Origin of the sequence: Burkholderia sp. Bp8998, assembly GCF_003854235.1 — a bacterium.
Lineage (GTDB): Bacteria > Pseudomonadota > Gammaproteobacteria > Burkholderiales > Burkholderiaceae > Burkholderia.
Genome location: NZ_QTQF01000012.1, coordinates 1 through 163,539, shown reverse-complemented (window position 1 = coordinate 163,539; position 163,539 = coordinate 1). Strand labels below are relative to the sequence as shown.

The 163,539-nt window shown below is 66.4% G+C and carries 134 protein-coding genes and 6 pseudogenes; 66 read left to right on the top strand and 74 right to left on the bottom strand.

The window, feature by feature from the left end:
• The 3 genes from DIE06_RS38685 to DIE06_RS14910 form a co-directional block, all read right to left on the bottom strand.
• Positions 1 to 221: hypothetical protein (locus DIE06_RS38685; protein WP_221624052.1), on the bottom strand; the 221-nt coding region annotated here is incomplete at its 3' end.
• A 127-nt stretch (positions 222 to 348) separates the two neighbouring features.
• Positions 349 to 2,016 (bottom strand): ATP-dependent helicase, encoded by a 1,668-nt coding sequence (locus tag DIE06_RS14915; protein ID WP_124662065.1) that lies wholly within the window; start codon positions 2,014 to 2,016, stop codon positions 349 to 351.
• 120 nt (positions 2,017 to 2,136) lie between these two features.
• Positions 2,137 to 2,991, bottom strand: a complete 855-nt coding sequence (locus DIE06_RS14910) for a helix-turn-helix domain-containing protein (RefSeq protein ID WP_059464640.1) — start codon at positions 2,989 to 2,991, stop codon at positions 2,137 to 2,139.
• A 532-nt stretch (positions 2,992 to 3,523) separates the two neighbouring features.
• On the opposite strand from DIE06_RS14910, the gene DIE06_RS14905 reads away from it, so the two are divergent.
• Positions 3,524 to 3,733: a hypothetical protein gene (locus DIE06_RS14905; RefSeq protein ID WP_124662073.1), complete on the top strand. Its 210-nt coding sequence runs from the start codon at positions 3,524 to 3,526 to the stop codon at positions 3,731 to 3,733.
• 214 nt (positions 3,734 to 3,947) lie between these two features.
• The gene (locus DIE06_RS14900; protein WP_124662064.1) at positions 3,948 to 4,232 is read left to right on the top strand and encodes a hypothetical protein; all 285 of its coding nucleotides are present in this window, start codon (positions 3,948 to 3,950) and stop codon (positions 4,230 to 4,232) included.
• A 166-nt stretch (positions 4,233 to 4,398) separates the two neighbouring features.
• Here DIE06_RS14900 and DIE06_RS14895 read toward each other — a convergent pair whose 3' ends face one another.
• Positions 4,399 to 5,046 carry a hypothetical protein gene (locus DIE06_RS14895; RefSeq protein WP_124662063.1) on the bottom strand — a complete coding sequence of 216 codons (648 nt, stop codon included), beginning with the start codon at positions 5,044 to 5,046 and terminating at the stop codon, positions 4,399 to 4,401.
• A 245-nt stretch (positions 5,047 to 5,291) separates the two neighbouring features.
• Here DIE06_RS14895 and DIE06_RS14890 point away from each other — a divergent pair, with 245 nt between their 5' ends.
• From DIE06_RS14890 to DIE06_RS14875, 4 genes are all read left to right on the top strand, one after another.
• Entirely contained in the window at positions 5,292 to 6,626 is a 1,335-nt protein-coding gene (locus DIE06_RS14890; RefSeq protein ID WP_124662062.1) for an FAD-binding oxidoreductase, read from the top strand.
• Positions 6,627 to 6,741: 115 nt separating this feature from the next.
• A complete protein-coding gene (locus DIE06_RS14885; protein ID WP_124662061.1) occupies positions 6,742 to 7,836 on the top strand; it encodes a TrkA family potassium uptake protein in 1,095 nt (364 codons plus the stop codon).
• Positions 7,837 to 7,981: 145 nt separating this feature from the next.
• A complete protein-coding gene (locus DIE06_RS14880; protein ID WP_124662060.1) occupies positions 7,982 to 9,460 on the top strand; it encodes a sensor domain-containing diguanylate cyclase in 1,479 nt (492 codons plus the stop codon).
• A 172-nt stretch (positions 9,461 to 9,632) separates the two neighbouring features.
• Entirely contained in the window at positions 9,633 to 9,965 is a 333-nt protein-coding gene (locus DIE06_RS14875; protein WP_124662059.1) for a cupin domain-containing protein, read from the top strand.
• 13 nt (positions 9,966 to 9,978) lie between these two features.
• Here the strand turns inward: DIE06_RS14875 and DIE06_RS14870 are convergent, their stop codons facing one another.
• From DIE06_RS14870 to DIE06_RS14855, 4 genes are all read right to left on the bottom strand, one after another.
• Entirely contained in the window at positions 9,979 to 10,956 is a 978-nt protein-coding gene (locus DIE06_RS14870; RefSeq protein ID WP_124662058.1) for a helix-turn-helix domain-containing GNAT family N-acetyltransferase, read from the bottom strand.
• A 139-nt stretch (positions 10,957 to 11,095) separates the two neighbouring features.
• Entirely contained in the window at positions 11,096 to 11,854 is a 759-nt protein-coding gene (locus DIE06_RS14865) for an SDR family oxidoreductase (protein WP_124662057.1), read from the bottom strand.
• A gap of 330 nt (positions 11,855 to 12,184) precedes the next feature.
• On the bottom strand, positions 12,185 to 13,129 hold the full coding sequence (locus DIE06_RS14860) for an esterase family protein (protein WP_124662056.1): 945 nt from the start codon (positions 13,127 to 13,129) through the stop codon (positions 12,185 to 12,187).
• Positions 13,130 to 13,190: 61 nt separating this feature from the next.
• Positions 13,191 to 14,294 (bottom strand): OpgC domain-containing protein, encoded by a 1,104-nt coding sequence (locus DIE06_RS14855; protein WP_124662055.1) that lies wholly within the window; start codon positions 14,292 to 14,294, stop codon positions 13,191 to 13,193.
• A gap of 381 nt (positions 14,295 to 14,675) precedes the next feature.
• On the opposite strand from DIE06_RS14855, the gene DIE06_RS14850 reads away from it, so the two are divergent.
• Positions 14,676 to 15,830: a porin gene (locus DIE06_RS14850; protein WP_124662054.1), complete on the top strand. Its 1,155-nt coding sequence runs from the start codon at positions 14,676 to 14,678 to the stop codon at positions 15,828 to 15,830.
• Positions 15,831 to 15,880: 50 nt separating this feature from the next.
• Here the strand turns inward: DIE06_RS14850 and DIE06_RS14845 are convergent.
• Positions 15,881 to 16,294, bottom strand: a pseudogene (locus DIE06_RS14845) (LysR substrate-binding domain-containing protein); the annotation flags it as partial.
• Position 16,295: 1 nt separating this feature from the next.
• Here DIE06_RS14845 and DIE06_RS39010 point away from each other — a divergent pair.
• A pseudogene (locus tag DIE06_RS39010) lies at positions 16,296 to 16,436 on the top strand (aldo/keto reductase); the annotation flags it as partial.
• A gap of 154 nt (positions 16,437 to 16,590) precedes the next feature.
• Positions 16,591 to 17,331: a sulfite exporter TauE/SafE family protein gene (locus DIE06_RS14835; RefSeq protein WP_124662053.1), complete on the top strand. Its 741-nt coding sequence runs from the start codon at positions 16,591 to 16,593 to the stop codon at positions 17,329 to 17,331.
• Positions 17,332 to 17,352: 21 nt separating this feature from the next.
• Here DIE06_RS14835 and DIE06_RS14830 read toward each other — a convergent pair whose 3' ends face one another.
• Both DIE06_RS14830 and DIE06_RS14825 read right to left on the bottom strand, forming a co-directional pair.
• Positions 17,353 to 17,739: an ester cyclase gene (locus DIE06_RS14830; RefSeq protein ID WP_124662052.1), complete on the bottom strand. Its 387-nt coding sequence runs from the start codon at positions 17,737 to 17,739 to the stop codon at positions 17,353 to 17,355.
• A gap of 53 nt (positions 17,740 to 17,792) precedes the next feature.
• A complete protein-coding gene (locus tag DIE06_RS14825; RefSeq protein WP_124662051.1) occupies positions 17,793 to 18,689 on the bottom strand; it encodes a LysR substrate-binding domain-containing protein in 897 nt (298 codons plus the stop codon).
• Between the two features lie 512 nt (positions 18,690 to 19,201).
• Between DIE06_RS14825 and DIE06_RS14820 the strand changes: the two genes are divergently transcribed.
• The 3 genes from DIE06_RS14820 to DIE06_RS14810 all read left to right on the top strand — a co-directional run bounded on the left by DIE06_RS14820 (position 19,202) and on the right by DIE06_RS14810 (position 22,154).
• The gene (locus DIE06_RS14820) at positions 19,202 to 20,050 is read left to right on the top strand and encodes a peptidoglycan DD-metalloendopeptidase family protein (RefSeq protein WP_124662050.1); all 849 of its coding nucleotides are present in this window, start codon (positions 19,202 to 19,204) and stop codon (positions 20,048 to 20,050) included.
• 207 nt (positions 20,051 to 20,257) lie between these two features.
• Entirely contained in the window at positions 20,258 to 21,157 is a 900-nt protein-coding gene (gene bla, locus DIE06_RS14815) for a class A beta-lactamase (protein WP_124662049.1), read from the top strand.
• Positions 21,158 to 21,281: 124 nt separating this feature from the next.
• The gene (locus DIE06_RS14810; protein WP_124662072.1) at positions 21,282 to 22,154 is read left to right on the top strand and encodes a LysR substrate-binding domain-containing protein; all 873 of its coding nucleotides are present in this window, start codon (positions 21,282 to 21,284) and stop codon (positions 22,152 to 22,154) included.
• 22 nt (positions 22,155 to 22,176) lie between these two features.
• Here the strand turns inward: DIE06_RS14810 and DIE06_RS14805 are convergent, their stop codons facing one another.
• From DIE06_RS14805 to sapR, 13 genes are all read right to left on the bottom strand, one after another.
• On the bottom strand, positions 22,177 to 22,512 hold the full coding sequence (locus DIE06_RS14805; protein WP_124662048.1) for a type 1 fimbrial protein: 336 nt from the start codon (positions 22,510 to 22,512) through the stop codon (positions 22,177 to 22,179).
• A 376-nt stretch (positions 22,513 to 22,888) separates the two neighbouring features.
• Positions 22,889 to 23,143, bottom strand: a complete 255-nt coding sequence (locus DIE06_RS14800; RefSeq protein WP_057924918.1) for a GlsB/YeaQ/YmgE family stress response membrane protein — start codon at positions 23,141 to 23,143, stop codon at positions 22,889 to 22,891.
• A gap of 161 nt (positions 23,144 to 23,304) precedes the next feature.
• Positions 23,305 to 24,306, bottom strand: a complete 1,002-nt coding sequence (locus DIE06_RS14795) for a fimbrial protein (RefSeq protein ID WP_124662047.1) — start codon at positions 24,304 to 24,306, stop codon at positions 23,305 to 23,307.
• Positions 24,307 to 24,315: 9 nt separating this feature from the next.
• Positions 24,316 to 26,913 carry a fimbria/pilus outer membrane usher protein gene (locus DIE06_RS14790; RefSeq protein WP_124662046.1) on the bottom strand — a complete coding sequence of 866 codons (2,598 nt, stop codon included), beginning with the start codon at positions 26,911 to 26,913 and terminating at the stop codon, positions 24,316 to 24,318.
• 198 nt (positions 26,914 to 27,111) lie between these two features.
• Entirely contained in the window at positions 27,112 to 27,852 is a 741-nt protein-coding gene (locus tag DIE06_RS14785) for a molecular chaperone (RefSeq protein WP_124662045.1), read from the bottom strand.
• A gap of 111 nt (positions 27,853 to 27,963) precedes the next feature.
• Positions 27,964 to 28,515, bottom strand: a complete 552-nt coding sequence (locus DIE06_RS14780; protein WP_124662044.1) for a fimbrial protein — start codon at positions 28,513 to 28,515, stop codon at positions 27,964 to 27,966.
• Positions 28,516 to 28,922: 407 nt separating this feature from the next.
• Positions 28,923 to 29,699, bottom strand: coding sequence for an ABC transporter ATP-binding protein (locus DIE06_RS14775; RefSeq protein WP_124662043.1), 777 nt, complete (start codon positions 29,697 to 29,699; stop codon positions 28,923 to 28,925).
• Positions 29,696 to 30,610, bottom strand: coding sequence for an ABC transporter ATP-binding protein (locus DIE06_RS14770; protein WP_124662042.1), 915 nt, complete (start codon positions 30,608 to 30,610; stop codon positions 29,696 to 29,698). The genes DIE06_RS14775 and DIE06_RS14770 overlap by 4 nt, the downstream gene beginning before the upstream one ends.
• A gap of 1 nt (position 30,611) precedes the next feature.
• Entirely contained in the window at positions 30,612 to 31,526 is a 915-nt protein-coding gene (gene nikC, locus DIE06_RS14765; RefSeq protein ID WP_124662041.1) for a nickel transporter permease, read from the bottom strand.
• Between the two features lie 66 nt (positions 31,527 to 31,592).
• Positions 31,593 to 32,663: an ABC transporter permease gene (locus DIE06_RS14760; protein WP_059533939.1), complete on the bottom strand. Its 1,071-nt coding sequence runs from the start codon at positions 32,661 to 32,663 to the stop codon at positions 31,593 to 31,595.
• A 10-nt stretch (positions 32,664 to 32,673) separates the two neighbouring features.
• The gene (locus tag DIE06_RS14755) at positions 32,674 to 34,275 is read right to left on the bottom strand and encodes an ABC transporter substrate-binding protein (RefSeq protein WP_124662040.1); all 1,602 of its coding nucleotides are present in this window, start codon (positions 34,273 to 34,275) and stop codon (positions 32,674 to 32,676) included.
• A 64-nt stretch (positions 34,276 to 34,339) separates the two neighbouring features.
• Positions 34,340 to 34,903: a D-alanyl-D-alanine dipeptidase gene (gene ddpX, locus DIE06_RS14750; protein WP_124662039.1), complete on the bottom strand. Its 564-nt coding sequence runs from the start codon at positions 34,901 to 34,903 to the stop codon at positions 34,340 to 34,342.
• 16 nt (positions 34,904 to 34,919) lie between these two features.
• A complete protein-coding gene (gene sapR / locus DIE06_RS14745; protein WP_124662038.1) occupies positions 34,920 to 35,807 on the bottom strand; it encodes a sap1 transcriptional regulator SapR in 888 nt (295 codons plus the stop codon).
• A 161-nt stretch (positions 35,808 to 35,968) separates the two neighbouring features.
• On the opposite strand from sapR, the pseudogene DIE06_RS14740 reads away from it, so the two are divergent.
• Positions 35,969 to 37,303 (top strand): annotated as a pseudogene (locus DIE06_RS14740) (type II toxin-antitoxin system HipA family toxin).
• 154 nt (positions 37,304 to 37,457) lie between these two features.
• Here DIE06_RS14740 and DIE06_RS14735 read toward each other — a convergent pair.
• The 5 genes from DIE06_RS14735 to DIE06_RS14715 all read right to left on the bottom strand — a co-directional run bounded on the left by DIE06_RS14735 (position 37,458) and on the right by DIE06_RS14715 (position 43,483).
• The gene (locus DIE06_RS14735; protein WP_124662037.1) at positions 37,458 to 39,047 is read right to left on the bottom strand and encodes an ABC transporter substrate-binding protein; all 1,590 of its coding nucleotides are present in this window, start codon (positions 39,045 to 39,047) and stop codon (positions 37,458 to 37,460) included.
• A 138-nt stretch (positions 39,048 to 39,185) separates the two neighbouring features.
• A complete protein-coding gene (locus tag DIE06_RS14730) occupies positions 39,186 to 39,518 on the bottom strand; it encodes a sugar ABC transporter ATPase (RefSeq protein WP_124489635.1) in 333 nt (110 codons plus the stop codon).
• A gap of 244 nt (positions 39,519 to 39,762) precedes the next feature.
• Complete coding sequence (locus DIE06_RS14725) at positions 39,763 to 40,092, bottom strand: hypothetical protein (protein WP_124662036.1); 330 nt, start codon at positions 40,090 to 40,092, stop codon at positions 39,763 to 39,765.
• Between the two features lie 127 nt (positions 40,093 to 40,219).
• A complete protein-coding gene (locus tag DIE06_RS14720) occupies positions 40,220 to 41,140 on the bottom strand; it encodes a bestrophin family protein (protein ID WP_124662035.1) in 921 nt (306 codons plus the stop codon).
• 12 nt (positions 41,141 to 41,152) lie between these two features.
• The gene (locus tag DIE06_RS14715; protein WP_124662034.1) at positions 41,153 to 43,483 is read right to left on the bottom strand and encodes an FdhF/YdeP family oxidoreductase; all 2,331 of its coding nucleotides are present in this window, start codon (positions 43,481 to 43,483) and stop codon (positions 41,153 to 41,155) included.
• Positions 43,484 to 43,635: 152 nt separating this feature from the next.
• On the opposite strand from DIE06_RS14715, the gene DIE06_RS14705 reads away from it, so the two are divergent.
• Complete coding sequence (locus DIE06_RS14705) at positions 43,636 to 45,057, top strand: PLP-dependent aminotransferase family protein (RefSeq protein WP_124662032.1); 1,422 nt, start codon at positions 43,636 to 43,638, stop codon at positions 45,055 to 45,057.
• Positions 45,058 to 45,112: 55 nt separating this feature from the next.
• Here the strand turns inward: DIE06_RS14705 and DIE06_RS14700 are convergent, their stop codons facing one another.
• Positions 45,113 to 46,354, bottom strand: coding sequence for a mechanosensitive ion channel family protein (locus tag DIE06_RS14700; protein ID WP_124662071.1), 1,242 nt, complete (start codon positions 46,352 to 46,354; stop codon positions 45,113 to 45,115).
• A gap of 277 nt (positions 46,355 to 46,631) precedes the next feature.
• Between DIE06_RS14700 and DIE06_RS14695 the strand changes: the two genes are divergently transcribed.
• Positions 46,632 to 48,350: a SulP family inorganic anion transporter gene (locus tag DIE06_RS14695; RefSeq protein ID WP_124662031.1), complete on the top strand. Its 1,719-nt coding sequence runs from the start codon at positions 46,632 to 46,634 to the stop codon at positions 48,348 to 48,350.
• 18 nt (positions 48,351 to 48,368) lie between these two features.
• Here DIE06_RS14695 and DIE06_RS14690 read toward each other — a convergent pair whose 3' ends face one another.
• Positions 48,369 to 49,244, bottom strand: coding sequence for a LysR substrate-binding domain-containing protein (locus DIE06_RS14690; RefSeq protein ID WP_124662030.1), 876 nt, complete (start codon positions 49,242 to 49,244; stop codon positions 48,369 to 48,371).
• Positions 49,245 to 49,339: 95 nt separating this feature from the next.
• Between DIE06_RS14690 and DIE06_RS14685 the strand changes: the two genes are divergently transcribed.
• Positions 49,340 to 49,939 carry a LysE family translocator gene (locus DIE06_RS14685; protein WP_124662029.1) on the top strand — a complete coding sequence of 200 codons (600 nt, stop codon included), beginning with the start codon at positions 49,340 to 49,342 and terminating at the stop codon, positions 49,937 to 49,939.
• Positions 49,940 to 49,970: 31 nt separating this feature from the next.
• Here the strand turns inward: DIE06_RS14685 and DIE06_RS14680 are convergent, their stop codons facing one another.
• The 6 genes from DIE06_RS14680 to DIE06_RS14655 all read right to left on the bottom strand — a co-directional run bounded on the left by DIE06_RS14680 (position 49,971) and on the right by DIE06_RS14655 (position 54,477).
• Positions 49,971 to 51,425: a DHA2 family efflux MFS transporter permease subunit gene (locus DIE06_RS14680; RefSeq protein ID WP_124662028.1), complete on the bottom strand. Its 1,455-nt coding sequence runs from the start codon at positions 51,423 to 51,425 to the stop codon at positions 49,971 to 49,973.
• Positions 51,422 to 51,985: a cysteine hydrolase gene (locus tag DIE06_RS14675; RefSeq protein ID WP_124662027.1), complete on the bottom strand. Its 564-nt coding sequence runs from the start codon at positions 51,983 to 51,985 to the stop codon at positions 51,422 to 51,424. The genes DIE06_RS14680 and DIE06_RS14675 overlap by 4 nt, the downstream gene beginning before the upstream one ends.
• 69 nt (positions 51,986 to 52,054) lie before the next feature.
• Positions 52,055 to 52,510, bottom strand: a complete 456-nt coding sequence (locus DIE06_RS14670) for a MarR family winged helix-turn-helix transcriptional regulator (RefSeq protein ID WP_124662026.1) — start codon at positions 52,508 to 52,510, stop codon at positions 52,055 to 52,057.
• 121 nt (positions 52,511 to 52,631) lie between these two features.
• On the bottom strand, positions 52,632 to 52,880 hold the full coding sequence (locus tag DIE06_RS14665) for a hypothetical protein (protein WP_124662025.1): 249 nt from the start codon (positions 52,878 to 52,880) through the stop codon (positions 52,632 to 52,634).
• A gap of 48 nt (positions 52,881 to 52,928) precedes the next feature.
• On the bottom strand, positions 52,929 to 54,008 hold the full coding sequence (locus DIE06_RS14660; RefSeq protein WP_124662024.1) for a serine hydrolase: 1,080 nt from the start codon (positions 54,006 to 54,008) through the stop codon (positions 52,929 to 52,931).
• A 196-nt stretch (positions 54,009 to 54,204) separates the two neighbouring features.
• The gene (locus tag DIE06_RS14655) at positions 54,205 to 54,477 is read right to left on the bottom strand and encodes a hypothetical protein (protein ID WP_124662023.1); all 273 of its coding nucleotides are present in this window, start codon (positions 54,475 to 54,477) and stop codon (positions 54,205 to 54,207) included.
• A gap of 69 nt (positions 54,478 to 54,546) precedes the next feature.
• Between DIE06_RS14655 and DIE06_RS14650 the strand changes: the two genes are divergently transcribed.
• Complete coding sequence (locus DIE06_RS14650; protein WP_124662022.1) at positions 54,547 to 55,422, top strand: LysR family transcriptional regulator; 876 nt, start codon at positions 54,547 to 54,549, stop codon at positions 55,420 to 55,422.
• 82 nt (positions 55,423 to 55,504) lie between these two features.
• On the top strand, positions 55,505 to 55,789 hold the full coding sequence (locus DIE06_RS14645) for a transcriptional regulator (protein WP_124662021.1): 285 nt from the start codon (positions 55,505 to 55,507) through the stop codon (positions 55,787 to 55,789).
• A gap of 72 nt (positions 55,790 to 55,861) precedes the next feature.
• Here the strand turns inward: DIE06_RS14645 and DIE06_RS14640 are convergent, their stop codons facing one another.
• The 3 genes from DIE06_RS14640 to DIE06_RS14625 all read right to left on the bottom strand — a co-directional run bounded on the left by DIE06_RS14640 (position 55,862) and on the right by DIE06_RS14625 (position 61,812).
• Positions 55,862 to 56,605 (bottom strand): transporter, encoded by a 744-nt coding sequence (locus tag DIE06_RS14640; protein ID WP_124662020.1) that lies wholly within the window; start codon positions 56,603 to 56,605, stop codon positions 55,862 to 55,864.
• 67 nt (positions 56,606 to 56,672) lie between these two features.
• Positions 56,673 to 59,444: a magnesium-translocating P-type ATPase gene (gene mgtA, locus DIE06_RS14635; protein ID WP_124662019.1), complete on the bottom strand. Its 2,772-nt coding sequence runs from the start codon at positions 59,442 to 59,444 to the stop codon at positions 56,673 to 56,675.
• Positions 59,445 to 60,159: 715 nt separating this feature from the next.
• Entirely contained in the window at positions 60,160 to 61,812 is a 1,653-nt protein-coding gene (locus DIE06_RS14625; protein WP_124662018.1) for a S8 family peptidase, read from the bottom strand.
• A gap of 406 nt (positions 61,813 to 62,218) precedes the next feature.
• On the opposite strand from DIE06_RS14625, the gene DIE06_RS14620 reads away from it, so the two are divergent.
• Entirely contained in the window at positions 62,219 to 63,115 is an 897-nt protein-coding gene (locus DIE06_RS14620; protein ID WP_124662017.1) for a glutamate/aspartate ABC transporter substrate-binding protein, read from the top strand.
• Here the strand turns inward: DIE06_RS14620 and DIE06_RS14615 are convergent.
• Complete coding sequence (locus DIE06_RS14615) at positions 63,084 to 63,494, bottom strand: hypothetical protein (RefSeq protein WP_124662016.1); 411 nt, start codon at positions 63,492 to 63,494, stop codon at positions 63,084 to 63,086. The two genes, DIE06_RS14620 and DIE06_RS14615, sit on opposite strands and share 32 nt — an antisense overlap.
• On the opposite strand from DIE06_RS14615, the gene DIE06_RS14610 reads away from it, so the two are divergent.
• Positions 63,493 to 64,740 carry a multidrug effflux MFS transporter gene (locus DIE06_RS14610; RefSeq protein ID WP_124662015.1) on the top strand — a complete coding sequence of 416 codons (1,248 nt, stop codon included), beginning with the start codon at positions 63,493 to 63,495 and terminating at the stop codon, positions 64,738 to 64,740. The two genes, DIE06_RS14615 and DIE06_RS14610, sit on opposite strands and share 2 nt — an antisense overlap.
• A 37-nt stretch (positions 64,741 to 64,777) precedes the next feature.
• On the opposite strand, the gene DIE06_RS14605 is transcribed toward DIE06_RS14610, so the two are convergent.
• The 3 genes from DIE06_RS14605 to DIE06_RS14595 form a co-directional block, all read right to left on the bottom strand.
• Positions 64,778 to 65,470, bottom strand: a complete 693-nt coding sequence (locus tag DIE06_RS14605; RefSeq protein WP_124662014.1) for a hypothetical protein — start codon at positions 65,468 to 65,470, stop codon at positions 64,778 to 64,780.
• A 132-nt stretch (positions 65,471 to 65,602) separates the two neighbouring features.
• Positions 65,603 to 67,840 carry a penicillin-binding protein 1C gene (gene pbpC / locus DIE06_RS14600; RefSeq protein ID WP_124662013.1) on the bottom strand — a complete coding sequence of 746 codons (2,238 nt, stop codon included), beginning with the start codon at positions 67,838 to 67,840 and terminating at the stop codon, positions 65,603 to 65,605.
• A 10-nt stretch (positions 67,841 to 67,850) separates the two neighbouring features.
• Positions 67,851 to 73,883, bottom strand: a complete 6,033-nt coding sequence (locus tag DIE06_RS14595) for an alpha-2-macroglobulin (RefSeq protein ID WP_124662012.1) — start codon at positions 73,881 to 73,883, stop codon at positions 67,851 to 67,853.
• A 304-nt stretch (positions 73,884 to 74,187) separates the two neighbouring features.
• Between DIE06_RS14595 and DIE06_RS14585 the strand changes: the two genes are divergently transcribed.
• The 7 genes from DIE06_RS14585 to DIE06_RS14555 all read left to right on the top strand — a co-directional run bounded on the left by DIE06_RS14585 (position 74,188) and on the right by DIE06_RS14555 (position 80,648).
• A complete protein-coding gene (locus DIE06_RS14585; protein ID WP_124662011.1) occupies positions 74,188 to 74,694 on the top strand; it encodes a sugar dehydrogenase complex small subunit in 507 nt (168 codons plus the stop codon).
• On the top strand, positions 74,694 to 76,313 hold the full coding sequence (locus DIE06_RS14580) for a GMC family oxidoreductase (protein WP_124662010.1): 1,620 nt from the start codon (positions 74,694 to 74,696) through the stop codon (positions 76,311 to 76,313). The genes DIE06_RS14585 and DIE06_RS14580 overlap by 1 nt, the downstream gene beginning before the upstream one ends.
• A gap of 2 nt (positions 76,314 to 76,315) precedes the next feature.
• Positions 76,316 to 77,593: a cytochrome c gene (locus DIE06_RS14575; protein WP_124662009.1), complete on the top strand. Its 1,278-nt coding sequence runs from the start codon at positions 76,316 to 76,318 to the stop codon at positions 77,591 to 77,593.
• Positions 77,594 to 77,771: 178 nt separating this feature from the next.
• The gene (locus tag DIE06_RS14570; protein WP_124662008.1) at positions 77,772 to 78,191 is read left to right on the top strand and encodes a DoxX family protein; all 420 of its coding nucleotides are present in this window, start codon (positions 77,772 to 77,774) and stop codon (positions 78,189 to 78,191) included.
• Positions 78,192 to 78,254: 63 nt separating this feature from the next.
• Positions 78,255 to 79,358 (top strand): porin, encoded by a 1,104-nt coding sequence (locus tag DIE06_RS14565; RefSeq protein ID WP_124662007.1) that lies wholly within the window; start codon positions 78,255 to 78,257, stop codon positions 79,356 to 79,358.
• A gap of 405 nt (positions 79,359 to 79,763) precedes the next feature.
• On the top strand, positions 79,764 to 80,144 hold the full coding sequence (locus DIE06_RS14560) for an NUDIX domain-containing protein (RefSeq protein ID WP_124662006.1): 381 nt from the start codon (positions 79,764 to 79,766) through the stop codon (positions 80,142 to 80,144).
• Between the two features lie 3 nt (positions 80,145 to 80,147).
• Entirely contained in the window at positions 80,148 to 80,648 is a 501-nt protein-coding gene (locus DIE06_RS14555) for a (d)CMP kinase (RefSeq protein WP_124662005.1), read from the top strand.
• 42 nt (positions 80,649 to 80,690) lie between these two features.
• Here the strand turns inward: DIE06_RS14555 and DIE06_RS14550 are convergent, their stop codons facing one another.
• The 3 genes from DIE06_RS14550 to DIE06_RS14540 all read right to left on the bottom strand — a co-directional run bounded on the left by DIE06_RS14550 (position 80,691) and on the right by DIE06_RS14540 (position 84,022).
• The gene (locus DIE06_RS14550; RefSeq protein WP_124662004.1) at positions 80,691 to 81,227 is read right to left on the bottom strand and encodes an isochorismatase family protein; all 537 of its coding nucleotides are present in this window, start codon (positions 81,225 to 81,227) and stop codon (positions 80,691 to 80,693) included.
• A gap of 241 nt (positions 81,228 to 81,468) precedes the next feature.
• A complete protein-coding gene (locus DIE06_RS14545) occupies positions 81,469 to 82,794 on the bottom strand; it encodes an MFS transporter (protein ID WP_124662003.1) in 1,326 nt (441 codons plus the stop codon).
• Between the two features lie 43 nt (positions 82,795 to 82,837).
• Positions 82,838 to 84,022, bottom strand: coding sequence for a M20 aminoacylase family protein (locus tag DIE06_RS14540; RefSeq protein ID WP_124662002.1), 1,185 nt, complete (start codon positions 84,020 to 84,022; stop codon positions 82,838 to 82,840).
• Positions 84,023 to 84,203: 181 nt separating this feature from the next.
• On the opposite strand from DIE06_RS14540, the gene DIE06_RS14535 reads away from it, so the two are divergent.
• Positions 84,204 to 85,106, top strand: a complete 903-nt coding sequence (locus DIE06_RS14535) for a LysR substrate-binding domain-containing protein (protein ID WP_124496369.1) — start codon at positions 84,204 to 84,206, stop codon at positions 85,104 to 85,106.
• A 178-nt stretch (positions 85,107 to 85,284) separates the two neighbouring features.
• Positions 85,285 to 85,605: a pyrimidine/purine nucleoside phosphorylase gene (locus DIE06_RS14530; RefSeq protein ID WP_006478890.1), complete on the top strand. Its 321-nt coding sequence runs from the start codon at positions 85,285 to 85,287 to the stop codon at positions 85,603 to 85,605.
• Between the two features lie 112 nt (positions 85,606 to 85,717).
• On the opposite strand, the gene DIE06_RS14525 is transcribed toward DIE06_RS14530, so the two are convergent.
• The 4 genes from DIE06_RS14525 to DIE06_RS14510 all read right to left on the bottom strand — a co-directional run bounded on the left by DIE06_RS14525 (position 85,718) and on the right by DIE06_RS14510 (position 90,088).
• A complete protein-coding gene (locus DIE06_RS14525) occupies positions 85,718 to 86,050 on the bottom strand; it encodes a hypothetical protein (RefSeq protein WP_185733405.1) in 333 nt (110 codons plus the stop codon).
• Between the two features lie 514 nt (positions 86,051 to 86,564).
• Positions 86,565 to 88,352, bottom strand: coding sequence for a chloride channel protein (locus DIE06_RS14520; protein ID WP_124662001.1), 1,788 nt, complete (start codon positions 88,350 to 88,352; stop codon positions 86,565 to 86,567).
• A 30-nt stretch (positions 88,353 to 88,382) separates the two neighbouring features.
• Positions 88,383 to 88,796 carry a MarR family winged helix-turn-helix transcriptional regulator gene (locus DIE06_RS14515; protein ID WP_124662000.1) on the bottom strand — a complete coding sequence of 138 codons (414 nt, stop codon included), beginning with the start codon at positions 88,794 to 88,796 and terminating at the stop codon, positions 88,383 to 88,385.
• A 116-nt stretch (positions 88,797 to 88,912) separates the two neighbouring features.
• Entirely contained in the window at positions 88,913 to 90,088 is a 1,176-nt protein-coding gene (locus DIE06_RS14510; RefSeq protein WP_124661999.1) for an HPP family protein, read from the bottom strand.
• 364 nt (positions 90,089 to 90,452) lie between these two features.
• On the opposite strand from DIE06_RS14510, the gene DIE06_RS14500 reads away from it, so the two are divergent.
• The 9 genes and pseudogenes from DIE06_RS14500 to DIE06_RS14460 all read left to right on the top strand — a co-directional run.
• Positions 90,453 to 91,421, top strand: coding sequence for a LysR family transcriptional regulator (locus tag DIE06_RS14500; protein ID WP_124661997.1), 969 nt, complete (start codon positions 90,453 to 90,455; stop codon positions 91,419 to 91,421).
• A gap of 462 nt (positions 91,422 to 91,883) precedes the next feature.
• The gene (locus tag DIE06_RS14495) at positions 91,884 to 94,355 is read left to right on the top strand and encodes a type VI secretion system Vgr family protein (RefSeq protein WP_124661996.1); all 2,472 of its coding nucleotides are present in this window, start codon (positions 91,884 to 91,886) and stop codon (positions 94,353 to 94,355) included.
• 4 nt (positions 94,356 to 94,359) lie between these two features.
• Positions 94,360 to 95,256, top strand: coding sequence for a DUF4123 domain-containing protein (locus DIE06_RS14490; protein WP_260433615.1), 897 nt, complete (start codon positions 94,360 to 94,362; stop codon positions 95,254 to 95,256).
• The gene (locus tag DIE06_RS14485; RefSeq protein ID WP_124661995.1) at positions 95,253 to 97,850 is read left to right on the top strand and encodes a T6SS effector BTH_I2691 family protein; all 2,598 of its coding nucleotides are present in this window, start codon (positions 95,253 to 95,255) and stop codon (positions 97,848 to 97,850) included. The genes DIE06_RS14490 and DIE06_RS14485 overlap by 4 nt, the downstream gene beginning before the upstream one ends.
• 2 nt (positions 97,851 to 97,852) lie before the next feature.
• The gene (locus tag DIE06_RS14480; RefSeq protein WP_124661994.1) at positions 97,853 to 98,941 is read left to right on the top strand and encodes a DUF6708 domain-containing protein; all 1,089 of its coding nucleotides are present in this window, start codon (positions 97,853 to 97,855) and stop codon (positions 98,939 to 98,941) included.
• A gap of 2 nt (positions 98,942 to 98,943) precedes the next feature.
• Positions 98,944 to 99,204, top strand: coding sequence for a PAAR domain-containing protein (locus DIE06_RS14475; protein WP_057924974.1), 261 nt, complete (start codon positions 98,944 to 98,946; stop codon positions 99,202 to 99,204).
• A 33-nt stretch (positions 99,205 to 99,237) separates the two neighbouring features.
• Positions 99,238 to 99,663 (top strand): hypothetical protein, encoded by a 426-nt coding sequence (locus DIE06_RS14470; protein ID WP_260433614.1) that lies wholly within the window; start codon positions 99,238 to 99,240, stop codon positions 99,661 to 99,663.
• 4 nt (positions 99,664 to 99,667) lie between these two features.
• Positions 99,668 to 101,545, top strand: a complete 1,878-nt coding sequence (gene tssF / locus DIE06_RS14465) for a type VI secretion system baseplate subunit TssF (RefSeq protein WP_124661993.1) — start codon at positions 99,668 to 99,670, stop codon at positions 101,543 to 101,545.
• A gap of 97 nt (positions 101,546 to 101,642) precedes the next feature.
• A pseudogene (locus DIE06_RS14460) lies at positions 101,643 to 101,771 on the top strand (LysR family transcriptional regulator); the annotation flags it as partial.
• 36 nt (positions 101,772 to 101,807) lie between these two features.
• Here the strand turns inward: DIE06_RS14460 and DIE06_RS14455 are convergent.
• Positions 101,808 to 103,028, bottom strand: coding sequence for an MFS transporter (locus DIE06_RS14455; protein WP_409364502.1), 1,221 nt, complete (start codon positions 103,026 to 103,028; stop codon positions 101,808 to 101,810).
• A pseudogene (locus DIE06_RS14450) lies at positions 102,913 to 103,560 on the bottom strand (NAD(P)-dependent oxidoreductase); the annotation flags it as partial. The pseudogene DIE06_RS14450 and the gene DIE06_RS14455, both read right to left, overlap by 116 nt.
• Positions 103,561 to 103,673: 113 nt before the next feature.
• On the opposite strand from DIE06_RS14450, the gene DIE06_RS14445 reads away from it, so the two are divergent.
• The gene (locus DIE06_RS14445; protein ID WP_124661992.1) at positions 103,674 to 104,582 is read left to right on the top strand and encodes a LysR substrate-binding domain-containing protein; all 909 of its coding nucleotides are present in this window, start codon (positions 103,674 to 103,676) and stop codon (positions 104,580 to 104,582) included.
• 377 nt (positions 104,583 to 104,959) lie between these two features.
• Here the strand turns inward: DIE06_RS14445 and DIE06_RS14440 are convergent, their stop codons facing one another.
• Positions 104,960 to 105,244 carry a hypothetical protein gene (locus DIE06_RS14440; RefSeq protein ID WP_124661991.1) on the bottom strand — a complete coding sequence of 95 codons (285 nt, stop codon included), beginning with the start codon at positions 105,242 to 105,244 and terminating at the stop codon, positions 104,960 to 104,962.
• A gap of 12 nt (positions 105,245 to 105,256) precedes the next feature.
• Here DIE06_RS14440 and DIE06_RS14435 point away from each other — a divergent pair, with 12 nt between their 5' ends.
• On the top strand, positions 105,257 to 106,027 hold the full coding sequence (locus DIE06_RS14435) for a hypothetical protein (protein ID WP_124661990.1): 771 nt from the start codon (positions 105,257 to 105,259) through the stop codon (positions 106,025 to 106,027).
• Between the two features lie 20 nt (positions 106,028 to 106,047).
• Positions 106,048 to 107,181, top strand: a complete 1,134-nt coding sequence (locus DIE06_RS14430; protein ID WP_124661989.1) for a LysM peptidoglycan-binding domain-containing protein — start codon at positions 106,048 to 106,050, stop codon at positions 107,179 to 107,181.
• Between the two features lie 107 nt (positions 107,182 to 107,288).
• On the opposite strand, the gene DIE06_RS14425 is transcribed toward DIE06_RS14430, so the two are convergent.
• Positions 107,289 to 108,377 carry a calcium:proton antiporter gene (locus DIE06_RS14425; RefSeq protein ID WP_124661988.1) on the bottom strand — a complete coding sequence of 363 codons (1,089 nt, stop codon included), beginning with the start codon at positions 108,375 to 108,377 and terminating at the stop codon, positions 107,289 to 107,291.
• A gap of 545 nt (positions 108,378 to 108,922) precedes the next feature.
• Between DIE06_RS14425 and DIE06_RS14415 the strand changes: the two genes are divergently transcribed.
• From DIE06_RS14415 to DIE06_RS14395, 5 genes are all read left to right on the top strand, one after another.
• Positions 108,923 to 110,476 (top strand): 3-hydroxyacyl-CoA dehydrogenase, encoded by a 1,554-nt coding sequence (locus DIE06_RS14415; protein ID WP_124661986.1) that lies wholly within the window; start codon positions 108,923 to 108,925, stop codon positions 110,474 to 110,476.
• Between the two features lie 59 nt (positions 110,477 to 110,535).
• Entirely contained in the window at positions 110,536 to 111,858 is a 1,323-nt protein-coding gene (paaK, locus tag DIE06_RS14410) for a phenylacetate--CoA ligase PaaK (RefSeq protein WP_124661985.1), read from the top strand.
• A gap of 40 nt (positions 111,859 to 111,898) precedes the next feature.
• Positions 111,899 to 112,699, top strand: a complete 801-nt coding sequence (locus tag DIE06_RS14405) for an enoyl-CoA hydratase-related protein (RefSeq protein ID WP_124661984.1) — start codon at positions 111,899 to 111,901, stop codon at positions 112,697 to 112,699.
• Between the two features lie 120 nt (positions 112,700 to 112,819).
• Positions 112,820 to 113,494, top strand: a complete 675-nt coding sequence (locus tag DIE06_RS14400) for a MarC family protein (RefSeq protein WP_124661983.1) — start codon at positions 112,820 to 112,822, stop codon at positions 113,492 to 113,494.
• Positions 113,495 to 113,719: 225 nt separating this feature from the next.
• Positions 113,720 to 114,700 carry an aldo/keto reductase gene (locus tag DIE06_RS14395; protein ID WP_124661982.1) on the top strand — a complete coding sequence of 327 codons (981 nt, stop codon included), beginning with the start codon at positions 113,720 to 113,722 and terminating at the stop codon, positions 114,698 to 114,700.
• 46 nt (positions 114,701 to 114,746) lie between these two features.
• Here the strand turns inward: DIE06_RS14395 and DIE06_RS14390 are convergent, their stop codons facing one another.
• The 3 genes from DIE06_RS14390 to DIE06_RS14380 form a co-directional block, all read right to left on the bottom strand.
• The gene (locus DIE06_RS14390) at positions 114,747 to 115,613 is read right to left on the bottom strand and encodes a CPBP family intramembrane glutamic endopeptidase (RefSeq protein WP_124661981.1); all 867 of its coding nucleotides are present in this window, start codon (positions 115,611 to 115,613) and stop codon (positions 114,747 to 114,749) included.
• Between the two features lie 95 nt (positions 115,614 to 115,708).
• Positions 115,709 to 116,365: a VC0807 family protein gene (locus DIE06_RS14385; RefSeq protein WP_124661980.1), complete on the bottom strand. Its 657-nt coding sequence runs from the start codon at positions 116,363 to 116,365 to the stop codon at positions 115,709 to 115,711.
• A 232-nt stretch (positions 116,366 to 116,597) separates the two neighbouring features.
• Complete coding sequence (locus DIE06_RS14380) at positions 116,598 to 117,662, bottom strand: 2,3-butanediol dehydrogenase (protein WP_124662066.1); 1,065 nt, start codon at positions 117,660 to 117,662, stop codon at positions 116,598 to 116,600.
• Positions 117,663 to 118,161: 499 nt separating this feature from the next.
• On the opposite strand from DIE06_RS14380, the gene DIE06_RS38270 reads away from it, so the two are divergent.
• Entirely contained in the window at positions 118,162 to 118,311 is a 150-nt protein-coding gene (locus DIE06_RS38270) for a hypothetical protein (protein WP_185733406.1), read from the top strand.
• A 23-nt stretch (positions 118,312 to 118,334) separates the two neighbouring features.
• Here DIE06_RS38270 and DIE06_RS14375 read toward each other — a convergent pair whose 3' ends face one another.
• A complete protein-coding gene (locus tag DIE06_RS14375; protein ID WP_124661979.1) occupies positions 118,335 to 119,534 on the bottom strand; it encodes a GNAT family N-acetyltransferase in 1,200 nt (399 codons plus the stop codon).
• 176 nt (positions 119,535 to 119,710) lie between these two features.
• Between DIE06_RS14375 and DIE06_RS14370 the strand changes: the two genes are divergently transcribed.
• Complete coding sequence (locus tag DIE06_RS14370; RefSeq protein ID WP_124661978.1) at positions 119,711 to 121,183, top strand: PLP-dependent aminotransferase family protein; 1,473 nt, start codon at positions 119,711 to 119,713, stop codon at positions 121,181 to 121,183.
• A gap of 98 nt (positions 121,184 to 121,281) precedes the next feature.
• On the opposite strand, the gene DIE06_RS14365 is transcribed toward DIE06_RS14370, so the two are convergent.
• Positions 121,282 to 122,523: an MFS transporter gene (locus DIE06_RS14365; protein ID WP_124661977.1), complete on the bottom strand. Its 1,242-nt coding sequence runs from the start codon at positions 122,521 to 122,523 to the stop codon at positions 121,282 to 121,284.
• A gap of 142 nt (positions 122,524 to 122,665) precedes the next feature.
• Between DIE06_RS14365 and DIE06_RS14360 the strand changes: the two genes are divergently transcribed.
• Complete coding sequence (locus DIE06_RS14360; RefSeq protein WP_124661976.1) at positions 122,666 to 123,541, top strand: LysR family transcriptional regulator; 876 nt, start codon at positions 122,666 to 122,668, stop codon at positions 123,539 to 123,541.
• Between the two features lie 258 nt (positions 123,542 to 123,799).
• On the top strand, positions 123,800 to 125,356 hold the full coding sequence (locus DIE06_RS14355; protein ID WP_124661975.1) for a trypsin-like peptidase domain-containing protein: 1,557 nt from the start codon (positions 123,800 to 123,802) through the stop codon (positions 125,354 to 125,356).
• A gap of 188 nt (positions 125,357 to 125,544) precedes the next feature.
• Here the strand turns inward: DIE06_RS14355 and DIE06_RS14350 are convergent, their stop codons facing one another.
• The 7 genes from DIE06_RS14350 to cobA all read right to left on the bottom strand — a co-directional run bounded on the left by DIE06_RS14350 (position 125,545) and on the right by cobA (position 131,596).
• Positions 125,545 to 126,243, bottom strand: coding sequence for a fumarylacetoacetate hydrolase family protein (locus tag DIE06_RS14350; RefSeq protein ID WP_124661974.1), 699 nt, complete (start codon positions 126,241 to 126,243; stop codon positions 125,545 to 125,547).
• 129 nt (positions 126,244 to 126,372) lie between these two features.
• The gene (locus DIE06_RS14345) at positions 126,373 to 127,314 is read right to left on the bottom strand and encodes a helix-turn-helix transcriptional regulator (RefSeq protein WP_124661973.1); all 942 of its coding nucleotides are present in this window, start codon (positions 127,312 to 127,314) and stop codon (positions 126,373 to 126,375) included.
• Positions 127,315 to 127,461: 147 nt separating this feature from the next.
• The gene (locus tag DIE06_RS14340) at positions 127,462 to 128,244 is read right to left on the bottom strand and encodes a YkgJ family cysteine cluster protein (protein WP_124661972.1); all 783 of its coding nucleotides are present in this window, start codon (positions 128,242 to 128,244) and stop codon (positions 127,462 to 127,464) included.
• Between the two features lie 31 nt (positions 128,245 to 128,275).
• On the bottom strand, positions 128,276 to 128,875 hold the full coding sequence (locus tag DIE06_RS14335; RefSeq protein WP_124661971.1) for a uracil-DNA glycosylase family protein: 600 nt from the start codon (positions 128,873 to 128,875) through the stop codon (positions 128,276 to 128,278).
• A 139-nt stretch (positions 128,876 to 129,014) separates the two neighbouring features.
• Positions 129,015 to 130,058 carry a CmpA/NrtA family ABC transporter substrate-binding protein gene (locus DIE06_RS14330; RefSeq protein ID WP_124661970.1) on the bottom strand — a complete coding sequence of 348 codons (1,044 nt, stop codon included), beginning with the start codon at positions 130,056 to 130,058 and terminating at the stop codon, positions 129,015 to 129,017.
• Between the two features lie 5 nt (positions 130,059 to 130,063).
• Positions 130,064 to 130,660, bottom strand: a complete 597-nt coding sequence (locus DIE06_RS14325; RefSeq protein WP_124661969.1) for an ANTAR domain-containing response regulator — start codon at positions 130,658 to 130,660, stop codon at positions 130,064 to 130,066.
• A 165-nt stretch (positions 130,661 to 130,825) separates the two neighbouring features.
• Positions 130,826 to 131,596: a uroporphyrinogen-III C-methyltransferase gene (cobA, locus tag DIE06_RS14320; RefSeq protein ID WP_124661968.1), complete on the bottom strand. Its 771-nt coding sequence runs from the start codon at positions 131,594 to 131,596 to the stop codon at positions 130,826 to 130,828.
• A gap of 691 nt (positions 131,597 to 132,287) precedes the next feature.
• On the opposite strand from cobA, the gene DIE06_RS14310 reads away from it, so the two are divergent.
• Genes DIE06_RS14310 through DIE06_RS14295 form a run of 4 tightly spaced genes read left to right on the top strand, consistent with a single transcriptional unit; the run spans position 132,288 to position 140,822 of the window.
• Complete coding sequence (locus tag DIE06_RS14310; protein ID WP_124661967.1) at positions 132,288 to 133,613, top strand: MFS transporter; 1,326 nt, start codon at positions 132,288 to 132,290, stop codon at positions 133,611 to 133,613.
• 21 nt (positions 133,614 to 133,634) lie between these two features.
• Positions 133,635 to 136,232, top strand: coding sequence for a nitrite reductase large subunit NirB (nirB, locus tag DIE06_RS14305; protein WP_124661966.1), 2,598 nt, complete (start codon positions 133,635 to 133,637; stop codon positions 136,230 to 136,232).
• Between the two features lie 38 nt (positions 136,233 to 136,270).
• Positions 136,271 to 136,618, top strand: a complete 348-nt coding sequence (gene nirD / locus DIE06_RS14300) for a nitrite reductase small subunit NirD (RefSeq protein ID WP_006761456.1) — start codon at positions 136,271 to 136,273, stop codon at positions 136,616 to 136,618.
• A gap of 16 nt (positions 136,619 to 136,634) precedes the next feature.
• Positions 136,635 to 140,822: a bifunctional nitrate reductase/sulfite reductase flavoprotein subunit alpha gene (locus DIE06_RS14295; protein WP_124661965.1), complete on the top strand. Its 4,188-nt coding sequence runs from the start codon at positions 136,635 to 136,637 to the stop codon at positions 140,820 to 140,822.
• 165 nt (positions 140,823 to 140,987) lie between these two features.
• On the opposite strand, the gene DIE06_RS14290 is transcribed toward DIE06_RS14295, so the two are convergent.
• From DIE06_RS14290 to DIE06_RS14260, 7 genes are all read right to left on the bottom strand, one after another.
• A complete protein-coding gene (locus tag DIE06_RS14290) occupies positions 140,988 to 141,617 on the bottom strand; it encodes a DUF746 domain-containing protein (RefSeq protein WP_124661964.1) in 630 nt (209 codons plus the stop codon).
• A 103-nt stretch (positions 141,618 to 141,720) separates the two neighbouring features.
• A complete protein-coding gene (locus tag DIE06_RS14285) occupies positions 141,721 to 142,827 on the bottom strand; it encodes an ImpA family type VI secretion system protein (protein WP_124661963.1) in 1,107 nt (368 codons plus the stop codon).
• Entirely contained in the window at positions 142,824 to 143,897 is a 1,074-nt protein-coding gene (gene tssG / locus DIE06_RS14280) for a type VI secretion system baseplate subunit TssG (RefSeq protein WP_124661962.1), read from the bottom strand. Before tssG ends, DIE06_RS14285 begins: the two co-directional genes overlap by 4 nt.
• Positions 143,897 to 145,786, bottom strand: a complete 1,890-nt coding sequence (gene tssF, locus DIE06_RS14275; RefSeq protein WP_124661961.1) for a type VI secretion system baseplate subunit TssF — start codon at positions 145,784 to 145,786, stop codon at positions 143,897 to 143,899. Before tssF (DIE06_RS14275) ends, tssG begins: the two co-directional genes overlap by 1 nt.
• Before the next feature lie 32 nt (positions 145,787 to 145,818).
• Complete coding sequence (gene tssE / locus DIE06_RS14270; RefSeq protein ID WP_124661960.1) at positions 145,819 to 146,376, bottom strand: type VI secretion system baseplate subunit TssE; 558 nt, start codon at positions 146,374 to 146,376, stop codon at positions 145,819 to 145,821.
• Complete coding sequence (locus DIE06_RS14265) at positions 146,369 to 147,220, bottom strand: type VI secretion system accessory protein TagJ (RefSeq protein WP_124661959.1); 852 nt, start codon at positions 147,218 to 147,220, stop codon at positions 146,369 to 146,371. The genes tssE and DIE06_RS14265 overlap by 8 nt, the downstream gene beginning before the upstream one ends.
• Positions 147,217 to 147,888, bottom strand: a complete 672-nt coding sequence (locus DIE06_RS14260; protein ID WP_124661958.1) for a TagK domain-containing protein — start codon at positions 147,886 to 147,888, stop codon at positions 147,217 to 147,219. The genes DIE06_RS14265 and DIE06_RS14260 overlap by 4 nt, the downstream gene beginning before the upstream one ends.
• Before the next feature lie 514 nt (positions 147,889 to 148,402).
• Here DIE06_RS14260 and tssH point away from each other — a divergent pair.
• The 12 genes and pseudogenes from tssH to DIE06_RS14205 all read left to right on the top strand — a co-directional run.
• Positions 148,403 to 151,096 (top strand): type VI secretion system ATPase TssH, encoded by a 2,694-nt coding sequence (tssH, locus tag DIE06_RS14255; protein WP_124661957.1) that lies wholly within the window; start codon positions 148,403 to 148,405, stop codon positions 151,094 to 151,096.
• A gap of 38 nt (positions 151,097 to 151,134) precedes the next feature.
• A complete protein-coding gene (gene tssB, locus DIE06_RS14250; RefSeq protein ID WP_124661956.1) occupies positions 151,135 to 151,677 on the top strand; it encodes a type VI secretion system contractile sheath small subunit in 543 nt (180 codons plus the stop codon).
• Between the two features lie 27 nt (positions 151,678 to 151,704).
• The gene (tssC, locus tag DIE06_RS14245; RefSeq protein WP_124661955.1) at positions 151,705 to 153,198 is read left to right on the top strand and encodes a type VI secretion system contractile sheath large subunit; all 1,494 of its coding nucleotides are present in this window, start codon (positions 151,705 to 151,707) and stop codon (positions 153,196 to 153,198) included.
• A gap of 93 nt (positions 153,199 to 153,291) precedes the next feature.
• Positions 153,292 to 153,777: an Hcp family type VI secretion system effector gene (locus tag DIE06_RS14240; protein WP_006759383.1), complete on the top strand. Its 486-nt coding sequence runs from the start codon at positions 153,292 to 153,294 to the stop codon at positions 153,775 to 153,777.
• An 87-nt stretch (positions 153,778 to 153,864) separates the two neighbouring features.
• Entirely contained in the window at positions 153,865 to 154,371 is a 507-nt protein-coding gene (gene tssJ / locus DIE06_RS14235; RefSeq protein ID WP_124661954.1) for a type VI secretion system lipoprotein TssJ, read from the top strand.
• Between the two features lie 31 nt (positions 154,372 to 154,402).
• Entirely contained in the window at positions 154,403 to 155,746 is a 1,344-nt protein-coding gene (gene tssK, locus DIE06_RS14230; protein WP_124661953.1) for a type VI secretion system baseplate subunit TssK, read from the top strand.
• Between the two features lie 75 nt (positions 155,747 to 155,821).
• Entirely contained in the window at positions 155,822 to 155,962 is a 141-nt protein-coding gene (locus DIE06_RS38265) for a hypothetical protein (protein ID WP_185733404.1), read from the top strand.
• Positions 155,963 to 156,033: 71 nt separating this feature from the next.
• Positions 156,034 to 158,571 (top strand): type VI secretion system Vgr family protein, encoded by a 2,538-nt coding sequence (locus DIE06_RS14225; protein ID WP_124661952.1) that lies wholly within the window; start codon positions 156,034 to 156,036, stop codon positions 158,569 to 158,571.
• A gap of 7 nt (positions 158,572 to 158,578) precedes the next feature.
• Positions 158,579 to 159,430, top strand: a complete 852-nt coding sequence (locus DIE06_RS14220) for a DUF4123 domain-containing protein (protein ID WP_124661951.1) — start codon at positions 158,579 to 158,581, stop codon at positions 159,428 to 159,430.
• Positions 159,427 to 161,982: a T6SS effector BTH_I2691 family protein gene (locus tag DIE06_RS14215; RefSeq protein WP_124661950.1), complete on the top strand. Its 2,556-nt coding sequence runs from the start codon at positions 159,427 to 159,429 to the stop codon at positions 161,980 to 161,982. Before DIE06_RS14220 ends, DIE06_RS14215 begins: the two co-directional genes overlap by 4 nt.
• A 1-nt stretch (position 161,983) precedes the next feature.
• Positions 161,984 to 162,904, top strand: coding sequence for a DUF6708 domain-containing protein (locus DIE06_RS14210; protein WP_124661949.1), 921 nt, complete (start codon positions 161,984 to 161,986; stop codon positions 162,902 to 162,904).
• A gap of 78 nt (positions 162,905 to 162,982) precedes the next feature.
• Positions 162,983 to 163,539, top strand: a pseudogene (locus tag DIE06_RS14205) (hypothetical protein); the annotation flags it as partial.

The window sequence follows — 163,539 nt, the reverse complement described above, 5'->3', positions numbered from 1 at the left end:
ACCCCTGAAGAGGCTATGGCGATGGAATTGGCTGCCGCCGGATTGGCTAAACGTTGCACTTGATTCTTGAGACCACCACTCCCTTGTATTCCTTCAACTCCGATCCGAACAACCCTTTTTGCGGCTTGTAGTAGGGCTGCTTCTTGACGTCGGCCATCAAATATTCCGTCTGCAACGAATGGCCTTGTATCGTAATGGCAGGCTGCAAGCGGATGAACCATCAGGTGTGGCCGGAACAGGCCGAAAGGCGAGTGGATGAGGCTAGCAGGCAGAAAGAAATGTGCCGGATTGTTTCAACGAGCATTATGCGGAAGATCGTCCGCGCGGTCGAAGAGCCGTCCTGCCGCGTCAATCGCCCGTGAGCTGCGCGGCCGCCCGCGCCGACGCGACGAGCAGCAGCTTCATCGTCGCGCGCGTCGCCCCGACGAACAGCTTGCGGGCCGCGCGCGCATCGAGCGAGTCGAAGTCGATCTCGGTGAGGATCACGCACGGCGCCGATTGCCCCTTGAAGCGGTAGATCGAATCGAGCAGCACGTCGCCTTCGCGATATTCAGGGTTGCCGAACAGGTCGTACTTGCCGGTGAAGCGCTTGACCCGGTGCGGGCCGAGCTGGTCGAGCCGTGCGAGCGCCGAGCTTTCGCGGCCGCGATACGAAAGCACCGCGATGTCCTGCTTGCGGAAGCCGAGCGAAAGCGCGTGCGTGATCGCGCGCTTGGTCGCGTCGATGCACGCTTCGGCGAGCGCGTCGCCCGACGCGCCGTCTTCCCCGTATGACGACACCGACGGATCGGAACCGTCGAACGGGCTGCCCGACCGCAGTTCGGCCGCGAGCGGCTCGACGCGGCCGACGACGTCGCGCACGAATTCGAGCAGGTCGCGCGGGCTGCGGTAGTTCGTCAGCGCCTTCAGCGTGACCCAGCCGGGCAGCGCGACGGGCTCGCGCAGATAGAGGTTCTGCAGCGGATCTTCCAGCCACCACCATGCGCCGTCCGGCACCAGCAGGCGCTCCAGTGTCGCCGCCCACGGCGCGTGGAAATCCTGTCCCTCGTCGACGATCAGCACATCGAAGCGCCAGCGCGCCGGAATCGGCGCCTCCGCGAAGCGTGCCTCGAGCCGCTCGAACGCGCCGGGCGCGTCGAAGTCGGGTGTATAGCCGCCGTCGCGGGCCACCCAGTCGCACAGCTGATGGTAGTTCGCGATCTTCGCGCCAGGCGGCGCGATGCGCGCGATGTAGTCGGCGAGCGGCCGGTTGAAGCACACGTAGAGCACGCGCTTGCCGGCCGCGACCGCGTCGCGCATCACCTGCACCGCGAGCTGCGTCTTGCCCGAACCGGCGGTGCCCGTCACGCGCAAGCGGAACGGCGTGAACTCGAGCTGGCGCGCCCACGCGGCAAGCCCGCCCGACAGCCGCGTGACGAGCGTGCCGGCCTGCCCGACGAGCGCGCTCGTATCGGGCGTGAGCGCCAGCTCGTCCGCGAGGAAGTGATGCAGCTTCGCCGCGTTCGGCAACGGTTCGTCGTGCTCGGGCAGGATCTGCAGGATCGCCTGCGCGAGCTGCGCCTTGCGCGACGCGTCGACGATCCGGTCGGCCGCGACGCCGGCGATCGCCGTGTCGCGGATCGAGTAGTCGGGGCAGTACAGCAGCGCGTCGACCCCGTAGACGCCCGCGCCGAGCGCGGCGGTCAGGCGCCGGTGCAGCGTCTCCTGCGTGCGCGCGAGCTGGATCGGGACGTTGCGCTCCTTCTGCAGGTAGACCTTCACGAGCCCTTTCGGCGTTTCGCGCAGGAAGCCGGCCTTCTGCTCGATCAGCAGCACGCGGCCGGCCGGGCTCACGACGACGAACGCCGCTTCGCCGAACACCGAGAAACCCTGGTCGGCCCGCGTCCAGTGCACGCCGTGATAGACCGTGTAGCTGTCCGGCAGCGCGTGTTCGAGGGCGGCAAGCGTCTCGCGCTCGCGTTCGGCCGCACCGGTGGCGGCGAGGCTTTTCCAGTCGTCGGGAATGAGGCGGGCCATGAAGTCGGGCGGCGGATGCCGGTCGTGAACAGGGTCCGGCTATTGTACTGAGGAACCTGTTCACGACCGCCGCGCCGCACGGGCGGCGGCCGTGCGAAAGAGGTAGGCGGCGTGCGGGAATTACCCGCGAGCGAGCCGCTTCGCGAGATCGGCGCTGAGGATCGCCATGCGCGCGGGTTTTTCGTAGCAGACGACGTCGAACGCGCGGATCACTTCGCTGATGTCCGCTTCGCTCGCGCGGCCCGTGAGCAGGTCGCCCGTCAGCACGAAGATCGGCGCGCCCGGATTGTCGGACGTGCGCACCGCCTTGATCGCGGTGGCGGCCGTGCTGTCGTCGAACAGCCATTCGGTGACGACCGCGTCGAACGCCTGGCCCTGCAGCGCGTCGACGAACGGCGCGAGGCCGTCGAACGCGGCCGTCGCGAACCCCTGCCGCTCGAGATAGCGGCACAGCTCGGTCGCGCTGACGCGATCGGGATCGATCACCGCGACGACGAGCTTGTCGCTCTCCGCGCGGCGCGGATAGATCTCGATCTTGTGCACGTCGTACGCGTTCTGGTACAGCACGCCCGTATGGCGCAGCACGCGCCAACGGCCGTTCTGTTCGTACGCGACGAACTCGGGGCGCGCGCCGGCTTCGAGCGGCGCGCCGATCCAGGCGGTGCACGGAATTTCGGCGACGCCGGCGTAAAGAACGGCCTCCTGCGAATAGGCGCCGACCATGCCGGGGTCGAGCGTCTGCGCGCCGAACAGTTGAGCGGCGGGCTCGCCGTAGGCTTCGGCGACTTTCTTGATTTGCGCGAGCGTCCAGGGGCTGCTGCCGCGCAGTTTGCGGTGCCCCTGCGAAAAGCTCAGGTCGAGGATGCGGCACAGCTCGGTGGTTTGCTGGCGCTTGCCGATGCCGTTGCGGGTCATCAGCTCGCGCACGCGCTCGGCAACCGCGAGGGAATCCGTGGTGATTGCTTCAGTGGTCATGCTACGGGAACGGATCGTGACGTTCAGAACGACGCCTTGCGGCAGTCTCGGCGGACAGTCTTGACGACGTCCAGGGGCGAGCCGACCGGCCACGCGCGGAAAAGATAACTTTACCGCAAAACGACTGCCATTCCATGTCGCGAAAGGTGCGTTTCTGTGAAAGGTGTGTCATGACGTTACGCATGGCGAGGAGCGCTGCACCGCGCGCCGTTGGCCCGTTCACAATCTTCAGGTGCCGATCCCGAGGCGTCGGGACAGGATTCCTCGCAGGGCGGCACATAATTGCCCTGCGCCGCCGGCAGAATGCACCACGGCAGGGCGCATCCGTCGCCCGGACTGCGGCATCCTGCCGCCGCGGCGGCGACAAATTTTTACATGACAGCGCGCGTCGGTTCGGCCGGAACCGCACTGATATCCGGTTCGTTTGATGGTTTACTCTAGTGAACCCGACGCGGATGCCTTTTCGGGAGAGGGCATGAACGCGGCGGAGCCCCATGCTACGATTCCCCCGTCTCAAAATAGTGTTGAAGCGATGCAGAAGAAATTTGTGATGCGCGGGTACGAGATGAACTGCGAGCCGCGCGTGACGGAGGACGGCAAGTACGCCGCCCAGGTCGAGGTCACGAAGACCGGTTTCAGCCGCGAGGCGGCATTCCGCAAGCTGGGCGAATTCGATACCGAAGCCGAAGCCGTCGCCTACGCGAAAAAATTCTCCGAGGAGTGGTTGAGCCGCTACGCGTAGCGTGTCGTTCGCCATTGCTCCATCGCGCGTTTGCCTTCGCATCGTTGCGACGTCTGTATCGTCGTGCCGATCGACGGCCCGCGGGGTGAGCGGGCGACCAGCCCTTATTCATTTCTGATGGTTGTCAATACTCGGGGAAGTTTGTAGATTAATTCCTCAAACTGTGGGGTATCGTTCGGCGATCGTTTGAAGACCACGCAATGGGAGGCTGCGAATGACCAGCTTGTGCATGCAGACCGCCGTTCACGGTAAAACTGTCCAGGTCGTGTTGTCGCTGGAGCGTCGTACCGCCAGGATCTTCATCGTCGACGACGAAGCGGGCAACCATCCGCCCCGGACGATGAGTATCGACCAGTACGTCAACGCCGGTATGGCGGACGATGAAATCGCCCGGCATGTGCTCGAAGTCGTCGCGATGTCGCTCGAGCAGCTTGCGCGGCTTCAGCCGTTCGACCGTGCGACAGGCGCACGGATGGGCTATTCATACCGATCTCACTGACGCCGATTGCCCGGGATCATCCCGGCGCGAGCCGCGCATGTCGTCCTTCCAGATCGACCTCGGCTTCCCCCTTCGATCAGGTATCGGTCGGCAAGGCGACGTAAGGTCCTCGATCACATGGCGAGCAGCGTATTTCCCATGTTTTGAGAAGTACTGACCAATCGCCTTACGCCGGCATGTACGTGAACGGCTCGCCGTCCTCCCGCTCGACGGACAGCAGCCGCTTGAGTTGATCGAGCGCGAACAACTGCTTTCCTTCTGCCGCCGCTTCGGCAATCGCGGCATCGACGAGTTTCCTCGCCCGTGCGAGGATCACCGATCGCTGGCGCGCGATCTCGAGCACCATGCGTTGCTCGATGTTCTGCCGGCTCGATTGCTTGTCGCTCAGGTGACGCCAGCGGTCGCGAAGCTCGGCCCAGGTAACGCGCTGAAATTCCGGAATCGCGCGCGGGCACGTGCCTGCTTCCGCAGGCTCGGGTTGCGCCCGCAATGCACGGCGCAGCGCTTCGCGGGCGCGCCACTCATCTGAAAACGGTGCATAGACATCGCGCGTACGGCCAATCGGATTCGCGCGCTCGATTTCCTTGTCGAGCAGATAGCCGAGCCGCCGAAGCGCGGAGCCGTGCGCGAGCATGGCCGGATCGAGCACGCGGATCCGGCGCGATGCATCCGCTGCGTGCGCCTTCAATTCCCACAGCGTCAGGCGCAGGTGCTGCACTTCGAGTATCAGCCGCTGGACGTCTGCATAGGTGCACTGCGTCCACCATTCGGTGAGGTCGTTCAGCTTCGGAGGATCGAATGGGGGGAGGATCATTTCTACAGCAGAAATACTGTATGGATATACAGTTTATCGCGCGGTAACATAGCGCCGTCAAGGCGAAAAAACGGGGACGGCCGATGGGCGACCCTGACCGGCGGCGGGGGCCGCGGCCGGCGGATACCGTTCATCGACCTTCCCGCACGTTCGCCATTCCCGTCCGGAACCTGACAGCTTGAGCCCGCGCCCGCCATCGCGAACGTCGATGGATGCGCCCTACGCATCGACGCCAACAGAGAACAATGACGACAACCTATCCGCTGCATGACACATTGACGCGCGCCGACACGGCGTTTCCGGCCGAAGCCGACATCGTGATCGCCGGCGCCGGCATCATGGGTTGCGCGGCCGCGTACTACCTCGGCCTGCGCGGCCTGAAGGCCGTCGTGCTCGACAAGTCGCGCATCGCCGGCCAGCAATCGACGCGCGCGTGGGGCTTCGTGCGGCAGCAGGGCCGCGAGTCCGCCGAAGTGCCGCTGATGATGGCCGGCATGCGGATCTGGGAAGGGCTCGAGCAGGCGCTCGGCTTCGACCTCGAATGGCGGCAGGGCGGTTGCCTCTATATGGCGGACAACGACGACGACTGGACGTCGTTCCAGGCATGGCTTGCCGTTGCGCACGAACACGGGCTCGACACGCGCACGCTGACGCGTGCGGAAATCGATGCGCGCGTGACCGGCCTGTCGACGCAAGCACGTACGCTCGGCGGCCTGTATACGTCGACCGACGGGCAAGCCGAGCCGCGCCGCGTGGCCGCCGCGTTCGCGGCGCGCGCGACGCAAGCCGGTGCACGTTTCTTCGAAGGCTGCGGCGTGACGGCGATCGAGACGGCCGGCGGCGCGGTCGTCGGCGTCGTGACCGAGCGCGGCACGATCCGCACGCGGCGCGTGATCTGCGCAGCCGGCGCGACCAGCTTCCGGCTGCTCGACGGCGTCGGCATCCGGCTGCCGCAGCAGGCCGTGCGCGGCACCTGCATGCGCACCAACGTGCTGCCGGAGGTGTCCGCGTCGACGATCTGGGGGCACGGCCTCGGCATTCGGCAGCGCAGCAACGGCGCGATCAATCTCGCCGACGACATGCAGGTCGACGTCGACCTGACGCTCGGCCACCTGCGTGGCTTGAGCCTGTTCTGGCCGGAATTCTGGTCGCAGCGCGAGAAATTCCGGCTGCATCTGAATGCGGCCGCGTGGCGCGATGCCTTTGCGCGCATCGGCGGCGGAGGCGGGCCGATCGAGCCACGTGATCCGCAGCCGCGGCCGAATCGCGCGCATGCGCCGCGCGCGCTCGCGAAGCTGAAGGCGATCTTCCCCGCGCTGAAGGATGCGCAGATCGTCGAGGCCTGGGCCGGCCTGATCGACGTGCTGCCGGACGGGATTCCGGTGATCGACGCGCCCGGCACGCCGTCCGGGCTCGCGATCGCGACCGGCTTCTGCGGGCACGGCTTCGCGATGGGGCCGATCGTCGGGCGACTGCTGGCCGAATGGATCGACACGGGCGAGCCGTCGCTCGACCTGTCGGCGTTCCGTGCGCGGCGTTTCGCCGACGGGACGATGGTCCGGCCGCGCAGCATGTTGTAGCGGACGGCCGGTTGCGGACGGCCGGTTGCGGACGGCCGGTAGCGGACGGCCGGTGCGGACGGGCTCGCTTGTTCCCGTCGTAGAATCGAGCCCGCATCCTTCAGGAGATTCCCCGTTGGCAACGCCCACCGACAAGCGCCGCTCGTTGCGCTCACGCCTGCGTCGTGTCCGCGATCCGTGGCAGGCGCCGCGTGCGCGCACGCTGTTCACGCGTCCCGCGACGTCGCCGCGGCGCACGCTGCTGTTTCGTCTCGGCGCGGTCGTGGTGCTGTGCATGCTCGCGTTTCTCGTGCTGTATCTCGATCGCGACGGCCTGCGCGATTCGACCAAGAGCACGCCGATGAACGTGGCCGATCTCGTGTACTTCACGATGGTCACGGTCGCGACGGTCGGCTACGGCGACATCGTGCCGGTCACGGCGCGTGCGCGGCTGATCGATGCGTTCTTCATCGTGCCGATTCGCATCGGCATCTGGTTCATCTTCCTGGGCACGGCATATCAGTTCGTGATCCAGCGCGTCATCGAGGAATTCCGCATGAAACGCTTGCAGAAGCAACTGTCCGATCACATCGTCGTGTGCGGCTACGGCCTGTCGGGGTCGATCGCCGTGCGCGAGCTGCTCGAAAGCGGCGTCGATCCGTCGACGATCATCGTGATCGATGCGCAGCAGCAGGCGCTCGAGGCCGCGACGTCGCTCGGCGTGACGGGGCTGCTCGGCGATCCCGCGCACGAGGATCTGCTGCAGCAGGCGCAGGTGCGCGCGGCGAAGGCGGTGATCATCTCGGTGACCGACGACCCGACCGCGATCCTGCTGACGCTGTCGGTGCGCAGCATCGCGCCCGAGACGAAGATCGTCGTACGGATCCAGGAGAACCTGTATCAGCGGCAGTTGCGGCAGGCGGGTGCGGACGTGATCGTGTCGTCGACGAAGATCGGCGCGCTGCTGCTCGCGGATGCGGTGCATAGCCGCTATATCGTGCCGTTCGTGAACGACATGCTGTCGACGCGTGGGCGGGCGACGCTGCTTGAGCGCGATGCATTGCCGCACGAGATCGGCTGCATGACGAACGTCGTGCCGGGCGCGATCGTCGTCGGGCTCGATCGCTGCGGGAAGATCCATTCGTTCTACGAGGATCCGCCGTGCCGGATCGAGGCGGGGGATACGCTGGTCGTGATTCAGTCGGCGAGGATTCCGGATCCGGATGTGTGACGGTCGTGTGTAAAAGGAAACGGCATCGACACCCGATGTCGCGCCGCGGCCGGCGTATCCCCCTCTTGATATGCCGCCGCGTGTTTTTTAGTATGACGTAATCGCGTCGCGCGCCTGCGCACGAGCGCGGTCACCAAGGAGACACATGCGATCCCGGTCGGCGGCACCCTATACTATCGTCGTGATCGGCATCGTGGTCGCCTGCGCGCTCATGGGACTGTGCGTGCTGCAGCTGTTCCAGAGCCGCAACGACGCGCTCGAGCGGGCCAGCGAAACCTCCCGCAATCTCGGGTTGATCGCCGAGCGCGACATCGAACGCAATTTCGAACTCTACGACCTGTCGCTGCAGGCGGTGATCGCGGGGCTGCAGCGTCACGACCTGATGGCCGTGCCCGCGAGCGTGCGGCGCGCCGTGCTGTTCGATAACGCGATGACGGCACAATTTCTCGGTTCGATGCTGGTACTCGATGCCGGCGGCAACATCATCCTCGATTCGGCCAACGACCAGCCGCGCCAAGGCAATTTCGCCGATCGCAAGTACTTCACCGTCCATCGTGACAATCCGGATGCTGGACTCTACGTGAGCGACCCCTATCCGTCGCGCTTGCGCGGCGGCGCGCTCAGCATCGGGCTTACGCGGCGGATCTCGAACCCGGACGGCTCGTTTGCCGGCATCGTGCTCATTGCGGTCAACCTCGAGTATTTCCACCAGCTGTTCGCGGGCCTGTCACTCGGGCAACATGGTTCGATGTCGCTGATCGGCAGCGATGGCGTCATGGTGATGCGTCAACCGTACGACGTCCGCACCATCGGCCGCGACATCAGCCACGCCGCGACCTTCAAGCGGTTCCAGACGGCGCGGGAGGGTGTGTTCTCGGAAACCGCGTCGCTCGACGGCGTGCGCCGGCTCTACTATTTCAGGCATCTGCCGAAGCTGCCGTTGATGATCATGGTCGCCGAAGCGGAGCAGGATATCTTTGCGGCTTGGCGGCACCGGGCCGTGACGATCGGTGCGCTGGTGGCGACGTTCGGCGCCGCGTTCATCGCGGTGTCCTTCATGCTCGGCACGCAACTCCGGCGCCGGATACGCGCCGAGTCGGAACTCGTGTTGCTCGCCCGCACCGATGGGCTCACCGGCCTGAACAATCGCCGCAGCTTCGCGGAAGTGCTGGATCGCGAATGGCGTCGCGCACGGCGGGCGCGATCGGTGTTCTCGCTGTTGTTCGTCGATGTCGACCGCTTCAAGGCCTACAACGATACCTACGGCCATCAGGCGAGCGACGACGCGCTGGCTGCGGTGGCGCGCTGCATCGGCGACAACATCCGGCGGCCGTCCGATACCGCGGCCCGCTACGGCGGGGAGGAATTCGTCGTGCTGCTCCCCGACACACCCGAGACAGGCGCGGCTCAGATCGCCGAACGAATCCGTGCGGCGATCGACGAACTGGCGCTCGAGCACGCCGGCAGCGAGCATGGGCGTGTCACGGCCAGTATCGGCCTCGCGAGCTGGACGCCCGAGCACGATGAGGCGGCCGGCAGCGTGATCAAGGCTGCCGACGAGGCGCTGTACTACGCGAAGGCGACCGGCCGGAACAAGGTCGCCGCGTTTCAGTCGCCGGCATGACGCGCGGTACGACACGCCGGCGCGTGGGCAGCATGGAAATTGCCTCGCGCCCGCCGCAGCCGTGCGAGTGCCGGCCTTGCCGGGACTCGTCAACAAGTTCGCCGCGATACCGGCCTTCGCGCTACAGTGGGCGTCATTCGCCTTCAGCCGAAGGCCGACCCGGAGTTGAACCATGCAACGCCAAACCGGCAACCTGTTCAGCATCGAGGGAGCGCGCGGCGAAGACGAGCGCGTCGATGTGCTCGTCACCGGCGCGCGCCTGAACGTCGAGCGGATCGTGTCGATGGGGCACACGAGTCCCGACGGGTTCTGGTACGACGATTCGCGCGCCGAATGGGTGGTGCTGCTGTCGGGCGCGGCGGTGCTCGAATTCGAGGCGGACGCGACGCTGCACGACATGCGCCCCGGCGACTACGTGCTGATCGAACCGCATTGCCGGCATCGTGTCGCGTGGACGCATCCTGACGAGCCGAGCGTCTGGCTCGCGATCTATCACGATCGATGAAACCTGCGGCGACTTACTGACTTGGCCGGCGCCGGCTGAAGCGCTGCTCGATGACGTGGGTTCCCCATTGCGCGCCCTCCGATTCGCTGGTCAGCGTAAAGCCGAACGATTCGTACAGGTGACGTGCCGAATCCAGCCCCTTGAACGTCCACAGGTAGGTCTCGCCGAACTGCTGCGCGTCGACGAAATGCATGGCGCGCGTCATCAGTTGCCGCCCGATACCGGAACCGCGCAATACGTCGTCGACGATGAACCATCGCAAATGCGCGACTCCCGTGGCGTGATTCCCGTCTATTGCGACAGAGGCGAGCGCGCGGCCGTTCTCGGCGTGGAGCCACAGAGCCTTGCCTGCGGCTGGCAGGGTGCCGGCAAATTCCGCGAGTTCGGTGGCAACCTTTTTCTCGAAGAAAGCGCCAAACCCCCAGTGTTCCGAATAGAACCGCGCGTGAAGGCTTGCGATGTCGCCGATACAGCCGGGTTGGTAGCCGTCGACAATCCGCGCGGCGTCCGGTTTCGGTATCGACACCCCGGAGACGTTGTCTTGCGCGAGCGCATCGCTATAAAGCGCGAGGGCGCGGACAAGGGTCTGCTGGTCCGCCGGAGCCATCCGGCGTAAAGCATTCGACACCTGACGTGTCGCAAACCGGTCGATCTTTTCGCGAAGTTTTTGCCCGTCGTCCGTCAGGTACAACTCTGTCGCACGCGCATCGTCGGGCGAGATGCGGCGCGTCACGAAGCCGGCCGTTTCGAGCCGGGAAAGCTGCCTGCTCGTGTTTGATTTATCCAGACGCAGGATGCTGCCCAGATCCTTTGCGTTGATGCCGGGCGCCATTCCTATTTCGAGAACGGCGTGAACCGCTGACGGCGCCAGATCGCTATCGGCCAATGTCGCACGCATGAAACCCAGTTCGCGAACCAGCTTGCGGGAAAAATCGCGAAGCTCGAGGATCGTTGCATCGCGAGGCTTTGCGGGAATATCGATGAGGTCCATGACCAGTCCGACGGAAAGTTGCGAGTCGCAAGTCATATTAGTTGCGACTCGCAACTTGTCAAGGACGATTTCGTGGGGCACCGGGCGGCGTGACCGACATCGCGGGCCCGGCGCGCCGAAAAAGGGGCGGCGACTCGACCTATCCGCGGCCCACGAATGGCATCGTGGTCGCCATGATCGTCATGTTCAGGATGTTCGTATCGAGCGGAAGAGTCGCCATCTGAACCACCGCGTTCGCGACATGCGTGACGTCCATCCGTGCTTCGGGCGCCGTGCGTCCGTCCGCCTGCAGCACGCCTTCCGTCATCCGGTCCGTCAGCGACGTCGCCGCGTTGCCGATGTCGATCTGGCTGCAGGCGATGTTGTACGCACGGCCGTCGAGCGCGAGCGACTTGGTGATGCCGGCCACCGCATGCTTGGTGGCCGTGTACGCGATCGTGTTCGGGCGCGGCGTATAGGCGGAGATCGAGCCGTTGTTGATGATCCGGCCACCCTGCGGCGTTTGCGCCTTCATCACGCGCCATGCCGCCCGCGCGCACAGAAAGACGCCCGTCAGGTTCGTCGCGACGACGTCGTTCCACACGCCGACGTCGTATTCGTCGAGCGGCACGGCCGGCGCGTTGCGGCCCGCGTTGTTGAAGAGGACGTCCAGCCGCCCGAACCGCTGCGCGATCTGCGCGAACGCATGCTCGACCGACGCTTCGTCGGTGACGTCGGCCGGAAACGTGTGCGCGTCGCCGTGGGCGGCGACGATCGCCTCTTTCGTTTCACGCAACGATGCTTCCTTGCGTCCGATCAGCGCGACGGCAAATCCGGCGTTGGCGAGCGCGATCGCCGCGGCACGACCGATGCCGGAGCCGGCGCCCGTGACGGCGGCGAACTGCTTCGAGACAGACATGGCTTGATTCCCTGCGGGTTGGGATGAGGAAAGAGGCGGCGGGTGCGCGGTGGATTCGCCGTGCGCCGGTTGAAGCGACATCGTACCGCGGCGGACCACGGGTCTCGCCGCGCGCGCCGCTATTTCCCGCGCGCCGGCGTGGCTTTCCGGCCGCGCTTGTGCGGGCCGGTCGGCCTGTATGGCCATCACGCGTAGTCGGCCCCCCGTCGCGCATCGCGCCTGGATCGGCTCGATGTCGCGAAACGGTGACCGAGGCGCGTGATCCGGTGCGAGCGCCGATACGCGCAGTGTGCCGCGGCGAAGCGGAGCCCGACGCGTCGTCCGGTCTCGTTACTTCACGCACTCCAGTGCGTACTTCAACCCCTGTCCGAGCAGCCCGCGCCATACTTCCCACGTATGCCCGCCGTCGACGACGCGCAGCTCGGCCGGGTTCTGCGCGCGGCGCAGTTGCGTGTACAGCACGCTCGATTCGGCCTGGATCGTCAGGTCGTCGTCACCGGCCGCGATGAACATCGGCACGCGCCAGTTGCGCGCGAAATAGCCGCGCATCAGTGCCGGGTAGTTCAGTTCGTGCCACACGCGCGGATCGAACTGCCGGTCGCCGAACACGCCGACATAGCGCGCGGCGGAATTGAGCGGCGGCTCGTTCGCGTAGATCGCGGGGCTCAGCAGCATCGCACCGCAGAACAGGCCCGGTTCGAGCAGCGAGAATCGCAGCGCGCCGAAGCCGCCCATCGACACGCCGCCGATCGCGCGGCCCGCGCGCTGGTTCGACACCGCGAAGTGCGCTTCGACTTCCGGCAGCAGGTCGTTCAGGAACGCGCTCTGCATCTTCTCCTTGCGATCGACGTACCAGTCGGTGCCGCCTTGCGGCATCACGATCACGACGGGCGGAATCTCGCGGCGCTCGATCAGCGTGTCGGCGGTGGCCTGCAGCCGGCCCTGCGTGATCCAGTCGTTCGCGTTGCCGGCATTGCCGTGCAGCAGGTACAGCACCGGATAGCGCGCGCCTTCCGGGTTGTAGCCGGGCGGCAGGTAGACCGTGTACGACCAGTCGCGCTTCAGGGATGCCGATCGAAACGCGCGCAGCACGACGCTGCTGCCCGGGTTGACCGGCGGCTCCTGGGCGGCCGGCGCGACCGTTGCGGGCGGGACGATCGCGGCAGCGGGCACGGGCGACACCGGCGAGACAGCGGGCCCGCCCGGCGTGGCGTGGGCAGCGGCGATGGAGCCGGCGATCAGGGCGGCGGCGAACGGAAGGACGAGTCGGCGCATGGCGAAGCGTTTCAGGAGAGGCGCCCGCTATCGTAGCAGTGGCGCATGACGGCGCGGCGCATCATCGCCGCGAACGGAACGGGAGCGACAGCCGCGACACCAGCGGCGCATGGAGCTTCGCGACGAGATACAGCAGGCCCATCGCGACGACGTCGGCGGCCAGGCCGAGCGGCACGTTCAGATAGCCTTCGGTCGCCTGGTAAAGCAGCGAGTCGACCGCGAGCGAGATGGCGGTGCCGGCGACGAAGCACAGCAGCCCCTGGCGGCCGATCGTGCCGATCCACGGGATCGCGTGCGCGACCTTCTTCATCCACCCGAGGTGCACGAGCTTGGCCGCGAGCCACGCGATCGCGAGGAAGTTCGCGAGCCGCAGCGCGCCGAGGTTCTGCTTGATCGACGGATCGGTCGGGAACGGCTCGATGCGCAGCCGGTAGTACGCGCCGGCCGCGACGATCGCGAGCGACACGGCCGTCAGCAGCCAGCCCTGCGGCTTCGGCGCGAGCGTCTGGTAGACGGGCTGGCAGCGTGCGATCACGCCGAGCACGAACAGGAATTGCCACGCGAACGGGTTGAAGTCCCACGGCGCGCCTTCGACGGTCGGCAGGAAGCGCGCGATGTGCGGCGCCGCGTACCAGAGCGAGCCGCTGAACGCGAGCATCAGCCACGGCTGCGTGCGTGCGAGCGGCAGCGCGAGCGGGACCAGCAGCGCGAAGAACGCATACATCGGCAGCACCGACGCGAGATACGGCTGGCGGCGGAACAGCAGGATGTCGCGCAGCGCGGCGAGCGGCTTCTGGAGCAGGCCGTCGAGATCGTTGGTCGGCAGGTTCGGGCCGTCGATCGAGAACGCGTTCAGCACGGCGGTGATCAGCAGCATCAGGCCGGCCGTCACGAGGAACGCCCGATAGATCTCGAACGCGCGGCGGATGAAACGCTGGCGCGCGGCGGCCTCGTCGTGGCGCTCGGCGAGCGAGTTGTACGCGATGGCGGTCGCGAAGCCGCCGAGGAACACGAACACCTCGGCCGCATCGCACAGCGCGTACGCATGCAGCGTCACGCGCGACAGGATGCTGCCGCCGATATGGTCGACGACGATCACCAGCAGCACGAGGCCGCGGAAGAAATCGAGCTCGGCGTAGCGGCCGGCCCGGGCGGCGGCGGTCATCGGGCTGCCTCCCGGCGCGCGCCGCGTGCGCGGCCGGCACCCGCCGCGCATGAATCGGGGTGAAGCATGACTTCGTGAAGAAATGACGAACGGATGCGCATTGTGCCACCGATGCGACGCGGCTCGGGTTTACGCGGATGGCGGGCCGGCCAGTCGTTGCCGACAAGCCTGATGAGGCACTCGGACGAACGGGGCAGTTGGACCAGCGCAACGCTTTGCGCACCGCGCCCACGCCCCGATAGACGGGCGGTTTGCGACGTGACACCATTTTGTCCTCGCGGCCGCACACCGCGCAGTCCGCCCTGCGGGCCACCCCTAAAAAAACAGACCAAACAATCGCCGGGCGAACGGCTGCCCGGCACCCGGCTCCGGAGAACCGTCATGAAGAAGAACGTCATTTTTGCCGCCGCGCTGGCCGCTTTTGCCGCGCCGGCCTTCGCGCAGGACAGCGTGACGTTGTACGGCCTCATCGACGAGGGCTTCAACTACACGAACAACGTGAACGTGAATGGGGTCGGGAAAGCGAATTACCAGCTCGCGAGCGGCTATGCGCAGGGCAGCCGCTGGGGCCTGAAGGGCAGCGAGGACCTGGGCGGCGGGCTGAAGGCGATCTTCACGCTGGAAAACGGCTTCGACGTGAACAACGGCCGGCTCAACCAGGGCGGCCGGATGTTCGGCCGCCAGGCGTTCGTCGGACTGAGCGCGTCGCGCTTCGGCACGCTGACCTTCGGCCGCCAGTACGATTCCGTCGTCGACTATCTCGCACCGCTGACCGCGAACGGCAACTGGGGCGGCACGCTGTTCTCGCACCCGTTCGACAACGACAACACGGACAACTCGTTCCGCGTCAACAACACGGTCAAGTACGCGAGCCCCGACTGGAACGGGCTGTCGTTCGGCGGCACCTACAGCTTCAGCAACAGCACCGGTTTCTCGACCAACCGCCAGTACAGCATCGGCGCGCAGTATTCGCTCGCCGGGCTGCAGGTCGCGGCTGCGTATCTGCAGGCGAACAGCCCGGGTGTCGGCAGCGCGGGCGCGATCGCGGCCGACGATGCGAATTTCATCGCCGACCGCCTGCGCATCTTCGGCGGCGGCGTGAACTACTCGTTCGGCCCGGCGACGGTCGGCTTCGTCTATACGAAGACGGACGTGAAGAACCCCGTGTCGACCGTCTACCTGCCAGCGTCGACGTTCTCGGGCCTCGGGCTGACTGCAACCAAGTTCCAGAACTTCGAGATCAATGGCAAGTACCAGCTCACGCCCGATTTCTATCTCGGCGCGCAGTACGTATTCACGGACGGCAAGTTCGACGCCGCGGCCGGTTCGTTCAAGCCGAAATACCACACCGTCGGGCTGATGGCCGACTACAGCCTGTCCAAGCGCACCGACGTCTATCTGCAGGGCGCCTGGCAGAAGGTCGCCGGCGACAAGACGGGCACCGCGGCCGACGGCGGCTACGTGGTCGGGACGGACGGTCCGTCGTCGTCGGCGAACCAGTTCGCGGTGCGCGCCGCGATCCGCCACAAGTTCTGATGGGCTGACCGGCCGGCGTCCGGGGCGGGTTGCCCCGGCGCCGGCTGTCGTCATTCCGCCCGGTGGGTGTCGTCGAGCGCGTGCGCGAGCCAGTCGACGACGATCCGCACGCGCGGCGCCAGATGCCGGCTGTTCGGAAACACGACCGACACCGGCAGCGGTGCGGCATGCCATTCCGGCAGCACCTCGACCAGCGAGCCGTCCTCGAGCACCGGTGCGAGCCCGTCGCGCGGCGCCTGGATCAGCCCGAGGCCCGCGATGCAGCACGCGAGATACGCGTGCGAGCCGTTCACCGCGACCACGCTGCGCATCTTCACGGTTTGCAGCGCGCCCGAATCCATGTCCACATATTCCCAGTCCAGCTCGCGGCCCGTGCGACTCGAGAAATAGCCGACCGCGACGTGGTCGGGCAAATCATCCGGCGAGCGCGGCGTGCCGTATCGCACCAGATACGCGGGCGACGCTCAGGACGCACTGCGATTCTCTATTTCGCAACTAACGGTCAATGATCCCGTCGACATCGAAACGGCGGTTCCCGCCGGGGCGGCTGCCGGCGAGCGTGATCCGGCCACCCGGATGGCGCGCCTCGACAGCCAGCATGGACGGGACCGGCGCACGGGGCCTGAACTGAGAGCATGGTGGAGCGATGAGGTGACGGGCCCGCCGGACGAGCCCGAGCCAGCCTCAGGCAAAACCAGATGGCGGGCGGCGTGACGGTGGTTCACCATCGGCGCCGTCATCACCGGACGGAACGCCTTCCATGCAAGTTCATACGCTGACGATCATCGTGCTGGTCTTTCTGCTGGCCGGGGCGGTCAAGGGCATGATCGGCCTCGGGCTGCCGACGATCTCGATGGGGCTGCTGACGCTCGCGATGCCGCCGTCGGCCGCGGCGAGCCTGCTGCTCGTGCCGTCGTTCATCACCAATGTGTGGCAGTTGTGGCTCGGCCCGTCGTTCGGGCCGTTGCTGCGGCGCTTGTGGCCGCTGCTCGCCGGGCTGGCGATCGGCACGCTGACGGGCGGGCTGCCGGCGCTCGCGGCCGGCAGCGCGTGGACCCACGCGGCACTCGGCATCGTGCTGGTCGCATACGGCTGCTGGGGGCTCGCCGCCGCGCGGCTGCCCGCGCCGGGCCGTCACGAAACGTGGCTGTCGGCCGCGGTCGGCTACCTGACGGGCGTCGTGACGGCCGCGACCGGCGTGTTCGTCGTGCCGGCCGTGCCGTACCTGCAGGCGCTGCGCCTGTCGAAGGACGACCTGATCCAGGCGCTCGGGCTGTCGTTTACCGCGTCGACGATCGCGCTCGGCCTGCAGTTGCACGTGACGGGCGCGCTGCAGACGGTTGATCTCGGCGTATCCGCGCTGGCGCTCGTGCCGGCGCTCGCCGGGATGATCGGCGGGCAATACGCGCGGCGCGTGATGAGCGAGAAGGCGTTCAAGCGCTGCTTCTTCGTCGGGATGATCGCGCTCGGCGCCTACATGGCCGTGACGGGACTGCGGTGAGTGCCGTGACGGCCGGCGTCGTTACAGCTGTGCCTCGATCGCGGCCTTGTCGATCACCGACCAGACCTGGCGGATCCTGCCGTCGTGAAATTCGTAGAACACGTTCTCGGCGAACGTGACGCGCGTGCCGTCCACGGCGAGTCCCATGAACGTCCCTTTCGGCGCACAGGCGAAGCGCAGCCGGCATGCGATGCTCGGCGGTTCGCAGACGAGCAGCCGGATTTCGAAATGGAGGTCCGGAATGTCGCGAAAATCCTGCTCCAGCATCGCGCGGTAACCGGCGAGGCCGAGCGGCCGGTCGTTATGGATCACGTTGTCGGCGACGTACTGGCCGAGCGCCGGCCAGTCCTGCCGGTTCAGGCAGTCGATATAGGCGCGGTAGTGCGTGGCAAGGTCGGGTTCGGTCATGGCGGCGGTTTCTCCTCGTGTATCGCCCCGGCGGTTGCGGGGGCACGCGGCGTTCAGTGCGGCGGCATGTCGCCCGACAGGTACGACACGAATGCCTGCGTGTACTTCGGCAGCGCATCGAACGATCGCGCGCAGAGCGTCAGCTTGCGGTGACTCCACGCGTCGGACAGCTCGACGAGCCGCACGTCCATCGTCTGCATCGCGCGTTCGGCCGCATGGCGCGACACGATGCCGATCCCCACGCCGCTTTCGATCACGCGGCAGATCGCATCGAAACTCTTCAGCTGCACACGGTAGCGGATCCGCTTGCCGAGCGCACGCGCCTGGTCCGCGAGATGGACCTGCAGTGCGCTGCCGTCGGTCAGCCCGATGAAGTCCGCGTCGGCGATCTCGTCGAACGCGACCTTGTCGCGCGCGGCGAGCGGATGCCCGGCCGGCACGACCGCGATCAGCCAGTCCTCGCGGAACGGCTTCTGCTCGAGCCCGCCGAGCCCGACCGAATCGGCGACGATGCCGACCTCGGCCGTCTTGTTGCGGATCGCATGCACGATTTCCTGGCTCGAGCGTTCCTCGACGCTGATCGACAGTTTCGGATGATGCGGCAGATACGCGGCAAGCGCGTCGGGCAGGTATTCGCTCAGCGACGCCGTGTTGCACAGCAGCCGGACGTGTCCGCGCAGCCCCTGGCCGTATTGCTGCAGTTCGCCGCGCATGTGGTCGATCTGCTGGAGCACCGTGCGTGCGTGGTGCTCGAGCGCGCGGCCCGCGTCGGTCACCTGCGCGCCCGACTTGGTCCGGTGCAGCAGCGGCACGCCGAGCTCGTCCTCCATCCCGCGGATGCGCTCGCTCGCGGCCTGCAGCGTGATGTGGGTTCGCTCGGCGCCGCCGGTGATCGTACCGGCCTCGCAGATGTTCAGGAAGAGCCGCAGGTCGGTCAGGTCGAAGCGCATGGTGGGTGGGGGCGTGGAAGATTTGGTATGGCCGATAAGTTAGCAGGAACCGCCGCGCCGGTCTCAGGCTGGGCCTGAGACCCCGTTCGCCGGTTCCGCATTTTCGGGGCGGGATCGATGCCGGATCATGGCCGCATATCAACCGGGGGAGACTGTCATGCGGGTCGATTCGTCGTGGGGTGTGTCGTTCAGGATCGCGCTGCACGTGCTGTTCCTGTGCATCGGCGTCGCGTGGGCCTGCGCGGAGCTGGTCGACTGGCTGCGTTGAGCGGGCGGCCGGCGCGGCCAGTCGTGCGGTGAAAGCAATTCGAAATAATGGCGTGTCACGGAATTTTTTCCGCACCGCCCGCCAGATACCGTCAAGTTTTTCCGAATTCGACCGTATTACCGGTAACAAGCGTCTGCCGGCGCCCGGCTCGTGATCGTTTGTCATCATTGTTTGCATCCGGTTACACGTCGGCCGTCCCGTTTTTGAGATGCTTGAAAGATTGTCAAACCGGAGTCGATCGTCCATGAAACTGCGCGAGATTTGCCGCAAGTCGGCGTGGCTGTCCGGCCTGGCCGCCGTGCTCGTCATGGCCGGTTGTGCCGGCACGCAGTCCGTTCCGCCGAGCGACACGCTGGCGGGGGCGCCGTCGGGCCAGCCCGCCGCCGTGCCGGCGGCCACGCCCGTGGTGCCGCCGGCGCCCATTCTCGTCGCGCAGAAGTACGTGGTGAAACGCGGCGACACGCTGTCGGGCATCGCGTCCGCGAACGACTGCAGCGTCGCCGACCTGCGTACGTGGAACAGGCTCGACGCGCGCGGCAAGCTCCGCATGGGGCAGGTGCTGCGCATCGTCCGGCAGCAGCCGTTGCCGGCGCCGGGCACGAGCGGCAACCCACCGGCGGCCGCGCCGGTCGCCGCGAGCAGTGCGGCGGGCGCCGCGCAGGCGAGTGCGTCGACGGCGAACGACCGGCAGGTCGTGAAGGAAACCAGGCGGCATGCGGGCGCGGTGGCGCTCTCGTGGCCCGCGCACGGCAAGATCGTCGACGCGTTCCGGCCCGGGCAGAACCGCGGTATCCAGATCGCCGGCCGGCCGGGCGATCCGGTTCGCGCGGCGGCCGACGGCCGCGTGATGTACGCGGGCACCGGCCTGAACGATTACGGCACCTTGATCATCGTCCAGCACAACGCGGATTTCCTCACGGCCTATGCGCACAACCGCAAGCTGCTCGTGAAGACCGGCGACATCGTGCGCCAGGGCGACGAGATCGCGGAGATGGGCGACCTCGACAACTCGCGTGTCGCGCTGCTGTTCGAAGTGCGGCGCGACGGCAAGCCCGTCAATCCGATGCCGTACCTGCCTTCGTCGCAAGGCTGACACGGGCCGCGCCGCTGGAACGCGGCCGCGGTCGCTGCTACGCTAGGGTCTGTTCATGCGAGTCCCGCCGCATGCGGGGCCGACGGACGTCTTCGGGGATGCGCGGCGTATGCCGTCGCGAGCCGGCCGTCGGCGTGAACGCGCGCGCATCGTCGATGTGCGCGTGCGTTGCTCGCGCCACCGTTTCCGACAGAACGCCCTTCATCCATGGAACATTCTCCGACACGCCGCTCGCTGTTGCTCGCCGCCCTTGCCGCGCCGTTCGTCGCCGCGTGCTCGTCGGCGCCCGTCGCCGACCAGACACGCGCCCGTGCCGCCCAGGCCGAACTCGCCGCGCTCGAAAAGGCATCGAACGGCCGGCTCGGTGTCGCCGCACTCGATACGTCGAACGGCACGCGCATCGCGCATCACGCGCGCGAGCGCTTCCCGCTGTGCGGCACTTATGCGGTCGTTGCCGCGGCCGCGATCCTCGCGCGCGGTTCGCTCGACGAATCGCTGCTGCCGCGCCGCATCCTGTATCGCCGCTATGAGGTCGTGGCCGGCTCGCCGGTGACGGAAAGCCATGTCGACACGGGGATGACGATCGCGCAGCTCTGCACGGCGATGCTGCAGTCGGGCGACAAGGGCGCGGGGAACCTGCTGATGGGCGTGCTCGGCGGTCCGCAGGCCGTCACGTCGTTCGCGCACGAAAGCGGTGACACGGCGTTCCGGCTGGACCGCTGGGAACCCGAGCTGAACCAGGCCGCGCCCGGCGACGAACGCGATACGTCGACGCCGGTCGCGATGGCCGACATGGTGCAGCGGCTGCTGCTCGGCGATACGCTGCGCGAACCGCAGCGTGCGCAGCTCACCGAATGGATGACCGGCGGCGCGCGCGGCGCGACCGGGATCGCGGCCGGCGTGCCGCCCGGCTGGCGCATCGCGGACAAAGCCGGCACCGGCGGCTACGGCACGACGACCGACGTTGCGGTGCTGTGGCCGCCGGCGCGCGCGCCGATCGTGCTGGCCGTGTCGTTTACGCAGCCGCGTGCGGATGCGGCGGCACGCGAGGACGTCGTCGCATCGGCGGCGCGCATCGCGACGAGCGCATTTGCCGCATCGGCCTGAGCGTCCGCCGCACCTCGCGTAAAGCCGGCGTTTGGCTTATCGTGTCGGTCAGCGCGCGCCGGTGTCGGCGCACGTTCTTGCCGCGCCGTCGTTCGGCGCGGTCGAACCGTTTACCCGCTTCGTCATGCGCCGACTTCCGCCCCTGCACGCGCTGCAGATCTTCTCGACGGTGGCCCGCCACCGCAGCTTCACGCGCGCGGCCGAGCAGCTGTGCCTCACGCAGGGCGCGGTGAGCCGGCAGATCCAGACGCTCGAGGCGCATTACGGTTTTCCGTTGTTCAAGCGGCACGCGAAGGGCCTCACGCTGACGGCGGAAGGCGAGCAATTGCTGCCGGTGGTCGACGAGAGCTTCGCGCGGATCGAGGACATCTCGATGAAGCTCACGCGGCAGCGCACCGATCTCGCGCTGAAGGTGCCGACTTGCGTGATGCGCTGGATGCTGCCGCGCATCATGCGCTTCCAGGGCGAGCATCCCGATCTCCATGTGCAGATCACGACCGCGTGGCAGCACGTCGTCGATTTCTCGAGCGAACCGTTCGATGCGGCGATCGTCTACGGCACGTCGCCGGGCGCGGGCGTGTTCGCGCTGCCGCTGTTCGACGAGCGGCTGACGCCGGTGTGCGCACCCGAGTTGCGGCATACGGTGCCGCTCGATGCGGTCGGCGATCTCGCGCGCCATACGCTGCTGCATCCGACGCGCGACCATCGCGACTGGCGCGCGTGGCTCGATCACGCGGGCGAGCGTGCCGTCGACGCGGAGCGCGGGCCGACCTTCGACACGCTCGATCTCGCGACGAATGCGGCGATGCAGGGCTTCGGCGTCGCGATCGGCGACGTGACGCTCGTCGACGACGACGTCAGTGCGCGCCGGCTCGAACGGCCGTTCGACATCGTGCTCGAGACCGGCGCCCGCTATTTCTTCGTCTATCCCGAGAACATCGGCAGCCAGCAGAAGATCCGCGCGTTCAGCGACTGGATCGCCAGCCATCGCGACTGACGCGCGAGGCCGGCGGCGTGCCTTACTGGTACGTCACGACGGCGATCATCGGCGCATGTGCGTTGCCCGGACGGTCAGGTAAAACGATTGCGCGCGACGCTTGCGTAAAGGTCGTGGTCTGGAGCGTGCGCAGGCTGGCCGCGTCGACGAACGCGACTTGCCCGCTCGCCGGGCGCGGGCAGTCGGGGCGCACGCGCGCATGCACGGCGTCGGCCGTGTCGAGCGCGAACGAGCACGGCGGCTCGACGATCATGCCGGTGAAGTGGATGATGCCGGACGTGCCGGCGGCAAATGAAGAGGACGAGGCCAGAAGCGAGGCAGCCAGGGCAAACGAGGTGGCAAACAGGCGATGCTTCATGACAGGCTCCAGAGAGGAAGCGCGTCGCAGCGAGGCCGCTCGAATGGCAGTCCGTCAACGCTGCGGTGCTGTATGCGTAAACGGCAAATCCATCGAGTCCCTTGAATGGAAAATCGTAAATATTGGATATAAGCAAATAGCGCGGCCTTTCCAGAATCAATTTAGGCCGGATTTGCGAGATAGCAAGTCAGGGTAATGCCGGTGTGGCAGGTGCAACGGACATGCAGTCGTCCGGCACGGCTCGTTCAGAATGTCGTTGTGAAGTCAACGAATTGACGAGTCGCTGCAGCGGTGCGCAGGTGAATGACGGTGCACAAAAGAAAACGGCCGCTCGTGCGACGAGCGGCCGTTTGCCGTGGAGCGGTGTGACGGCGGATCAACCCGCGCGCTTGCGCACCGCGCCGACGATCACGAGCAGCACGATCGCGCCGATGATCGACGCGATCCAGCCCGCGCCCTGGCCCGGTGCATACCAGCCGGCCGCACGGCCGACATAGCCTGCGACGAGCGAGCCGACGACGCCGAGTACGACGGTCATCAGGATGCCCATCTTGTCGTCGCCGGGCTTGAGCGCACGGGCGAGGAGGCCGACGATGAGCCCGACGACCAGGGTTTCGATGAATTGCAGCATGAACGCCTCCCTATTGCTGTTGAGCTGTTGACGAAAGGAGATGGACTCGCGCGACGCGCCGGGGTTCCCTGCGGCGGCGAACCGGCGCGCGGCGTGCCGAGTATCGCACGCCGCCACGTCACGCCAGTGTCAGGTCGCGCCGAGGCGCGCGCCGACGTCATTCATTGGTAGTCGAGCAGGACCTGCGCCGCGGCGTGAACCGAACCGCCGCCGACCTTCGCGCCCGTTTGAAGGTAGGACGCGCGGAGCTGGATCGACGGCGATCCGCCGGTGGCCCGGTTGTAGCCCGTCACGGTGTGCGACTGCCGCAGCGGCAGCGGCTGGCCGGTCGCGGGGTCGGCGATCTGGATGCCGATGCCGGTGGCCGAAGCATCCGGGCGCAACTGCATCCCGCCGGGCGTGCCGGTGACCACGTCGTCCAGCGGGGCCAACTGATAGCCGATCCGGTTGTAGCCGGCCGGGCAGTTTTTCAACTGCACCCGGAAATCCGTCGCGCCGGCGGTCGAGCCGACGCCGTTGAACACATGGTGCTGCACCGGCGGCAGCGTGACGGTCTGGTCGGAAATCGAGCAGGTTCCGTTGATGAAGCTGACCTTCGCGGCGAGGTAGACCATGGACGAGTCGCCGAAAAGGCCGGACTTGAAACGGATCGTGTAATAGGCGCTGAGCGAGCCGGAATTGAGCGACCCGTCCTGCGGCTGCCGGCTATCGCGAAACAGCATGATTTCGACCGAGTTGCGCAGTGTCGTCTTCGTCGACGAGACGGCGACGTTGCCGTCGATGATCATGCGCGTCGACAGGCCGGACACGTTGGTTTCGAGGTCGGGGCCGTCGGAGGGCGAAAAACTGCCCTTCGGGTACATCGAGATGCTCGTGATCTGGCAGGTGCTCGCGCCGCAAACGTCCTGCGGTGTGAAGTAATAGCGCCCGACGACCACGCCCGGCGTGGCGTTTCCGGGGCTGGTAATGGTTGCCTGCCCGAACGCATAGAGGGCGGAGCCGGCGGTCGCATCGGTCGCGAACGCGACGCAGGCGAGCAGAACCCCCGAGGCAGCCGCGATCATGCGGGCGCAGTGTCGGGCAATGCCGCCGCGTGCGTGGTATGTCAGACCTGCCAGGCTCGTCATTCGGGTCGATGCGGACGATGAATTGAAATTGAACATTTGGATTCCTTATTGAGTGCCGGCGGTCGTCGAGTCGGGCTGGCAGCGGCTCTGGATGGTCTGAATGCCCGACGATTGCCTGCGACGTTCCGCGACGGGCAGCTCGTATGCGATTCGACAGACCGAACGGAGGTCGGCACCCCATTGAACCGTCAGCGAACCGCGGTCGGCGAGCCCGCGCGCGAAGATCTTGCTCGCCTGGCCGACGACGCCGACTTCCTTGCCGGTCTCGTCATGCACGGTGGCGCCGAACGGCAGCGGCGTGCCGTCTGCCTGGCGCGCCTGGACGAGCGCCGCGCGGCCGGTGTCGGTCGCGAACCGGATGAGCGGCACCGAACCGGCGCGCGGTGCGACCTGCCGGCTGGTTTCCTTCAGTTCGACGTCCATCGAGATGCCCTTCGGATCGAGCGCGATCGTATTGAGGCTGTAAGGCGCCAGGTACGGCACGACCGCGTAGCCGTTGCCGTCGACCTTGACGCCCGCCGCGTTCGTGATGCGCGCGCCAGCCGCGCCCGGCGCCTCGACGATCGCGAACGTCTCGGATACCGGCTGCGAGAACGTGATGCCGCCGCGGTGCGCGACCAGCGCGCCGCGCACACCGAGCGAGCCTTGCTGGAAGTCCGTGCTCGCGCCCGCGCTGGCGCTGACTTCCGCCAGGCGCGTGCGGTACGTGACGTTGGCGCTGCCGTCCGTGACCGCGTTCGGTCCGGACGCGTGGTTCGCGCTCACGCTGTACGACAGCGCGTGGTCGTCGCCCAGCGATCCGGACAGCGTCGACTGCACGCGGGTGCGGCCAAGCGTGTCGCGCGACACGTTGCCCGAGACGGTCATCGGGCGCTCGCGGCCGAACGGGATCGTGACGCTGGCGTAATAGAGCGTGCTCATGTCACCGCCGGCATTGCGCTGCCGCGTGGCCGTCAGGCTGTAGGACACGTTGCGGAACTGGTTCGTATAACCGACCGAGTAGTTGATGTCAGAGCCGGGGCGGTTCCAGTAGTTGACGGCCGATGCCGTGGCATTGATGCGCCCGCCGGTCGCGCCGAGGCGCTGCGTGAGCGCCAGCGACGCGCGATGGCGCTGACGCCAGACCGCGTGGGTCGAGCGGCCGTTGCGCGCGGCGTCGCGTGCCTGCATCGCGTCGTCGAGGCCGAAATAGCCGTCCGTCGAATAACGATACGCGGCGAGTGCGATGTCGGTGCCGGTCGCATCGACCGACTTCGCATAGCTGACGCGCACGCTCGAACCGCTGTAGCGCTTCGCGCCCGGGATCGCGGTCAGCGCATGCGTGACGTCCGCGCCGAACGCGCCGAACGACGTGTTGAACGCGCCGCCCAGCATCGCCGACACGTAGCCGCCGGCGAGCGTGACACCGCCATAGCCCGTCAGCAGGTTGGTCAGGCCGCGCTGGTAGGTGGCCTGCGTGAACAGCGGCTGGCTCGAGCCGTGAGGATTGCGCAGCGTGCCCGCGACGAAGCTGTAGCGGCCGATGCCGGGCCGCAGCGACATCGGCACGGCGGCGTAGGGCACGGAGAACGTGTGCACGGAGCCGTCGGCTTCGGTCACCGACACCTGCAGGTCGCCGCCATATCCGGTCGGGTACAGGTCGTCGATTTCGAAATTGCCGGGCGCGACCGTCGTCTCGTAGATCGTGACGTCGTTCTGGCGGATCGTCACCTTCGCATTGCTGTTCGCGATGCCGCGCACCACCGGCGCGTAACCGCGCAGCGAGTCGGGCAGCATCCGGTCGTCCGTCGACAGGCGCACGCCGCGGAACTGCGTCGAGTCGAACAATTCGCCCGACGTGTAGCTTTCGCCGATGACGAGTTGCGACGACAGCGACGGCAGGTCGCGCTGCAGATAGGTCGCGAGGCCCTGGTACCGGCTCTCGCCGCGCGACGACCAGGAATAGGACCCTTCATGGCGAAAGCGCCAGGTGCCGATATTCACGCCGCCGTTCAGGCCGAGATAGCCTTGCGTCTGCGCGGTGTGGCCGCTGGCCTTCGACGTGTAGAGATTGAAGTTGTAGCCGAGCAGACCGACGGTTTCGCCGGAGGTCCATTGATCGGGGCTCACGTAGCCGCGTGCCTTGCGCGCGAGCGACGCCTGCGGGATCGACAACCTCAGCGTCTGTCGCGTGAAGTCGAATGCCGCACTGGCGCCCGGGACGACTTCGTCGAGTCGCAGGCATGCGTCGTCGCCGTCCAGTCGTGCGACGACGTCCGGCGCGAGCTTGCCGAAATCGACGCCGACGCGCTCGAGCAGCGTGCGGTCGAAGCACGGACGCGCGTCGCCCGAATCCGGCGCGGCCACGAAGCGCACGTCGTAGCGGCCGATCCAGTCAGGGCCGACATGCACGTCGGCGGTGTACACGCCCGGGGCCGTCACGTTGCGCCGGGCGAAGCGCGACACGTCGAAATCCCTGCCCAGGCGATTCTGCATGAACGCGCCGTCGAACTCGACTTGCGCGAGCGAGCCGTCGGCTGCAGCCGGTGTCGTCGCGCGGCCATCGGCGGACCACGCGGCCACGCAGGCCGCCACCAGCAGATGGATCGGCTTGACGCGCGGCAGGTCGGCCGCGCCGCGGTGCGGCAGTCGAGTCGGGGTCATGCGCAATACTCCAGAAAGTTTCGGGGCGAGCGGGCGCGTTGGGCCGGCGCAGGCGTGCGGACGCGCGCTGCGTTGCGGCGGTGAGTGGCAATTCCGGGGTGTCCGTGCGGGCTGGCCGGGACGGCCGAAGTGGCGTCGGACGAAAGAGGCGGCGCGCACGGCGCGCGCCGTGGAGACGCGCCGCGGGCCTGGGTCGCGTTACGGTTCGACGCTGACCGGACGTTCGATGTCGGTCGCACGCCCCCAGTCGTTGATGCTGCCGAATTCGACGGTTGCACCCGCGGCGGGCGCGCCGGCGAGATCCTTGATCGGGAACCGTTGCGTGCCGCGCGGCAGCACGTAACCCATGCCGGCGTCATGCTTGCGGCCGGCCGACTTCAGCAGCACGTTGCCGAAATTGACGATGAACGGCGTCGGATTGCTGGCCTCGAGCGCGTAGCCGCCGTCGACGCGAACCACGCGCCAGTCGAGCTGCATGGGCGCGTCGTCGACATTGCCGGCCAGCCCGGCGGGGCGATACATGATCTTGATGCGCGAGCGGAACGCCAGCTGGATGCGGTTGCGGTCTTCTGTCGCGGCCGCCTTCGGCGGCACTTCGAGGACGTTCAGCCAGAACAGCGATTCGCGGTCGGCAGGAAGCGGTTCGCCGGTATGCACGAGCCGCAGCGTCTGGCCGTTGCCGGCTTCCATGCGGAAGACCGACGGCGTCAGCGTGAACGGCACGTCGATGTTCTCGGGCAGCGCGCGGCTGTCGCCATCGTCGAGCCAGGCCTGCACCAGCGCCGGACGCTTGCTGTCGTTCGTGAGCTGGATCGTGACTTCGCGCTCGCTGGACGGGAAGATCACGCGCGTGCCGGCGATCACGACACTCGCGTCGGCCTGCGACGCGAATGCGGCGACGGCGAGGGTCAGCGTACGGAAGAGCTTCAACAGTTTCATGGGCGTTCGGACTCGGATCGTTGGGGCAGGGAGCGGGCGGATGCGGCGGTTTCCGCGCCGCACGGCGTGACACGTGGAGATCGCCGGGGCGGCGACCTCGATGCCTCGTCCTTACTGGTAGATCAGCGAGTATTCGACACGCGACTGGACGTCGCCGGCCTTCACGGCGCCCGAGGCGTAGTATTCGGCGAAGTAGTTCAGCTTCGCCTTGCCGTCGTCGTCGATGGCGACCATCTCGGTGTTCGCACCGGTTTGCGCGCCGACCGGAATCAGCTTCTGCTGCGAATCCAGCACGTTGATCTGGACGCCTTCGGCGGCCTTGGTGCCCGTGTCGATCGTCAAGCGGCCGCTCGACTGATCGACGTTCGTGCCGTTCTCGAACATGACGCCGACCTTCACCGGATTGCCATCGCCGACCGCGCAGCCCGTGAGCGCCAGCGAGAACGCGCTGCGACCGGCGACGGAGCCGACATCGGCGAGCGCGGTGGTGCTGACCGGCGGCAGCGGGACGATGAGATCCGATCCGCCGTCGACGCTGCACGTCGACGCGATGACGTTGCCGCGGAATTCGACGGTGCCGTCCGCCGCGTAGGCCGCGGACGAAACGGCTGCACTCGCGGCGACGAGCAGGAAGGGAATTGCGCTGCGCTTGATGATGCTCATATTTAAATCTCCAGATAAACGTCGGTTTTAGAAAGCGCAAATTGAATTTAAATATTCGAATGGCGCGTTTCGGTTGAAATTATGGATGTCGCGTAATGAATTTGTAATGCGATGAGTACGAAGTGGTATTTGTTTCTAATAGGACAAGTACTAAATTGGATATTTGCCGGGATCGGCATTCAGGCGGGTAGCGGCGTGGGGGGCGGCAGATGAACGGCGAGCGCTCAGGCCCCACTATCGAGAATCGATCGGGGGCCGGGTATATCGGTCGCGCCATTCGAAGCGGACTGGAATTGAAATAACGGGCGGGTGGCGGGCGAGCACGTGCGGCGCGCCGTGCCGCGCAATCACGTCGTCCCAGGAAGGCTCGCGCGAGCGCGCGGCCTCAATATCATCCGCGCGGCGTGTCAGGCCGCCGGCGCGTCGATTGCCGGATCGAGGCGGCGATAGCCTTCGGTCGCGCGCAGCAGCGTGCGCGTGTAGTCGCGTGAGACCTGTCCGGCGCGCACGTCCTCGATCCGCAACTGCTCGACGATCTCGCCATGCTGCATCACCGCGACGCGCTGGCACAGGAAGCCGATCACCGCGAGGTTGTGGCTCACGAGGATCATCGTCAGGTTGCGCTCGCGATGCAGGCGGCGCAGCAGATTCAGGATTTCGGCCTGCACCGACACGTCGAGCGCGGAGGTCGGCTCGTCGAGCAGCAGCACGCGTGGCTCGACGATCAGCGCGCGCGCGATCGCGACACGCTGGCGCTGGCCGCCCGACAGCTGGTGCGGGTAGCGGAAGCGGAACGTCGGGCCGAGCCCGACCTCGGACAGCGCGCGGGCGATGCGCGCGTCGGCATCATCGATCCGGTGAATCGACAGCGGCTCGCGCAGCGTCTGGTCGACCGTGAAGCGCGGATGCAGCGATGCGTACGGATCCTGGAACACCATCTGCACATGGCGGCGGAATGCGCGGTCGGGCCTGCCGCCGACCGGCCGGCCGTCGATCGACAGGCTGCCGCCCGCGAGCGGCACGAGGCCGGTCAGCGCACGCAGCAGCGTCGACTTGCCGGAGCCCGATTCGCCGACGAGCCCGAACACCTCGCCGTCGCGCACCGCGAAGCTCGCATCACGTATGGCGTCGACATGGCCCGTGCGGGTCGGAAAACGGATCGAGGCGTGATCGACGTCGATCATCGTGCGGACTCCTGTTGTGCCAGCGGGGCGCTTGCCGGCGAGACAGCGTCGAGCCACGCCGGATCGCGCCGCAGCACCGGCAGTTCGTCGGGCGGGTTCGCGAGCGGCGGATTCGCCGCGAGCAGCCCGCGCGTGTACGGATGCGTGGCATTGCACAGGTCGCGCGCGGCGCAGGTCTCGACGACGCGGCCCGCGTACATCACCGCGACGCGATCGCAGAATGACATCACGAGCGGCAGGTCGTGGCTGATGAACATCAGCCCCGTGCCGTGCCGTGCGATCATCGCGTCGAGCACCGCGAGCACCTGCATCGATACCGCAACGTCGAGCGCGGAGGTCGGTTCGTCGGCGATCAGCAGGCGCGGGCCGGTCGACACCATCATCGCGATCATCACGCGCTGCCCCATGCCGCCCGACAACTCGTGCGGATACGCATCGGCGACGCGCGCCGGGTCGCGGATCTGCACGGCCGCGAGCGCATCGACGATCCGCTCGCGCAGCGCACGTCCGCGCAGCCCCGGCTCGTGCAGCCGGAATGCTTCAGCCATCTGCTTCGCGACCGTCATCACCGGGTTCAGCGAATATTTCGGATCCTGCAGGATCATCCCCATCTGGCTGCCGCACAGGCGCCGGCGTTCGCTCGCCGACATCGCGAGCAGGTCGTGGCCCGCGAAGCGCATCGTGCGGGCCGACACGCGTGCGGCTTCGGGCAGCAGGCCGAGCAGCGCGCGGCCCGTCAGCGATTTGCCCGAGCCCGATTCGCCGACGATGCCGAGCCGTTCGCCGGGCGCGAGCGTCAGCGACAGGTCGCGCACCGCGTCGGTCACGACGCCGTCGTGTCCGCGAAACCCGATCTTCAGGCCGTCGATCTCGCAGAGCGGCGCGGGTGCGTTGACGGATTTCAGTGGCATGTCACGCTCCATGACGCGGATCGAAGACGTCGCGCAGCCCGTCGCCGAGCAAGTTGAACGCGAGGCTCACGAGCAGGATCGCGATGCCGGGCAGCGTCGCGACCCACCACGCGTCGAGCAGCACGTTGCGGCCGGATGCCACCATGAAACCCCACTCGGGGCTCGGCGGCTGCGCGCCGAGGCCGAGAAAGCCGAGGCCCGCGACGGTGAGGATGATGCCAGCCATGTCGAGTGTCGCGCGCACGATCACCGAGGACATGCACAGCGGCATGATGTAGCGCAGCAGGATGCGTGGGCCGGACGCGCCTTGCAGCCGCGCGGCATGGATATAGTCGGCCTGCGCGATGCGGATCGTTTCGGCGCGTGCGAGCCGCGCATACGCGGGCCACGCGGTGATCGAGATCGCGACGACCGCGTTGATCACGCCGGGCCCGAGCGCGGCCGCGAACGCGAGCGCGAGCACGATCTTCGGGAACGCGAGCGCGATGTCGGTGATGCGCATCAGCACGCTGTCGACGAAGCCGCCGCAATAGCCGGCCGTCGTACCGATCAGTAGGCCGATCGGCACGACGATCACCACCACGAGCAGCGCGATGCCGAGCGTGAGGCGCGAGCCCTCGATCAGCCGCGAGAGGATGTCGCGGCCGAGCTGGTCGGTGCCGAGCCAGTGCGACGGCGAGCCGGGCGGCAGCAGGCGGTCGGACAGCACCTGGCGCAGCGGATCGTGCGGCATGATCAGCGGGCCGATGATCGCCACGACGATCAGCGCGACCAGGATCGCGAGCCCGAACAGGTTGAGCGGATTGGCGGCGAAGCGGCGCCAGCGGCGGTACGCAAGGCCGAACGCGGCCTGCGCGCGCGACGCGGGCGCATCGGAAAGCAGCCACGCGCGCAGCGTGAGACGCTCGGCATTCATGATCGGACGGCCTTCGGCATGGATGGGGAATGAAGCAGGATGGAAGCGGTCATGTCGTAGCGGCCCTCAGCGCGCACGCGGATCGAACACGCGGTACAGCGCGTCGGTCAGCAGGTTGACGGTGATGAACATCGCGCCGATCACGAGCGTCGCGCCGAGCACCGCGTTCATGTCGGCGTTCAGCAGCGCGCCCGTCAGGTACGAGCCGAGCCCCGGCCACGCGAACACGATCTCGGTCAGCACCGAGCCTTCGAGCAGGTTGCTGTAGGTCAGCGCGATCACGGTGAGCAGCGGCACCGCGATGTTGCCGAACGCATGCCGCCAGATCACGCGGCGCTCGGACAGGCCCTTCGCGCGCGCGGTGACGATGTATTCCTGGCTTAGCTGGTCGAGCATGAACGAGCGCGTCATCCGGCTCAGGTACGCGACCGAGTAGTAGCCGAGGATCGCGGCCGGCAGCGCGATGTGCGACACCGCGTTGCGGAACACGTCCCACTCGCCCGCGAGGGCCGAGTCGATCAGCAGGCTGCCCGTGCGCGGGTCGACCATCCCGTCGTACACGGGATCGAGCCGGCCGGGGCCGCCGACCCAGTGCAGCCGCGCGTAGAACAGCAGCAGCCCCATCAGCCCGAGCCAGAACACCGGCACCGAATTGCCGATCAGGCCGACGAAGCGCGCGATGTGATCGATCGGCCGGTTGTGCTTCACCGCGGCCGCGACGCCGAGCGGCACGCCGATCGCGATGCCGATCAGCGTTGCGATCGTCGCGAGTTCGAGCGTGGCGGGGAACACGCGCCTGATGTCGTCGAGCACGGGGTTCGACGTCAGCAGCGACATGCCGAGATTGCCGTGCAGCACATCGCGCGCGTAGATCAGGAACTGCGTGACGAGCGGCTTGTCGAGGCCCAGCGCGATGCGCTCGGCCGCGTACGCCTCGGCCGACGCGCGATCGCCGAGGATCGCGAGCACGGGATCGATCGGCACCTTGCGACCGATCACGAACGTCAGCGCGAGCAGCCCCGCGAACGTGACGGCGAGCGTGAGCGCCCAGCGCAGCACGCGCAGTGCCCAGCGTACGGCCGGGCGCCGCGCGGGCAGCGTGCGTAGCGCTTCGAGGGAGGAGGCGGGAGTCGACATGCGGCGAATCTTATTGCTTCTTCAGGTTACGGTACGACACGAGATCGTTGATCGGTCCGACTTCGAGCCCGCTCACGCCGGGCCGCGTCGCGACCTGCGCGACTTTCTCGAACGTGATCACGAACGGCGAACGCACGAGCATGTCCTTCTGCATCGCCTGGTACCGTTGCGCGCGTTGCGCGGCGGTCGGCTCCGCGAGCGCGGCGTCGGTTTCCTTCGTCAGTTGCGGAATGTCCCAGCTGTTGCGCCAGGCCAGCATTTTATAGCTCGACTTGTCGGTGTTGTCGGGGTTCCATGCAAAACCCTGTGCGTTGCTGTGCGGGTCGATATAGTCGGCCGACCATTCGCCGATGTAGATGTCGTGCTGGCGCGCTCGGTATTTCGCGAGCGTCTGCTTGTTGTCGCCGGGGATCAGCTGCACCTTGACGCCCGCCTGCGCGAAGTTCGCCTGCACGGCCTGCGCGATCTCCGTGTACGGATAGTCGTTGCGCACGTCCATCGTCACCGAGAAGCCGTTCGGCACGCCGGCCTTCGCGAGCAGCGCCTTCGCCTTCGCGACGTCGAGCTTGTACGGGTTCGCGTTCAGCGTGCCGAGGAAGCCTTCGGGCAGGAAGGTCTGGTGCACCTTGTAGGTCGTCTTCACGACGTTGGACTGGATCCCGGAATAGTCGACCAGCCACTTCAGCGCTTCCTGCACGTCGGGCTTCGCGAGCGTCGGGTTCTTCGTGTTCAGGCCGAGATACAGCAGCGTCGCCTGTGGCGATGCCATGACCTTCGCCTTGCCGGATTTCACGACCGACGCGAGATCGTCGGGGCTCAGGTCGCGCGCCGCGTCGACGTCGCCGTTTTCCAGCAGCAGGCGCTGGCTCGCCGCTTCGGGCACGTGGCGCAGCACGATGCGCTTCATCGCGAGCGGCAGCCGGTAGCCGTCGAAGCGTTGCAGCACGATGCTGTCGCTCGGCGACCACTTGACGAGCTTGTACGCGCCCGATCCGGCCTCGTTGGTCTTCAGCCACGCGTTGCCGAAGTCGTTGCCTTGCTGGTGCGACAGCAGCAATTTCTTGTCGAGCACCGACGCGGGCCACGAGCCGAGCACGTTGAGCACGAAGGTCGGTGCGTACTTGTGGTCGGTCGTGATCGACACCGTCTGGTCGTCGAGCTTCTTCACGTTCGCGACGACGTTCGCCTTCGTGAGGCCGATACCGGTCAGCACCGCGGCCGGGCCCTTGTCGAGCAGCACCGCGCGCTGGATCGACCATGCGACGTCGTCGGCCGTCAGCGGGTTGCCCGAGTGGAACTTGAGGCCCGGGCGCAGCTTGAACGTATAGGTCAGCCCGTCGGGGCTCACCGTCCACGACTGCGCGACGTCGCCGTTGAATTTCGACGGATCGCGCAAATCGACGCGCACGAGCCGGTCGTAGGTGTTCGCGACGTATTCCTCCGGCACCAGCTCGTAGATCTCGCCGGGATCGAGCGTCGTGAATTCGTCGAGCAGCGTGGCCATCACGAACATGTCCTTCGGCGTTTCCGCGCGTGCGGCGGAAAGCGGAACGGCGGCGAGAACGGACGCAGCCGCCAGCGCTGCGACGAGCCGGGAGGTCAGGGGTTTCATGTGCGTTTCTCCATGTGTCGTTGAAGTCGTTGAACGTGAACGGTGAAGGGAACGTGCATCGTCGTCACATCAGGCGCCACGGGCCGCTCGCTGCGTTGTCGATCTGCGGCAGCGCGCGCGAACCGGGCAGCTCGTAGTGCCACCACTCGCTGTCGATATGCGCGAAGCCGGCCGCGTGCATCACGCCGAGCAGCAGCAGCCGGTTGCGTTGCACGGGCTCGGGCAACCCCGCGTGAAAGTGACCCGACGCGGCCACCATCTCGTCGAAGCCGGTGCCCATGTCGAGTGGCTCGCCGTTCGCGCCGACGAGCGTCAGGTCGAGCGCGGTGCCGCGGCTGTGGTTGGAACCTCGGCCGAGATCGGCGACGAAGTTCGGATCGGGCAGGAAATCCCACAGCACCTGTTGCGCCTGCGGCGGCCGGTACGCGTCGTAGATGCGCAGCGTGAAGCCGGCCTGCGCGGCGACGTCCGCCGCGCGGCGCAGCGCGGCTTCGGCCGGCTCGAGCAGCAGGCAGTGCGCGTTGCGGTAGATCGGCTTGCCGGTCAGGTTGTGCTCGGTCGCGTAGACGAGATCGATCTCGACGCGATGCGTGGCGGGCGTGATTTCGACGAGGCGGTGACGGTTCATTGGCTGTCCGGTTCGCTCAGGATTCAAATTGGTCGAACGTGCGCTGCAGTTCACGGTTGCGCGCGACGCGCCGATCGATCGCGGGACCGAGGCGGTCGACCACGGCGGTGATCAGCAGGTTGAACAGGCAGGTGAGCGGCGCGAGCGAATCCCAGAATTGGCCGACGTCGGTCTTCACCTGCAGCAGGTCGGCAGGCCATTCGCGCGCCCACGGGCAATAGAGATCGGTGACCAGCGCGAACGGCTGGCCGCGCTCGGCGGCCGCCTGGCAATAGCGGCGCGCGCTGCGCGAATAGGCGCGTGTATCGGTGACGATGCAGTATGGCCGCTCGAACTCGGAATTCAGCGAATCGACGTACGAGCCCGACTGGCCGTCGGAATAGAACACGCGCGGGCGCAGGTATTCGAGATAACTGCTGAACGCATTGCTGATGCCGCGGGTCGACTGGATGCCGAGGATGAACACGGCGTCGGCATGCGCGATCCGGTCCGCGACCTGCGCGAACACCGGCTCTTCGGCGAGCCGGTAGACGTGGCGGATCGCGTCGAGCTCGCGATCGAGCGACGATGCGAGCGTGCTGTCGCTGCGATCGTTGTCGCGCTCGCCGGCGGTCGTTTGCGTGGCGGTGGTGCGGCGGTATTCGTCGAGGCGGTCGGTGATCATCCACGGGCGATCGCTGTCACCGCGCAGTTCGCGTTTCAGGTCGTCGAGATTCCGGTAACCGACGCTGCGCAGGAACCGGCCGACCGAAATGCCGCTGGTGCCGGTCTGCTGCGCGATCTGGTCGGCGGTTTCGAGCCCGAGCCGGTCGAGGTTCGCGAGCATGTAGCTCGCGATGCGCTTTGCGGTCGGCGTCAGTTCGGCAAAGCGGGATTCGACGGTATGGGCGAACGCGCAGGTCATCTGGATGTTAGATATTTGTCATCGGATGATTTGGTGTCATCCATCTGACAAAGCCAAAATCATTCGCGCCAGAAGATAAAAACTATGGTTTGTCGCGTGGCGATAGGGCGGCAGGCGCGCTCAACGACGGGCGTGCCGCTGACGACATCGAGTGGTAAGCGATGGGGCGTAAATCGCACACCCGCGCGCTATCGATCTGGGCCAACGGCCAGTGGGTCGGAACGTGGCGGAGTCCCGCGCGCGGCGACATGGAGTTGCGGTACGACGCCGGGCTGGAAGCAGTCGGATGCTGGCCGGCCGCTTTCGTTGTCGCTGCCGTTCGGCGTTGGCGATGCGCCGTTGCGCGGCGAGCGCGTGAACGACTACTTCGACAATCTGCTACCCGACAGCGACGCGATTCGTCGACGGCTCGCGTCCCGGTTCAGCACGGCAACGATCGAGCCGTTCGATCTGCTCGCCGCGCTCGGCCGGGACTGCGTCGGCGCAGTGCAGTTGCTCGGCGAGGATGAAACACCGGCCGGTCATGACCGGATCGACGGTACGCCGTTGCCGGACGACGAAGTCGCGCGGGCGCTTGATCAAGCGAGCGGGGTGGCGGGCGGTGCGGAGGATGATGACGACTTCCGGCTGTCGCTGGCCGGTGCACAGGAAAAGACCGCACTGCTTTTCACGAAGGGCGGTGGATGCGCCCGCATGGCGCGACGCCGACGACGCGTATTCTCAAGTTACCGCTCGGACTGGTGGGCAACAAGCGCGCGGATCTCACGGCATCCGTCGAAAACGAGTGGCTGTGCCTGGAGATCCTGCGCGCGTTCGGCTTGCCGACGGCCGAGGCCGAAATCGTGCGTTTCGGCGAACACAAGGTGCTGTCGGTCGCGCGTTTCGATCGTGCGTTGCATCGTGACGGCGGATGGCTGTTGCGCTTGCCGCAAGAGGATTTCTGCCAGGCGCTCGGCGTGCCGCCGCATCTGAAATACGAATCGCAGGGCGGCCCTGGCGTGCCCGATCTTGCGGCCATCCCGCGCCGGTCGGAAACGGCGCAGGCCGACCTCGACACGCTGTTCACCGCACTGGTTGTGTTCTGGATGCTCGCCGCACCGGACGGGCATGCGAAGAATTTCAGCCTGCGCCTGTTGCCGGGCGGCCGCTTCCGTCTGACGCCGCTCTACGACGTGATGTCGATCTGGCCGGTCGAGGCAGACGGCGCGAACCAGTGGTCGTGGCACAAGGCGAAGCTTGCAATGGCCGTGCACGGCAAGCGCAAGCATTATGCGATGCGCGACGTCACGCGTCGGCACTTCAGCGCGATGGCCGAACATCGTCTGCTCGGCGATATCGCGACGCCGATCGTCGAACGGCTCGTTGCCGCGACGCCGCACGTGATCGAGTCGGTTGGCGCGGCGCTGCCGGCCGGGTTTCCGGCGAGGATCGCCGAACGCATTCTGGGCGGATTGTGCTTCGCCGCCCAGCGCCTCGCCGAAATGCCGCGCACCTGACGCCGGGTGGCAGGCACCCGACGCATCACCTGCTGCGAGTAGACGAGCAGCGGCGACGGTGGCTGGACGGGTGCGTGATGTATCCGATGCGGGCGGCAGCCCGGTCGGACGGCGCGCGAACGGCGCACCGAGGCGACCGCGGCTGGCCGGCCCCTTATTTGGCCAGCGTCCGGTACGACACGAGGTCGTTGATCGGCCCGATCTCCGGCCCGGTCGTGCCGGGGCGCGTCGCGACCTGCACGACCTTCTCGAACATGATGATGAACGGCGAGTTCGCAAGCACGGCCTTCTGCAGCGCCTCGTAGCGCTGCGCGCGCTTCGCGGGCGACGGTTCGACGAGCGCGGCCTCGGTGTCCTTCGTCAACTGCGGGACGTCCCAGCTGTTGCGCCACGCGAGCATCTTCGTCTTCGACTGGTCTGAATTGTCAGGATTCCATGCGAACCCGCGCGCGTTGCTGTTCGGGTCCATGTAGTCGGGCGACCATTCGCCGATGAAGATGTCGTGCTGGCGCGCACGGTACTTGCCGATCGCCTGCTTCGCATCGCCCGGGATCAGCTTCACGCGGATGCCGCCCTGCGCGAAGTTCGCCTGCAGCGCCTGCGCGATCTCGAGGTACGGATAATCGTTCGGCATGTCCATCGTTACATCGAAGCCGTTCGGCAAGCCGGCCTTCGCGAGCAGCGCCTTCGCCTTCGCGACGTTGAGCTTGTACGGGTTCGCGTTCAGCGTGCCGAGGAAGCCTTCGGGCAGGAAGGTCTCGTGCACCTTGTAGGTCGTGCTGACGATGTTGCGCTGGATGCCGTCGTAGTCGACGAGCCACTTCATCGCCTGCTGCACGTCGGGCTTCGCGAGATTCGGGTTCTTCGTGTTCAGGCTCAGATACAGCAGCGCGGACACGGGCCACGACGCGACCTTGATCTTGCCGGCCTTGGTCAGCGCGGCGAGGCTGTCGGGGCTCAGGTTGCGCGCGGCGTCGACGTCGCCGTTTTCCAGCAGCAGCCGCTGCGCGGATGCCTCGGGCACGTGGCGCAGCACGACGCGTTTCATCGGGTACGGCGCGCGGTACTTGTCGAAACGCTGCAGCACGATGCTTTCGTTCGGCGTCCACTTGGCGAGCTGGTACGGGCCCGAGCCCGCGTCGTTGGTCTTCAGCCAGCCGCTGCCGAAATCGTTGCCCTGCTGGTGCGACATCAGCAGCTTCTTGTCGAGCACCGACGCCGGGCAGGCGCTCAGCACGTTGAGCACGAAGCTCGGCGCGTACTTGCGGTCGGTTTCGAGCACGAAGGTCTGCGGATCGACCGCGCGCACCTTCTGCATCACGTTCGCCTTCGTGAGGCCGAGATCGGCGAGCACGCCGGCCGGGCCCTTGTCGAGCAGGATGGTGCGCTGCAGCGACCATGCGACGTCGTCGGCGGTGACCGGGTTGCCGGAATGGAAGGAAAGACCGGGGCGCAGCTTGAACGTGTAGGTGAGCCCGTCGGCGCCGACCGTCCACGATTGCGCGATCTGCCCGTCGAAGCGCGTCGGATCCTTCAGGTCGACCCGCACGAGCCGTTCGTAGGTGTTCGCGACGTACTCGGACGGCACGAGCTCATAGATTTCGCTCGGATCGAGGGTCGTGAATTCGCCGAGCTGGGTGGCGACGACGAACATGCCGGGCGGCGTCGCGGCCTGCGCCGGCAGCGCCGGAACAAGCGCGACGAGCGCGGCGCTGACGAACAGCCGGGACAGCAGGTGCTTCATGCGGGCTCCGTGGAATGGGAATCGTGGTGCGATTCTCTCATCGACGGCGACCCGGATGAAAAAATTCGATGGGCGCGCATGACGGCGCCCGGGAGAAGCGGCTTGCGGGCCGGGCGGGGCGCCCGGCACCGGCGGCGGTCAGATCACGCAGCGCGCGATCGCGAAGCGCATCGCTTCCTCGGCCGGCTCGCTGCCCGAGCCGCGCACGACCTTGACGACCGAACCGTGGCCCGACGGCGTGAGCGTGACGAAGTACGAGCGCGACCCGACGGTGATGTCGGTCACGCCGTTGTGCTGCGACTGCTCGGTGCCGGACAGGCGGCTGTCGAGGCAATTGGCGATCGCATGGGCCGGACGCGCCGACGACACGTAGATCATCGGCGCCGGACCGGACGCGGCCGAGTCGGACGAGGGCGCGGAACCGCAGGCGGCGAGCAGGGCGGCGGGAAGGAGCAGCAGGAATCGTTTCATGATCGGAATCGTCGTGTGTCTCGTGTCGAGGCTGGGGCGCGGCGTGCGCGAAACGCGAAGCTTCGCGACGAAACCGCCGGAATCGTGCCGTTCTTGACGGTCGATGCGGGCGGCGGCTGACGTCGGAGTATACCCGCGGCACTTGACACGCAAGGCCTGCTGAAACGATTCGATACAACAAGCGCCCGCTGTCGCGCGGCGGCAGCGGGCGTTTCAAGCGATGGCGAATCGACGTTGGCCGGCGTTACTGGCCGATCTTGTGGCTGACCGCGTTTTCCTGCTGGTTCAGCACGTGCTTTTCGCTCTGCGTAATGTGGCCGCGATCCTGCGCGGCCATGTCCCGCTCTTCCTGGCGGATCTTGCGGTCGTCACGGTGCAGGCGCGCGGCCTGGGCGTGCGACATCTCGCCTTCCTTCACTTCGTGATGGATCCGGCGATTCTGGTTGGCGAGGCGCTGGTTGACCTCCTCGCGGCGCGGATGCGCTTGCTGCCACGGCGTTTCGGCGAACGCGGTGCCGGTCAGCACCGACATCAGGGTGGCGGCGATCGTGAGGTGGCGGGTAAGGGCTCGCATGACGTTTTCTCCTGTCGTTGCGCGCCCGAATCGTGGGCGCTTGTCGAAAAAACGCTGTGCGGGCCCTGGCTGTTGACGTTTCCGGCTGTATCGATTGCAAGTCTTTATTACGTCGGTGCCGGGTGTGTCAGCTGAGCCGATACGCGGGGCCCGGCGTCACTTCCGCCGGCAGCGGCTCGCGGTTCAGTTCGAGCAGCGTGCGCTCGATCGTCCGCGTCATCGCATCGAGCGCGAGTTGGTTCGGCCCGTCGCCGAACGGCTCGGCGATCGCGTGCGCGATCGCATCGAGGGCAATCAGCGTATAGGCGACGAACACGGTGACGAACGGCGTCGCCGCGCCGATCGAATCGACGAGGCCGAACGGCAGCAGCACGCAGTACGCGTAGATGGTCCGGTGCAGCAGCACGTCGTACGAGAACGGGATCGGTGTCGATGCGATGCGCTCGCAGCCGCTCACCATCGACACGAGATCGTCGAGGCGCGCGTCGAGCATCCACAGCCGCGTATCGGCGAGATGGCCCGCATCGGCGCGCGCGGCGAAGGCTTCGCGCAGTTCATGGACGATCGCGATCGGCGCGAACCGGGCGGCGACGATGCGCGTGTACGTCCCGCCGTCGAGCAGCGGGCGCAGGTCCGCCGCCGGATCGGTGCCGCGCAGCTGATGCTTCAGCGCATGGACGAACGCGACGACCTTGCGCACGAACGCCCGCCGCGCGGCGGCGTCGTCGTCGATCGCGCCGTAGCAGAGCGCCTGCGATACCAGCGTGCGCGTGGCGGTCAGCACGCCGCCCCACAGTTGACGTCCCTCGCGGTAGCGTTCGTAGCTCGCGTTGTTGCGAAACCCCGCGAAGATCGCGAGCGTGAGGCCGATCAGCGTGAACGGCGTCGGGTTCAGCGGCACCTTCTCGCCGAGCACGCGGCCGCCGCCCCACACCGCGACGAGGCTGATCGCGAGCGTCAGCACGAGCTGCGGCAGGATGGTCGGCAGCACCGACCCGTTCCAGACGAGCAGCATCCGCAGCCAGTGCTCGCGCGGCCGAACGATCATCGCGGCGTTCCGTCAGGCGGCAGCCGACGCCGGCGCCGGCGCGGCCGCGCGATGCAGCAGCACCGGCACCGATTTCGACGTCGGCGTGTTGCACACGTCGCCGACGCTGTCGAGCGGCACCAGCGGGTTCGTTTCCGGGTAGTACGCGCCGATGCAGCCGCGCGGGATGTCGTATTCGACCAGCAGGAAACCGTCCGCGCGCCGCGCGATGCCGTCGTGCCACACGGTTTCCATGTCGACCCGGTCGCCGGCCTGCAGGCCGAGCATCGCGAGGTCGTCGCGATTGACGAACACCACGCGGCGCTGGCCGAACACGCCGCGATAGCGGTCGTCGAGCCCGTAGACGGTCGTGTTGTACTGGTCGTGCGAGCGCGTCGTCATCAGCGTCATCAGGCGCTCGCCGTGCAGCGCGCGGGCGCGCTGGATCGGTGTGTCGGTCGGCAGCGCGTGCGCGATGAAGTTCGCCTTGCCCGTCGGCGTCAGCCATTCCCGGTCGCGCGATGCGACACGCAGGTGGAAGCCGCCCGGCCGCGCGATGCGCGTGTTGTAGTCGTTGAAGCCGTCGAGCGTCGCCTCGATCGCATCGCGGATCTTCGCGTAGTCGTCCTTGAACGCGAGCCAGTCGATCTTGCCGCTGCCGAACAGCGCGTGGCCGATGTGCGCGACGATCGCGGGCTCCGACATCAGGTTCGGCGACGCCGGCTTGTTCATCCCGTACGACACGTGAACCATGCTCATCGAATCCTCGACCGTCACGCCTTGCGCGACGTTGTCCTGCAGGTCGATCTCGGTGCGGCCGAGCGTCGGCAGGATCAGCGCGTCGCGGCCGTGAATCAGGTGGCTGCGGTTCAGTTTCGTCGTGATGTGCACGGAGAGATCGCAGCGGCGCATGCCTTCCCACGTGCGCGGCGTGTCGGGCGTCGCCATCGCGAAGTTGCCGCCGAGGCCGATCAGCACCTTCACATGGCCTTCGCGCATCGCTTCGATCGTCTCGACGACGTCGTAGCCGTGGTGACGCGGCGGCTCGAAGTCGAACACGTGGCCGAGCCGGTCGAGGAACGCCTGCGACGGCTTTTCCTCGATGCCGACCGTGCGATTGCCCTGCACGTTCGAGTGGCCGCGCACCGGGCACAGGCCCGCGCCGGGGCGGCCGATGTTGCCGCGCATCAGCATCAGGTTCGTCAGCATCTGCACGGTCGCGACCGAATGCTTGTGCTGCGTGATGCCCATACCCCACGTCGCGATCACGCGCTCGCTGCGCGCATAGCGTTGCGCGAGGCCGTCGATCTGCTCGTACGGCACGCCGCTTTCGGCGGTCAGTGCCGACCAGCTTTCGTTGCGCAGGTCGTCGGCGAACGCGTCGAAGCCGGCCGTGTGCTCGCCGATGAACGCGATGTCGAGCACGCGCGGCGCGCCGGCGGCGCGCGCGGCATCGTCGAGTTCGAGCACGCGCTTCGCCATCCCCTTGATCAGCGCGAAATCGCCGCCGATCGTCGGCTGGATGAAGGTCGACGCGATCGTGGTGCCGGACATCGTCAGCATCTCGAGCGGGCTTTGCGGATCGGCGAAGCGTTCGAGCCCGCGTTCCTTCAGCGGGTTGATCGACACGATCGTCGCGCCGCGCTTCGCGCATTCGCGCAGCTCGCCCATCATCCGCGGATGGTTGGTCGCCGGGTTCTGGCCGAAGATCAGCAGCGTGTCCGCGTGCTCGAAATCGTCGAGCGTGACGGTGCCCTTGCCGACGCCGACCGATACCGGCAGCCCGCGGCTCGTCGCCTCGTGGCACATGTTCGAGCAGTCGGGGAAGTTGTTGGTACCGTACAGCCGCACCAGCAGCTGGTACAGGAACGCCGCCTCGTTGCTCGCGCGGCCGGACGTGTAGAACGCGGCCTGGTTCGGGTCCGGCAGCGCGCGCAGGTGGCGCGCGATCAGCGCGAACGCGTCGTCCCACGCGATCGGCACGTAGCGATCGGTCCGCGCGTCGTACACCATCGGGTCGGTCAGGCGGCCGTGCTGTTCGAGCTCGAAATCCGTCTGCCCGAGCAGTTCCGTGACCGTATGCGCGGCGAAGAATTCGGGCGTCACGCGCTTGCTCGTCGCTTCGGCGGCCACGGCCTTCACGCCGTTCTCGCAGAATTCGAACGTCGATGCATGCTGGCGGTCCGGCCATGCGCAGCCCGGGCAGTCGAAGCCGTCCGGCTGGTTCTGGCGCAGCAGCGTGCGGTAGTTGCCGCCGGCGACCTTTTCCTTGATCAGGTTGATCGTGACGGCTTTCAGCGCGCCCCAGCCGGCAGCCGGATGGGTGTACGGTTCGATGCGCGCGGCGGCGGATTTCTTTTTCATGATGCGTGTGTCGGAGTCGATGCACGGAGAGTACGCGCGGCGCTCCGGTCGCTGTATGTACACCTTTCGTTTTCAAAAAAGAGTACAGTTGCGGCCATTCAGGCAGTGCGGTCCGCAACTGTGTTGTTGAAGGGAAGTTGAAAGGGAGGCGCGTGAAGCGTTACGAACAACTGGCCGACGATCTGCAGGCGCAGATCGAGCGTGGCGTGTACCGGCCCGGCGAGCGGATTCCGTCGGTGCGCCAGGCGGGCCGGCAGCAGCAGCTCAGCGTCACGACCGTGCTGCGCGCGTATCTCGTGCTGGAGAGCCGCGGCCTGATCGAGAGCCGGCCGCAGTCGGGCTACTTCGTGCGGGCGCGCGCCACGGCGCCGGCCGAAGCCGAGCTGCACGTGTCGGCGCCGGCCGCCGAGCCGTCGGCGGTGGACGTGAGCCGGCTCGTGCTGTCGACGCTGCGCTCGATCTCGCGCGACGACGCGGTGCCGCTCGGCTCGCCGTATCCCGATGCGTCGCAGTTCCCGGTGCAGCGTCTTGCGCGCTACGCACAGACGATCGGGCGGCGCCGCACGCGCTGGGGCGTGATCGACGACCTGCCGCCCGGCAACCAGGAGCTGATCCGCCAGATCGCGCGGCGCTACGCGGAGCGCGGGATCCCGGTCGAGCCGGGCGAGATCGTGGTGACGATCGGCGCGACCGAGGCGATCAACCTGTGCCTGCAGGCGGTCGCCAGGCCCGGTGACACGATCGCGGTGGAGTCGCCGACGTTCTACGCGATGCTGCACGCGATCGAGCGGATGGGCATGCGCGCGCTGGAGGTGGCGACCCATCCGGGCGACGGCATCGATCTCGATGCGCTCGAACGGATTCTCGCGCGCGAGCGCATCGCCGCGTGCATGGTGATGCCGAATTTCCAGAATCCGCTCGGCTTCCAGATGCCCGATGCGCGCAAGCGCGCGCTCGTCGAGCTGCTCGCGAAGCACGGCGTGCCCGCGATCGAGAACGACGTCTATCACGAGCTGCATTTCGGCGACGCGACGCCGAGCGCGCTGAAGTCGTACGACCGCGACGGGCTCGTGCTGCATTGCGCGTCGTTCACGAAGAGCCTGTCGCCGCGCTACCGGATCGGCTGGGCGATGCCGGGCCGCTACCGTGACCAGGTCGAGAAGCTGAAATTCCTGAACACGCTCGCGACGCCCGCGATCGAGCAACTCGCGATCGCCGAATATTTGAAGCACGACGGCTACGATTTCCACCTGCGGCGGATGCGCAAGCAGTATGCGCAGCAGTCGAGCCTGATGAGCGCGATGGTGCGGCGTTTCTTCCCTGCGGGCACGCGGCTGTCGCAGCCGCAGGGCGGGTACGTGCTGTGGGTCGAGCTGCCGCCGCGGGTCGACGCGATGAAGCTGTATGCGCTCGCGCTCGCGCAGGGGATCACGATCGGACCGGGCCACATGTTCTCGGCGACCGCCGATTACCGGCACTTCATCCGGCTCAACTACAGCTATCCGTGGTCGCGGCAGATCGAGGACGCGCTGAAGGTGGTGGGGCGGCTCGCGTCCGAGTGCGCGAGGCGGTGAGCGCCACAAAGCGGTGATGCGCGCGGCGGCCCGTTGCAGGCCGCCGCGGCGAGCATTAGCGCGCGGGCGGCGACTGCAGCTCGGCCTGCGCCGCGCCGGCCATCCGGCGCATGTCGAAGCCCGACGGGTGCTGGTACACGCGCAGCCCGAACTCCGGCAGCACCGCGATCAGGTGATCGAACAGGTCGGACTGGATCGCCTCGTAATCGACCCAGGACGTCGTGTCGGTGAAACAGTACAGTTCGAGCGGAATGCCTTCGGCCGTCAGCGGCAGCTGGCGCGCCATGCACGTCATGTCGCGGCGAATCCGCGGATGGCCCTTCAGGTAGTTCGCGACGTACGCGCGGAACGTGCCGAGATTCGTCAACTGGCGGCGGTTCGCCGGGCATTCGCCGGCCGCGCCGAGCGTGCCGTTCCATTGCGCGATCGCGTCGACCTTGTCTTCCAGGTAGTCCTTCAACAGCGTCAGGCGTTCGAGCCGTTCGATCTCGTCGTTGCCGAGAAAGCGCACGCTCGTCGCGTCGATGAACAGCGCGCGCTTGATGCGGCGCCCGCCGGCTTCGGTCATCCCGCGCCAGTTCTGGTAGCTCTCGGTGATCAGCTTCCAGGTCGGCACCGTGATGATCGTGTGATCGAAGTTCGCGACCTTGACCGTGTTCAGCGTGATGTCGATGACGGTGCCGTCCGCGCCGGCCGACGGCATCGTGATCCAGTCGCCGATCCGCAGCATGTCGTTCGACGACAGCTGCACGCCGGCGACGAGGCCGAGCAGCGTGTCCTTGAAGATCAGCATCAGCACCGCCGACAGCGCGCCGATGCCGGACAGCAGCAGGCCGATCTGCTTGCCGGTCGCGTCGCCGATCACGACGAGCGCGGCCGTGATGAACATCACGAGCTTGACGAGCTGCATCGCCCCTTTCAGCGACATGCGCGGCTGTTCGCGACGGCTCGTGCGGTGCGAGTGCTCGAGCGCGGACAGCGTCGCGCTGATCGTCATCGACAGCAGGAACACGATCAGCGCGAACAGCACCTTGTCGGCGGCCTGTGCGGCCACGGCCGGGATGCCGGGCACCGCGCCGAGCCCGAGCTTGATCACGACGAACGGCACGATGCGGTTCAGCCACTTGAACGCGCCGAACTCGAACAACGCGTCGTCGATGCGGGTGGCCGACAGCCGCGCGAGGCGCGCGACCACGCGGAACAGCAGGAAATGGACGGCGGCCGCGATCGCGCCGGCGGCGGCGAGCAGGATGAGGATGCCGACGAGCGGCGCAAACCAGGAATCGTTCAGGGTCATGAGGGCTGACAAGGTCCTTCTCTTGCGTTGAATCTGCGCCGCGACGCGGCGCGCGCCCGGTGAAGGGCACATGAAAGAGACCGTGATTGTGCCATCGGGGCCGGCCGGATGTCGCACATGCATGACGTAGGGCTCCCGAACATTCTCACCGTCGCGCGGATTTTCCGTGTGCCCTCGTGTTCACGCCGCGCAACATACTGTGCACTTGCCACGCGATGCCCGCTCGGGGCACGATGCGCGAACGGCTTCGCGAACCCCGCTTCCACGTCATTCACGCATGCAAGATTCCAACGAAACCCGGTCGTCGCGCGGGCGGCTGCTGAAGGGCATTCTGCCGATTCGCCGCGCGTCGGCCATCCGCGACGTATTCGCGGGCATCTCGCTCGCGTCGATGGATATCCCGCAGGTGCTCGGCTATGCGCGCATCGCCGGCATGCCGGCCGTGACGGGCCTCTATACCGTGTTCCTGCCGCTGATCGCGTTCGCGTGCTTCGGCGCGTCGCGCCATCTGGTGGTCGCCGCCGACTCCGCGACCGCGACCATTTTCGCGAGCCGCCTGTCGTCGATGGCGCCGGCGGGCAGCGCCGAGTACGTGGCGCTGGCCGGCATGGTCGCGCTGCTGACCGCCGCGATGCTGCTGCTCGCGCGCATCTTCAAGCTCGGCTTTCTCGCCGATTTCCTGTCGCGCACGGTGCTGGTCGGCTTCCTCGCGGGCGTCGGCGTGCAGGTGTCGATCGCGATGCTCGGCGACATGCTCGGCTTGTCCGTGCCGTATCCGGCATCGCGCAGCGTCGCCCAGCTCGACTACGTCGTCACGCATGCCGCGCACGCGCATCGGCCGACGCTCGCGCTCGCGGTGCTCGTCGTCGTCGCGATTCTCGCGTGCAAGCGCTTCCTGCCGCGCGTGCCGATGCCGATGATCGCCGTGGCGGGCAGCATCGCCGCGAGCTATTCGTTCGGCTTCGCCGCGCAGGGCATCGCGGTGCTCGGGCCCGTCGCGGGCGGCTTGCCGCCGCTGCGCTGGCCTTCCGTCACGTGGCAGCAGTTCCTCGATCTCGTGCCGGTCGCCGCGTCGTGCTTCGTGATGATCATCGCGCAGAGCGCGGCGGCGGCCCGCGTGTTCGCGCAGCAGTACGGCGAGGACGTCGATACCAATGCCGACATCCTCGGGCTCGCGGCCGCGAACGCGGCGGCGGCGATGGGCGGCGCGTTCGTCGTCAACGGCAGCCCGACGCAGACCGCGATGGCCGACGGCGCGGGCGTGCGCAGCCAGATCGGGCATCTGGCGTTTGCCGCGATCGTCGCGGTGGTGCTGCTGTTCCTGAGTTCGACGCTGCAGTACTTGCCGCATGCGGTGCTGGCCGGCATCGTGTTCACGATCGCACTCGGGCTGATCAACGTGCCCAGCCTCGCGGCGATCCGCAAGGAAAGCCCCGGCGAATTCACGCTCGCGCTGGTCACCGCCGCAGCCGTCGTGACGGTCGGCGTCGAGCACGGGATCCTGCTGGCCGTCGCGTTGTCGCTGATGCGGCACGTGCGCCACAGCTACCAGCCGCACACGATGGTGCTCGAAGCCGCCGAAGGCGACGGGCGGTGGCTGCCGGTGCCGGCCCGACCGGGCGCGATGACGGCGCCGGGGCTGATCGTCTACCGGTTCGGCTCCGACCTGTTCTTCGCGAACGACCATCTGTTCGCCGCCGAAGTGACCGAGCTCGTCGATGCGTCGCCGGTTCCGCTGCGCTGGTTCATCGTGGACGCGGGCGCGATCACCGATCTCGATTACTCGGCCGCACGGACGATCACGGATCTCGTCAAGGCGCTGCACGCGCGCCGGATCGGCGTGCTGTTCGGGCGCGTGAACCGCTACCTGCACGCGGACATGGAGCGCCACCGGATCACGGAAATCGTCGACGCGTCGTGCATCTTCCCGACGCTGCACCAGGCTCTGGAAGCGGCGGGCGTGGCGCCGGCGCAGCAGGAGCCGGGTGTCACGTAGCGGGAAGCGCGGAGCAGGCTAGGCGGCCGCGCGCACGCGCCCGAAGCCGTTGCGCAGGTGGCGGGCCAGTTCCGCCGCGGCCGGCGCGTGCTGGCCGCGCGGCAGATGGAGGTTGATCGCGAAGTTCGGCAGGGCGGGCAGGCCGCTGTCGGCCGGCAGGATCTCGAGATCGGCCGGCACGGTGGACGCGAGCCAGACGGTCACCGCGAGATCGGAGCGCACGGTCGCGACCGTTGCGTCGATGCTGCCGTTCTCGAACACCGTGCGCCACGCGCGATCGCATGCATGCAGCGCGTCGAGCACGGTCGGGCGGAACGCGCAGGTCCGGTCGACCATCGACACGGGCAGCGGCGTCTGCAGATGGGCGGCACCACCTTTCGCGCCGACCCAGACCAGACGGTCGACGGCGATGCATTCGCCGCGCGACGGCCCGACCGGCGCCTCGATCAATGCGACGTCGATCTCGCCCTGCCTGAGCGCCTTGCGCAGTTCCGGCGATGCCGCGCACACGAGCGATAGCGCGACGTACGGATGCGCGTGCGCATAGCCTTTCAGGATCGGCGCGAGACAGCTGCCGACGAGGTCCTGCGGCGCGCCGATGCGCACGGCGCCTTCCATCGCACCGGCCGTCATGTCAGTCAGCAGTGCGTCGTGCGCGGCGAGCAGCCGGCGCGCCTGCGCGAGCAGACGCTCGCCGTCCGCCGTGAGCAGCAGGTTGCGATGCTCGCGCACGAACAGCGGGCCGGACAGCGTTTCGAGCCGCGCGACCTGCTGGCTGACCGCACCTTGCGTCAGGTGAAGCGCGCGGCTCGCCGCCGTCATGCTGCCGTGATCGGCGACCGTGACGAAGGCGCGAAGCAGGGCGATGTCGAGGTTGCGTGTCATGGTTCGCATTATGAATGCTAATGACAGGCATAAAAAACTTTCGCTGTCGTAATGCAGGGGTCGCGGGTAAAACGGGGTTTCGACGACACGAACCGGGAGCCCGCGTGCCGCTTCAAGACTATTTGCCGCTGATGCTGTTCGTGATCGTGTCCACGGTGACGCCGGGTGGCGCGACGACGCTCGCAACGGCATCGGGCGCGCATTTCGGCTATCGACGTTCGTTGCCGATGATGACGGGCATCGCGGCCGGCCTGGCGTCGATGGCGGCCGCTGCCGCGGCCGGGCTCGGCAGCGTGTTGCTGGCGCTGCCCGCGCTGCAGTTCGCGATGAAGGTGCTCGGCTCGCTGTATCTGCTGTGGCTGGCCACGCGCATCGCGCGCGGCGGCAAGCCCGGCGTCGCCGTGGCCGTGCAGCGGCCGCAAGGGTTCGTCAGCGGCGTATGGTTGCTGTGGCACAACCCGAAGGGCTGGGCGATGACGCTCGGCGCGGCCGCGTCGTTCGCCGCGCTCGCGTCCGGCCCCGTGAGGCTCGGCGCCTTGCTCGGCCTGGCGTTCGGCGTGGCGGCGATGGCATCGCTGTCGCTCTGGTGTTGTGCCGGGCTGCTGTTCGCGCGCGTGCTCCGCACGGAGCGGCAGTGGCGTTGCGTGAACGCCGGGCTGGGCATCCTGCTCGCGGCGTCGATCGTGCCGATGTGGTTGCAGTAGCGGGGCTGCGCGCGCGACGCAGCCCCGGCACTCAGCGCGAGCCGGCCTGTGCGGCCCCCGCCGGCCGTCCGCCGGCACCGCTCGACCATCGCGGCAGTCGCAGCGTCGTCGCGAAGCTCGCCGCATGCACCGCGCAAAGCAGGCCGAACGCCCACGCGTAGGCGGCCCCGTGCGTGCCGCCCGTCGACACGGATTCGGCCTGCAGCCGCCACGCGAGAAACAGCGTGCACATCGTCGTGAACGTCGGGCCGCCGAGGCGCTGGACGATATTGAGGGACGTCGTCGCCATCGGCAGGGTGCGCCGTTCGACCGACGCATACGCGGCGGAAATCGACGGTGCGCCGATCGCGCTCTGGCCCATCCCGCGCAGAAACAGCGCGGGCACCAGCACGTAGGGATCGTAGCCGGCCAGCGCGAGATACACGAACGGCAGCGTCGCGGCGAGTGCGAGCAGCGCGCCGGCGGCGGCCAGCCGACGCACGCCGAACCGGCTGGTCAGCGCGCCCATCGACGGATAGGTGACGAGCATGCCGAGCCCGAGTGGCGCCAGCAGCCAGCCCATCTCGCCGGGCGAGCGGCCGCACGCTTCGATCAGGAACACCGGAATCAGCGTCTGGCCCGCGTAGATCGCACCGTTCGACAGGAACTGCGTGGCGGCGGCCGCGCCGAACACGCGCGAGCGAAACAGCGCGAGGTCGATCAGCGCCTGCTCGCCTTTGTGCCGCTCGACGCGCAGGAACGCAGCGAGCAGCAGTACCGAACCCACGATCGCGGCGAGGCCAGGCACGGCGTCGATGCGCTCGGCGCCGTACAGGAACAGTACGAGCGCCGGCGACAGCAGTGCGAGGCCGACCCAGTCGAGCGCGCGCCGCTGCGTGTCCTCGCGGTCGCCGGGCAGGAACCACACGGCCAGCGCAAGCGCCAGCGCGCCGACCGGCAGGTTGACGAGAAACAGCCAGCGCCACGATGCGTGCTGCAGGATCGCGCCGGCGACGACCGGCCCGAGGATCGGTGCGATGAGCACGGGCACCGCCGCATAGCCGATCACGCGTGCCATCTGCTGGCCGGCCACGCGCGCGATCATCATCTGCGCCATCGGCGCGAGCAGCCCGCCGCTGACGCCCTGCAGCACGCGGAACGCGATCAGCGACGGCGCGGACCACGCGAGCCCGCACAGCGCCGACGTCAGCGTGAACGCGGAGAAACACCACAGATACAGCGCTTTCGCGCCGATGCGGTCGACCAGCCAGCCGTTCAGCGGCAACACCAGCGTGAGCGCGAGCAGATAGCCGCTCGTCACCCACTGGATCGTCGACAGGCTCGCGTGCAGGTCGGTCGCGAGGCTCGACAGCGAGACGTTGACGATCGTCGCGTCGAGCTGCGACAGCAGCGAGCCGAGCGTCGCGACCGCGCTGACTTTCCAGATGGACGGATCGAGCCGGCCGGCCGCATGGCCCGGCGCCGGCTGCGCGCGCTGGTCGCTCACGCGCCGTGCCGATCGAGCAGCGCGAGGATCTCGCGCGTCGAACCCGTCTCGCCGAGACGCGGGAACAGCCGTTCGACGCTGTTCGTGTGCGCGTCCGCGTTGAGGTCGGTCATCGCGTCGACCGCGAGCGTCACGTTGTAGCCGAGTTCGTGCGCCTGGCGGGCCGTCGATTCGACGCCGATGCTGGTCGCGATGCCGGTCAGCACGATCTGCGTGACACCCGCTGCTTTCAGGTACGCGTCGAGATCGGTGCCGGTAAACGCGCCCCAGGTTTTCTTCGTGACGACGTGGTCGCCCGGCTGGCGGTTCAGTTCGGGAACGAGTTCGACCCAGTCGGCCGGGAACGGATCCTTGCGCGGCGGCAGTTGCGTCCGGCCCGGCGCGCCGCCGTCGACGTTGACGAGGACGACCGGCAGGCCGTGGCTGCGGAATGCGTCGAGCAGTTCGCGTGTGCGCTCGATCACCGGGCCGACCGGGTGGGAGGTGGGCAGCGTGACGATGCCCTTTTGCAGGTCGATGACGACGAGTGCCGTATGCGTGTCGAGACGGGTTGTGCTCATGATGCGGATGCTCCGTGAATCGGGCGAGGGGACGCGTGCGCACGGATGCCGCGCGACACGCAGGCGGGGTCACTGGTCGCCGATGCGCCGGATCAGCGGAATCGCGGCGGCGAGCGTGCGGATGTCGTCGGGGTCGAGCTTCGCGATCGCGGCGCCGAGCCACTTGTGCTTCGCGGTGTCGCGCTTGCGCCGTGCTGCCAGGCCGGCCGCGGTAAGCAGGAACAGGATCTGGCGGCCGTCGGTCGGGTGCGGCTTGCGTTCGACGAGCCCGTCTTCCTCGAGGCTCGCGAGAATCGCCTTCATCGACTGCGGCTTCATCGCCTCGGCGCGGGCGAGATCGGCGGTCGTCATCGGGCCCTGTCGTTCGAGCCGTGCGAGCGCGCTCGTCTGCGACATACCGAGCCCTTCGGACTCGATCTCGGAGCGCAGCCGGCGGATCAACTGACCGACCGCGAGGGTCAGGTCGGCGGCGACAGTGTCGGCGGAAACGCCGGGTGTGCGTGGGGGTGTCATGCGGCGGATCATAGAGCACGACAGTTAAACTTGCAAGTTTGGCTGTCGAATTGAGCGGAGGCTCGTGACGCGCGGGCGTCGGCGCGGCGGCGGCCGGCTGGCGGGATGTGCAGGCGAGTGGCGCGGTCCGGTGCTACGTGCGGCGTGGCGACGGAACCGGCACCGGCACCGGCACGACGTCGTTGTACTTCGGCGATGCATTCTCGTGCAGCAGGTCGCCGAGATATTGCACGAGCTCGTCCGCGGCGAGCGCGGACGGAATCTGCAGGTTGGCCGGCCGCCGCTTGCCTTCGGAGCCGAGATCGAACACGGCCCAGCGGCCGTTCGTCCGCACGACGGCGAGGAGGCGCCCGAACGCGTTGAAACGGTATTCGTCCTGCATGGGCATCGCTCCGTCGTCGATGAGCGCGCCGGCCGCGCGCGTCGTGATTTACTGGATCGAGCAGCTCAGCCAGCGATGGATCTTCAGCGCATCGCTCGACACGCCGGCGCGCGTCGGTGCGCCGAGCAGCACGACGGTTTCGCGGCGGCCGTTCACGCGCATGCGCATCACGACCCCGTGCCCCGATTCGTTGATGAAGCCGGTCTTCTGCAGCCGGATCGGCAGGCGGCCGTAGCGAACGAGCGGATCGGAGTTCACGTACAGCAGCTCGCCGTCGCCGGCCTGCACGGTGGTCGACGTGTCCGTCGAGAAATAGCGGATCAGCGGATCCTGCGCGGCCGCGCCGACGAGCCGCGCGAGATCCTCGGCGGTCGACACGTTGTGCGGCGACAGGCCGGTCGGTTCGCGGAAACGGGTATGGCGCATCCCGAGCCGGCGCGCCTCGCGGTTCATCGCCTTCACGAACGCGGTGCGCCCGCCCGGATAGTCGCGGCTCAGCGCGGCGGCCGCGCGATTTTCCGACGACATCAGCGCGATATGGAACATCTGGCGGCGCGACAGTTCAGCACCGATCGGCAGCCGCGAACCGGTGAACTTGATCGTGTCGCGATCGCGTGAGGTCACACGCAGCACGCCGTTCAGCGGTCGGTCCTCGTCGCGCGCGACGACGGCGGTCATCAGCTTCGAGATCGACGCGATCGGCCGCACCGTGCGTGCGTTGCGAGCCAGCAGCGGCGTGCCGGAGTCGACGTCGAGCACGTAGGCCGCGCGCGCGTGCAGCGAGCGCACCGCGCGCGGGCTGTAGCCGCAGCTCGCGAGCAGGCGCGGCTTCGCGGCGGGGCGCGGGCGAACCGCATTCGTGCGTTTCGTGCGCCGATGTTGCGGCGCGGGTGCCGCGTGATGCCTGACCGCATGGTGCTTCGCGCGCGGGCGGCGGTGCTTGACGGCCTTGTTCTTGCGGTGGGCGGGTTGCTTCTTGACGACTTTCGCATGTGCCTGCGGCGTCGCGATGCGATGTGGCTGTGCGCGCTGCGCGGACGCGTTCGTCGCGAACGCGAGTGTCAGGAACGAGAGGGCGATGATCAGGGTGGTCCGGGCGCGAGGCAGGCGCGCGATGAGGCCGGTCAAGCGAAAGTCTCCTTTTCACGCGCGTTGCGGCGGCGCGAAATGCGTGGGCGGTCAGCGGGTGCGGGAAATTATACGGTCGATCGCGTGGCGATGACGATCGATGTGTACGCAATGATGCGTGATGCGGGCGGATTCCCGCTGTTTTTTGCGCAGGGTCGAACGCGTGCGCTCGGCGGAGGGTGCCTGGTGCGTCGATTCAGCGCGGCCAGTTCCGCCGCGACACGACCGCGAAGCTGATCGCGATCGAACCGGTGACCGCACGCGGCGGGGCGTCGTCCAGCGCGTCGTCCAGCGCATCGCCGAAGTGGAAGCGGCGGCTGCGTCCGTCGGCGCGCGCGGCACGACGCTCGGGAACGGGCGTTTCGGGCTCGGCACCGCTTTCGCCGGCGACAACCGGGTCGCAACACATATCGGTCAGGCACGCGGCCGCATGATCAGGAGGCGTGACAGTGAATTCCGGGAGGGGCATGCCCGTATTGAACGCCACGCCATTCGATCAGTAAAATGAATGTTTCGATCGATACGATTCCTTTCAAGAATGGAATTGAAACTGCTGCGCACCTTCCTGACGGTCACCGAGCTCAGCCATTTCAGCCGCGCGGCCGACACGCTGCACATGAGCCAGCCGGCGCTGAGCAAGCAGATCGGCGCGCTCGAGGCGAGCCTCGGCGGCAAGTTGTTCGAGCGCGGGCGGCACGGCGCGGAGCTGACGCCATTCGGTGAACGCTTCCTGCCCGACGCGCAGGCGCTCGTGCGCGATGCCGACGAGATTCTCGCGCGTGCGCGTGAGGCGAGCAGCGGGCAACGCGGGCATCTGCGGCTCGGCATCTGCCTGTCCGTGCTGACGCTCGTGCCGAAACGCGTCGCGGAATTCCGGCGCCGCAATCCGGGTATCGCGGTCACGCTGAGCGATCTGTCGTCGTCCGAGCAAACCCGCCGGCTGCGCGCGGGCAAGCTCGATGCCGGGTTCCTGCGTTTGCCGGCGGATGAAGGATTGTCGTCGTTCAAGGTGATCGACGAGGGGCTCGCGCTCGCGGTGCCGCCGCACCTTGGTTTCAAGCGCGTGCCGGCCGACCTCGACGTGCTCAACGAGATCGGCTTCATCGCGCTGCAGCGCGCACGCGGCCCCGGGCTCGCCGCGCAGATTGACCGGTGGTGCGTCGAGCGGCGCTTCGTGCCGCAGGTCACGCAGCAGGCGGAGGACGTGCAATCGGTGCTCACGTCGGTCGCGGCCGGGGTCGGCGTCGCGTTCATTCCGTCGCGCGCGCAGTACCTGCTGCGCGACGCGACCGTCCTGCCGCTCGCCGGCACGGACGCGAAATGGCGCGTCGGGCTCGCGTGGCTGTCCGGCCGCGACGATCCCGTGACCACGCGTTTCGTGTCGTTCATGCGCGCCGCGATCAAGGGCGCATGACCGGGCGTATAGTGTCCGCGATTGCCTTCCGCCTGAATGCCGGCCCGGCGCGGCGCTGGCTCCCGAACCCGAACCCGAACCGATGACTTCCGAATCCGACGGCGCCCCGCTCGATCCCGCACTCGTTGCGACGCTCGCGACGCTGCACGAAGCCGCGACCGATCCGTCCGGCAAGACGTGGTCGCTGCCGAAGATCGCGAAGCGCACGCAATTGCCGATGAGCACGCTGCGCCGCGTGCTGACGCAACTCGACGCCGCCGGCCTGAGCGCGACGACGCTGAACGACGACGGCACGGGCAGCGCCGCATTGACCGACGAGGGGCGCACCGTGTGCACGCAACTGTTCGGCGTGAACGACGGCACATGAAAAAACGGGTCGCCCGAAAGCGACCCGTCATGGTGCGGTTCGACATGCGGCGACGGCCGCATCGACGCGGTATCACCACCGTGCCGTCACCCCTCCCATGATGGAGTGCCGGTAGGTCTGGTCGTTCAGTCCATGCCGGTAGCCGACGTCGAGATCGAGCCAGCGCTTCGGCGAGTAGATCGCGCCGGCGATCACGAACGCCGGATTTGCGCCGGCCGTGCTTTCGGTGTTGCGCGACAGGCCGATGTCCGCCACGAGCTGCACCTTGTCGGTTGCCTTGTAGAGCGCCGCGGCCGATACGGCCCAGACCGAGCGCAGATCGCCCTGGCGATTCGGCTGGTAGGCGAGGCCCGCATTCGCGAGCAGCGAGAAGCGCGCGACGTCGGCTTGCGCGAGCAGCGTCGCGCCGGTGCCGACGCGACCGGTGCCGAGCCCGCGACGGTCGTTGCCGGTCGGCATCGTGACCTTCGGTTTCAGCGCAAGCGACAGCGGCCCGCGTTCGACGAAGCGCCATTTCATGCCGATCTCGACATCGCCGATGCCCGCGCCGTTGTCGTCGGTCCGCGTTTGCAGATGTGTAAAAGGCGCGTTCACGTAGAGATCGGCGTGCTCGCCGAACCCGCGCGTGAGCGTCGCGTTCCACAACTGATGGCGGCCGTTTTCGTCCTGTTTCGAGGTTTCCTCGCCGTTGAACTCGAACTGCCAGTTCGCGTTGCCCTGCGTACCCGTGTCGTCGCTGACGAGCGGATGGGCCGCGTAAGCGTCCAGCGGCGCGAGGAGGGCGCTCGCGGCCGCGAGCGGAAGCATTCTTTTCATCAAGTCACCCATGATGCGTCGTGGGCGGCCGGCCCGTGCGGGCCGGCGCGCCACCGTTCGGAAGAAGTCAGAACCACTGCTTGTAGCGGCGCACATAGATCGTCTTGACGATCTGCGCGAGCAGGATGTAGCCGACCATCGTCGTCGCGAGCCACAGCCAGTAGGTGCCCGGCAGGTGCATGAAGCCGAGCGAATCCGCGAACGGCGAGAACGGCAGCCAGCAGCCGATCGCGATCGCGGTGAACGTCGACAGCAGCACCGGCAGCGCGGCCGTGCTCTGCAGGAACGGAATCTTCTGCGTGCGCAGCAGGTGTACGACGAGCGTCTGCGACACGAGGCTCTCGATGAACCAGCCCGAGTTCATCACGATCTGGCCGCTCGAACCGCCGTGCAGGTGATACATCGCACCCGCGCCGAACACGGTCCACATCAGCACGTAGGTCGTGATGTCGAACACCGACGACGTCGGCCCGACCCACAGCATGAAGCGGCTGATGTTGCCGGCTTCCCACTTGCGCGGCTTCTTCAGGAACTCCGGATCCATCTTGTCCCACGGCAGCAGCATCTGCGACGTGTCGTAGATCAGGTTCAGCACGAGCAGCTGGGTCGCGAGCATCGGCTCCCACGGCAGGAACGCGCTGGCGACCAGCACCGAGAACACGTTGCCGAAGTTCGAGCTGGCGGTCATGTTCAGGTACTTCAGGATGTTGCCGAACGTCTCGCGGCCCTTGATCACGCCTTCTTCGAGCACCATCAGGCTCTTTTCGAGCAGGATGATGTCGGCGGTTTCCTTCGCGATGTCGGCGCCGCTGTCGACCGAGATGCCGACGTCGGCATCGCGCAGCGCGGGTGCGTCGTTGATGCCGTCGCCGAGGAAGCCGACCGTGTGGCCATTCGCCTGGAGCGCCTTCACGATGCGCGCCTTCTGCAGCGGCGTGAGCTTCGCGAACACCGTCGTGCGTTCGACGACCTGTGCGAGCGTCGCGTCGTCGAGCGCCTCGATTTCGGCGCCGAGCATCGGCTTGCCCGGCTCGAGGCCGACCTGGCGGCACACCTTCATCGTGACGGTCGGGTTGTCGCCCGTCAGCACCTTCACCGACACGCCGTTCTCGCGCAGCGCGGCGAGTGCCGGCGCGGCCGATTCCTTCGGCGGGTCGAGGAAGGTCAGGAAGCCGCGCACGACGAGATCGCGCTCGTCGGCGGTGCGGTACTGTTCTCGTTCGTCGCCGCGCGGGATCGTGCGCGTCGCGAGCACCAGCACGCGGAAGCCGTCCTCGTTGTACGCGTTCGCCTGTTCGAGCAACCGCTTGCGCGCGACGAAGTCGAGCGGACGCACGCCGTCCTCGTCCTGCACATGGGTCGACACCGCGAGCATTTCCTCGACCGCGCCCTTGCAGATCAGCAGGTGCGTGCCGTGCGTGTCCTCGACGACGACCGACAGGCGGCGGCGCACGAAGTCGAACGGCAGCTCGTCGATCTTCTTGTGGCCCTGCGGCTTCACGCGCTCGCCGATCTCGTCGGCGCGCGCGACCACCGCGATGTCGATCAGGTTCTTCTGGCCGCTCTGGTGGAAGCTGTTCAGCCAGCCAAGCCGCAGGATGTCCTCGTTCTTGTGGCCGGACAGGTCGAGATGGTGTTCGAGGATGATCTTGTCCTGCGTGAGCGTGCCGGTCTTGTCGGTGCACAGCACGTCCATCGCGCCGAAGTTCTGCACCGAGTTCAGCCGCTTCACGACGACCTTGCGGCGCGCCATCGCGATCGCACCGCGCGCGAGGTTCGCGCTGACGATCATCGGCAGCATCTCGGGCGTGAGGCCGACGGCCACCGCCAGCGCGAACGTGAGCGCGCTCAGCCAGTCGCCCTTGGTCAGGCCGTTGATCATGAACACGATCGGCACCATCACGAACATGAACTTGATCAGCAGCCAGCTCACGCTCGCGACGCCGCGGTCGAAGCTCGTCTCGATGCGCTTGTGGCTCACGACATTGCGTGCGAGCGAACCGAAATAGGTGTCTTCGCCGGTCGCGACGACCACGGCCGTCGCGGTGCCGCTGACCACGTTGGTGCCCATGAAGCACACGTTCTCGAGATCGAGCAGCGACGTCGACGCGTCGTTCGCCGCGCCGGGCGTGCCTGCCATGCCCGCGTGGGCCGACTTGCCGGCGACGGCGCCGAGCGTGTCGTACTTCTCGACCGGCAGCGCTTCGCCGGTCAGCACGGCCTGGCTGATGAACAGGTCGCGCGATGCGAGCAGGCGAACGTCGGCGGGAATCATGTCGCCGGCGGACAGATGCACGATGTCGCCGACCACCACTTCGCGCATCGGCACCTCGCGGCGCGCCGGCTCGGACGTGTCGGTCACCGCGCGTTGCACGGTCGCCGTCGTGCGGACCATCGCCTTGAGCTTTTCGGCCGCGCGCAGCGACCGGAATTCCTGCACGAAGCGCAGCAGCGCGCTGATCGTGACCATCGTCAGCAGGATCGTCATGCCGACGTAGTCGCGATCGCCGGGTGCCGCGAAGTAGACGTCGGTGCAGAAGCTGATCGCGGCCAGCACCAGCAGCACGTAGACGAACGGATTGTGGAACGCGTGCAGCAGCTGGCGCGTCCAGTGCGGCGGCTTGTCGTGCGCGATTTCGTTCGGGCCGTTGTGCTGCAGGCGATCGGCGGCCTGCTCGTAGGTGAGGCCACGCGTGCTGGTGCGCAGCGACTTGAAGGTTGCTTCGAGCGGGCGGGCGGCTTCCTGCGCAGCGCGCATGATGCGCGGTTCGTTCTGCTGACCGGGGCCGGCGTTGATGAAGCCGCGCTGTTTCTTTTGCGAGGTATTGCGTTGTGTCATGAGTCGCTCCTTGCGCACGAGGCGGCGGGCGGGGAGCGACCGTGTCGTTATCGACGCACGAGCGCTCCCCGCCGCGTCGCGTCAGGCGCGATCGGCTGTGGATCGGTGAAGAGGGGAACGCTCGCCGGCGCGCGGAGTGCGATCGGAGGAACGATGCGCAGCGTCGCACCGGCGAGCGGTAATCGACTACTGTCGTCTGAGTTCATCTGCACTCCTGTCGGTTGCGGGTAGGCGACACGGGCGATCGGAAGCCGCGCACGCATGAGGGCGCGCGGCCGGACGGCACGCGAACGGAACACGCACGCAGCTTGCGCGGCGCGCAGCACGAACGCACACGCGGCAACGCACGGTTGCGCAGCGCGGACATTCGGCGATATCGAAAAATTCGGCGGGGGATTCTGGCCGGTCAGGCCGGAAGGGCGCCGCATCCTGCTTCCCGGGATGCGGCAGAAGACGAGGCTCTGCGCGGTTTCCTCAGGCAGCAGTCAAGTTGGTCGAGGACCAACTACAACTCGCGTCGGTGTTCACAGAACACTCCATGTAATCAGACGGGGGCGATGGTAATAGGTCGTCGTGCGAAGCGTCAACCCTTTTTCTGCCCTTTTTTCAGGCAATGCTTGCAGAACGTTAGCGCGACAATGTCGTCTCCGTGAATAAAAAAACCGCGCGCATGTCAGGCAGGCATGCGCGCGGTTGCGTGGAGACGACGTGCGGGTTACTGCGTGGACGCCGTGACGGCAGCGCCTGCATCGGCGATACCGGAGCCGGCCGGCAGCGCGCTGCACGACGTGCTGGCCGGCAGCATCGCCGCACGCGCAGCGCCTTGCAGCTTCTGCTGGATCTGCGCGGGCGTGAGGTTGCCGTTCATCGACAGCATCAGCCCGACGATGCCCGTCACCTGCGGCGTCGCGAGGCTCGTGCCGCTCGCCGTGCCGTAGGTGTCCGTGCCCGGCGTCGTCGTGCCGCTGTTGGCCGTCGACAGGATGTTGACGCCAGGCGCGCTCAGCGCGACGTCGGCGCCGAAGTTGCTGAACGATGCGCGGCGACCGGTCGCATCGGTCGCGCCGACGCTGATCACGCCGCGGCAGTTCGCGGGTTGGTCGAGCCCGGTCGACAGGCCGTCGTTGCCGGCGGCGACGACGACGGTCACGCCCTTCGCGTTCACGTCGTCGATCGCTTGCTGGAACGTCGCGCTGCACGCGCCGACACCACCGAGGCTCAGGTTGATGATCTTCGCGGGATTCGGGTTCGCCGGCACGCCGGCGACCGGAATGCCGGCCGCCCAGCGCATCGCGTCGGCGATGTCGCTCGTCGTGCCGCCGCACTTGCCGAGCACGCGCACCGGCAGGATGCGGCCGAGCCACGACACGCCGGCGATGCCCATGCCGTTGTTGGCGGCGGCGCCGATCACGCCCATCACGCGCGTGCCGTGCCAGCTGCTGTCGTTCGGTTCGCTCGCGCAGTGATAGTACGGGCCGCTGGTGTTGTCGAGTTCCTGCTGCGTGACCCAGTCGCCCGGATCGGTTGCATCGGCGCCGCGCGTCTGGCCGTTGTTGCTGGTGTTGGCGTTCGAGATGAAGCTGTAGCCGGGCAGCAGGTTGCCGACGAGGTCGGGGTGTGGCCGGTAGCCGGTATCGAGCACGGCCGTGACGACGGTCGGCGACCCCTTGGTCCGTGTCCATGCGGGCGGTGCGTTGATGCCGACGGTCGCATCGGACAGATACCATTGCTGGCCGTATGCGGGGTCGCTCGGTGTGTCGCGGATCCGCATCGGGTGATCCGGTTCCGCGTAGTCGACGTCGCCGTCGGCCGCGAATGCCTGCGCGAGCGCCGCCGCGTCGTCGGACGCGATGCGCTGGCCGATCGACAGCACGGCCGCGCCGTCCGACAGGGTGCGCTCGACCTGCACGTTCAGCGGTGCCTGCGACGTCGTCACGGCCGCATAAGCCCGTGCGGCGCTGGCCGTCGTGGGTGCCGACCAGCGCGTCATCGAGCGCTGGATCACGGCGTCGAGTCGCGTGCCGATGTCGAGGGCCGCCATCGCGCGCGTGGCCGTCAGGGTCTTCAGCCTGACGATCAGGTGATCGACCGGCGGCTCGGCCGGCGTGGTCTGGGCGGCCATCTGCACCGCGGCCTGCTGCGACGTGCAAGCGCTGCTGCCGGAGTTGGTGGGCGGGGTCGTCGGGGCCGGTGCTGGGGCCGGCGTCGGGGTGGGGGCTGGTGCCGCGTTGGTCGGCGACGAGTTGTTGCCGTCGCCGCCTCCGCCGCAGCCGGCGATCGGCAGCAGGATCGCGGCGGACAGCATGCCGGCGAGCATGCGCGCATGGGTGGAATGGGCCAGCGCGAAATTGAAACGTTTGGCTTTCATGTTGAAAGTCGATCCTCGAAGATAACCGTCGTGCCGGCGGTGGTGCCTGGCCCGGGGTAAGCCGGACCTTGTTTTTTCTGTGGCGCGCGCGGGGTTGCCGCGACGCGACATGCCTTGGGTAACGGCTGCTGTGGCGACTTCTTGAATATGTTTTGTATGAAAGAACAGCAGGAAGCAAACGATTACGTTGCGGCGTCGCAGCACGAACGCGCGTTGGGACCGAGTGACGAACACGCGGGGACGAGACCGCCGGCGAGCGGTCGGGCGCGATACATGGCCCGGGCGCTTTTGCGCACCACGGAAAGTGACCGCTCGCGGCGCGCGTGCCTGACACTTTTCCCGATACGGTGCAAATTTTGTCGGGCGTACGATCGCGATTCCATCAACGTTTCGTCAGGAGAAAAGCATGGATCGCCGCTTCCGTTGGCTGGCCGTCGCGCTGACCTGCGCGCTGGCGGGCAGCGCGCACGCGCAGGCCCTCACCGGCACGCTGAAGAAGATCAAGGACACGGGCATCGTGTCGCTGGGCATTCGCGAATCGTCGGTGCCGTTCTCGTATTCGGACAACCAGCAGAAGAACATCGGTTACTCGCGCGACATCGCGGCGCGCATCATCGACGCGCTCAAGGCCGAGCTGAAGGCGCCGAACCTGACGGTGAAGGAAATCCCGATCACGTCGCAGAACCGGATTCCGCTGCTGCAGAACGGCACGATCGACTTCGAGTGCGGGTCGACCACCAACACGCTGGAGCGGCAGAAGCAGGCAGCGTTCTCGAACAGCATCTTCCTGTACGGAATCCGCTTCAGCACGCGCAAGGATTCGGGCGTGAAGGACTTCCCGGACCTGGCCGGCAAGACGGTCGCGACGACGGCCGGCACGTCGGACGAGCGCCTGCTGCGCAAGCTCAACGAAGAGAAGGGGATGAACATGACGATCATCAGCGCGAAGGACCACGCCGAAGCGTTCATGAACGTCACGACGGGGCGCGCGGTCGCGTTCGTGATGGACGAGCCGCTGCTGTACGGCGAGATCGCGAAAGACCGCAATCCAGGCGCGTACACGGTGGCGGGCACGCCGCTCGTCCATGAAAACTACGCGTGCATGATGCGCAAGGACGATCCGGCGTTCAAGCACGTGGTCGACGGCGTCATTGCGAAGATGCAGACCTCGGGCGCGGCCGAGAAGCTCTACGACCAGTGGTTCATGCAGCCGATCCCGCCGAAGGGCGTGAGCCTCAACTATCCGCTGTCGCCGGAGATGAGGCAGCTGTTCAGGAATCCGACGGATCAGGCACAGTACTGAGCGCGGCGTCATGGCGGTATTGCCTCGCTAATGAAAGAAACCGCCGGTACATGCCGGTGGTTTCGGTTTCCGGCCCGGCCGCTCGAGCGACGGCATCATGCGTCAGTGCCTTGATTTCCGGCACGCGCGCGGCCGGCCTGGCCGGTACCGACGGTGCCGGCGCCAGCGCACGCATGGATGGCTGTGCCGGCACCTCGCGAACGGGCCGTTCGATGCGTTTCCGAGTGTGCCGCATTCGGCCTTCAACCTCGCCCGCGCCATGGGATTCCTGTCGCGTCGCGCAACAACAGGCACAATATGCGCTCTGCCGCGCACCGCTGTTCGTCATTCGAACATGCTGGCGCGTGCCGCCGCCGTCCGAATCCTTCCCGGTAGTCATGAACGCCTCGCTCACTCCCGCGCGCGAATCGAACTCGCCGCGCTTCCTGTTGTTCCTCATTTGCCTGTTCGCCTCCGCCGGCCAGCTCGCGATCGACATCTACGTGCCCGCGCTGCCCGACATGGCGCATTCGTTCGCGACCACGCCGCAGGCGATCCAGTCGAGCGTCTCCGGCTACATGGCCGCCTACGCGCTCGGCCAGCTGATCTTCGGCCCGGTCGCCGATGCATACGGACGCAAGCGCGTGCTTGCGTTCGGGCTCGTCATCTACACGATCGGTTGCCTGCTGTCGCTCGGCGCGCCGAACCTGGAGACGTTCGTGCTGGCGCGCTGCCTGCAGGGCTTCGGGATCGCGACCACGAACCTGCTCGCGAAGGCGATCATCACCGACTCGTTCTCGGGCCAGGCGCTGATGCATGCGTTTACCTACATGTCGATCGCATGGGGGCTCGCGCCGATCATCGCGCCGGTGATCGGCGCGCACCTGCAGGAATGGTTCGGCTGGCGCGCGTGCCTCGTGTTCCTGCTGGTGTACTCGCTGATGATGTGGGCGCTGCTGTGGCACTACCGGGAAACCTTGCCGAAACCGGTCCATCTCGAGCCGCGCACGCTGATGGCGAACGCGGGCAAGGTGCTCGCGAGCCCGGTGTTCCAGAGCTGCTTCCTCGCGCAGGGGCTGTGCTACAGCATCCTGCTGGTGTTCAACATCGTCGGGCCGTTCATGGTGCAGACCACGCTGCACAAGCCGCCGACCTTCTTCGGCTATCTCGCGCTCGGGATCGGGCTGATGTATTTTCTCGGCGGACTGTCGAACCGGATTCACGGGCTCGGGCTGCCGAGCGCCGAGCAGCGGCTGCGCATCGGCGCACGCGTGATGGCGGTTGCGGCGGTTGCGATGCTCGTGCTGGCGCTGACCGTCGGGCTGCGCGTATGGACGCTCGCGACGCCGGTGCTCGTGATGGGCTTCTGCGCGGGTGCGATGTATCCGACGCTGATGGCCAAGGGCAATTCGCTGTTTCCGCATATCGCGGGGCTGACGAGCGCGATCCTCGGGTGCGCGCTGCTGCTCGTGTCGTCCGCGATGATGGGCCTGGCCGGCTTCGTGTCGATTCAGGTGCTGACGCCGCTCGCGGTGTTCTTCGTCGCGCTGTCGTTCATCGTCGTGTGGATGGTGACGAAGCTGCTGCGCTACCTGACGCAGCAGCAGGCCGCGCGCGTGGCTTGCGGGAGCGGGGAGGCGGCGTAACCCGAGTCAATGGGTGCCGCAACGGCACGCCGGCCGCTCACAGCGGCTGCGCGGCGCCCGCCTGCGCCAGCAGCGCAACCGCGGCCGGGTCCGGCATCCCGTTCGAATCGATCGCGCCGGCCTTGGCCAGTGCGTCGAGATCGCTATCGACGCCCGGTTGCCCGACCACGAATGGCGTCGTCAGGAAGGCCGGTGTCGACAGCGTGACCGAATAGCGCTGCTGCAGATTCGTCACCACCGCCGATTGCGCGGCCTGCACCGCACCCGGGCTGCCCATCACCCTCTGGAAGTGCCCATTCCCCTGAAAATTGCCGATCAGCCCGGCCGTGTTGGTGCCGAGCTGCGCGGCGAGATAGACGACCATCAGCTCGGTCTCGGGCGTCGTGTTGAAGGTGCCGCCCGCATAGCTGAGCGAATGCAGGCTCGTGCCGCCGGACGCGACGGTGATCACGCACGGCAGCGTGGCGTTGACCGTCACGCGGTAGTTGCCGCCGCCGTCGGTCAGCGTCGTGGCCGAGCCTTGCGCGCAACTGACCGTCACCGATGCGCTCGCGAGCGCGGCGCCGGTGGCGGCCGTGCCGGACAGCGCGATGGTCTGCGTGTTGGTGTTGTTGAAGCAGACGTCGACGCCGAAGCAGGCGTCGCCGTTGCAGCCCGCAAGTGCCGCGACGGCGGCGACGCAGGCGGTGCCCAGCGCGGGGCGGAGGAAGCACGGGTGGCGGAGGTTCATGGTCGCGGGCGATCGGGAGAAGGGACGCGGCAGGGCAACCGGTGTGCGACGACGCATCGGCACACGGTTCCTATTCTAGGTCTGCGATCCGGGTATTGCTTGCCCGTTCGTTTGCTGTCGGCCGGGGGCTTGCTACGGCTTGCGCGCCGCCGGTTTCGCGAACGCGCCGCGCACCTCGAAGCCGATCGCATCCGCAACGTTGCCGCGCGCGTCGACGAGTTCCAGCCGATGCCGGCCCGGCCACGGCATCCACGCGATGCGGTCGGCGTGCCCGATCACCTTGTCGTCGAGCCGCCACGCGAACCGCGCGGCATGTCCGGACGATCGCTCGAACCAGATCCGCTGGTTCTTCGGCGGAATGTCCGGATCGATCGCGAAGATCGTGCCGTCGGTCGGCGCGCCGATCGTCAGCGGCGCGCGCGCGCCGTCCTTGCCCGGCGTGACGGGCGCCGCGAGCCGGATCGTGTCGAGCGCCGTGCCCGCGATGAACCACTCGTCGCGCGACGGCTCGATGTCGCGCTCGAACGTGATGCGGCGCGATTCCACACCGGCCGGCGGACGCGGCGCGCGGCTCGGCAGGTCGCGGTGCAGGTAGCCGACGACGGCCGACCACACCGGCGACGCGCCCGTCACTCCTGATACATCCCACATCGGCGAACCGTCTGCATTGCCGACCCACACGCCGACCGTATAGCGCGACGTGAAGCCGACGGTCCAGTTGTCGCGCATGTCCTTGCTCGTGCCGGTCTTGACCGCCGAGAAGAAGCGCGTCGCGAGCGGGTTGTCGAAGCCGAACGTGCGCACCCGCGCGTTGTTGTCGGACATGATGTCGGTGACGACGAAGCTGGCCGCTTCACTGAACACCCGCGTGCCGTTGTCCGCATGCCCCGGTGCCGATGCGCCGGAAGCGGGCGCCGACGCCGGCAGGTCGACGACCGTTCCCGCGACGCCGCCGTTCGCGAGCGCGCGATACGCATTGGTCAGCGACAGCAGCGTGACGTCCGCGCTGCCGAGCGCGAGGCTGAAGCCGTAGTAGTCGCCTTCCTGCGCGAGCGGCAGGCCGAGCGCGGTCAGCGTGCGCGCGAAGCGGTGCGGGGTGACGAGCACGAGCGTGCGCACGGCCGGCACGTTCAGCGAGCCGCCGAGCGCGCTGCGCACGCTCACCCAGCCCTTGAAGTCCTTGTCGTAGTTCTGCGGAATGTAGAGGCCGCCGCCGGCCGCGAGGTTGATCGGCGCGTCGTCGAGCAGCGACGCGGCCGTCAGCCGCTTCTCGTCGATCGCTTGCGCATAGAGGAACGGCTTGAGCGTCGAGCCCGCCTGGCGCGGCGCGAGCACGGCGTCGACGTCGCGCGCGCTCGACAACGCACCCGACGAACCGACCCACGCGCGAATCTCGCCGGTCGCATTGTCGATCACGACGACGGCGCCGTCCTGCACGTTGCGCCGGTGTGCGGGCGCGTCGAGTTCGGTCAGCGCGCGCGTCAGCGTGTCGCGTGCGAAGCGCTGCAGCGGCGCATCGAGCGTCGTGCGCACCTGCGCGCCGGCCGCCGGCTTGACCTCGGCCGCGACGCGGCGCGCGAAGTGCGGGGCGAGGGCGGCGACGTCGTCGCGCACGGCATTGGCCGGGCGGGCGATCACGAGTTGCACGTAGCCGTCGAGCGACGCGCACGCCTGCTCCGCATGCATGTCGCGCAGGATCCGGCACGCTCGCTCGGCGACCTTCGCGCTCGCCGCGTTGGGTGCACGCACCAGCGCGGCCGCGATCGCGGCTTCCCGCGCGTCGAGGCCGGACGGCGCCTTGCCGAACAGCACCTGCGACAGCGCGGCGAGCCCGACCGTCTCGCCGCGGAACGGCACGAGATTCAGGTAGGCCTCGAGGATCTGGTCCTTGCGCCAGCCGCGTTCGAGCAGCAGCGCGTTCATCGCCTGCGTGGCCTTCTGCGGCAGCGAGCGCTGGCCCGAGCGGCGCGGCGAATCGCTGAGCAGCCCGGCGAGCTGCATCGTCACGGTCGACGCGCCGCGCGTGCGCTCGTTCCACAGGTTGCCCCATGCCGCGCCGGCGATCCCGCGCCAGTCGACGCCGCTGTGTTCGTAGAAGCGCTTGTCCTCGGACACGACGATCGCGTCGCGGAACGCGGGCGACACGTCGGCGAGCGACACCCAGTCGCCGCGCCGTTCGGTGAGGTCGACGCGCGTGCGCTGCAGCGGCGTGCCGTCGCGCGCGAGCAGCACCCAGTCGGAACTGCGCCAGTTGCGGCGCACGTCGTCGTAGCCGGGCAGCGCGTGCGCGACGAGTGGCGCGGCCAGCACGACGGCGACGAATACGCGGCCGGCGAAACGCGCCGGCCGCGGCAATACACGATCGATCATCACGGTCTCGTTACTTGCCCGCGTCGGCGGGCTTCACGGTCATCGGCGGATTCGGCCACAGACCGTACACGGACGGCGCATACAGCGCCTCGACGCGCGTCGGCGGCAGCCCGAAGGTGCCGACGTTGTTCAGTCGCACCGTGTACTCGACCGAGAGTTTGCCCTTCGGCAGATAGTCGTAATACGCGCGGTAGCCGTCGAAATCGCGTTCGATGAATGCCGGCCACGCGCCGTCCGGGGATTTCTCGCCCTGCGTCGCGGCTTCGGAGTCGCGGCCGAGGCCCGAGCCAAGGATCGTCGCGCCGGACGGGATCGGATCGTTGACGACGACCCACGTCATGTCGCTCTGCGCATCGATGTCGAGATGCACGCGCACGACGTCACCGCGCGTCAGCACGCCCTTGACGGCGGGCGACACGGGTGTGACGGTCTTCGTGATCCGGTAGCCGGCCGCGAACGGCGCGCGCAGCGGCACGGCCGCGAGGCTTTCGACGGTCGCCCACGGGCGGCCCGTGCCGTCCTGCGTGACGGACAGCGTGGCCGGCGCCTGCGCCGCACGCGGCCACGGCATCAGCACGCTGCGCGCGGCGGCGGCGCGGGTCGCGGCAGTGGCCGACGCGGGCGCATCGGCGGGCGCCGGTGCCTGCGACCACGCGATCGCGCGCTCGTTGCCGCCGAGCGCGATCTTCGTCGTGCCGGCCACAGGCGTGCTCTCGTAGGTGCGGGAGAAGCGCTCGATCGCGAGCTGGCCGAGTGCGTTCGACGTCGTCGTCTGCCATGCGCCCTGGCGTTGCAGCGCGAGCAGGCCGGTCGCCACGCGCGGCATCTCGTCCTTCCACGCGGGGTTCCCCGCGAATTCCAGCGCGAGGCGCGCGGCGTTGGTCTCGTTGCTCGTCATCAGCCACCACAGGTCGTCGTCACGCGCGGTCGAGAACACGAGCTGCGTACCCTGGTAGGTGAGGCGCGCACGCAGGATCTGCTCGACCTGCGCGCGTTTCTCGTCACGCTGCGGGATGTCCTTCACGCGCGTGAGGATCGCGTGATAGTCGATCACCGCCGACGTCGGCCACTGGTTCGGCGCGAGTTCGATCGAACCGAGCATGCGGCCCTGTGCTGCACCGTAACGCGACAGCGCCTCGATCGCCGCGAGCTTGCGCAGGTCGCGATCCTGGCGCGGCGCCCACGCGTTGCGCTCGATGCGGCCGTCGACGAAGCGCGCGAGCCCGGCCTCGAGCTGCGTGCGCAGGTCTTCCGGCAGCGCGAAGCGCGGGTCGAGGCGGCTCGCCTCGTCGGCGATCACGAGCAGGTACGACGACAGCGTCGGGCTGCCATAGTGCGCATCGTCGGACGACGGCGGGAAGTAGCTCGCGAGCCCGTCGCTGTCGAGGTAGACGGGCATGCGTGCCACCAGCGCCTGCCATTGCGCGGCGTCGTGCAGGCCGATCGCGCGCGACGTCTGCTGTTCGAGGCAGCGGTACGGATAGCGCTCGAACCAGCGCCGCACGCCGGGCAGGCCGTCCGCGAGCTTCGACTGCAGCGACACGGCGATGCCGCCGCGCGGCGCGCCCTGCGCGTTGTTGACGGCGCCGGCCGGGGCCGACACGGGCACCGTCAGCGTACCGTCGACCTGGGTGAGCGTGGCCTGCTGCACGGTGACCGGCAGCGCGGGCACGACCTTCTGCGCGACGGCCAGCGCATCGGACGCGCGTTTGCCGCCTTGCTCGGCCGCCTCGATGCGCCAGTTCAGCGCGCCGGCCGCGTCGAGCGCCTGCTCGGGCACGGTGATCGTCCACGCCACCTCGGTCGCCGCATTGGCCGCGAGCGACACGGTTTGCGGCGCGACGTCGAGGCCCGTCACGCGCGACGTCACGACGACCTGCATCGCGCGGTCGGTGGTGTTGCGCAGCGTGACCTGCGCGCGGAACGCATCGCCTTCGCGCACGAGCGGCGGCAGGCCGGAGATCAGTTGCAGGTCCTGCGTGCTGCGAATCGACGTGCTGCCGGTGCCGAAGCGGTCCGGGCCGACCGCCGCGATCGCGACGATCCGGAAGCGCGTGAGCGCGTCGTTCAGCGGCACCTCGACGGTCGCGCTGCCGTTCGCGTCGAGCGTCACGCGCGGATTCCACAGCAGCAGCGTGTCGAACAGCTCGCGCGTCGGCGCGCTGCCGCCGCCGCCGCCGGCCGGCACGGCCTTGCGGCCGAAGTGGCGGCGGCCGACGATTTCCATCTGCGCGGTGGCCGTCTCGACGCCGTACGCGCGGCGCTGCAGCATCGCGTCGAGCAGGTCCCAGCTGTTGTTCGGCATCAGTTCGAGCAGCGCCTCGTCGACGGCCGCGACCGCGATCTGCGTGCCGGCCGGCGCGGGCTGGCCGTTCGGCAGCGTGACCTTCACGTGCGCCTGCGCCTTGCTGCGCACCGTGTAGCGCGTCGCGTCAGTCGTCACGGCCACGCCGAGACGATGCACGCCCGTGCCGACCTTGATCTCGCCGAGGCCGTAGCGGAACGCGGGCTTCGACAGGTCGACGAACGCGGTCGGCGCTTCATAATGGCGGCCTTCGCGCCAGAACGCGCGCGCCCATTCGACCGGCGCTTTCCAGCCCCACGTGAAGAACGAGTACCACGGCACTTCGCGAATCCGGCCGCGCAACGCGAGCACCGACACGTACACGTTCGGCCCCCACGATTCGCCGACCTTCAGGTCGACGGTCGGGTTCTTGCCGTCCAGTTCGACGATGTGCGTTTCCATCACGCCGCCGCGTTCGACCGCGACGAGCGCGGTCGCGTAGCGGAACGGCATGCGTACCTGGAAGCGGGCCGTTTCGCCCGGCTCGTAGGAGGTCTTCTCCGGGATCACGTCGATCCGGTCGGTGTTGTCGCCGCCGAACCAGAGTTCGTCCTCGCGCGTGACCCAGACGGACGTCGACGCGTTCGACGTGCGCCCGTCGCCGTCCTTCGCGACCGCGATCAACTGCACGTTGCCGGCCTGTTCGAGCGTTGCGTCGCAGGCCATGCGGCCCTTGTCGTCGGTCTTGCCCGAGCACAGCACGCCGAGCTCACGCGTGTCGCTCTTGTTGTCGTATGCATAGAAGCCGCCGACCATCCGCTTGCGCGACGACGTCGTGATGTGCGCGACGCCCTTGATCTCGATCGGCACCGACGCGCGCGGCTTGCCCTGCAGGTCGACCGCGAGCGCCTGCACCGGCACGCGCTGGCCGACCGACACCCAGCGGCCGGCCTTGATGCCGGCCACCACCGCGGCCGGCCACAGGATCGTGTCGCCGCGGATCGTCTGCACTTCGCCGTTCGGGTCCGCGAACGTCGCCTCGAGCGCGATGCGCTTCGGTGCGTCGACGTCGGGCAGGCCCTTGAGCGTGACGGCACCCGCGCCGTTGCGGTCGAGCGTCAGCGGCAGCTTGTCCGCGATCAGCCTGGTTGCGTCGGGATCGTTGTTCGCGGCCGATGCGTTGTCGCCGTCCTGCGCATCGTCGTCGGCGTTGCCGTCGCTCCGCGCCGGACGATAGGGTGTGAAGCTGAAGTCCTCGAAGCGATCCGCGAACGGCGGCGATGCCCACTTCATCAGCGCCGACACCTGCACGGGCAGGTTCGACGCGCCGCCGCCCGACACGTAGTCGATCTGCACCGCGAGCGGTGCTTCCTTGACCGCGACGAGCGGGCTCTTCTGTGCGTCGCGCGCGCTGATCGTCCCCTTGAGCACCGGCAGGCGGAACGCCTCGACGCGGAAGCTGCCGCTGTAGTAGCTGGCGGTCGGCGCATCGTCCGGGCCACCTTCGAGCGACACGCTGTATTCGCCGAGCTTCGCCGCGGGCGGCAATGCGAACCGCGTGTCCGCGCTATGGTCGGCCGACCACGTGAGCGGCAGCTTGTAGGTCTGGTCGGAGCCGAGATGGCGGATCGTCACGCGCGTCGGGTATTGCGCCGGGAACGCGAGGCTCTGCAGCGTCTCGGTGCGCAGGAAGTGCTTCATCGACACGGTTTCGCCGGCACGCAAGAGTGTGCGGTCGAACACGGTATGCGCACGCACGGTCGGTGCGCTGTCGGTGTCGGTCGGCACGTTGAAGCGCCACGCTTCGATCCCGCGGTTCCAGTTCGAGCTGACGAACGCCATGTCGGGGCCCGTCTTCGGATCGTCGACGCGCGCCGACACGAAGTAGTCGTCGAAGCGTTCCGACTGGCTGCATTCGTGCTTCGGCTCGAACGGACCGTCGATCTTCAGCAGGCCTTGCGCGTCGGTCTTGCCGGACGCGATCTCGTCGCCGTTGCAGTCCGACACGCGGATCCGCGCGTTCGGCACCGGCTTGCCCTTGTCGAGCGTCGTGACCCACACGAGGTTGTTCTCGCGGCCCTGTTTCAGGTGCACGCCGAGGTTCGTGACGAGCACGGTGGTGCGCACGTACATGCTCGACGGCTTCGCGAGCAGCGAGCGGCCGAGCGCGGGCGACGCGAGTTCCAGCACGTAGAAGCCGGGTTTTTCCATCGGCACGCCGACGACCTCGAACGGGCGCAGCGCCTTCGGATCGGCCTTTGGCAGCGTCAGCGCCTGCGCACCCGGTTCGCCCGTGAGCAGCGACAGCGAGCGCACGTCGATGCGGCGGTTCTGCGGTGCGGGCATCTTCTCGCCGGCCTCGAGCGGCACGTAGACGGGATGCTGGCCCTTGTGCCGGAGCAGGCCCGGCATGCGTTCGTCGATCGTGCCGGCCGTCATCGACCAGTTGTCGAAGCGCTCGACGGTGCGCATCCATTGACGGATCGTGGTGTCGTCGTCGACCTTCAGGTTCGAGAATTGCGCGCCGCTCGTGTTGAGGCCCGCGATACGCAGGTCGGCCTCGACGTTGCGCAGCGTGACGGGCACGAGCGCGGGCGTATCGGGCTCCGCGAAGCGCTCGACGATCCCGAACGTGCCCGACGAGAATTTCGCGAGCGGCGGCATCGGCGCGGTGCGTGTCGCGAGCGGGAACAGGTCGGCGTTCGCGAGCGAGCGGTCGGTCACGTCGCGCAGGCCGGACGGCAGGTCGATCGTCAGGTTCGCCTGCGCGGGTAGCGGCGGTTTGAACGTGACGGTCGTCACTTCGTCGCTGTGGTCGTCGGCCGCGAAGGTCGGCGAAAGCGAACCGTCAGGGCCGCGCAGCTTGATCGCCTCGGCGTTCTTGCGCGAGACCGGTGCATTGAACGACAGCGTCAGCGGACGCAGCGGCGTGCAGGGCGCCTTCGCGTTCTCGCGCTCGCACGAGAAGCTCGCGGCGAACGGTGCGCGCACGGTGAAATCGAAGCGGCGCTCGGTGTCGTTCGCGATGCCGCTCGGGCTCGCGACGCCCTTGCCGTAGACGAGCTGCATCTTCGCGCTCGCGGGCAGCGCCTGCGCGCACGACAGCGTCAGCACGCGCGCGGCGTCCTTCTTCAGCCCGAAGTGGTCGAGCAGCGCGTTGCGCGTCTCGTCGTCGGCGGCCGTGACGGGAATGCGGTTGCCGATGCCGGCCGCTTCGCACCAGACGTTCGCGAGCGCGGAACGCGGCTCGGCCGGGCCGTTCAGCTTCAGCACGAAGACCTGGCGCTCCTCGATCTCATGCGAGCCCGGGCGTACCGTCACGGGAAACGGGCCGCCGGTTTGAAACGTGAAGCGGCGCGGGCCGCTGACCGCATTGCCGGCGACCGAGCGCAGCGTGTCGTTGAGCGCGACCGAGCAGCGCACGCCCGGCGGCAGGTCGTTCTCGAAATCGTAGACCCATGTCTTGTCGTCGAGCCAGTGACCCTGGCCGCGTGCGGCGGTGGAGTCATTGCAGGTCATGCGCGCGGGGTTCGGCGCGGACGCCGAGCCGAACGCGACCATCGGTTCGTCGAACTTGACGACGCTCTGCCGGACTTCGGTGACGGTGCCTTGCGGCGATACGCTCACCGTGCGTGCCGCGAGTGCATGCAGCGACAGTGCCGCGGCGCCCCCGAGTGCGGCGACCGCGCCGATGCGCCAGAGCAGCCGTGTGATGGGATTGGATTGATGCGTGTTGTTGTGTTTGTCGCGCTGCTTCATCGCTCGATGCCCTCGGAGGGAAGCTTTCTGTTTGATTGCACGCGATTCTAACCGACGCACATGCGAGCAGACGACGGGAGAGGCCGTGTCGCCGGCTTGCGACACACCGGCGTCCCGATGCAGAAGTGTCGCGTCGACGACACAAAGATGCAGCGAAATGTCGACTGTCTCGGATTGCGGAACATTTAATGGACTATAAAAGCATTGTCCAATCCGAATTGTGCGCGTACATTTCAGGGCCGCGCGAAATTTTGAGAAATATCAAGCGTGGTTTTCCCGAATCCGGTGTTCGAGAGAAGGAAACATGCACAACGACAACACCCCCCACTCGCGTCGTGACAACGACGCAGCCGCAAGCGGCATCACGCGGCGTCAATGGCTGCAGGGCGCACTGGCGCTGACAGCGGCGGGCCTTACCGGCTCGCTCGCGTTGCGGGCCCTGGCCGATAACCCCGGCACCGCGCCGCTCGACACGTTCATGACGCTTTCCGAAGCACTGACAGGCAAGAAAGGGCTGAGCCGCGTGCTCGGCGAACGCTTCCTGCAGGCCTTGCAGAAGGGTTCGTTCAAGACGGCCGACGGTCTGTCGCAGCTCGCCGGCGCGCTCGCGTCCGGTTCATTGACGCCCGATCAGCAGGCTTCCGCACTATCGATTCTCGAGGCGTGGTATCTCGGCATCGTCGACAACGTCGTGATTACCTACGAAGAAGCATTAATGTTCAGCGTGGTATCGGATACGCTCGTGATCCCTTCGTATTGCCCCAACAAACCTGGCTTCTGGGCCGAAAAACCGATCGAGAGGCAAGCCTGATGGCCGATACCGATACGCAAAAGGCCGACGTCGTCGTCGTCGGGTCGGGTGTCGCAGGCGCGATCGTTGCACACCAGCTCGCGATGGCGGGCAAGTCCGTGATCCTGCTGGAAGCCGGCCCGCGCATGCCGCGCTGGGAAATCGTCGAGCGCTTCCGCAACCAGGTCGACAAGACCGATTTCATGGCGCCGTACCCGTCGAGCGCGTGGGCGCCGCATCCGGAATACGGCCCGCCGAACGACTACCTGGTCCTGAAGGGCGAGCACAAGTTCAATTCGCAGTACATCCGCGCGGTGGGCGGCACGACGTGGCACTGGGCCGCGTCGGCGTGGCGCTTCATCCCGAACGACTTCAAGATGAAGACGGTGTACGGCGTCGGCCGCGACTGGCCGATCCAGTACGACGACCTCGAGCATTACTACCAGCGCGCCGAGGAAGAGCTCGGCGTGTGGGGCCCCGGCCCCGAGGAAGACCTGTACTCGCCGCGCAAGCAGCCGTACCCGATGCCCCCGCTGCCGTTGTCGTTCAACGAGCAGACGATCAAGAGCGCGCTCAACGGCTATGACCCGAAGTTCCACGTGGTGACCGAGCCGGTCGCGCGCAACAGCCGCCCGTACGACGGCCGGCCGACCTGTTGCGGGAACAACAACTGCATGCCGATCTGCCCGATCGGCGCGATGTACAACGGCATCGTGCACGTCGAGAAGGCCGAGCAGGCCGGTGCGAAACTGATCGACAGCGCGGTCGTCTACAAGCTCGAGACCGGGCCGGACAAGCGCATCACCGCCGCGGTCTACAAGGACAAGACGGGCGCCGACCATCGCGTCGAGGGCAAGTACTTCGTGGTGGCCGCGAACGGCATCGAGACGCCGAAGATCCTGCTGATGTCGGCGAACCGCGATTTCCCGAACGGCGTCGCGAACAGCTCCGACATGGTCGGGCGCAACCTGATGGACCACCCGGGCACGGGCGTGTCGTTCTATGCGAGCGAGAAGCTGTGGCCGGGCCGCGGCCCGCAGGAGATGACGTCGCTGATCGGTTTCCGCGACGGTCCGTTCCGCGCGACCGAAGCCGCGAAGAAGATCCACCTGTCGAACATGTCGCGCATCAACCAGGAGACGCAGAAGATCTTCAAGGCCGGCAAGCTGATGAAGTCCGACGAGCTCGACGCGCGGATCCGCGATCGTTCCGCGCGCTACGTGCAGTTCGACTGCTTCCACGAAATCCTGCCGCAGCCCGAGAACCGCATCGTGCCGAGCAAGACGGCCACCGACGCGGTCGGCATTCCGCGCCCGGAAATCACGTATGCGATCGACGACTACGTGAAGCGCGGCGCCGTCCATACGCGCGAGGTCTACGCGACGGCCGCGAAGGTGCTCGGCGGCACGGAGGTCGTGTTCAACGACGAGTTCGCGCCGAACAACCACATCACGGGCGCGACGATCATGGGCGCGGATGCACGCGACTCCGTCGTCGACAAGGACTGCCGCACGTTCGACCATCCGAACCTGTTCATCTCGAGCAGCTCGACGATGCCGACCGTCGGTACGGTGAACGTGACGCTGACGATCGCGGCGCTGGCGCTGCGGATGTCGGACACGCTGAAGAAGGAAGTCTGACCGTGCGGAAATCTACTCTCACCTTCCTCCTCGCCGGCTGCCTCGCGCTGCCGGGCCTCGTGCGCGCGGCCGATTCGGCCGATCCCGCGCAGATCAAGCGCGGCGAATACCTCGCCGTCGCGGGCGACTGCATGGCGTGTCACACCGCGAAGGGCGGCAAGCCGTTCGCCGGCGGCCTCGGGATGCCGGTGCCGATGCTCGGCAAGATCTATACGAGCAACATCACGCCGGATTCCGACACGGGCATCGGCAACTGGACGTTCGACGACTTCGAGCGCGCGGTGCGTCACGGCGTGTCGAAGAACGGTGACAACCTGTATCCGGCGATGCCGTACGTGTCGTACGCGAAGATCAACGACGACGACATGCAAGCGTTGTACGCGTACTTCATGCACGGCGTCGAGCCGGTCAAGCAGACGCCGCCGAAGAACGAGATCCCCGCGCTGCTGAGCATGCGCTGGCCGCTGAAGATCTGGAACTGGCTGTTCCTGAAGGACGGCGCGTACCAGCCGAAGCCGTCGCAGAGCGCCGAGTGGAACCGCGGCGCGTACCTGGTGCAGGGCCTCGCGCACTGCAGCACGTGCCACACGCCGCGCGGCATCGCGATGCAGGAGAAGTCGCTCGACGAGACGGGCGGCAGCTTCCTGTCGGGTTCGGTGCTGGCGGGCTGGGACGGCTACAACATCACGTCCGACCCGAACGCGGGGATCGGCGGCTGGACACAGCAGCAGCTCGTCCAGTACCTGCGAACCGGCAGCGTGCCGGGCGTCGCGCAGGCGGCCGGTCCGATGGCCGAGGCGGTCGAGCACAGCTTCTCGAAGATGACCGACGCCGACATCGGCGCGATCGCGACGTACATCCGCACGGTGCCGGCAGTGGCCAGCGGCGATGCGAAGCAGTCGCGCTCGTCGTGGGGCAAGCCGGCGGAAGACGGGCTGAAGCTGCGCGGCGCGCCGCTTGCGTCGTCGGGCATCGATCCGGCTCGGCTGTATCTCGGCAACTGCGCGACGTGCCACCAGATGCAGGGCAAGGGTACGCCGGACGGCTATTACCCGTCGCTGTTCCACAACTCGACGGTCGGCGCGTCGAATCCGGCGAACCTGGTGCAGGTGATCCTGAACGGCGTGCAGCGCAAGGCCGGCAGCGAGGACGTCGGCATGCCCGCGTTCCGCAACGAGCTGTCGGATGCGCAGATCGCCGCGCTCGCGAACTACCTGACCGGCCAGTTCGGCAACCCGGCCGCGAAGGTGACCGGGGAGGACGTCGCGAAGGCGCGTTGACGCCAGGCGCGATGCGGCACGAAGCAGGGCAGCACTGACAAGAGGAGGAGCGCAGCACATCGGGCGGGCCCCGATGCCGGTTGTTGCAGAGCGGGGTGGGCGGCACGCGTGGCCGCCCGTCCCGGTTCATAGGCAATCCGGTGCGCGCGGTTCGCGCATCGCTTTCGTTGATCACACCATGACACCGAATCAACCGTTTCTCGCGTCCCAGCGTGATGTGCTGCTGCTGTTGTCCCGAATCCTGCTCGTGATCCTGTTCGTGATGTTCGGCTGGAAGAAGATCGCCGACTTCTCCGGTACGATCGCGTTCATGGGTAGCGAGGGCGCGCCCGCGCCGATCATCTCGGCGGCGATCTCCGTCGTGATGGAGCTGTTCGTCGGCATCGCGCTCCTCGTCGGTTTCCAGACGCGGCCGCTCGCGCTGCTGCTTGCGCTGTATACGATCGGCACCGGCATCATCGGCCACCACTACTGGACGATGTCGGGCGGCGAGCAGATCAACAACATGATTCATTTCTACAAGAACATCGCGATCTCGGGCGGCCTGCTTGCGCTCTGCGCGGCGGGCCCCGGGCGTTTTTCGATCGATCGCGGGTGAACGGGCCGCCGGCGCGCGCATCGGGTGCGGGTCGGACGGTCGAGACTCCGAGGGGGCAACATTTTGCGACTCAAACACTTCGCATGGCTGATCGCGGCCGCCGCACCGGCGGGCGCGTTCGCACAGACCAGCGTGACGCTGTACGGCCGTATCGACGGCGGCGTCGAATACCTGAACCACATCGCGACGCCCAACGGCAGTTCGACGCGCTGGAGCGCGGAAGGCGGCGACTGGGGCACCAGCATGTTCGGCCTGAAGGGCGTCGAGGATCTCGGCGGCGGGATGTCGACGGTCCTCAACCTGGAAACCGCGTTCCAGGTGATGAACGGCACCACGGGCGGCGGACGCATGTGGTCGCGCCGCGCGTATGTCGGGCTGAAGAGCGACACGTGGGGCCAGCTGCAGGCCGGCCGTAACCTGTTCATCGACAGCGACGGCGTATGGGAATTCGATCCGTTCGTCCAGCAGGCGTTTTCGTCGGCATCGCTCGTGCGCGGCCGCAACTGGCAGCAGAGCAGCAACAACATCGAATATCACAGCCCGGTGATCGGCGGCTTCGACGTGCAGGCGCAATACGCGTTCGGCAACCAGTCGCGCGGCTTCAACTACGGCGCGGCTGACGATTTCGGCCGCTCGGACGGGATCATGATCTCGTATCACTCGCCGGTGCTCGACGTGCGCGGCATCTATGACGAGCTGCGCGACAACAACGGCAAGTTCAGCAACATCTTCACTGCGTCGCGCGAGTATTTCGTCGGCGCGAACGTGAAGGTGTCGAAGTTCAAGATCCAGGGCGCGTATACGCATTACCAGGCGCCGGACAGCCCGGCTGGTGTTGCCGACCGCGCCGATCACTACTGGCTCGGCGCGACCTATACGGCCACGCCGCAGTGGGCCGTGACGGGCGGTGGGTACTACGTGAAGGTCGGCGACGGTGGTGGTGACGCGTCGCACGATCCGTCGGGGCACGCGATCATGTATGTGCTCGGGACTACGTACAACCTGTCGAAGCGCACGTTCTTGTACGGCACGGTTGCGTACGTGCGGAATGGCGGGAATTCGAACTTCTCGCTGCTCGCGTCGCCGCGCGATGCGACGTCAGGGACGAGCCCGATGACGGGCGAGTCGCAGACGGGCGCGTATGTGGGGATGATGCATACGTTCTGAGCCCGAAGGGCGCCAGATGTACAAAAGGCACGGGTTTCAAATCCGTGCTTTTTTGCGTTTACGGGGATTGTCGGATTGTTGCCGTGCGTGGCTTCAGTGCATCGCACCGGACTTGAATGACGTTATACGGACACGGTGGAAGGTTCGTCCATAGTCTCGCAGCTACCGGTAAAGCGAGCTCGGCGAATTTACATTCGCTCAACTTTTTTGCGGGGCCGCAAACGTTGGTGCGGCACATCTCGGCCGCCCAATTCTACGAAGCGTCTTCGAGTCCCGGGGAAATCGACGCTCAGGCTTCACTCGATTAACGGATCGTTGTGTAATCTTGATGCCCTTGGCAACGCTTACACGGAATCTTTTTCAGATGAGGGATCTGGCCGCATTGGACCGCAAGCCGGAAGGCAGGTGGTCGCCGGCACCCTGGACCAGGGAGAAATGCCGGTAGTCGCCGCGCTACGCGAGTTACACGAGGAAAGTGGCATCGACGATGTCGAAGTTGTGCGTGTTCTCGGCAACTATTTCTACTCGATGACGAGATTCGGAAGAAGCGAAATCCGGCATCGGCATGTCGTGCATGTCAGGGTAAGCGACGCTATTGAAATGAAGGCGTGTTGGACGCATTTCGAGGCCGATTCAAGTACCGGCGGTGAACCCATCGAATTCAACTTCGATTGGCATCCCCTTTTTGAAGCAGAAGGCGCGCTGATCGGTGGGCATGATTTCTTCTTGCCCAAGCTGAAACATTTCATGCGCGAGCATTCGGATGCGCGATTGAACGGGGACTGAAACATGAAGGTTTGCATCGTAGGCCCGTCGGGCGCGGGGAAATCGACGATCGCCGTGCAATTGGCGCGCAAGTTCAATGTCGCCACGTACGAATTCGACCACGTCTATTGGGACATGAGTGGCGCCAAGTTTGTGAAGAACTCGGATGAGTCGATGGCGAAGGCGATCGGAAAGATCATCGAGCAGGACAGCTGGTTTGTCGAAGGTGCGTACGACAAGCGAATGTATCCGTTACTCGTCGAGTGTTCAATGATCTTGCGGGTGGAGGTCCCGTTTGGCGTGAGGGCAACACGCCTGATCAAGCGCTTCATTCGGTCGACGATGGCGGGCAAGCTGCCCAAAGAGACCTTTCGGAACACCGTCGACCTGCTCAAGTTCTCGTATCGCTTCGACAAGCGGCTCAGCCAATTTTTGTCCGGAGACGCGGTGCTCTCGAGGAAAGTGGTGTCGGTTCGAGACGCATCATCGTGTATCAAGGCAATGCGCGCGGCGCGGCTTTGCTGAGGCAATTGCCCTCACGCTTTACCAACTGTCGCAAACAGCACATCAGAACGCGCACGCCTCAGCCGTCGTCAGCGTCGCGAACGGCCCGCCGAGCGTCGCATTGTGGTGCGCGACGATCCGCTCGGCCGGCAACGCGGGCGTATCCATGCAGGTATGCGCATCCGTCACGAGCACCGCGCGAAACCCGAGATCGTCCGCCGCCCGGCACGCCGTGTCGATGCAGTACTGCGTCTTCATCCCAGCAATCACGATCTCGCCGATTCCTTTCGCATGCAGCCATTCGGCGAGCCGGGTGCCCGCGAAGCAACTCGGCCGGGTCTTGTCGAATACGATGTCGCGTGCCGTATCGATCGCAAGGGCGGCAACGCGGCCATCGGTGCATTGGGCGCGATCGGCGAGCCGGCCGGGCCGGTGTGACGCACGGCGAATACAGGCGCACCGGTTTCGTGCGCATGACGAATCAGCCGGTTCGTTGCCCAGCACGCGCTCGCCATCATGCGGACGATCGGGGCCATGGAACAACCCGGACTGCATGTCGATCACGAGCAGCGCACGTTTCGGGGAAGGGGCTTCGGACATTGCGTTTCTCCTGAGTGGCCGATACGGACGGAGAAACGACAAGACCCCGTCCGGAACCGGCGGGGCCTGTTGGAATCGGTGACGCTACGATCTTGCGCACACTCGTCGCACGGGCCCGCCGAAGGCGGTCGTGCGTGTGGTCGTCGAAAGGGTGGTCGCGGCGTTGTGCATGAAGCGATCATGCCCGATGCATGTGCGCTGCGTCAGCGACCGGCCGCGCACCGCGCGCATCGTTCGTCGTTCAATCGAGCGACTTCCCGGCTTTCTCATCCATGCAGCGAATGGCAAGCAGCGTCAGCACGCCGCACCCGATCGCATACCACGCGGGCGCATTCGGATTACCGGTCGCCGCGATCAGCCACGTCACGAAGAACTGCGCGAAGCCGCCGAAGATCGCGACCCCGACGCTGTACACGAGCGCACCGCCGGTTGCACGCACCGCGCGCGGGAACAACTCGCCGAGCATCGCACCGGTCGCGCCGATGTTGATCGCATGCACGATCGACAGCGCGGCGATGATCGACAGCAGCGACGCGGCGCCCGGCCAGCGGTTCAGCGCGATGAACGCGGGATAGATCGCGGCCATCAGCACGATGCGCGTCCACCAGACGATCCGGTTGCGTCCGTACACGTCGGACAGATGGCCGCCGATCGGCGTCACGAGCATCAGGATCGCGCCGGCGACGCAGCCGGCCGTCATCGACAGCCAGGTCGGCAGGTGCAGCACCTGCACGCCGTAGATCGCCATGTAGAACACGATGATGTAGTGGATCGACGTGCCGCCGATCGTCACGCCGAGGCCCGCGAACACGGCCTTGCCGTGATGGCGCAGCACGTCGGCGAGCGGCAGCGACGCGACCTTCTCGTCGGCTGCGTGTGCGGCAGCAGGCGCGGCAGCCGGCACTTCCTCGACGGTGCGGCGCAGCCAGTAGCCGATCGGTACGAACAGCGTGCCGATGATGAACGGCACGCGCCAGCCCCAGTTTTCGAGCTGCGCGGCAGTGAGCGTCGACGTCAGCGCGACGCCGGTGAGCGCGCCCGCGAGTGCGGCGAGCCCCTGGCTCGAGAACTGGAACGACGCATAGAAGCCACGACGGTGCTGCGGCGCCTGTTCGAGCAGCAGCGTCGTCGACGCGCCGACTTCGCCGCCCGATGCGAACCCCTGCAGCAGGCGCGCGAGCACGAGCAGCAGCGGCGCGGCGATGCCGATCTGCGCGAAGGTGGGCGCGACCGCGATCGTCGCAGTGCCGAGCGCCATCAGCAGCAGCGTCAGGATCATCGCCTTCTTGCGGCCAGCGCGGTCGGCGTACATGCCGATCACGAGGCCGCCGAGCGGGCGCGTGACGAAGCCGACGCCGAAGCTCGCGACCGCGAGCATCAGCTGACCGAACGACGAATGCACCGGAAAGAACAGCTTGCCGATCAGGATCGCGAAGAAACTGTAGACCGTGAAGTCGTAGAACTCGAGCGCGTTACCGACCGCGGCGGCCGCGATCAGGCGGCGTTTCTTCGCGGCGGCGCGGGCATCGGCCGGCGAGCCGGTAAACGAAAGGGCGGACGTTTCCATGAGGTTCCCCTGCTAAGGCGCGGAACTGCGTGATGAAGGGCCGTCAGGCCGCGAGCCAGGCTTCGGCGACGCGAACCCAGTAACTCGCGCCGATCGCGAGGATGTCGTCGTTGAAGTCGTAGCCGGGGTTGTGCACCATGCAGCCGCCCTTGCTGCCGATCCCGTTGCCGATGAACGCATAGCAGCCGGGGCGTGCCTCGAGCATGAACGCGAAATCCTCGCTGCCCATCAGCGGCGCGGCCTCGGTCTCGACACGCTCGGCGCCGAGCATCTGGCATGCGATGTCGGCCGCGAACGCGGTCGGTTCCGGGTGGTTGACGAGCACCGGGTAGCCGTAGTCGTAATCCACGTCCGCGGTGACGCCGAAGCTTTCCGCCTGGCCTTTCGCGAGCGCTTCGATGCGACGTGCGAGCAGCGCGCGCACGTCGGCGTTCAGCGCGCGCACCGACAGCTTCATCGTGACGGTTTCGGGAATGATGTTGAAGGTCTCGCCGGCCTGCACGCTGCCGACCGTGATCACGGCCGCATGCTGCGCATCGACCTCGCGCGCGACGATCGTCTGCAGCGCGACCATGATGCTGCCCGCGGCCGACATCGGGTCGCGCGCGAAGTGCGGCATCGCGCCGTGACCGCCGACGCCGCGCAGCGTGATCGTCACGCGGTCGGCCGACGCCATCGCGGCACCGGTACGGAACGCCATGTCGCCGGCGGCGCGGCCCGGCATGTTGTGGATCGCGAAGATCGCGTCGCACGGGAAGCGGTCGAACAGGCCGTCGTCCATCATCGATTTCGCGCCGCCGAAGTTTTCCTCGGCCGGCTGGAAGATCAGGTTCAGCGTGCCGGAGAACTGGCGCGTGGCGGCCAGGTGGCGCGCCGCGCACAGCAGCATCGCGGTGTGGCCGTCGTGGCCGCACGCATGCATCTTGTTCGCATGGCGGCTCGCATAAGGCAGGCCGGTGGTTTCGGCGAGCGGCAGCGCGTCCATGTCGGCGCGCAGGCCGACGGTGCGCGTGCCTTGCCCTTCGCGCAGCACGCCGACGACGCCCGTCTTGCCGATGCCGCGATGCACTTCGTAGCCCCAGCCCACGAGCAGCTCGGCGACGAGGTCGCTCGTCAGCGTTTCCTCAAACGCGAGTTCCGGGTGCGCGTGGATGCGGCGGCGCACTTCGATCAGGTCGGGAGCGATCTCGGCGATGCCGGGGATGACGGGGTTCACGGCTTGCAGCATGGTGTCTCCTGTGGGGCCGGTGGGGCGTTTGACGCGCATATGACGTGACAGCATATAAATTTCTTTTGCGCACCAGAAGCTGCTAAATTGCTTTGGTGCACACCACCGGTTGCCGCTCGGGAATACCCTGAGCCGGCATGCGCCGCGCCGCACAGGGTTTCCACGAATCACGCATGCCGCCATGAAATACCATCAGCTGAAAGCGTTCGTCACCGTCGCGGACGAAGGGAGCATCCGCGCGGCCGCGCGGCGCCTGAACGTGTCGCCGGCGGCGCTGACGAAGGCGGTCAAGGAGCTGGAGATCGCGCTCGGCGTGTCGCTCGTCGTGCGCACCGCGCGCGGCGTGCAGCTCACCGCGTTCGGCCAGCAGCTGCAGGTGCGCGCGCGGCTGATCGTCGCCGAGATGCAGCGGGCGCGCGACGACATCGAGCAGGCGCAGGGCGCGATGACGGGTTCGGTCGCGGCGGCGATCACGCCGGCCGCGGCGGTGACGATCCTGCCGGACGCGTTTCGTGCGTTCCGGCGGCGCTTTCCGGTCGCGCGCGTCAATCTGATCGAAGGGTTTCCGGGCGTCGCGCTGCCGCGGCTGCACGACGGCTCGCTCGATTTCGCGGTGGCCGTCGTCGTGCCCGAACTGCTCGCGGCCGAATTCGATCACGCGGAACTCTATGCAAGCCGATCGCTGATCGTCGCGCGCAAGGGGCACCCGCTCGCGTCGGCCACGTCGCTCGCCGATCTCGTCGAGGCCGACTGGCTGATGAATCCGTCGCCCGAAAGCTCGACCCAGGTGCTGTTCAACTCGTTCGTCGCCTACGGGCTGCCGGTGCCGCAGCGGGTTGTCGAATGTCCGAGCTTCGGGCTCGCGCACAGCCTGATGACGGGCTGCGACCTGATCGCGTCGATGCCCGAACAGCTGCTGCAGGGCGAGTGGGCGCGCGACCAGCTCGCGGTGCTGCCGATCCGCGAGCGGCTGCCGGGCGTGTCCGTGCAGGTCGTCACGCGCCGCGACAGCCCGCTCACGCCGGCCGCGGCGATGCTGCTCGACTGCCTGCGCGATTCCGCGCGCCGCAAGGGGCTCAGATGAGCCGCTTCGTGCGCGGTCACGCAGCGCATCAGATAGTGATCCTGACTATTCGTCGCATGTCCGCGACAAGGCACGTTTGCGGCATGCCCGCCGCGAGCCGGTATCATAGCGGCCGGCCTGCCGCCCCGGCCGGCTTCCGACAACACGCCATCCGGCACCCAGCAATCAGAGGCATCACATGACCAGTGCAACCCAATTCGACAACGTATCGGTCGTCAAGCGCGCGAACGTCTATTTCGACGGCAAGTGCGTGTCGCACACCGTGCTCTTCCCGGACGGCACGCGCAAGACGCTCGGCGTGATCCTGCCGTGCGCGCTCAACTTCGGCACGGACGCGCCCGAATTGATGGAAGTGCAGGCCGGCAAGTGCCGCGTGAAGCTCGACGGCAGCAGCGAATGGCAAACCTATGGCGCCGGCGAGTCGTTCTCGGTGCCGGGCAAGAGCCGCTTCGACATTGAAGTGCTCGAGACGCTCGACTACGTCTGCAGCTACCTGTAAGCGCGCAAGCGCTGGCCGCGGCATGTGCGCGCGGCCGATGCGACCAAAGAAAAAGCCCCGCCGCAGCGGGGCTTGTCGCATGCGGACGGCGCAAGGCCGTCCAGCGCGGCGCTTACAGACAGGCGTTGATGTCGCCCGCGGCAGCGGCGTCGCCGCGCACCGCGACCCATGTCTTCGCGCCCGGCTTCGACGCCGGGCGAACCATCGCGGCCGCGCCGTTCGGCGGCTGCTGGCCGGGTACGTAGACATCGGTCGCGAGGCCGTTGGCCAGCACGTTCTGCGAGATCACCTGTTGTTGCGACTTGTCGGCCCAGGTCTTGGCGATGCACGCCGAGACATCCTGCGTGGACTTCTGGCTTTGTCCCACATTCTGCATGGCAGGATCGGCGGCATGAGCAGAAATAGCCACGGTCAATGCGATGAGCGGTAAGTATTTCACGTTCACGTTGTATCTCCCTCGAGTCGTGATTGATTGGGTGGGATGCGCAGCAGGACTGCGTAACAGTGAGATTGCATCGGACAAATGCGGTTCCGACGATTCCGAAACAAGTTGTTAACGCGCTTGCCAAACGACAACCCGGATGCTGTGAGTGCTGCGGCGCAGCGGCGTGCGTCGCTTGCGGCCCGCATGGAGAACGGGGGACGCGGCAACGACGTCATGCGTCGTGAGGTCGGCTCGCTGCCCTGTGGTGTGGCGGATTGACGGCCGCGGCGTGCTGCATGTGTCTGCATGTCGCGCCGCGACGTTTCATTATTGGATGACGAAGTGGAACGGCTGAATGGTGGCCCCGTCGCATGAGCACCATGATGACAAATTTTCGTCCGACGAATTGTCAACGAAGTTTAAACGCCGGACGTGGCGGAATGCGAAAACGGCGCGCAGGGTGCGCGCCGTTTCGGACGACGGAAGAAGACGATGAGTGCGGTGCACGTCCGGCGCGCCGCGCACGCTGCAAAGGTCAGCCGGCCTTGCGGGCACCGGCGTCGCGCAGGTTGACGGGCACGACCGGACGGAAGCGTTCGCGTTTATGTTCGTCGTCGAAGTGCTGGAGCGCGGGCTTGATGAGGTCGCTGCGCGATACGATGCCGATGATGCGCAGCGATTGCGGATCGTCGACGACCGGCAGGCGTTCGTGGCCGAGCATCGCGAGCCGTGACGCGACCACGCGGCATGTTTCGTGCGCCTGCGCGACGGCCGGTGCGCGATCGACGAACGCGCTCGCGAGCGCCACGCCGGGGCCGGCTTGCGCACGCTGCGCGTCGAGTGTCGCGCGATCGACGAGGCCGAGCAGGCGGCCGTGCTGCACGACGGGGTACGCACGGTGCGTCTGTTTCGCGCCGAAGTACCGCGACTCGACGGCATCGAGCGTCGTGGCGCCGTCGATCGCGACGAGCGCGTCGGCCGGCGTCATCACCTCGGCCACGTCATGGCGTTCGAGCGGATCGACACCGTATTCGCGGTAGATGTGATAACCGCGGCGCGCGATCTTCTCCGTCATGATGGAACGCTTCATCACGACGGTCGCGAAGCCGTGCGCGACGAGCGTCGCCGCGAGCAGCGGCAGCAGCGCGTTCGCGTCGTGCGTGAGGCCGAATGCAAACACGATCGCGGTCAGCGGCGCGCCGAGCGTGGCGCCGAGCGTCGCGGCCATGCAGACGAGCGGCCACAGCGCCGGATCGCCGCCGGGCAGCACCGGCGACAGCACGGTGCCGATGCCCGCGCCGAGCATCAGGAGCGGGGCGAGCACCCCGCCGGACGTGCCGGAGCCGAGCGCGATCACCCACATCACGGCCTTCACGACCAGCAGCGCGAGCGCGATCTTTAGCGCGATGTGCTGATGCAGCAGGTCGCCGATCACGTCGTAGCCGACGCCGAGCGCGCGCGGCTCGAGCCAGCCGCCGATGCCGATCACGATCGCGCCGAGCGCCGGCCACCACATCCAGTGCATTGGCAGCTTCGCGAAGGTGTCCTCGACGCGGTACAGCGCCGCCGACAGGCCGCATGCGAGCATGCCCGACAGCAGGCCCGCGACGATGCACGACAGCAGCGCGACGGGCGTCGGCGAAGCCGTGGTCAGTGGAAACAGCGGGTCGACACCGAAGAACACGGCGCGGGCGAAACCGGCCACCGCGCAGGCGAGTGCGACCGGCAGGAAACTGCGCGGACGCCATTCGAACAGCAGCAGTTCGACCGCGAGCAGCACGGCGGCGACCGGCGTGCCGAACACGGCGGTCATGCCGGCGGCCGCGCCCGCGACGAGCAGCGTCTTGCGCTCGGCGGCGGTGACGTGCACGCATTGCGCGATCAGCGAGCCGAGTGCGCCGCCCGTCATGATGATGGGGCCTTCGGCACCGAACGGTCCGCCGCTGCCGATTACGACGCCGGACGACAGCGGCTTGAGGATCGCGACCTTCGGCGACATGCGGCTCTTGCCGAACAGGATCGCCTCGATCGCTTCGGGAATGCCGTGGCCGCGAATCTTCTCCGAACCGAAGCGCGCCATCAGTCCGACGATCAGCCCGCCGATCACCGGCACGACGATGACCCACGCGCCGAGCGTGTTGTGGGCGGGCGAGCGGTCGGCGAACGAAAACTGCTGGAAGAAGAACAGGTTCGTGAACAGGTGGATCAGGCTCAACAGCACGAACGCCGCCAGCGTGCTGAGCAAGCCGATCCCGGCAGCGAGCAACGCGATCCTGGGCAGGCGTTCGTTGGTCGAGAAATCACGTTTGTGTGGTGCGTTCATTGGAGTTGGGAAGGGTCGGTAAAGCCTGGGTCAGTAATCGATCTGCGGGACCTGGAACGCGTCCTTCAGCGATTTCAGCTCGGCGCGGTGCATGGCCGCGAGGCGCGCGAGCAGCGTTTCGCCGGCTTCTTCGAGGTGGACCTCGACCTGCCGGCGGTCCGCTTCGCTCGTCTTGCGCTTCACGAGGCCGAGCGCCTCGCAGCGCGTCACCAGCGCGACGACGCCGTGATGCTGCGCCTGCAGGCGTTCCGCGAGTTCGCCGATGGTGGCCCATTCGCGATGCGGGTAGCCCTTGATGTGCAGCAGCAGCAGGTATTGCAGCGGCGTCACGCCTTCGCTTTGCGCGGCGCGTTCGGAGAAGCGCTCGAAGCGGCGCATCTGGTAGCGGAACTCGGACAGTTGCTGAAAATCGCTTTTGGTCAGCGCGCGTCGGGTATCGTTCATTGCGGTCGGTCGGGCAGCAGTTTCGGTAACGCGAATATATCACAACATGATATAAATGGCCGATTTTCAGCGGAATGCCTGCATGCCGCTGTTCGTCGGCCCGCTGTTCGTCAGCGTTACGCGGCCTCGAGCATCTGCGTCTGCTGGTACAGGCCCGTAACGAGATCCGTCTGCGTAATGATGCCGACGAGCCGGCGCGATGCGTCAACGACCGGAATATGGTGGTGACCCGAATGCGTAAACAGCGGCACCAGCGCGGTGATCGGCATGGTCTGCGGCACGGACGCGACGTCGCGGGTCATCACGGTGACGACGCTGGGCGGCTGGCCGCCGAACGACTCCGGCAGCCGCGCGGCCAGCCGTTGCCACAGCGGGGCCGGGCGGCGCAACTGGCGCGTGAGGTCGGCGCGCGTGACGATGCCGACCAGGTGATCGTCGCCGTCCACGACGGGCAGCGCCTTCACGCGATGGCGGTCGAGCAGCGTCAGCGCGGCCGTGACCGACGTCGATGGTGCGACTTCGATCGCGTTCTTCGTCATCAGATCGGCACACGCGAGCTGGCCGAACGTACGCGCATAGGCCTGCATCTCGGTTTCGCGCAGCAGCATTTCGAGGTCGTCCGGATCGACGTCGAGCCATTCGCCGCGGCGCTTCAGCACTGCGTCGAGATCGGCGCGCGTGAAGCCGCCGCGTGCCGGCGCGGCGCTGCCGCCTTGCGGCTTCGCGTCGGCACGCACGCCGCCGTGCGGATAGCGGTGGCCGGTCAGCGCGTGGTACATGAGCGCGGCCGACAGCAGGATCGCCGATTGCAGTGCGATCGGCTCGACCACGAAGCCGAAGCCGAGCGCATGGATCGCCGGGCCGCCGAGCACGGCCGTCAGCGCGACCGCGCCCGACGGCGGGTGCACGCAGCGCAGGACGAACATGCCGCCGATCGCGAGGGCGACCGCAACCGCGGCGGCCGTGATCGGATCGGCGATCCACTGCGCGCAGGCGACGCCGACGGTCGCCGCCACCAGATTGCCGCCGATGATCGACCACGGCTGCGCGAGCGGACTCGCGGGCACCGCGAACAGCAGCACGGCCGACGCCCCCATCGGCGCGACGAGCAGCGGGACGAGGCCTGGCACGCCGGGCAGCAGCCGCATCGTGACGCCGACCGTCGCGATGCCGACGAGCGCGCCCGCGCACGAGCGCATGCGCTCGCGCCAGCCGAGCGTCATCGGATGGGGAATGAAGCTGTGCAGCCATTGGCGGAACGTGCGGCGCGACGAGGAGGAGCCTGACGACATGGACGGGAAACGGTAAAAATGACGGCGCGGATGACGCAGCGCAAGAGCAGCGGAATTATATCGTGTTGTGATACAAATTGTCGCGCCGCATCAACGCGTTGCATGCGAGCGACGCATCCGTCTTGCAAAAACCTTTCATCGGATGAAAGCCTGGCGGCCCTGCAATCGCGCAAATTTGTCTGCGGCGGCGTACAATTCGGGCCACCGAATTCCCCGATATGCCACAACCACGCACGCGATGCCCGCTCTCACGCCCGTTCCCCGGCATGGTGATCGCTTGCGCGTGGTTGGCGCGCACGCTCCGATTCCCGTCTGACGCGAGCGCCGCCGACGTTTCCTCACCGACACTCCCCAAGCCAATTCAATGGACATGCTCGAAAACATGCGCCTGTTCGTGCGCGTTGTCGAAGCCGGCAGTTTCACCGCGGTCGCCAAAGAAATCGATGCGACCACCGCGCAGGTGTCGCGCGCGGTGTCGAATCTCGAAGCCCACGTACAGACGCGCCTGCTGCATCGCACGACGCGCCATCTCGGCCTGACCGAAAGCGGCGAGCGCTACTTCGAGCGTGCGAAATCGATCCTGGCCGAATTCGACTACGCGAACGCCGAGGCGCGCAACGCGCTGCTGCGGCCGAGCGGCAAGATGCGCATCCATGCGATGACGGGGCTGGGGCAGAGTCATGTCGTGTCGTCGATCGTGCGCTACCAGGAAGACAACCCGGACGTATCGGTCGAGCTGACGCTCGCGCAGCGGATGCCGAACCTCGTCGAGGAAGGGTACGACGTGTCGATCGTGACCGCGTCGCAGCTGCCCGATTCCGGCTACGTCGCGCAGACTTGCGGCACCAGCTGCAGCGTGCTGGTCGCCTCGCGCGAATACCTGGCGCGGCACGGCACGCCGAAAACGCCGGACGACCTGCCGAACCATGTGTGCCTGCGGCTCGACACGCCTGCCTCGCCGGCCAGCGAATGGCGGCTCGAGCGCGGCGATGACGAGGAAACGGTCTACGAACTGCAGCCGGCACCGTTCCAGGTCAACGTGCCGGACGCGCTGTGCGTCGCGGTGCGGGCGGGACGCGGCATCGCGTGCGTCGCGCTGTACACCGTGCTCGACGACATCCGCGAAGGGCGGCTGATCCGCGTGCTGCCCGAGTACCGGCTGCAGACGGTCAGCGTGTATGCCGTCTATGCGACGCGCCGCTATCTCGACGCAAAGATCCGCACCTTCCTCGACCATCTGCGCACGACGCTCACGCCCGCGCTGGAAAACGACCTGCGGGAACTCGACCGGCTTGCGGTCGAGCCGATGCCGGGCAGCCGCCAGCGCGCGTGACGCCGTCGCCGTTCGCTTGCGCGGCGGCGCCGGGCGTCATGCGTCCGGCATGACGCGAATCCGCTCGAAGCGGCCGGCGAGCCACGCGTAGGCGGTCCCGTTATTGAGTGTTGCTAATTTCACGTTTAGCAATGGTGTGCTCGATGCTCGACGGCTCGCGCACAGGCGAAGAATTCGGGCTTTTGTTTGGCGGCGCGTTGTCCTCGCGTCGGCTTAAATCCTCGTTCCTGATCAATTCCATCCGATACTTGCCGGCCCAGCAAAAACGGGGCAGGAATGCGTCTTCACCATGACTGACAATTCTCCCCGTGGGCCTTCGCGGAGCTTTATGGTATATGTCTGACTTTATCGCAGCACGTCGGGGCGGGCTTGAGCGCTGATCGCCCCCAATATTTGCCTGCGCGTTAGAGGGCGCACGAACGGCCCAGCGGCATTTCGCGCTCGGATTGAGGGATAAGAACAATGCAGAATACGGCACAAGCCCTGAGAGACCTTGCGCTGGGGCCGCAGCACAACCGGCAAGTGCAAATCAGCTTTCCGGACGATAACGCGCCTTACAAAATCCTGCTCCCGAATGCATTCGACGGGGTTGAAGCGCTATCGAAGGATTTCGCGTACAAGATCGAAATTCTGTCGGATAACGACCACCTCGAGCCGAAGAACTTCATCGGCAAGCGCGTGACGGTCAGCTTGGCGCGCGGCGACGGCAGCCGACGCTATTTCAACGGTCATATCTTCGCATTCCGACACGTTCGCACGGACGGCGGCTGGGTGTTCTACGAGGCGCACGTAGGCCCGTGGCTGCGCTACCTGAAGTACAGCCAGCACAATCGCCTGTTCCTCGACCAGAATCTGCACGACCAGACGGCGACGGTTTTTCAGGACTACGGCGTGTTGCCCGAATGGGCGTGGCACGTCGGCGAGGACGATCCGCGCATGACGATGGCCTGCCAGTTCGACGAAGACGATCACAATTATCTTCATCGGCGCTGGGAACATGCGGGCTATCTGTACTGGTACGAGCACACGGCTACGTCACACACGCTGACCGTCTCCGATCCGACGCGTCCCGCGCCCGCGATCGACGGCAAGGTGCACGCAATCCGTTTCCACAATGGCATGGGTGCGGAGGAATCGGACAGCATTCTGAGCTGGTCGCCGTTCCAGCAAACCACGTCGACGCATGCGGAATTGTCCCGTTTCGACTTCAAGAGCCCGACGCCGACCCACGTTCAAACGAGCATGTTGAACCCCGAAGCCACGCTGCCGCAACTCGAATGGAACGAGTACGCCGGCGCGTACGGTTATCGAAACATGGAACACGGGTATCAGATCGCCAATCGCCGGATGGAGGAAATCGAAGCGACGATCAAGCGCTTCGACGCGAAGGGCAACAATCGCTTCGTGCAGCCGGGCCGCTGGTTCCTGCTCACCGATCGTTACGGCTCGGCACTGAGCCGTGACCCGAGCGACGACGAATATCTGATCGTCTCGGTCCGGCATGTGGCGACCAACAACTATCTGCAGGACACGGGGGTACTTGCGGAATATCGCAACGAGTTCACGTGTGTTCCCAGGGCGACTCCGTGGCGGCCCGGACGCGGCTTCAACAGCGTCGACACGAAGATCCTCGCGCCGCAGACAGCGACGGTTGTTGGCCAATCCGGTACGAGTATTCATACCGACGAACACGGTCGCGTCCTGGTTCAATTCCATTGGGATCGCGATGGCAAGTACTCGACATGGGTGCGAGTCGCGAGCGGCTGGGCTGGCGGTGGCCAAGGGATGGCGGCGCTTCCCCGCATCGGTTCCGAAGTGATCGTGCAATGGCTCGACGGCAATCCGGACCACCCGATCATCACGGGCCGCGTGATGAACGCGCGCAACGTACCGGCATGGAAGCTGCCGGACGAGAACGCGCTGATGGGTATTCGTAGCCGTGAACTGAACGGTGCGGACGGCAACGCATCATCCGGCCGCAGCAATCACCTCATTTTCGACGATACGGCGAACGCCATTCAGGCGCAGCTCCGGTCCGACCATGCGGCCAGCCAGCTATCGCTCGGCAAGATCACCCGCATCGAGGACTGGCAGGGACGCAAGGATGCCCGGGGAGAGGGTTTCGAACTACGTACCGATGAGGTCGGCGCGATCCGCAGCGGCAAGGGCATGGTGATCAGCACCGAGGTGCGTCCTGCGGCACATGGGCACCTCTCTGACGTGAGCGAACCGGCATCGCGGTTGACCAAAGCGCAAACGTTACACGGGCAGCTTGGCAAGCTCGCGCAGCACTATCAGGCTCAGGACAGCGGTGCTGGTCAGACGCCGATCGCCGACGCGCTGAAGTCGCAGGTAGACGGCATTCAGGGCACGGGGGCGGCGGGTAGCAGCGACAAGGGTGACTTCCCGGAGCTCGACGAAGCGCATCTGCTGCTGGCCGGTGCAGCCGGCATTGCCGTTACGACGCCCGCGACGGCGCACGTGGCGGGCGGTCAGCACGTGGCCGTCACGGCCGGTGACAGCATGTCGGTAGCAACCGGGAAGTCGTTTTTTGCCAGCGTCTCCGACAGGTTCTCGCTATTCGTGCACAAGATGGGGATGAGGCTGATCGCGGCGAGCGGCAAGGTGCAGGTGCATGCGGAAAACGACGAGCTGGAACTGCTGGCCAAGAAAATTTTGTCGATCATCAGCACAACAGACTGGATCAACATCACAGCGAAACAGGGGATTCGCTTGACCGCGGGCAACAGCCAGCTCGAAGTCAGCGCGAAAGGCATCGTGGGATACACGCCCGGTGAGAACAAGATTCACGCGGGTAGCCACGATACGGTGGGGCCGCAGAGCATGCCGGCGCAGTTTCCCGGATCGGATTTGTGCTCGCAATTGGCTGACGGTGCAGCACAGGCCGGCAACGCCTCGATTGCACTGACGTAACGCCATGATGACAAATCTTTTGCCGATGCACGCCGTATCAGCGCCTTCGGAAACTTTGACGTACGGCTTCCTGCTGATCGAGCCGGCAACACTCGCCCACGCGCCCGATCTGGCCGCGCTTGATATGCGTGCCTGCACGCCCCGCGTACTCGCGCATCGCGAGGAATTGATGCCACGGCTCATTGATGTCGCCGCGCTTGATGAGTCCAACCAGATTTCCGTGGCAGAAATCTGGAATATGGAACTCGTCGGGGAGAGACCACCCGTCGCCTGTGCATGGCTCGACAGCAATCTCGATATCGATTCGCTTGCTCAGCACATCGCCCGTTACCTTGTCGGTCCCGGCGTGGACGGCAAGCCGGTATTCTGGCGTTACTACGATCCCCGCGTGCTGGCGTTGACGCTGGCGATTTTCGATCCCGCGCAGCGACAAGCGTTGCTGGGGCCGATCCAGGCATGGCAGTTCATTTGGGCGGGGCACCGATGGAGCGTAACGGGGCCGGGCATCACGATAGACATGTGCGAAGGGCATGTGCCTGCATGGCCACACCCTGACCAGTGGACGCGCATCAACCGTAGTGACGCCGCCACCCTAGTGGTTGATCGGTTGTCCGATGTGCCAGTTCAGGAAGCTGCACCGCTGCCGACCCTGCTCGACAGGCTGTTCAGCGATGCCGCCCGGTTTGGGCTTACGCAGACCGACGATCTCGCGGATTATGCATGGCACTGCGTGAAATACGGCTCCGCTTTTGAACAGCATCCGATGCTCGTTGAGGCCAGATCCGAAATTGTCGACGGCCGCGTAACGTGGCCTGAGATCGTGTCGCGCCTCACCCCCGACGAATTCAAACAACTCGAACAATCATCCCGCTTGTCAAAGGCGCAAAGGACCGAATCATGACTGCGAGCTGTCCGTTGTGTGATCGCAAATCGTTGCTGTTCTACCCCGTTCGATATGCCGTCGCATGTCCGCGCGGCGCAGGTAAGGCCCCGGGATTGTCCGGTCATTTCAAGATCGACAGTCGTGCGCCGCAGTCGGCCGCGACAGCCAAATATACGCTGCGGGCGCTGCGGCCGGGCTATCTGTACACCTATGACGAAAGGCGTCGGCGACTGCGCGCTTATACGGTGCTGGAAGACGGGATTATGTGGAGTTTCCCGCCTGGTTCTACCCCGCCACCGACCGACGGCGAGGGATTGATGACTCAGGGATGCGCACGTTCCGGCGATCTGTCTTTCGAAACGCTTGGCCGCTGCGTTGACATCGAATATACGCCCGGCTGCGACAATCCTACGGGCATGAATTTCTGGATCGGCTGGTCCAATATACGGTGGACCAAAGATCTTGTTTTTAACAAGATCCATGACGCGAACTGGCGCAAGCAGCACATGCAATGCATTGAGGTAGCGAAAGTGCTGGCGGGTGCCGCCGATGATACTGCCAGTTTCGAAGCGACTTACCAGCAGATCGCGCACTTCTCGATGAACGAGCAGGCGATGAAGGATGCGTTCGGGTTCAGCAACCGAGACCCGAAAAGCGAAATTACTCAGGGGAAGCGGAAGCTGCCGCCCCGGATCATCGATGCGATGCGCGCGACGCCGAACCAGCGAGGGTTCATCCTCGCGGTCAACGATCCGGTTGGCATAGCGAACGATCTGAGCGAATTGACGGTGCCAAGTCTGAACAACGGCTTCGACGAGGAAATGTACTGGAAAGCGACGTCAGCCCAGTTGCTTCAGCAGGCGCAGCAGGGACTTCGTGCTCGAGCCAGGGAAGACACTCGATCCACCTATGCGACTTCCGAAATGGTGCAGCAAGTTAACGCGAACCCGGGATTTATGGCGCCGGGCGCAGGCGGTGGGACGGCGGATCTGGGCCAGCTAGTTCGACTGGCGAAGGGACTTTTCAAAACCGGAAGCCTCACAAAGGCAATGGAGGAAGATAATCGGCGAGCCGCCGACGTTCCGGCTGCCGTGAAGGAGGCCGAAGACGATGCTTGGATCGATGCCAGTACCAAGATTGACGACCATGGTAAACGTATTCCTGCGCTCGATGTGGAAGCGCTTAAGCGCTTCCCAGATGAGTACAAGAAGGCGCTAGACGCGTTTCATCCGACATGGCAGAAGATCACCCAAGCACATGCGGACTGGCTGAACAGCAAACTACTCTCCGACTGGCTGACGGGGATTACTGATCGACAGGATTTGCGTAGTGGCTATGCATACAGCGAATCCTGCGCGCAGGCGATCGGCTCAAGCGCCGGAACGGAGGCATGCACGAAGGTAATGAACGACTGGCTGACTCAGGCGAGCATGTCCGACACGCGAAATCTGCTGTCACGCGCGTTGCTGTTCAGCCAGGACAATTTAATGAACGCGGCCGCACCGAAAATTCACGGCTCCGATATTCAATACGAGAGCTTCATGAATATCTACAAGGGATCGGCCCAGAAATTCGAAAATAAGCACGGCGACGTCCCGCTCCGGGATCGCCTGATGCTGACCGTTGGCAATGTCATCGTTGGCGCTCTCGCCAGGACCGGCGAATCAGCAGCCAAGAGGCTCGTGATGATTCGCCTGCATCTCCAGGCCGGCGTCTCAATCAACCCGAAGACGACCAGCGCTAACCAGTTGGCGAAATGGATGCTCAAACAAGCGGAGGAACTGGGCGTCGATCTGGAGGGTAGCAAGAATCAGCAGCGGCGTGCGGCCGGTGTACTTGCGCACAAGACCCTGAATGCGGCGAATGCGCCTGATTCCAAGGTCATCGCGTTGCAAATGGATGTTGATGCGCTTCAACGAGCCGGCAAGCTCGAGGAAGGCGTCGTTCAGGAGGTTGGGATACCGGGCGCGAAGACCCTACAGCGGTGGCTCGGTTCATCCGCGCCCGCTGATTTCAACCGGGGTGTGGCGACGGCCATCATTCAGATGGCAACCCTCACCTTTGCGTGGAGGGATTGGGCAGGCAGTGACCAGTTTAGCAACGATGAGAACCGCAAGAAGTTTTGGGCATGTATTGCTTCAATTGGCGGCAACGTTGTCGAGACGGTATCTGGAACCGTCAAAGTGGCGATGGAGGGGGAGGCTCACCCACTGTCATCGTACCTGCTTAAGCACTGGGCTGGGGCGGGTCGATTCACAAAAATCGGTGTTGTGGGCGGTCGCATATTGGGTTCGGTTGCCGGCGCGATACTCGCGTGGGGGGACTTGTCAAAGAATGCGCCGGAGGCATTTCGGAATAAAGAAGTGCGATTGGGTTGGCTTTACGGTGCTAGCGGTGCGCTTGGCTTGTATGTGGCATTCTTTTCGGTTACTGGTTCTGTTCCGCTATTTTGGCCGGTTTTCATTGTGTCCATCCTCGTTGCTATTGGAATAGCAACGCTGAAAGCTTCGGAGCTGAGCGATTGGGTAAAACGATGCAAATTCAGCACGGGGGAGCATTATTATACATTTGATGATGAGCTGAAGGCATTCAATTCGGCAATTGGAGGTTGAGCGTGGACGAAAGATTGATGAAAAAGTGCGTAGGTAAGCCAGTTCCTGAATGGGATATGGCGCACCGGTTGCGCATTGATCAACCTGTCGGCCCGGACGTGCAGGATTTTGGAACGATATTCCGAATTAATGGTACGTACATGGATGTTATTGAGCCGTCTTTCCTGGAAAAGCAATGGTCTGCTGCGGCTATCCCGATTGGTATTGCTGGAATTTGCATTGGACCATATTTATACTGGCTCACGGAAATTCGCTACCCGTATTCCGCTAGCTCAATAGGGGATTTATTTGCTCTGCTAATATCCTTGATTTTTGCGGTTATTGTGTGGAAATTTGGGAAAGGTTTGTTCTTTGGTCTTCGCCGCTGTCCGATTCGATTTCACCGAGGAGAGCGCAAGCTCTATGCGATCCGCAAGCGTCGTTACTTCGCCAAGCCCGGTGAGGGTGACGTCGTATGGGAGGCGCCGTGGTCGAAGGACTCTATCTTCTGCCTGCATCGCGAAATGTCGACCTTCGGTGAGTTATTCCATATTCGCCATTACACGGTCGATGATCAGGGCAACGTCACGCGAGTTTTTTCGATCGGCCGCGAGTGGATGCCGGCCGCCGAGGTCGAAATGGCGCTCGCGCAGTGGAGCTACTGGTGCAAGTACATGAACGATGGACCGAACGGTTTGCCGAAGCCAATGCTGTTCCACACGGAGAACGAGACGCCGCGCGAATCATTCCTATTTTCGCTGTACGGCGTTGGGATGCAGGCCCCCGTGTTCTGGCGCATCATAATGATGCCGTTCATACTCGTTTTCACTGCGATGCGCATCCTCGCCAATGCGACCAGTCGCGATTCCGTCTGGCCTGCAGAAATTGCGAAGATCAGCGACGTTGACCCCGACGATCCCTATGCACAACCGCGCCCAGGTACGCCGGTTGGGTGGGGAGATACCGTGCTTGCCCAGCAGCGCGGCGACTACCCAAACGAAGCGAAAACCAAGACCGAGGGTTGGGCCGGCGAACCGGATGGCAAACGCTTCGCGATGGCGTGGCTCAAGAACCCGGTTGTTGCCCACTCGCACGTCGCAGCGCGAGGTTGACGATGAAAGACGAAAACGGACGCGGCGTGATTCGCTTGCACGACAAGACGACCCACGGCGGCGAAGTGATCACCGCGAGCGACGATTTGACGGCCCTGGGCGTTCCGGTTGCCCTGAAGGATCACCTGACATGGTGTCCGAAGTGCGGCGGTCAATTCAGGATCATTCCGCAGAACAGCACTCGCAATCATCACGGTACGCCGGTTGCGTTTCACGATGACCTGACCGAGTGCGGCGCGCAATTGATTTCATCACTTGAGTAAACGGCATTGCGTCTGAGGGAGCCGACGGATCGGATGAAGGAAACCGCATTGGCCGGCGTACCGCCACGCAATACCGTTCTAGTGTCTGATGCCCAGCGTCAAGCACTGCGCGTCGACATTCGTCAGCGGCTCGTTACCGCGTTGATGCGCTCAGGCCATGTAGTCACCGATCCGAGCGCTTATTCGAATGCGCCGCGTCATTTTCCGGGCCTCGGCAAGCGCAAGCGTATGGAACGGCTTGCGGAAATCGAACAGCTCTACGACCGACACGTCGTCGGTCCCGCGATTCTCGACGCTGAGGCAGCCGGATCAGTTTCAACGGACAGCGTACAGCGCGCAGTGAGCGGTCACTGGCGGCGGCCGCACTTCTGGATGCAACCGTACGGCCCACGAGCGGCGTTGCGTAAACTCATCTTCGTCGGCCCTACGCTCGTGCGCCCCGACCGACTGGGGCTGTAGCTGAATGGATCACCTGCTGTCGCACTACGAATACGAACTCGGGTTGTTCGCGCGAGCGCTGGGCGACTTCGCTATCCGCTATCCGAAGATCGCCACTCGGCTCGGTATCCAGAGCGGCCAGACCGACGATCCGCATGTGGCGCGTCTGATTCAGACCTTTTCGTTTCTTGCGGCGCGCCTCGATTCGAAGCTGGCCGACGACTATCCCGAATTCACCGAGGCGCTGCTTGAGATTGTCCACCCGCACTATCTGCGAACCGTGCCGTCGTGCGCGATCGCTCGATTCGAGCCGAGCGCGATCGTCGGTCAACTGACGGAACCGATCGTCGTGCCGCGTGGCGCGATGCTGAACGCGCGCAACGCCCCGGTGCGATTCCGGACGACCTACGACGTGACCATCTCGCCGTTGCAAATACAGTCTGCACGATTTGCACCGACGACGCTGGTGCCGTCAGCCGTGAGATTGCCTGCCGACGCAACAGGCGTGATGTCGATCAGCTTCACGTCGGCCGCCGGTCTGTTCACGGCCGCTATTCCGGATGGTTCCATCCGCGTCCACCTTGCCGGCGAGCGACCATTCGTGTCGGCGTTGCTGGACGCCTTGCTGTTGCGCGCGGCCGCCGCGTACGTTGAGGTCGATCAATGCGGGCGCTGGCGGGCTCTATCGAAGGTGCCGTTCGCGCCGGTCGGCTTCTCGGATGACGAGCGCTTGTTACCAGATAGCCGAACGACCAGTCGGACTGCGACCACGTATCGTTATCTGCTGGAATACTTCGCGTTTCCGGAATTGTTCGATTTCGTCGATCTGGACATGGGCCGTGTGCGGCGTGCTGCAAGCGCACCCGACGCTCGGGAACTGACCTTGCATATCGTATTGCGCGACACGCCCGCCGAGTCGTTCGCCGCGCAAGCGCTTGCGTCGCTCGGTGCAACGGCGTTCAAGCTGTTCTGCACGCCTGTTGTGAATCTCTTCTCGCAACCCGCTCAGCCCATTGTGTTGAAGGGGCAGGATGCCTATCCGGTTCAGCCTGTACGACTGGCGAAACACGCGCCGCTGGGCGTGTATTCGATACAAGCGGTTTATCTGGGTGAGTTGTCCAAGAAAAAGGACAAGGACGAGGACATAGCGCTCGAAAGCAATCGGCCCAGAATTCCGGTGCGGCCATACCAGGCGCTTAGCCACGATCCACGCCCTGACTCGTCAGCGGTCTACTGGGTCGCGTTCCACGATCGCGATGACCGATCGCCCGGCCGGCAAACCATGATGATGTCGCTGGTCGGGCTGCACGGACAATCGACTCGACCGAAGCTACCGCAAATCGATGTGGTCACGATGGTGACTAATCGCGACTTGCCGGCACGCTTGCCGATCGGCAATACGGCAGGCGATTTGCTGCTCGAGAACAAGACGCTGGATTGCCCGATCCAGTTGATCACGCGGCCGACGTTGACGGCCGAGCTGGCGCGAGGCAACGGTGCGTTGTGGCGCGTACTGTCGACGTTGTCGCCGCATCCGCTTGACCTGACGCGCGAAGGGTTGTCGGCTCTGAAGACATTCTTGCGGCTCCATGCGGTGCGCACGACACCGCACGCGCAGCGCTGCATCGACGCGATCACCGATCTGAATTACAAGCCTGCGATCAAATGGATGTCGCTGAATAGCCAGTTCCCGTCGTTCGTGCGCGGTATTGAAATCCTTTTGTCGTTCGATGAAACCTCGCTTCGGGAGGTCAGTCTGGTCGTATTTACGAAGCTGTTTGAACAATTCTTCGCACCGTACGGGCCGATGAACAGTTACGTCCAACTTGTGATTCGGTCGGCGCAGACAGGTCGGGAACTGACGCGAGGTGTGGCCACGCCCGGGGTGCAGCCGCTGATCTGATCAGGGGCCGTACCGATTTGCAATCGGATAAAGGCGTCAAGTGGAGTTGGCGGAATCCTATCTGTCACAGCTAACGGTAACCGGTTCGCAACCCTGGTTCGACGCAAAGATCCGCACCTTCCTCGACCATCTGCGCACGACGCTCACGCCCGCGCTGGAAAACGACCTGCGGGAACTCGACCGGCTTGCGGTCGAGCCGATGCCGGGCAGCCGCCAGCGCGCGTGACGCCGTCGCCGTTCGCTTGCGCGGCGGCGCCGGGCGTCATGCGGCAGACATGACGCGAATCCGCTCGAAGCGGCCGGCGAGCCACGCGTAGGCGGCGATGCCGATCAGCCCGTGCGCGGCGACGAACCACAGTGCGCCCGCGAACGAGCCCGTGTGCGCGACGAAGTAGCCGATCACGAGCGGCGTGACGATCCCCGCGATGTTGCCGAGGCCGTTGAACACGCCGCCGCTCAGGCCGACCATGCCTTCCGGCGCGGTATCGGCGAGCACGGCCCAGCCGACCGCCGCGAGCCCCTTGCCGAAGAACGCGATCGTCATCAGCGCGATCACGACGGCGTTCGACGACGCGCCGTTCGCGAGCACGAGCAGCGTGGCCATCGCCATCCCCACGACGAACGGTGTCTTGCGTGCGCGCGACGGATGCACGCCGCGGCGGATCAGCCAGTCCGACAGCACGCCGCCGAGCACCCCGCCCGTGAAGCCGCAAAGCGCCGGCAGCGCGGCCACCCAGCCGGCTTCCATGATCGTCATCCCGCGTGCCTTGATCAGGTAGATCGGGAACCACGTGATGAAGAAGTAGGTGAGCGCCGTGATGCAGTACTGGCCGATATAGATCGCCCACAGGTTCCGGTGGCGGAACAACTGCGCCGCGTCGCGCCACGATACGCGCGAGCGCTGGCGGATGCGGTTCGCCTCGAGATCGACGAGCGCGCCGTGCGCGCGCAGGTAGTCGCGCTCGGTGTCGGTGACGCGCGGATGGCCGTGCGGCTCGCGATACCACGCGAACCAGAGCGCCGACAGCGCGACGCCGAGCATCCCCATCCACAGGAACACGTGTTCCCAGCCGAGCGCGTGCGTGAGCCACGCCATCGCGGGCGTGAACAGCACGACGGCCATGTACTGCGCGGAATTGAACAGCGCCGATGCGGTGCCGCGCTCCGCGGTGGGGAACCAGCAGGCGACGATCCGTGAATTGGCCGGGAACGCCGGCGATTCGACCAGCCCGAGCATGAAGCGCATCGCGAACAGCGCGAGCGTCGCGGCCGCCCCCTGCACGGCGAACCCGCCGACCGTGCCCTGCAGCATCGTGAAGACCGACCACAGCAGCAGGCTCAAGCCGTACACGCGGCGCGCGCCGAAGCGGTCGAGCAGCCAGCCGCCCGGAATCTGGCCGATCGCATAGGCCCACGAGTACGAGCACGTCGCTGTCGCGGGCGAGCGCGACCAGGTCGGGCACGTAGCGGTAGCCGCTGTCACGGTGTTCGCGCGGACCGAAATAGCTGACCGGCATCCGGAACGCCTGCGCGCGCTGCGCGATCGCGCGTCCGACGCGGCCGAGGCCGACGATGCCGAGCCGCTTGCCCGTCACCTGCGTCGCGAGCGGCTGCGCAACCTTGCCCCAGCGGCCGGCGCGCACGATGCGCTCGCCGGCCCCGAGGTCGCGCAGCGTCATCAGGATGAGGCCCATCGCCATGTCGGCGACGTCGTCGGTCAGCACGTCGGGCGTCGTCGTCACGTAGATGCCGCGGGCGCGCGCGCGATCGAGATCGACGGCGTCGGTGCCGATGCCGCTGATCGCGATGATCTCGAGCGCGCCCAGCCGGTCCATCAACGCGGCCGACAACCCGTTCGCCCCGCCCGTGACGACACCGCGGATGCGCGGCGCGACGCGATCGAGCAGCGCGTCGGGTTGCTCGGCCGCATGGAGCCGATGCACCGCGTAGCGGGCGGACAGTTCGGCGTCGATGGCGCCGGGAAGCGGCTGGGTAAGCAGGATGTCGATGGTCATGAAGGTCTCGGTCGTCGTGCGCGGCGCGGCCCGCGCATCAGGTGCAACCGAGTATAGGAATCGGATCGATGTTGGTCTAACATCAAGAGGCTATCGATTGATTCAAGATTTGAATGATTGAACTGAACCAGCTTCGCTGCTTCGTCGCCGTCGCCGAGGAACTGCATTTCGGGCGCGCGGCCAGGCGGCTCTTCATGACGCAGCCGCCGCTCAGCCGGCAGATCCAGCTGCTCGAACACGCGCTCGGCATCGCGCTGCTCGAACGCAGCAGCCGGCAGGTCAGGCTGACCGCGGCCGGTGAGCGCTTCCTGCGCGATGCGCGGCACATCCTCGAGTTTTCCGCGCGAGCCGAACAGGCCGCGCAGCGTGTCGCGCACGGCGGGGCCGGCCGTATCACGCTCGGCTTCACGGCCGTCAGCGCGTACCGGATGATTCCGGTGCTGCTCGCGCATGCGGCGCACGCACTGCCGGACGTCGATGTCGAACTGCGCGAAATGGTGTCGACCGTGCAGATCGACGCGCTGGCCTCGCGTATGCTCGATGCGGGCTTCGTGCGCCAGCGCGCGGCGCGCCATCCGCTCGAATACCGGCTCGTGCAGCGCGAACCGATGCTCGTCGCGGTCGCGCAAGGCGCACCGCTGGCCTCGTATGAACGGATCGGCCCGGACGAGCTCGACCGGCAGCCGTTCATCGCGTATTCGCCGAACGAGGGCAAGTACTTTCACGACATGATCTCGGGGATGTTCGCCGGCGCCGGGCGCTTGCCGAACTACCTGCATTATGTCGGTCAGACGCATACGATCCTCGGCCTGGTGCGCGCCGGGCTGGGTGCGGCGCTGGTACCGGCGTCGGCGCGCGAGCTGCATGTCGACGGCGTGGTGTTCCGGCCGCTCGCGGGCGTCGACGTGGCGGCCGAACTGTATCTCGCATGGCGAGCGGACAACGACAATCCGGCGCTGCCGGTGTTCAACGCGATGGTCGAGCAGTTTCTCGCGCAGGAGCAGGGCGGCGCGGCGGCATAGCCGCGCCGTGCGTCCGTGCGGTGCCACAAGCTTTCGATCCGGAAGCTTGCCGTGCGCGATGACAAGCCATCCCGAACGAGTGCATCAGGTCGCCGTCCTGCGAATCCCCTGCTGATCCTTTCCATGTCGAAAGCTGTCTTGATGCTGCCGTTCCAAAGGCGGAACGCCACGGTTCGCTGCACTGCGACAACTGCTTGACGCTGCATGCCGGTCGGCGCAGGATACGTGCGTGCATTTGGAGCGGGGCGCGCTGGCCGCGCGCTCTTGCATCCGCGACGCGCAAAAGAACAACGATGAGCCTTCACGCACTCGTACCGGAATCCCGGCGCCGCGGCCACTGGCCCGCCGGAACCACGATCCTCCCGACGCCCGTCGCGTCACGTATCCGTCATCCCGTTTCGTACCGTGCATCGGTACACTTTCCCGTCCGCGCGCGGGCCGTGCCGATGAACGGTGCCGATCGGCGCCGCCGCATCGCGCGGCAGCCTGCCGCACCCGAATACCGTATCGCGCATGACGCTTATACCGGCATCTCGTGACGTCGCCGCCACGTGTCCACGCATCGTGCCGTCGACCGTCCCGCACGCGCGGCGGCACTGGAGTCCGAAGCATTTCGATTGAGCATGATGCAGCATACGCACGCAGTTCAGTTCGAGGTTCAAGGAGAAAAACTCATGTCGCAGCTTTCGAATGAAGCAAACGGCAGTTCGGGGAGTGGCAAGGCAAAGCTGATCAAGTGGGCGATCATCATCGCCGGCGTCGCGATCGCGGCACCGGCCGCGCTGTTCATCCTGAAGGGGATGATCGCGCTGATCACGGCGGCGGTGATCGGCCTCGGGGCGATCTATTTCGCGCCCGTCGTCGCGATGAAGTTCGCGAACCAGAAGGTGAAGATGATCGTCGAGGAAGCGCAGTCGAATCCGATCGAGACGCTGATCAACCAGCTCGCGGAAAAGCGCCAGGCGGCGCAGAAGTTCGCGGACAGCATCACCGCGTTCCGCACCGAGGTGAAGAACTTCGAGAACAAGACCGAGCTGTTCGAGAAGCAGTATCCGGACGACGCGCCGCGCTTTCGCGCGCAGCTCGACACGATGAAGCAACTGCTGGCGTTTCGCGAAAGCCGCTACAAGCAGGTGCAGGCCGAACTGAAGAATTTCGCGTTGGCGATCGACCGCGCGAAGGCGATGTGGGACATGTCGCAGGCGGCGCAGCACATGAACAAGCTCGCGGGCCGGCAGACCGCCGATACGTTCGAGCAGATCAAGACCGACGTGGCCGTCGATTCGGTGATGCGCTCGGTGAACAAGGCGTTCTCCGAAATGGAGACGTCGCTGCTGGACAACCCCGAGGTCAAGCAGGCGCAACAGCAGGCGGTGATGAACGCTCCCCACGCGCCCGGGCCCGATGCGGCGAACCCCGCGCAGCTGCCGTCGAAACAACAATAACTTCCCGCAGGCACGCAACCATGAAAAAACTTCTTGGCGCCATCGCGTTTCTGATAGTGCTCGTCGGCGTATGGATCGTTCACCAGGGCGGCCTGTCGACACTGATCCCCGCGCACGATGCGGCTCCGGGCGCGACGTCCGCGCAGTCAGGCGACGCGGGCCAGCCCGCGCAGCCGTCGGCGTCGGGCAACGTGCTGCCGGCCGGTTTCACGCCGCAGGCCAGCACGCTGAAATCGATCGCCGAAAACGGCGTCGTGCGGATCTCGGTGCAGAACCCGAGCGAGCCGTTCTTCGGCGAGGACAAGGGCGCGCCGCACGGCTTCAACGTCGAATTCGCGCGGCTGCTGTTCGCGGACCCGTCGTTCTCGCACGGCGGCAAGCCGGTCGTCGTCGATACGCGCCACGAAGTCGATACGTACCCGGGCGTGCCGAAGCAACTGCTCGACACCGATGCGAAGGGCAACCATGTCGTCGACGTCGCGATGGACGGGCTGACGTTCCCGGACAACACGCCGGCAGGCGTCGTCTACTCGGTGCCGTACGTCGACGATTTCGGCTATTCGCTGATCGTGCGGCAAGGCTCCGCGATTCGCTCGGCCGACGATCTGGTCGGCAAGACGGTCGGCATCCTGAAGGGCGATCCGGACGTGCGTGCGTTCGTCACGCGTCAGTATCCGAACGTCCGGTTCGTCGAGGTCGACGATTCCGATCCGGCATTCATCGCGAAGAGCCTCGACGGCCACGCGGTCGACGCGTTCATCTACGACTATCCGTTCGCGGTCAGCTCGATCAAGGGCACCGACCTGAAGTTCGCGGTGACCAAGCTCGACGGCTCGAACATCGCGTACAAGATCGGCGTGCGCGCCGATGACCAGGATCTGCTGATCTACCTGAACGCCGCGATCGCGAAGCTCAAGCAGTCGCCGCAGTACCTGGACCTGCTGCGCAAGTATTTCGTCAGCGACCAGACGATGACGACCGGGGCAGCATCGGGCGAGCACACATACGTGGTGAAGGCGGGCGATACGCTGAACCTGATCGCGGCGAGCAAGCTCGGCAGCGGCCAGCGCTACCGCGAGATCCAGCGCCGCAACAACCTCGCGAACCCGAACCTGATCCTGGCCGGCCAGCATCTGGTGATTCCGGTCCGGTAGGCGCGGCGTGAAGCGAAGAGGGTGAAGCGAAGAGGGTGAAGCGGGGAAGGTGAAGCGACGCGCGGGGCCCGGCGGAGAGGATCCGCCGGGCCCCGCGCCGTTCTGCATCAGTGCGTGATCGACAGGAACAGGTAGGCCGCGAACAGCGACAGGTGCACGACGCCGTGCAGCACCGTCGTGCGTCCCTGGCTGAGCGTCAGCGTGCTGACGAGCAGCGTCAGCGACAGCAGCACGGTTTCCATTGCGCCGATGCCGAGCGTGAGCGGCTGGCCGACCCAGATGAACACGGCCGCGACGGTCGGGATCGTGAGCCCGATGCTCGCGAGCGCCGAACCGAGCGCGAGGTTCATGCTGGTCTGCAGGCGGTTCGCCCGGGCGGCGGTGACGGCCGCGAGCCCTTCGGGCAGCAGCACGAGCGCGGCGATCACGATGCCGACCGCGGCTTCCGGCGCGCCGAGCTTCATCACCGCATGCTCGACGGCCGGCGACAGCAGCTTGGCGAGCAGCACGACCGCGACGAGGCTCGCGAACAGCAGCACGAGGCTGGTCAGCGCGGTGCGGCCGCTCGGCGGCGCCGCGTGCACCGATTCGTTCGCGCTGTCGTGCTCGGTGAGGAAGTAGTCGCGGTGGCGCACGGTCTGCACGAACACGAATGCGCCGTACAGCACGAGCGACGAAACACCGGCGAACGCAAGCTGCGATTTCGAGAAGAACGGGCCCGGCGCGGCGTTCAGGTAGTTCGGCATCACGAGCGACAGCACCGACAGCGACGCGAGCACCGCGAGCGCCTTGCTTGCGCCGCGCCCCTGAAAATCCTGCTCGCCGTGCTTCCACGCACCGACCAGCAGGCAGAGGCCCACGATGCCGTTGCAGATGATCATCACGGCGGCGAACACGGTGTCGCGCGCGAGGCCCGATTTCTCGGGGCCGGCGCCGAGCATCACCGACACGATCAGCGCGACTTCGATGACGGTCACGGCGACCGCGAGCACGAGCGTGCCGAATGGCTCGCCGACGCGGTGCGCGACGACTTCGGCATGATGGACGGCGGCGAACACGGCGCCGGCGAGCGCGGCGGCGAACACGGCGATGACGACGCCTTCGGCCGGTACGACGCGCGACAGCGCGAGTACCAGCCACGCGGCAAGCGGGGCCACAAGGGTCCAGCGCGGGAGCTGGTTGGACGAGCGCGGCATGGAGGGTTTCCTTATGCGTGTGGCGGCGCGCGACGCGCCGTCACGGGTTGACGAAGCCCGGGCGGAAAATCCGCCGAACGAGGACGATGAAACGGATGGGCGGCAGCGCGAAGCTGGGCTGCCCCGGGTTCGCCGCCGTAAGGCGGCGAGGGGCGCGGCCGGGCCGAAGCCCGTCGCTGGATGAAACGGTTCGATGCGACCGGGTGCCGAGGGTGGGGCGCTTGCACGGGACGACAAACGGGCCGACGGTTCTGAACCGACCCCGAAAGGGCGCGGACGATGAACGGCAGCGGCGTGGCACGCGGTTTCCCCCTGAAATCCGACGGTTTGTCGAATTTTATCAGGCGTTCGGGGGTCGCTATCTCATATTCGAACTCTTTCATTGACCTTTCGGTTTGCAAAAAGTGCCCCGATCGTTCGATTTTTGTTTTTACAGTTTTTGTAACGGTCTCTTACATGACAAATTCGGGCTCGCCCTGACATAAATATACCGACCGGTCGGTTTATAATCGCTCGCACTTCCACTTCATGACGGATCGCAAGCGATGGCTGTTTCTTCTGCACATTCGGTGAATTCGGGCGCGCTCGCGCAGTCGGCGGTCGTCGGCGTGATCGGCGCGGGTGCGATGGGCGCGGGCATCGCGCAGGTTGCCGCGGCGGCCGGCCATGCGGTGCTGCTGTACGACCTGAACGAGGCGGCGTGCGACAAGGCGCTCGACGGCATCCGCGCGCAGTTCGCGCGGCTCGCGGAGAAGGGCCGGATGGCGCCGGCGCAGGCCGACGCGGCCGGCAGCCGGATCCGCGCGGTGCGCGCGCTGGCCGATTTCGCCGGCGCCGCGCTGATCGTCGAGGCGGCGGCCGAGCGGCTCGACGTGAAGCGCGAGATCTTCGCGACGCTCGAGCGCCATGTCGACGACAGCTGCGTGCTGGCGACCAACACGTCGTCGATCTCGATCACGTCGATCGCGGCCGGGCTGCGCGCGCCGCAGCGCGTGGCCGGCCTGCATTTCTTCAATCCGGCGCCGCTGATGGCGCTCGTCGAGGTGGTCAGCGGGCTCGCGACCGCGCCGGACGTCGCGCAAGCGCTGTACGACACGGCCGCCGCGTGGGGCAAGCGGCCGGTGCTGGCGAAATCGACGCCGGGCTTCATCGTGAACCGCGTCGCGCGGCCGTATTACGCGGAGGCGCTGCGCGTGCTGAACGAACAGGGCGGCACGCCGGCCTCGATCGATGCGGTGATGCGCGACGCCGGCGGCTTCCGGATGGGGCCGTTCGAGCTGATGGACCTGATCGGCCACGACGTGAACTTCGCGGTGACCGAATCGGTGTTCCGCGCGTACTTCAACGATCCGCGCTACACGCCGTCGCTGATCCAGCAGGAACTCGTGAACGCGGGCTTCCTTGGTCGCAAGTCGGGGCGCGGCTTCTATTCCTATGCGGACGGCGCCACGCCGCCCGCGCCGGAGCTCGAAGCGCCACGCGGCGCGCCGTCCGACGTCGCGCTGTTCGCGCAGGACGGCCCGGCCGCCGCGCTGCATGCACGCTTCGCCGAACGTACTGCGGGCGCACGGCAGAGCGGTGCGCATGCCGACGAACTGCTCGCCGTGGCCGGCCGCGCGTCGATCGCGCTGACCGACGGCCGCACCGCGACGGTGCGCGCCGCGCAAACCGGCGTGGCCGACCTCGTGCTCGTCGATCTCGCGCGCGACTACGCGCAGGCCGGGCTCGTCGCGCTGACGCGCGCGCTCCAGTGCAGCGACGCCGCCTACGCGGATGCGGTCGGCCTGTTCCAGCAAGCGGGTTTCCGCGTCGTCGGCGTCGCGGACGTGCCGGGCATGGTCGCGATGCGCACCGTCGCGATGCTCGCGAACGAGGCGGCCGACACGGTGAACCAGGGCGTGTGCTCGCCCGCCGATCTCGATCTCGCGATGGAGAAAGGCGTGAACTACCCGTGCGGCCCGCTCGCATGGGCCGATGCGATCGGCATCGGCCGCGTGCATCGCGTGCTGTCGAACCTCGCGGCGAGCTACGGCGAGGACCGCTATCGCGTGTCGCCGCGCATCGCCGCGCTGCACGCCGCCGGCCGCACGTTCCGCTAGCCGCCGGCCGCATCACCCCGATCACGATAACGACATCACTCCATTGGAGGAGCACCCCGATGACTCACCTGACGCATCCCGCCGCCGCCCTCGAGCCGATCGAGACCGCCAGCCGCGACGAACTGCAGGCGCTGCAGCTCGAGCGCCTCAAGTGGTCGCTGCGCCACGCGTACGACAACGTCCCGCACTATCGCCGCACGTTCGACGCGGCAGGCGTGCACCCGGACGACTTGAAGACGCTCGCCGACCTCGCGAAATTCCCGTTCTCGACCAAGAACGACCTGCGCGACAACTATCCGTTCGGGCTGTTCGCGGTGCCGCGCGAGCAGGTCGTGCGCGTGCATGCGTCGAGCGGCACGACCGGCAAGCCGACGGTGGTCGGCTACACGGCGCGTGACATCGACACGTGGGCGAACGTGACCGCGCGTTCGATCCGCGCGGCCGGCGGCCGCCCGGGCGACACGCTGCACAACGCATTCGGCTACGGGCTCTTCACGGGCGGCCTCGGGATTCACTACGGTGCGGAGCGGCTCGGCTGCATGGTCGTGCCGATGTCGGGCGGGCAGACCGAGAAGCAGGTGCAGCTGATCCGCGATTTCGAGCCGAAGATCATCCTCGTCACGCCGTCGTACATGCTGAACCTGATCGACGAGATGGTGCGGCAGGGGATGGACCCGGCCGAGTCGTCGCTGAAGATCGGCATCTTCGGCGCGGAGCCGTGGACGCAGGCGCTGCGCGAGGAGGTGGAGACGCGCGTGGGCATCGACGCGCTCGACATCTACGGCCTGTCGGAAGTGATGGGCCCGGGTGTCGCGTGCGAATGCGTCGAGACGAAGGACGGCCCGGTGATCTGGGAAGACCATTTCTATCCGGAGATCATCGACCCCGTAACCGGCGAAGTGCTGCCGGACGGCAGCGAGGGCGAACTCGTGTTCACGTCGCTGACGAAGGAAGCGATGCCGGTGATCCGCTACCGCACGCGCGATCTCACCGCGCTGCTGCCGCCGACCGCGCGCGCGATGCGCCGGCTCGCGAAGATCACGGGCCGCTCCGACGACATGCTGATCGTGCGCGGCGTGAACGTGTTCCCGAGCCAGATCGAGGAAATCGTCGTCGCGCAGACGAAGCTGTCGGGGCAGTTCCAGATCACGCTCTCGCGCGCCGGCCACATGGACCGGCTCGATCTCGCGGTCGAGCTGCGCTCCGAGGCCGCTGCATGCGTGACCGACGGCGAGCGCGCGGCGATCGCGCGCGAGCTGCAGCACCGGATCAAGACGATGATCGGCGTGTCGGCCGGCGTGACGGTGCTCGCCGCGGGTGGCATTCCCGCGAGCGCGACCGGCAAGGCCCGGCGCGTGATCGACCGCCGGCAGGCCGCCTGAGTTTCGCCGGTCCCTGTTCTACCCCGAGGAAACCTGTTCGATGGATGGATTGAAGACCCTGGCCGTCGCCGTCGATGCGCGCGGCATCGCGACCGTCGCGCTGCAGCGCGGCGACGTGCTCAACGCGTTCGACGAGACGATGATCGCCGAGCTGACCGATGCGTTCACGACGCTCGGCGGGCGCGACGACGTACGCGCGATCGTGCTGCGCTCGGACGGCCGCGCGTTCTGCGCGGGCGCCGACCTGCAGTGGATGCAGCGCGCGAGCGCCAACGACGCGGCCGCGAACCTGCGCGACGCCGAGCGGTTCGCCACGATGATGCGCGCGATCCGGCAGTGCCCGAAGCCGACGGTCGCGCGCGTGCAGGGCCACGCGTTCGGCGTCGGCGTCGGCCTCTGCGCGGCCTGCGATATCGTGATCGCGAGCGATCACGCGCGTTTTTCGGTCAGCGAGGCCCGCTTCGGGATCCTGCCGTCGGTGATCGGCCCGTATCTGGTCGAGGCGGTCGGCCAGCGCCAGGCGCGCCGGCTCGCGCTGACCGCGACGCAGCTCGCGGCCGGCGAAGCGGTCGCGATCGGGCTGATCCACCAGGCCGTGCCGCTCGACGCGCTCGACGCCGCACTCGACAAGACGCTCGCCGAGCTGAGCCGCAACGGCCCGAACGCGCTGATGGAGATCAAGCGCTTTTTCGATGCGATCGGCGAGTATCCGCCGTCGGACGAACGCGCGGCGTTCACCGCGCAGACGATCTCCCGCGTACGGGCGACGCCGGAAGCGAAGGAGGGCTTCGCCGCGTTCTTCGCGAAGCGGCCGCCGGCGTGGGGGCCGGGCGCCGAATAAGGCGGTGGCACGGCCGGGCGGGCCCGGGGCGCGATTTGCGTCTCGGGCGCGGGCGCTTGCTCTACAATGCGTGACCCCCGGCGCGCCGCCGGCCCAGCCCCGACCGTTTCTTCGCTCCCGATGATCGTCAACCGCCTTATCTCCGAGATCCTGTTCGGTTTCACCGGCCTGATCGGCATCATCAATCCGATCGGCATCGCGTTCCTGTTTCTCGAACGCACCGAGGCGCTGACCGAGCACGAGCGGAACCTGCTCGCGAAGAAGGTGGCGTTCAACGCGTTCATCGTGTTGCTGGTCGCGTTCTTCGCCGGCACGCCGGTGCTGCATTTCTTCGGGATCTCGATGGAAGCGCTGCGCATCGGCGGCGGCTTCGCGGTCGCCGTCGCGGGCTGGCAGATGCTGAACGAGCCGGACGGGCCGGCGGGCGGTGGCGATACGCCGATCAAGCCGATCGACGCGAACGCGATCATGACCCGCGCGTTCTTCCCGCTGACCATGCCGCTGACGGTCGGCCCGGGCTCGATCGCGACCGCGATCGCGCTGAACGCGAACCGCACGCACAAGCTGTCGGAGTTCATGCTGTCGAGCATCGTGTCGATCACCGTCTCCGTACTGGTTGCGATCGTGATCTGGCAGGTCTACAGCCGCTCCGCGCTGCTGTCGCGCTACCTCGGCAGCGAAGGTACCAAGGTCGCGAAGCGCGTGTCGGCGTTCCTGCTGCTGTGCATCGGTGTGCAGATCATGCTGACCGGATTCTCCGAATTCCTGCAGCCGATCGCCGACCAGATCAAGTAAGCCGCCCATTCCTCGCGCGTGACCCGGCCCGGCGCGACGCGTCCGGGCCGCGGCGCGCGTTCGTCCGTTCATCTTGCCGGGCCGTCGGCGAGCGCACCGATACGCGTTTGCGCACCGCGGGATACCATGCGACGTCCGGCGGATGCATCGCGCGACGTTCGTGCCCGGCGCACCGAACCGTGCCGCGCATCTGGCCGCAACCCCACTTCAAGGACGAGGCGAGCGATGGAATACGTGAAATTCGGGTCGACCGGGATGGACGTGTCGAAGCTGGTGCTGGGCTGCATGACGTTCGGCGAGCCGTCGCGCGGCACGCACCCGTGGACGTTGCCGGAAGCGGAAAGCCGCCCGATCATCCAGCGCGCGATCGAGGCCGGCATCAATTTCTTCGATACCGCGAACATGTATTCGGACGGTACGTCCGAGGAGATCGTCGGCCGCGCGCTGCGCGACTTCGCGAAGCGCGACGACGTCGTGATCGCGACCAAGGTGTTTTACCGGATGCGGCCGGGGCCGAACGGGGCGGGATTGTCGCGCAAGGCGATCATGACCGACATCGACCAGAGCCTGAAGCGGCTCGGCACCGACTACGTCGACCTGTACCAGATCCACCGCTGGGACTACGGCACGCCGATTGAGGAGACGCTCGAGGCGCTGCACGACGTCGTGAAGGCCGGCAAGGCGCGCTACATCGGCGCGTCGTCGATGTTCGCGTGGCAGTTCGCGAAGGCGCTGTATACGTCGAAGCAGAACGGCTGGACCCGTTTCGTCAGCATGCAGAACCACCTGAACCTGCTGTATCGCGAAGAGGAGCGGGAAATGCTGCCGCTGTGCGAGGCCGAAGGCATCGCGGTGATTCCGTGGAGCCCGCTCGCGCGCGGCCGGCTGACGCGCAATTGGGACGAGTCGTCCGGCCGGCAGCAGAGCGACGAAGTCGGTCAGCGGATGTATGACGCGACGGCCGATGCCGATCGCGCGGTCGTCGAGGCCGTCGCGGCGATCGCCGCCGCGCGCAACGTGCCGCGCGCGCAGGTCGCGCTCGCATGGGTTGCGCACAAGCGCGGCATCACCGCGCCGATCGTCGGCATCTCGAAGCCGCATCATCTCGACGATGCGCTCGGCGCGCTGGAACTGAAGCTGACGGACGATGAAATCGCGGCGCTCGAAGGCCCGTACGTGCCGCACGTGGTGGCCGGCTTCAACTGAGTTCAACCGCGCGAATCCGGAGGGATGCCGCCGCCGCGCACGGCATTCAGCGCGCGGCGGCGAGCATCGGGTAGGTGAACAGCCCGAAGTGGATCACGTTCAGCCCCGCATGCGCGAGCGCGGATGCGAGCAGCCCGCCGCGCCGCCATGCGAGGCCATAGCCGACGCCGGCCACCGTGCCGAGCACGATCCAGGGCCAGCCGCCGGCCGCGTGCGCGGCGCCGAACAGCGCCGCGCCGATCGCGAGCGCGGCCCACGGCCCCCAGCCGAACCGGCCGAGCACGCGCGTGAGCCCGCCTTGCACGTAGCCGCGAAACAGCGCTTCCTCGGCGAGCGTGACGAGCAGCACGTTGTTGACGAGCCACATCCAGCCCGACGCCGGCCATTTCGGCGCCCAGCCGACCATGCCGAATGCGAGGGCGCCGGCCAGGCAGGCGGCGGCCGTTGCGACGCCCGCCACGGCGCCGGTGCGCAGCGCGCGCGCCAGCGGAACGTCCGGCGCGACCCACGGCAGCACCCACAGCAGCCACAGGCCGACGAGCGGCTTGTCGAAATTCAGGTACATCGTGAACGGCACGGCGTCCGGCGTGAAGCGCGTCGGCTCGATCACGCGCGGATTGTGGAAACCGGGTATCAGGTGCAGGCTCAGCGCGATTGCGAGGGCGGCAAACACGACGTGCGCGACGATCCGCACCGCGAGCGGGCGGCCCGGCGCGACGCCCCAGGCGGCAGCCACGAGCAGCGCGAGCGGCGCGAGCACGATCGGCTCGAGCTTGCCGAATGCCAGCGCGCCGGCATAGCCGAACGTGGCCAGGGCGATGCTCAGGCCGTGCAGCGGGCGCTGCCATGCGAACGCGGCGGCCGCGAATAGCGCGAGCCAGATCGTGGCACACGGGAGAAGCGAGAGAGACATGGGGCGATGCATGGGGCGAACGAGACGCCGCGCATCATACCCCAGCAACCGTGGCATGCCGGCGGGGCGGCCGCGCGGGGCGACCGGGCCGGCGGTCAGCGGCCGGCGATCTCGGTGACGCCGTCGCGGGTCGGGATGTCGACGCTGTTGCGCTCGCGCATCCGCCGCCGATACCAGAAGGTCCACAGAAGCAGGGTGCCGAACACCGAGTAGCCCATGATCGGCGACACGACGAGCACGCGCTCGACGGGCCAGGTGACGACCATCCACAGGCGCAGCAGCATCTCCAGCGTCATGCATGCACCCCACACGAAGGTCATCAGGCGGAGCATCTGGCGCAGCCCCGGCTGTTCGGCCCAGACCGTCTCGAAACGCGCGGCGCCGCCGGCCATCTCGCGCGCCACCGTCGCGCGTGCGAGATAGAAGATCAGCGGGCGATCGCGGAACAACGACAGCAGGAACACGACGCCGATCGTGCCGGACGCGAGCGATTCGCGCATCAGCAGCGTGCGCGCGCTGCCGCCGAGCGCCATGCCGGCGATCGACAGCGCGATGCCGAGCAGCACGATGGCGGCCACCGCATCGATGCGGCGCGAGCGGATGAATTCGACGATGGACCAGACGATGGGCGGAATCGCCGACGCGTACAGCGCGCCGGTTTCGCCGAAATACGGATGCGCGACCCGGTATGCGACCCAGGGCAGCAGCAGGTTGACGACGAGTTCGAGGATCAGGCCGGCTCGTGGTTTCACGGAAGCGGGCGCGCGGGTGGCGCGCGGAGCGGTGATGTCGCTTCGAGTATATCGAAGTCCGACCCCGCGCGTCGCGCCCGGCGCCGTTGTGCTCGCGCCGAAGACGGGTGCGATCAGGTGCCGGCCGGACGGCGGGGCCGCGCCAGCGCGGCGCCGGGGGCCATTCGGCGCCGCGTCCGGCCGTGACGCAGCCGTCATCGCCCGGTCACCGGGTCATCGGGTGGTCAGCCGGTCAGGCGCTCGCGGGCTGGACGATGATCTTCACGTTCCGGTCCTTGTGGTTGACCAGTTCCTCGAAGCCGTGCGTGACGATGTCGCCGAGCGTGATCCGGCCGGTGATCAGCGGCTGCACGTCGATGCGGCCGTCCGCGATGAAGCGGATCACGTCCGCGAATTCGCCGTTGTACGCAAGCGAGCCGATCACTTCCTTCTCGGTCGACACGATGTCGAAGAAGTTGAACGACGTCGGTTCCTCGAAGATGCCGACCATCACCGACTTGCCGGCCTTGCGGATCACGTCGATCGCGAGCTGCGCGGTGGCCGTGTGCCCGATGCACTCGAACGACACGTCGGCACCGTAGCCGCCCGTCAGCGCCTTGACTTCGGCGATCGCATCGGACGCGTTCGGATCGATCACGACCGTCGCGCCGACTTCCAGCGCCTTCTGCTTGCGCGCCGCCGACATTTCCAGCGCGATCACGCGTCCGGCGCCCGCGGCCTTCGCGCACATGATCGTGCACAGGCCGATCGTGCCGGCGCCGACCACGACGACGGTCTGGCCGACGATGTTGCCGGCCTTCTTCACCGCATGCAGCCCGACCGCGAGCGGCTCGATCAGCGCGCCGGCCTCGGTCGGGAAGTGCTCGGGCAGCTTGTACAGCAGTTCGGCCGGCACGTTCACGAATTCGGCGAACGCGCCGTTGTTCATCAGCCCGGTGAACGCGAGGTTTTCGCAGATGTTGTACAGCCCGTGCCTGCAATACCAGCAGGTGCCGCAATGCTGGCACGCGTCGGCCGTCACGCGGTCGCCGACCGCAAAGCCCGTCACGCCGGCGCCGAGCGCCGCGATCTCGCCGCTGAACTCGTGGCCGAGGATGCACTGGCCCTTCAGGCCCGTCAGCGGATGCGGCGCGTCGACGGGGATGAACACGGGCCCGGCGACGTACTCGTGCAGGTCGGAGCCGCAGATCCCGCACCAGTGCACGCGGATCTGGACCCAGCCGGTGGGCGGGTGCGCCGGAACGGGAACCTCTTCGACGCGGATGTCGTTGCGGCCGTGCCAGACGGCGGCCTTCATGCTGGGTGCGGTGTTCAGTGCCGGTGTGCTCACGTTGCTGTCTCCGTCAGGTTGTCGTCGGACGCGCGGCAAGGGGCCGGTGCGTCCGTCGCGCGATTGCGCGAGCGATCGATATGCAGGAACGGGGCCAGCCTGAAGGGGCGGCGGTGTGGCGCCGGAATCGGGCGGACGGTGTGCGGTGCAGCAGGTCGCCGCGTATTGAAATCGTGCGGTATCGCGTGAATCGCGCGTGGAATTTGCTGCGATTGCGATGGCGTGGCTCGCGTGAGACGCCGGGACAGTCGTCTCAGCCGTTTGAGACGAAACGCGAGACGCGCGGGTCGGTCGGGGACACCGTCGCCGTCGTCATTGCGGTCCATTGTGGCGATCAGCGAAACGCATCGTTGCGCATGTTCCCCCTTTACTTGAAGTTAACTTCAATTTGTATCATCTGCGGCAGTCCGATCGCGTGCGGTGCGCGGCGGCGGCCGTTTTCAATCTTCACGGAATGTCGTCAAGCATGTCGAACTTCATCGAAAGCCTGATCTTCGAATACGTGTCGTACCACATGCTGGTAGTCGACGAGCGGGATGCGACGCCGCCGCCGGCCGAGGGCGGGATGGTTCGGCCGTCGGCGAGCGCGGCGGATCCGGCCGACGTCCTCGGCTGAGCGCGGCCGGTTGCGCCCGCGCGTTACTTGAGATCCTTCCGGTACTGGATGAACCCCGCGTTGTTCGCGAGCTTGTCGTACAGCGCGCGGGCGGTCGTATTGGTCTCGTGCGTGAGCCAGTACACGCGGCTCGCACCGGCTTCGCGGGCCCGCTCGTACACGGCCTCGATCAGCGCGCCGCCCGCGCCTTGTCCGCGGGCGTCGGCCGCCGTGAACAGGTCCTGCAGATAGCAGTACGGCCCTTCGGTCCAGCACGAGCGGTGATAGATCGCGTGCACGATGCCGACCAGCGTACCCGACGCGTCGAATGCGCCGAGCACGAACATCGGTTCGGCCGGATCCATCAGGCGCGCCCACGTCGTCGCGGACACGGCGTCGCTCAGCGCGGTTTCGTAGAACGTCTGGTAACCCCGCCACAGCGGGCGCCATGCGGCTTCGTCGGCGGCCACGAGCGGCCGGACCGTGATGCGCGTCGCGTCGTTCGCGCGGCCGGCCGCGTCGCGCGCACGCGCCTGCGCGTGGCGGATCGCGACGAGCGACTCGCGCTGCGCTCCCTGCGTGTCGAAGTTCTCCGGTGCGAGCCATGCCTCGAACCCGGCGCGCACGTCCGGCCATTCGCCGTCGACGATCGAGAACCACGCCGTATCGCGATTGCGGCCCTTGTAGATGATCGCCTGACGGAACGTGCCTTCGTAACGGAAGCCAAGCCGCGCGGCCGCCTTGCGCGATGGCTCGTTGAGGACGTCGCATTTCCATTCGTAGCGCCGGTAGCCGAGCGTGTCGAACGCGTACTGCATCAGCAGGTATTGCGCTTCCGTCGAAATCGGCGTGCGCTTGAGCAGCGGCGAGAACGTGACGGAGCCGACCTCGATCACGCCATTGGCCGGATCGATGCGCATCAGCGCGAGCGTGCCGACCGCGCGGTTCGTCGCGCGGTCGATCACCGTGTAGTGCAGCGGATCGGCGCTCGCCGCCGCGCCGCGCGCGTAGTCGCGATAGCCCGACTCGTCGGCGTACGGCCCGTGCGCGAGATAGGTCCAGTCACCGCCGTCGGGTGCCTGCGCGTACGCGGCGTACAGGTCGGCGGCATGGCGGTCGGCGTCGAGCGGTTCGAGGCGGCAGTAGCGGCCCTCGAGCACGATGCGCTCCGGGCGCGGGCGCGCGGACCAGTCGGGAACGGGGTAGCCGATGGGCTGCTGGAAGTCGTTGGTGAGCGTGGACAAGGTCGATCTCGCTTCGGTTGGCGGCCGGCGACATGCCGGCATGCAGACGATCGTAGTCCCGGAGAGGTACCATGAGAAGCGCCAGACAGCGGCAAATTTATGGTGCCACGAAGGTGCCGTGCCCGGCGCCACGACCGGCGCGCCACGCACCGAGACTTCCACACCGCGATGCCCCGATGACGAATGCCTTTCCTTCCGGCGCCGCGCCGCTGTTGCCGCTCGACGCGCCGCTCGCGCGCACGGCCGGTGCGCCGTCCTTGCAGCGGCAGTTGCTGCGCCGCGTGCGCGACGCGATTCTTGGCGGCGCGATGCCGGCCGGCACGCGGCTGCCCGGCACGCGCGCGCTGGCCGAGACGCTCGGCGTGTCGCGCAACACGACGGCGGCCGTCTACGAGCAGCTCGTCGCCGAAGGCTTTCTGCAGTCCGACCGTCGCGGCACGCGCGTGGTCGGCCTGTCGCGGCCGGCCGCGCCGCGCCGGCGGATCGCACCGCCGGCCGTCGCGCAGCGGCTCGGCCGGATCCGTCCGAGCCTGATCGGCACCGGCGAGTCGGACGGCTTCCGGCCGGGCGTGCCCGCGCTGTCGCATTTTCCGGTCGATGCGTGGCGGCACGCGATCGACCGCGCGCTGCGCCGCGCCGGCCACGACCTGCTCGCGTACGGCGACCCGCTGGGTGAGCGCACGCTGCGCGAGTCGATCGCGCGCCATCTGGCCGTGACGCGCGGTGTGCGCTGCGATCCCGAGCAGATCGTGATCACCGAAGGCGCGCAGGGCGCGATCGCACTGTGCGCGCAGCTGCTGACCAATCCCGGCGACACCGTCTGGGTCGAGGAGCCCGGCTACCGCGGCGCGCGCACCGCGATGCAGGCGGCCGACCTCGCGGTCCTGCCGATGCCGGTGGACGCGGAGGGGTTGCGCGCGGAAGACGCGGACTGGCGCGAACGGACGCCCAGGCTCGTCTACACCACGCCGTCGAACCAGTTCCCGACCGGCGCGGTGCTGTCGATCTCGCGCCGGCTCGCGCTGATCGATGCCGCACGCCGGCATCGCGCGTGGATCATCGAGGACGATTACGACAGCGAGTTTCGGCATACCGGCGAGCCGATCGGCGCGTTGCACGGGCTGGCGGCCGATTCGCCGGTCGTCTATCTTGGCTCGTTCAGCAAGACGATGTTTCCGGCCTTGCGGATCGGTTTTCTCGTGCTGCCCGACGCGCTGCTGGCCGCGGTGCGGCCGGCGCTGCCGGAGATGCTGCGCGGCGGGACGCGCCACGTGCAGCTCGCGCTCGCCGATTTCATCGAGACGGGGGAGTACGGACGGCACCTCGGGCGGATGCGCCGGTTGTATCGCGACCGGCGGCGCCTGCTGCTCGCCGCGCTGGACGACGCGCTCACCGTGCCGCATCAGGTCGAGGGCGGGCCGTGCGGGCTGCATCTGGCGTTGCGATTGCCGGCCCGTTATCGCGACCGCGCGATCGTCGAGGCGGCGCGCGTACACGGGATCGGGCCGTTTCCGCTGTCGGGGTTTTCGATCCATGCGACGTCGGCGGCCAACGGGCTCGTGCTGGGGTTCGGCAATACGTCGGCCGACGCGTTCGCGCCGATGTTGCGGACGTTGTCGACGATCGCGCATCGGGTCGCGGGCGATTGAATCGCGTGGAGCGGGTGCGGGTGGCCGGGAAGCCGGTCGCGGAGCCGAGCCGCGGCGGCGTGCAGGCGATGTGCAGGCCGGTATTGCCGTGACGGCGCTTACCCCACGCGTTCCGCGCGCATGATCCGGCGGGCGGCCGCCAGGCTGAGCACGAGCAGCATCGCGACATACGCGACGACGGCGCCCCACGCACCGTGTTGCCAGAAGGTGCCGCCGACCGAGCCCAGCACGCTCGACCCGAGGTAATAGGCCAGCAGGTAGAGCGACGCGGCATGTCCCTTCGCGGAGCCGGCGAGATGCCCGACCCAGCCGCTCGCCACGGCATGAGCGACGAAGAAGCCGATCGTGATCAGCACGATCCCGGCGATGATCGCGACGAGCGAATGCGACAGCGTCAGCGCGAGGCCGGCCGCGAACACGAGAATGCCGGTGACGAGGACGGGCGCGCGCCCGAGGCGATCGGCGAGCGCGCCCGCGCTCGACGAGGACACCATCCCGAACAGGTAGGCGCCGAAGATCAACCCGCATGCGGTCGCGCTCAGGTTGAACGGCGCGGCCGTCAGCCGGAACCCGGCGTAGTTGTAGACCGTCACGAACGCGCCCATCACGAGGAAGCCGATCGCGAACACGAACGGCAGCCGCGCGTGATGCAGTTGTGCGCTCCACAGCCGCAGGTGGTGACGCAGCGTCAGGTCGGTTCGTTTCACGAAGCGTCGCGACTGCGGCAGCAGCATCACGAACGCGACTGCCGCGACGAGGTCGACGACGCCGATCGTCAGCATCGCGGTGCGCCACGAGAAATACTCTTCGAGCGCGCTCATCCCGATCCGCCCGATCATGCCGCCGAACGCGGTGCCGCCGACATAGAGCCCCATCGACAAGCCCAGCCCGTCGGCAGCGATTTCCTCGGCGAGATAGGCCATCGCCACCGCCGGGACGCCGCCGAGCGCGAAACCTTCGAGCGCGCGCCAGATCAGCAGCAGGTTCCAGTTCGGCGCAATCGCGGAGAGCACGTTGAACAGCGCGGCCAGCGTCATCGACGCGAACATCAGCCCGCGTCGTCCGACGCGTTCGGACAGCGCGCCGGCGCACAGGATGGAGACCGCCAGCATCCCGGTCGACAGCGACAGGGACAGCGAACTCGACGCCGCGCCGATATTGAACTCGCGCGCGAACGCGGGCAGCAGCGGCTGTACGCAGTACAGCAGCGAGAAAGTGGAAAAGCCGGCCAGGAACAGCGCCAGCGCGATGCGCTTGTAGGCTGCCGAGCGCGGTGACACGCCGGCGGGCAGCGCATCCGGCGTGGCGTTCGGGGCGCGCGAAATCGCGGGAGTAGACATGGGAGGGTCCCGATGGGTCAGGGAATACCCAAATTCTTGCGCACGCCCATGTATATGTCCAATATATGAAAGAAACCGTAGCGATACGTTTTGCGACTGGCCTGAAGGCCAGTCCTGTCTTTCCCCGGGATCACACAAGCGCATGGAACTTCGGCATCTCCGATACTTTCTGGCCGTGGCCGCCACATCCAACTTCACGAAGGCCGCGGAAACGCTCGGCATGGGGCAGCCGCCGCTCAGCCAGCAGATCAAGGCGCTCGAGAACGAACTCGGCGTGGAACTGTTCAAGCGGACCGCACGCGGCGCGGAACTGACCGTTGCGGGCGAGGTGTTCGCGGAAGAGGCACGCCGCGTGCTCGACGACGCGGAGCGCGCGGCGCGGGCGGCAAAACGGGCCGCGCGCGGGGAAATCGGCCAGCTTCGCGTCGGCTTTACCGGGACGGCGGCCTTCAATTCGAAGGTGGCGGACCTGCTTCGCCGCTTTCGCGAAGCCTTTCCGGATACGGAGCTGACGTTGCAGGAGGCGACCTCGGGCGTGCTGCTCGAGGCGCTGGAGGCCGGGCGGCTCGACGTCGCGATCGTGCGTCCGGAGCGTCGTATCGCGGATACCTTGCAGGCGGCGGACTGGGACGAGGAGCCGATGTTCGTCGCGATGCCGGTCGCGCATCGGCTCGCGCAGCGGCGCCGGATCGATCTGGCGGAGCTGGCCGACGAGGCGTTCGTGCAGGTGCCGCGCGCAGCGGGCAGCGCGCTGTTCGACGACATCGTCGCCGCGTGCAATGCCGCCGGCTTCCAGCCGCGCATGGCGCAGCCCGCGCCGCAAATCGCGTCGGCGGTGACGCTCGTCGCGGCCGGGCTCGGCGTGTCGATCGTGCCGAAGGCGATCACGCAGGTGCAGGTCGCGGGTGTCGTGTATCGGCCGGTCGCGGGCAATGGGCTGCGCGCGCGGCTCGCGATTGCGTCGCGGCGCGACGATCCGTCGGCGGTGGTGCGCAATTTTCTGCTGCTGGCCTGGTAGCGCGGCACGGAAGGCACGATGCGCGTTGGCCGTGCGCATCGCCGCAGCGTGTGGTGAATATTCTGATTGACGAACGGCGCACTTTGTCCGGGACGAACGCTGTCACGGTTCCGCCGCTGCCCGACCACTTGGCATGCGGGTTTCGATTCGTATGTTCCGGATGCGGCGTGGACTATAAATGGAGGCGTGTACCGGTGCTTGTCGGGCGTCCGCGCGTCTTGCGCGGGGCGGCGCCGCGACTGCCGGGGGAGGTGCACCGTGGTTCGCCAGACGCTTGCTCGCGCCGTGCTTCGCACCGCGTTGATCGGGGGGGTATTTGCCGTTGCTTTGGCGTCGCCACCGGCCGTTGCCGGGACCGTCGCGCCGCCACCCTCCGTGATGAAGAACAGGCCCGCCGCGCGGCCATACTCGATGCCGGTCGACTTCTCGGCGATCGTCGATCGCTACGGCCCGGCGGTCGTGACCATCATGACCGCGGCGACCGACCAGCAGGCAGGCGGTCCGTCGTTCGCGTACCTCGATCCCGACGATCCGCTTTCCGCGTTCTTCCGCCGAGGCGCGCCGCTGCCGTCCACGCAAGGCGCACAGGCGCCTGCGCCCGATACGTCGCCGCGCGCGATCGCGGGCCTCGGCTCGGGCTTCATCGTCAGCGCCGACGGGGTGATCCTGACTTCCGCGCATGTCGTGGCCGATGCGACCGACGTGACGGTGCGACTGGCCGATCATCGCGAGTTGAAGGCGACGGTGGTGACCGTCGATCCGCAGAGCGACGTCGCCGTGCTGCACGTCGACGCGACGAAGCTGCCGGTCGTGCGACTCGGCGATTCGTCGCGGGTGCGTGCCGGCGAACCGGTGATGACGATCGGCGCGCCGGACGGCTCGGGCAACACGGTCACGGCCGGCATCGTCAGCGCGACGTCGCATGCGCTGCCGGACGGCAGCGCGTTTCCGTTCTTCCAGACCGACATCGCGGTGAATCCCGACAACTCGGGCGGCCCCGTGTTCAACCGCACGGGCGACGTGATCGGCATCGCGGTACAGGTCTATACGGATGCCGACCGCTATGCGAGCACGACGTTCGCGATTCCGATCGCGCTCGCCGTCAAGGTGCGGGCGCAGGCGCAGATGCGGGCCAATGCGCAGGCGCAGCGCGCGTCGTCCGGCAACGCGCTCGGCGTCGACGTGCAGGATGTCGGCGTCGGGCTGGCCGCCGCGTTCGGCCTGCCGCGTCCGGCGGGCGCGCTCGTCAACGGCGTCGATCCCGGCTCGCCCGCGGCCGCGGCCGGCGTGAGGCCCGGCGACGTGATCGTGAGGTTCGGCGGCAAGCCGATCGGCCGGTCGGCCGAGCTGAACGACCTGGCCGCCGCGTTGCCGCCCGGCGGAAAGGCGCCGCTGCGGCTGATCCGCAACCGCACGCCGATGATGCTGACGGTCAGGGCGGCGGGGACCGGCGACGCGATCGACAACGCGGCCGCGACGGGCAGCGCGGGCTCGGTCGGCACGGCCGGTGCCGCCGGCGTGGCGATGGCCGCGGCACAGCCGGCCGACACTGGCGATCGGCTCGGGCTGACGATGCATCCGCTGAGCGACGCCGAACGGCGTTCGACCGGGCTCGCGGTCGGGATGATGGTGGATGCGGTGCACGGGCCGGCCGCGAATGCGGGCATCCGGCCGGGCGACGTCGTGCTCGAACTGAACGACACGCTGCTCGAAACACCGGACGACGTTCAGTCGCTCGAAGCGAAAGGCGGCGTGATCGCCGTGCTGATCCAGCGCGACAACGCGCGCAAGTTCGTGTCGGTGCGCGCGCGGTAGGGCGTTGACGGGAGCGGGGGGCGCGGCGTGCGTATGATTCTTCGACGCACCCGAACAGGACGCGTGAGCGACGGGACAGGAACGGCATGCCGATCCGTCACGATGCCATCGCTGTCTGGATCGGCAGGGCGCGACACGACGCGATGGCCGCCGGATGGACGGCGCGGCGCGTGCGCCCAGGCAACCCCTTACGGCTTCGCCCCCATCACGAACTCGAACGTCGCCACGCCATCGACCCCTCCCGTCACGCGATCGCCCGGCTGCAGCGCGCCGACGCCGGCCGGCGTGCCGGTGAAGATCAGATCCCCGGCCTTCAGTTCGACCGAGCGCGACACGTACGCGATCACGTCCGGCACGGCCCAGATCATGTCGGCGAGATCGCCTTGCTGGCGCGTTTCGCCGTTGACCGCGAGCCAGATCCGGCCGCTTGCCGGATGGCCGGTGGCGGCCGCCGCGCGCAGCGCGGTCACGGGGCCCGACGCGTCGAAGCCCTTCGCCCAGTCCCACGGGCGGCTCAGCTTCTTCGCCTCGGCCTGCAGATCGCGGCGCGTGAGGTCGACGCCGACGCCGTAGCCCCACACGTGCGACAGCGCATCGGCCGGGTCGATCGACCGGCCGTCCTTGCCGATCGCGACGACCAGCTCGATTTCGTGATGGAGGTCGCTGGTCAGCGGCGGATACGGGACGGTGCCGCCGGCCGGGACGATCGCGTCGGCCGGCTTCGTGAAGAAAAACGGCGGCTCGCGGTCGGGATCGGCGCCCATTTCGCGCGCGTGGTCGGCGTAGTTGCGGCCGACGCAGAAGACGCGGCGCACCGGAAAGCGCGCGGACGATTGTTCGACTTCGACGGAAGGACGCTCGGAAGCGTCGATGACGTATGCGGACATCGGATGGCCTCGTTCGATGAAAGGACGGATGCCGTTGCCCGCGCAAAGCTCCGCGGGCCGGCATGCATGGAACGATACCCGACGCATGTGCGCCCGGATGCGACGCAACTGCGCTTTAACCGGACAAAACTACGCGTCGCCGGCCGCCGGCGCTTCGTCGGCGGCCGGCAGCGCGGCGTTGGCGTCCCGGTACGCCTTCGGCGACACCCCGACCCGCGCGCGGAAGCGCCGCGCGAAATACCCTTCGTCGCGAAAGCCGACCGAGCGGGCGATGTCGGCGATGCGCCGGCTCGTATGCGCGAGCAGCGATTGCGCGAGCGCGATCCGGCGCTCGGTCACGAGATCGGTGAAGGTGCTGCCGGTTTCCTTGCGCACCAGGTGCGCGAGGTAGTTCGGCGACAGGAACGCGGCCTCGGCGGTGGCCGCGAGCGTCAGGTCCTCGCGGGTCAGGTTCGCGCGCACGTGGCGCAGCACGCGCGCGAGCGCGTCGCGCCGGCCCGTCCGCTGGGCGCCGCGCTGCGCGAGCTTGTCGAGCGCGCCGGCGTACTGCGTGCAGACGAGCCCGATCAGCTGCAGCAGGTAGCCGCGCAGCAACGTGGTCGAGCCGAAGGTGCGCACGCGGTCGGCATCGAGCATGCACAGCGCGAGGCGGCGCGCCTCGTCGAACGCGTCGCCGGTCAGGATGAAGTCGAGATGTTCCTGGAAGCGGAACGGCGTCAGCTCCGGAAAGCGCTGCGCGGGGACATCCTCGAGATCGAGCGGATCGACGTCGAGATCGGCGCGCAGGAACGCCTGGCTGAAGTTGATCACGATGAAGTGCGCGCCTTCCGGATGCGGAATCAGGTGCTCGCGGTGCGGCAGCACGAACGCGAGCGCGCCGCGCGGGAACGGGCGCGTGACGCCGCCGATCCGCTGCTCGGTGTCGCCGCCGAGGTTGAACTGGATCTGGAAGTACGCGTGCCGGTGCGGCTCGGTGATCGCCTGGCGCGACGCCTGGTCGCGGATGTAGAAATCGAGCCGGTCGCTGCGTTCGGGCATCCCGTACAGGCGCGGCGGGGCGGTGGAGGGCATGAAGAATCTTGCTGTTCGTGACGCGGTTGAGCCGCGATGGTACAGCGAACCGGGCGCGGCCGGAATCCGCCGGCTGCGCCGCGCGGGCGGGACGGGCGGGCCGGGTGGCCCGGGCAGGGGCGCGTATCCCATCCGGCGACAGGACAATCAGGCGGCCGGATGAAAGCCCAGGTAGCGGCAGCGCGAGCCGGCCTCGTCGGTGGCGAGCCGGCTGGATGCGCCGACCGAGCGGAGCGTGTCCGCGGTCGCGGTGCGATTCGTGAGCAGCGTCCATGCCGTCGGCGCGGGCTTGGCGGACGCCGTCGCGCGCGCATCGCCGAGCGCGCTCAGCGCGGCCAGCAGCCTGTCGGCTGGCGGCGCATGAATCGCGAAGCCTTCGTTCGCGACGGCTGCCGTATCGATGCCGAGCGCCGTGCACAGTCGCGCGCGCAACGGCGCCTCGGCCTCGCTCGCGGCCCGCGCGCGTGCGATGTTCTCGCGCGTGAGCGCGTCGACGATCGTGCCGCCGCGGGTGAGCGGCGCCTGCTGCCACGCGTCGGGCGGGCACTGCTTGCCGTCCGGCATCAGCGGCACGAACGGATTGACCTCGGCCGGGTAGATCCGGCACACCAGCGGCCGATCGTCGTAGATTCCGCAGCGCAGGTCGTCGAGCAGGTTCGGGCACGGCCCGGCATGCGACGCGGTGAGCAGGGTGGTGACGCGTACCGGCAGCGAGCCGCTGAGCGCGGGCGACGAACGTGCCCGCTTGTACGCGGCGAACGCATCGTCGGGGGCCGGTTCGACGGGCCATGGCATGGCGTCGCACAACAGTTCCACGTGGCCGCCGCGCCGCAGCCATGCAGTGGCTTCGGCGACGGTCAGCGGAATGCGCAGGTCGTGGCAGCAACGGCCGCAGCCGGTGCATGAAAAGTCGATGTCGTTCTGAGTCATTCGGATACGGAGTGGGATGCGACGGGCTTCATCAGCCGGCGATCAGCGGCGCGACGCGGCGGCGCAGTTCCGGCACGACCTCGGCGTCGAACCACGGATGGTGCTTGAACCACGCCTGGTTGCGCGGCGACGGATGCGGCAGCGGCAACACGTCGGGGCCGTAGTCGCGCCATGCCTGCACGGTGTCGGTCAGCGTTGCCTTGCGCGTGTCGCGCAGGAAATGCCGCTGCGCGTACTGGCCGATCAGCAGCATCAGGCGGATCGACGGCAATTCCGCGCGCAGCCGGTCGATCCACAGCGGTGCGCATTCAGGACGCGGCGGGTTGTCGCCGCTCGCGCCGCGGCCCGGGTAGCAGAAGCCCATCGGCACGATCGCGAAGCGCGACGCGTCGTAGAACGTGTCGGCGTCGACACCGAGCCAGTCGCGCAGCCGCTTGCCGCTCGCATCGTCCCACGGAATGCCGCTCGCATGGACGCGGGCGCCGGGCGCCTGCCCGACGATCAGGATGCGGGCGTCGCGATGGGCGCGCACGACCGGGCGCGGGCCGAGCGGCAGGTCGGCTTCGCACGCGCGGCACGCGCGGATTTCGGTGAGCAGCACGTCGAGCGGCGTGCGCATTCGTTTCGGCATCGATTCTGAACGGGGACGGAGTGGCGGCACGGATGCAAACGCGTCCGTGCGGCGCGGTGCGCCGGTGCAAACCGGCGCACCGCGTCAGGCGTTCCGCAGGACACGGCATGGCGCTGCGGCCCGGCACCCCGTGCCGGGATCACCCGCCCGCCGCACCGCCTTCGGCGACCGCAGCATCATACAACGCCGTCTGCGCGATCGCCGCGGCGATCGCCGCGTCGTCGTGCGTTCCGTCGAGCATGCCCCAGCGCCGGTATTGCAACAGGAACCACCGGCCTTCCTGCGGATCCGGCCGGTTCACGGCGCCGCCGTCGTGGAACCGGATCGGCAGCGGCGGCTGCGCGAACGGCCCCGCGCCGTAGTCGCCGAGCAGGCGCGGCGCGATCAGCCGCGCCGGCACGCCGAGCGCATCGGGCGATGCGAGCCAGCCGGCTGCGTCGCGGCGGTGCGCGGCATCGTCGAGCCACGCGCACGCATCGACGAGCGTGCGGATCAGCGCACGCGCGGTGGCGGGATACAGCGCGACGAAATCGCGCCGGGTCGCGAGCACCTTCTCCGGATGATCGGGCCAGACCTCGCTCGTGACGGCGACGGTCCGGCCGGCGCCGCACGCTTCGGCCACCGCGTGCCACGGCTCGCCCGCGCAGAAGCCGTCGAGCTCGCCGCTCGCAAGCGCCGCGACCATCTCGGGCGGCGGAATCACGACGCTGCGCACGTCGCGCAGCGGATCGACGCCGTGCGACGCGAGCCAGTGGTTCAGCCACATCGCATGCGTGCCGGTCGGGAAGGTCTGCGCGAGCAGCGGCTTGCGGCCGAGCGTCGCGAGGGTCGCGCGGACGTTGCCGCTGTCGCGGTACGCGTCGGCGAGGCCGCGCGCGAACGTGATCGCCTGGCCGTTGCGGTTCAGCACCATCAGCGCGGCCATGTCGGCCTGCGGGCCGCCGATGCCGAGCTGCAGCCCGCACACGAGCCCGTACAGCGCGTGCGCGGCGTCGAGTTCGCCGGTCAGCAGCTTGTCGCGCACGGCGGCCCACGACGGCTGTCGGATCAGCTCCAGCGTCAGGCCATGGCGCGCGCCGAGGTTCAGCTGCTGCGCGACGATCAGCGGGGCCGCGTCGCTCAGCGCGACGAACCCGAGACGAAGATGCGCGCGTTCCGGCGCGGCGGGAGACGAAGGTTTCATGGCATTCATGACGGGTGGGTCGCATCGAGCAGTTGCCGCGCGATGTCGACGATGCGCAGGCCCTGATCCATCGCGCGCTTGCGCAGCAGCGCATACGCGTCGTGCTCGGACAGCCTGCGCTGGTCCATCAGCAGGCGCTTCGCGCGGTCGATCAGCTTGCGTTCGGCGAGCTCGCGCTCGACATCGGCGAGCCGGCGGCGCAGCGCATCGTCGTGCGAGAAGCGTGCGAGCGCGACTTCGAGGATCGGTGCGAGGCGCTCGGCCGACAGCCCTTCGACGAGATACGCGCTGACGCCGGCGCCGACCGCCGCGTGAATCAGCGCCTGGTCGGCGTCGTGGCTGAACATCAGCACAGGGCGCGGCGCGGTCGCGTGCATCACGGCCAGTTGCTCGAGCGTGTCGCGCGACGGCGAATCGGTATCGATGATCACGACGTCGGGGCGCTGCTCCTCGACGGCGGCCGGCAGGCGCGCGGGCGTCGCGACGTCGTTGAGCATCTCGTAGCCGAGGCGCGCGAGCGCGTCGCCGAGTTCGCCGATCGGCTTGTCGGTATCGGTGACGAGCAGCACGCGCAGGCGCAAGGGTGGAGCAGGCGTACTCATGAGGCAAACGGCGGCGGAAAAATCGTGGCGCGATACGCGGATCGGGCGCATTGGACCCGTGCGGACATCGTGTCGGCGCCCCGCGCGGCGCGCGGGCGGCCGGTGCGGGCCGCGCCGCTGCTTTCATGAAAGATGGGCGGCCGGTGCCGCGTGGTGTCGCGCATGCTACGCCGCCCGGGACAAGGTCGTTTCGATCGCGGCACCCGCGTTCGGCACGTCGTGCACGGCCGCTTCCCCGATCGCGCCGCCGACGAGGATCACGGCCGGACTGCCGAGCCGCGCTGCCGCGATGCCGCGCGCGAGATTGCCGAGCGTGCCGGTCCAGCGGCGTGCGTCGGGCGTGCCGGCCCATTGCACGGCAGCCGCCGGCGTCGACGCCGGCAATGCGGCGAGCAGGCCCGCCGCGATGCCGTCGACGCGGCTCATGCCCATGTAGATCGCGAGCGTGGTGCCGGTCGCCGCGAGCGCCGCCCAGTCGGGCTCGCCGTGATCCTGGCGATGCGCGGTGACGAACGTGACGCCCTGGCAGTGCTCACGGTGCGTGAGCGAGATGCCGAGGCTCGCGGCGGCCGCGAAGCCCGACGAGATGCCGTTGATGATGTCGACCGGAATCGCGGCGGCGCGCAGCGTCGCGAGTTCCTCGCCGGCGCGGCCGAACAGCAGCGCGTCGCCGCCCTTGACGCGCACGACGTGCGCGCCGCGCAGCGCGTAGCGGCGCATCAGCTTCTCGATGAACGCCTGCGGCGTGGAGCGGCAGCCGCCGCGCTTGCCGACGCGGATCACGCGCGCGTGAGGCGCGAGTTCGACGATGCCGGGCGCGACGAGATCGTCGAGCAGCAGCACGTCGGCGGCCGCCAGCGCCTTCACGGCCTTCAGCGTGAGGAGATCGGGATCGCCGGGGCCGGCGCCCAGCAGCGTGACTTTACCAGTCGTCATGTCGTATTCCAGTGCCGCGTGCGTGCGGCGGTCGATAACGCGTTGTTGCTTGCGGCGGCGGCGGGCGGTCGAAGCGACCACGGCATCCGGCCGTGCCGAACACGGGGGGACGTCGTTGTCCTGGTCTGCTGCGCCCGCCTGCGACGGCGGGCCTGACTTGCGGGGACTGCCCACCGGCGCCGTTGCCGGTGTAGACAGGATTCAGCAATATCCGGGCCAACCTGCCCGAACCTGGCGGCGAGCGGGGCGACATGCGCGGTGATCGGCACGGGAGATATGCGCTGCGTGACGGCCACGACGGATGCCGACCCGCATATGGCCGCAGGACAGCGGCACACGCGATGCCGCGTCGGCGTGCATCGCGCCCCGTCAGCACGCACCGCGATGTCGCACGCAGACAGTGCTGCAGCGCACCACATCTGTGCCTCGCTGCATCCCGACGCATCGTGCAGGGCGGACCGCAGCGATGCGTGCACCGGCCGGCGAGCCTTGTGCGGCGGGGCCGCGCGTGCGATTCGGGCCGACATGGCACGGCGTTTGCGTAAGCTGGTTCGGGCGGATCAACGGCGATTCGTCCGCAGTACCGATTACCGACGCGCCCGGCAACGGGCTTCATGGGCAACGGCGTCCTACACATCGGGTCTCGACGAGACCGGGTGTGCAGGACGCCGTTTTTCGTTTGGCGGATGACATGACCGACAAAGCTACCCGTATCGATCTCTTCAGCTTCCGCACCGCGCCGATGCGCGCGTTCCACATGACGTGGATGGCGTTTTTCGTGTGCTTCTTCGCGTGGTTCGCGTGCGCGCCGCTGATGCCGCTGATCGCGCGCGAATTCCACCTCACCGCGGCACAGGTCGCGAACATCAACATTGCCGCGGTGGCCGCGACGATCGCCGTGCGGCTGCTGGTCGGCCCGATGTGCGACCGCTTCGGCCCGCGCCGCGTGTATGCCGGGCTGCTCGTGCTCGGCGCGATTCCCGTGTTCGCGGTGTCGTTCTCGCACGACTACCTGTCGTTCCTGATCTGCCGGCTCGGCATCGGCGCGATCGGCGCGGGCTTCGTGATCACGCAGTACCACACGTCGGTGATGTTCGCGCCGAACGTGGTCGGCACCGCGAACGCGACGACGGCCGGCTGGGGCAACGCGGGCGCGGGGGCGACGCAGGCGATGATGCCGCTGCTGGTCGCCGCCGGCCTGATGCTCGGCTTCGGCGACGACGCGTCGTGGCGCATCGCGCTCGTCGTGCCGGGCGTCGCGATGCTCGCGATGGCCTGGGCGTACTGGCGCTTCACGCAGGACTGCCCGCAGGGCGACTTCGTCGCGCTGCGCAAGCAGGGCGTAACGGTCGACAGCGGCAAGAAGGGCGGCTGGGCGAGCTTCTTCGCCGCGTGCGGCAACTATCGCGTGTGGATGCTGTTCGTCACGTACGGCGCGTGCTTCGGCGTCGAGGTGTTCATCCACAACATCGCCGCGCTGTACTACGTCGATCACTTCCAGTTGTCGCTGAAGGACGCCGGCTTCGCGGTGGGCCTGTTCGGGTTGCTCGCGCTGTTCGCCCGCGCACTCGGCGGCTGGCTGTCGGACAAGATCGCCGCACGCCGCAGCCTCGACGTGCGCGCGACGCTGCTGTGCGCGCTGATCATCGGCGAAGGGCTCGGGCTGATCTGGTTCTCGCATGCGCAAGGCATCGGCATGGCGCTCGTCGCGATGCTGACCTTCGGTCTCTTCACGCACATGGCCTGTGGCGCGACCTATGCGCTCGTGCCGTTCATCGACCGCAAGGCGCTGGGTGGCGTCGCGGGGATCGTCGGCGCGGGCGGCAACGTCGGCGCGGTGGCCGCGGCCTTCCTGCTGAAGGGCGTCGGCGACGTGCAGCACACGCTGAGCCTGCTCGGGCTCGCCGTCACCGCGACCGCATTGTGCGCGATGGCCGTGCGCTTCAGCGAAGAACACAAGGCACGCGAGGCCGAGCTGCGCGACCGCGCGCTGGCCGCCGCGAACGCCATGAACTGATCGACCGAAGGAAACGTCATCATGAAACTCATCGTCATCGGCCACGGGATGGTCGGCCACAAGCTCCTCGAATGCGTCGCCGCGCAAGCCGGCGCGGCGGGCGCGCTGCAGGTCGCGGTGCTCGGCGAGGAACCGCGCCCGGCGTACGACCGCGTGCACCTGTCGGAATTCTTCGCGGGCAAGTCGGCGGACGATCTGTCGCTCGTCGAACCCGGCTTCTTCGAGCGTCATCCGCAGTTCGACCTGCGCCTGAACGCCCAGGTCGCGTCGATCGATCGTGCCGCGCACACGGTCACGCTCGCATCCGGCGAAACGCTCGCGTACGACAAGCTGGTGCTCGCGACGGGCTCGCGTCCGTTCGTGCCGCCGGTGCCGGGCCGCGACCGCGCGGGCTGCTTCGTGTACCGGACGATCGAGGATCTCGAGGCGATGCAGGCGTGCGGCACCCACGCGAAGCGCGGCGTGGTGATCGGCGGCGGGCTGCTCGGCCTCGAATGTGCGAAGGCGCTGCGCGACATGGGGCTCGACACGCACGTCGTCGAATTCGCGCCGCGGCTGATGGCGGTGCAGGTCGACGACGGCGGCGGCCGGATGCTGCGCGCGAAGATCGAGGCGCTCGGCGTGACCGTGCATACGGGCAAGAACACGCTCGAGATCGTCGACGGCGAGGAAGGCACGCACCGGATGGCGTTCGCCGACGGCTCGCATCTCGACACCGACATGATCGTGTTCTCGGCCGGCATCCGCGCACGCGATGAGCTGGCGCGTGCGTGCGGCCTCGAGATCGGCCCGCGCGGCGGTGTCGCGATCGACGACGCGTGCCGCACGAGCGACGCCGACATCTACGCGATCGGCGAATGCGCGGCCTGGAACGGGATGGTGTACGGCCTCGTCGCGCCGGGCTACGACATGGCGCGCGTGGTCGCGAAGCAGCTCGGCGGCGATGTCGCCGATGCGGCGGGCGCCGCGTTCGCCGGTGCCGACATGAGCACCAAGCTGAAGCTGATGGGCGTCGACGTCGCGAGCATCGGCGACGCGCACGGCGTGACGGCCGGCAGCCGCACCTACCAGTACGCGGACGAGCGCCGCCAGGTCTACAAGAAGCTGGTGGTGTCCGACTGCGGCAAGTTCCTGCACGGCGCGGTGATGGTCGGCGACGCGGCCGAATACGGCACGCTGCTGCAGATGATGCTGAACCGCATCGAGCTGCCCGAGTCGCCGGAATTCCTGATCCTGCCGTCGTCGGACGGTGCGGCGAAGCCGGCGATCGGTGTCGACGCGCTGCCGGAAGGCGCGCAGATCTGCTCGTGCAACAACGTGTCGAAGTCGCGGATCTGCGCGGCGGTGGCCGACGGCGCGACGAGCCTCGGCGCACTGAAGTCGTGCACGGGCGCGGGCACGTCGTGCGGCGGCTGCGTGCCGCTCGTCACGCAGATCATGAAGGCCGAGATGAAGAAGCAGGGCCTCGCGGTCAACAACCATCTGTGCGAGCATTTCCCGCATTCGCGCCAGGAGCTGTTCCACCTGATCCGCGTCGAGCGCATCACGACCTTCGACGAACTGCTTGCAAAGCACGGCCACGGGCTCGGCTGCGACGTGTGCAAGCCGGCCGTCGCGGGCATCCTCGCGTCGTGCTTCAACGAATTCGTGCTGAAGAAGGAGCATGCGGGGCTGCAGGATTCGAACGACTACTACCTCGCGAACATCCAGCGCGATGGCACGTACTCGGTCGTGCCGCGCATGCCGGGCGGCGAGGTGACGCCGGAAGGGCTGATCGCGGTCGGCCAGGTCGCGCAGAAGTACGGGCTCTATACCAAGATCACGGGCGGCCAGCGCGTCGACCTGTTCGGCGCGCGCGTCGAGCAGCTGCCGTCGATCTGGGAAGAGCTGATCGCGGCCGGCTTCGAATCGGGGCATGCGTACGGCAAGTCGGTGCGCACCGTGAAGTCGTGCGTCGGCTCGACGTGGTGCCGCTACGGCGTCGACGATTCGGTCGGCCTCGCGATCGACATCGAGAACCGCTACAAGGGCTTGCGCGCGCCGCACAAGATCAAGTTCGGCGTGTCGGGCTGCACGCGCGAGTGCGCGGAAGCGCAGGGCAAGGACATCGGGATCATCGCGACCGAGAAGGGCTGGAACCTGTACGTGTGCGGCAACGGCGGGATGAAGCCGCGCCACGCGGAACTGCTCGCGTCCGATCTCGACCGTGCCACGCTGATCCGCTACATCGACCGCTTCCTGATGTTCTACGTGCGCACGGCCGACCGGCTGCAGCGCACCAGCGTGTGGCGCGACAACCTCGAAGGCGGGCTCGACTACCTGACCGACGTCGTCGTGCACGACAAGCTCGGGATCGCGGCCGAACTCGAGGCCGACATGCAGCACGTGGTCGACACCTATGAATGCGAATGGAAGAAGGCCGTCACCGATCCGGAAACGCGCAAGCGCTTCCGTCACTTCGTGAACAGCGACGCGCCCGACGCGACCATCGCATTCGTCGAGACGCGCGGCCAGATCCGTCCCGCGACGCCCGACGAGCGCGTGGGCGGCAGGCCCGTCCGAATTCCGGTCGTCGCCGAATCGGCCACCGAATCCGCAACCGAATCGGCAACCGTTTGATCTTCACCGACACCCGCGTCTTTTCCAAGGAGCCCATCATGAACGATCGTCTTCCCCTGTCCTGGACCCGTGTGTGCCCGCTCGACGACATCGTGCCGAACACAGGCGTGTGCGCGCTCGTCAACGGCGAGCAGGTCGCGGTGTTTCACGTCGCGCACGCTGAAGCGGGCGGCGTGTTCGCGATCGACAACGTCGACCCGGTGTCGCAGGCGGCCGTGATGTCGCGCGGGCTGATCGGCAGCCTCGGCGAGCGCGTCGTCGTCGCGTCGCCGCTGTACAAGCAGCATTTCGACCTGCGCACCGGCGAATGCCTGGAAGCGCCCGAGAAGTCGGTGAGCGCGTATCCGTCACGGGTCGAGGACGGTTTCGTGTGGATCGCCGCCTGAACGCCCCGGAGCACGCATGACCGCCACTCCCGTCAAGAGCGTGTGCCCGTACTGCGGCGTCGGCTGCGGGATGGTGCTGCACGTCGAGGATGACGAAGTCGTCAAGGTATCCGGCGACTCCGACCATCCGACCAACTTCGGGCGGCTGTGCACGAAGGGCTCGTCGGCGCACGTCGCGTTGCGCCGTTCCGGGCGGCTCGACCGCGCGTTCGTGCGGCGCGCGCGCGAGGATGACCTCGTGCCGCTGCCGGCCCGCGACGCGATCGCCGAGACCGCGCGGCGGCTGCGCGCGGTGCTCGACACGCACGGGCCCGATGCGCTGTCGTTCTACGTGTCGGGGCAGATGTCGATCGAGGCGCAATACCTCGTCAACAAGCTCGCGAAGGGCTTCGTCGGCACCAACAACATCGAGTCGAACTCGCGCCTGTGCATGGCGAGCGCGAGCACCGGCTACAAGCAGTCGCTCGGCGCGGACGGCCCGCCCGGGTCGTACGAGGACTTCGATCGCGCGAACCTGTTCTTCGTGATCGGCGCGAACATGGCCGACTGCCACCCGATCCTGTTCCTGCGGATGATGGATCGCGTGAAGGCCGGCGCGAAGCTGATCGTCGTCGATCCGCGCCGCACCGGCACGGCCGACAAGGCCGACCTGTTCCTGCAGATCCGGCCGGGCACCGATCTCGCGCTGACGAACGGGTTGCTGCATCTGCTGCACGCGAACGGCCACACCGACGCCGCGTTCATCGATGCGTACACCGAAGGCTGGGACGCGATGCCCGCGTTCCTCGCCGACTACACGCCCGAACGCGTCGCCGACATCACCGGGCTCGCGGAAGCCGACATCCGCACGGCCGCGCAATGGATCGGCGACGCGCAGGAATGGATGAGCTGCTGGACGATGGGGCTCAACCAGAGCACCCACGGCGTGTGGAACACCAACGCGATCTGCAACCTGCATCTCGCGACGGGCAAGATCTGCCGCACCGGCAGCGGGCCGTTCTCGCTGACCGGCCAGCCGAACGCGATGGGCGGGCGCGAGATGGGCTACATGGGCCCGGGCCTGCCGGGCCAGCGCTCGGTCCTGTCCGACGACGACCGGCGCTTCGTCGAGCACCTGTGGCGTGTGCCGGCCGGCACGCTGCGCAAGGACACCGGCAACGGCACGGTCGACCTGTTCGAACGCATGGCGGCCGGCGACATCAAGGCGTGCTGGATCGTCTGCACGAATCCGGTCGCGACCGTGCCGAACCGGAAGAACGTGATCGCGGGGCTGCAGGCCGCGGAGCTCGTGATCGCGCAGGACGCGTTCCTCGACACCGAGACCAACCGCTACGCGGACATCCTGCTGCCCGGCGCGCTGTGGGCCGAGGGCGATGGCGTGATGATCAACTCCGAGCGCAACATGACGCTGATGCGCGCCGCGGTCGCGCCGCCCGGCGACGCGCTGCCGGACTGGCGCATCGTCGCGGAAGTCGCGCGCGCGATGGGCTTCGGCGATGCGTTCGACTATGCGTCGGCGGCCGACGTGTTCGACGAGATCGTGCGCTTTTCGAATCCCGCGACCGGCTATGACCTGCGCGGCGCGAGCCATGCGGCGCTGCGCGAGGGGCCCGTGCAGTGGCCGGTCGCGCCGGGCACCGCACGCGAGCGGCACCCGATCCGCTACCTGAACGATGGCGTGAGCCAGACGCCGCGCCCGGCGGCCGACGGCCACGACGCGCCGCGCCTCGCGTTCCCGACGCCGTCGGGCAAGGCGCGCTTCTTCGCGCGGCCGCACGTCGCGCCGGCCGAACTGCCGGACGACACGTTCCCGATCGTGCTGAACACCGGGCGGCTGCAGCATCAATGGCACACGATGACGAAGACTGGCAAGGTCGCGATGCTGAACAAGCTGAACCCGCGCCCGTTCGTCGAACTGCATCCGGACGACGCGAACGCGCTCGGCATCGCCACGAAGGACAGCGTCGAGATTCGCTCGGCGCGCGGCCGCGCGGTGCTGCCGGCCGTCGTGACCGAGCGCGTGCGGCGCGGCAACTGCTTCGCGCCGATGCACTGGAACGACGTGTACGGCGACGACCTGTGCATCAACGCGGTGACGAACGACGCGGTCGATCCGGAATCGCAGCAACCCGAACTGAAATATTGCGCGGTCGCGCTGACGCGCGTCGACACGGACGCGTTCGCGTCCGCCGCCGACGACACGGCGCGACCCGATGCAGCCGCTACCGACGCGCGGCCCGCGCCGGCGACGGTGCAGATCGCGGCTTCACAGGAATCCGACATGGCAGACCTCGACACTTTCGCGGCCGCGCTCGGCGTGGCCGATCTCGCGCCGCCGCCGCTCTCCGATGCGGAGCGCCTGTACGTGGCCGGCCTCGTCAGCGGGCTGAAGGCGAGCGCCGGCCGGCGCGAAGGCGGCGTGCCCGTGCTGCCGGCCGGCGCGCCGTTGACGCCGCCCGTGCGATTCTGGCTCGACGGGATGCTCGCGGGGCTGTTCAGCCGCTCGATGCCGGCCCACACGGCGGACGGCGCGGCGCCCGCGCTGCCGGCCGAGGCGGCTGCGCCCGGCGGCGTGCGGATCGTGCGCACGCGGCCGAAGGTCGTGCTGCTGTGGGCGTCGCAGACCGGCAACATCGAATCGCTGACCGAGGATTACGCGACGCAGCTGATGAATGCCGGCTTCGAGATCCGCACCGCGTGCATGTCCGACTATCCGGTCGCGTCGCTGGCCGGCGCGCAATACGTGCTGCTGATGACGAGCACGTTCGGCGACGGCGATGCGCCCGACAACGGCAGCGAGTTCTGGGATGCGCTGCAGGCCGGCAGCGCCGCGCGCCTCGACGGCGTGCATTTCGCGGTGCTCGCGTTCGGCGACCGCAATTACGACCAGTTCTGCGGGCACGGCCGCCGGCTCGACGCCCGGCTCGCGGAACTCGGCGCGGCGCGCCTGTGTGCGCGCGTCGATTGCGACGTCGAATTCCAGCGCGATGCCGACCAGTGGCTCGAACGCGTGGTCGCCCGCATCAAGGAAGCGGATGCCGCGCTGCACGCGGTGCCGACCGCCGGATTGAGCCCGTCGGGGCTGCTGCCGACCAAGGCGCATCCGGCGCCGTCGAAGCTCGTCGCGAACCTGCGGCTCAACCGGCCGGGTGCCGCCAAGGACACGCGCTACGTGTCGCTGTCGACCGAGGGCGCGAACCTCGAATACGAAACCGGCGACGCGCTCGGCGTGTGGCCGACCAATTGCCCGGAGCTGGTCGACGAACTGCTGTCGGTCACCGCGCTGAAGGCCGACGCCCCCGTGTCGGTGCCGGGTGTCGGCGACGTGCGACTCGGCGATGCGCTGGCGCGCCACTTCGACATCACGCGCCCGCACCCCGACTCGCTCGCGTTCATCGCGTCGCGCAGCGCGAACGGTGCGCTGAAGGCGCTGCTCGGCGACGATCGCAAGGCCGACCTGAAGCAATGGTTGTGGGGGCAACAGCTTGCGGACGTGCTGCACGAGTTCCCGGTCGATCTGTCGGGCACGGAGCTGGTCGGGATGCTGAAGCGGCTGCAGCCGCGGCTGTATTCGATCGCGTCGAGCCCGAGCGCGCACCAGGGCGAGATCCACCTGACCGTGTCGGCCGTGCGCTATCACAACGGCCGCCGCGCGCGCAAAGGCGTCGCGTCGACGTTCCTCGCCGATCGCGCGGACGACGGCCGCGTGCCGGTGTTCGTGCAGAAGTCCGCGCATTTCCGGCCGCCGGTGAACGGCGACGTGCCGGTTGTGATGGTGGGGCCCGGCACCGGCGTCGCGCCGTTCCGCGGCTTCCTGCACGAGCGGCAGGCGCGCGGCGCGCGCGGTCGCAACTGGCTGTTCTTCGGCGAGCAGCATGCGCAGACCGACTTCTACTACGGCGACGAACTGAGCGCGATGCGCGACAGCGGCTTCCTGACGCGGCTCGATCTCGCGTTCTCGCGCGACCAGGCCGACAAGATCTACGTGCAGGACCGGATGCGCGAGCAGGGCGCCGAGTTGTACAAGTGGCTGGAGGAGGGCGCGCACTTCTACGTGTGCGGCGACGCCGCGCGGATGGCCAAGGACGTCGATACCGCGCTGAAGGCGGTCGTCGCCGAGCACGGCGGGATGTCGGACGAAGCGGCGAACGACTATGTCGCGAAGCTCTCGAAGGCGCGGCGTTACATGCGGGACGTGTACTGACCGCGCGGGCGGCGGGCGACAATATATGAGCGAGAAATCCAGCTCATGGGAGTATGTTGTCCGCGACGCGTATACACGACACGAGTCGTGTTCCTTGAATTTTCTTGCCGGATTTCGAGTGCGCGCATCAAAAGCCGTGCCGGTGCGGACGCATCTTTGCCTCTTTCAGTATGGGAACTGGCGTTCACGCCGTGCGGGCTTTTGACCGAGGCGCACGCGGGCCACGTAGTGTCCGGATGGATCGAGTGTCCACAGCAAGGCGCGCAGGCGTCGTAGCCAGGACATCACTGTCGCTCGCGTGACGCGCATTTCGGCAGCGACCGAATCGAGTGGATGCTGATGCGCAAGATAGGGTAGGAATTCGAACAACTTCTCCTTGTTTGGGAGATTTTGAATTGACGTGCCGTGAAGACGCGTGAAGGTTCGGTTGCAAGCGTCACAGCAAAATGTTGGGACGGGATGGTACCCGCTGCTGCGGTAAACGAGCCACGTGTTGTCGCTTGCGCACCTCGGACAAGCGGGCGGAGCGGGATCATCGGACAGGATGTGCCGAACGGCGCGCGTGAGAAACGCTGTCAATTCGGGATCGTCCGTGCGGCGAAGCAACGCATCGCTCGCCTCCATTCCGAAGCGGTGCCGAAAATGTCGGCTCACGTCATCCAGGCTGATTGACCACTGACTCATGAGGTCAGTGATCTGATCCAGCGGACCACCCACTTCCCGTTGACGAGCGGTCCGAATTTCCGCGTCGAGGCGATCGAGTTCGCTCCGGAGTTCTGCTACTGTCTTCGTCATCTCATTCGCCCGACTGCACGCCGAACATCGGGTCTTGGCCCCCGCTGCCCAGCAGTCCGTACATCTGTGTTATCCACTCGTGCCATGTAGCGGCGGTCCGTTGCTATCCGCCGCTCTCGGTTTCTTCCCACTGCGCCAGAAGCTCGGCTGGAATCGCCGTGACGATCTCGGCGTAAGGCTTGCCTACGAATCTCTCCGCACGTTTGAGCAACACGGGAATCGGGCTGCTGGGTTCGTGAGTCTCGAACCAGGATCGCGCCGTACGAATCAGAGTGAGCGCGGCCTGGCGGTCCGCCGGTGCGGATCTCGGTTGGGCCGTTATGCGCTCGGTGGCGGCAACCGTTCTGTCATTCACCGGTTCGAGTTGCACTGACGCATCGCTCTCTGACGATTCGTTGTCGGCTAGAGCGGGATCGTGGGCTTCTTCCATCTGTTCGATTGTGTTCGCCGACGCGGGGACACTCAGCTTGCCGAGGAGTCGCGTGAGTGACGACAGGTCCGGCAGGTACCCTTCGAGATGCATGGAGCACCACGCATCGATCACAGCGAGATGCGCAATCGCGTCGTCGAAACCCGCCATCACCTCGGGACGCTGCGCGCGCACATCCAGCAACTGCTGCGCCACGGACTCGGGTGCGAGGGCATCCGTGGAGCGAGGATGCGCAAAGGCACGCTCGACGTCGCGCACCTGCAGTCGTGCAAGTGTCGACTTCGAAAGCACGATCTCGCGCACGTCTGCGAGCAATCCTTCCGGATCGGCGAGCGCCTGTATCGCATTCATCCGCATTTCACGTGCGGCGTCGCGCCCACCGTCGACATCGGGCTGTGGATGCACCTGCTCGGCAAACGCATCGAGCCAGGCGGCCAGCAATCCTGTGCCATCTGCAAGACCGGCGGCGCCAGCGAGCCGCGTGCGGCACCGCGCATACAGGACAGCCGCCCGAATATCCTTCGTCCGCAGCATGAGCCGCCGGCAATCGCGTTCAAGCTCGCTCCAGTTGACGGGATCGGGCGCGCCGACGAACGCGCCGTACTGCACGTCCTGCCTGGGTGCCGCACTCGCGAACAGCACGACGAAGTCGTGGTCATATTCGAGGTCGGGGCCGCAGGGCATGGAATCGCTCACGGGCGCGAGCCAGTCGTGATGCGGCGTATCCTTCGCGGTACCTTTACCGGATACGGACTGTCGGGGTGACTGCTTTTTGCTCATGGTCGGTTGTCGAATTCAGAAGTGTGCTGTTCGAAATGCCTCACATAACGCTCGGGCTCGAACCGCATGCCGGTAATCGGCCGGTCGGGTCTCGGGTGCCCCAGCCATCCGGACCATCCCATGCGTTGCTGGCCGCCCATCACGGCCGGCGGCGCGCTTTCGGGCTTGATGCGCAGTTCGAGTTCCCATTCCAGTTCGTAGCCGACGAACGCACGCACCCATTCGACGAGACGCGGCAGATCCTCGCCCTGCGGCGTGAAGCGCAGATACGCGTCGAGATCGATGGGGCCGATCACGATACGGAACCGGTGCTGACGGTCCGGCGTCACGCGGCCGAGCATCGCGGCTTGTCCCATCGTCGCGGCGGCGCCCGGCCGGCCCATGCGTCCCTGATCGGATGGGTCGATTGCGATCCAGTGGAACACGTTCTCCTCGATTGCGACCGGCACGCCGAAGTAGTGCTCGAGTGTGGCGCGAAGCCCGTCCGCGTTGCGAGACTCGCGGACGAGATGCGCGGACGCCGCCAGTCGCGCGTGCGAGGGCAGGGGGCGCCGCCCGATTTCGGCGGTGTCGTGGCCCGTGAGGCTCGCGATGTAGAACGAAAACCGCTCGTCGTCCTTCCGGTCGAGGCCGGCTGTCGACTGGGCCGATGCCCACGCGCGATAGAACAGCGTCAGGAACCTGTGATGGAAGATGTCGAAGAAGTCGACCGTCGTCGTGTCGCGGCGGCCTTCCTCGCGTTCGCGCGCCCATTCGGTCACATGGATCGGCAGTGGCCCGTTCGGTCCGAGCATGCCGAGACCGAAGAGCCGCACCTTGAGCCGTCCCGCCGCTTCCTGGACGCTGGAGATTTCGCGTGGTGCGAATGCGAGGCTCGGTTGTTGTCCGAGCCGGAATGGCTCCGCTTGCGGTCGGCGGGCGGTGCCGACCGGGTCGACCGCGGGGTTCGCGCCGATACGTCGTAGCAGCGACAGGAACCCGAAGCGCCACGGCTCGGTTTGCAGGCTGTCGAGCAGATCGGGCGACAGCGTGCTGTCGCGCACCAGCGCCGGCAGGGTGGCACGTTTCATCACAGCACTCCGCGTGTCCCGGTGCGCACGGGCCAGCGTGCGATACGGCCGCGCTGCATCGAATGCAATTCAGTCTGCGTGAAGCTGTTGATCGAGACGTGCCGTGCCAGCCAGTGCTCAAGAATCGTACCGAACAGATAGGGGCTCACGCCGGAGAAACCGGTCTCGTCGACTGTTATCGCACACTCGATGCCACGGCCGAACGTCATCGGGCCCGCGCCGGGCAGCTTGCGTGTTACCGGGCGAGTGTTGACGCCGACGAGGCTTTCGACTTGGCGCAGATGTTCATTGTTGTCGCTCGAAAGGTATAGGCGTAGCAGATCACGTAGTCCTTGACCACCGTCACGGTGATCGAGACCTTCGAGCGGCAGGTAGTTGAAGTTGAGCTGGCGGATCAGCCGCCACGCCATCTCTCGCTCCGCATACGGCGCTTTCGGCGGACTCGGCGGGCGAATGAGACCAATACTTTCGACTGGCGCGGACTCCTCGGTTGACAGGTCACGCACGCCGTTGCGCGGCACGAGCGTGGCGAGATCCCGGTTCGTCAGCAGCGCAACGACTGACAGAAAACGGATGTCCTCGCGATAAGGGGCCTCGTTCTGATCAACCAGCGAGAGAAACACTTCGGTGCCGACATACGGGGTACGCGTGCCGTAACGGCGCGCCGAATCTGACACGAGCCGCCGTTCCCGCCGTGTCGAGAAATATCGCCCGTGATTGCCTTCGTCGTTGTTCAGCGTCTGATAAAGCGGACGGAATTCCAGTTCATCCGAGGTTGCCGCGACCTGTCCATGCACGGTCTCAACAGAGAACACTTCGTAGTCGAGCGGTGCGAGCCGGGCGGGCACCAGATGAGACTCGGTCTCGCGGGGGGAAATCTCGATGCGGTCGGTATGCCGTTTGAAGAGGTTGATGACGGGCGTGCAGAACAGTACGAAGCGCGAAGCGTCGACGAGGTTCGCGAGCTGGCCCGGCGCGCGGTCTAGCAGCACGACGATTTCGACCTCGCGGCCGTTCACGCGGGACAATCCTTCCGCAAGACCGTTGAGTGCGAAGAACCAGAACCGTGCCGGGCACGCGAAGTATTCGTGCAACAGGTTGTGCCCGTGAAACTTCGTCCAGGTGAGTGGCAACAAGTTTTGATCGGTGCGCAAGCCTTCGTGTTCGACCGCACCGTGAGTCACGGCGGCGGGAGAGCGGCCCGGTACGCCGAATTCGCCAGGCGCGGCAATTACGGACGCAACGCCGGCAACGTGCAGCAACTCGAACAGGTGCGAGGCGACCTGTTCGTCGCCGGCCAGATACACGGGCAGCCGATCGAGCCCCTTCAGGTCGGCGATGCGCACGTCGCCCGTCGTCGCCAGCCGCAGCCGCAATGCACCGCGCACCTGTCGATCGGGCGGAACATAGCGGTCGAGCGCCGGAATGTCGGGCGGAATGCCCGTCAGGCGCGCATCGGTGATCGTGAGTGGCCAAAGCGTGACGTCCTGTCCGCTCGTAAACTGGCAGGCGGTTTTTTCGCCATCGGGAACCCGCGCCTTGAATGACGTACCGCGCGCGATACGGTAGCCTGCGGCCAGATTGCCTTCGGCCTGACCCGGGTACAGGCGCGCGACCGCAATCGACGGTGTGGGCGCGACGTAATTCGGGTAGATCACTTCCAGCAGCCGCCCCGTGAAGCGCGGAAATTCCGCATCGAGCTTGAGCTGCATGCGCGCGGCCATGAAGCAGAACGACTCGATCAGGCGCTCGACGTAGGGGTCCGCCACTTCGCCGGCCTGCATGCCGAGCCGGCGCGCGATTTTCGGGTGCGCCTGTGCGAACTCGGTGGCGAGTTCGCGCATGTAGATGAGTTCCTGGTTGTAATAGTCGAGTAGTCGCGGGTCCATCGGAAAGGTCTCGTTTTGTCGTTATGCCGTACCTACCCGGAGCGCATGCCGGTGATCCGGATCTCGCTCGTTTCGAGATCTAGCGAGCTCTGCACCATGAATTCGAGCGGATACGGGTCCATGTGAACCAGGCCGCGCACTTCGAACGCGAGCACGTTGTGATGGCCGCTGGCGTCGTCACCCTGACGGGGCGACACCACCATCGAATCGGGAATCAGCCGCGGTTCGAAATCGGTGATGGCCCGCCGGATCATCCGCTCGATGTCGTTCCACTGGCGCGACGCGAGAAAGGTGCCGGCGAGCGGCGGCACGCCGAAATTGACGGTGGACGCGGCCGCCTGCGGGTGGCGTTCGCGCTCGATCCGGTCTTCAATGCTCGTCGTGTTGAGCAGATAGGCGAGATCGCGCTGGACGATGTCGCGCATCTGCTTGCGCGTGACGGCATATTCTTCGGGTGCTTCGACGAGTCGATGCGGCGCGTCGTCCCGCAGCCGGTCGAGCAGGGTCGGCATCAGGTGTGCGTTTGCCCGCCGCGGCGGGCGGGCGACGAGCGAGTCGCCCCGCGAGGGAGGCCGCTTGCGCTCAGTCATCGACTGGCTCTCCGGTGGTGGTGCCGGCCGCTACACGCGAGCCGAACTGCGCGTGGGCCAGTTCGAAGAGACCGAAATCGCCGCGATCCGTTGTCCAGGTTTTTTGTCCGACCGCGATGACGGTGGTGCGTCCAGACTCATGCCAGGCCGTTTCGCGCCCCAGACGCAGTGCATCGGTCGCGGCCTCCGAATCGGGGTAGCGGGCAGGCATGAAGCCACGCACGGCACTGCCGTCGGTCAGTGTCAGCACACACGGCGCCCAGACGAGATCGATGAGGTCCGCAGGTGGCGACACGCGCCACGCGGCAAGATCGGCGAACGGCACCCAGCGATAGTGCCCGGCCGTCATGACTTCGCACACCGGGCCGAAACGCGAATCGCTGTCGGCGATCCAGCTTGCGACGCCACGGGGCGTGTGCGCTGCGGTGAGCGGCGCCGCGTCGAGGGCTTTTTCTCGCGCCTCGTCGGCATGTTCGCGTTGCCCGTTGCCGGCAAGTCGCAGTGCGAATGCCAGTTCCATGACCCACGGAGCCGGTTCGAGGACGAACCCGGGGCGTTCGAATCCCGCGACGACCTTCTGTCGCCAGCGCTCGGCCCGGACCAGATCACGATAGACCTGGGCGGCCTGCGTCTGTTGCGGCTCGAGCTTCGCCCACGTCTGCAGTTGAATCACGGCGCGTGCCCAGTCGCCTGTTACACACAGCCACTGGAACAGCGCCCACCGATGGGCGGCGACGGCTGGCTGAGCGCGAATGCACGATTCGATCCGCTCGATCCGGATGGCGATCGACACGTCGTCCAGGCCGCGGCCAGCCGGTTCGCCTGCACCAAGTGACATGTTCATGCGTCGTCCTTGCTGACAGGCGCGAACAGCGGACTATCGACCGACAGCGCGTGATGCTCGCGCCGGGTGAGCGCGGGCGGTGGGGCCGGTGCACGGCGGGCTTCGGCCGCACGGAATTCGGGCGGCGCAAAGAGGCGCAGGACTTCCGGCACGGGTTCGATCTCAAGCTCGGGAGTGAAACTCCGCTCCAGCCGTCCGAACGCGTCCTCGAGATTGCGCTCGCCTGACAGCAACACTTCAATGGAACCACGACCGGCAGGGCTTGCCTGGGTTGGCCCGACGTCGTGCGAATCGGGCGTGACCGAGGCAAGAGATGTCGCAGGCGGATCCAGCTGTTCGCCCCATGAGCCGGAAAGGGCCGTGTGTGGATCCGTCAGCGCGCGCCAGTATTGCGCGTGAAGCGTTTGGACGAGGTCGTCGGCGCGCTCGGGAAACGGCATCGCTTGCGATCCGGCACCGCGTTTCCCCCGCACGGCATCCGCAGCCACGCCGTGGCTGCCGATCAGATCGAGGATCGACGTATTGCTGCCCGAGCGATCCGATGGGTCGAGCCGGAGAAAGTCCGCGCTGCCCTCCTGCTTCTCGGGACCGCACGGCTCGTTGCGCAGCGCGGGCTCGGTAAGCGAGGTGTCGGGTCGGTGATGCCACGGCAAGCGGAATGAGCGCATGGAAGAGGCGGTTATGACGGAATACACATTTTACCCACTGGAGCGTGTCGTTCGTCCACTTGAAATGACGTGTGGTGATTTGAAAATATTATCGAGATTAAATCTTGAAATAATAGATTGATTGGCTGGGTTGCTCGGCTTGCGGAATATCGGGATAGTGGAGGGTCAATGGTGAATTGTTAAAAACGGCGTTCACATTTTGTTTGAAATTCATCAACTGAAACAATGATTTGCAAATCTTGACGTTCACGGAATTTGTTCGTGCGCAGCGTGGTTGGCAATTCAACCGTCTCTTTTGCTGGCGCGAGGCGACAAGGCGTGATTCGGTGCGGATTTTTGTTCGTTCGTTCGTGAGTTGACGGCGAGGCGAATTAATTGGAATAATGCCCGGCCTGAGAGGATTTCGCATTCTTTCCGTGTGAAACGCGGCAGTAGACCTATGCCGCATGAATAGGATTCCTGATTGCTTCGGCCGGAACCAGGAACGTACCGAATAAACGACAAGAAGGTTCGCATGACGATTTCACGCCAGACTCTGTTCGGCAAGCTCGGGGTTCAGCTCTACCGCGGCATCGAATCGGCGACACAGTTCTGCAAGTTGCGCGGCAATCCGTACGTGGAGCTCATTCACTGGTTGCATCAGCTCCTGCAGCAACCCGATAGCGACCTGCATCGCATCGTGCGGCACGCGGGCATCGAGCGCGACGTGCTCGATCGCGACTTCGCGCGGGCGTTGGCGGTGCTGCCGGCCGGCGCCAGTTCAATCAGCGACTTTTCCTGGCACATTGAGACAGCGATCGAACGCGCGTGGGTGCTCGCGACGCTCAGCCATGGCGATCGCCGTGTGCGCGGCGCGTGGCTCGTTGCCGCGCTTGTGTCGACGCCCGAATTGCGGCGTGTTCTGCTGTCGATCTCCCCCGCGTTCGGCAAGATCCCCGTCGACGGGCTGGACGATGAGCTGCCCGCATGGATCGACGGCTCGCCCGAAGCCGCCGATGCGCCGTACGACCACAGCAACTTTTCGGCGGCAACGCCGGGCGAGGCGTCCGGCGCAATGCCGGTCGCATCGAAGAGTGGTTCGCTCGATCAGTACTGCGCGGACCTGACCGCGCGTGCTCGCGCGGGCGAGATCGATCCGGTCATCGGCCGTGAACTCGAGATCCGTACGATGATCGATGTGCTGCTGCGCCGTCGGCAGAACAACCCGCTGGTGACGGGAGAGGCTGGCGTCGGCAAGACGGCCGTCGTGGAAGGACTGGCGCGCGCGATTGCATCGGGCAATGTGCCGCCGAAGCTTGCCGACGTACGGCTGCTATCGCTCGACGTCGGCGCCTTGCTCGCTGGCGCGAGCATGAAAGGGGAGTTCGAAGCGCGTCTGAAAGGGCTGCTCGAAGCCGCTGCGAAATCCTCGGCACCGGTGATCCTCTTCGTCGACGAAATTCACACGCTGATCGGCGCGGGCGGCCAGGCGGGCACGGGCGATGCCGCCAATTTGCTGAAACCCGCGCTTGCGCGTGGCACGATCCGTACGATCGGCGCGACGACCTGGGCCGAGTACAAGCGCCATATCGAGAAGGACCCGGCCCTGACGCGACGCTTCCAGGTATTGCAGATCGCGGAACCGTCCGAGGCTGCCGCCATCGATATGGTGCGCGGGCTCGTGCAAACGTTTTCCAGACATCACGGCGTCGTGGTGCTTGACGAAGCCATTCGCGCCGCGGTGACGCTCTCGCACCGTTACATCCCGTCGCGTCAGTTGCCGGACAAGGCCATCAGCCTGCTTGACACCGCCTGTGCGCGCGTGGCGCTGTCGCAGCACGCCGCGCCGCGTGAACTGGACGACGTGCGTCGGCGTCTCGCAGCCGCACGTGCCGAGGAAGCGTTGCTCGTGCAGGAAGCCCATATCGGTCTGGATGCCGACAGGGCATTGATGGACGTCAGGACGCGCATCGATATGCTGGCGACCGAAGAGGCTGCGGTCGAGCGTCGCTGGCACGCTCAGGCGGCCGCCGCGCAGGCGTTGCTGGTCGCGCGTGAGGCCATTGGGCCCGATGACGGCGAAACCTCGCGGGACCCGACGGCGGCACTTCCGAAGCTGCGCGAACTCGGACGCGCGCTTGCTGCACTGCAGGGCGATGCGCCGCTCGTCTTCCCCGAGGTCGACGACGCGATCGTCGCGGAAATCGTGTCCGATTGGACTGGCATCCCTGTCGGCCGCATGGTGACCGATGAGGTCGCGGCGGTGCGCACGCTCCCCGACACGCTCGAGGCACGCGTGATTGGCCAGACCGACGCGCTGCGTCAAGTTGGCGAACGCGTTCAAACCGCACGCGCAGGCCTCACGGACCCGAGGAAACCGCTCGGCGTGTTCCTGCTCGCCGGCCCCTCGGGCGTCGGCAAGACGGAGACGGCGCTGGCACTGGCCGACGCGCTGTACGGCGGTGAACAGAACCTGATCACGATCAACATGAGCGAGTATCAGGAGGCGCACACCGTTTCGGGCCTGAAAGGGGCGCCGCCGGGCTATGTCGGCTACGGCGAGGGCGGTGTCCTGACCGAGGCGGTGCGCCGCCGTCCGTATTCGGTTGTACTGCTCGACGAGATCGAGAAGGCCCACCGCGACGTGCACGAGATGTTCTTCCAGGTATTCGACAAGGGCTACATGGAAGACGGCGACGGCCGCTACATCGATTTTCGCAATACGACGATCCTGCTCACGAGCAACGTCGGTTCCGAATTGAGCGCGAGTCTATGCGCGGATTTGACGCTCGCGCCGGATCAGGATGGCCTGAGGGAGGCACTGACGCCCGAACTGCTCAAGGCTTTCCCGGCGGCGTTCCTCGGGCGCGTGACCGTCGTGCCTTACCGGCCGCTCGCCGACAGCGCGCTCGCCAGCATCGTCCGCCTGCATCTGGGGCGGGTCGTGAAGCGTATGTCCGACGAACACGACATCCTCCTTACGTACGACGACGCGGTCGTCGATTACATCGTCGGCCGCTGTCTCGTGCAGGAGACAGGCGCGCGCGTGTTGATCGGATTCATCGAGCAGCACGTGCTGCCTCGACTGTCCGCGCTATGGCTCGATGCATTTACATCGAAGCAGACGCTATCGCGTATCGCGATTGGCGTGGCCGACCCATCCCGCGCACCAGCACAGGCCCTCGCGTTCGAGGCGATCGTCCTCCATTCGGACGAGCTGGTTCTCTGAGCTAGCAACCCAACCACTACCGTTCAGGAGCTTCATTCATGGCCGCTTCCAGCAGTTCGCAGAAATTCATCGCGCGCAACCGTGCGCCGCGGGTGCAGATCGAGTACGACGTCGAGGTCTACGGATCGGAGAAGAAGGTCGAGTTGCCATTCGTGATGGGCGTGCTCGCCGATCTGTCGGGCAAGCATCCGGTCGAGCCGCTGCCGGCCGTGTCGGACCGGCGCTTCCTCGAGATCGACATCGACAATTTCGATGAGCGCATGAAGGCGATCCGGCCGCGCGTCGCGTTCGCCGTGCCGAATACGCTGACGGGCGACGGCCAGATGATGGTCGACATGACCTTCGAGAGCATGGAGGATTTTTCGCCTGCCGCGATCGCGCGCAAGGTCGATCCGCTGCGCCAACTGCTGGAAGCGCGTACGCAACTCGCCAATCTGCAGACCTACATGGATGGCAAGTCGGGCGCCGAGGCGCTCGTTACGCAATTGCTGCAAGACCCGGCGCTGCTCAAATCGCTGGCCGCCGCGCCGAAGCCCGAGCGGCAAGCGGACGAAACCGCCGATCAAGACGGCGCGAACTGACCGACGAACCTATAAAGGATGACCATCATGGCGAAACAGGAAGCACGGGCCGCAGTCGCGCAGACGGATACCCAGTCCGATTTCACTCAGCTGCTGGAGCGCGAGTTCCGCCCCAAGACCGACGACGCGCGCGAAGCCGTCGAACTGGCCGTTCAGACGCTCGCCGAGCAGGCGCTGGCGCAAACGGCGACGATCAGTGACGATGCGTACAAGAGCATCGCGGCGATCATCGCGCAGATCGATCACAAGCTCTCCGAGCAGATCAACCTGATCCTGCATCACGCCGATTACCAGGCGCTCGAATCCGCCTGGCGCGGCCTGAATCACCTCGTGTCGAACACTGAAATAGACGAACACCTGAAGATCCGCTTCATGGACGTCTCGAAGGCGGAACTGCATCGCACGATGCGCCGGTACAAGGGCCTTGCCTGGGATCAGAGCCCGCTCTTCAAGCAGATCTACGAAGAGGAATACGGCCAGCTCGGCGGCGAGCCGTACGGTTGCCTCGTCGCCGACTACTACTTCGACCATACGCCGCCTGATGTCGATCTGCTCGCCTCGATCGCGAAGGTCTCGGCTGCCGCGCACACACCGTTCATCACCGGCGCCGCACCGTCAGTTCTGCAGATGGAGTCGTGGCAGGAGCTCGCGAACCCGCGTGACCTGACGAAGATTTTCACGCAGAACCTCGAATACACCGCGTGGAACTCGATGCGCAATACCGAGGACGCACGCTATGTGGGGCTCGCGATGCCGCGATTCCTCGCGCGCCTGCCGTATGGCGCGAAAACCAACCCGGTCGACGAATTCGATTTCGAGGAAGACACGAACGGTTCGGACCATGGGCGCTATGGCTGGGCGAACGCTGCATACGCGATGGGCGTCAACGTCAACCGCTCGTTCAAGCAGTACGGCTGGTGCTCGCTGATTCGCGGCGTCGAATCGGGCGGCACGGTCGAGAACCTGCCGACCCACACGTTCCCGACCGACGATGGCGGCGTCGACATGAAGTGTCCGACCGAAATCGCGATCTCGGACCGGCGCGAGGCCGAGCTGTCGAAGAACGGCTTCATTCCGCTCGTGCACCGCAAGAACACGGATCACGCGACCTTCATCGGCGCCCAATCGCTGCAGAAGCCTGCCGAGTATCACGATGCGGACGCGACGGCCAACGCGAACCTGTCCGCGCGCCTGCCATATCTGTTCGCGTGCTCGCGCTTCGCGCACTACCTGAAGTGCATCGTGCGCGACAAGATCGGCGCGTTCAAGGAGCGCGAAGACATGCAGCGTTGGTTGAACGAATGGATCATGCATTACGTCGATGCCGATCCGACCAACTCGTCGCAGGAGACGAAAGCGCGCCGCCCGCTCGCGGCAGCTGAAGTGATCGTCGAGGAGGTCGAGGGCAACCCAGGCTACTACAACTCGAAATTCTTCCTGCGCCCGCACTTCCAGCTCGAAGGACTGACCGTCTCGCTGCGGCTCGTGACGAAGCTGCCGTCGATCAAGGAAGCGGCTTAACCATCGGGTAGATCGCGCAGGGCCGGACATCGAATTGCTTCGGTGGACGATGATCTACCAGTTTCAAATCATTTAATAAAAGGAGTACTACGCATGGCACAAGACATTTTCCTGAAGATCGACGGCATCAACGGTGAATCGCTCGACGACAAGCACAAGGACGAAATCGAAGTTCTGAACTGGGAGTGGGATATCCAGCAGGAATCGACGATGCACGCGGGTAGCGGCGGCGGCGCCGGCAAGGCGACCGTCAAGGACCTGACGTTTGAACACAACATCGACCGTGCAAGCCCCAATCTGATGAAGTACGCGCTCACGGGCAAGCACATCGACCAGGCAACGCTGGTGATGCGCAAGGCCGGCGGCAACCCGCTCGAGTACTTGAAGCTCACGATGAGCGACGTGATCGTCACGCGCGTGAAACCGTCGGGCAGCAAGAACGACGCGGAAAAGAGCCGTGAATCGGTGTCGCTGTCGTTCGCGAAGGTCAAGCAAGAGTACGTCGTGCAGAACGCGCAGGGCGGCAGCGGTGGCGCCGTGACCGCGAGCTTCGACATCAAGGGCAACAAGGAAGCGTAATCGCGCGGATGCCTCGCAACCGGTGCAAGCGCGTCGTCTTCGCCGGTTGTGGGGCGTCCCACACAGTGAATGAGGGTTCATAGCCGCATGCGTTCGATACCGACCGTCGCCACGCTGGCCTGTTTGCTGGCGATTTCCGCTTGTGCGAGCAGTGGCGAGCCGAAGCCGAAGGAGCCGATCCGGCTCGACATGCGCGTGAACGCGCTGCCCGATGTCAATCCGGACGACAGGGGAAGGGCCGCGCCGATCGTCGTGCGCATTTACGAGCTGAAGAACGACGGTGCCTTCGATGCAGCCGATTTCTTCACGCTGCAGACCCAGGACAAAACGGTGCTGGCCGACGACGTTGCGAAACGCGACGAGCTGCAGTTGCGCCCTGGCGAGCACCGAACGTTCGTACGCCGGCCCGATCCGGACACGAAAGCCATCGGCGTGATCGCGGCTTATCGTGATTTGCCGAATGCGGTGTGGCGTGCAGTGTATGCGATGCCGGCCGCACCGGACAGGGCGTGGTACCGCCTGTTCACGCCGAAGCTGAAACTGACCATCGACCTCGAGGCCAGGGCCGTCAAGATTACGGAAGTCAAGAAATGAAACATGTCGCGCAACAAAACGGACGGCACGCATGAGCTGGTACGCCAAGGTCGCCTGGCAGGAAGGGCTGTTCTTCCGTCCGCAGCTGTTCCAGCAACAGGACCGCTATTTCGAGAAATACGCGCATCAGCGTGCGGCGCCGCTGTCGCCGTTCTTTTTCGGCTTCACGCACTACGCGCTCGACCACGAAGCGCTGGCGCTCGGCAAGGTGGTCGTCAAGTCGACGGCCGGGGTGTTCGCCGACGGCACGCCGTTCGATGCGCCGGGCAACACGCCTTTGCCGCCGCCGTTGACGATTCGGCAGGAGCATCTCGACCAGGTCATCTATCTGGCAGTGCCCGTCCGGTTGCCGAATTGCGAGGAGACCACCTTCGACAACACACCCGATTCGCTCGCACGCTATCAGGTGTTCGACACCGAGCTGCGCGACACGAACTCGATCGGTCTTGCGCCCGAGTCGGTGCAATTGTCGAACTTGCGCGTACGCCTGTTGCCGGAAAAGGAGCTCGGCGATGCCTGGATCGGTCTCGCGCTCACGTGCGTGAAGACGATCCGTGCGGATGGCAGCATCGCGCTCGACGACACGCTCGTGCCGCCGGTATCCGGTTACGGCGCGAGCGACCTGCTTACAAGTTGGGTCACGAAGATTCACGATCTCGCGCGACTGCGCGCGAATGCGCTTGCGCAGCGGCTTGCCGGCACCGACGAGACGACCGCCAGCGCGGCGACAGTCACCGATTACCTGCTGTTGCAGATTCTGAACCGCTACGAGCCGCTGCTGTACCACTTGCTGCGGGTACCGGCGACATCGCCGGCCGATGTGTATGCATTGCTGATCGGTATGGCGGGCGAATTGTCGACGCATCTGCGCACCGACACGCGCCGGCCGCTCGAGACTCACCCGCCATATCAGCATACGACGCCGCACGTGTGCCTGAAACCGGTCGTCGACGACACGCACCGGTTGCTTAACGCCGTGCTGGTGCGTAGCGCACAGAGCATCGTGCTGGAGGATCGCGGTCACGGCATGCGTAACGCGGTGGTCGACCCGGTCGACATGCAAGGGTTCACTGCACTGGTGCTAGCCGTACATGCGGCGATGCCGCAGGACATGCTGCAGCAGCAGTTTCCGGCGCAGGCGAAGGCGGGACCGTCGGACAAGCTGCCGAGCCTCGTGCGAAGCCACTTGCCGGGCATCGGCCTGCAGGCGATGCCGGTGCCGCCGCGGCAGATTCCATTCAACGCGGGCTACATCTATTACGAGCTGACCCAGGGCGGGCCGCTTTGGGAGGAAGTCGTGCGGCATGGTGGCATCGCATTGCATGTGTCGGGAGAGTTCCCGTCGTTGAGACTTGAGTTGTGGGGCGTGCGCTGAACAATGCGGCAATTATGAAGGCGTTAGATGGCGCAGCACATAAAATAGTGGGTTTTATTGATTATGATTTTGAAAATGAAAAAATCAATTGAAGAACAGCTATCCGAAATATTTCGCGGTCTTGTCGCCATTGTTGGCACATTGATTGTGGCGGCAATTATTTTTATTGTCTTCTTTTTTAGTGAGCCGCATTCATTTGTTAACGGGTGGAAATAAGGAGCATAGGCGTCACAGGCATAACACGAAACAGATGCTCAGTGATTCGAGCGATTCAAGGAGATGTCGGGATGGCTTTGTTTGACGCACCACGGACGCTGTCGGTTTCCGGCGCGGCTCTGCCGATGTACGGTGATCGTCCGATTCTCACGCCGGTCAAGCTTACCGGTGGCGAGACGATCGGCGAGTTGTTCGAGTACAAGCTCGAGTTGAAAACGCCGGATGCGCTGGGGTTTTCGCAGAGCATCGCGGCGAACGTCAAGCTCGACAAACTGATCGGCACGGAAGTCACCGTCACGATTCAGCTCGAGGGCAAGGGCCGTTTCATTCCCGGCTTGGCTGGCAGTGCCGGAATGGCCAATCTTGGTGCGGGCGCACGCGAGATCACCGGTATCGTCAGCCATGCGACGATCGTGCGTGAAGACGGTCGTTCGATCGTCTATGCACTCACGCTGAGGCCGTGGCTCTGGCATGCAACCAAGAATTGCGACTGCCGAATCTTTCAGGATATGTCCGTGGTCGAAATCACGGATGCTGTGCTTTCGTCCTATCCGTTTCCAGTCGAAAAACGTCTCACCACACCGCGACCGAACAAGGCATGGCCCAAGCGGGACATTCAACGCCAGCACCTCGAAAGCGACTGGACGTTCTTGCAGCGTCTGTGGGAAGAGTGGGGCATCTACTACTTCTTCGAGCATAGCGAAGGCAAGCATCGGCTCGTGCTATGCGACTCGATGGGCGCGCTCAAACCGCTTGGTGACGCTTATGCCGCGCTTCGCTACGAGCCGCCGACCGGTCGACGGCTTGACGAGGAACACATTCAGGAATTCTCTGTCTCCCATGCGCTGACCACGGGTGCGGTGACGAGCGTCGACTACGACTATACGTTGCCGCGTGCGGACGTGACGGTGACGCACGAAGATCCTCGCGACACGGGGCTTGCCCACCAGGAGCATTACATATGGGGCGATTACGCGCAGCCGCAAGCGGGTGCGGCGGGCCTATCCGGCGATCACAACGAGCCGCGCACGGAAGCGGAGTACCTGACGCTGGTGCAGATGGAGGCTTGGCGTTGTCAGGGGCTGAGGGCCTACGGCAAAGGCAACCTGCGCGGTGTCGCGACCGGCCAGACGTTCGTGCTGTCGCATTATCCGCAGGATGCGGCGAATCGCGAGTATGCGGTGATCGCATGCAAGCTGACGATCGAGGAGATCGGCGAAGCGTCGGGATCCGGCCAGCGATACCGTTGCGAAGCGGATTTTACGGTGCAGCCGACCAATGAACCATTCCGGCTGCTTCGTACGATTGCGAAGCCGCGCATGGCGGGCGTCGAATATGCCGTCGTGACGTGCCCCGAGAATCAGGAAATCTGGACCGATGCATATGGGCGCGTGAAGCTCCAGTTTCTGTGGGACCGGCTCGGCAATAACGACGAGCGTTCAAGTTGCTGGGTGCGCGTGGCCGGTGCGTGGCATGGCGATCAGTTCGGTGGAATCTTTCTGCCGCGTCGGGGGCATGAGGTCGAAGTCGCTTTCGTCAACGGCGATCCGGACTTGCCGGTCGTCGTGGGTAGTGCGGCCAATGCATTCAACATGCCGCCGTTCGACTTGCCGAAAAACCAGGCACTCGCCGGCTATCGCAGCCGCGAGATCGGCGGTCGTCGTGCGAATACGCTTGCCTTCGACGATACGAACGGCAAAATCCAGGCGCACCTGTCGAGTGACGAAGGCGCCTCGCAGTTGAATCTGGGGTATATCACGCGCATTGCCGGAAATGCTGGACGGCAGGATGAGCGCGGCCGTGGCTTCGAATTAGTAACGAGCCTGTGGGGCGTGGTGCGCTCGGCGATGGGAATGCTGATTACGACCGAGGGACGACCGGATACGCAGGGACGTGCCAAGGATATGGGGGAAACGGTCCAGCGACTCACGGACGCGCGCGACGCCCACGAACGTTTGGTCGAACTGGCTCAGCAAAACTTGGCGCAGGACGCAAACGGCGACCAAAGCGAGGTCGCGGTCGCGTTGAGGGCGCAGAACGATGCGATACGAGGTGGAGCGACGTCAGACAATGCCCCGTTCCCCGAGTTTGTCGAGCCACACCTGACGCTCGCCAGTCCGGTTGGGATCCAGACAACAACGGCGGGTAGCACGCACGTCGCAAGCGGTGAGCACTTGGCGTTGACGACGGGCGAGCATCTAGGCATCGCGACTGGACGATCGCTGTTTGCAACCGTCAAGGAAAAATTGCGGATCTTTGTCTACGAGGCGGGGATCAAGCTTATTGCCGGTGCTGGCTCAATTGACATCGAATCCCTCAAGGACGCCATCAACCTGATGGCGAAAATCAGGATCAGGCAGACTGCGACCCGGATTGAAATCTGGGCCGAAGAGGAACTATCGCTACGTGGCGGGAAGAGCTTCATCACGCTCAATCACTCCGGTATTACCAACGGCACGCCGGGGCAGTGGCAGTCCTATGCCGCAACTCACCAGATGCCGGGGCCGAAAAGTGCGCCGGGCGACGTGCCGGCCGCCGAACTAAAGGTCTGTGAGTTGAGCACGGTCAAAGCGGCGGCTCAGCATGCGGCGATCGTGCCGCTTTCGTGAGGGACGCATGCAAAACTACACACTTTCCGACGCAATGTCGGTCAGTACGCATCTGATCGCTGATCGTCTCCTCATTCAGGATTGGGCGACCGATTTGCCTTGGCATGATGTCGTGCCTGAATGGCTTGCAAATGAACGCCATTTGCTCCCGGTAGTGCTTCGCCTCGATGAGCTTGACGATACCCAGCGTGAGAAGGTCGAGCAGTATCTGACAGGTGACTCTGCAGAGGTCGAGTCGGCGATGTTGATCTGCAGCGAATTGAGTGCCGAGGCCCACGCGCGTCAATTGGCTCGCCACGTCGTCATCACATTGGACGACGACTCGCGTGCGCTGCTGCGCTTTGCAGACCCTGCCGTGTTCGTTCATTTGCTGTGGGTGCTGCCACTTTCACATCTTGCCTCGCTTTGCAACGGTGCGAGTCGCTGGTTGGTGCCCTTCCAGGGCCTCTGGCATGAACTCGAGTTCAGTGGCAGACCGGAAGCCATGTGGAGCAAGCTCGACGAGTTGCAATCGATTGCGTTGACCAACGTGGGACTGGTCAATGATGCGCTCGCGACAATGCCGGAGCCGCACGACATAAAGCAAATGTGGCGCCTCAGTCAGGAGATAAATCAATGGCTGGGCGCAGCTCAGAGCGAGTTCGGTCTGGTGAATGCGCACGACTGCGTGGCTTTTGCGCGGCACGGCTGCCTTCTCGGCGGTGATTTCCGCAACCACCCGAAGCTGGTGCCTCATCTCCGAGATGCGGTCGCAACGCCCGGGCTCTACGCACAAGCCACGGCATTGTTCTCGGAGAAAGAATGGAACAACTTAATCGCAGACATCGAACGGATTAACCAGAAGCAGGAGGCACCGTGACCAACGCAGGTTCTTCATCGACATCATTGGCTAAGGCAAAAGAGACTGCATTGGGCGACTGTGAGTTTTGCCGAAAATCAGGTCTTGCAATTCTCCCGATTCGCGCAGCAGTCATGCATCCAGATTCTGGCGCACCAAAGCTGCCTGACAATCTGCATCCTGTGGATGGTGATGGCGGAAGGAAACTTCCCTTGAAGGGAGAGGCGGCCTATACGGGCCGGACGTTGCGCAGCGGCTTTCTTTACGTGTACGACGAACGCGGGGTGTGGGAGAAGTACTGGATTACTAAGCAGGGCTATCTGATGAAAGCGCCAGTAGGCGTGCCGTTGAACGGTTCTTATACCATGGGCCGTGAACCTTGCGACAAGACAGGGCATCGGGAAATCGCGGCTTGCATTACGGTAAAAAACCCGACAAGCGCGAGGCGAATCTGGGTTGGGTACTCCGAAGCAGAATGGACCCCGCGCGTGCTTCAACTCCATCAGGACGAGGGGTACCGTAGTCGCCACATGCGCGTATTCGATGTGAAAAAGTGGATCGGAAGTCATAAGGCATCTCATGGCAAGACCTTGAACGACGTGGCATCCGTTGTGGCAGAGTATGCGCCGAAAGCGAAGGTCGAAGCCTTTGCTTTTTCACCCTATGGGTTCAATTCCCGGGCGTCGACAACAGACGGTTTGTTGCGCGCCGCCTCGTCACTGGGGCCCCAACCTGCTGCCATGCTGGTCGTCGATGATCCAGCAAGCATGGCTGCAGAAATCGGCGCTCGAACCATCGAGCTTCATAACAGCTTTATGGCCGTCGCCGATCGATCTAGAAAACTGAGCGTCTCTACCGCAATTCTGAGCCTTCAAGGTGCAGTCGCCGATCGGGCGGAGATGAATGAGATTGTGGCGAGCGACGAACTGGAGCAAGACGGACATTACGTTCCGGATGGGCTTGGGCGTATCACTTACGTGGCCAACCCACCGAAACTTCCTGATACCACGGCGGTGGATTTAAGCAAAATTTCATCGAAATCGTGGGCGAAGTATGCGCTCGACTACGACGAGAAGGCGCGTGATAAATGGCAGGGTGAATTCAACGAAGAGTATGGTCGGTTCCGCGACGAGATGCTGCATCCGTTGGCGGTGTCTCACGTCACCTGGATGACTAGCAACCAGATGCGGAACTATCTGGACTGCACGCACGACGACACATCCGCCGAAGTCGGGCTCGTCTATGCTCGTATTCTCACAGCGTGCATCCAGGGCACGGAGCAATTCAAGCCTTGCGCGCAGTTATACGAGCGTTGGCTTAACGGCGTAATTTCCGATGACAAGAATATCGTGTTGCGCGGCATCGTTCTGAATCTTGAAAGCAACAAGAAGAAGTTTGCGGAAAGCCTCAAGTCAGAGGTCACGTGGAAGGCTGTCGGCTGGGACGGCCTGATGCTGGCGTTCAACAATTCCATTGATGGCGTGGCCAAGCAGGCGCCGGAGGTGCTGGGCAAATTGCTGGGATCGCTCGGCGGGTCGATCACCCAGGTGCTGCAAAGTGCGGCGGATGGGCCGGTTCGTCATGCACTGGTTGCATGCGGCGTGGTTAGTGGCAGATCAGTTGTGCCGGTCGAGTTGACCGGTTCGTACAAGGCGTATCGCGCCTCGCTTATCCGCCAACTCTTGAAATCATCGGGCATTAAGAAGATCGGCGAAAACGCAATCCAGCGAGAGGTGTCGCTTGCTTTGCGCCGCCTCCAGATTCGAGGGGAGCCGATGAGTGCGGTTGTCTCGTCGAAGTTCCTCGTGATGATCGACGAGGAGTCGATCAAAGGCATGCCAAAAGGACGGAGCAAGAGCGAACAGGCCAAATGGCTTGCGAACTCGGTTCGTTCGGCCGAGGAGATCGAGAGACTGAATCTGTCGGCGTGGCGGGAGCGGATCAATGTGTCGCAGCGGGTGGCAACCGCGGGTAAAGCGATACCGTTTATCGGCAATATGCTGGCCGGATTGTTCCAGTGGGCTGCCTATCAAAAGGTATCGAAAGATCTGGCGGGTTCGATGAAAGGCGACATGCTGGAGGGTCAGTTCAGGTTGGGTAGTGCAGTGATTGCGTTGGGTTCCACGGTGGCCGACACCATAGCGAGGGCTGCTGGCAGTTTGGCCGAGACGACTTTGCTGAGAGGGCGGGCCGTGCTGTTGGAGGTGGTTGGGAGTCTGTTCGGGATTGCATCGAAGGCACTGGGAATCTTGGCCGCTGGAATTAACGCATTTTGGGACGGGAAAAATGCTGTGGAAGCCATTCAACAACGAAATTATCCGTTGGGCGTAGTACTGAGCGTGTCCGCTGCCTCGGGCCTTATTGCGGCACTTCTACTCGCGGCTGGCTCCGTAGTCGGGGCAATTTTCGCAATTCTGGTTTGCATTGGTGCTGGAGCGATTGCCACATTTCTGCAGGACGACAAGATCGACAAGTGGCTGAAGCGTTGCTACTGGGGCATCTTGGAGGCGCAAGACCGTTATTCAAATGCAGATGCGGAAATGAGCGATCTAGCGGTCGCGACTGGGGGGTGACATGGACTACACGGGGCTCTATGCAAAGAAATACCGCGTCAATCGAAAGCTGACGAGTGAGGAGCGATCTAATCAATTTAATAAAAAGAAGAGGGTCGATATTACTCCGTTTTATAATATTTCTGTCGTCGAGATGAATTCGACGTATTTGGAGTGTGTCGATCGATGGTTTATTTATCGCGGAATGATGGCGGCATTTTGTCTGATTGGTATGGTGATTCCTGTTTTGGCGTTTTTTATACCGCTTTTGAGTAGGGTGGATGTGGGGTTAACTGCGTTATCGATTTTTCTCGGGGTGTGGGTTCCGTATTGGATATTTGTAGCATGGATGCTTTCAAAAGAGGCATTTTCATGGACTCATTTCCCGATCCGATTCAATTGTAAAAATCGGATGGTGTATGTGTTCCGGAGAAATGGGACGGTACTGGAAGCTAAGTGGGGCGATGTGTTTTTCACCCTCGGGCGTTGTGAGCGAATGGTCGGTCGACAGAATTGGGATATTCGCGGCCATATACTCGACAAGGATGGGGAAACGGTACGAGAGACATTCGCTTTGCCCGGCGACACGATGCTAGTGGATCAGTTGAAGCACAGCTGGGAGTTCATTCGTCGATACATGGAGGAAGGTCCAGCCTCGGTCTATCGCGACGTCTACTGGTGCCACGATATTGCGGAGCGACGTGAGAAATACAGGGTTGGTCTCAGGTACATGTTTTTTTCACTAAATGGTCAACCTATCGGCCAGATATTGCTTTCTCCCGTTTTCTTTGTGGCGTCGTTGGGTCGATGGTTCGCGATGCGCACGAGCAAGATTCCGGTATGGCCTGCTGAAATTGAGGCTGCGTGCCAGGTGGATCCTTTTGATCCATATCTTCGCGATGCATCGCGCAATCCCGAGAAAATTCCGATGGAGCCGATGTGAAGTGGCAGCTTGACTTAGAAGGCACTATCTAGATTCGGAACAAAATGCGCAGCCTAGTGACTGCAAGCGAGAACTGACATGGACTACACGGGACTCTATGCAAAAAAATACCGCGTCAATCGAAAGCTGACTGATGAGGAGCGGTCCAATCAATTTCATCAACACATGCGGATCGATATTTCGCCATTTTATAATATTTCAGTTGTCGAAATGAATTCGATGTATCTGGAGTGTGTTGATCGCTGGTTTATTTATAGGGGAGCAATGGCGGCTGTCTGCTTAATTGGTATTGTGGTGCCGATTTATTCATTTTTCATTCCTCTGATTTTGAATGTTGGTGTGGATTTGGTTGCGCTTCTGATATTTTTTGGGCTGTCTGCTCCATACTGGATGCTGATGATATGGTTGCTGTTAAAGGAGGCATTTTTGTGGACGCACTTCCCGATCAGATTTAATTATAAAAATCGGATGGTTTATGTTTTTCGGCGAAATGGGACAGTGTTGAAGGCTAAATGGGACGATATATTTTTCACGCTTGGGCGTTGTGAGCGAATGGCTGGTCGACAAAATTGGGATATACGCGGCCATATCCTCGACAAGGATGGAGAAACGGTGCGAGAGACATTCGCTCTGCC

Excerpts from the sequence above, each read along its gene's own strand:
- DIE06_RS14325 (WP_124661969.1), bottom strand. The coding sequence starts at position 130,660 with ATGAGTACGCCTGCTCCACCCTTGCGCCTGCGCGTGCTGCTCGTCACC.
- DIE06_RS14405 (WP_124661984.1), top strand. The coding sequence starts at position 111,899 with ATGGATGGATTGAAGACCCTGGCCGTCGCCGTCGATGCGCGCGGCATC.
- tssE (WP_124661960.1), bottom strand. The coding sequence starts at position 146,376 with ATGACTGAGCGCAAGCGGCCTCCCTCGCGGGGCGACTCGCTCGTCGCC.
- DIE06_RS14770 (WP_124662042.1), bottom strand. The coding sequence starts at position 30,610 with ATGCCACTGAAATCCGTCAACGCACCCGCGCCGCTCTGCGAGATCGAC.
- DIE06_RS14910 (WP_059464640.1), bottom strand. The coding sequence starts at position 2,991 with ATGACCACTGAAGCAATCACCACGGATTCCCTCGCGGTTGCCGAGCGC.
- DIE06_RS14870 (WP_124662058.1), bottom strand. The coding sequence starts at position 10,956 with ATGGACCTCATCGATATTCCCGCAAAGCCTCGCGATGCAACGATCCTC.
- DIE06_RS14700 (WP_124662071.1), bottom strand. The coding sequence starts at position 46,354 with ATGACCCTGAACGATTCCTGGTTTGCGCCGCTCGTCGGCATCCTCATC.
- DIE06_RS14515 (WP_124662000.1), bottom strand. The coding sequence starts at position 88,796 with ATGAACGATACCCGACGCGCGCTGACCAAAAGCGATTTTCAGCAACTG.
- DIE06_RS14295 (WP_124661965.1), top strand. The coding sequence starts at position 136,635 with ATGACCGCCACTCCCGTCAAGAGCGTGTGCCCGTACTGCGGCGTCGGC.
- DIE06_RS14760 (WP_059533939.1), bottom strand. The coding sequence starts at position 32,663 with ATGTCGACTCCCGCCTCCTCCCTCGAAGCGCTACGCACGCTGCCCGCG.
- DIE06_RS14400 (WP_124661983.1), top strand. The coding sequence starts at position 112,820 with ATGATCGTCAACCGCCTTATCTCCGAGATCCTGTTCGGTTTCACCGGC.
- paaK (WP_124661985.1), top strand. The coding sequence starts at position 110,536 with ATGACTCACCTGACGCATCCCGCCGCCGCCCTCGAGCCGATCGAGACC.
- DIE06_RS14495 (WP_124661996.1), top strand. The coding sequence starts at position 91,884 with ATGCAGAATACGGCACAAGCCCTGAGAGACCTTGCGCTGGGGCCGCAG.
- DIE06_RS14330 (WP_124661970.1), bottom strand. The coding sequence starts at position 130,058 with ATGAAACCTTCGTCTCCCGCCGCGCCGGAACGCGCGCATCTTCGTCTC.
- DIE06_RS14735 (WP_124662037.1), bottom strand. The coding sequence starts at position 39,047 with ATGAAGCACCTGCTGTCCCGGCTGTTCGTCAGCGCCGCGCTCGTCGCG.
- sapR (WP_124662038.1), bottom strand. The coding sequence starts at position 35,807 with ATGACCTGCGCGTTCGCCCATACCGTCGAATCCCGCTTTGCCGAACTG.
- tssG (WP_124661962.1), bottom strand. The coding sequence starts at position 143,897 with ATGAAACGTGCCACCCTGCCGGCGCTGGTGCGCGACAGCACGCTGTCG.
- DIE06_RS14340 (WP_124661972.1), bottom strand. The coding sequence starts at position 128,244 with ATGACTCAGAACGACATCGACTTTTCATGCACCGGCTGCGGCCGTTGC.
- DIE06_RS14510 (WP_124661999.1), bottom strand. The coding sequence starts at position 90,088 with ATGTCGTCAGGCTCCTCCTCGTCGCGCCGCACGTTCCGCCAATGGCTG.
- DIE06_RS14755 (WP_124662040.1), bottom strand. The coding sequence starts at position 34,275 with ATGAAACCCCTGACCTCCCGGCTCGTCGCAGCGCTGGCGGCTGCGTCC.
- DIE06_RS14285 (WP_124661963.1), bottom strand. The coding sequence starts at position 142,827 with ATGAGCAAAAAGCAGTCACCCCGACAGTCCGTATCCGGTAAAGGTACC.
- DIE06_RS14550 (WP_124662004.1), bottom strand. The coding sequence starts at position 81,227 with ATGTCCGAAGCCCCTTCCCCGAAACGTGCGCTGCTCGTGATCGACATG.
- DIE06_RS14540 (WP_124662002.1), bottom strand. The coding sequence starts at position 84,022 with ATGCTGCAAGCCGTGAACCCCGTCATCCCCGGCATCGCCGAGATCGCT.
- DIE06_RS14335 (WP_124661971.1), bottom strand. The coding sequence starts at position 128,875 with ATGCCGAAACGAATGCGCACGCCGCTCGACGTGCTGCTCACCGAAATC.
- nikC (WP_124662041.1), bottom strand. The coding sequence starts at position 31,526 with ATGAATGCCGAGCGTCTCACGCTGCGCGCGTGGCTGCTTTCCGATGCG.
- DIE06_RS14260 (WP_124661958.1), bottom strand. The coding sequence starts at position 147,888 with ATGCGCTCATTCCGCTTGCCGTGGCATCACCGACCCGACACCTCGCTT.
- tssK (WP_124661953.1), top strand. The coding sequence starts at position 154,403 with ATGAGCTGGTACGCCAAGGTCGCCTGGCAGGAAGGGCTGTTCTTCCGT.
- DIE06_RS14640 (WP_124662020.1), bottom strand. The coding sequence starts at position 56,605 with ATGAAAAGAATGCTTCCGCTCGCGGCCGCGAGCGCCCTCCTCGCGCCG.
- DIE06_RS14875 (WP_124662059.1), top strand. The coding sequence starts at position 9,633 with ATGCAACGCCAAACCGGCAACCTGTTCAGCATCGAGGGAGCGCGCGGC.
- tssF (WP_124661961.1), bottom strand. The coding sequence starts at position 145,786 with ATGGACCCGCGACTACTCGACTATTACAACCAGGAACTCATCTACATG.
- DIE06_RS14805 (WP_124662048.1), bottom strand. The coding sequence starts at position 22,512 with ATGAAGCATCGCCTGTTTGCCACCTCGTTTGCCCTGGCTGCCTCGCTT.
- DIE06_RS14470 (WP_260433614.1), top strand. The coding sequence starts at position 99,238 with ATGAAGGAAACCGCATTGGCCGGCGTACCGCCACGCAATACCGTTCTA.
- DIE06_RS14225 (WP_124661952.1), top strand. The coding sequence starts at position 156,034 with ATGGCTTTGTTTGACGCACCACGGACGCTGTCGGTTTCCGGCGCGGCT.
- DIE06_RS14890 (WP_124662062.1), top strand. The coding sequence starts at position 5,292 with ATGACGACAACCTATCCGCTGCATGACACATTGACGCGCGCCGACACG.
- DIE06_RS14595 (WP_124662012.1), bottom strand. The coding sequence starts at position 73,883 with ATGAAGCAGCGCGACAAACACAACAACACGCATCAATCCAATCCCATC.
- DIE06_RS14850 (WP_124662054.1), top strand. The coding sequence starts at position 14,676 with ATGAAGAAGAACGTCATTTTTGCCGCCGCGCTGGCCGCTTTTGCCGCG.
- DIE06_RS14825 (WP_124662051.1), bottom strand. The coding sequence starts at position 18,689 with ATGCGCTTCGACCTGACCGACCTGCGGCTCTTCCTGAACATCTGCGAG.
- DIE06_RS14530 (WP_006478890.1), top strand. The coding sequence starts at position 85,285 with ATGACCAGTGCAACCCAATTCGACAACGTATCGGTCGTCAAGCGCGCG.
- DIE06_RS14265 (WP_124661959.1), bottom strand. The coding sequence starts at position 147,220 with ATGAACATGTCACTTGGTGCAGGCGAACCGGCTGGCCGCGGCCTGGAC.
- DIE06_RS14715 (WP_124662034.1), bottom strand. The coding sequence starts at position 43,483 with ATGAAAAAGAAATCCGCCGCCGCGCGCATCGAACCGTACACCCATCCG.
- DIE06_RS14570 (WP_124662008.1), top strand. The coding sequence starts at position 77,772 with ATGACACCGAATCAACCGTTTCTCGCGTCCCAGCGTGATGTGCTGCTG.
- DIE06_RS14620 (WP_124662017.1), top strand. The coding sequence starts at position 62,219 with ATGGATCGCCGCTTCCGTTGGCTGGCCGTCGCGCTGACCTGCGCGCTG.
- DIE06_RS14860 (WP_124662056.1), bottom strand. The coding sequence starts at position 13,129 with ATGCGCCGACTCGTCCTTCCGTTCGCCGCCGCCCTGATCGCCGGCTCC.
- DIE06_RS14775 (WP_124662043.1), bottom strand. The coding sequence starts at position 29,699 with ATGATCGACGTCGATCACGCCTCGATCCGTTTTCCGACCCGCACGGGC.
- DIE06_RS14390 (WP_124661981.1), bottom strand. The coding sequence starts at position 115,613 with ATGTCTCTCTCGCTTCTCCCGTGTGCCACGATCTGGCTCGCGCTATTC.
- DIE06_RS14720 (WP_124662035.1), bottom strand. The coding sequence starts at position 41,140 with ATGATCGTTCGGCCGCGCGAGCACTGGCTGCGGATGCTGCTCGTCTGG.
- DIE06_RS14645 (WP_124662021.1), top strand. The coding sequence starts at position 55,505 with ATGACTTCCGAATCCGACGGCGCCCCGCTCGATCCCGCACTCGTTGCG.
- DIE06_RS14585 (WP_124662011.1), top strand. The coding sequence starts at position 74,188 with ATGCACAACGACAACACCCCCCACTCGCGTCGTGACAACGACGCAGCC.
- DIE06_RS14800 (WP_057924918.1), bottom strand. The coding sequence starts at position 23,143 with ATGCTGCAATTCATCGAAACCCTGGTCGTCGGGCTCATCGTCGGCCTC.
- DIE06_RS14650 (WP_124662022.1), top strand. The coding sequence starts at position 54,547 with ATGGAATTGAAACTGCTGCGCACCTTCCTGACGGTCACCGAGCTCAGC.
- DIE06_RS14820 (WP_124662050.1), top strand. The coding sequence starts at position 19,202 with ATGAAACTGCGCGAGATTTGCCGCAAGTCGGCGTGGCTGTCCGGCCTG.
- DIE06_RS14900 (WP_124662064.1), top strand. The coding sequence starts at position 3,948 with ATGACCAGCTTGTGCATGCAGACCGCCGTTCACGGTAAAACTGTCCAG.
- DIE06_RS14605 (WP_124662014.1), bottom strand. The coding sequence starts at position 65,470 with ATGAACCTCCGCCACCCGTGCTTCCTCCGCCCCGCGCTGGGCACCGCC.
- cobA (WP_124661968.1), bottom strand. The coding sequence starts at position 131,596 with ATGACGACTGGTAAAGTCACGCTGCTGGGCGCCGGCCCCGGCGATCCC.
- DIE06_RS14665 (WP_124662025.1), bottom strand. The coding sequence starts at position 52,880 with ATGCAGGACGAATACCGTTTCAACGCGTTCGGGCGCCTCCTCGCCGTC.
- DIE06_RS14290 (WP_124661964.1), bottom strand. The coding sequence starts at position 141,617 with ATGACGAAGACAGTAGCAGAACTCCGGAGCGAACTCGATCGCCTCGAC.
- DIE06_RS14615 (WP_124662016.1), bottom strand. The coding sequence starts at position 63,494 with ATGACTACCGGGAAGGATTCGGACGGCGGCGGCACGCGCCAGCATGTT.
- DIE06_RS14210 (WP_124661949.1), top strand. The coding sequence starts at position 161,984 with ATGGACTACACGGGGCTCTATGCAAAGAAATACCGCGTCAATCGAAAG.
- DIE06_RS14880 (WP_124662060.1), top strand. The coding sequence starts at position 7,982 with ATGCGATCCCGGTCGGCGGCACCCTATACTATCGTCGTGATCGGCATC.
- DIE06_RS14485 (WP_124661995.1), top strand. The coding sequence starts at position 95,253 with ATGACTGCGAGCTGTCCGTTGTGTGATCGCAAATCGTTGCTGTTCTAC.
- DIE06_RS14780 (WP_124662044.1), bottom strand. The coding sequence starts at position 28,515 with ATGAGCATCATCAAGCGCAGCGCAATTCCCTTCCTGCTCGTCGCCGCG.
- tssH (WP_124661957.1), top strand. The coding sequence starts at position 148,403 with ATGACGATTTCACGCCAGACTCTGTTCGGCAAGCTCGGGGTTCAGCTC.
- tssF (WP_124661993.1), top strand. The coding sequence starts at position 99,668 with ATGGATCACCTGCTGTCGCACTACGAATACGAACTCGGGTTGTTCGCG.
- tssB (WP_124661956.1), top strand. The coding sequence starts at position 151,135 with ATGGCCGCTTCCAGCAGTTCGCAGAAATTCATCGCGCGCAACCGTGCG.
- DIE06_RS14475 (WP_057924974.1), top strand. The coding sequence starts at position 98,944 with ATGAAAGACGAAAACGGACGCGGCGTGATTCGCTTGCACGACAAGACG.
- DIE06_RS14690 (WP_124662030.1), bottom strand. The coding sequence starts at position 49,244 with ATGCGAACCATGACACGCAACCTCGACATCGCCCTGCTTCGCGCCTTC.
- DIE06_RS14795 (WP_124662047.1), bottom strand. The coding sequence starts at position 24,306 with ATGTTCAATTTCAATTCATCGTCCGCATCGACCCGAATGACGAGCCTG.
- DIE06_RS14360 (WP_124661976.1), top strand. The coding sequence starts at position 122,666 with ATGGAACTTCGGCATCTCCGATACTTTCTGGCCGTGGCCGCCACATCC.
- DIE06_RS14610 (WP_124662015.1), top strand. The coding sequence starts at position 63,493 with ATGAACGCCTCGCTCACTCCCGCGCGCGAATCGAACTCGCCGCGCTTC.
- DIE06_RS14810 (WP_124662072.1), top strand. The coding sequence starts at position 21,282 with ATGCGCCGACTTCCGCCCCTGCACGCGCTGCAGATCTTCTCGACGGTG.
- DIE06_RS14380 (WP_124662066.1), bottom strand. The coding sequence starts at position 117,662 with ATGAAGGCCGCCGTCTGGCACGGCCGCAACGACATCCGCGTCGAAGAG.
- DIE06_RS14425 (WP_124661988.1), bottom strand. The coding sequence starts at position 108,377 with ATGCCGCGCTCGTCCAACCAGCTCCCGCGCTGGACCCTTGTGGCCCCG.
- DIE06_RS38270 (WP_185733406.1), top strand. The coding sequence starts at position 118,162 with ATGTCGAACTTCATCGAAAGCCTGATCTTCGAATACGTGTCGTACCAC.
- DIE06_RS14655 (WP_124662023.1), bottom strand. The coding sequence starts at position 54,477 with ATGCCCCTCCCGGAATTCACTGTCACGCCTCCTGATCATGCGGCCGCG.
- DIE06_RS14240 (WP_006759383.1), top strand. The coding sequence starts at position 153,292 with ATGGCACAAGACATTTTCCTGAAGATCGACGGCATCAACGGTGAATCG.
- DIE06_RS14535 (WP_124496369.1), top strand. The coding sequence starts at position 84,204 with ATGAAATACCATCAGCTGAAAGCGTTCGTCACCGTCGCGGACGAAGGG.
- DIE06_RS14895 (WP_124662063.1), bottom strand. The coding sequence starts at position 5,046 with ATGATCCTCCCCCCATTCGATCCTCCGAAGCTGAACGACCTCACCGAA.
- DIE06_RS14435 (WP_124661990.1), top strand. The coding sequence starts at position 105,257 with ATGTCGCAGCTTTCGAATGAAGCAAACGGCAGTTCGGGGAGTGGCAAG.
- nirD (WP_006761456.1), top strand. The coding sequence starts at position 136,271 with ATGAACGATCGTCTTCCCCTGTCCTGGACCCGTGTGTGCCCGCTCGAC.
- DIE06_RS38265 (WP_185733404.1), top strand. The coding sequence starts at position 155,822 with ATGAAAAAATCAATTGAAGAACAGCTATCCGAAATATTTCGCGGTCTT.
- DIE06_RS14520 (WP_124662001.1), bottom strand. The coding sequence starts at position 88,352 with ATGAACGCACCACACAAACGTGATTTCTCGACCAACGAACGCCTGCCC.
- DIE06_RS14865 (WP_124662057.1), bottom strand. The coding sequence starts at position 11,854 with ATGTCTGTCTCGAAGCAGTTCGCCGCCGTCACGGGCGCCGGCTCCGGC.
- DIE06_RS14365 (WP_124661977.1), bottom strand. The coding sequence starts at position 122,523 with ATGTCTACTCCCGCGATTTCGCGCGCCCCGAACGCCACGCCGGATGCG.
- DIE06_RS14670 (WP_124662026.1), bottom strand. The coding sequence starts at position 52,510 with ATGATCCGCCGCATGACACCCCCACGCACACCCGGCGTTTCCGCCGAC.
- DIE06_RS14220 (WP_124661951.1), top strand. The coding sequence starts at position 158,579 with ATGCAAAACTACACACTTTCCGACGCAATGTCGGTCAGTACGCATCTG.
- DIE06_RS14345 (WP_124661973.1), bottom strand. The coding sequence starts at position 127,314 with ATGCCCTCCACCGCCCCGCCGCGCCTGTACGGGATGCCCGAACGCAGC.
- tssC (WP_124661955.1), top strand. The coding sequence starts at position 151,705 with ATGGCGAAACAGGAAGCACGGGCCGCAGTCGCGCAGACGGATACCCAG.
- bla (WP_124662049.1), top strand. The coding sequence starts at position 20,258 with ATGGAACATTCTCCGACACGCCGCTCGCTGTTGCTCGCCGCCCTTGCC.
- DIE06_RS14625 (WP_124662018.1), bottom strand. The coding sequence starts at position 61,812 with ATGAAAGCCAAACGTTTCAATTTCGCGCTGGCCCATTCCACCCATGCG.
- ddpX (WP_124662039.1), bottom strand. The coding sequence starts at position 34,903 with ATGAACCGTCACCGCCTCGTCGAAATCACGCCCGCCACGCATCGCGTC.
- DIE06_RS14350 (WP_124661974.1), bottom strand. The coding sequence starts at position 126,243 with ATGTCCGCATACGTCATCGACGCTTCCGAGCGTCCTTCCGTCGAAGTC.
- DIE06_RS14785 (WP_124662045.1), bottom strand. The coding sequence starts at position 27,852 with ATGAAACTGTTGAAGCTCTTCCGTACGCTGACCCTCGCCGTCGCCGCA.
- DIE06_RS14490 (WP_260433615.1), top strand. The coding sequence starts at position 94,360 with ATGATGACAAATCTTTTGCCGATGCACGCCGTATCAGCGCCTTCGGAA.
- DIE06_RS14555 (WP_124662005.1), top strand. The coding sequence starts at position 80,148 with ATGAAGGTTTGCATCGTAGGCCCGTCGGGCGCGGGGAAATCGACGATC.
- DIE06_RS14695 (WP_124662031.1), top strand. The coding sequence starts at position 46,632 with ATGCAAGATTCCAACGAAACCCGGTCGTCGCGCGGGCGGCTGCTGAAG.
- DIE06_RS14835 (WP_124662053.1), top strand. The coding sequence starts at position 16,591 with ATGCAAGTTCATACGCTGACGATCATCGTGCTGGTCTTTCTGCTGGCC.
- DIE06_RS14415 (WP_124661986.1), top strand. The coding sequence starts at position 108,923 with ATGGCTGTTTCTTCTGCACATTCGGTGAATTCGGGCGCGCTCGCGCAG.
- DIE06_RS14830 (WP_124662052.1), bottom strand. The coding sequence starts at position 17,739 with ATGACCGAACCCGACCTTGCCACGCACTACCGCGCCTATATCGACTGC.
- DIE06_RS14500 (WP_124661997.1), top strand. The coding sequence starts at position 90,453 with ATGGACATGCTCGAAAACATGCGCCTGTTCGTGCGCGTTGTCGAAGCC.
- DIE06_RS14855 (WP_124662055.1), bottom strand. The coding sequence starts at position 14,294 with ATGACCGCCGCCGCCCGGGCCGGCCGCTACGCCGAGCTCGATTTCTTC.
- DIE06_RS14430 (WP_124661989.1), top strand. The coding sequence starts at position 106,048 with ATGAAAAAACTTCTTGGCGCCATCGCGTTTCTGATAGTGCTCGTCGGC.
- DIE06_RS14905 (WP_124662073.1), top strand. The coding sequence starts at position 3,524 with ATGCAGAAGAAATTTGTGATGCGCGGGTACGAGATGAACTGCGAGCCG.
- DIE06_RS14310 (WP_124661967.1), top strand. The coding sequence starts at position 132,288 with ATGACCGACAAAGCTACCCGTATCGATCTCTTCAGCTTCCGCACCGCG.
- DIE06_RS14395 (WP_124661982.1), top strand. The coding sequence starts at position 113,720 with ATGGAATACGTGAAATTCGGGTCGACCGGGATGGACGTGTCGAAGCTG.
- mgtA (WP_124662019.1), bottom strand. The coding sequence starts at position 59,444 with ATGACACAACGCAATACCTCGCAAAAGAAACAGCGCGGCTTCATCAAC.
- nirB (WP_124661966.1), top strand. The coding sequence starts at position 133,635 with ATGAAACTCATCGTCATCGGCCACGGGATGGTCGGCCACAAGCTCCTC.
- DIE06_RS14675 (WP_124662027.1), bottom strand. The coding sequence starts at position 51,985 with ATGAGCACAACCCGTCTCGACACGCATACGGCACTCGTCGTCATCGAC.
- DIE06_RS14790 (WP_124662046.1), bottom strand. The coding sequence starts at position 26,913 with ATGACCCCGACTCGACTGCCGCACCGCGGCGCGGCCGACCTGCCGCGC.
- DIE06_RS14580 (WP_124662010.1), top strand. The coding sequence starts at position 74,694 with ATGGCCGATACCGATACGCAAAAGGCCGACGTCGTCGTCGTCGGGTCG.
- DIE06_RS14725 (WP_124662036.1), bottom strand. The coding sequence starts at position 40,092 with ATGCGAGCCCTTACCCGCCACCTCACGATCGCCGCCACCCTGATGTCG.
- DIE06_RS14730 (WP_124489635.1), bottom strand. The coding sequence starts at position 39,518 with ATGAAACGATTCCTGCTGCTCCTTCCCGCCGCCCTGCTCGCCGCCTGC.
- tssJ (WP_124661954.1), top strand. The coding sequence starts at position 153,865 with ATGCGTTCGATACCGACCGTCGCCACGCTGGCCTGTTTGCTGGCGATT.
- pbpC (WP_124662013.1), bottom strand. The coding sequence starts at position 67,840 with ATGATCGATCGTGTATTGCCGCGGCCGGCGCGTTTCGCCGGCCGCGTA.
- DIE06_RS14370 (WP_124661978.1), top strand. The coding sequence starts at position 119,711 with ATGACGAATGCCTTTCCTTCCGGCGCCGCGCCGCTGTTGCCGCTCGAC.
- DIE06_RS14445 (WP_124661992.1), top strand. The coding sequence starts at position 103,674 with ATGATTGAACTGAACCAGCTTCGCTGCTTCGTCGCCGTCGCCGAGGAA.
- DIE06_RS14545 (WP_124662003.1), bottom strand. The coding sequence starts at position 82,794 with ATGGAAACGTCCGCCCTTTCGTTTACCGGCTCGCCGGCCGATGCCCGC.
- DIE06_RS14915 (WP_124662065.1), bottom strand. The coding sequence starts at position 2,016 with ATGGCCCGCCTCATTCCCGACGACTGGAAAAGCCTCGCCGCCACCGGT.